This is a genomic window from Mesobacillus jeotgali (assembly GCF_900166585.1).
Taxonomy (GTDB): Bacteria; Bacillota; Bacilli; order Bacillales; family Cytobacillaceae; genus Mesobacillus; species Mesobacillus jeotgali_A.
Genome location: NZ_FVZC01000007.1, coordinates 288,358 through 519,043, shown reverse-complemented (window position 1 = coordinate 519,043; position 230,686 = coordinate 288,358). Strand labels below are relative to the sequence as shown.

The window sequence follows — 230,686 nt, the reverse complement described above, 5'->3', positions numbered from 1 at the left end:
TGTTGGGTTAACTGCTTTATCGGATGAAATCATCACGAATGTTTTCACTCCATGCCAGCTGGCGGCATTTGCTACATTTAAAGTACCAATCATATTATTTTTTACTGCTTCTTCAGGATTGCGCTCCATTAACGGCACATGTTTATGGGCAGCAGCATGATAGACAACATCCGGCTGGAATGCCTCCATCACGGACATCATTTTTTTGGCATCCTGGATTTCAGCTATTATAGGAATAAACTCTATGGATGAATCTCGAAAACTTTCTTTAAGTTCCATTTCAATTGAGTAGATACTGTTCTCACCGTGTCCTAAAAGAACTAATTTTTCAGGATTAAAATGAGCAATCTGCCTGCAAATTTCTGAACCGATCGACCCCCCAGCTCCAGTTACAAGTACTACTTTGTTTGTGATATCCTCAGAAATTTTGTCATCGTTTAACACAACCGGATCTCTGCCCAGTAAATCTTCAACCTGGACATCGCGAAATTGGTTCACTGACAACTTGCCGGTCATAAGATCCTCCAGCATTGGCAGGATTTGCGTCTTGGCTTCCGTTTTTGCACATTCTTTAAAAATGCTATTCAGTTCCTTCCTGCTTAATGAAGGAATGGCAATGACAATGTTGTCAATTTTATATTTTTTCACAATGGCATCGATTTTACCTACTCCGCCAAGTACTGGTATGCCCATAATATCCAGGTGATGCTTTTTGGCATCATCGTCAATAAAACCAACAGGCTGGAGGTCAGATTCCTTACTTTTTAGCAACTGCCTTGCAACCATAGTTCCGGCAGAACCTGCACCAATAATTAGTGTCCTTTTGCTAAAGGTTAAACGACTCAAATATAAATCCCTGTAAACCCTCCAGCAAAACCTTGACCCGCCAATAATTAAAACTAAAAGCAGCCATGTTACCGATAATCGCCTTACAAAAATTTCATTGAGTATGACTCCCTGGAATACAGCTGCCGTCAAAATTGAGGCTGATGCAGTTTTCAGGATGATGATTAGTTCTCCGACACTTGCATATTCCCAGGCTTTTTTATAGAGTTTGAATTTAAAAGAAAAAAAATGATGGCTTATCAAAATGGCTGTAGCACTTATCAAATAAAACCATGGAGAATTATTGATCGTTCCACGTACTAGTAAATGACTAAAGAAAATCGCTGTCAGTACAATCACTGAATCAATAAGGATAAATAACGAAAGCCTCTGTCTATATGTCATGCTTTGCCTCCTTTCTTCTTTTAATCTAATCTCACACTCCGTAGCTTAATAGCATAGTCAATCAGTTTCCTGATTTCTTCCAACTGCTCTTTGCTGGCGTCCTGCTTTATGTACCTCACTGCCTTTTTCACCGATTTCGGAAACTTATCTATTTCCTTCATATAATCCTCCTTAAAAATAAAGTTTTTACCTATTTGTTCTTGCAGAAAACAGATAGGTAAAAGCTTTATAATAAAATGGGGCATTTAACCCCTCCTCACATCACACTCTCGACGACCAGAGCGTCTAAGGTTTTTTCCACCCACAGCATGACCGAGTGTCTCCTTTGATAACGGCTAGGAGACATCACCACAAAACGAACATTATTTTCTTAATAACGAACATAAACTTAAAAAAAATAATAACTTTTTCTAAATCTCATTCAATATAACGCCGTAGATCTTTGCCTTAGCAAACTCAAGAGCCTTTTTAGCTTCTACTGCTTTTTCAATAGCTGTTTTTCCTTCCCCTATAACAAGGATTACACCATCACTTTTGTTTGCTAGTAATTTTGTATCTGTCACATCCAATACAGGGGGGGAGTCAATAAAGATATAATCGTATTCTTCCAATGCCTGATGAAATAATTTCTGCATGGATTCTGAACCAAGTAGTTCAGCCGGATTAGAATCCAGGTGCCCGCTTGTCAATATTGCCAAGTTTCCAATCTCAGTGTTGTACACAGCATTCCTTAATTCTTCTTGACCAGATAGTACATCCGCTAATCCCTTACCGTTAGAAATTTTAAATATATAGTGTATATTTGGATCCCTAAGGTTCGCGTCAATTAACAGCACTTTTTCTTTTTGTTGGGCCATAGATAAAGCAAGGTTCGCTGCAGCTGTGGATTTTCCTTCACTCGAACTTGGGGATGTCAAAAGCAATATACTCTTGTTCCCTCCGGTTAAGAAGTGTATATTGGTGCGAAGTGTCCTAAATTGTTCAGCTATGATTGAATCTGGATTGGAATAAACGATCAAATTTCTTTTTTGATTTGCATTTGCTGACCTTCGATTACTTCGGAACACCAGAATCACCTCGCGGGAAGTCTATTGGATGAATACTTTGCTTCTTAATATTCTTTTTGTTCATTTTCGAGATCCTTCCTACCACTGGAAGGCCTAGATAATCCTCAACATCCTTTTGTGATCTGACTGTGTCATCTAATGAATCCAGGAAGAAAACGAACCCAATTCCAGCAAGTACTCCGAAAACTATTCCTATAATGCCTAATTTACTATCTTCCTCATTAATTGGATTGGGATTAATTTTTGCTGGTGAAAATATCTCCATATCATCAAAATCAAGCAATCTAGTTATTTCGGTCTTAAATTCTTCAGCCGTAGTGTTGGCGATATCTGCTGCTCTTGCAGGATCCGTATCGGTTACACTTATGTTAACAACTTTTGAACTCTCAAGGATCCCTACATTAATTTGATTAGCCAGAGATTCTGGGCTTCGATTTAGACCAAGCCTCTCAACAACCTTCTCCAATACTACCGGGTCTTTTAATATTACCTGTAGTGTGTTCATATCAGCTTCTTTACCAATAATTATTCGAGCTGAGGATTGATATAGGAGAGTGACATCCTTCTCACCATATAAATATCCAGCAAATGCAGAAAAGGCGGTAATAATGGCAATGATCCAGAAACCTTTTTTAATAACAGAAAAGATTTCCTTTAAATTAATTTCTTTAGCAGTTCCTTTTTTAACATTACCCATTGCTTATTACCCACCTTTTAGATTTTCGTTCTAGATAAAGAACAATCGAAATAAAAAAAATAAACGTTCTTAATTAATGTTAATATATACCTATTTTAGTTCTGTATAAAGAACGTGTCAATCCCCTTTTCTACGTTAGTTGTTGATTACTTCAATTAAGCCTTCAAGATACAATTCTGTACAAAAAGAAATAACTTCTTTTTCACATTCTGAGGGATTAACTTCATAATTTTCTATTATACTTAAAATCAATGAATTTATTCCAGTTGGCTGTGCAATTAACTCCCAAATAAATCCTCCAACTTCTCCTAAGTTATAATATTTTCCATTTTGAATATTTAGCATTACTTTTTCTCCGTCCATATCACTTACTAGATTTCCTGGTTGTTGAACAATAGTTTGGTTTAAAATCAGTTTTTCTTTGATTGCCATAAGTTTCACCTCATTGATTCATTTTATTAAATTTAATTTTTATGTAAAAATAGCTATTATTCAAATTAATAGGCCCTCATTCAGTTTTAACTAACAAGGGCCTATTGTGGCGTTCGAGATAGTAGATTAACTGAAGTGTACGGTCTCATCCTGGTCTGGTTGAACAGCATCTGGGGTTTTTAATCCCGGACCAGCCATGGTCAGCCCTACTGAAAGTACTTCTAGTTCTGGCTTTTCCCATTTTTTCTTCAATACTATCACCTCCCTTCAATTAGTTCTTTTTAAGAACCTGAATAAAATTAAGCTGCGCATTAGAATCCGAAAATCAAAATCAAAGGCATACTCCGGTTTTGCTTGCGTTTTTATCTTTTCAATTGCCTCTTTTATGACTTCCAAGTTTAAATAGTTCCCTACTTCAGAATCATTCGCCATTATTTGCAATTCATTTATAAATTCCTTCCAAGAATGTTCCATTCTAAAAGCTCCATCCGCACCTTGAACCCCTCTGGATTTTTGGTTGAGTCTGATGGTATCCGGTAACAAACCCTTGGTAGCTCTTCTGACGAGTGCACGATCTAATCCATCTTTAACAAATTGATCCTCTGGAATAGATAAACAGAATTTCACAACCCTCAAATCATTTGTCGGATCTCTATCCCAAACAGAATACCTCACTGAGAATTTAGCTCCATACATGCCAGTTGGACTCCAATAATATGGATGGATAAACTGTCTTTTCTTTACTTCATATGCCGAAGAGGTTTTAGTAAAATTCGTGTCAATTCCATTTTGTTGAAGATAGTCAAAAACTTTCGTTCTCTTTGCTAGATCCGATCCTATGATTACTGGGAAGTTCAACGGCTCTCTTTTTTTCAAGTTCTCTAACCCGAATGCCTTTTTTAAAAAAAACTTAAAAATCTTATACCTTTGCACTCCTATATTGTTGCTATATTGGTTCAGTTCCTTATAGAAATGATGCCATTTCAGTTTTGTTAGAAGGCTAGCATAATAATCTACTAAGGGGCCCCATGAAATTGTCCAATTTCCTCTTTGACCATTCAGCAGAACACCTATTCCTTGCTGTTGGGATTGTTCATAAATGCCTCTTAACCAAAAAGTATTTTCAAAAAATTTATATGGTATTTCAAGAGTTTCAAGCCACTCATCAATCTCAGTAAATGGACTTCTCCCATCAAAGCTCAAATAACGATCATTTATGTTACCTACAAAATTAACAGTTTCCCTAACGTAAGAGCTTTCATCAGCAACTCTGCTTTTATGAGTCCAATCCTGAAAACCATATACCGGAACATAACTAAAGGTATTTAATCTTTTATTCTCATTTTTAAGAGCTCTAGAGGCCATGCTTGCAACTGATCCTGAGTCCAACCCCCCACTTAAATGTGCACCGACATTTCGATGAGTCCTGATTCTTGCTCTTACGGCCTTATCAAGAACCTCTCGAAATGCCTCTTCATATTCGGCATCGGATTTAAGCTTAAGTTTCTCTTCTTTCTCATAGAAGTTACAATATCTCGTTAATTTAATTCTTCCTTCAATAATTGATATAGAGTGGGAAGGCGTCAATTGCTGTATATTCTTATAAGTGGTGGATGAAAGATTAATTGATTCAAAGTTTACAGGTATAGCCAAAAACTCTGCCATCCACTGCTCATTCAATTCCTTCTTAACCCCTGGCAGCGTAAACAATGGCATAATGGTGGTACAAAATGCAAATCTATCATTGTCATTGTAATAATACAAAGTCCGTGAACCTGAAAAATCCCTTGCACCAAATAGTTTCTGGTTTCTCTCATCCCAGATCATATACGCGAAATCGCCTACAAGGTGTTTTGGGGAGTCTTCTCCCCATTTATAGTAAGCTAGCAAAATGAGCTGGCAGTCAGGCATGTGTTTTTGTCTTGACCGCTCGACTTGGAGCTTTTCGAATAGTTCTTCCCTGTTATCTATGATGGCATCTGAAGTGATGACGCATTGCCTTTCGGAATCATAAAATGGCTGTTGTTCGCCCACTGACTCTGGAGTGATCCATTGTGCATGGTTTCCAATGAAGGCATTGTGTTTGTGCCAGACTTGGATATCATCTGCCGGGAACTTCTCAAGGCCTTTCATTATGTTCCTTCCATGCTCGAAGAGAACCGGCTCTTTTGTTAAATTAATGATTCCTGCAATTGCGCTCATGGTATCCTCCTGCCATGCTAAATACATTTTGTCTTGATAAAGAATATTTTTGTTCTTTATATAGAACATATGATAAAAATACCATCTCAATTTGTAAGTGTCAACATGTTCAAAAGAATATTTTCCATAAAAATTTTAACAGTCATTATAACTGTATTTTCGACATTTCTTTTATAAAAAACCTCTTGTGCAACTACTTATGGTTACATCAAGAGATTCTGTTTTTTACTAAAATGCCCTGACTACTTAGTTGGTCACTGAACTTTAAGTTATCTACTCTTCGATTAAAACTTGCAGCGTAGACAAAACACAAAATGAACAAACCAGATTCACAAAGGAAACCTGGCTTATTTTTTCACATATAGCAGCGGATCAACGCTGTTTGATTTTTCATAATTCCACTGGCCTTCATGGACCTCAAAATGCAGATGCTGGCCTCGGCTGTCTCCGGTATTGCCCATATAGCCGAGCATCTCACCTTTTTTAACATACTGGCCTGTTGTGACTGTGCTTTTTTCGAGATGGGCGTATAGGGTGGTGAAGGTCTTGCCGTTCATCTTGTGGGTGATCAGGACACAGTTTCCGTATGTAGCAGAGTAATAGGAACGGATGACGGTTCCGGAAGCAGCTGCGACCACTTTCGTTTCGGGAGATTCATCCGCGATGTCAATGCCTGCGTGAAGCCTTCCCCACCTTGGACCGTAGCCAGATGTCAGCTCTCCCATAGCTGGTATAATAAAAACGCCCTCAGATTCAGGGGAGCCATACTCGACTCTTTGATTTTCTTTTAAAATTGCAATCTCCTGAGAAGCGAGGTTGACATAGACTTCATACATATCCATTAGCTGTGATTCACTTTCCCGCTTTGTTTCATGAACCGAATCTAGCAGGCGCTGTTTTTCCTCCAGCTTCTTTTGCAATTCGGCCTGCAGTGCCTGCATTTGACTGTATTCCTTCTCAAGCTGCATGGTCTTCTGCCAGAGCTGCGTTTCCTGTTCCTTAAGGGTTTTAAGCGCTTTCCTATGTTTAGCGAGTAAATCTTGATCTGCTTTTATGATGGTACTCACCGCATTGGCCGTATCATACAGTTGAGATAAATTTTTCGAATCAAATATCAAATCTACATACATTCCCAAGCCATCATTGACCTGCATCGTCCGCAGCCGTTCTTTAATCCACCGCTCTCGTTGCGTGTTGTTGGAGCTGAGCAGGTGGATTTCCTTTTTCATATCCTCAATTTCCATTTTTGCATCATCCAGGACGTTTTGGAAGTCACGGATTTTCTGATTCAGTTCTGACATCTCATCGTCCAGTGCCTTCAGTTCGGATAGATACTGCTTTTCTGCCTCATCCATTGCATCAATTTGTTCTTCTTTTGTCGAAAATTCCTGTTTGAGATTAAGTCGTTGCTCCCGAATTTCCGTAAGCTCTGCGGATGCCGCAGGCTGCACTGCTGTCATGACTAGTCCTGCTATTATTGCGACTGCATAAGCACTTTCCCTCATCTCATGCCCCCTACATTTAATTCTATCAACTAGTATATCTCCCGGAAGCTACTAAACCTGTCGACTCTTGTTGTCGCTTTTCGTTTTTGCGGAGGACAGTAGCAACTTTCACTCCCATCTGTCATAAAGTAAATGGATGTTTTCGTATATACACTAAAGTGCTAAATGAATCGGGGGGATGAGCAAAGTTGAGCAATGCTGCTTTGAAATATCAGTCAAAATTAGATCTAAGGGAGACCGAAATAGCGATTAAGAAAACAAAGGATTTTTTTGAGAACACTCTTGCGGATGCTCTGGATTTGACTAGAGTATCAGCTCCGATTTTTGTAAGAGGCGGAAAGGGAATCAATGATGACCTGGCAGGAAATGAACGGATTGTTTCCTTTGACGCACTTGATGTGGAAAATGAGCGGATTGAAATTGTTCAGTCTCTGGCCAAGTGGAAGAGGATGGCGCTGAAACGTTATGGCTTTTCTCAAGGGGAAGGTCTGTATACCGACATGAACGCGATTCGGCGTGATGAGACTCTCGACAATCTTCATTCCCTTTATGTGGACCAATGGGACTGGGAAAAGGTGATTTCCCGAAAGCAGCGGAATGTTAAAGTTCTGAGAACTACAGTTGAAAGGATTTATGAGGTTATCAAGAGGACGGAAAGTTTCCTGGCAAAACACTATCCGGTTTTGGGAACCATCCTGCCTGAAAAAGTAAACTTCATCTCTTCCCAGGAGCTGGAGGATTCATATCCTGAGCTTTCACAGAAAGAACGCGAGGATAAAATTGCAGAAAGATTTGGGGCAGTCTTTATTACGCAAATCGGCCATGAACTTCGATCAGGCCAAAAACATGATGCCCGCTCACCTGATTATGATGACTGGAATTTGAATGGTGACCTTATACTCTGGTACCCGCCTTTACATCGTGCAATCGAAATGACTTCAATGGGGATAAGGGTTGATGAAAAAAGTCTGCTAGAACAACTCAAGCTGGCCGGACAGGAAAATCGCATCCAATTAGAATACCATCAGGCGTTATTGAACAAAGAACTTCCCTATACGATTGGCGGCGGAATCGGGCAATCGCGTCTATGTATGTTCCTGCTTCGGAAGATCCATATTGGCGAGGTTCAGGTTTCTGTATGGAACGAGGAAACGATTGAGGAGTGCCGGAAAAGAAATATTCATTTACTATAAGCAAAACAAAAGCCACCCTCAAAGGTGGCTTTTCGTCCTATTTTTGAATCAAATAATCTACAAGCTTTTCCTTTGGCTTCCCAAAAATTTCTTGCTCCAAACGACGGCCTGTTGGTGTTGCGGCAAGTCCGCCTTCTGCTGTTTCCCTTAGGGCGGATGGCATTGTCTGGCCGATGGCGTACATAGCGCCTATAACTTCATCGCATGGAATTCTGCTTGTTATGCCTGCAAGTGCCATATCGGCCGCAGTAATAGCGTTTGAAGCACCCATTGCGTTTCTTTTTACACATGGAACTTCGACAAGTCCTGCGACAGGGTCACAGACCAATCCAAGCATATTTTTCATCGTGATCGCAAATGCTTCAGATGACTGCTGCGGTGTTCCGCCGGCCATTTCGACGATTGCCGCCGCGGCCATACTTGCAGCTGAGCCTACTTCTGCCTGGCAGCCACCAGCAGCTCCGGAAATCGAAGCGTTGTTGGCAACGACAAAACCGAAAGCGGCTGTCGTAAACAGATATTCAATCATTTCCATGCGTGTCGGGTTCAATTTCTCTTTTACGGCAAAAAGTGTTCCCGGCACCACGCCTGCTGATCCTGCAGTCGGCGTCGCGCAGATGATGCCCATTGCTGCGTTCACTTCATTCGTCGCGACCGCTTTGCTGACGGCATCCAATAATAGATTGCCAGCCAGGGATTTTCCGCTGTCAATGTATTTTTGCAACAAGACTGCATCCCCTCCGGTTAAGCCGGTCTGGGATTTTACGCCGTTCAAACCTCTTTCCACTGCGCGTTCCATTACCTTAAGGTTATTGTCCATCTGGGCAATGATATCTTCACGCGAGCGGCCCGAAACTTCTATTTCCTGCCGAATCATGATTTCGGCGATTTTTACCTGATTTTTTTCAGCTAATTCAACAAGCTCCGCAACATTACGAAACATGGCTTGCCCTCCTGATGTTACTCAAATTTAGTCAACCAAACGAATGACCTGATCGACGCCCTCTAGAGCCGTTAATTCGGCAAAAACTCCGCCTTCGATTTTGTGGTCCATTTCGATGACCATGACAGCTGTGTCGCCCTTTTCTTTTCGGGAGACCTCCATATGGCCAATGTTAATCTGATATTTTGATAGAACAGTGGTCACGGCTGAAATCAGTCCGAACCGGTCATGATGGACGACAAGAATCGCCGGGTTGGCGCCGGAAAGCTTCAATTTAAACGAATTGATTTCGGTAATCTCGATCGTTCCCCCGCCGATGGAAATACCGACGATTTCAAGCTCCTTGCCTTGACCATCAAAAAGATTTATTTTCACTGTGTTTGGATGCTCTGTGACCGCATCTTCCGTGATAAATTCTACTTCCAGGCCGGATTGCTCTGCGATTTTCAACGCGTTTGGAATCCGTTCATCAAATGTATCAAAGTCCAGGATTCCGGCTACAAGTGCCAGATCCGTTCCGTGTCCTTTATATGTTTTAGCAAAAGAGCCGTACAGGGAGATGACGGCCTTTGTTGGCTGTTTCTCAAACAATGTGCGCGCCACGCGGCCAATCCTTGCAGCGCCGGCTGTATGCGAACTCGATGGCCCGATCATCACCGGACCTATAATATCAAATGCAGAACGATATTTCATGGTGCACTGCTCCTTTATCCATCTATTGAAAGCGATTTCATATCCTTTTATTTTTAAAGATTCATAGCCATAGTTATCTTACCACATTATCTATATAGTTTAATCATAAATTTTATGGAAGTACAAAAAGCCCAACCGTCTTGTACAGCTCCGACAAGCGCTGGAGAGCCTGACAATGAAGTCGTTCATTGACTTCATTGGCAGGACCGAAGCGTCTCGAGAAGTTAGGAGCCGCAGCTAGACAAGTATCTCGAGGGGCGAGGCATTGGGGCTGGAATAGGAAAACCATCCGGAAAAATTCAGGATGGTTCATTCACGCTGACCTTATTCCTGCCGCTGTTTTTCGATACATATAATGCTTCATCGGCACGGTTCAGCAGCGTGTCAATATTGTCTGCTTGCTGATACTCAGTTACTCCGAAGCTTGCAGTCAGGCTTCCTGCTCCTTTAAAGCAATGGTTCTCGACAATTTTGCGGAAATGCTCAGCTTTTTCATAAGCCTGTCCACCGTTGCCATTTGTGATCAACATAAATTCCTCTCCGCCCCAGCGGCCGAACAGGTCACCCTCTGCAATAGTCCCAGAGACAATGGCTGATAATTCCTTCAACACACAGTCGCCTATTTTATGGCCAAACTCATCATTAACCTTTTTAAAATGGTCGATATCAAAAAAGATAATTGAAAACGGCTTATCTTCCTTTTCGGCAGCCTTGAGCTTTTCCTCCAGCCAGACATCAATCTGGTGGCGGTTGCCAACGCGGGTGAGTGAATCGATGTAAGCATGCTTCTTAAAGAAATCCCTTTCTGTAAAAGCACGGAACATGTTTTGCGCATAGTAGAGAATTAGGATATACACAATATTGGCTGCATGGAACTGCGTCAGCGAATCGATTGATTCGGTAGGAACCTTGCTGCTATAAACCACGCCAATGACAAGCGTAACCAGGAAGATGAATATAGAATAGTAAAAGCCCTTCTTTGTCCCCAGTACCAAAAAGAAAAACATGATGATTAAAGGCATCCATACAATAAAGTCTCCCAAAGATCCGCCATTTACTGCAAGATCATTATGAACAACGTCAAAGAGGGTGAGGACATGGTACATCGTAACCAAAAAAAGCGTTATATACTCAGCAGCGAGAATTCCCCGGTTTCTATATACTAAAAGCCAGCTGATGGAAAACCAGACCATCAGCGTCGTATTAATGACTGTATCAAACAAACTCTGATTATTATTCAGGAAGCTATTGATGACCAGGGCAATTGTTATAATCGGCAGAAGCCACATATACACACTTCGTTTCAGCTGATCAATCGTCTCAAAGTTAGTGAACATCTTACTCATCTCCCCAGCCGCCAGACATCTACACATCACGGTTTGTCTGTTTCAGAAGCTGTCTTATCCTCGAATTAAATTATTTTGAATTTGAAATATATAGCTATGGAAGGGAACAAACTCAACGTAAAACATATGTCCACCATCTACTTCAATTGTACTAGAAAACCCTATTTTAGTATATTTCGAACTGCAAAAGAAGCAGCAAAAGTCCTAGAAAAATTACTCCTGGATCTTTTTTTAAAAATGTCCTTCTGTTGTATCCCAGCAGTTCCCCCTTTTTGCAGATATATTTTGTGAAAACTCTATTTTCACGATGATTGCCTTGGCTTTCTATTTTCAAAATATGATACATTATAGAAGAACATAAGGAAGGGAGTTTTTTCAATGACTGAACAGAACAATGCTTTACCGCCAAAAACGTGTGAAATCGAGCGTCTGGTTACAATGGAAGACGACATTAATAAAGTGCTGGAAGGCAAGAAAACCGCGACTCGCCGTAATGGCCGTTATGCGGATGTTGGGGAGATCATGGAACTCAAAGGAAAGAAATTCGTCGTAGACAATGTCTATTCACAGTCACTTGGTGAGTTGACAGACGCCGATGCACAGCGTGAAGGCTTTGAAACAGTTGAGGAGTACAAGCAGTCGATTCTTTCTTACCACCCGGGTATGCCATGGCTACCGCAAATGCGCGTCTGGGTTCATGAATTCAGCCCTGCCGAAGAATAAGAAATGGATTTACTGTACCGAATCATCATTTACTTGCACGTTTCAAGTGTGGTTGCATCAATCGGGCCATTCTTCATTTTGATGCCCATTGTAAAAAAGCTGCCTGATGCTATGGGGAAAGAGCTGGAGGCTCATTTAGCTTTATTGAAGTCAGTCGTACGGCTGTCGAAGCACGCTGGCCACGTCCTGATTGGAACCGGAGTGCTGCTCGTCATCCTCGGTCCATGGACATGGGAAACACCATGGATTGTCGGGACACTGGCGCTGCTATTCGCCTCTCTCTTTTTCCTCGCCAGGGCCTTCTCGCCGACACTACGGAAATTCTCCGAAGAAGGCGTGAACAAGCTGGAATTAGCCGCAAAACTAAAACGTACCATCTGGACCTACATCATTTTATTGATGTCGATGCTCTGGTTCATGGTCGTGAAGCCGAATTTATGGTGAATATGAATGCCCGGGCTACGTGCCCGGGCATTTAATTTTAGCCGAGTTAAAGACTTTACCGATATATTCCCGAATGTGTTCGATAAAATCAGAAAAGTGGTCGATATATTTTAAAATCCACCGATAAAATTCAAAATGTGGTTGATATATTTTAAAATCCACCGATAAAATTCAAAATGTGGTTGATATATTGTGATTTCCGCCAATAAGTTGGATTCTTCCAGTTAAAAGAGCAGCAAACACCTGCATAATCCTGTACAAACAAATGAAAACAGCCGCTTACTCAGCGGCTGTCAGCAGAAATCCATTGAATTCCTCGTTAAAATAAACTCATTATTGATGAAATCGATAATCGTGCTCTTCGCTTCATATTCTATCGAAGGATCGACGGCGACTTTAATCCCCTCGACTAGCATTATCTCGTCATCTTCATCCGGCTCATCCAGAGCCAGTCCAATATTCGAACTCCTTCAGCTGATGCCGGCGAAGTATAAACGGATGCAAGGAATTTCTTCTTTCATTAATTGTTCGCGTGCTTTATCTGTAATTTTCATTTTTTCTCAGGGAAGATTCTTTCAAGAGATGTGATCAATTTTGAATCTAGATTCAAAACTTCACGGACTTCTTTTGCTTTCACCTTTGCGTCATCGATGCTGTCTGCTTCATTCAATTTAAGCAGAGTGCCTGCTGCAAGAGTGCCCGTTCGTGTTCTGCCCGTAGAACAGTGGAAGTAAATGTTCTTCCCACTCTCATATGCAGCTGCTACTTCATCCAACGCCTTTTTAACAGACAGATCCTGCTGGGAGTCATCATCATACATTGGCAGGTGTGTCCGTGGGTAATCGTAATTTCCATCTTTATTAACCGCCCGAAGGTCATAAACCATATCGATTTTTTCATTTTCCAGCAGTTCAGAAATGGCATCTTCCCCACCGATAAAAATCCTTCCCGGAATCAGTGCCTGGTAGTTATTGTTCATTACTAAACTCTCCTTTTAACTATTTACCGGTTTCAGCAAACGTTTTAATGCGATCCCCAATTTGGTCGCGTACTCTTTGAAACACAACCCACTTTTCTTCTTCTGTTCCCTCAGCCTTCGCCGGGTCGTCAAATCCCCAATGTTCACGTTTTACATGAGGCGGTGTCGCCGGGCAATGCTCGTCTGCATGGCCGCATAGTGTTACGACAAGGTCGGAGTTGTGGAGAATTTCAGGGTCAATTACATCGGAAGTATGGCCTTTAATATCAATGCCGATCTCATGCATCGCATTGATAGCATTAGGGTTAAGCCCGTGCGCTTCAAGACCCGCACTCTTCACTTCCCACTCGTCACCCAGATATTTTTTTGCCAAGCCTTCAGCCATCTGGCTTCTGCATGAGTTTCCTGTGCATAAGAAGTAAATTGTTTTTTTATCCATAAAATAATCGCTCCCTCATTAAATGATCAGTAACCAGATATATAGCCCCACCAGAGTAATGAACAGGGTAGGAATAGTTAAAATGATTCCCGTTTTAAAATACGTGCCCCATGAGATCTTGACGCCTTTCAATGAAAGGACATGCAGCCACAGCAAGGTTGCCAGTGAGCCAATCGGGGTGATTTTTGGTCCCAAATCGGATCCAATGACATTGGCATAAATTAACGCTTCGCGAATAACGCCTGTTGTATTAGTATCCGCAATCGCCAGCGCATCTATCATGACAGTCGGCATATTGTTCATAATTGATGAAAGGATTGCGGCAATAAAGCCCATTCCGATTGTAGCAACAAACAATCCCTGGTCCGCCGCAGCCTGGATGACATCAGCTAGGATATTCGTCAATCCAGCGTTACGCAAGCCGTAAACAACCACATACATACCAATCGAGAAGAACACGATTGCCCACGGAGCCCCTTTTACAACCGTTGCCGTATGGACTGCCGGGCTTCTCCTTGCCATCATCAAGAAGAAAATCGCGACAATCCCAGCTATGAATGAAACGGGAATGTTCAGGAATTCACTTCCAAAGTATCCGGCGAGAAGAACACCAAGTATAACCCACGATAAACGGAACATCTTGATATCCTTGATTGCTTCGGAAGGCTTTTTCAAATCTGACATCTCGTAATTTTTCGGAATGCTCTTTCGGAAAAATAAATACAAGACCAGAATACTTGCTCCGAGTGAGAAGAAGTTCGGCACAATCATCCGGGATGCATATTCGACGAATCCTATATTGAAGTAGTCAGCGGATACGATATTGACGAGGTTGCTGACAACGAGCGGCAAAGAGGTCGTGTCGGCGATGAATCCGCTCGCCATGATGAATGGAAACACCATTCTCTCCTCGAATTTCAGGTTCCGCACCATTGCCAGCACAATCGGGGTCAAAATCAGTGCAGCCCCGTCGTTTGCAAATAATGCGGCAACACCAGCACCAAGAAGGGTTACGTAAACGAACATTTTAATGCCGCTGCCCTTTGCAGTACGTGCCATATGGAAGGCAGACCATTCGAAAAATCCAATCTCATCCAGGATCAGTGAAATGATAATAAGTGCGATAAATGTAAGGGTTGCATTCCAGACGATTCCTGTTACGTCGATCACATCCTGAAACGTAACAACGCCGAATATCAAGGCGACTAGCGCCCCACCCATGGCAGACCAGCCGATACTAAGTCCTTTTGGCTGCCAGATAACCATTGTCAGCGTCACAAGGAAAATTAGTGAAGCTATGATTGCTGTTGACAATTTTCATACCCTCCGTTATTCACAGGAAATCCGTTTTCCCTGCTTTTCAAGTTCTAATAATTTTTCTTCCTGGCCTGGCAGTGCATTCAAGAGCAATTGGACAAATTCGAAATGCTCATAATGCTGGTTCAGCGAGTAAAAAATCCACTGGCCCCTCCTGCTTTCTTTCACCATTCCTGCGTCTTTTAATTTCCTAATATGCTGGCTGATCGCCGGCTGGCTCGCATCGAACATCGCAACAAACTCACAGACACAGCAATCGTGGTCAGCCAGGATCCTCATTATGGTCAAGCGCGTCTTGTCGCCAAGCAGCTTCAACACGGCAGCAGCCTGATCCATTTCAATACTTTGCTTAATCAATTACCCTCCACCTCCAATTACCGTATTATCATATAATGATTTGCTTATATATTCAAGGGCGATTTAGAAACTTCACCTCCTATAAATATCCAGTTGCACTGTTCTTTTATTAAAAATCAAAGATTTTTGATTTAAGAGTTGCAAAATGGATTTACAGGAAATATAATACAATATATCAAGAATATTTGATTAAGGAGAGCTGAAAGTGGAAAAATTCATTCCTTTAACAGACCTGACCAATAACTCCCAAGCTATCAAGGAACCACTGCTTCAAAGTACCTTTGAAAAATATGAAAAGAAATTCAAAGCCCTTGCCGACCAAAAACGCCTGCATATTCTCAATCTTCTATGCCAGCAAGACTCCAGCTGCGTTTGCGATCTGAGTGAACTGATTGACATGCCCCAATCAAAGTTAAGCTATCACCTCAAGATTTTGCTTGATGCCGATCTGATCCACAAAGAAACAAAAGGAACCTGGAGCTACTACACCGTGAACGCCAAAGAAATCAACCACCTGTTATCTCCAGAGCTTTGCTGCCTTTTCAGACCTAGCAGCTGCTGTTAGGTTTATTTTTCAAACTATTAATCAATTTTTTTTGATAAATAAATCAACATATTTTGATTAAGGAAGGGATATACATGTTTTATCAAGATTATCAAACAATAGCCCAGTTAAAGCAGCAGGAAGTGGAAAGGCAAGCGAAACATGCCTGGAAATTCTTCGAGCAGCCTGAATCCAGACCATTTCCATGGCCATCCCGTACAAAAAAACTACAGCAGGAATGCTGTCCTGTACCAGGTAATTGCTAAGGGAAGAAGGTAAAAGATGATGATTGAATTTCTCAAAAGTTTTTTTTGGATTGCCATTGAACTAACTCTGCTTTTCATCGGGATTTCCTTTTTGATCAGCCTGCTCCAGGGTTATATTCCATATGAAAAAATCGAGAAGAAGTTAACCGGCCGCAATAAAGTGCTTGCCAGTTTTACTGCCATCCTGTTTGCTTTTATCACGCCATTCTGTTCCTGCTTGACTATCCCGGTGGTCGTAAATATGCTGAAAAAGAAAATACCATTTTCAATCGTCATGGTTTTCCTATTCGCTTCCCCTGTTTTGGATCCTACTATTCTAACGATCATGGGCGTTGTGATGGGCTGGAAGGTGACGATCATTTACACCGTCATCACAAGTATTTTCTCAGTAGCTATCGGTTTTGCACTTGATAAACTCGGATTTCAGCGTTATGTAAAAAACGTCATTATGTCTGGTTATGAAGAAAATAATCAAAAATTCAACTGGCGATTTGCTTTGAATGAAACCTGGTCGCTGATGAAAAGCGTGTACCCATACTTGCTGATAGGCGCTGCCATCGGGGCTGCCATCCACGGACTCGTTCCGACAGAGTTCATCACAAAATGGTTCGGACACGATGCCTGGTGGCTGATTCCAGTTGCCGCTATCGCCGGTATCCCATTATACATTCGTTTATCAAGCATGATTCCGATTTCACAAATGCTGATTTTAAAAGGAATGGCCCTTGGCCCGGTGATGGCAATGATGATCAGCTCTGCTGGCGCCAGCCTGCCTGAAATCATCCTGTTAAAATCGATTTTTAAAAAGCAGCTTGTGATCGCCTTTATCGTTTCTGTCATCACAATGTCTACTGTCTCTGGTTTTGTGTTTTACTTTATATAATTAATCAAATTATTTTGATGAAAGGAGGTGAAATCAATGGCTAACCTTATTAAAATCCTGAGGGGCAACAGCTCGAAGTCCGATTGCTGCAGCGTGGAAATCAAAGAAGTCCAGGAAACAGAGGAGAAAAACGAAGCGTGCTGTGACGGGGATACTTCTTGCTGCTAGTTTTTTTAACTCAATTTCTTTCCAGCAAACAAAAAAGGCGGAACCAGGCACCTAATCGCCTGGTTCCACCTTCTTCTTTTATTCTTCAACCTCTATAATAGGCAAAACTTCCACTTTTATTTTACGGATACGATGGTTATCTACTTCCTTGACGATGATCCTCAGATTTTCATAATCAAATGTATCGCCGTTTACCGGGATAGTTTCCAAAGTTTCAAAAATCCATCCGCCAAGGTTGTGGTATGATGTCACTGGCATCGGCACATTGAACAATTCGGCAAAATCATCTAGATCATAGGCCGCGTCAAACTCATATGTGCTTTCATCGATCTTCGTCATGATGTTCACTTTTTCATCGTGCTCATCCCAAATCTCGCCGACCAGTTCTTCCAAAATATCCTCAAGCGTAATCAAGCCGCTCGTACCGCCAAATTCATCTACGACGATAGCCATATGGCTCTTTGTCCGCTGCAGCTCTGGCAGCAGGGTCGCAATCTTCATTGATTTCACAACGAACATCGGCTGGCGCAGCATCTGGCGGATATTGACTTCTTTATTCTGAATCAGTTCTGCAAAAAATTCACGTTCGGACAAAAATCCGATGATGTTATCTATATTGTCCTCATGAACCGGCACCCGTGAAAAACGTTCCTCAAGGAATATCTGCTTAATTTCCTCGAGTGGCTGGTTAACTTCGATTGTAATCATATCCATTCGATGTGTTAAAATTTCGCCTACAAGAACATCGTTAAATTCCAGGGAACGGTGCACAAGCTCCCTTTCTTCGTTATTGATGACGCCTTCTTCTTCACTGATGTCCACCATGACCTTGATTTCTTCTTCGGTAACAGACGGCTGCGCTTCTCCATCCTTCGAAAAAACCTTCGATACAAATGCCTTCAATTTACTAAACAGGAAATTGACTGGTGTCAGGACCTTGATCAGCAATAACAAAATACCTGATATTTTTAACGAATATGTTTCTGCATGTTCCTTCGCAATCGACTTCGGCAATATTTCACCAAAAATCAGGATCAAGATGGTCATACCAAATGTACTGATGATAAGACCTGTGCTTGGTCCAAAAATATCGACGGCCACCTTGGATGAAATACTCGCAGCGGCAATGTTCACGATATTGTTTCCTACTAGAATAGTAGAAAGCGCGTCATCGAAATTCTCGGAAATATGCAACGCATTCTTGCTGCCAGCGCGGCCTTCGGAAACATAATTCCGCAGCCTGATTCTATTGACGCTGGAAAAAGCGGTCTCTGCCGATGAAAAGAAGGCAGACAAAAGAATTAAAACACCTAATAAAATGACTAAACCTATGGGAACTTCCAAAAAAATTCACTCTCCGAAAAAAAATTTGTCAGAATATATTTTACTGTTCTGAGGGTAATAAATCAAATACTCGAACTTAGCCTCATCCATGTACGGTTTACCCTGTGCAAAGGTTTCATAATCAGAGATTTTTCATTTCTCTGTCTGTCAATTTATTCTTGTTTGACATTTTGATATTTGGGATCAATCGGTAGCCAAAATATGCACATACCGTGCCAAGAATCGCCCCCACCGCTATATCCGCCGGATAGTGAACCCCCACCCATATTCGCGAAATGCCAACGATTGCAGCCAATAAAATCCATAAGTATGTATGCTTTCTTTTAAAAAGCCAGAACGTAACCGCAATCGTGAAAAAGATAATCGTATGGTCACTCGGAAAGGAATTGTTTATTTCCTTCTCAAGTAATTTATTCACCTCTGCCAGCTCTGCAAATGGCTGGTTGTTTGAATGGAACATGCCTGCAAGCTTCCCTGCGACTTCCGCTAAAATGAGTGCCGCAAGCCCGCTCACCACCATCAATCGATTTTCCAGCTTCCCGCTGAACAGGTAGATTAATAGCGCCGCCGCTAAGAGATAAATTGTATGTTTTGCGATCCAGACCATAACTGGATTCAAAAAAATGAATTCCTTCCCCAGGTCATTAATCATTCTGAAAAGTTCAATATTCATATAGGTAAGACACACTCTCTCCCTGATAATTTTATGTGACTAGTTTTCGCTTCCTTCACCATATCCGGGCACATTAATCCATTCTATGTGACCGGTTTTCACTTCCTTCACCATCTCCGGGAACATAAATCCATTTTATGTGACCGGTTTTCACTTCCTTCACCTTCTCCGGGAACATAAATCCATTTTATGTGACCGGTTTTCATTTCCTTCACCATCTCCGGGAACATAAATCCATTTTATGTGACCCGTTTTCACTTTCTTTACCAACTTCGGGAACATAAATCCATTTTATGTGACCGGTTTTCACTTTCTTTACCAACTTCGGGAACATAAGTCCATTTTATGTGACCGGTTTTCATTTCCTTCACCAACTTCAGGAACATAATTCACATAATTTGCCGGTACTACTCGTCCTTGACGATATCTTTCGTCGTTCCTCATTTTATCCACACGATAATCCATTTTATGTGACGATAACCTGCGTTGAACTCTCTTTATCCACACATTAATCACTTTATGTGACGATAACCTCTGTTGAGCATTCTTTATCCGCACATTAATCCACATTAATGTGTCGATAACCTCCGCTGAACGCTTTTTACCCGCACATTAATCCACATTATGTGTCGATAACCTCCGTTGAACGCTTTTTATCCACACATTAATCCACTTTATGTAGAGATAACCTCTGTTGAGCATTCTTTATCCGCACATTAATCCACATTATGTGTCGATAACCTCCGTTGAACGCTTTTTATCCACACATTAATCCACTTTATGTAGAGATAACCTCTGTTGAGCATTCTTTATCCGCACATTAATCCACATTATGTGTCGACAACCTCCGTTGAACGCTTTTTATCCACACATTAATCCACTTTATGTAGAGATAACCTCTGTTGAGCATTCTTTATCCGCACATTAATCCACATTATGTGTCGATAACCCCCGCTGAACGCTTTTTATCCACACGTTCATCCACTTTATGTGACGATAACCTCCGTTGATCCATGCTTAACCGCACATTAATCCCAATGATTAGTCCATAACCTCTTTAATCCATCCTTATTAAAACCAACCTCAACTTTCACAAAGTATTTCGGGCATATTAACCTTAACTATGTTCCTTTTCCAGCGCCAGCAAATGCTGTTTCATAGCAATCCCGCCGCGATAGCCTGTGATGGCTCCGTTTTTTCCGATGACCCGGTGGCATGGTACCGTGATGAGGACTGGATTTGCTCCGATTGCGGTTCCTACTGCTCTAACTGCTGCTGGCTTGCTGATTTTTCCGGCGATGTCTGAATATGTATGCGTGTCTCCGTAAGGGATTTCCCGCAATGCTGCCCAGACTGCTTCCTGGAATGGTGTGCCTTTTACATCTACGGCCATCGAAAATTCAGTGCGGCCGTCTTGAAGATATTCCTGCAATTCGGTTATGTAGGGCGCCAACGCCTCACCGTTTTCTTCAAAAACAGCCTTCGGAAACCTTTTCACCAAATCCTCGAAACTTTCCTCTGGTGATCCGACATAACATAATCCTTTAGCGGTGGCGGCTAGATAAATATTGCCTTTCTCAAATTCAAGTGTTCCCCAATGAATTCTTTGCTCCATGAACGCTCACTCCCCTTTTTCTTCATTATAACTAAAAATAGTGCAAACTGAATTGATTGAATTTTCTTTACACTAACAAAATTTACCTTTACGATGGAAATGGAATGCTTAGTACATTCCCATCAAATTAAAGGAGGTCATAAACATGGACAATTCACAAAAGCGGATTATTTTATCTAAAAAGGAAGACGGCCCTTAGTTAAGAGAGGAGAATGGACGTGACACAATTAAACAAGGTGATTCAAATTGAGAAATACCATGAAGGACTGGCGGCAGGGGTCGCGAGAATGTGGAACCTGAGCCGGGATGGCTGGGGCGGCGATACACGCGTTATGACGGAGGATCAGGTTAAAAAGAAGGAAGCCAACTCTGACAATATCGAGCTTTACTTGGCGCTGGACGGAGAAGAAGTGGTTGGTTACTGCGGTCTTTCGGAGTATAAGGAGGACACTGGCTCGCTTTATATCCCCCTGCTTAATGTCAGGCCAGATTATCAAGGGCACAAGATCGGCAAAAAGCTGGTACTTCAGGCGCTGGAAAAGACCGTGGAGCTTGGCTGGCCGCGGCTTGACCTTTACACCTGGGCCGGTAACACAAAGGCGGTCCCGCTTTACAAGAAATGCGGCTTTTTCTGGGAGGACCGGGATGACGCTACCCATTTAATGAATTTCATCCCCCAAATTCTGAATACTCCGCTGTTAAAGCCTGTTTTTGAAAAACTGGATTGGTATGAAGACAGCAACAGAGTAATAGAAGTGAAGCCGGACGGAATCAGGAAAAATGGCTTTACTTTCTATGAATATAGCTGGCAGAACGGAAACACCAATGCCCGGGTTCAGTTCGAACGAACAAGCCGCGGCATATCGTTGATTGAAACGGATGAATTCCTTCTTGAAATCAAGATGGCCGACCATGAAATCATCCAGGATGAAGAACGCGAATTTGAAATCAGGATTGTTAATAGAAGCGGCGAGCCACTTAGCTTCAAGGCAAGCGGAACCGCCCAAGAGCGCGTCTCTTATAACTTTGAGTCCGATATAGTTGTAGACGATGAGTCTACTATTTCCTCATCCTTTACCGTAAAAAAGGGAGAGGAACCAAGCCACTGGCGTACAAATCCAAGTATTAACGCCACAGTCTGGGTGAACGGTCTTGCATGCGAGTTGAAGCTGGGAATCTTCCCGATTGATCCGGCAAAAGTTGAGGCTAGCTACTCCGGCAATATTAGTTTCTTAGACCAGAAAACTAGTATTCAAGTAGAAGTGAAAAATAATCTGCGGGCAGATGCGGAGTTTCATTTACAGTTTCCTGAGACTGAACAGGTAGTTTTAGAGAATGATCATTACCTTGTAAATGTCCCTGCAGGCGGACGGAAAACCGTAACCGTTCCTTTGATGGTAAAACAGCATGGCTTTTACAACCCTGAATTGAAGATTACCGCCACAAAAGGAAACGGTGAGCAGCTGACCTTCGAACAAAACATTTCCCTTGCCTTCAAGGGGTTCGGGGTGAAATTCGGCGGTGAATCGAAGGATTTCTGGCATATTTTCAATGGTCTGGGACAAATCAATGTCCGCAAGCGTGACTTGTTGACTACCGCCGCTAAAAACACCAAGAGGCAGCAGCCATTTGCTTTCCTGACACCGAAGCTTGGGAAGCCCTATTCGCTTGAGTTCACAAAGAAAAGCCCAGCCTTTGTCAACTGGGAGCCAACCGATACTTCGATTGATCTGAAACTCAAGCTCGAGTCGGCTGAAATGGAAGGACTTATTTTAACCCAGACATATCGTTTATTCGGAGATGGCCTTATCCATACATGGGCCGAGGTTGAAAATTGCGGGACCGCGGTTCATGAGAACGTTGCCTACAGCCAGCCGGTCTTCCACGAACTAGAAGAAGTTTATTTCCCGCTCGAAAACGAGGTAGTGCATTTTTCGGAAAACCGGATCATGGAGTTCGGTGATTTGGATTCCAGGACGATAACAGGTAACTGGTATTTTTCAGAAGGTTCATCAGGTCCAATCGGACTTTGCTGGCCTGTAAAAAGTAAAGCGGCTCCTGAGGGATGGCAGTTTGTGATAGAAGACCAATTCGGTGAAATGAAACCGGGTGCGAAAGCTGTTTCAGGAGCGATCACTCTGTCTCTTGGTACCTTCCAGAGTTTTGAGGAGTTCGCCGCATATGCGCAGCAAACCATTGTTCTGAAAAAGCCGCAGTGGACTTGTGAACTGGAATTCATGGCTGAGCAGCTGGTGATCCAGCCTGATGCTGATCCTATTTTTACGGTGAAAACCTACAGGAACAGCTATCTGGATGGCACGCTTACTGTTGGAGATGAATGCCACGCGATCACCGCTGATATGGAGAAGATAACTCATTCCGTTTCAGCAAAACAGCAATGGACACCGATCTCCATCGTTAATGCTTTTTATCAAGGAAACGGTACACAGGCAAATTTATCGGATTTAATCCTCTCTCCTGCAGGCACGGTCTCTTCTGATATAGAGAATGGTGTTTATATTGTTGATAATGGCGTCATAACGCTGAAGGCAGATCCAAATTTCTATCCTGGTGTATTTTCGCTGACAGTGAACGGCCATGAATGGCTAGCCAATTCTTATCCTGAACCAACTGCGAAAAGCTGGTGGAATCCATGGGCCGGCGGGATGAAGACAGCACCAAACGGAATCAACACCTTCTCTTTGTTAAAAGAAAGCAGCACCGCTTCTGTGGTCGAACGGAAGGACAGCAAGGGTAACAAATGGATGGGCTTTGCCATCACCACCGATTTCAAAGAGCATAAAGATTGGAAAGGTGTCCAGTATGTCCAATACTTTTTACTGCTTCCAGGCGTGCCTGTTGTCGCTTCTTTTGCCGAAATAGTGAATGATGGCGGCAAAAACTTCTGCAACGAAGTGTGGATGACAGACTTGTTTGTCGGTGCAGATGAGCTGACAGACTTCAGCATATCTGTTAACGAGAGTAAAACCATTACCTCGTATAAAGCCGGCAGTGAGGAGATTCCGTTGCGTCTCGAAGCCGACTCGTACATCGAATCAATCCATTCGCCAGAAAAACTTTATCTCGTTGGAAATAATGATGCCGATCGGACAGAGGCTTATACGAATAAAGAAGTGCTTCAGCTCGGGAGCAATCATAAAGGGCAATTTAAAAAGAGCGCTCCGCTGTTCCTGTTGTTCGATGAACGCAGGATGTCAGGAAGCCTGTTGAAAAACCTGAGAAGAGTCCAATTTTAAAAGGAGAAGCTATGAAAATCATCGATGCCCATATACATCTATCAAACATTAAATCCTTTTATGAAACGGCCGAAAAGCTGTCTTTTGTTGACTATTCGGTAAATGGCATCCTGCAAGAGTTCAGGGATGCTAATGTGGTTCTCGGAATTGGCATGGGGTTGACGGAAACGGACAGGATGGGTTTCCCGGATTATGAAGCCCAGACTCCGATGGGCCTGGATTTGGAGGCAGAGGTGCCAGGCAACATCGTTTGCTGCGCCGGCGTCAATCCATATGACCTTGATGAGGCAGCCCTTGTCCGTCTTGAGGAGGAATTGCAAAATCCAAGGACTGTCGGAATTAAAATCTATCTTGGATACTATCCTTTTTACGCCTACGACGACGTGTATGAACCAGTCTACCAGCTGGCTGCTAAATATCAGCTGCCGGTGGTATTTCATACTGGCGACACTTATTCGGAACGAGGATACTTAAAATATTCCCACCCGATGGCGATTGACGAGGTGGCGGTCAACCACCGGAATGTGAATTTCATGATGGCCCATTTCGGGGATCCATGGACCTTGACGGGTGCGGAGATTATTTATAAAAACCCGAATGTTTTTGCCGATTTGTCAGGTTTGATCGTCGGCACCAAAGCAGACTTGGATAAACGCAGCCAGGGGCGTTTTCTTGACCACCTGCGGCATGCGCTGGAGTTTGCCGATTCCTACGACAAGCTTCTGTTTGGAACAGACTGGCCGCTGATTCCCATTGGCCCGTATATTGATTTCATCAAGGACCTGATCCCTCCGGACTACCACGAGGATGTATTTTACAATACTGCACTCAAGGTGTTTCCTAGGATTAAACCGTTTGTTGAATAAAATAAAAAAGTACCCTTATCACTATATTGGTACTTCAGATCCTTTAAAAAGTGTTTCCTTCTTCGTAATTACCTGCTGTAATTTAAGTTGTGATTATTATCGTATCAATAATGATAATAATCCTATAAGGAACGAATTGTTGCCAAGAATTTTTCCAAATAAACAGCCCATCCTTTCTTCGGATGGGCTTTTACAGTTATAAAAATAGACCGCCGTAGGCTAAGGATGCTGTAATGACGTACGCAGGATGCACCTTCCACTTTTCCAGCAGAAGGTAGCTGGCAGCAATCAATAGTACTGTTTGAATGATACCAGTATCTACATAGGAGCTAAAGAAAAAGTTGAAAGTCATAACACCCAGCAGTACGGCAATGATAGGCCTGATATAGTTAGTCATTCTTTTAACTTTAGGTGAATCTTTATGACGGTACAAGATCCCAAGGAGAAAAATCATTAAGATCAATGAAGGGGCAACTGTTGCGAAAATGCCAACAACGGCTCCCAGAATCCCTCCCTGTTCGTATCCAATATAGCCTGCCAGTTTAGTGGCAATTGGTCCTGGCAATGCATTTCCTATTGCCAGCACCTCGCTGAATTCCGGGACCGTCATCCAGCCATAGCGGTCAACCACCTCATTTTCTACCAGTGGAATCGATGCAGGTCCGCCTCCGTAACCGAGGATTCCGGGAATGAAAAAGGCGAGGAATATATGCCAGTAGATCATTATCCCACCCCTCTTTCAATCTTTTTCTCCACCTCTGGAGTCTTATCTTTTTTAACCAGGGCCAGAATCAGCAATATAAGAATCAGGAAGGCAGGGTGGACATTAAGAACTTCCATCAGTATAAGGCCCCCAATAATCATTAAGCCTGAATTCACCTTTCCCAGGGTTTCATTTGATTTCTTGAAAAAGTCCCATGTCATGGTTGCCAGCATTACACCAACGACTGGTACAACTGCTTTTGTCATACCCACAACCCAGGGTAAATCTTTAAACGAAGATAGCGAGGATAATAAGACCACCATCAGCAATATCGTCGGAACGATTGTTGCTGCAGTCGCATTTACCATTCCTGTAAAACCAGCAACCCTGTAACCGATATATCCAGCCATCTTTGTAGCAATCGGGCCTGGAAGGGTATTACCCAAAGCTAATACATCAGCAAACTCATCATCATTCATCCACTTATATTTCTCGACCACTTCTTTATGGACGAGCGGGATAGATGATGGGCCGCCGCCATACCCAAGCATTCCCACACGGAAAAATGCAAGGAATAGATCAAGCTGCTTCATTTTCATTCAACACCTTTTTTGAGATTACCAAGCTGCGACTGCGCCATCAGTCCTCGACTCTGTTCCGCCGGAAAGCACTCCAGTGACAGGGTCTCTCCAGATAATTTGGCCCCTTCCAAATCCTCCCCCATCCAATGCGAACTGGATTTCGTGTCCTTTCCTGGCAAGTGCCTGGGCAATGTGGGCAGGGAAAGTATTCTCAACAACCACCTTATTTCCCTCCATCCATTGCCAGCGAGGCGAATCAAGTGCAGCCTGAGGATTGAGGCTGAAGTCGATTGTATTCATGATGACCTGGGCGTGACCCTGTGGCTGCATGTATCCTCCCATGACTCCGAACGGCCCGACTGCTTCATTATCCTTTGTCAAGAACCCCGGAATGATGGTATGGTAGGTCTTCTTTCCAGGTTCAAGGCGATTATCATGGGACGGATCTAATGAAAAATCTGCTCCCCGGTTTTGCAGTGCAATCCCTGTTCCCGGTATGACAATTCCCGATCCGAAGCCCATATAATTACTTTGGATGAAAGAAATCATGTTTCCTTCCTCATCCGCTGCAGCCAGGTAAACGGTCCCGCCCTTTGGAGGTGTGCCAGGCTCCGGCAGTCTCGCAGATTCGCCGATCAAGCTTCTTCTTGTTTCTGCATATTCTTCTGATAAAAGCTGTTCAGATGTAACTGACATTTTCTCAGGGTCGGTAACATATTTTTTAGCATCAGCGAAAGCAAGCTTTATTGCTTCAATCTGCTTATGGTATGTATCCACAGATTCTTTTTCTTTTAGTTCATAGCCTTTTAACATGTTCAGTGCCATTAACGCAACAATTCCCTGGCCATTCGGCGGGATTTCCCAGACATCATAGCCTCGGTAATTGACCTTGATAGGCTGTACCCACTCAGGCTTGTATGCGGCTAAATCTTCTTTTGAAATAAAGCCCCCATGCTGCTTAGAATATGCATCTATTTTTTCTGCAAGTTCTCCTCGATAAAAACTTTCCGCGTTTGTTTCGGCAATTTTACGTAATGTACTTGCGTGGCCCTCTGATTTCCACACTTCACCTATTTTCGGCGCCTGCCCATTTGGAGCAAAAGTTTCAAACCATCCTTTGTATTCGTCACCTTTAAAGATTTCTTTAAATTTTTCAAAGGCAATATTCCAATACTTGCCGAGGACGGGCGATAAAGGGTATCCCTTTTCTGCATATTCGATCGCCGGCTGTAAAACCTCGGTCAATGGCAGCTTGCCAAAACGTCTTGATAACTCAGCCCATGCTGCTGGCACACCAGGAACGGTGACAGGAACCAGGCCAAAGGTCGGCATTTTATCATGTCCTTTTTCCTTAACAGCATCAATCGAGATGTTTTTTGGAGCAGGACCGCTGGCGTTTAGGCCATGGAGCTCACCTTTTACCCAGACTAATGCGAATGCATCCCCGCCAATACCATTCGAAGTTGGCTCAACAACCGTTAGGCAGGCTGCTGTTGCAATAGCAGCATCGATGGCATTTCCACCCTTTTTTAAAATATCGAGTCCTGCCTGGGCCGCCAGCGGCTGGGAAGTAGCAACCATTCCTTTCCTTGCAAAGGTTACAGTTCTTTGTGAATGGTATGGGTAATTTAAATAATCTAAGTTCATAAAATAATCTCCCCCTCAAAGAAGTAACTTTCATTTGTAAGTCAATTTAACTTATTAGCTTTACAAATGAAATATTCTCTTTTTATAAAACAGCGTTTCTTTTTCATATCGAAAGAAACGTCCTTACCTCACTGGTAAGGACCTTGCACATTATGCGTAATGGCAAGCGGCAAAATGTTTCTCGCTTACTTCCCTAAAAGCCGGTTCCTCCGCTCTGCATAAATCCGTGGCCAGCGGGCATCTTGTATGGAATCGACAGCCGCTCGGAACGTTGATCGGGCTCGGCACATCGCCCTTTAAGATAACCCTTTCCCTCTTCTTCTCTTCCTTGGTTGAAGGAATGGCAGAAAGCAATGCCTTAGTATAAGGATGGCGCGGATTATCGTAAAGATCCTTCTTATCCGCCAGCTCAACCATTTTCCCTAAATACATTACGGCAACACGATCGCTGACATGCTTGACAACGCTAAGGTCGTGGGAAATAAACAAGTATGTCAGCTGATGCTCCTTTTTCAAGCGCTGCAGCAGATTCAGGATTTGGGACTGGACGGATACATCCAGCGCGGACACAGCTTCATCACAAACAATCAACTTTGGGTTCGTACATAGCGCACGGGCGATACTTACCCTTTGGCGCTGCCCGCCGGAAAACTCATGCGGGAATCGATGATAATGCTGTTCCGAAAGCCCGACTTCTACCAAAAGATTGCAAACATAATCATATAACTCTTTTTCAGGGACGATTTTGTGAGTTTCTACGATTTCTGACAACATGGCTCCAACAGTCATTCTCGGATTCAGTGAACCGTATGGATCCTGGAAAATGATCTGCATATCCTTACGGTTATCGCGCATCTGCCGTTTGGAAACCCTGGTAATATCCTTACCGTCGTAAATAATTGTTCCTGAGCTAGGTTCATGAAGTCTGAGGATGGCCCGTCCCATAGTAGATTTGCCACATCCTGATTCTCCTACGATTCCCAGCGTTTCCCCTCTCTTAAGTGAGAACGTAATCCCATCCAATGCCTTAACAACCTGTTTTTCTCCAAAGTATCCTTGATCACCTACCGGAAAATATTTGGTTAGATCCTGTACATCAAGAAGATTTGCCGACGGCAACTTCGCTAATGGCTGGCCCATTTGCCTCACCTTCCTTCCATAAATCAGTATATTTCCAGCAGCTGACTGTGTGTTGATTATCGGCATGCACAAGATCCGGTGATTGTGCTCTGCAAATTTCCTGTGCGTACGGGCATCGGTCAGCAAATCTGCAACCGGCAGGCATTGCATCCGGTGATGGTACAGAACCTTTTATAACAAAAAGCTCTTCCATATCCTCTTCGGCGTCTACATCGGGAATGCACTTCATCAGTCCTTGGGTGTAGGGATGCAGCGGATTGTTAAAAATCGATTTCCTGCTTCCATATTCTACCGCTTTCCCTGCATACATGACCAGCACTGTATCGGCCATTTCAGAAACAACCGCCAGGTCATGGGTAATCATGATGATTCCCATATCCAGGTCTTTTTGCAGATTTTTCATCAGATCAAGAATTTGTGCCTGGATCGTTACATCAAGAGCAGTGGTCGGCTCATCAGCAATCAGCAATTCCGGGTTGCAGCTAAGGGCAATCGCAATCATGACCCTTTGTCTCATACCGCCGCTAAGTTCATGTGGATAGGCATCAATACGTTTTTCCGGAGAAGGAATTCCTACAAGCTGCAGCATTTCAATCGCCTTCTGGCGCGCTTCTTTTTTGCTTACCTTCTGATGAAGAATAATAGTTTCGGCAATTTGTTTTCCCACCGTCTGCACTGGGTTCAGCGAAGTCATAGGTTCCTGGAAGATCATCGAAATCTGATTGCCCCTGATCTTGCTCATCTGTTTCATTGATTTTCCCGTTAAGTTCTCACCCTTCAGGAGAATTTCGCCTTCCACTTCTCCTGTCTTTGGAAGCAGGCCCATGACGGAAAGAGAGGTCATACTTTTTCCACAACCTGATTCCCCAACAATACAAAGAGTCTTCCCCTTTTCCACATTAAAGGACAATCCGGCTACTATATTTGTCGTCTTCTTTTTCCCAGCAAAGCTGACTTTAAGATTCTTCACTTCCAATAATGGCTGCGTCATTGGGTTGCTCTCTCCTTTCTCTTTACTAGATTAGCAGTGTAAGGAAACAAATCTTCCTGGCACTTTCTATAGACCCTGATTAGTTCTTCAACAGGATTGTGATGTTCATCCACTCGAACATCTACAAGAGGGTATTCTTCCTGATGGACTATATAAATAGCAGCCGACTGCCTTCCCCTTTTGTCCCCGCCGGCTTCCTGGCCGCTTGCCAGCGTTGCTAAAAGTCTATCTGGCAAGCTTTCATTCTCCAACGCCTGGTACGTTTCAAACATTGCATCGATTGTTTCCGGACCCGTCAGCATATTGCCTGCCACCACAAACTGCGATCCAACTCGATGCCCCTGCCAAGGAACCGTGTCTTTTCCTGTAAAAGCCGTGGCATTCCCATCCTTATCGATGACGGCGCACTGTCTTCTTTCTCTGTCCGGGTCTAGAGTAAGTAAATGTTCCAGCACTTCCACGGGTGTTTTTCCTTCAGTTAATAGCTTGATTCCATCTATGCCGTAAAACGGATTAACCAGAGCCTGTGTCGCAATCGCGCCAATACCGGATTTAACATAAGGAACAAGTGATCCTACCGCAGGCCTTGCTGTTGAAACGGCAACGCCTAACATTCCAGTTTTCTCGCATCTAGCAGTTATTGAAAATGTCATTATATCAACCTCACTTCAGCTTTGGATCTAATGCATCACGCAGGCCATCACCAAATAAGTTAATGGATAGAACTGTCAAGAAGATAAATAATCCCGGGAATAACGAGATCCATGGTGCATCTCCCAAATACCCCTGTCCCATCGATAACATGGCACCCCAGCTAGGTGTCGGCGGCTGAGTACCCAGTCCCAAATAGCTTAAAGAGGCTTCAGAAATGATTGCAGCTGCAATAGCTAAGGTGGCCTGGACTAAAATAGGCGGCATGCAGTTCGGCAATATATGCCTGAAGATGATTTTAAAATCACTGATTCCTGAAGCTTTTGCAGCAGTAACATATTCCCGTTCCCTCTGGCTCAACACCTCTCCCCGGACCAGACGGATAAAGTTAGGTGTGAAGATAATCCCAATCGCAATCATGGCATTCTGTAATCCGGCTCCCATAACGGCAGCAAGGGAAAGTGCCAGGACTAACGGCGGGAATGATAGCAATGCATCAGTAAAGCGCATCACCACGTATTCATCTAAAACGCCTCGATAATAACCTGAAAAAAGTCCAATTGGAATCCCGATTGCTAAAGCAATGCCGACGGATATGATTCCAGCCTGGATTGATACCCTTGCTCCATAGATAATCCGGCTCAGGATATCGCGTCCAAGTTCATCAGTGCCCAGGAGATTTTCAGCATTCGGACTCTGAAGAAACTTTGCATAGTCCTGGTCTGAAGGATTATACGGCGCTACGACAGGCGCCAGGACAGCCATTAGAATAAGCAGCAATGTAAAAATACCGCCAAGAACGGCTAGTTTATTTTGAAAGAATCGAGAGCTCATCTCTCTCAATCGGCGTTTCCTCGGGCTCTCAACAACTACCATCTTTTGTTCTAACTGTGCTTCCATGGTCACTGGCCCCCCGTAAGCTTAATTCTTGGATCTAGAATCGAATAAAGGATATCAATAAAGAAGTTAACAACCACTACCGCTATGGCCATAAACAGGACGGCCCCCTGGACAACCGGGAAATCCCTTGTCAAAATCGCATCGATGACAAGCCTGCCCAGCCCCGGGATTGCAAAGATCGTTTCGGTGATTACCGCTCCGCCAAGGAAAGTCGCTAGCTGGAGTCCGCTGACAGTGACTACAGGAATAAGGGCATTTTTTAAAGCATGGCCGATAACGACTTCTCTTTCCAAAACACCTTTTGCATATGCCGTCCTGATATAATCGGCTTCCAACACTTCGAGCATGCTTGAACGCAGCATTCTTGTTATTTCAGCACTCAATCGAACCCCTACTGCAAGGGCAGGTAATATCATTAAAATCATGCTCTGCTTAAAATTTTTCCACGGCTCTACATACCCTGAAGGGGCAACCCAGCCTAATGAAATGGAAAAGACAAATATAAGCAGGATACCCAGGAAAAATGGAGGAACCGAAACTCCTGACAATGCAAAAGTTGTTCCAAAGTAATCCCAGAACGTCCCTTTTCTTGTAGCCGATATAATACCAGCAGGAATGGCAATCAGCATCGCGATAATGAATGACATAATCGACAGCTGGACGGTGACCGGCAGCTTTTGAAGCAGCACTGTCAATACTGGCGTATTATCTTTTAAAGAGTTTCCTAAGTCTCCCTGGAGAACATTCGTAACCCAGTTGAAATACTGGACATAAAGAGGGTCGTTCAGTCCCATCTGCTGCCTTAATGCCTGCAAAGCCTCCTCAGTAGCTTCTTGTCCTAATATCATCCTTGCAGGGTCACCAGGTGTAAGATGGACGAGTGAAAATACAATAATACTCACTAGAAATAAGATAACAACCATTAATCCTAATCTGCGAAGCAAAAACTTAACCACGCTGCTCCCTCCCTTTCCGTTATTTTTCAAGACTTTTTTCGCGCTAGTTGAACATATTGCACCTATTATTGCAACTTATTTTATTGACACTATTCCAGCGGATACATTATGCAGAGCTTAAGGGTGCTTTTTAAAAAATTTCGGCTCGGAGACAATTCCCCAAGCCGAATCAAGTAAATGCTTATTTAAATGAAACGTCATGGAAGCGCATCATTTGATCCGCGATGTGATTATAGCCCTGCAGGTTGTTTTTAAATGCCTTGTAATCCTTCTCATGATAGATGAAAATGAACGGTACTTCTTCCTGTCCAAGCTTTGAAGCTTCTGAGTAGATTTTCTTCCGTTCCTTTTGGTCTGTTTCAACACGTGCCTGTTCTAAAAGCTCGTCCATCTTCGGGTTTGAATAACCATAGTTTATAGAACCTTTTGTGTGGAAAAGTGCATAAATGTTTCCATCCGGATCCGTTCTGCCGCTCCATCCCAATCGGACAGCGTCAAACTTGAAGTTATCCATATTATCAAGCATTGTTCCGAATTCAACCATTTCTAGATTCACCTTGATACCAGCTTCCTTAGCCATGGATTGAATCATTTGAGAGATTTGTTCTTCAACAGGTTTAGGTGAAAGCTGTAATGTAAATTCGAATCCATCAGGGTAACCAGCTTCGGCCATTATTTTCTTGGCCTTTTCAACATTTTTCTTCTTAGGCTTGATACTCTCATCAAATGCCCATGTTCCAGGAGGGATAGCTCCCGCCGAAGCTACGCCTGTATCGCGCAGTGCAACTTTAATTATTGCTTCACGGTCAATGACAAGATCCAATGCCTGGCGAAGTGCTTTGTTGTTGAACGGTTCACTTTTGTGGTTCAAATACAGCCCCTGGAATCCAAGTGCTCCCGTTTCAGATAACGTAAGATTTGAATCCTTCTTAAGCTTCTCGACGTCCTTCGGCGGTACCTTGCTGATGATGTCAACATCCCCTGATGTCAGGTTTGTCAGCCTCACGTTTTCGTCAGCATACGGACGGTAAACAATTTTTTCAAACTTTGGCGCGCCGCCCCAATAATCTGCATTTTTCTCTACTACGATTTTGTCCTGTTTAACGCGGGATACAAATTTAAATGGACCAGTACCTACAGGAGAATTGGCAAAGTCTTTGCCCTTTTCTTTTACTGCTGTAGGTGAAACCATCATTCCGGCGCGGTCAGACAATGCTGCAAGGAATGGGCTGTAAGGCTCGGCAAGCACAACCTTTAAAGTAGTTTCATCGACAACTTCAATCTTTTCGATAGATGATAATTCGGATGCACGAGGTGATCCCGCATTTGGATCCATCATGCGTTCAAAGTTGAATTTAACAGCTTCCGCATTAAATGGCGTCCCATCATGGAAGGTAACTCCCTTTTGTAAAGAGAAGGTATACGTTTTGCCATCTTCTGAGATGTCCCATTTTTCAGCAAGCATTGGGACAAAGTTCAGCTTCTCATCCACATCAACAAGCTTGTCATAGATACTATGGAATATTTGCCTGTCAACAGCTGCTGTAGACAGATGCGGATCCAGCTGCGGCGGGTCATCATCCAGCCCGACTACCAATTCTGTTTTGTCCGTTTTCGGAGCGCTGGCCGTTGTAGATTTTTCTGCTTCTGTACTGGATGAATTACTATTGTTACAGCCAGTCAGTAACAATACAAAACTCATAAATATTGCCGCAAACATTTTTACATTCTTACTCACTTTTCCTTCTCCCCCTTTTTCGCAAAACAACTTCCCTAACATAAGTAGTCTAAATAAAAAGATTGACTCCTTTATGAAAGCGTTTCACTAAATTTAATATCATTTCGAATTTCGTATTATTATATTATATTAAATTTAAAAAATCTATATAATATTCAGAATATAGTAAACTTTTTTTATTAATATAATTTCCTGCTCAATTTTTTCCAGTTTCCGTTGAAAATGTTATCAATTGTAAGCTAAGATAAATTTACATCTGATTAAAAAGAGTGGTGTTTAAATGGTAATCGATGAAACTGACCGAATGATACTTCAGTTATTATCCGAAAATGGCAGAATGTCATATGTGGACATTGGAAAAGAATTGAATTTATCAAGAGTATCCATACGGGAAAGAGTGAATCAATTAATCGAAGGTGGCGTAATTGAAAAGTTTTCTGTTGTGATCAACTCCGAAAAAGTGGGGAAATCTGTTTCAGCCTTCTTTGAAGTGGATTGCGAGCCTTCATCTCTTGTGAGGGTTGCTGAGACACTGGCAAATAATCCAAGTGTGGCTAGCTGCTACCAGATGACAGGACCGAGTACATTACATATGCATGTTCTCGTAGAGGATTTCATAAGACTGGAAAATTTCATCAATGAGGAACTATATAGTTTGGAAGGAATCACAAGGGTGGAAAGCCATATTCTACTAAGAAGATTCAAGAGCCGTACTGGTTTGAAGCTATAACGAAAAAAGACACGGACATGAAGTCTGTGTCTTTTTATAGTTAATCAACACTTACAAAAAAAGACACGGACATCTAGTCTGTGTCTTTTTATAATTAATCAATGCTTACAAAAAGAAAACCAGAACCTGGGATGCAATCGCTACCGATATGAGCGCAAACGGATAGGCGGCCGCATAACCGATTGATGCCTCCTCGGAGTCCATCAGCTGGTTGGCTGCACCAAGTCCCGGGGTACTGGTCATTCCGCCGCATAGTGCGCCTAATGAGTGAATGATGCTGAGCCTGAAAAGCTTTCTCGCGATGAAAAAGCCGGCTACTACTGGCAGAATGGTAATAATCGCACCGCCAATCACAAGATTGAACCCTTCCTGCTGGATGACCTGGACGATTCCTTTTCCAGCCGTAGTACCAGCACCGGCAAGGAATAAGACTAATCCGATATCGCGGATGACCTGGTTGGATGGCTGGTAATAGCGAGCATGGATCGGGCCAAGCTTTCCGAAGTGGCCGATGATCAAGGCGACGAACAAAGGACCGCCAGCGACACCAAAAGTAATGGTTCCCAGTTTCGGAAAGTGAATCGGTACCATTCCCGCCAGGACGCCAAGCAGCAGCACAAGGCTCAGCGACAGGATGTGAATATTGGTTGCGGTAAGCTTTTTTCTGCTGAACAGCTTTTCGACATCATCCAAACGGTCTTTACTGCTGACAAGAGTCAGGACGTCGCCGCGCTCCAGACGCCATCTCGAGTTCTGGTTGAATTCAAACCCGCTGCGTTCGATCCTTGTTACTGTCACCCCGTATGTGCGCCTTAACTCAAGGTCCTTGATTGTTTTTCCGATCAATTCCAGGGCATCCACAGTGACCTTGCGCAACTCGACATTATCATGATTAACAGTGTTCGTCTCCACTTCTTTGCCGATATCCTCGCAAAGCTTTTTTAGATCGTTGGGCAACCCGACGGCGACTAGCCTGTCGCCAACCAGAATAACGGTGTCATTGAGGGCGATGATGTTCCGGTCGCCGCGGATGACCCGGCTGATGACTACCGTATTATATTGGTTGAACTCCAGCTCTTTTAGTGTTCTTTTATTGATTGAAGGGTCAGTTACCTCTATTGTCGTCACCTCAGGCGACTCATCATTCCGGACAGGACCTGATTTCCTTTTTAAATCCTCAGCTAAGTCCACTTTCAGCACACGCGGCAATAGCTGCACGAACAGCACGACTGCCAGCACCCCGAATGGATAGGCAATCCCGTAGCCAACAGAGGCAAGCGGGTCGCCAGTTGCCTGAAGTGCAGCAGCAAGGCCTGGCGTACTTGTCAGGGCGCCCGTCATAATGCCGATGCTCAATGCGGGTGAAAGGTTGAACAGCTTGGATACGATGATCGTAGTTACGGATGCGACTAGCACAATCAACAGGCTAATGATTCCAAACACGGCCCCGCTCGTTTTCATCATCCTGAAAAATCGCGGCCCTGCCGATAAGCCCACCGCGACGATGAATAATCCAAGGCCCAGCTGCTGGATGACAGGCGACACCTGATACCCGAAATGGCCGAATACCATCGCCGCCAGCAACACCCCTGACGTACCGAGGCTCAGTCCGTGAATTTTGATTTCCCCAAGCGCAGAGCCGAGAAATAGTATGACAAATAATAAAATTAACGGTTCCTCAAGCAAACCTTTTATGCCGTCCACTGGTGATTCCTCCAAGTTAATAACGTTTGTGAAATTCTACACATTATAGGATAGCACGATGCCTGGCCATTTCCTAACCAAGACATTGACGAATTTATTACAAAAACAACATCTCTCTGATGAAAACGTTTTTCTTAATAGATTTTCCTCAAAGAAGAGTTCCTTAAACGATATTTGAGCGGTTCGAGATGCTAATGCAGAGAAACCTGCTTTTTCATACACTTTTTATATCAAAAGCTTCAGTACCATTCATCTATTTATAGAGGAATTATAATTTATATTGCAAGTTGCTCTTCTTTATAGCTATTTTTTTATTTTTATAGCGATTTTCTCTTTTTTATAGCGATTTTCTCTTTTTTATAGCGATTTTTCTATTTTTTTAGCGAATTGGAAAATAACGCAGTTTTTTTCCAATTAAAAAGAGACTCGATATTGAGTCTCTTTCCTTTAAATCACATCATAAATATCCTGGGATGATTCGAGAATATAGTCAGGCTTTGGCTGGCCGACTTTTGCTTTGTGTCCTGCGATATGGTCGGGGTGCTTTTCCCAGTTCTTCCAGTCCTGTTCTGATTGCCAGCTGATCAGGACCATTACTTCTTCATCGCCCCGGCGGTTCTTTTTTACCAGAACCTGTTTGCCCAGGAAGCCTGGCTGTTGTTCGATCAGCATGCCCTTTTTTGAAAAGCGCTCGGCTGCCTGGCTGGAGTGTCCCTCTTTCACCAGCAATCTTTTGATTTGATAGAACATTATAATGCCGACCTCACTTCATCGATCATCGACTGTAATGACTGCAACCCTCCGCCGCTTAAGTACCAGTTGGTTCCGTCAAGGTAAATAATTTTGCCGTTTTTGAATGCGTCAGTCTTTTTCACTAGTTCATTTTCGATGGTTTCCTTCGCACCGACTTCTCCACCGACAGCAGCAGTTCGGTCGATGACGAACAGTATGCCCGGGTTTTTCTCAAGAATGTATTCAAATGTGATGCTCTGGCCGTGGGTGGAAGCTTCGATTTTTTCATCTGCTGCCTTGAATCCGAACTCATCGTGGATGAATCCGTAACGTGATCCTGCACCATATGCACTGACTTTCCCTTCATTTGCGAGGACAAGCAATGCTTTTTCGTCAGCAGAAGAAGCCTCTTTATTGATTTCTGCGACACTTGCATTGATTTCCTTCAACTTATCTGCCACCACTTTTTCTTTTTCAAAAATTTCTCCGATCAATTTCATGTTCTTCTCAAAAGAACCCATGTAATCAGTGTAGTCCATTCCCACAAACACGGTTGGAGCAATTTCTTCAAACTGATCGTACAGCTCTGCCTGTCTTGCTGAAATGAAGATGACGTCAGGGTTCATATCGTGGATGGCTTCAAAGTCAGGTTCCTTCAGACTGCCGACATTGATGTATTCCTTGCCAGCATACTTATTCAAGTATTCAGGAACGATTGCCTGCGGAACACCTGTCACTTCGACGTCCAATTCATCAAGTGTATCAAGAACACCGAAGTCAAAGACGACGACCTTTTCTGGATTCTTTTTGACAGTGGCCTCACCGTATTCATGCGTGACCTTCATTTCCTTTGCTTCACCAGTACCCGAAGCTGAAGTTGCTTCTGTCTTTTCCTCTGGTCCACATGCTGCCAATGTGAATAACATCGTGATAACAAGTACCAACCAACTGAACTTTTTCATCTTAAAACTCTCCTTTTCTTAAGAATTAAAGTAAACGCATATCCGGCAATTGTTCACTTCCTGGATTGGAATATCCATATCATAGATTTCTTTTAACGCGTCTGACTGGATGATTTCCTGTGCAGGGCCATCCTTGATGACTTTTCCATCCTTCAAAGCAACAATCCGGTCTGAGTAAACGGAAGCAAAGTTGATGTCATGGAGGACAATGACAACTGTTTTCCCAAGATCATCGACAAGCTGGCGAAGGATTTTCATGATTTGCACTGAGTGCTTCATATCCAGGTTGTTTAGCGGTTCATCAAGCAGTATGTACTTCGTATCCTGGGCGATGACCATTGCGATGAACGCCCGCTGTTTTTGCCCGCCGGATAATTCATCAAGGTAACGGTCCTGCATATCGGTTAGGTGCATGTAGTTTATAGCCTGGTCGACAAAACGCTCATCCTCCTCGGTCAGCCTTCCCTTTGAATAAGGAAACCTGCCGAAGGAAACGAGCTCGCGGATGGTCAGGCGGACATTCATGTAATTCGATTGCTTAAGGATCGAAACCACCCTGGAAAAATCATTGGACTTCATCTTTCTGACATCTGTCTGGTCAATCAGCACCTCCCCCGAATCAGCATCGAGCAGCCGGCTGACCATCGAAAGCAGCGTTGACTTGCCGGCGCCATTTGGTCCGATAAAGGAAGTGATTTTCCCTCTTTCAATGTTGACGGTCACATCCTCGACCACGCTCTTCTTTCCGTAAAACTTGGACAGTGAACGAACCTTGATCATGTTGATCGACTCTCCTTCAGCAGTAAATAGATGAAATATACGCCACCGATGAAATTGATGATGACACTCAGCGTCGTGGAGAATGTGAAGACTCTTTCGACAATCCACTGTCCGCCGACAATGGCGATTACACTGATTAAAATCGCCCCGCTAATGAGGACGCTGTGCCGGTAAGTTTTAAAAGCTTGATAGGATAGATTCGCTACAATCAAACCAAGAAAGGTCAGCGGTCCTACCAGAGCGGTAGATATTGAGATGAATACGGCAACGAGCACAAGCATTTTTTTTACGATAGAGTCATAAGGAACTCCCAGGTTGATCGCATTTTCCCTGCCCAGTGACAGCACATCGAGGTACGGCGTGAATCTCCATGCATATAGGACCAGCAGGCCAATCAGGATGACCGCCAGCCATACTAAATCAGTGTTGATATTATTGAAGCTCGCAAACATCCGGTCTTGCACCATCTGGAACTCATTCGGATCGATCAAAACCTGCAGGAATGTCGTTATGCTTGAGAAAAACGATCCGACAATGATTCCGACGAGCAGCAAGAAGTAGATGGGCTGGTTTCCTTTTTTAAAAAGAAGCTTGTAGAGCAGCAAGGCGAATACAACCATGATGGCGATTGTTAACATGAAGTTCACCGGTTTATTAACAACTGTTACATGGCCGGAACCAAGGAAGAAAATCAGCACGGTCTGCAGCAGCATATAGAGCGAATCCAGTCCGATGATGCTTGGTGTCAGGATCCTGTTGTGGCTGATTGTCTGGAAAACGACGGTCGAATAGGCGATTGCTGCAGCGGTGATCACCATTGCCGCTACCTTGAAGGCCCGCTTCGGGAGTGCATAATCAAAGCTGCCATTCAGGTCATGGAATAAGTACAAGGCGCATGCACCAAGCGCGAATAATGCAAGGAGGGTGAATTTAACTGAGTTACGCATATGCCCTCCTCCTAAATAACAGGTACAGGAATATTCCGCTGCCGATGACACCGACCATCAGGGAAATGGAAATCTCATATGGATAAATCAGCACCCGTCCCAGGATGTCTGTTACCAGAAGAAAATTTGCGCCAAGCAAAGCAGTGTGCGGCAGTGTTTTTTGCAGGTGGTCGCCTTTGAAAATGGAAATGATGTTCGGGATGATCAGGCCGAGGAATGGAATGATTCCCACCGTAAGGACGACGGTAGCTGTAATCAGTGCCACCAGAATCAATCCGATATTGACGACACGTTTGTAGGCGAGCCCCAGATTCTTCGAGAAATCCTCACCCATTCCAGCCACCGTGAAGCGATTGGCGAACAAGTAGGCGATCACCAGAATCGGTATACTTATGTAAAGCAACTCATAACGTCCTTTCATGATCATCGAAAAATCTCCCTGCAGCCAGGCGGACATATTCTGGATGACATCGGCTTTGTAAGCAAAGAATGTCGATATGGATGATAGGATATTACCCAGCATCATCCCGACAAGCGGGATGAAAATCGCGTCCTTGAATTTGATCCTGTCCAGGATTTGCATGAACAAGAAGGTTCCGGCCAGTGCGAACACAAAGGCAATCAGCATTTTCTCAATCGTGGACGCGTTTGCAAAAAACAGCATCGAGACGAGAATGCCCAATCTTGTGGCATCAAGCGTGCCCGCAGTTGTCGGTGACACAAACTTATTCCGGCTCAGCTGCTGCATGATTAATCCGGCGATGCTCATTCCTGCGCCCGCAAGCAGAATCGCTATCAAACGCGGCACCCTGCTGATCAGGAAAATTTCTGTCTCCTCCGATTGAAAATCAAGCAGTTCAAGCGGGGTGATGCTGCTCACTCCAACAAAAAGAGAAAGCAATGAAAGTACTATCAAAGCTGCAATCAAGTAACGCTTTTTCATGGCCATGCTCCTAATCTATCAATAGATAATGATAATCATTATCACCTAACCTATTTAAATATTAAATCGCCTTGATAATAAAAGTCAATAGCTAAATGAGAATTTCTTTCAATTAAATTGGTTAATGTTGGATTAAAACAAAAAAGCCCCTCTCATATGAGAGGAGCTTTACACTATTCAAGGGAACCTACGTATTCTGCGATCTTGGTGATTTCTCCTTTCGTTAAACCGGTGACTTCTTTTGTATTATGACGAGAAATAGCATCTTCAAGCGTTTTCGCACTGCCATCATGGAAATAAGGGGCAGTCGCCCACACTCCCCTTAGTGTAGGAGTATCAAATCGCTTATTATCGCGCGGGTTTGTCATTTCCGCTCTGGCATCTCCCGCTGATTCTTTATCCAGATTGTTCGATGTCCCAACATCATAGAGAAAATCCTGATTGTCTGTTGTCAGTTCTCCATTGCCGTCCACTGCTTTCACACTATCCGTGAAATTTTCTCCGCCATGGCAGGAAAGGCAGCCGGCTTTGCCTTCGAACAGCTTCTTTCCTTCAAGTGCTGTTTTGGACAGCTCTCCCGTCTTCAAGCGATATGGACTCTTTGGCGGCGGGAATGACTCCGGGTTGTCCAGAAAGGCAAACATCGCATCGTACATATGAGCAACATCCTCAGGAAGCGGCTGGCCAGGATCATACTTCATCATCCCGCCCATTTCGCCCTGGACGGTCAACAAATAATCTTCAAAGTCATCGCGGGTGCCATCCCACATGAAAAGTCCCGTTTTTGTTGTCAGTACATTGCTGGGAACATTCCTCGGTCCTTTTGGCGTCGCCAGCGTTAGCCCATTCATGTCTCCATCAGCATGGCAGGAAGCGCAGCTCATCCAGTTATTCCCGGTAATATCAGCAGCATATTCATCACTGTTGGCACTGTAAAAAATCGTTTTCCCTTCCCGTTCAAGCGGGTCCATCGGGTCATTCTTAACTAATGCAATATTTTTTCCAGCTGCTTTGACCCGTGAATAGGAGCCTCCGCCAGCTTTTAAAACGGACAAGTCATGGCTCATCGCATTATGGACAAACAGGCTTTCCCCATCAGGAGATACCACTGCTCCTCTTGGATTGTTCCCGTTGATTCTCCGAAGGATCTGGGTCGCATTCCCACCGCGCTTAAGGTCAAAGACGACTAAATCTTCACTGCCTGACATAATTCCATATACTTTGCTGCCATCAGGTTTAAAGACGATATCATACGGATTGGAGACAATAATCGTCTGGTTCTGGCTGTCTGACACGTTGATTTCATCGAACAGCTCTTTCCGATCGTCAATGATCTCTTCATCACGTTCCAAATCAATTACAGATATGGCTGGAAAGATCGTTTCCTCGAACTGGATTGCAGTATCCACATTTGTCAGCATGTGAGGGATCCAGGCTGTTTTCCCATCAGGGCTGATGACAAATTGTTCAAGTGAATTGGGGATTCCCTGACTCTTTTTTGCATCATTTTTATCAGGAGATTCAGCCAGCTGTATTTCCTTCACCACTTCATTTTTTGCAGTATCGATGACAGTGATGCTGCCATTTAAATATTGAGGAACATAAACCTTGCTTCCGTCTGCTGTAATGGCAAGCGTTCGCGGGCGGTCACCAACTTTTATCTCTTTAATTTGCTTCTTTTTCTGCAAATCGTAAACAGAAACGGTACCAGACCGGTAATTTGCCACATAAAGGCTTTTTCCGTCCTGGCTTGTTATGACGCCAAACGGTTCAATCCCTGTTTCCAGAGATCCAATTACTTTCTTGTCTCTAACAGAAACAATATCCACTTTGTTATCAAACATGTCAGTTATATACAAATATTTCTCATCCGGACTAAGTGTCATCTGTCTCGGTTCTTTCCCGACCTTAACTTCAGCCACCACATCCTGCTTTTCGACGTCAAAAAATGAAATGGTATTGATGTCAATGTTAGCCGTATAGACCATCGAGCCTTTTTTATTCATCACGATATTATTGCTGTTCACCGCATAATCACGAGTCTTATCAAATTCCATCGTACCGCTAGCTTTTTTTGTACAGCCAGCGACCGAAACTGCAACCAGGATGGATAACAGGAAAAGAATCAGCTTTTTCATCATAAACGCCTCTTTACTTTTTGATCTCTACAGAAAGCAGAACAGGTGAAATACCAAATTCTCCATGTCCAGCTTGAATTTGCGGAACATTGTCTTTATCTGTGTTTCCTGGCTTTCCTTTTTTTAGATAAAAATCTCCAGTATCCCAGAATTCGCTTGCCTGCATGCCTTCTTCAAGACTTGGACCATCAATGACAGAATCAAAAAACTCGGTATAGCGAGATGTAATGGTATCGACTTCAAGAGCTTCAGGCTGCTCTTTATCACTTTCGTTATTGCTCAAATTGTTGATGGCTACGCGAAAAACAGCTGCTACTCCACCGGCAGTATAAGCATCATACTTCATTTCTTCCTTACCAGTTTTATAGGCTTTCACGTCTTGATCCCATAGCTGTTCATCCATAGCAATGTAAATATTACGTGCTGCTTCACGATACTTTACATCTTTTGTAGCAAGGTATGCTCCGGTCAGACCGCGGATGGCACCCAGCTGTGCCTGCAGTGACTCTTCACTGTCAGCACCCCGGCCGATTGTATAACCTTTTGCTGCCAATCCATTGTCCATAATCAGTTCATTCATAATAAAATCTGCCTGGGACTTGATCATCTCAATTGCGCGTTTGCCTTCTTCTGTGCCCAATCCATCAGCACTCTCTCCACTGGCATATCCAACAGGCAATCCGTCAATCGCTCTCTGGAAAATCCTTAATGATTCGACTGTATATCCTGCCTGGAATGTGTCTACATAGTTCCCCTGCTTACTTCCGTCATTTTCAGTGACAAAGGTTCCCTCGTCTTTATTGAAATGCATCGCGTCGATATTTTTAAAGACGTGAAGCAGGACATCTTTATTCACAGAATATGGGTCAGTAGATTCTACATCATTCTGATTCTCATTATCTATATTTTCTTTTGGAGCTGAAGGGTATGGATTTCCGTCCAATAATGCCCTGAATGAAGGGGCAACATTTGGATTTTCCGCCCTTTGATCCGTCATTCCATAGAATTCAGCTGCCGGCCAAAGCATCAGCCACTGGTCATTCAACAGGCTCCGGCTGTCAACAAGTTTCATCGACTTGGCGTTCGGCATCATATCATTGCCATCTTCCTCAACCTGGATTTTATGAGGCAGGTAGACAAAACCTTTTGAAGGATCGTACTGGCTTCCGATACCTGCCGTAGTCAGCTCTTTTCCGTTGTAAAAAAGACCTTGTTTAATATAATTGAGTTTATTCCAGATTCCTTCAACAAGGAACATTCCCTGCATGCCGTCAGGTGAACTTACACCCAGGGCAACATTTTCATCCTTGTCGTCATTTGGCGTTTCCCCTTCAAGCTCCTCATCCTTATCTACAGTATGGAAACCGCCAAGGAAATCGCCAGCCCAGAGAGCCTGCTTCAAAAATGTTCCGCCATAGGCTGCCGGGTTGAGCACCTTATCCATTTTCTCACGGTCCCAGCGAAGAGATTTAAAGTTTACTTGATAGTTAGGAACATAGGCATCCCCATCACCAGAAGCATACTCTTCTGTATCCACTTTCCCGATATAGTGCGGGTCGCCATTCGAATACTCGATTAAAGTCGGGAACATATTTGAAAAGATTTCTTCACGCGGATACCCTACTGCATCAGCAAGCTCATAATAACGCTCAGCTAATGCCTCGTGGTTTTCCATGTCTTTTGCCTTTGCTATTTCGCTGACAACCGGGCCATTGATCAGATGAAGCCCCATTCCTGATTTCTCTGTTACTTCATACATTGCTTCCTCGGAATATTCATAGGCTTCTATGCCTGCAGTGTAGTCAAATTTTGCAGGCTGATCGACTTCCTTTGGATCCAGAATATCCAAATCCACTCCAAGCCCCTCCAGCAAGGGTTCACCGGAAAGTTCAAATTCTGCATAAGCAAACATGTTTGCTGCCGTATCAAAATTATAATCGGTTACTTTAACGGAATAATCTTTTTTATCTTCAGTGGCTTTTGGAGATAAGCTTTCTTCTTTTACACTTTCCTCTGTACAGCCAGCAGCAAAAAGTAAACTTCCTGCCATTGAAATGGATGCAATCTTTTTTAAAGTCTTCTTTTCCATTAAGTTAATACCTCGCATTTATTGATAATGATTTTCATTTACAATGATAACAATTCTCATTTTACAGCAGGTTAACATGTTAAACAACTTAATATAGTACTATTTCATAAAGATGTAACAAATTAACAGAAGATTCTTTGCAGCAAGACGTCAAAATAAACTCGTACACCTATCAGTCTATTTACAAAAAAGCTCCTCATGTTTTTCAACAAAAGGAGCCTTAACCCATATCCAATGATTTTTCGAGCAACAGTTGATGCCTGATTTCGAATTTATGAATGTGGTTCAATTCTTCAAGCAGGTCATGAATCGATACAAGTTCATAAAAGATGATCGTTTCTTCTGAGAACCGGTGGGCGTCCGCCTCGCGCTCCTCTACTTCATGTCTTAATAAACTAAGCAACTCTTTCACGACAGCATCATGTTCCTCATCAAGCAAGAAATCTGGATGATGAAGTGCTGCCTTGATCGATTTCACCATTGCTTGAATTACATTTGCTTTTACCTCAGGCAGGCGCATGGAAGGCAGTGAAAAGAGGTTTCCGACATGATAATGGATTTGTCTTAGGATTGTAAGTTTCTTGAATTCGTAATGGATATTCCGCATATCCTTCCGGTCGAATTGATGCAGCTTCCATTCCTTCTTTTGGTTTTTGCACAGGGTTTCAATCCCTTCTATGTCTTTGAGGATTTTTTGGAACCCTGCCCTCGTTTCCCGGTGCAGAGGCTGATGCTTTGTGATTTCTATTCCTCTGGTTGCAATCAGATTTCCCGTTTCCAAAATCAATTGCTGTATTCTCCCCTTGATGGATCTTGAATAATCAGGCCTGATCACCAGGAGATTCACAAGGGTCGAGACCGTCAGCCCGGTCAAAGTGGTCCCCAGGCGGATAAAAAAGCTCGACAGATAGTGGTCATGGACGGTCGAAATCATTGCAACACCTGTCAGCACTGCCACAAGTGCCCCATCATGCAGCCGCAGCCTGTGGCAGGCAATAATCGTCGCAACGGCAACAAGCATATAGGTCAGAGGGCTGTCATCGAACGCAAAATTGAACACGACGGAAAAAGCAGCGCCAATCGCAGAAGCAGGGAATCTTACATATGCTTTTTTTATCGAATCAGCCGCCGTCGGTTCAATTGTTACAATTGCCGTTATGACAGCGAACATTGGCGGCCAGCCAAGCAGCTCACAGATCAATGCCGTAATGAATACAGCCATCCCCGTTTTAAGGACCCTGCCTCCGACAAAATTGAATTTCTTTATAAATGACATAAGACATTCCTCATTTGATACCAATATTCGTTCTTCATTATAACGCAGGTTTTTGCTTATTCGAAATCACCATAAAAAGAAAACCCCTCTCAAAGAGGAGTTTCCTTAGTTAATGACATGGACTTCACCAGAGATTTCTATTCCAGCAGGGACGCGTATATAGATGAAATCCAAACCTTGCATCATGCCGTAATTGCCGCCGACCTGCTCTCCATATTCAGAGAACTGATTAAAAGGAAAGGCATTCGTGAATGTGACAAGTTCGATGTTGACATGCTCCATAGGGAAGAGTTTCAAAGAATTTTCGCTTAACTGAATGTCCGGGGATGTGAATCGCTCCGTGATATCAATATTGTTTATATATGAATAGGTGGAATAATGCGTGACCTCAACCTTGTCATCCAGGGATTCTACTTTTTCAACAAAAACTGCTGCCTGCAAGTTCAATGCCTCGATCCTTAAAACATTGTTTCCATCCAAAGGAAATCCCCATGTTTTCTTTTTCGTTAGCCCTTCTGCTTCCTCCACCTTCCCAGACTCGACAATAGAATAAATATCGCTGTTCAAACTTTCATTGGCCAGTATTTCTTCATCGGTCAGGTGCTTGCCCGGAAACGTTTCACCTTTTGGGATGAGAAGAGAGAGAATGGCGGTGCATAGCAGGACAATTACATATCCCGTAAATACCTTCGTAATTCCGCTCCCATTCATGAATCTGGCACCGAATAATTTATTTGAAAGATTTCCGAAACTCAGCATCAGCAGCAAGAGAATAACTAGCAAAATGACCAGGCTCATTTTCTCACCTCCAGGCTGTTCGAGATCCAAATCGCAATTCCGTAAGCCAGGATCGATGAGAACAATACCTTTAACACGAACATCAAGAAAGATGTTTCTCTCACGAATATTTGTCCTACATCAATTACGAACGTTGATTCACTTGCTAAGAACACATTGATGAACAGGCTGCCGAATAGCAGCGCAGGAATGATGATGATAAAGATCTTGTTTCGTTGGACCAGCATCCCGAAAAAATAGCCCAGTGCCGTGAAAAGGAACAGGTACAGGATTGTCGCCACAAACCCCTCTCCCATTTGCAGCAAGGTTAGTGGCTGCCTTTCGATGAATTCCCGGTCCTGCAGGAACAAGACAGACAGCTTAAGCGACTGGTTCGCCAGCAGGAAGGTGGTTCCGCCAATGACACTAGCCAGGCTAAGAAATAGGATATTCGATAAATGGCTGCTCAGCCTGTTGGCCACAAATGTGTAATCATCGAAACGGTAGGCCTGGGTGGTTACGACAATCGCAGAGATGAAAGCCCAAATCAGCATGAACGCTAGGATGATATTCCCTGAATAATATTTCATATCATAACTGAAATTTTCCGTACTTCCTCCACCGCCTCCTTCTCCTCCAAAGGAAAAGAGAATTCCGATAATCTGGAGCACCATCAAAGAAGTGAACATTCCCCTATAAGACTTTAATTTAAAGTGGACCTGCTTTTTTACAATTTCCCCCAGGCTAACCTTTGTTAAAGACATCATCAATCCCGCCTTTCTCCTGGCTCGTCAAGTACAGACAGAGGTCCTCGTTGGAAATCGCCGAAAATTCCAGGCTGTTTTTCCTTGCTGCAGCAATCTGGTCATCGGAAAGGTCATTCCGGATCACCGCATATGTCCGTCCGAATTCAGCAGTGCTTCTATGGAATACCTCATGTCCGCGCAGCCAGTTTTTCATTGCTTCTTCTTTGCCGCTGACAACCACAGCATACTCTCGAAGTTCTTCAATCGGCATATGCAAAAATTGCTTTCCATCCTTCAGGAGCAGGATGTCTTCGAGGATATCCTCCACCTCGTTCAGGTGATGGCTTGAGATGATGATTGTCCGCGGGTTAGCGATATAGTCCTTCAGCAGCGCCCGGTAAAAATCCTTCCTGACTCCGGCATCCATCCCGTTCGTCGGTTCATCAAAAATCGTCAGCGGACAGCGGGATGCCAAACCCAGAATCGCATTGAAGGTATTCTTCATCCCTTTGGACAGTCTTGAATGGTTCTGCTTAAGATCGAGAGAAAAATAGTCAAATAGATTACGAGCCAATTTCATATCCCAGTTCGGGTAAAAATCCGCGGCAGTCACTAGAAGTTCCTCTAAATTTAAAGCTGCCGGCAGGTTCATATCATTATCAATCATGATCATATTGGCTGACACCGTGAGATTATTGAATGGATGCTCTCCGAATACTCTGACGTCACCTGAACTTTCTCGCATGAATCCAGCAGCGATTTTCAGCATCGTCGTCTTGCCGGCACCGTTCCTGCCAATCAGGCCGGTGATTTTGTTCTCTCCAATGGTAAACGTCAGTTGATCCAAAGCTTTTTTCTTCCCATATGTTTTCGTTACAGCTTCGAACTCCAGCACTCTCATCATGAATCCCCCTTTAAATCCAGTTTGGCTTCCTTGATCATTGCGAATAATTCTTCTTCAGTCACCTGAAGATTCTCCGCTTCCCGCACCAAATCTGCCACCAATGACTTCAATGTCTGGCCCCTCCGTTTCGCCGTGATGATCTTCTTCGCATCCTGTGTGACGAACATTCCCAGTCCCCGCTTTTTATAAAGAATGTTTTCGTCCGCTAACATATTCAACCCTTTTGCCGCTGTTGCTGGATTGATATTCAGCATTTCCGCAAGCTGATACTGCGAATAAACCTTCTCATCCACATTGATGCTTTCACCAAGAATTTCCGTTTCCAGCCACTCGGCAATTTGGATATAGATCGGTTTCATGCTATCTGAATTAAGGATCAACCCCGCACCTCCTCCAACAGGTCACATAGTGCATTACTGTTGTAATGTACTATATAATATGTTCTAAAAATTCACAAGGGATATTTAACCATTTTTTTAAATTTTGATTTACCATGCTAGTCGGTGAAATAAAAAATCCCCTTGCAGCACAACGAGGGGAAAATTTTATAATACATTTGTTTTATCCAGCGGGCTTTCCAGCTTCATTAATTCCAGTTTCATTTTTTCCGTTTCAAGCAAGTAGTTGTCATGCTTGAGTCGTTCAAGCTCGATTTCGTCTTTAATCATGTTGTGTTTGATTTTGGCTACTTTTTGATAATGGCTTGTAACAATGGCGACAAGCGGAATCGAAAACACCATAATGATACCTAAAGCCCCTGTCAATGCTCCTGTCATGGAACTTCACTCCAAATCTATCATGATTTTAACTCTATCATAGCAAAAACAGGAAAAATAAACCAACCCTATATCGATGTTTCAAATTGAACCTGATGAAGGTTAGCAAAAATGCCTCCTTGCTCGACCAGCTCGTCATGGGTGCCTTGTTCAGCGATTCCATCCTCGGTGACCACTACAATTCTGTCGGCACTTCTGATTGTCGCCAGTCTGTGCGCAATCACCAGAGTGGTCCGGTTTTTCGAGAGTTCAGCGAGTGCTTTCTGGATGATTCTTTCGGTTTCGGTATCCAGTGCGGATGTTGCTTCATCGAGAATCAGGATTGGCGGATTCTTCAGAAACATTCGCGCAATGGCAATTCGCTGCTTTTGCCCGCCTGACAGCTTGAGGCCGCGCTCACCAATTTGCGTTTCATAGCCATCAGGGAGGCCGGCGATAAAGTCTTCCAGGTGCGCCTGCTTTGCCGCTCGAACAATGTCTTCATGAGTTGCCACCAGAGAACCATAGGCAATATTCTCACGCAGTGTTCCTGTAAAAAGGAACACATCCTGCTGTACAATCCCGATTTGCGAACGCAGCGATTTCTTGGTCATTTCGCGGATATCTATGCCATCTATCATGATGCTCCCGTTATTCACGTCATAAAAGCGTGGAATTAATGAGCAGATAGTAGTCTTCCCTGCACCCGATGGACCCACAAACGCTACCGTTTGATTGATTTTCAGGTCGATTCCATCCAAAACGGGTTTATTTTTGTCGTAACTGAAGGTGACATTCCTGAATTCGATATCTCCCTTTAAATGCGGAACCTCCACCGCGTCCTCCCGATCGGTTACATCGGGATTCTGGTCCATCAACTCGGTAAACCTTTTAAAACCCGCCATCCCTTTCGGATACAATTCAAGAATGGCACTGATTTTATCAATCGGTTTAAAAAGCACGTTCACATACAATACAAATCCAACCAGCTCCCCATAGCTGAGGCTTCCCTGGAAACTTAACCACGCCCCGTACACGAGGACAACGAGGACTATCAGCCTTGTGAGCATATAAATACCGGAGGAACTGAATGACATGACCTTATAGGCAGTCAATTTTGCCCGGCGGAATCGGCGATTGTTTTTCGTGAATCTCTCAATCTCGTAATCTTCATTTGTGAAAGACTGGACCACCCTTATTCCTGAAACACTGTCCTCGACTCTAGCATTGACATCGGCAATATCGGTGTACATATTCTTCCATGCCGCATTCATTTTCAAGTTGGAATAGGTAATCAGCCAGATCAGGAAGGGTACGATAATCATTGTGATCAGCGCTAGTTTCACATTGATCGTCAGCATAATCCAGAATGCACCAACAAAGGTCATTACAGCAATGAATAAATCCTCTGGTCCATGATGGGCCAGCTCGCCAAGGTCAAAAAGGTCATTAGTGATCCGGCTCATGATATGGCCCGTTTTTGTATTATCGAAAAAGCGGAACGACTGCTTCTGAACGTGCTGAAACAGCTGCTGCCTCATATCTGTTTCGATATTGATCCCAAGCTTGTGGCCCCAATAATTGACGATGAATTGGAGCAATGTGCTGATGATGTACAGCAGAAGCAATCCAATGCTCACACTGACGATCATATTCCAGTTTCCGCCAGGCAGCAGCGTATCAATGAACCATTGCACTGCAAGCGGGAAAGCGAGCTCAAGCAAAGCAACGATAACCGCACTGCTAAAATCAATGATGAATAGCCTTCGATGAGGCTGGTAATATGTAAAAAATCTTCTTATCATACATTTTCTCCTTTAATTTCTTCAAGTGATTATATGCCAAGGAGTGACACTTTTTCAATAATTTTGAAAAGTTGAGTAAGAAAAAAATCAAAACTTTGGTTTTTATTCACGGTTAATTTTACTAAATATTGGACAGTTTATAGATAGAATTGAAAGTAATCGAGGTGGACATCTGATGATTTCAAAGAGGCATTTCTTATTTAATATTGGAATAGTGGTTTTTCCATGGTTGTCGTTACTGTTCATCGGCAAGAGAAGTTTCAAGCGTTTCTCCATTGCCGGAATTTTTATCATTGGTTTCGAAATCATCAACCATTTATACGGCCACAAGCGCAAATGGTGGAAGTTCTACAATAAACGAAAGTCATTTCTGAGAGACGAACTTCCATTTAGCATTGGACCTTATATGCCTCTGTCGATGTGGCTATTGAAGATTTCATATGGCAATTTCAAAAAATTCGCCATACTCAATGCAATTGCGGATGGAATCTTCGCGTTCTTTTTGATTGATGTGCTGAAAAAGTTTAAAATCATCGGATTGAACAAATTAGGGCATTTCCAGTTCTTCCTTTATCTGCACTACAAAGCTTACTTATTGTATGGATTCCAGTATCTTTTTGAAAAAATTCGCGGGTATCGAATATATATGTAGAAAGCTCCCGGCTTTATTGTCGGGAGCTTTCCTGCTTTATGATGGAACGAGAACACCTTCGAGTTCTTCATTGATTTCTCTCGACCGTTTCGCTGCTTGGTTTACGGCCTGAGCAATCGCTGTTCCGCCATTGTATTCACTCAAAGCGTTCAGGCCGGATGCTGTCGTCCCATTTGGCGAGGTTACGTTTTTCCTGAGAACCTCTGGTGTTTCGTCTTTTTCCATGATCATTTTCGCTGCACCAAGGATTGTCTGGGCAATGATTTCACGGGCCACTTTTTCGTCCATTCCGTTTTCTCTGCCCACACGCTCCATGTGCTCCATCAGGTAGTAAAAATAAGCAGGTCCGCTTCCCGCTAAGCCTGTAAAGATATCCATCTGTCCCTCTTCAATCCGGAACACTTTGCCCATGCTGGTCAACAGTTCTTTTACATCCTCAACGTTTTCATTCGATGCGTATCTCCCTGGAGACATAGCAGTCGCTGATTCCTGTATCATGCTTGATGTGTTTGGCATAACCCGAACCACCTGCTGCCCACTTTTTAGGTTTCCTTCCATGAAACCTGTCGAAATGCCGGCCAATACTGATACAACAACCTGGCCAGGCCTGATTTTATCCTTCAAGGCAGCAAGAGCTCCCGCTGCTCCCTTTGGTTTCATCGCTAAAATAAACAAATCTATATCTTCATAAGGCAATTCATCCTGAGGCATTGCCTTGACCCCATATCTGGACGCCAGGCGCTCCAGTCTCGCTTCATTGCTCTTGTTTGTAACATATACATTTTCCGTATGCATCTTGCCTGATTTAACTACACCAGAAATCATTGCTTCCGCCATTGAACCAGCACCTAAAAACGCTACCTTTTTTTGTTTTAACAACTATATTCACCTCAAGATTTTAATTTCCGTTCGCAATTTATCAATGGTACCTATGGTAACATCCTTAGGATGAGTTTCAAGGGATACGAGCTGATTCCCGAGCATATGGCTGAGATAGTGAATGAAAGCGGGAACATTTTAAAGAATTACACCTTTATATGCTTATAACGAGTCTTAATCACCTATTATGCTAAAATATGAAGATATATAAGGATTCAAAAAAAGAGATAATTGAGGGAGCGGACATGAATTTAAAAGAAAAGGTCAAAAACCTTCCTTTCACTCCTGGTGTTTACCTTATGAAAGATCAGAATGGCACAGTGATTTATGTCGGGAAAGCGAAAAGCCTTAAGAAACGGGTCCAATCATATTTTCAAAACTCTGCAGCCCATCCGCAAAAAATCAAAAAGATGGTTGCTAACATAAATGATTTTCATGTTTTGCACACTGATACGGAATTCGAGGCATTCTTGCTTGAGTGCAAGCTCATCAAAGAATTACAGCCTCTTTTTAACAAGAAAATGAAAAGCCACCTTCCTTACTCTTATATCGCGATTAAGATGGACGGGCCTTTCCGGAAAATTTCAATTGCTTCTGACAAATCCGAAGGTGGCGGGACGATTTATTTTGGACCCTATACCAGCATGATTTATGTAAAAAAAGCAATCGAGAACTTGAAGGAGTATTTTAAAATAAACTGCCTCCAGCCACTTAAGGGTTCCCCGTGCCTGAACTATACCCTGGGGAAGTGCAACGGTTTGTGTATTGGAGGATCAGGGGTCGAGAAATACAATAAGATCGTGGAAAGGTTCATTTCTTTTCTCCAGGGATCTCATGCAGAGATCTTGGAAGAATTAGAGCAGAAAATGAATCAGGCCTCCGAAAAATATCAATTTGAAGAAGCAGCAAAATACAGGAATTACATGAAATCACTCTCCATCCTTTTGTATAAGGAAAATATGATTCAATTCACTGAAGGAAATAAAAACATTGTTGTGGTTGAACGGATCAATGACCGCACATTGAAGGTTTTCCTGATCAAAGGGCATAACATTATTTTTAGTAAACAATACCACCGAGAGAAGTTCAGGGACCTGTCAGAGGAGATAAGGGAGACCATCTTTTACTTCTTCCAGCAGAATAAGAAAAGGGACCCTGTCGTCATCGGCAAGGAGGAACTCGATGAAGCCCAAATCATCTATAGTTATTTAAATGGGAGCAATTCCAGATTCATCGTCATTCCAGAAGAATGGCTGGATGGCAGTGAATCGGAAAAACTGGATGAATCTATTAATCAATTATTAAATGCTTAAGAGGGCTGCAAAGAATGCAGCCCTTATCTTATATTTCTTTTGGCAACAGTAATGAAAATGTCGTGCCGCTTGAATTGCTCTCCTTTAAAATCAAGTCTGCCCCGAGCGACCGGGCAAGCATTTTACTGAAAGGAAGTCCAAGGCCAAGTCCCCTTACCTTGAGTTTCTTCTTCTCACCACGAAAGAAGCGTTCAAAAACTAGCGCCTGCTCTTCTTCAGGAATGCCTGATCCTGTATCTTTTACATCTATTCTTTCTTCTGAAAGGATGATGGAGATTAAGCCAGTAGCCCCGATAGCCTGAAATGAATTATTCAAAAGGTTGATGAGGATTTGTTGCACCCGCAGCGGATCGGTCATTCTGTACACCGTTGATTCCGGTGTGATTACCTTGATGTCAACGGGTTCAGTTTGTGTCAACTTCCATTGCCGCCCAATTTCCTCGACCAGCTTGTTCAGGTCGGAATTTTCCGGTCGAATGGTAATGGCGCCGGCAGCCAGGGAATTGAAGTCGAGCAAATCGGAAATCATGCTCTGCAATCTCTGGATTTCTTTCAGCGTGATATCCAGGAATTCCTGGCGCTCCTCCCCTGTCACAATTCCATCCCGAATTGCCTGGACAAGTCCGCTGATCGAGGTAACAGGTGTTTTCAGATCATGCGTCACACCAGCCAGCAGCTCGGCCCTCATTTGTTCCAGCTGTGTCAGGCGATTGGTCATTTCTTTAAAGGAAGTGACGAGTTTGTGTATTTCAAGCTCTTTTGGATTGGAATCCAGCTTGATCTCATAATCGCCTTCCCGGACCTGTGCCGCTGCCTGCGCGACATCCTGGATGGGCTTAAGGATTTCTTTTGTAAGAAGATAAATGACAATCCAGCCAAGCAAACCCAGCCCCAGCAACAAAACAATCAACAGCCGGTATTCCTGATTGACATCGGCCAATTCATCCGCACTTTGCATCACAACTACCCATCCGGTTTGAAGGTCATTCATTAAAATAGGAGATTTAATACTGTAAATTTGCTGACCATTAATTTTCAGCTTGTTGATTGGATTTTCATTTTCAAACACGGAGGCAGGAACTTCTTCAGAGGAGTGATGGGGACCCCTTCCACCCTTCATCGGCCCTGAATTAAGGATGTTCCCTTCCAAATCAGTAATGAAAAGCTGAGGCTGATTTTCCATTTGTAGAATTCTGGCCCTGTCCTGCAGCCTGCGGTCAAGGCGGTCATAATCGTTATTCGCAGTGGTCTGCCCGAACCGATCTGCTGTTTCGACTGCCAGATACTCCATTAAATTCAACCGGTTCTCCAGGGTGGTATGCCTGATCCACCACATTGACCCGGCTCCTAGCAACAGAAGTCCGACAAACAGGGTGAGAAGATACCTCGTTGTCCAATATCTCAGAAGAGTTGTTGGTTTGTTATTTATCGTAAACACTGAACTGATACCCCAATCCTCTTAATGTCCTGATTTCTCCCTGTGCTGAAGGCCAAGCCGCCAGTGATTGGCGAATGCGCTTGACGGACAGGTCCACTGCCCGGTCGCTCCCGTCGTAATCCATTCCCCAGACGTTTTCAATTAAATCTTCCCTTGTGAAGGTCCGGTTTGGCCTCTCAGCCAGGAAAATCAGCAGACTGCAATCTTTAGGAGTCAGCACAACTTTATCTCCATTGACCGTGACGACATGTGAATTCATATTGATTTTCAGGCTGCCAAATTGTTTCTCATTTTCCGTATCGATGACATTGGAGGAACGTCGCAGAACCGCATGGACTCGGGCCACCACTTCTTCGCCGACGAACGGCTTGGAAATATAGTCGTCCGCTCCCTGGTTCAAACCTTTTAGACGATAGTCAATATCTCCGAGGGCTGTCAGCATGATGACTGGGCAGGCACTGGTTCTACGGATTTCCTTTAAAATAGCCCAGCCATCCATTCCCGGCAGCATGACATCCAGCAACACAAGATCCGGCTTACGCTGAGCAAACAATGCCAGCCCTTCGCTGCCATCAAAGGCCTGTACCACCTCATAGCCTTCATGCTTCAAGTAAACCGCCAGCACTCTCGAAATTGTATGTTCGTCTTCTACTATTAAGATCGTCTTCATTGCCGCTCCTCCTGTTATCCTTTAAAGCCTCATTGCCTAATGCCCCGGCAATCGCTGAAGCTGGAACTACTCGAAGTGAATATTTATATTTTCATCTTACAAGAAAATCCCCCGCTTTGTACCGGGGGACTTTAACAATATTTATTTTTAAGGCAGCAGGTTATTAAAATCCCTGGCCAGCACCATTGTGGTGCATGCCGCCAGGGCCGCCTTTTCCGCCGAAGCCATCTTTTTGTCCCATTCCGCCATGGTCGCCGCCGAAGCCATCGCCGTGTCCGAATCCGCCGCCAAAGCCTTTCATTCCAAAGCGGCCCATTCCATCTTCAAACAGCTCATCAAGCTTGGCAGCATCCTTGTCCCTAATCTCCTGGATCAGTTCCTGTGAATCCTTATCCGAAGTGGAAATACCCAATTTCTTCGCGAGGTTCACGATTTTCTTTTCCTGGACTTCCTGGGCGATTTCCCCGATCGTCTTGCCATCGATGGTGATGTTCAGTTCCTTTGCATCTGCTTTTACTTTGGCCGTCTGGACTTCTTGGGCAATTTCGCGAGTATCCTTACCCTCTACTGTAATTCCATACTTCTTAGCCTGTTGATTGATATAGGCAGTATGGACTTCCTGCTGAAGTGTCTGCAAGTCTTTGCCTTCTGTAGAAACGCCCAGCTCTTTCGCTTTTTTATTCAAGTTCGCTGTGCGAATATCTTCCATTAAAGTCTGAACATCCTTGTTGTCGGTAGACACTCCAAGGTCCTTCGCTTCATCCTTCAGGTATGCTAACCGGATGGCTTCGTGAAGCGCGTCCGCATCCTTCCCATCTGCAGAAATGCCAAGGTCCTTCGCTTTCTCCTTAAGGTTGGCCAGCTTGACTTCTTCAAACAGCGTATCGATATCCTTGCCGGCTGTTTTGATTCCAAGCTCTTTAGCTTCATTTTTGATTGTTGCTTCCCGGATCTCGCTCATCAGTGTTTCGGCTGTTTTGCCTGAAGTGCTGATTTCAAGCTCTTTAGCCTTTCCAATCAATGCTTCGGAATTGCCTCCCATATATCCTTTATGTCCAAATCCTTTTCCAAAGAAGCTTTTAACAGTACTTGCGGCTGCACTGGTGGTGCTATCATCATTCGCTAAAGATGTGGAAGCATAGCCTCCCAGCAATAATGCACCCGCAATGGTGAATCCTACGACTGATTTCTTTTTCATTTCTGACATCCTCCTATAAATAATCTTTTTTTTAGGCCCAGGATGGACATGAACCTTATACTCATAATTTACAGGGCGAATATGTCAGCAAAATGTCAGGTGAAAAAATATTAAAAATTAAAGAACAAACTGGGATTGGCCTGGAATGTCCGAGTTTCAGCCTTCACTATTCTATTTAGAGAAGCTTTATGTCTGGAAGATGTTAAATTATGGCTCTTTTCTCAAACTTTGTTGCTATTGATGACAAAATAGGATGGAATTGCCTAAGTTTCTGCACAAAATGAACGCTTATGAAGAGAAAAGAGCTTGCCAACTTAGTACCGACCTGCAAAAATGGCTATAATCACGTTAAAATCGGCTTTAGGATTTTAACAACAATTTTTACGAAAACAGCCTAAATTATAAAAACCCGGTATTCACCGGGTTCTAAAATCACTTTAACTGAACTTTCTTGTCTCCAACCTTGATGAACCATTTTCCTGTAGAGAAGCTTTCCTTTGATACTTCAAATACTTTCGTGTCTGTAACAGTGATTCCTGGATTCAGGTCACTCGCAATCTTGGCATTGTCCACATTTGTCTCAATCGCGTAATTTGAAGATGCGTCAATATCAGAGTCAAACTCTGTTCCTTCTTCATCCACAAGGCTGACAGCAGGATAGTCGAACATGCCAACCGGCTTCTTGGAAGTGTTATTGATTTTATATTGGATTGCTATAAATGTCCCGCCTTCGGATACGGCTTTGTTGATAAACTCATTGCCGACCTGATCTTTTTCCTCAAACTTTGTAATAGTGATTTCCACTTTGTCAGCTGGAACGGTTTCTCCCACTTTAAATACTTTTTCTGCTTTTACCGGGGAAGCCGCTGTTGTTGTCGAAGTACTGCCCTCATTGCTCACTTCCTCTTCCCCGCCAAGTGCGGAACCGATGATTCCAAATAAAATCAATATGCCAATGAAACTAAGAATCTTATGCCTTCCAAAAAAATTCCGCTGGTCCTTTCCGCAATGAGGGCATTTCTTCACACCTTTGGCGATTTCCTTTCCACAAGTTTTGCAGTTAGCTAGTCTATTGTTCGTCATGATCATTCCTCCTGTTTTCACTTCATTCTTTTCTCGTTGATTGATTCAGAAACCATTTCATACATGCTTTCAATGCCTTTTTCAGAGGCTTCGAATTTAAAAGAATTCTCAAGATTGATACCAAGACTTTCTGCTTCATTTGCCACATCTATATTGGCACCCATGAAAATGAATTCCCAGCTGTATTTTTCTTGTTGATGCTGAATCAGTTCTTTTACTTTTCCATATGTGAACTCCCGGCTGGCGTTTTCCATGCCGTCGGTTGTGATTACGAAGATGACTTTTCCGGGCTTGCTGTCTTCCGGGGTCTTCGCCAGCCGGCAGCCGATATCAAGAATGGTTTTGCCTACCGCATCCAGCAGCGCTGTTGTACCGCGGACATAGTACTCGTCTTCTGTCAGTTCTGCATGCCTGGCCTCAATCCCATTCCATAGCACTTCATATTCATCATCAAAAAGCACGGTTGTAAGGATTGTTTCCCCTTGGAGTTTGGCCTGTTTTTTCACGAAAGCATTGAAGCCTCCTACCGTGTCACTTTCAAGACCTGCCATTGAACCGCTGCGGTCAAGCAAAAAAATGATTTCGGTCAAATTATTATTCATGTCTATCATCCTCCTAAGTTGAATCTGATATAATCATATCTAGATTCATCCATATTTTGGTCGCCTGTTAAGCGACATTTTAAGGAGGCTGGCCACATGCTGGATACCAGGTTAATGGAAGAACTGCAGCAGTATATTGAGCGGAATTTAATTTACGCCGTTTGTGAAAAGTCAATGGGCCCGATCGAGGACTATGTCCTGGAAAGCATTTCGCCGCTGGAGATTGAAAGCTTCATCGCCGAAAAACGGAAGCCGACGCTGCAGAAGGTTCTGTTTGGATTCATAGATAAAAAGGGTGCCAAAGACGCAGAGATCTATAAGAAAGCAGGGATCGATCGCAAGCTTTTTTCTAAGATTCGTTCAAGCCAGGAATACAGGCCAAGCAAAAACACAATCATCGCCCTTGCACTCGCGCTTGAATTGACAAAAAAAGAAACCGACAAGCTATTAAGCTCTGGCGGTTACTCTTTGTCGGACAGTGAAACTTCCGACCTCGTGATTCAATTTTGCATTGAAAGAAACATTTATGACCTACAGCAGGTTAATTACGCATTGGAGTATTTTAGCCAGAAGCTTTTGGGCGGTGTATTATAGTAAAATTAAATTAAATAGCCTGGATAATCTCCAGGCCTGGTTTAATGAATGGAAGCTCCGCGTTCAAAATGGTTCATGCAGGTCAATTCAATGATGTAATCATAATTAGCAATCGCTTTTTGCAGTTCGTTTTTTTCTACAGCAGACAGGTCTGGATGCTGCAACTTATTCGCGAGCTTCATCTGCAAGTTTTCTAATTGAGATTTGACTTCTAGATAGTCCATGTCCAACACCCTTTCTTAAAATGAAACCGCTTTCTTTATATATTATACTCCTCACATCATTTAGAGTATCAGTGAAATTATTGTGATTTAGTGAAACCTATTTAAAAAAGTCCGATCAGATAGAACATATGAATTACATAGAAAGGATGGTTTTTATGAAACTATTAAAGGGCCCCTATCATTCGATGGGCGAATTAATTGAGGCGTTTGAAATTATGCCGCGAAAGCAGAGCACCTTGCTGATTGGTGTGGATGGCTGCGGCGGTTCAGGAAAGAGTACGCTTGCCAGGATGCTGAAGGAAGAGTTGCCAGGGGTGACAGTCGTCCATAAAGATGATTTTTATCTGCCTTCCTCTTTGCTGATAATAGACGAGCCCGCCAACAAACCAATTGGCGCAGATTTTGATTGGCAGAGGCTTTTGGACCAGGTGCTGGATCCCTTGAGCAAAGACCAGGATGGCCATTACCAGAGGTACGATTGGGATAGTGACAATATGGCTGAGTTCCATACCGTTCCTGCTGGCGGAATTGTCATTATTGAAGGGGTATACTCTACCCGACAAGAACTGGAACATTATTATGATTGGAAAATCTGGGTTGATTGTCCGAGGGAAATGCGGCTTGCCCGGGGGATTCAGAGGGATGGCGAAGAAGCTCGCGCCATGTGGGAAGACAATTGGATGGTGGGGGAAGATTTATACGTTCAGCAGCAAAAACCTTATGAGCGTGCTGACATTGTCATACTTGGAAAATAAAAAGGGAAGGCGCTCAATTTTTGAGCGCCTTTTTGCATACTATGACTTCTCTGGTGAAGTTGCCTTTTTTTACAATGCCGCGATCGATAATTTCAAAACCGGCTTCCCGGATCACTGGATCGATTGGCTCAATCGTGACGATGACTGCTTTATCGGCAAAACCTCTTGTGCTATGGAGCATGTCGAGCTGCTCTTCCGGAGTAATCACGGAACACAGATTATAAGGCATATCGATGATGGCTACATCATAATGTCCTGTAACTTCCCTGAGGTCGATAAACTTAATATCAGTTGAGTAGCCAAAATGAGCGATATTTTCACGCGTACCAGTCAGGATCAGCGGATTGTTATCACTGCCAACGATATCAATCCCCATTGATAATGCCTCAACAACGACGGTACCGATGCCGCAGCATGGATCGATTGCTTTTACCCCTGCTGGCTCGGGAACGGCAATATTGGCTACCGCTCTGGCGACTCGGGTGCCTAAAGCCGTTGAATAGCTGTTGGGTTTGTGCTGATGCTGCAGCCAGACCTGTTCACTATTATGGAGTTGGCCAAAATACCAAAAGCCGTGGACCTCGACGATGCCGAATATAAGAACGGGATTATCAAGCTCAGGAATTCCTTTCACAGCCAGTCCTACTCTACGTTCAATCCTTCGTCTTTCTTCAAAAGCAATCTTATCAAGACCTGCCGCTTTGACATACCGCACCTTAAAAGTCGATTCACCCAGTTCCAGTTCTTTAACCCTGGCAATTATCTGGTGAAGGTCGTTCCCTTTGAAAAGAACATCAATTCTCTCCCTTATAAAGGGACTTCTGCTTGGATCGATCTCGACACTGCTTTCAATTATGCCTTCTTCCGAGTCCTTTCCGAAAAACGACCTCATTTCCAGCATGCATAACGATTTTTCTTCTTCGGGAAATGCGTAATTGTATAAATAAGAGCCAGGGGTGATCACTAATCCATCAAATCCTTTCAAATCAATCCGGCTCCACATGTACATGGACGTCATAAATATCAAATTTCTCCATCAGCCTCTGTTCGACTCTGGTAGAAATATCATGTGCCGAGCTGATGTCAAGCGATGGATTAACGGTGATGACGCAGTCAACAACGATATTATTTCCGTAGCTCCGAGCCTTTAAATCATTAATTCCTTTAACACCAGGAATATTGCAGATAGTTTGTTTATATTCTTTAATTAGGTCTACATCAAAGCCGTCTGTCAGCTGGTGGGATGCTTCACGGAAAATGTCCCAGCCTGTTTTTAAAATCAGGACGCCTACAATCACGGCGGTTACCGGGTCGAGCCATGGCAAGCCGAATTGTGAACCAATGATGCCCACAGAGGTCCCGATGCTCACCCACGAATCGGACAGGTTATCTTTAGCCGCGGCCATGACCGAATGGCTTTTTATTTTGCGAGCGAGGTTTCGATTATAACGATAGACTGCATACATTACCAATGCCGAAAACAAGCCTGTCCAAGCCGCGATCATATCGGGCGCTTCTCTGGTTCCCTCAGAAATCGAGCTGATGGCACTGATTAAAACCTCGATGCCAACAATGATCATGATAAAAGACGCGACCATTGAAGCGACCATTTCTGACTTCCAGTGGCCATATAGATGGTCCTCATCCGCCGGCTTTTGTGACAGCCTAAGCCCGATCAGGACTGATACTGATGCTAATATATCCGTCGTATTATTCAATCCGTCGGCTTTCAATGCTTCTGAACCGCTGATATGGCCGATGAATAATTTTAAAGCGGATAGAAGCAGATAGGCAGCGATACTGATGATCGCTCCACGTTCCCCTTGTTTTAAATTAGTATAACGTTGTTCATTCAATGGACCAGCCTCCAATCAACTGCTAGAACATTTTAACAATCAGAAAGCGAGTGAGTCTACAGAAACCTTTTTAACCTTAACCACGTATATAATAGGCAGGCAAAAAAGTTTACCTGAGCAAACTAGAAAATTTCACCAGTAACAGAAGCGAAAATCATGCGTACAATAACTATCGGAAAATTACGCCATTATTGGTGAAGCTACAAAACTATTGGCGATTATGGTAAAATGTAAACTTCAATAGATTCCTAGGAGGGATTCCATGGGGACAGACAAGAATAAAATGTCCATCAGTTTCGTCTTGATTGCCATTATCCTATTATGGCTTAAAACCTACACTGTTTATAAGTTAAATTTTGATATAGATATTGAAAATAAAATGCAGGAATTCATCCTGTTCATAAATCCACTAAGCTTCCTGATGTTCTTATTAGGACTAGGAATCTTCATGGCAGGCAGGAAGCAGAAAATCTTTGTCGTCACGACAAGCTTCATTACTTCCTTCGTTCTTTACGCCAATGTTGTTTATTATCGTGAATTCACGGATTTTATCACGATTCCGCTTTTAACACAGACAAGCAATATGGGTGATCTGAAAAGCAGTGTTGGAGAACTGATCAGTTGGACAGACATCGTGTATTTTACGGATGCACTTTTGATTCTTGCACTGGCTTTGGTAAAAACACCGAAGATTACTTTTAGAAAGTATAGGAGCGCATACGCTGCAGCCTTTTACTTCAGTGCAATTGCTCTGGCATTTTTCAATCTCGGTCTTTCTGAGTCAGAGCGTCCTGAATTGTTAACACGTACATTTGACAGAGAGATTCTTGTAAAAAATATCGGGACATATAACCACCATATATACGATGCTTATTTGCAAACAAAGACTACTGCACAAAGAGCATTAGCAGATGGCAACCAGCTGACGGAAATCGAGAACTATACTCGAGCACAATACACAGCACCTTCTAAAGAAATGTTCGGTGCTGCGAAGGGCAAAAATATCATAGTCATTTCAATGGAGTCTACCCAGAATTTCGTCATCGGCCAGAAAGTGAATGGCCAGGAAATCACACCATTTCTGAATGATTTCATCAAAGATAGCTTTTACTTTGATAACTTCTACCATCAGACAGCACAAGGTAAAACATCCGATTCCGAATTCTTATTGGAAAACTCCTTATATCCGCTCGGCCGTGGTGCTGTATTCTTCACCCACTCCGGAAACGAATACGTATCACTTGCTGAAAGGCTGAAGGAAAATTCATATTACACAGCGAAGCTCCATGCAAACAACAAGAGCTTCTGGAACCGCGACGTTATGTACAATAATTTCGGATATGACCGTTTCTACTCATTGCCTGATTATGAAGTTAACGAAGAAAACTCTGTTGGCTGGGGCATGAAGGATGTCGATTTCTTTGACCAGTCAGTCGAACATTTAAAAGCAATGCCTAAACCATTCTTCGCAAAATTCATTACGCTGACAAACCACTTCCCGTTTGAGCTTGATGAAGAAGACAAATTCATTGATGAGTTTGATTCAAATAGCGGTACATTGAACCGCTACTTCCCGACCGTACGTTATACCGATGAAGCCTTGAAGCTGTTCATCGAAGATTTGAAGGCGGAAGGTCTTTACGAAGATTCCATCATCGTGATATACGGTGACCATTACGGAATTTCTGAAAACCACAACAAGGCAATGGAACAGTATCTTGGTAAAGAAATCACGCCATTTGTTTCAACACAATTGCAGCGTGTACCTTTAATTGTCCACATTCCGGGCCATGAAGGAAAAACCATCTCTACCGTTTCCGGACAGATCGATCTTCGTCCAACACTATTAAGCCTTGCTGATATTGATACGAAACAGGATATCCAGTTTGGCGGAGACCTATTCTCAAAGAACCAGGATAACTTTGTAGTCTTGAGAGACGGAAGCTTCATCACCGAAGATGTGGTATATACGAAAGGCACTTGCTATGATAAATCAACAGAACAGCCAATCGGCCAGGCAAGCTGCGAACCATACATGGAGCAAGCCAAGAATGAACTGAGCTACTCAGACCAAATCATTTACGGCGACCTTCTTCGCTTTTATGCAAAAGATGAACAATAAGGTAAAGTTGGAACCCCGCTGATTCGTCAGCGGGGTTTTTTGTTGGCTCGATCATTTGCGCATCACCTGGGGACAACAGGGTCATGGTACCGTGGTTATCCGAGAAGGGTATTTCAGACTAACTAGTGAAAAGGTGGAGCTCTTTTGGCCGAACCTGGCATGACTTCGGAAAATTATCATGGATAGATGCTTTTGGTTTGTCCGAACCTGCCATAATTCGGACAATATCATGAATAGATGCCTATGTCATACATCTCCCCCCAGTATAACCCATTCAAATACAAACAAAAAAACGACCCATAAAGGATCGTTTTCTAGATTACACTTCCATGATAATCGGCAAGATCATTGGCCTTCTGCCTGTCTTGCTGTATAGGAATGGGTTGACGACGTCGATGACTGCTTTTTTAATGCTTGACCAGTCCTTCGTTCCGCCTGCCAGCTCCGTCACAATTTTATCAGTAATCAGCTCTTCAACGTTTTTCATCAGATCGCCTGATTCCCTGACGTATACGAATCCCCTTGTGACAACTGTCGGCTTGTTGACCAGCTGCTTTTTATCGCGCTCGATCATCATCGTGACGATGACAAGCCCGTCCTGGGACAACACTCTTCTGTCTTTCAAAACAATGTGGCCAATATCGCCAATCCCGCTGCCATCTACATATACAGGTTGTGCTGGTACTTTTCCGGCAACCTGTCCGCCATCAGCTGATAACTCAAGCACATCACCATTGTCTAAAATAAAGCAGTTTTCTCTCGGAATTCCGCATTGCTCCGCCAATCTTACATGCTGATCCAGCATGCGGTACTCACCATGGATCGGAATGAAATACTTTGGATTCAGCAGCTTGATCATCAGCTTCTGCTCTTCCTGCTTACCATGACCTGAGGTATGGACCTCACTGATTTTATGGTGGATTACATCCGCACCAATTCGGTGCAGCTTATCAATCACACGGTTAACGCTGATCGCGTTGCCCGGAATCGGTGACGATGAAAAGACGATTGTATCTCCAGGGATAACCGAAATTTGCCTGTGTGTTCCATTCGAAATCCTGGCGAGTGCGGCCATGGGTTCACCCTGGCTTCCTGTGCAGATAATTGTCAGCTCATTGCTAGGTACATGACCGATTTCATTAACGCTGATAAACGCCTCATCAGGTGCGGTTATATAACCGAGCCTGCGTCCGATTTCGAATGCCTTCTCCATGCTTCGGCCAACAATGGCCATTTTACGATTGTGCTTTAGGGATGATTTCACTACTTGCTGTACCCGGTCAATATTCGATGCGAATGTCGCGAAAATAACACGGCCGTCCACGGTCTGAAAAATATCTTCTATTGCTTCGCCAACACGTCTTTCAGATACAGAAAAGCCTGGCTGCTCACTGTTTGTGCTGTCCGATAACAGGCATAGCACACCTTCACTGCTAATTTCAGCGATTTTCTGAAAATCCGTACCTGCTCCAACCGGTGTTAAATCAAACTTGAAGTCACCAGTATGAACGATATTTCCCTCTGGAGTCGTCACTACGACACCAAATGAATCTGCAATGCTGTGTGTTGTACGGAAAAAGCGCACCTTGATATTTTGGAACTCAACAACTGTATCATTATTGATTTGGTGGAACTTCACACCCTTGATTTTGTGCTCCTGCAGCTTGGACTTAATTAATTCGACCGCGAAATCACCGCCGTATATCGGTGCTTTCACATCCTGAAGCAAAAACGGCAGACCGCCAATGTGATCCTCATGGCCATGAGTAACGAAAATTCCGACCAGCTTGTCCTGGTTCTGTTTAAGATAAGTGTAATCCGCTAGCACATAGTCAATTCCGAACAATTCGTTATCAGGAAACTTAATTCCGCAATCCACAAGTACCATTTCATTTTTGTATTCGATTACATACGTATTTTTACCGATCTCACCAAGACCGCCCAAAGCGAAAATCTTAAGATCCTTTTTCAATTTCTTTTCCATAGTTCAGCTCCTGTTTCTTTGTACAAATGTATATATTAATTCCCATGGGAATCAAATTTTTAAAGAATAGTGAAGAAATTAAATGGAGAAAATAGGGGGTTGAATTCTTAAAATATATCACAAATTTAGCGTTACAACAAATTATGCTCTCCGTTTTACTATTGAGACGATTAATATAGGAGAAAAGTTGCTGGTAGCCAAATGTGTTTTGTGAAGGTCTGCATTTTTTTGGATAACATTAAGTTATACTTTACCGCTTCTCCCCTCTGCTTTTACCTTTTCTCCTATTCCCATTCACATTCAGTCCCTCCCATTTTACCTTTTTTCTTTTCGACCAAAACTAACTTTTAAAAAATTATTATTAATGCCTACGCCTCGTCTACACAAACCATGGCTATCAAACGTTTCCCGCCTTTAATAATCAAAAACACCGCAATCGTATTTATGATTGCGGTGTCCGTTGTCTTTTTACAGGATTTCCTTGAATGTTTTGGCCTGCTTGTCCAGTTCACTGGCGGCGCTGCCAATTTCTTTGAAGGAGACAACTGCTTGTTCATTGAGTTTCTGGTTTTTGATGATCCCATTTTGTGAGCGTTGAGTTGCTTCGTTGATTTTTGTCATTTCACCTGTTATGCCATCTATTCGTTCATTGACTTCCTGGATTGAATCCTGGACTCGGGTTGCAAGTTTCCGGACTTCTCCAGCCACGACATTGAAGCCTCTTCCATGTTCTCCTGCTCTTGCTGCTTCGATGGCCGCGTTCAGGGCTAGCAGGTTGGTTTGGGCAGCAATCTCACGGATGGTCTGGACAATGCTGCCGATGGATTTAGCCTGTGATTTTAGCGACTCGAGAATCTTGATATTTCCGTTTGACTCTTCCACAAGTATGCTGGCAGCGGTTGCTGCTTCTTCGCTTCTAGTTATGCCCATTTCTGCCCTTGCACTCAGGTTTTCTGACATCTGCTGGAGCTCTTCGGCTACTCTTGCCGCATTCCATTCACGCTCCGTTATATCGGTAGCTACCTTCACCACTCCGGTGACCCTGCCTCGAGTATCGTAGACTGGCGAATAAGTAGCTTCCAGCCAGAGCAATTTTCCCCTTTTGGTGACTCGCTGTATTTTTTGCTGAAAGCTTTTGCCGTTTCGCAGGTTTCTCCATAACTCTGTATATTCCCTGCTGCCTGCAAATTCTGCTGTACAAAATTGTTTATGAAAAAGTCCAGGCATCTCTTCCACTCGATATCCCATCGTTCGCGCAAAATTTTCATTTGCCCAAAGAACTTTTCCGTCCGGCTCAAATTCAATCATTGCCAGGGATCGTTCAATCGCACCCAGGACTGCGTCAGCTTCAAAAACCTGTGTACTCCTCAGTTGCTTACTAATTTGCATGTTGTCTCCTCTTTGCCTTTTAATATGTATATTCATGACTATCGTACTAGCCTTCATCCTTTCCTACAATTTTCAATATGCTATTATCGCTACCGAGTTTGCATAGTACGCATAGAAAGCGAAAAGCAGCTGTGTTAAGATAGTGGATAATCTACCTTAAGGAAGGGATTCTTTTGAATCAGAAAATCTTGCCTGCTTCCTCGAATATGAAGGAGTTTGAACAGTTTCTTGAAAGTCCTTTTGAAATCGGGGTCATGCTGGAAGTGCATATTGCCCAATTGAAGAATATCCACTCAATGGCCAGAAGTTATGGCAAAAAAATGATCTATCATGTTGATATGATACAAGGATTGAAGAGTGATGATTTTTCTACAGAGTATATTTGTCAGGAGTATAAACCGTATGGGCTGATTTCCACGAAGTCCAGTGTTATTTTAAAGGCAAAGCAAAAAGGTGTCATTGCTGTGCAAAGAGTATTCCTGATTGATTCCCATGCTCTTGAAAAGAGCTATAAACTCATTGAAAAAACACGTCCTGATTATATTGAAGTTTTGCCAGGAGCCATGCCCTTGATGATCAGGGAGGTCAAGGACCGCGTTAAAATCCCTATTTTTGCCGGAGGCCTGATTAGAACAGCTGAAGAAGTAAAAAATGCACTGGATGCCGGTGCCACGGCTATCACCACGTCAAAGACGGATTTGTGGGAGATTAATCAAATTCAGAAATCCGACACATGAAATTTTCAGATGTATGTGATATAATGATTACAAGTTAATAAATCGGGTAGGAGAACTGGAGAGACCACGATAACATTTCGGCTTTTGGCGTAATGTTGTTTGTGGTCTCTCCTTTTTTCATTCCAAGGAGGCGTAACAACATGAGATTTTCTAATCTCGATCGAAAAAATATAGTAACGAAAATGAAAAATGAGGCATTCGACGTCCTTGTGATTGGCGGTGGCATTACAGGTGCTGGAATCGCTCTTGATGCTGCAACCAGAGGCATGAATATTGCCCTTTTGGAAATGCAGGATTTTGCGGCTGGCACTTCAAGCCGTTCCACAAAGCTGGTGCACGGCGGATTGCGCTACCTAAAACAATTCGAAGTCAAAATGGTGGCTGAAGTCGGGAAGGAACGTGCCATTGTCTATGAAAATGGTCCTCACGTCACAACACCAGAATGGATGCTTCTCCCCTTCCATAAAGGCGGAACTTTCGGCAGTTTCAGCACATCCGTCGGCCTTAGGGTATATGACTTTTTAGCAGGTGTCAAAAAATCCGAACGCAGAAAAATGTTCAGTGCAGCTGAAACACTGGCAAAGGAGCCGCTAGTGAAAAAAGAAGGATTGAAGGGCGGCGGCTATTATGTTGAATACCGCACAGATGATGCCCGCCTGACCATCGAGGTCATGAAGCAGGCTGTTTCAAAAGGCGCCACCGCATTGAACTATTCCAAAGTCAAGAACCTTGTATATACGAACGGAATCGTTTCAGGAGTTGTTGTCGAGGATCTTTTAACAGGCGAGGAATATGAAGTCCATGCAAAAAAAGTGGTCAATGCAACCGGCCCATGGGTTGACGGCATTCGTGAAATGGACAATTCGAAAAAAGGAAAAACCCTGAAGCTATCAAAAGGTGTCCATATCGTTATCGACCAATCCGGTTTCCCGCTCAAGCAAGCCATTTATTTTGACACTCCGGATGGCCGTATGGTCTTCGCGATTCCACGTGACGGCAAAACATATGTCGGCACAACCGATACTTTTTACAATGAAGATCCGATCAACCCGGGCATGACGGAGGAAGACAGAAGCTATATTCTTAAAGCGATTCACTATATGTTCCCGGATGTGAATGTGACGGAAAAAGATGTTGAATCCAGCTGGGCTGGTGTAAGGCCGCTTATCCACGAGGAAGGCAAGGCACCTTCTGAAATTTCAAGAAAAGATGAGATATGGGAATCTGATTCACATCTAATCACAATTGCTGGCGGAAAGTTGACCGGTTATCGCAAAATGGCGGAATTGATTGTGGATCTGCTTGCTGAAAAATTCGCTAAAGAAGACGGACGCAGCTTCCCTGGATGCCAGACGAAGAATCTGCCGATTTCCGGCGGAGATGTCGGCGGTTCTGCCAACCTTAATAGCTTTGTTGAAAACCAGCTTGAAGAAGGCACGAAGGCAGGCCTTACAAAAGAAGAAGCACGACGTCTTGCATACCAGTACGGCTCGAACGCTCCAATTGTGTTCCAGATTGCATCTGCACATAAGCAAGAAGCAGACCGATATGGCTTGCCTTTGGAATTGTTCACTAAGCTGAGCTATGCAATCCAGTATGAAGCGGCTGCTACGCCAATTGACTTCTTTAACCGACGTACAGGAGCGATTTTGTTCAATATCCAAATGGTGCACAACTTTAAAGAAAATGTCATCAAATTCATGCGTGACCAATTCAGCTGGAACGAGCAGCAAACAAAGGCTTTCACTTTAGAACTTGAAGAAGCTCTATCGGAAGCTGTAAATCCTGTCAAATAAACAAGGAACCCCTGATGTATTGAGTCATCAGGGGATTTTTTATCCATATTTCTTCTGGTGTTCCTTTTTCATCTCAAGATACTCCTGATCAGTTCGAGCCAGTTTCCATCTCTCCATAAAAATGGCGGCAGATTCGGCCTTCTCCGGATCATTCTGGCGCTCCATTACTTTCCCGGCCTCATCATATTTCCTGCCGTCCTTATAATTCGTATACCGGCGGGCTCGGGTGTATCCCATCTGCAGGAACTTTTTGGCCATATCCATGCCGACAAAATCATTTTTTGCTTTGTAATCCAGAAATAACTCGTAGATTTTTTCGGACGATTCCCTGGCGATGTCCGGTGTCTTGAATCGCCAATAGGGGAGAATTTCACTTTTATATGGCTCAACCAGCAGAACACCCTGTTCACCCCTGCCCACACGGTATAGTTCAGGCTGTTCACGAAAATCAATGTGATCAAAATCAAGATCATAATTGAAAGGCATGTTCCCAGTCCTTTTTCTAAAATGTTTACCCTCTTACACACGAGAATAACAAGCACGATAGATGTTAAAGTGAATAAACTATAGGCAGGAGTACAATGAAAAGGGTGAGATGCATGGTTAAGTATCAGCCATTCAGCGGAGTCGTAAGGATGATGAATGATTTTTCCGTTACGCCATCCGGCCAGAATGAAGGGTGCTATAGAATGATGTCTGTCATTGATGGCACGGGAAGGCAAGTAAATTTCGTAGTCGAACCGAAAACCTATTTCGTCGACCATGCAATGGTCGAAATTGGCGACCAGGTAACAGGCTATTATGACGCTGATGCACCTGTTCCCATGATTTATCCGCCTCAATACCGGGCGCTTGTTGTCGTGAAAGAAACGCGCGGCCAAAGTGTGAAGGTGGATTTTTTCAACAGCCAGCTAACCAGCAGTGATGGCATGCTGAAGCTCAATCTATCACCCGGAATGACGATTGTATTGGAAAATGGCCAGAGGTTTACAAAAAGTCCGGCGAACAGGAATCTGATTGTCGTTTATGGTCCTGCTACCTTCAGCATACCGGCGCAAACTACCCCTTACAGGATTATTGTATTATGTTGAGAAAGAGGCAGCCAAATGCTGCCTCTTCCCAGTATTATCAAGGATTTAATCCTTTTTAATCAAACGTTTGATTAAGAATGACTTGCCATCGCATAGTTCAAAATAAGTTTTATTCTCAACCAGCCGGGATATTCTTAACATCAAATTTCTGTACTTCCTTTAACTGCTCTGACCGGTACGTTTTCAGCACTCCGTTTTTCCTGGCATTTCTCACTATCTTAAGCAGGAACTTGATTGTATCCCTGATTTCTTTATCTTGAATCCTTGCGTTCCTGGTGATGCTTTTCATATCTTCTAAAATACTTTGTACAAATGAAATCTTAGCAAGAGCCAATTCATACTGTAATCTTTCTATCCTGAGTTCCCGGAAAGCCTGATCCTCCTGCAATCCCAAATCACTGATTTCAGCCATTCTAATGTTTTCTTTTATTTGATCTACAGCAAAATATCTTGAGATGACAATCACGCTCAATTTATCTTCGTCTAATGTTTTTACAGTTTTGTGAAGTTCATCGGATGCATCTAAAATTTGTTTTGCGATTAAGGTTATATTTTTACTTCGCTTACATTGTTTATTTAATCTTCTGAATTTTATTCTTCCAAGTTCCTTTTTCTTTAACTCTATATTGATTTTAATTGTGGCTAATCTTATATACATCGAACTATAAATTGTTTTATAGGCGTCATTTGCCGCAAAAACCCTATCACGTTGAATGGTTAATTTGTATGTAATGTATACCCCAATCAGCACACCCGCCATTGGGTAGAATAAATGCAATAATGATAATTCTTCCATTATTACCTTTCCGACAGCCAGTAAAATATCCATGATCACCCTCCTAAAGTCATACCCCTATATGTAGAATTTACGTGTATAGGGGCTTTCTTAAGGGGGTTTTCGACAATTTTTGCATCCTTCCATAAAAGGGCAAGGCAGCCAATTACCTTTTTGTTACCTGTTTTGCAAATATCCAAATAAAAAATTCAGATTCCACTCATAAACATGAGGACTATCCAGGTCTTTATATTTTTCCATTATCGGCGCAGCAATCAAATCTTCGACAGATTTGCCATTTTGCTTCATTTCAGTAACGAAGTGAATCATATCTGCTATATAATCATTCATGATTTGAATATCCTCATTACCGCCTGGATTCCCATGGCCTGGGACGACGCTGCTGACAGCAAACCGTTCCAGCTTTTCCAAAATGCTCAGCCATTCATGAGGATTGCCATGGCCCATCCAGGCATGGTTATGAACTAATACTAAATCACCGGCAAATAATATTTGCTCCTCTGGCAGATACATAAAGAGGTCACTTTCGGTATGGCCTCCGCCAAAATGATACAGCTCCACTGTCCTTCTGCTGCCTGAAGGACAAGTTTCTCTTCAATTAATACGGTTGGGAGAACTTCTTCAATCACGTCCAGCGATTCCGCATACTTCTGCTTATCTGAGAGATCGTATTCAAGTGCCTGGCGCATTTGCACATTTTGTTCTTCAGCGATTCGCTTTTCAAGCTGAGAAAAATAGGAAGCCATACCTGCCTTCATTGCAGGAATATCACGATTCTGGTAACTCTCCTGCATTTTTCGCCTAATCACTTCCGTGGAAATGATAACAGCATCCTTAAAGATGACATTGCCATTTGTATGATCGCCATGATAATGGCTATTCACTACATATTTTACTTTTTTGCCAGTTTGCTCTTCAGCTGTCTGGCGCAATGCAGAAGCAGCCTGAGGAATCATGAAGGTATCAAAGATTAGGACCTCCTCGCCGAGGTCAACAAATCCTGCATTGCCGAGAGCTCCCTGTCCATCCTTTACAATCGCTGCATATACTCCCTCTTTAATTTCCTTACATGTGAAAAATTGATTTTCCATGTGTATTCCCCCCTTTTTAAAATTTGATGTCAAAGTGATTCGCTAAAACAAAGGGTTCCTTTTCACATCTATCCAGTGTTCAGACTGCTCGAGCTCCCCGGCCAGCTGCAGCAATAAATCCTCTCGTCCTCTAGCCGCCATGACTTGCACTCCCACAGGCAGACCATCCGAGGTGTGGTGCAAAGGCAGCGACATTGCTGGCTGGCCTGTCAGATTGGCGAGTTGTGTAAATGGCGTTCTAGCCAGGTTCTTCTGGGCAATCTGGTCAACGATTCCCGCCTTTTTTAAAACGCCCCCTATTCCCAGTTTCCCAACAGTGCTAATAAGAAATTTTTCTGAGGATGATGGCTCGAGTTCGCCTATTCTCGCTGGCGGATATGCTGTGGTCGGTGTGATGTAAAAATCATAGGTTTCATGGAAGGTTTCCATCTGCAAAGCTGCCCTGTCCCATTCTCTTAAACTTAAAACGAATTCCTCTGCGGATGTTGCCTTGCCAAGCAGGCCAAGCAGCCAGGTCGTTGGCTCGACATCAGAAGCAGCCGTTTTTTGTCCAAGCACTTCCTCTAATGAAGCTAAAAGAGCAGCCGTCTCCCCGAAGTACATGGTCAAATAGCTTTTCGCGATTTTATGGCCGTCCACTGGAGCATCTGCCTCTTCAACATGGTGACCCATTGATTCGAGAAGCCGTACCGTTTTCAGGACCCCCTCCCTGCAATCAGCATCAACCTCAGTCCCAATTGGCGATTTCACTGAAAAAGCAATACGCAGTTTTTTTGATAGGGGAATGCTTGCCGCCGTAAGATAGCTTCCCTGAAATGGCACAGCAGAAAAGGCACCAGCTTTTTCATGTCCTTGAAGAGCATCCAGCATTGCTGCGCTGTCCCTGACTGAACGTGAAAGGACATGTTCCGCCGAAGCACCCTGCCATGCCCTCCCCGAATTAGGTCCTACCGGGGTACGGCCGCGGGTCGGTTTCAGCCCGAATAATCCGCAGTAGGCAGCGGGAATCCGAATCGAACCCCCGCCATCATTGGCACCAGCAATCGGAACTATTCCAGAAGCTACGGCTGCTGCTGAACCTCCACTGGATCCGCCTGGAGTGCGGTCAAGATTCCACGGATTGCGGGTCGGCCCATAATGAGCAGGCTCCGTCACCGCGACCAAGGCGAACTCTGGTACATTCGTCTGACCGAGAAAAACCACCCCGGTCCGGCGCAGACGTCTTGCATACTCCGAATCTGCTTTTGCCCGGTAATTTAAAAATGCCCTGGAACCGGCAGTAATCGGTTCCCCTTCAATTTCCTGCGAGATATCTTTAAGGAACATGGGTACGCCTGCAAAAGCACCAGTCATTTGCTGACCCGCTGTCTTCCTTGCCTGCTCATACATCTTGTTGATCACTGCATTCAATTTTGGATTCAGACCGTCAGTAATCCTGATGGCTTCCTCAATCAGTTCAATAGGCTGAACCTCTTTCCTTTTTACCAGCTCAGCAAGACCTAGCCCGTCATAATCCTTGTAACTGAAACCCTCCATCGCCCTCACCACCAGTTATTTTTATATTTACTTTCTCTAAAAAAATTAAAATTCCTTTTTGGTTATAATTGTTTCATTGGTGACCTTTTTTCCGGAATCTTTTTTGGTCACTAATATTTTCCCTGACTTTGGATTTTCCGGGCAACTAAACGCTCTATTAGCGCCCTGTCCGCGACCGGTTTAACTATAAAAAGAACCTACTCCCTGAGGAATAGGTTCATGAAGAATTTTAAGGTTCCTGCCAACCATCATGCACATTTAGGCTTAAGGATTCTACTTCCTGGCCATCAACATAGATTTTGCCATCCAGAATCGTAAATTGCTGATCAAAATTAAACCAGCCTATTTGATAGTCTGCTACCTGTGAAACTTTGTATTCGCCATCCGGCAGACGCCCGTTAAATGAGCCGTTATAAACCCAGCTGTTTGTTACCTCAACACCATCCAATGTAATAATGGTAACCTGGCCTTCATTTACTGGATCCTGGCCATTATACAAGGTGCCTTTCAGACTGACAGCAGGTACGGCAAGATCCAGGCTCTCAGCGAATTCCCCATTGATGTAAAGCTGTCCGGAAACAACACTGAATTCTGTCCCAAGGTTAAAGGATGTTCCATCTTCTATATAGATATCGGAAACTTTGTAATCCCCATCAGGCAAGCGCAGCCGGAAGGTTCCGTTGTCTACCCATGCCGAAGTATAGTAGGGATTTTCTTCATTGTTGGTATCCGTAATTGTCATGCTCCCTGATACAGGTGTACTTTCATCAGTCAGCGTTCCTGTTACTGTAACCGGAGGAACCTCAAGACCAAGCTGCTCCTTCTTTTCTCCATTTACATATAATTCTCCAGATTCTACGCTGAACTCAACATTTGGGTTGAACGACGTACCGTCGAAAAGATATATGTCTCTCACTTGATACTGGCCATCAGGGAGCCGGAAGTTGAAAACTCCTTCTTCGTTTGTCATGCTCCACGCCTGTAAAGGCATATCAGCTTCATTCATTTCCATGACATATAATTCGCCCATCATTGGGACCCCTGATTCGGAAAGGGTACCCGTTACAGTTACCGGAGGAACATTTACCTCCAGTACCTCCTGCAACTCTCCATCGACATACAATTTGCCATCCTCGATTGAAAATGCAAGATTCATAGGAGCGCTCGTTCCTTCTAAATAAATCTCTCTAATTTGATACTGACCATCAGGCAACCGCATGGTGAAGGTTCCATCCGGATTGATTTGCTTGCCAACATATATATTATTATCCTCTGAAGTGACAGTAACATGACCATCTGCTACCGGCTCTCCCTGGTCCTTCACCAATCCATGCACACTGACTGGCGGTACTTCCAGTTCAAGAAGAGATTGTGCCTTACCATTGACGTACAATTTACCGTTACTGATTTCAAAGTCTTGTGATAGAAAGATTTCTTCTCCCTCTTCGAATAAGTAACCATGTGTTACCCGGTAACTCCCATCCTTCAAGCGCATGGAGTAAACTCCATTTTCGTTTGTCATGGCATAGTACGATTCATAATTGCCATCGTCCGAAAGAGTTTCGACAGCAACTTCCCCCTGCAGGGAAACTCCGTCCTCCACTAACTTCCCTGAAAAAGTAACCGGCGGCAAAACAATATTCAGCGAGGATACAACCTTTCCATCCTGAACCATTTTCCCATCCCTGATTTCAAAAGATACGTTCACCATAGTGGAGCGATATGGTTCATCAACCATATAAATCACATATTGCCCATCAGCCAGGCGGTACTGGAAGTTCCCTTTTGTGTCAACAGGAGTACCAAAGCCATATTCATTACCTTCTATAATAACGTAGGCATTTGCAATCGGCTTCTTTCCATCTGTCAGTGTCCCTTTAACATTCAAGTTAGGAACGACGATTTGAAGGGATGAAACTTTTTCCCCTTCTATAAAAATCTCTCCATCCACCACTTCAAAGGTCAACTGGTTCCAACCTGAGTAGGTAGCATGGTCAACACTGACGGAATAGATTCCATCTTCCAGTTTTCTTAACACGAATTCACCCTTTTTATTGGCAGCAACATACTCTATGAATTCACTGTCGTATTCTTCACCGCTAACTCTCTTCTCCAACATAATAGCTGCATCTGATAGTGGTTTTGAAGAATCAGTGACTTTACCATTATGAGCCTTCACAGGAAGGGTTATTTCCAGTGATGATTTCGGTTCACCATCGAACAGGACCACTCCATCTACCACAGTAAACTGTTTTGAATAGCGGTAGAATCCGCCAGCTTCTTCCACTCCATATAAATAGTAAGTGCCATCAGGCAGGTAAGCTGAGAAGCTTCCGTTATTTTTTGAAGATACTACATACATTTCTTCCTCATAATCGCTGTATCTGGCCATGACCAAATCAGCCTTCAATCCTTTGTCGCCTTCTTTGAGAACGCCGCTGAAATTGCTCTCTTGAGAGGAAGGCTTTTTCTTTTGTTTCTTATCTGAAAGGTGAATTTCCCCATTTTTTAACCCTTTAATCTTTCCTTCTTTTACTGCAAAACTTTCATTTGTACTAAACCATTCCTTATTGCTTTTGATGGCTTTTACAGCGTATGTTCCGTCAGATAATTTTGCTGTGAAAGTACCGGATCCGTCAGTCCTTGTAAAAATACGATCCCGTTTTCCGTTTTCCTGCAAGATAACCAGACTGTTTTTGAAGGATTTCCCTTTTTCCTTTATTAATCCCTTAACAGCTGATGGGATTTCTTCCTTCTTTGGTGCAGCACTGACATTTCCCAGAACTGCAGACATGACAAAAACCAGCGATAACAGCAAAAACACTACCTTTTTGGCCATTCATCTTCCCCCACTTTTTTTAATAGAAAAATAGTGCATTCTATTTTTCCAATTAATTGTATTCGATTTAAATCTCCTTTTACCTCGTCCTTTTTACCCATGAAAAATATTTTTGTTTCGACAGAATTCCCCTTGATTTCCCTATAAATCTCCTAAAGATTAGGAAATTAAAATCAAAAAAAGAGTTTAATCACGAGGATTAAACTCTAGCATTTATCATTTCTCCTTTTCTTCAAGCTCTTTAATTAACGTCTTCATTTCACTTATTTCTTTTCTTTGTGCTTCTATGATGTCATCTGCGAGCTTGCGAACTCTCGGATCTTCGATATTGGCACGTTCACTTGTCAAAATGGCAATGGAGTGGTGTGGAATCATCGCCTTCATCCAGGATGTATCGTCTACGGTGGCCTGGCTGCGTACGAGAAACAGGGAGACTGCAATTAATAGGGCACTGCCGGCGTATATCCCGAAATTCATTTTCTTATTCGTGTACATTTTGTGCATGAATGCCAGCATGACAATCGCCATAACACCTCCCATGATCAAGGCCATGTACAATCTTGTTTCACTGAAGAATACATGGTCTATACTGTAGACATTTAAGTACATGAGAATCAACATGATGATTGTGGATGTCAGGACCATCAAGCCAAATCTCCCATAATTATTTTTCATTTTTCCTCCTCCTTTTGGAATGCCGTTATTTTTTGAATACCCTGACACCTAATTAATATTCACCTAAAGTAATTGTTTGGATTTTTCTTAAGTGGGTAAATAAAATCTGGCCATGCATGGTATTTTTTGCTAAATTACCTGATTATTGGGGTTTTTCTTAATTATTAGATGATTTTTAATAAACTTTCTTTAATGTGAAAAATGTGTAAAAACCCTTTTAAATCAACGTTTTAAACGATTGTTTCCTAATATTGTTTTTGACAATTCACACATCGAAAAGTATCCTAAAATAGAAAAACAGGGAGGGGTAATTATGTCAAACCTTAATAGGCAGAAAATTGTGGATAGTGTGCCTCAAACAGGATTCTTCGGACATCCTAAAGGTCTCTTCACACTTTTCTTCACAGAGTTCTGGGAACGTTTCTCTTACTACGGAATGAGAGCGATCCTTGTATTCTACATGTATTATGAAGTATCAAAAGGCGGATTGGGCCTCGATGAAACATTAGCACTTTCCATCATGTCCATTTACGGCTCACTCGTATATATGTCAGGAATCATTGGCGGCTGGCTTGCTGACCGTATTTTCGGTACATCTAAAGCTGTGTTCTACGGCGGAATACTGATTATGCTGGGTCACATCGCGCTTGCGATTCCAGGAAACGTAACAATGTTCTTCTTATCAATGGTTCTCATTGTAATTGGTACAGGTTTATTGAAGCCAAACGTTTCAACTGTCGTTGGTGAAATGTACAGTGAAACTGACGCTCGTCGCGACGCTGGTTTCACAATCTTCTACATGGGAATCAACGCAGGTGCATTCCTTTCTCCACTTATTGTTGGGGCAGTATCTGATGCATACAACTTCCATTATGGCTTTGCTATTGCGGCAATCGGTATGTTCATTGGACTAGTTGTATTCCTTTTGACAAAGAAAAACAATTTGGGTCTTGCTGGTACAGCGGTGCCAAACCCGCTATCTCCATCTGAAAAGAAGAAAACATTTACAATCTTTGCTATCGCGATCATTGCAATCGGTATTTTAAGTGCTATTTTAATTCCTGCTGGACTTTTAACATTTGAAAGCTTTATTAACTTAGTAACAATTCTTGGTATCTTAATTCCGACTGCTTACTTTATCGTTATGTACCGCAGCCCTAAAACAACTGAAGTTGAACGCTCACGTGTAGTTGCTTACATTCCGTTGTTCCTGGCGGCTGTAATGTTCTGGGCAATCCAGGAGCAGGGTTCAACAATCCTTGCTAACTATGCGGACAAGCGTACACAATTAGAATTCGCTGGAATGACGATCTCTCCAGCATGGTTCCAGTCACTGAATCCATTATTCATCATCATCTTCGCACCAATTTTTGCGGGATTCTGGGTAAAGCTTGGTGACCGTCAGCCATCAATTCCAAAGAAATTCTCTTTCTCATTGATTTTTGCTGGTCTTTCATTCCTTGTCATCCTGATTCCAGGATATTTCACAGGTTCAGATGCACTAGTAAGCCCTCTATGGCTTGTGCTAAGCTACCTGATCGTTGTATTTGGTGAATTGCTGATTTCCCCTGTTGGACTTTCAGCTACTACCAAGTTGGCACCAGCTGCTTTCTCTGCACAAACAATGAGCCTCTGGTTCCTTGCAAGTGCTGCAGCACAAGCAATCAATGCTCAAATCGTTAAGTTCTATTCGCCAGAAACAGAAATGACTTACTTCGGAACAATCGGTGGAGCATCCATCATCCTGGGTATCATCCTGTTCATCATGTCTCCAAAGATTCAGGGATACATGAAAGGAATTAAGTAATCAGAAAAGCGTAAGCGCCTTGGTCAGCCCCGACAAGCGCTGGAGGGCTGACCGGTGAAGTCGTTCTTTGACTTCATTGGGCAGACCGGAACCGAAAAGTATAGCCGACTGTCAAGAAACGCAGAAACTGGAGACTCCGACAAAGAAGCGCTTTTTGCTTCTGCCGACGGAGTTGAAGTTTCGGAGTTTCTAGGAGGCGAAACTAGACAAGCGACTCGAGGGGTTAGGCGCTGAAGCTGGACATTTCTCGAAATGATAATTAACTTTCTTATCTCAAAAAAAGACGGCTTACTCCAATCTATGGAGAGCCGTCTTTCTTTGTTTTTGGGGTCCTTTTTTTCCGGGCGCCTGCTTAAATACTTTCGATTTTATTCAGGCTGGAATTTTTCAGGTAACGGATAAGCGTGAGATCATCGTTGATCGTTTTGGCCTCTCCGGTTCGTCTGTATCCCACTTTTTCATAAAGATAACAGTTGCGTTCCTCGGTAAGAATAGTATCCAGCTCCCAGGCATCCGCCTCAGGATGCATCAGCTCAAGACGTTTCATGACCTGCTGGGCAATGCCCCTGTTATGGAACCTGTCTAAAATATTGATGATTCGAAGCCTCATTAACCCAGGAGACTTTTCATGGACATGGACGCTTCCAGCGAGCGTGTCATGATAAAATATCTTATAATAATCCCCTTGTTCGAATCTTTCTGAAAATCTCTCTATCGTTTGCGTTACAGGACTTGTTTCATGGTCATTATATTTCTTGTACAATGGCAGGAAAACTTCTTTCTGCAAAGCTAAAAGTTCCTCAGCATCATGAATTGAAGCCTTTTTTAAGCTGATCCCTGAATTGGCAACTTCAAATAACCGTTCGAAATAATTAAACGGAATGAACTCGCCTTTTTCAACCATTTCCTTTATTTCCTCTTCACTTACCCATTTCGCTTCAGCTACTTCCTCCCCCTGCAGCTGAAGATTCTCAAGCGCGATATTTTGCCTGACGAGCCAGATATCATCGAAACCCTCAGAAAACTTCACTGTGAATAGTCGTTCCCCTTTATCCATATCCAGGCCGATTCCGATTTCTTCCTTTGTTTCCCGAATCGCAGCTTGTTCACTGTCATCACCCATGAGGGCAGAACCCGCAGCAGAACAGTCCCACATGTTCGGAAAGCCAATTTTCCACGGCTGTCTCCTTTGAATCAGATACTGGCCATCATCGTTTACAATCCAGACATGGACAACAAGATGATGGTCCCCTGGCTTCATCTCCTGCCCTCTTTCGTGAACCCTGTCCGTCAGATGCCTATATTTATCGTATATATTCCATAGTTCCATGGAAGCCACCTCACTTTACTGATTTTTCCATTATACAACTTTCTCATAATCTTTTAATAGCTATTTTAGTAAGCATTTTTAATTATTCCGAAGACTCTTTTTATAATTGCACCGAATCTCACGAAGGGTGTGTACCACATCTTGAAAAAAGAGTAAGATAGATAGAAAAATAGGCAATTCTCTAAAGGACTGAATCAATGATGATAGGTACTTCGGCCATTTTCTCGCTCATAATTTTCCTGTGTATCCTGATTCCAATCATAGCCTTGGCGATTCTTAGCATTCTTAAGCTGCTTGAAAAAGAGTTTGATTACTTGCAAATGGAAAATAAGCAAATCCAGCTGGAAACACAACTTCACCAAATGGAATATCTCCAGCTCAGCCAGCAAATCAGGCCGCATTTCCTATTTAACAGCCTGAATGCGATGATGTCACTGGCGAGGCTGAACAGAAATGAGGATCTCATTCATTCAATGGAGAAGTTCTCATTGTTCCTGCGATATCAAAATAGAGACAAGGAATCGCTCGTTCCTTTTGAAAAAGAATTGGAGCATACCAAAAACTATCTGGCCATCCAGCAGCTGCGCTTTGGCAAAAAACTCGAAGTAGACATAATGATTGATGCACACGCCGCACCAACACTTCTGCCGCCCTACACCGTGCAGACATTCGTAGAAAATGCCTTTAAGCATGGACTTGAAAATAAACGCGGTGAAAAGCGGCTCAAAATCGATTTGCGCCGTGAGGGTAACTGGGTTGTCCTTAAGGTAATGGATAATGGCGAGAATGATGCCGGACAGTCTCTTCCAGATGGGGATGGTACTGGCATGGAGAATATACGCAAACGGATGGAATTGTTATTTGAACTGTACACAGAGGTTTCAATGAAACGAGAGCCAGAATGGACGGAAGTGAAAGCCATTTGGCCATTTACACCGGGGGAATCACAATGAATCTATTAATAATCGATGATGAACCATTGGAGCTTGAACAGCTCACTTATCTGGTGAAAAAACAATATCCAAACTGGACAATATTCACTGCTGAAGATGTGGTTGAAGCCAAGCAATTAATGAATCATCACTCTTTCCCGCTGGCCTTTGTCGATATTCAGCTGCCCGGGGACACAGGGCTCGATTTTTGTGAATACTTAAGAATCAATGATATCAATACCGAAGTAGTACTGATAACCGCTTATCAGGATTTCAGCTACGCAAAACAGGCAATCCGTCTCAGTGTGCTGGATTATCTGGTAAAACCGGTTATTGAATCAGAATTACTCAAAATGATCGAGGATTTCCTGGAAAAAAAAGCATACACACAAACCAAATCCGTCCTGATCAATAAGGTACTAGAGATTGTCCATGAGAAGTACAATCAAAAGCTGCAGCTATCCGACCTGGCAAGGGAAGTATTTGTTACACCCACCTATTTAAGCAAAAAGTTCACTGAAACAATCGGTGTGAAATTTACTGACTACATCAACCATTTCCGGATTCAGAAAGCGAAACAGCTGATGATTGAAAATCCTGATTGGAGCCTGTTTCAGATTGCAGAGTACGTCGGATTCTCAAGTCAGCATCACTTCAGCAATTTGTTCAAGAAAATTGAAGGGACCACTCCCAGTCAATTCAAGGAGAATCATTGATGTTCGATTGGTATCTGCTTCTATTTATCGCTTTTACCCTGGTCATATTATGCATAGACAAAATCGGAAGCCATCGCAGTATTTATGAATTTACGAACAGAAAAGAAGTAGGCTTGAGCGGCGGAACCTATTCTCTGGTTATTCCATATATGACTGGTGCAACATTCCTTTTTCCATTTCTCTTTACCGTTAAGAGCGGGATATCCAGCTTCTTCATTTTTCTGATTTCTCCATTGTTCCTTTACATCATTCTAAGGAGCATGATAAGCAGCCAGGAAAGAATTGATGAAATGCTTCCTGACCAAATGAATTACACTGAAAGGAAGAACATCATCCCATTTTTTTTATTTGGAATTTCCAGTCTCGGAAGCATCCTGATTCAGACCACATTGATGGTCATGTTGTTTCAAGACTTTTTCAAACAGCCTGCGAGCCTGGGGATATTTTTGTTCCTTATTTTCAGTTTTGTTTTATTTGGCTTAGGTGGAAGGTCAGGAGTGAATAGAGTCGGCAACCTGCTTTTGATTGGCATACTATTCACCATTTCTTTCACAGTCCTGATCCTTTATTTACGAACCGGAACCGGGATCGTTTATCAGCAAATCACCAGGAATTTTGACGGACTTTACCACGGGAGCATCATAGAAAACATCCTCTGCTTCCTGACGTTCATTTTCGTGATGGCCGGCCAAACCTTCACCAGCGTCTACTTCTGGGAATCAGTTAGTGTCATCAGACCGAATCACCGTATATCCGCTTTACGATATTCTTCTTTTTCATGGACTGCATTATTGCTATCCTTTACAGGTTTATCAATATACTTGCTTTCGAATGCGGATACTCTTACAGCTACAGAATTGATGAAATCGGTCATTCGATCGAATAACATATTGTCACATATTTTCGTCTATACTGGCATTGCCATGCTCGCAGTAGGTACTGGGCATTCCCTTTACTCCTTGCTCAGCCTGTTTCTACATCTCCGGACAGCAAGCCATAATCAGCAATCGTCCTATCATACTTTAAAACAAGCCTATTTATTTGGAATTGTGCTGGTAGTTGTTATTGGATTTACATGCATCAACCTTTCGGAATTCTTTACTGAATGGCTTCCCTACTTTATCTCATTTTTCACTTCGGCGGCTGTTCCATTTTTTTATGCATTGGTAAAAAATAATTTCTCGCGGAGCCACTTTGCTATGACTGTCGGAATGATGAGCATAGCAGGTGTTCCACTCAGTATCTTGATTTCAGAAATATGGCTGGTTGCTCCCATAACTGCCACTCTAACTATTTGTGTGCACATTGTTGGGAACAAATTTAAATGAATTTGTGCAAAAACAGGTTGAAATTTTGCAAACAACCCTTCCTAAAAAAGTTTAAAATTAAAATTATTCAGAAAATAAAAATAACATTTCAGGAGGGATTTTCATGACTGCCCAGTTATCAACCCAATCATTTATTTATGCCATGGATAAAAACAATCAACCCGCGCTTACAGTGAAGTCCGGTTCGCAGGTAGAAATTGAGACATTCGACTGTTTCCAGAATCAAATCCAGTCGGCAGAAACGACGTTCAACGCGATTGACTGGAATCAGATCAACCCTGCAACAGGACCGGTATATGTCGAGGAAGCACAGCCTGGAGATATTTTAAAGGTCACAATTGATGAGATTCAGCTGGCAGACCAGGGCGTCATGGTAGTCGGTCCGGAGCTCGGTGTCATGGGTCACCGCATGGAGAAATTCGAAGTAAAAATCATCCCTGTAAAGGATGACAAAGCCATTTTTAACGAAAAAATCGCCCTCCCTCTTAACCCGATGATCGGCGTAATCGGAGTTGCCCCTGAAGGTGAAGCAGTCAATAATGGAACACCTGGAGCACATGGCGGAAACATGGACACAAAGCTGATTACAACAGGGGCCACACTATACTTCCCTGTTTTCCACCAAGGCGCCCTTTTTGCGTTAGGTGACCTTCATGCCGCGATGGGTGACGGTGAAATCAGTGTATCCGGCATTGAAATTCCTGCAACAGTAAAGGTCACGCTGGAGGTCATCAAAGGACACAGCATCAATCATCCTATATTGGAAAACGAAGAAGGTATCGCTACTCTTGTATCTAAAGAGCTTTTAGATGAGGCAGCCAATGTAGCTGTCGAAGAAATGATCGATTTGCTTCAGCCGCAGACAGATTTATCTCTGGCTGAGTTCACGATGCTGATGAGTGCGGCGGGCCAGGCCCAGATCAGCCAGATTGTCGACCCGCTTAAAACAGCAAGGTTCTTTGTGCCAAGATCCATCCTCGAAGCCTACAACATCCAGCTGTTCAAGAAAGAGGTGGTATAATCCGTGGCTGAACTGCAATCAACTCAAACCCAGACAAATTTCGGATATAAACAGGAACTGAAACGATCATTAACATTTTGGGACCTTCTGATTTACGGTTTGGTATTCATGGTGCCGATTGCCCCGTTCGGAATTTACGGAGCAGTTGCCCAGGGTTCAAATGGGATGGTCGCCCTGGCTTACCTCATTGGAATGGTCGGAATGATTTTTACAGCTTTAAGCTATGCAAGAATGTCTGAAGCTTTTCCAATTGCCGGATCGGTATACGCCTATGCACAACGCGGAATCAATGATTCAGTAGGGTTTATCGCTGGCTGGCTGATCTTGCTGGATTATATTTTTATTCCTGCACTCCTCTATTTAGTCAGCGCGGCAGCATTGCACGATGTCGCACCAAACATTCCATTAATCGTTTGGCTGGTAATTTTTATTGCAATTAACACGGTCGTCAACGTATTGGGAATTGAGTTTACCGCCAAGGCGAACAAGATCATTGTTGTCGCTGAACTTATCGTCCTGTCCATTTTCGTGGCTGTCGGGATCTTCGCGGTCATGAAGGGTGTAAATGGAGCAGAATTTACGTGGAAGCCATTATATGATGCAAATAATTTCAGCATGGGAACTGTAATGGGCGCAGTATCAATCGCTGTTCTAAGCTTCCTGGGCTTCGACGCCATCTCTACTTTGGCAGAGGAATCAAAAGGCGGCAGCAAAGCAATCGGCAAAGCCATCGTCTTTTCCTTGCTCGTAGTGGGGCTGCTCTTCATCATCCAAACATGGGTAGCTGCGTTGATCTGGCCAGATTACACTAGCTTTGAAAATGCTGATGTTGCCTTCTATCAAATTGCCGAAATTGCTGGCGGAACGTGGTTGAAATGGACGACGATACTAGCAACGGCCCTGTCCTGGGGTATTGCGAATGCATTAGTAGCCCAGGCCGCCATCTCCCGTATCCTTTACAGTATGGCCCGTGACCGGAAGCTTCCAAAGATCCTTTCAAAGGTACACCCAAGATTCAAAACACCATATGTAAGCACGCTGCTTGTCGCGCTAATCTCACTGATCGTAACATCATTCTTTTCATCCCAGATTGGAGCATTGGCATCAGTAGTCAACTTCGGTGCTTTATCAGCATTCCTGTTCCTTCATGCATCCATGGTGATTTATTTTATCAAAAAGCAAAAGAGCAAGGATTATTTCAAACACCTGGTACTGCCATTAATCGGTTTCCTTATCATCGGTTATGTCTGGATCTCACTTGATCCCCTTTCCAAACAACTCGGATTTACCTGGCTCGGAATCGGGATTGTTTACTTAATCGTCTTGAAAGTATTCAAAAAGGATACCTCACTCGATCTGGATTAATATGAAGGTGGCCTGCAGATTTAGTCTGCAGGCTTTTTTATGTCAAATGATACCATAATCCCTCGTTCCTTAGTGCACATGTTCACCTTTATGTGACCGTATATCCGTCTCCTCCCTCTTTTCGGGCACATGTTGGCCTTTTATGTGACCGTAAATCCGTCTCCTCCCTCTTTTCGGGCACATGTTGGCCTTTTATGTGACCGTAAAACCGTTTCCTTCCTCTCTTCGGGCACATGTTGGCCTTTTATGTGACCGTATATCCCTTTCCTCCCTCTCTTCGGGCACATGTTGGCCTTTTATGTGACCGTAAAACCGTTTCCTCCCTCTCTTCGGGCACATGTTGGCCTTTTATGTGACCGTAATCCGGGTTCCTCTCTCTCTTCGGGCACATGTTGGCCTTTTATGTGACCGTATATCCGTTTCCTCCCTCTCTTCGGGCACATGTTGGCCTTTTATGTGACCGTATATCCGTTTCCTCCCTCTCTTCGGGCACATGTTGTCCTCTTATGTGACCGTAAATCCGTCTCCTCCCTCTCTTCGGGCACATGTTGGCCTTTTATGTGACCGTAAATCGGTTTTATCTCTCACTTCAGTCACCTTAAGATCATTTGTACCATTTAAATCTTCACAATAAGTTTGATTCCAAACTTGACCACACAAAAAAAGAAGCATGCTCACCATGCTTCTCTAGGAATCTATTTTACACTTTTTCTTCTCATCCACTGCGTTGCGGCCCATTTGTCGCCGATGACGACTGGGGCACCGCCATGCAGGGTTAAGTCATTCAAGTCTTGATTATCATAAAAATATTCGAAGTAAACGGCCATGCCTTTTTGCGGTGATACTGAGAAATTGAGCTTAGGGAAATAGGTTTCTCCTCCCTGCTCGACATCATTCAGATACATGACAAGAGTGCTGATTCTTGGGTTGCTTACATTTGACGAGAAAAAGTCAAAATGGGCTTTATATTCCTGGCCAATTTTATAATTCAAAATTTGCAGGCCTTCTCCATGTTCATTTGGAATGCCCATGATTTGCGATATTCTTTTTTCGACTCGCGCAACTACGTCATTTTCGGCTTCCTCAATAAACGTGCTGCTGCTTGTCCTCAGTTCATCCACTTCACGGCTATTCCCAATTTTCGAACGCTTTAGCTTGTCCTTAGACAGCTTGATTAGTTCATCGCATTCTTCGTCACTTAGCACATTTCCCAATATAACGATTAATGGTTCTTCCATTCTGGCAACAATGTTGATTTCACGATCGTCGGTTTTGATTTTGTTTCCGATATGATTAAAAATCGTAGGTTCTTTTGGAGTTACATCAACAGCATCCATTCTCAACTTTCATCAACCTCTTTATTATAAATTTTTCGAAAAACAGATTGATATATAAACGAAAGCATTAATCTTTTAAATTCCCTTGTTTCCTCCTGTAATTCAAGATGGATGACAAAACCGAATCTCAAACTCTATTCAATTTTTCAATTTATTTTACAACGGAGACAGGTGTTTTACTATCTTTTTTTCAGAAAAGTAATTCCGTGCTTCTATCGGCAGCATGGTATAATGTTTGATGTTACGTTAGACAATGATCACCCATAAGCCTGGGATGCAATTGCGAATAGAGTATTGTTTCTGTAAGGCATTTTATTCGTATGGATTCCCATTACCGGAGGGTTGCTGGCCTTTATAAACCCGGTTTGTTCAAGGTAAGCCATCAGCTTCTCATTGCCTGAGGGTACATCGACTCTCAAGTTGCCTTTATGGTTACTGGCAAGATAGTCGATGATTAATTCGGCAATTCCGGTGTCTGGCGCTACCACTGGGCCCAGAGTCAGATTCACAGGCCCCAATATGGAAAGGCCAAATCCAATTATTCTTGAATCCTTCTTGACTACTAAACATTGATTAGCCTGTTTAATCCTGTTGCGAAGGAAAAGGCTCCTTTTATCACCAAAAGCTGCTCCATCCAGATCGATTACTTCTTCTAAATTTTCTTCCTTAACTGCTTCGATTGTTAACCCGCTATGTGGTGCTAATTTGACAGGAATATACTGGCTGCAAAGGTATTTGTGAACAGAGTCTACCACCGTGAAGCCGATCTTTTCATATAACGGTTTGCCTTCCGCTGTGGCAATCAGCAAAATGGAACGGCCAGACGCATTATCTACACATTTTTGTGTTACTACTTTCCCCAACCCAAGTCCCCGATAATCGCTATGGACAATAACCATGCCAATGAAGGCGAGATTATTGTCATAAGGGATGATAGCAGCACTGGAAACAATCTTCCCTTCATTGTTTTTGTGGCCGTATATGTTCTTGGCCGACGAAAATAATGTTCTTATTTCCTCTTCATCATAATCCCAGCGGACTGATGCCGACAGCTCAATCAAACCTTTAGTGTCACTTTCGTTCAACTCGTTCAATTCCAGATTTTCATTGGATAGCTTCATAGGAGTTTCTCCTTTTTCAGGTCAATTTAAAAATAAAGAGAATCCATGTATTCATCAGGATTCCCCCTTAATTGATCAATTCATATATCTATCATATAACCTGCTCGCTGTGTCGATAATCAATTCTTTTAGCTCAATTTGAGTTGCCCAATCCCGAGGCACAGCTTCGAAACCATAGCATGCACCCAGGATGTTGCCGCAGATCGAACCTGTCGAGTCACTGTCGCCGTCATGATTGACTGACATGATCAAAGCGTTCTTGAAATCCGTTTCCTTCAAGGCACAGTATAGAGCAATCGCCAGTGATTCTTCAGCAACCCATCCTTCTCCCAGCTGCGATATCGCCCTGACAGGATCCTCATCACTTCGGGAAAGTTCAATCGCCGCCTCCATCGCTTCGTATGTTTCTTCATGATGAGGGTAGTTTTTTAAAAGGACAAGCGCCCTTTCTGCACTTTCAAGTATGCTCTTGCCATTCAGCAGTTCTGCAATGATGACAGCGAGCGCTCCGGCTGCCAGATACCCTGACGGATGGCCATGAGTGATCGCTGCTACTTCCGCGGCCACCCTGAATGCAGTTTCAGGATTTTTATGTAAAAATAAACCGACCGGCGCAACTCGCATGACACCGCCGCACCCCTTGCTGTTGTTGATCGGCTGTTCAATCGTGCCCATTTTATTGCTTTCAAGCGCCGACAAACATGTATTGCCGGGTGCCCTTAACGAGAACAATTCCTTATTGTTTAATATACTTCCACTATCCTCATGAGGCTGAAGGTCAAGCAGCCAGTCATAATGCTCGTCCGGCAAGTCCCTTGTCTGGGTATAAAGCCAGCGTAAATAGGATTGATAAATCCCGCTTCCTGCATAGCTCCCTATCCCGCGCTCGCTCATCCGATCGTAAGCCCAGATCATGCCATCAGCAGTGAACAAAGTCATTTGGGTATCATCAGAAATCAGCACTTTATCTGTGTACTCACCGATTTCAAGAACCGTAATGCCCATCTCACCATATTTAGCCTGAATTTCATTCAGTTTCATGAATTCAACAGGATAACCCAGGGCATCTCCAATCGCACCACCAAGCAAGGACGCTATGAACAAATCTTTTTTAGACATAGGAACTCCTTTAGAATTGAATTTTTTTATACTATTCTTCATATTCTATCTAAATCCTGCCTGTTTGATAATAGACATTCCGAGAATTATAAACGCATCTCATAATTATTCCACAGGCTTACTAGATGAAAGAATAGTGATTGAATTTTTAAGGTAGCAGAACAGAACAGGCCATTCCATAAAAAGGGCCCCAAAAGCGAAGCTGGTCCCCTTCTCTTTCAGCTATTATAAAGCTTCATAGTAAAAGCCTGCGTATGAGCACGAAATACTCATATCATCATTTACTATCACAGTATAAACCACAGTCCCTGGCAGAACTACGCAAATTTGCTCTCCATCAACAAATACCTGAGGCGTATTACAGTGGCCATCATAGTTACAATCTACTGATTCAAGGCTAAAATCAAGGTTGAAAGGCAGACCTGATAACGGAGCACAAAGTGTAATACAGACAGGTGACCACCAATAATCTTCACATGATCCATCTTCAGCTTGTCCAGTTGCAAGTTGGCTTTTATCGATTCCTTCCAATTTTTCTTTCATCTTTTTCACAATCTCTGCCGGCATGGCTGTTTTTTGTTCTTCCATCTTAATGCTTCCTCCTTTTTGTTTCATTTTGAAAATTTCACTCCAATTCATTGTTTTTCACCTCCTTGTCCATCGTTACTACATTCAATGCAGCAAGGGGCGGAACCGTATAGGACAATGTCAGCAAAAAGTGAAAAATGTGTAATCCACTTAGTATTTAAGGCCAAAAAACTATCAGAATCAGGTGGGAATGAAACTTTTTTCCTCGTAAAACCAATATTATTAATACATGTTTTAGTAGAATCAGCATGAGGCAAAAATAATCAAATTGGAATTCAGAGTGAAAACAAACATAAAAAAGAGTACCAGCATGTGCTTGATACTCTTTGCTCAAAAGCGACAGGGTCAGTATTTTATTGGGAACGTACCATTTCTCTTAAATCCACATGACTGTTGCGATGTGGAGTGGCTTTTCCTCTATGTTGTCGATATATCCATAAATGTGGTCGATATATTCCGAAATGTGGTCGATATTTTTTAAAATGTGGTGGATATATTCCGGAATGTGTTCGATAAATCTCCAAAAGTGGTCGATACATCGAAACTGGATCTAAATCATTCCTAAATGCAGCGGAATAATAGGCTTTTTTAATTCACATCTGATGAATCATCGTAATCATACCGGAATCCATCTGATTTTGCAGGAGATTGGTCGTTATTTTGCATGTCGTTTTTTATATCCTGGCTGGGCTGGTTCTTTTCTTGTTTTCTTTTATCAGTGTTCAAGTGCGTCTCCTCCTTTTTGCCTTCTATTATCCCAAGTGCCTTCCCTTCTATACACATAAAGCTGGTTATGGTGCTAATACTAAGGGCAAATCCTAATTTCACGAGGCAAAATATGCAGCGCAATTACGCGATCGATTTCATCAAATTTTTCGCTATCCTGGCAGTTGTCATCATTCATACATTCCCGAGCAATGACCAGCTGGGATATTTCGTTCTTGATAATATTACGAGGTTTGCGGTACCTTTTTTCTTCGCCGCATCAGGCTATTTTTTCGGGCTGAAGGTGAACAAGAATGCCGAATCCTTTTCTTATTTCAAAAAATACGCAACAAAAATTCTGAAGATCTATTTTAGCTGGCTGATCTTCTATTTCATCTATGATATTGTCAGGATTTTAATTCGTCACGGAGACACGAAGAAGGAACTGTCCAGATACATGGATAATTTCGACGTTCTTAACATCCTTTATTATGGCCAGGGAACAAGCGGGTACCAGTTGTGGTTCGTGATTTCATTGGTGTGGAGCATCGTAATTGTTTATCTCTTCTTTAAGATGAAAAGAATCAAGCTGCTTCTGGTGATTTCATTATGTTTAAATCTTCTCGGTCTCTTTGGCCAGTCCTATTCCATCTTTGATGAGCTGCCGGTGACCACAACCCGGGCTGCTCTTTATATCAGCCTGTTTTATACCGTTATGGGATTCTGGCTTGCTGAGCTGCAAGTATGGCGGAAATATAATCAGAGCATTTACTTCTATTTATTTTGCTTTTTTGGCGTCCTGCAGGTGTTGGAAGGTTATTGGCTTAAGAATTTAGATGCCAAACACGGTGAATACTTCTTTTCGACGATTTTCCTGACGCTGTTTCTCTTTCTATATGCCTTAAGTAAACCTGGGCTTGGAAAGGGTTTGTTGGTCACTAAAATAGGTGGAAATTCTCTTGGAATCTATGCGATTCATGTTTTCTTCATTGATATGATTGATCTCTTATTTGAAAGAATTGGTTTGGAAAAAAACACACATAATCTTTTCCTAAACCTCATTGATGCGGGTTTTGTTTTTATACTGTCTTATGCTGCATACTATTTGATACAATCTGCGAAGCACTTATTAAAAAACAGAGCCTGAAATATTCCGGCTCTGTTTTTATGGAAGCTCCTGTAGATTCTTTGCCCTGGCAGCTCGGTATCCCTCATTTGCCATTTTAAAAGCTAAATATAGGGACAGAATAGATAACGCTGCAAAGATGATGACATCGAATGGTCTCCCCTTCTCAAAGCTTTCAAAAACCTGTAGGACGGATTCGAACAACAGATAAAACAGATACTGAAAAACCGAGAATACGGAAAAACAGATAATACTACTTTGCAAACCAAAAGTCCTTACCTTTCCTCAACCAAATCCCTCTCCAGCCTCTCCAAAATCCGTCTCTTCTGATACAGCATGGTTCCTGTCTCCGCAAGGTCGCTGACCATCGACCGGTTGGCGAAGGCGCCGAATACAATGCCGGCAACCGGAACCATCTGCAGCAGCTTTTTCCAACCGAAGGATTCGGTGTAGGTCAGGGTGACTTCACGCCAGCCCTGAAGCTCGGAAACGACTTCGCGTGATTTATTTTCGTTGCTGAAACCGGTAAGCTCATTTAGAATGGCCTGTTTTCCCACTACATCGGCTGAAGAGAACTGCAGGCATTTGATGATGAAGACCCGTTCTTTCTTATCCCTGGGATCGTACCCGTGTATGATTGCGATATCCTGCAGTGTTTTTAGTGATAGTGCCAAAACTGCCGGTATATCAATCGCTAACGTAAAAATACCGCCAATCCCTGTGCTTGCACCTTGAATGGCGGCTGCCTTTTTCCGCTGCTCGCCAAGTGCCAATGATGCTTTTTTCATTTCCTCTACTGGTACATTCTCAAGGTCGGAAAGCTGCCTGACCAGACGGCCAGTCTTCTTCTCGATGTGATTAAATACTGACTTCTCATTAGATAAATACTGGCCCCCGGTTTGAATATAGCTTCCGAGTTCGTCAAGCAGGAGACCGACCTTTTCCTGGACGAACTTAGGGGTGAACCGATCAAGCATTTTGAATGGCAGCCGGGTCAGCTTCTCCCAAAACCATAACCCCTTCTGGTCTTTCTCCCATTTTTCAATTTCCTTTAACTCATTCAATAAATAATCCCGTGAATCCATTCTCAACCATCCACCTGTCATTTTTGATACTATACTAACGTTTTACACTATAGGAAGGTTTCATTTTATATCCAGATTATAGTGTTCCTTTGCCAGCTGCTTGAATTTCAGTGAATCTATCTCTTGTTTCGTAACCCGTCCATTCTTCCACTGTGTAAAATTAGTTTCTGTTAATACCATGCTTCCAGTAGAAGTGACTTTGGTAACCAGCGGCTTTTTATTAAATGGTGATCCTGGGTGTTCTGTAATAATCCTTTTTGTCTCATTCAATTCCCTGACATCTTGGACTGGATGTGCAGAATCAAAGGCATACCCAATTCTCCAGTCAGTATCCTTATGCTTCAGCTTCATTTCTAAAATGTAATCCCCAAACTCACTTTGTTCGTTTTTTACCCGAAACTCGCCAGTCGGTGTCTTCATTTCAGTACTGCCGAGCGGAACGGGCCTTAACGGGAGATTCCCGCCAAATCCGGTATCAACCAAGTACCTCTCGCCTCTATCAGTCAATAAGATAGCGACATGGGTGTGTCCAGTTGGACTGTAGTCATTAAGTTCAGGAACATATACTGCTCCGCGAATCAACTGCACGTCGAGATTATTATCTTTTAAAAATAAATAAAGGATTCCGTTTAAGTCATAGCAAAGACCACCTTCATTCCTATGAATGATTTTCTCAATCAGGCTCTCTTCATTTAATTCGCTAAGATTCCCAGTCAATGTGCACTGGTTTTCAAATGGGAGGGATGCGGCCGTCAATTCAAGCAGGTTGTCCAAATTACCCATCGTGATTGGTGTATCTATAGGAAAGCCGATTCGCTCTCGGAAAAGGCGGTTAAAATCAGTCATGTTAGAGTACCTCTTTTCGAGTTGTAATAAATAAAGAATACAAGATATTTAATATTCTTACGATTAAGAAGAAAAATAAATCATAGGTCATTCTGCTTATTTTTATGCTATTTTCCCTTTCTTTTCGACAAATCTTTCTTTTTAACGCCTTCAGTTTATGTATATTTTATGAAATTTGCTAGCTTTATTATTCCTTTAACTGTTTTTATCGTATTAAATGTAGGTTTTTAGCACTATTTGTTTAAAAGCTGATAGGCGGCGGTGGATTGCTAGATTGGAAAGGATATTGTAAAATTATTAAGAAAGTTTATTGCAAGCGCTTGCATTATTTGGGCATTTAAATTTTTTTGCTCGTTTGTGCAAACGATTTCACAATATTGCACAGATAAGGAAAGGGGGCTTTTTTCTAGTACTCTTGGCACACCAATCCATCTAGGGAGGAAAGAATTCGAATGAGAAGGAACACAAAACGCAGTTTCTCGATTTTCATGACAGCGATCATGCTGTTAAGCCTATGGCTTCCTTTTATACCTGCCCAGCAGGCGAACGCAGAAGGAACGGCAGCAACCTCTGAAACAACCGATCGCAAAGTCCGCTTTACTTACATCCGTGAAGATCAAAATTTTGGCCAATGGAATATCTGGACATGGAATACTGGCGTGGCAGATGGCCAGGTTGATTTTACAACCAGGGAAGGCAGCAAGGCTGTTGTAGATATCCCAGTAAGCGCCAGCACAACGCAGATGGGCTTTGTCCTCCGCAGCACTTACGACTGGAATACTGCCCAAAAAGAATTTGGAGACCGTTTTATCCCTGTGAATAAAAACGACTCCATCACGAAAGCTTTCATCACAAGTGGTGTAGAACAAATCCGTGTCGTTCCAGATGGATCTGCTCCGGTAATTGATAATGGAAACGCTACTTTCTTTTATCGTGACAAAGAGCTTTTCGCAAATGATGCAATGGGCACGATTGAAAAAGTTGATTTGAAATTTAACGGTAAAACCATTCCAATGACATATGAGCCAGAGAATGAGAGATTCATAGCATCATATGAAAACATTCCGAATGGAACTACTCCGTACACATATGTTGTGACAAAAAAGGATGGCACAACAGCTGAAGTAAAAGATCCTTATAACGCTGCTTCAGCAATCGAATTCCAAAAAGCTGATCTGGCTGTTTCTGGTTCAGTGACACCAGCAGCAATCGACTACAATCAAAATGCGGTGCTGACTGTTGATGTGCTGGGACTGGCTGATGGCCTGTCAATCAACAAAATGACAGCTGACATTTCAACACTCGGCGGGTCAAAACAGCTTGAGATTGACCCCTCTTTAAAGAAGATTACAATTGCCGTAGATGATAATGTTACCGCAGGCACAAAAGAAATTCCTCTGACCGTCGTTGATTCATTTGGCAATTATTATAATGGAACAGCCTCTGTGGAAGTCAAAACTAGACAGACTGTTGGTGAAAATGATTTTGACTGGGACGAGTCGATCATTTACTTCATGCTGACAGACCGTTTCTTTGACGGAGACGCAACAAATAATGATCCTTACAATCAGAACTATGATGCGAAAAATGACCGCGGCACTTATCAGGGCGGAGATTTCAAAGGGATCACCGAAAAACTTGATTACCTTGACCAACTGGGTGTTAACACCATCTGGATCAGCCCGATTGTAGAAAACATCAAGCATGATGTGCGTTACGACAATGCTGAAGGACATTCCTACTATGCTTACCACGGATACTGGGCAAGCAATTTCGGGAAATTGAATCCTCATTTTGGTTCCATGGAAGATTTCCATACACTGATTGACGCTGCCCATGATCGCGGAATCAAAATCATGGTCGATGTTGTATTGAACCATACAGGTTATGGACTCAAAGACATTGATGGTGAAAAAACCAACACTCCAGCTGGTTATCCGACTGACGCTGAGCGCAGCACCTTCAGCAGCCTGCTTCGCCAGGGTTCCGATGTTGGAACGGATGAAGTCGTAGGTGAACTTGCAGGACTTCCAGACTTAAAAACTGAAGATCCAGCAGTCCGCAAGACAATCATTGATTGGCAAACAGATTGGATTGAAAAATCTACAACAGCTAAAGGCAATAAGATTGACTATTTCCGTGTGGACACAGTGAAGCACGTTGAAGATGCAACATGGATGGCTTTCAAAAATGCCCTTACTGAAAAAATGCCAGAACACAAGATGATCGGTGAAACATGGGGAGCCAGTGTTGATAACCAGCAAGGCTACCTGGAAACAGGAATGATGGACTCCCTTCTGGATTTTGGATTCAAAGGCATTGCCCATGATTTTGTAAACGGCAAGCTGAAGGCAGCAAATGATGCCCTGATTGCCCGCAACGATAAAATTGATAACACAGCTACACTTGGCCAATTCCTCGGAAGCCATGACGAAGATGGTTTCTTATACAAAGAAGGAAATGACAAAGGCAAGCTTAAGATCGCGGCTTCCCTTCAGGCAACAGCCAAAGGCCAGCCTGTGATTTACTACGGTGAAGAGCTCGGGCAAAGCGGAGCCAACAACTATCCGCAATTTGACAACCGTTATGACCTTGCCTGGGATCAGGTTGAAGGCAATGATGTCCTTGATCACTATAAAAAGGTTTTGAACTTCAGAAGTGATTACTCGGATGTTTTCGCTAAAGGTGCACGTAAGACGATCGGCGGTTCAGATGCTGACAAGTTCATGGTTTTCGCGAGAAAGCATGAAAATGAAGCAGCATATGTCGGCCTGAACGTATCCGACAAAGCTAAGGATGTAAAATTGACGGTTAGTGCTGGGGCGATCGTGACAGACCACTACTCTGGCAAAACGTACACCGCTTCAGAAGCAGGCGAAGTTACTTTAGCGATTCCTTCAAAAGCTGATGGCGGAACTGTTTTACTGACGGTCGACAGCGGTGAGATTACGGCTGCTGCAGTGGCAGGTTCTGGAGATGGCGGCGGAGACCGAACAGTTGACCCAATCCCGGCTAACCATATCCGTATTCATTACAAGCGTGACGACAACAACTATAAAAACTTTGGCGCATGGCTGTGGAACGATGTTGCCTCCCCTTCTGCCAACTGGCCGACTGGTGCAACCATGTTCGAGAAAACAGATAGCTATGGCGCATATATTGACGTTGAACTTAGACAAGGCGCGAAAAATATCGGCTTCCTCGTTATGGATATTACAAAAGGTGATGCCGGTAAAGACGGCGGAGACAAAGGCTTTACCATCACATCATCTGAAATGAATGAAATTTTCATCAAGCAAGGCGATGACAAGGTCTACACTTATGAACCAGTCAACCTGCCAGCAAATACAGTCCGCGTCCATTATGTTCGCGACAAAGCTGACTATGAAAACTGGGGCCTCTGGAACTGGGGCGATGTGGCTGCACCTTCTGATGGCTGGCCGACTGGAGCCGCTTCGTTCTCTGGTAAAGACCGCTATGGTGCGTATGTTGACATCCAGCTAAAAGAAAATTCAAAGACAATTGGGATGATCACTCTTAATAAGACGAATGGAGATAAGGATGGCGGCGATAAATCCTTCAACCTTCTGGACAAATACAATCATGTTTGGGTCAGACAGGGTGATGATAATGTCTATATCTCTCCATACTGGGAGCAGGCAACTGGCTTAACGTCTGCTGAAGTAGTCTCTGAAGATACGATTCTATTAGGCTTTACCATGACAGATGGCTTAACAGCTGAAGATTTAAAATCGAAACTTGAAGTGAAGGATTCAACCGGCGCAGCAGTTCCGGTGGTAAGTGCCGAAATCACTGGAAAGACTTCCGCTAAAGTGAAAGCAACATTCGATTTAGAAAAGCTTCCACTTTCTGTTACGTATTCTGGCAGAACCGTAAAAGCATCTACCGGCTGGAGAATGATGGACGAAATGTTTGCTTATGATGGGGACGACCTCGGTGCAACTTATAAAGATGGCGGAGCAACTTTGAAGCTCTGGGCACCTAAAGCAAGCAAGGTAGTCGCTAACTTCTTCAATAAAGACAATGCTGCAGAGCAAATTGGCAGTATCGAATTAACAAAGGGTGAAAAAGGCGTCTGGTCTGCTGATATAGCTCCTGGCGACCTGAAGGTAAAAGATCTTGAAGGTTATTTTTACCAGTATGATGTGACGAATGACGGAGTCACAAATAAGGTTCTTGATCCTTACGCAAAATCGATGGCAGCCTTTACAGTGAACACCAAGGGCGAAGCAGGTCCGGATGGAGACACTGTCGGCAAGGCGGCGATTGTTGACCTGAGCGGTACGGACCCTGAAGAATTCGATCATGCAAAAATCAAAGGCTATGAAAAGCGTGAAGATGCAGTCATCTATGAAGTACACGTACGTGACTTCACATCTGACCCTTCCATTGAAGGTGACCTGAATGCTAGGTGGGGCTCTTATACAGCGTTCATCGACAAGCTGGAATATATAAAAAAGCTTGGTGTCACTCACGTTCAATTGCTTCCTGTCATGGCCTGGTACTATGGCGATGAAACGAAGATGGGCCAAAGAGAATTAAACTACTCTGCTGGAGGCAACGAATACAACTGGGGTTATGACCCACACAGCTACTTCTCCCCTGATGGAGCGTATTCAGAGGATCCAACAAACCCTGAACAGCGCGTCAAGGAATTGAAGCTGTTAATCGATGCAATCCATGATGCAGGAATGGGTGTTGTCCTTGACGTTGTCTATACTCATATGGCAAAAGCAAGCCAGTTAAATGACATCGTTCCGAACTACTACGCGTTCCAGGATGCCCAGGGCAATTTCCTTGGCGGTTTTGGCAACAACCTGGCAACAAGCCACAAAATGGCTGAAAAGCTGATGGTAGATTCAGTGAAATATTGGTTTGAAGAGTATAAGATTGATGGCATGAGATTTGATATGATGGGTGACGCAACTTATCCTTCTATCCAGAACGCATATGACGCTGCAGCTTCCGTTAACCCTGATGCATTGTTCATCGGCGAAGGCTGGAGAACATTTGCAGGACACATCGCTGAGCCAGAGCTTAAAGGCATGGGCGCTGACCAGGATTGGATGGATAAGACGGACAACGTCGGCGTATTCTCTGATGAAATCCGCAACGAGTTGAAATCAGGATTTGGTTCAGAAGGCGAGCCTCGCTTCATCACTGGCGGTGCACGAGATATCAACACTATTTTCAACAACATTAAAGGTCAGCCAGGCAATACAGCTGACGATGATCCGGGCGATATGGTTCAGTACATCGAAGCGCACGATAACCTTCCGTTATATGATGTCATTGCCCAATCGATTAAAAAGGATCCAGCCATTCCTGAAAACAATCTTGAGATTCACAAAAGGATTCGTGTTGGCAACTCGATAATCCTGACATCTCAAGGTACTGCTTTCCTTCACGCCGGCCAAGAGTATGGCAGAACAAAGCAATGGTTCGGTGAAGGCGTTCCTGAACAGAAGTATCACGAATTAAAGGATGAACAAGGAAACCCATTTGGCTACTTCATCCACGATTCATATGATTCATCGGATGCCATCAATATGTTTGACTGGCAAAAAGCAACAAACAAGAAAGAGTACTCAATCAACACAACAACAAAAGCCTACACTCAAGGGCTGATCGAACTGAGAAAATCAACAAACGCTTTCCGTCTCGGCGAAAAAGAACTAGTTGATAAGAATGTAAGATTGCTAGACCTGCCTGAAATCAATGATACCGACTTGGTCATTGCTTACGAAAACGTCTCTACAGATCAAACTGGAACATACTATGTTTTCATTAACGCTGACACTAAAGCTCGCACATTGACATTAGGCGACCTTGACTTCTCAAAAGGAAAGGTGCTTGTCGATAATGACGAAGCTGGTAAAACTCCAGTATCGAAAATGTCCGGTTTCAAGCTGTCAAAAGACAAATTGACTCTTGATCCTCTGACAACAGTAGTCATTAAAGTCGACCAAAAAGGCAAGAAAAAATAGGTGTTCACGGCAGGTATCATCCTTTCCAGATGGTACCTGCCGTTTTTTATGTACTATCAGTTTACTATCAAGAGCATCAAGGGTATCATTAATTAACCAACATAGAATGACTAAGGAGAATTGAATGCTGGATTACAGGTTATATAAGGGCCGAGGCTCGGAGTACATTGTATTGCTGCACGGGATTGGCGGGAACTCTAACATTTTTTACAAGCAGCTAAAACCTTTCCTGAAAAAATATAGTATTGTCGCGATCAATATGCCTGGCCACGGAAAATCACCGGACATAGATTCATATAAAGAAAGGCTTTCCTTTGATATAATCGTCAGGGAAATCCTCCGCACACTGGATCACCTCTCCATTCGCAAAGCGCATTTCGTCGGGGTTTCACTTGGTTCAATCATCGTCCATCACCTCCTGCAAACCAAGCCCGAGCGAGTCAGATCTGCAGTTCTGGGCGGCGCTATCACAAGGTTCAATCTGTTTGCAAAAGCACTGATTAAATTGGCAGGCCTAATAAAAAACTTCATTCCATACATGTGGCTGTATCGCATTCTGGCCCTGATTCTAATGCCAAAGGATAACCATAAGGACTCCAGGCGATTTTTCATCCAGGAGGCCTACAAAATGAAGCGCAAAAACTTCCTGGCCTGGTATCATCTTGCCGGAGACGTCAAAGCCACTTACAGCAATGTACAGGAAAACAGTGAGGACGTGCCAAAGCTCTATATCTCAGGAGCCGAGGACCATATGTTCGTCCGGGAATTAACCGAAGACCTTCTTGGCGATAAACGATCAGAACTGATCATCCTCGAAAAATGCGGCCATGTCTGCAATATCGAGAAGGCTGATGAATTCAACGAGCTCTCACTGGAATTCATGGACAAGCACCAGGTAAAAAAAGCCAATATCAGCTGATAAGTAAGCGATAATAAGCGCCTTGATTGCCTGAAGAAGCGCTGCCACGCAGCGTCCTGTGGCAGCCGGGTCTTGTACATGATCGTGTGATTCTAGTGTTAGACACGCAAAAAGGGAGCAAGCCAACCGGCTTACTCCCTTTTGTTTGTTGGAATTAGTAATAAAACCCATATCCAGGCCCGCAGCATGGATACATTGGATATGCCGGGTAACCAAAACCGCCATAACCACCATAAAATGGTCTTGGGTAGAGCAAAGCGCCTCCCAGCAATCCGCCAGCCAAACCGCCTAAAAACGGTAATCCAAAGCCCCACCGCTGATCCTGTCTTTGATAAGGATGTCTATATGCGTACATCGGCTTACCTCCCTCTTCTCTTTTTGTTTTCACTACCTTTATATGCATTTATCCCGGTTTTGGCTTGGGCGAATACACATGGCATGAGGATGCTTCTTTGAAAAGGAAGGATAATTTTACAGACGACAGCTGGTTGTTAGCTGGAGGGCTGACATACTAAAAAGAGCATAAGATCTCCAAATTTCATGCTTCTCTTCATAGGCTATACTTTAAACGTCGCTACCATTTCTCTCAGGTTCTCAGCAAGCTGCGCGAGTGAAGCCGATGATGACGCAACTTCTTCCATGGAGGCCAGTTGTTCTTCAGTGGCCGAGGCGATTTCTGCGGTACTGGCGACGGAGCCGCGGGCGATTCTCGTTACTTCTTCAATCGAAGCATTCACCTGCATTACGCTTGCCGACATTTCCTCTGAAATGGCCGATACTTCCTGGATTTCCCCACTGACATTCTCGATTGATCTTAGAATTTCATCAAATGTTCGGCCGGTCTCTTCAACTAATAATGTTCCCTGAGAAATCTCGGCTGTTCCTTTATTCATCATCTCGACCACCTGATGGGTCTCCTTTTGGATGACCTCAATCAGACCCGAAATCTGGTTCGCTGATTGTCTTGAAAGTTCGGCCAGCTTCCTGACCTCATCTGCGACAACTGCAAATCCTTTGCCATGCTCTCCAGCCCGTGCCGCCTCAATTGCAGCATTCAATGCCAGCAAATTCGTTTGATCAGCAATTCCGGTAATGACTTCAATGATTTTGCCTATTTCCGCCGACTTCCGATCCAGATCTTTGATAACACCATTGGTTTCGCCAGTTGTTTCATTGATTGTCTTCATTTTTTCGATAACTTTTTCCAATGAAACCTGGCCAGTTTTTGCTTGTTTCGCTGTTTCAGCAGCAGACTCGGCTACATTAGATGTCGTTTCAGCAACCTGCTGGATCCCTCCGGCCATTTCCCCTACCGCTTTCGCACTCTCTTCCGTGTTCTTGCTCTGGGTTTCAGCTCCGCCTGCAACCTCCTGGATCGCTGTCGCAACCTGGTTAGTGGCTGAATTCGTCTGCTCGGCACTCGCCATCATTTCCTCTGCCGATGCTGCAACCTGCTCTGATGTCGTACCCACTTGCACAATCAAATCTCTTAGATTTTCCGTCATTTCATTAAAAGCAGATGCCAGCTCGCCGATTTCATCTTTGTTCTTCACACCCAATTTACCAACAGCAAGATTCCCCTGAGCCACCTGCTTTACCGCTTGCGATACCTGTTGAACCGGCTCAGCAATGATTCTGCTGATATATAGGGCAATGACAATGCCGATAACAAAAGCAGCCAGGCTTAAACCAATAATCACCAGTGTCACTGCCGTTACTTTACCAGCCAGGTTATTACTCGTCTCCTTCAGGTTCTTCTCCTGAAAATCAAATGCGGCTCTGGATGTTTCATTCAGCTGCGTGGTGATGGCATTGCCAGTTTGCTGCATCAGCAGCATCATTTTTACCGACTGTTCCTGCCTTTTTAACTCGAAAGCCTCCTGGGCAACATCCTGATATTGTTTCTCGGCCGCCGCCAGTTTTTCCCCCAGCTTCTTTCCTTCGCCGGACGTACTCACCTTCAGATAAGCCTGTAAACTTTTAGCAAAATCCTTCACCGCCTGGTCGAACTCCGCCAGACTAGTCCCATCCTGATTGAGCAAATACCCACGCACCGCAAGCTGCTCTCTCATGATGGCATTATCCATTTGCACAATCAGGTTCATCTTCTCCATCCTGTCGTTGATTGAAGAAGAATACTGGCCATTCATATTGCTGAATTGATAGTTTGTGATTACCGCCACTAAAGCAAGCAGCGCCAGCACGGAAAAAAAGCCCGTTAAAAGCTTTTTCCTTACCGTAAAATCAGCCTTCATTTTCCCTACCTTAATCCGATTCTTCATTCTCCGCTCCCCTTAGCCCCTAATCTCTCTACCATTTATTTCGGCTATCCTTTTTTATCTTTTAGGACTTTTGACTTTATTTTTAGAATTATACGACAACTTTCAATAAAAAAAAGGCCCTTTAAGAGCCTTCAGTATTTAATTTACATAAGAAGATTCTATAAAAGCCTACTGAACTTGATTTTAAGATTTTATGGGAGCCTTTGGTACTTGGTTAACTTAAAAGCGAATTCAATGATTTATACTAAACTGCGTTACTTTATTCTTTTATGGCGATATGCGAGTTAACGTTACTTAATTTTTTATAAAAACCCATGGTTTTATTAGGATTAGAGCTTATACAAGTCTTCGGTACTTAATTTCCCCGCCAATAATCGTCATTTCGATCTCCATTGTCAATAGTTCGTCTGGGTCCGCCATTTCGAATGGATTCGTTGAATAAACCGTCATATCCGCGAATTTCCCGCGGCCAATCGTGCCTTTTACCGTCTCTTCATTCGTTGGATAGGCTCCTAGTTCAGTGAATAGTCGAAACGCATCGACCATTGACAGCTTCTGTTCCGGCACATACCCCTCATGCATTTTCCCCGGCTTTTTACGGGTAACCGCTGCATGGATTCCAAGAATCGGGTCCACCGGTTCAACGGGCGCATCTGAACCGCCTGCACAAATCACGCCTGCCTCCATTAACGTTTTCCATGCGTAGGAAAGCTTAATCCGCTCATCGCCAAGGCGCTCCTGGACCCATGGGAAGTCACTCGCAATGAAGCGCGGCTGGATATCGGCAATCCTGCTTGGTTCCTTCAGGCGAGGAATCAGCTCCTCCCTCAGAACCTGAGCATGAATCAGCCGGTCACGATAAGCAGCTTCCGGGAATTGGTCCAGCACGTCCAGTACATTTTCCAGCGCCTGGTCACCAATAGTGTGGACCGCAATTGGCATATCAAGATTGCGTGCGCCCTTCACTATTTCATACAGCTGTTCCTGGTCATACATCGCATCACCGTAATGGCCCGGCGCATCGCTATACGGTTCCGACAACAGTGCTGTTCTCCTGCCAAATGCCCCATCAGCAAAAATCTTCACTGCTCCGATTTGCAGCGTTTCATTGCCATAACCAGTGTACATACCAGCATCTTTTAAATCGGTTAAAAACTCATGGTTGATCAAGAGGTTGCTGCGTAACCCAAGCTGCTCCCCATTCAATAGCTCATTGAAGAGATTCCACGTTTTTTCAAGACCGCCGAGATAAAGCGGATCATTCGTATGGACACTTGTCAGCCCCTTGCTCATCGCAAAATGCATTGTCTGGCGCATCGCTTTTTTCCAATCGTCGTATGATCGCTCTGGAATAAAAGGTCTGATGAGATTCGCTGCTGACTCGAGGAATAGCCCCGTCGGCTGCTTCGTAAGTTCATCCAGCACAATCGTGCCTCCCTCCGGAACTGTGACCTCCGGATGATAACCACTAATCTCCAAAGCTTTACTGTTGACGAGAGTCGCATGCAGGCAAGTCCTTGTTAAAAACAACGGATTGGCCGGCGCGACATAATCAAGCTCCGCCATCGTCGGAATGCCTCCGTCTGTAAAAAGATTCTCATCCCAGCTGCTGCCGACAATCCATTCTCCTGGCTTAAGCTGGCTGGCTTTTTCCTGAATTTTTGCCAGCATATCATGCTTTGAGGTGATTCCGACAAATTCTAGATTGATAAAACTATCGGCCATGATTGATAGGTGAAGATGGCTGTCAATGAGGCCAGGCGTTGCCGTTTTCCCTTCCAAATCAATGATTTGTGCCTGGCTGCCCCATTGCATTACCATATCCGCGGATGTTCCCATATCGATGAAACGGCCATTTTCGATGACTACAGCCTGAACAATTGGTTTTAGTGAATTGAATGTATAGATGGTTCCATTTTTGTAGATAGTTCTCAAGATGATTCTCTCCTTTACGTAAAATGTAAAGCCAGGAGAGGTTCATGCCCGGAGTGGAGTTTGATGGAAGGGATTGAGGAAGCTCTGGCATAAAAAATGCAATGACAGAAATAACCTTCATTGCTTTTACAATACCCGTTATCTCCCATTTCGATCAGTAGTTCTCCATGCACCAATTCAAGCATGACAGTCTGCTCCTTGTTCAGAAAGCATCCCAGCAATAACCAGTCTGACCCTGGCCACGCTTCGGCAAACAACCCTTTCCTCCACCATCTACGATGTCATACTCCGATGGACTACTCTTGCTATTCGCTCCTCTACCTCACCGTCTGATAAGATCATATGAAATTAGATTAATATTATCATAAATGCCCCAGAATGTTCACTGATTTTCACTTTACATTCTTTTAAAATGAAGGAAGAAAGGAAGTGGAATATGATAGTAAAAGAACGGACCAAACCAGAAGAGTTAGAGATTTTACTTGCTTTGAAGTCACGGATGGAACTTGAAGAGAAAGATGCAATGAATTTGTACACATTGGAGAAAGGATATGAAGGAGAAGTGCAATTCGATCACTGGTTTACGAACCATACCGTCGAAAGCCTCATTATCAACGACCTGCTCCTTGAAGTGAATGGCACCCATTTTCAAATCGACTCCTTCGTCATCACGCAGGACCGACTGCATCTTTTTGAAGTGAAAAATCAGGAGGGGGATTATTACCTGGATGGAGACAAATTTAAGACTGCGGCTGGTGCCGAAACCAAAAACCCTCTCCACCAACTAAGCCGCGCAGAATCCCTGCTGAAACAGCTGCTAAAGAATCTTGGCTTTTACATCCCTCTTGAACCCCACCTCGTGTTCATCAACCCTGAATTCGCCCTTCTGCAAGCCCCACTGAAATCACCCATCATATTGCCAAACCAACTGAACCGCTTTATGGATAAGATGAACCGAACCTCTTCAAAACTAACAAACAAACATACCAAACTGGCGGAGGCACTGTTATCTTTGCATATTAAGAAGTCGCCGTTTACCAGAGTTCCAGCATATGATTTTGATCGGTTGAGGAAAGGGGTTATTTGTGAGGGGTGTGGGGAGTTTTTGGAGAAGTATGGGCGAAAAAAATACATCTGCAGAAAATGCCAATCTCAGGAGACTATTGAATCAGTGGTGCTCCATTCTGCACAAAGCTATCAGTTGCTTTTTCCAGAGAGGAAATTAACCACAACCGTCATGAACGAATGGAGCGATGGGCTTCTCCCAATAAAAGCTATTAGAAGAGTCTTACAGAGCAACCGCACAGTCAATGGACAGTGCAGCTCCACATATTATGTGTAATATATTATTAGAAGAATTGCCATGTTGATTTGTGGGCAATTCTTTTTCTTTAGATATGTTTCCTTCTTACCGAAACTTTCTGCTCCTCCACTTTTCGGGCACATGTTCCTCTTCTTTCTGACCGAAACCTCGTGCTCCTTCACTTTTCGGGCACATGTTCCTCTTCCTTCTTACCGAAACCTTCTACTCCTCCACTTTTCGGGCACATGTTCCTCTTCCTTCTTACCGAAACTTTCTGCTCCTCCACTTTTCGGGCACATGTTCCTCTTCTTTCTGACCGAAATCTCTCGTGCTCCTTCACTTTTCGGGCACATGTTCCTCTTCCTTCTTACCGAAACCTCGTGCTCCTCCACTTTTCGGGCACATGTTCCTCTTCTTTCTTACCGAAACCTCGTGCTCCTTCACTTTTCGGGCACATGTTCCTCTTCCTTCTTACCGAAACCTCGTGCTCCTCCACTTTTCGGGCACATGTTCCTCTTCCTTCTTACCGAAACCTTCTACTCCTCAACTTTTCGGGCACATGTTCCTCTTCTTTCTGACCGAAACCTCGTGCTCCTTCACTTTTCGGGCACATGTTCCTCTTCCTTCTTACCGAAACCTCGTGCTCCTCAACTTTTCGGGCACATGTTCCTCTTCCTTCTTACCGAAACCTCGTGCTCCTCCACTTTTCGGGCACATGTTATTCTTCCTTCTTACCGAAACTTTCTGCTCCCCCACTTTTCGGGCAATTCATTTCTTACGCGATAAAAAAAACCATCTGCTACACCCTTCCAGAATGAAACCAAACGAAATTGGCAAAATAATCATCATAGAAAACGCTTGCATTTTTTTAAATCCGATTTATAATACTTGTATACAAGTATACTTGATTAACCAGGAAGGTGAGGAAATGACGGAAAATAAGGAATTTCTTTATCCGCAAAAATGGCTTTCGAAGGCTTCTACTGGTGATCGTGTCGCAAGTGAGCTGCGTATGCAAATCATTTCGGGATTGATTGAAAGCGGTGCCACTCTTTCGGAGAATAAGCTGGCTGCAGATTTTGGGGTTAGCCGTTCACCTATTCGAGAAGCGCTGAAAATCCTCTCAGCGGAAAACTTGATCCGCCTGGAACGAATGGGTGCCATCGTTATTGGCCTGACTGAAAAAGATGTTGAGGAAATTTACGATGTCCGTTTGTTGATTGAATCTTTCGTATTCGAGAGACTCATAAAAATAGATACGACCAATTTGGTAATGGAGTTGAGCAAAATCCTCGAAATGATGAAAATCGCCATCAAGTATAAAGATGCCGATGAGTTCTCACTTCAGGACGTGCTGTTCCATGAAACCATTATCAGGGCCATCAACCATTCCTACATCAAGATGATCTGGGACAATACGAAACCAGTTATGGAAGCTTTCATCCTTTTATCGATGCGTGCGAGGATCGAAGAAAAATACGAAGATTTCGACCGCATTATTGAAAATCATGAGCTTTATATTGAAGCCATCAAAACAAAGAATCGCGACCTGATGATCAAATCCTTACACCAAAATTTTGATGATGTTCAAGGTAAAGTCGAAGACCTTTGGATATCGCAACAAACGCTTTCCAAGGGAGTTGAAAAGAATGACTGAATTCATGCTAGGGGTCGACATTGGTACGACTAGTACCAAGGCTGTCCTTTTCAGCGAAAAAGGCGAAGTCATCCAGCAGGAGAACATTGGCTATCCTCTCTATACGCCGGATATTTCAACAGCTGAGCAGGATCCTGAAGAAATTTATATGGCGGTTCTGACAGCCATTACGAAAATCATGAAGCACCATCAGCAAAAAAAGCTGGCGTTCATTTCCTTCAGCAGCGCCATGCACAGTGTCATTGCCATTGATGAAAATGATGAGCCGCTTACACCATGCATCACCTGGGCGGATAACCGCAGCGAAGCGTGGACTCATAAAATCAAAGATGAGCTCAATGGGCATGAAGTTTACAAGCGCACAGGAACGCCAATCCATCCGATGTCACCATTAAGCAAAATCGCCTGGATTGTCAATGAGCGGCCTGAAATCGCCACAAAGGCAAAAAAATACATCGGAATCAAGGAATTCATTTTTAAAAAGTTCTTTGATCAGTATGTTGTTGACCACTCGCTTGCTTCAGCAATGGGTATGATGAATCTCAAAAATTTGGACTGGGATGAAGAAGCTCTCCAAATTGCAGGAATCAGCAAAAATCAATTATCAGAGCTTGTACCAACAACAAAGACATTCACCAACATCAATCCGGAAATCGCAAAACAACTTGGAATTGACCAACAAACGCCTTTCGTCATCGGTGCCAGCGATGGTGTTCTTTCAAACCTCGGGGTAAATGCCATTCGCAAAGGCGAAATTGCAGTCACAATCGGGACTAGCGGCGCGATCCGCACGATCATCGACCAGCCGCAAACTGATGAAAAAGGCCGGATTTTCTGCTATGCACTGACTGAGAATCACTGGGTTATCGGCGGCCCGGTCAATAATGGCGGAATGGTACTTCGCTGGATTAGAGACGAATTTGCTGCATCAGAGGTCGAGACGGCGAAGCGATTGGGCATCGATCCTTACAATGTTTTAACCAAAATCGCTGAACGCGTAATGCCGGGCGCAGAGGGATTATTGTTCCACCCATACCTTGCCGGCGAACGTGCACCATTATGGAATCCAGATGTACGAGGGTCCTTCTTCGGATTGACAATGTCCCATAAAAAAGAGCACATGATTCGTGCCGCTCTTGAAGGTGTCATCTTCAACCTATATACCGTCTTTTTGGCTCTTACCGAGGCGATGGAAAGTCCAGTTACTAGAATTCAGGCTACTGGCGGTTTTGCAAGGTCAGATGTATGGAGGCAGATGATGTCAGATATATTCGACCTCGAGGTTGTCGTTCCTGAAAGCTATGAGAGTTCCTGTTTGGGAGCCTGCATCCTTGGACTCTACGCAACGGGCAAAATTGATTCCTTTGAAGTCGCTTCCGAAATGATCGGCAGCACTCACCAGCACACACCGAATGAAGAAGCGGCAAAGGAATACCGGCAGCTTGTGCCAATTTTCATCAGCTTATCACGTGCCTTGGAAAAAGATTATTCAAGGATCGCAAACTATCAAAGAAGCTTAATTAATAAAGATGCTTAATTGGATAAGGGGACTTCTGCTCCCCGCCCCAAAATGGCAGCGCTTTATTTTTAAGCAAACCACTTTTCTACAAAGGGAACACCCCGCTTCATGCGGGATATATAAATATAACTAGGGGGAAATTATAATGCCATTGGTAATTGTAGCAATTGGAATTTTAGCATTATTATTATTGATCATGGGCTTTAAGCTCAACACATTCATTTCTTTGATCATCGTTTCATTTGGTGTTGCTCTAGCATTGGGAATGCCGCTTGAAGAAATCGTTAAGACAATCGAAGCAGGTTTAGGCGGAACGCTTGGCCACCTGGCACTGATTTTTGGTCTTGGTGCAATGCTTGGTAAATTGATCGCAGATTCCGGCGGTGCCCAGCGAATCGCGATGACGCTTGTGAACAAGTTTGGTGAAAAGAACATTCAGTGGGCAGTTGTTGCTGCTTCATTCATTATCGGTGTTGCTCTATTCTTCGAAGTAGGTTTAGTACTATTGATTCCAATCGTGTTCGCAATTTCAAGAGAATTAAAGATTTCTATCTTGTATCTTGGTATTCCAATGACTGCCGCTTTATCTGTTACACACGGCTTCCTGCCGCCTCACCCAGGACCAACAGTAATTGCTGGTGAATATGGCGCAAACATTGGTGAAGTATTGCTTTACGGTTTTATCATTGCGATTCCAACTGTCATCTTGGCAGGTCCAGTATTCACGAAAATCGCTAAAAAACTAGTACCAGAATCTTTTAACAAAACAGGAAACATCGCTTCACTAGGCGAACAAAAGACATTCAAGCTAGAAGAAACACCTGGTTTTGGCATCAGTGTTTTCACAGCCTTATTGCCAGTCATCTTGATGTCCATCGCAACAATCATTTCTTTACTGCAAAAAACAATGGGCTTTGAAAATAATGGTTTCCTTTCCGCTATCCAGTTTATCGGTGAAGCAGGAACAGCAATGCTTTTATCTCTTTTAGTAGCCATTTATACAATGGGTATTGCCCGTAAAATCCCTATCAAAACGGTTATGGATTCTTGTACAACAGCGATCACCCACATCGGTATGATGCTCTTGATCATCGGTGGAGGCGGCGCCTTCAAGCAAGTATTGATCAATGGCGGTGTTGGCGACTATGTAGCAGAACTGTTCAAAGGCACTTCACTTTCACCTATCCTGCTTGCCTGGATCATTGCAGCCATCCTGCGTATCTCACTCGGATCCGCAACGGTTGCTGCTTTAACAACAGCTGGTCTTGTAATCCCACTACTTGGCCAAACAGACGTGAACCTGGCCCTGGTCGTACTTGCAACAGGAGCAGGAAGCTTGATTGCTTCACACGTTAACGACGCAGGCTTCTGGATGTTCAAGGAATACTTTGGTCTTAGCATGAAAGAGACGTTCGCAACTTGGACTCTATTAGAAACAATCATTTCCGTAGCAGGTTTAGGATTTATCCTATTGCTCAGCTTGTTTGTATAATTAAAACCAGGTCAGTTCCCAATGCGGAACTGACCTTTTTTATAGGCGGACCAGACTATGGTTCCGTTAATGCATTTTACAAAATTAGTAAAAACGAGAGAACAAGGCTGGTTATCGAGAGATTTTTAACATTTACCGAGAAATTCCCGCCTTGAGACGAGAGATTAAATGGTTTTGCGAGAGATTCTCTCCCTCACCCGAGAGAATCTATTTCCCTAGAACTCCAACTCTCCCAACTTTTCATAGCTGCCCATTTTATGGCTGGTAATTTTATCGGCCGAAACGGCATACAAAGTATCCCCGATATACAGCAGGCGCTGGATCTGCTTCTCCCATTCTTCGTAATACGGCATTTCTCCGTTTATATGGGTTATTTTTGATTTCAGGTTAATACCGGTGGCTGGATCGATGTCGTATATATACGCTCCCTGATATTCAAAAATTTGTTCGTATTCGTTCTTTTCGCTGTTACGGTACACCGAAATTGGGAAGGCAAATATGTCTTTGTCTTTATTGAATAGCAATGCCTTGTGGTCATGATTCAACGGAGAGTATGTGCCTTGCCCGCCGATGACTTCGGTGTATTTCTCTTTTGGGTTTGACATATCGCTCACATCGAACAGAGAAATCTTCACGCCGTCTGTAAGGATCCTCGGCTGTGTCGCCCCTTTTTCAGCGATAATCTTCGTATCCTGGCCGAACCCGATAATATGATTTTCATCATATGGATGCAGGTAATTACTGAAGCCAGGGATCTTCAATTCTCCCAGCACTTTCGGATTGGCCGGGTCACTGGCGTCAAACACAAACAGCGGGTCGGTTTCTTTAAAAGTGACCATATAGATGCGATCTCCCATGAACCTGGCGGAATAGATTCTTTCACCGCGTGCCAGTTTCTCGATCTTCCCGGTTTCCTTTAAGTTTTTATCTAGTATAAAAAGATGGTTGGAGGATGGCCGCTCCTCATCCCATGCATAGCCCTTTGTCGTCACCACTCGGAAATATCCGTTGTGCTCATCCATAGAGAATTGGTTCAGCACGGTTCCCGGTACGGTGGCTGAACTATGGTATTTGACCTGCATGCCTTTAATCGAAAATTTATGCACATCGGTGTCCGGGGCAATTACACCACGCTCCTTGAAATCCATGTCCCCGTAATTCTCTACTGCCAGGTACAGGTTTTCTTTGGACATATAAAGCTGGTTGCCGCTGCCCAGGTAGGTTGTCATCGATATTTCCTTTTTGGGCTGGTCGAGATCCAGCGCAGTAATCATTGTATAGTTTGGCTGACGAGATTCCGGAAAATAGCGAATTTCGTCATAATCAATGAATCTTTCCTTTGCATCGGCAGCTGAATCGGTAAACTTTGGACGAATGTCGATTTCCCTGTTCTCCCTGAGCAGCCAGTAGTCAGGATAATGCTGCGTGATGAGATAGACAAAGTTCTCGATCTTCCTTGCCGAAACATAGGAACCTTCAACCTTGACTTCCCGAATTTGTTGCGGATGCGCAGGATTTTTCACATTATAAACAATGATGGTCGTCGCTTGCATCATCGGAGCTTTCAGCGAATCCTTCGCAATATCTTCATATGACTTATATAATTCGTTATACTGCTGGCCAATCACCACAAGCTGACCATCCTGCAGAAACAACTGGCTCGGTGAAAAATTCTCTTTATACTGAATGGTCGAAAGAACCTTCATCTGCGTGCCGGGTACTGCCTGGATGATTCGCACTTTGTCATGCTCAGCCTGAAAAATGCTCTTACCATCTGTTTTTATGATATCTGCTTCATCAACGCCCTGGACCTGGATATTCGTTTCAGACACGTCCCCGCCGCCTGCCGACTTATCCGCAGATTTTGACTCTTCCGATGCTTTGTCTTCAGTAGCTGAGAAGGATTCCTTCAGCCCCCCAAACCAGCCTCGTGCCTCCTTTTCCTCCTTAAGGATTTCCTCAAAATAACTCGCCAGATTCTCCTTAGTTCCCACCACCGGAAGGTTTTCTTTTACAATGAAGCTCCACTTATGGGCAGAAGCCAACTCCCGGCCGAGTGCGGATTTTATCCCCTTTTTAAAATGAACGGTGTATCCTTTCGATTTGAGATCATATCCGTTTTGCGGAGGATGGATGTAGATGGTTTTTTGGTCGTCACCCAGCTCCAGCTTTGTTTCGAGCTTTTCCCCCTGATCATTACTCACATAAATTAAATCTGGATCCAGACTTTTTTCAGAAATTTTCTTGGAAAATTGCAGCTGCCATACCTTATTCGGCAGGACAATATGCTGCTCCTCCCATGCATTGACGACTTTGAACTGGGACAGAGAATAGAAAATTACCCCAACTATTGAGACGAGCAACAGGCTACCTAAAAACAACCATTTTTTCATATTATTTCATCCCCTTTGCCAAATTAGACGGGAATTGATGTAAGGTGTTTCAGAATTCCCTTGCAAAATGGCTGTTTTTTTAAAAAGTAGCTCTTTGCCAACTACAGGCTATAAAATATTTATGAGTGCTATATTTTAAATGGGAGAGTGATTACTAAATGAAATTAATAGAGAGAATTAAGGAGCACAAGGGATTCCAGAACATCCTGCTGCTTGGGTTGTTCGCACTGATCTTCATCCTGCCTGAAGAGAATATCTTTGGAGATATCGCCATTTTATTAATTATTTTTCTAATAGCGTATATATCTTCATATATTAATGTTGTTCCGGTCTGGAAAGGTTTATTTTTTTCCGTTTTGGTCACTTTGATTATCGTTATCGTTTTTTACGGAACGATCACTCTCTTCCCGAACATTTCTATTCTCCTCCTAATGTGCATCGTAGCCCTTGCCGGATTTTTAAGCACTTACCTAATTGGATAGAAATAAATTCCACGGAAGAAATATTGGATATCACAAGAAAAAGGCAGCTACTTGGCTGCCTTTTTCTTCAGTTATATTCTCTTTTATTGCAATCGTTTTGTAAAAAATGAATATTCCTGTCTAATTATTTTAAAAGGAAAGGCATTAAAATTACTACTATGAAAGGTAAGGAAAACAGCATTAAAAACAATATTATACGTATTTTATGTCCCTTCCAAAATTCATAAAAATTGGTCCTTGCCTTTCTATTAGACAGAAAAAAAATTAAAAATATAAGCACAAAAATAAATTCCTTGTATTCAATCAATGCAGTAAGAATGTTCATCTTTACGACATTCTTTGAATATAATTTCCAGAACTTCATCTTTAACAAAATAAGTCTATAAACAAAAAGGTATCTTAATCCAGCTTAAAAGAATGAAACCAATCCGAAAAAAATATAATAAATTATTATTCCAAATATTCTCCCTTTGGAGTTTCTAAATAACACTATGAAGCTTATACAAAGTATTGTGAATAACACAAAGGCAACGGTTCTTAACTGACCTTCCCAAGGTCCAGTACTATTAAAAATCATAACCGTGACAGCTGCTAAAGTTAATGGAATATAAAACCAGTTTCTGTCTCTTTTTAAATAATCCAGCAAACTAATCCCCCTCTGGTTGATCAGACAAATAATAAGCCAGCGACAATTATCAACAAATAAAACCAAAAACAATTATGCAACATTCAAAGGCAAACCGGAGAACTAGTTCAAAATCGTTGAAGGGAGCTGATTATGCTGACTTCAAAATAGCTAATATCTTCTCCTTAAAACTTTCATAAACATATGACCATAGCACTTGATCCTCTGTATACCTTTTTGTTAAAGAACCAAAGGCTTCTTTTTGTTTTTCCGCAAAGGTGGAATCCTCTTTTGGCGGCAATGCCGCACGAACCTCATCAACTATTTGTTGAACTTTCGGGGCACGAGGTCCCCATTTTCCAAGTAAATCTCCTTGACTATTAAAAATTAAAATAATTGGAATGGCACGTCCGCCGTTTGTTAAGTGACGATCAATCAGATCTGTATCTGCATCTCGTAAGGCGACGCGCATTTCAATATCTGCAGCTTCAGCTAATTTGCGAATAACTGGATTAATCATCATCGCATCTCCACACCAATCCTCCGTAATTGTCAGGAAATGAAGTTGATTTTCTTTTAACTTTGAAGCAAATCCATCTGCAGGAAGTTGAAATAGCTCATAAACTGCAAAGCTTTCCTCTTTTAATTTATCCATATCATTCATATAAGTTTGAATTGATTTTCCCTCTTCAAAATACTGTTGTTCTGTTTTCATCTAAATGCCTCCACCTTTTTTTAAAAAAATTTACATCTTATATTTACTAAGACTTAATAGCCATTCACTACCATACTAGCAGTTTACTTTTTAAACAGAATCATTGCTACTAAATTATTACGCTGGCAACCTTCAAATTTGATTATGCTGTAATCTAGTCATTAGGGTGTTTTCACCAGAAACAAATCACTTAATCTTCCTCTGTAAATTCCCATTCCGGATTCCAAACTATTTCCCACAAATGTCCGTCTGGATCTTGGAAATATCCCGAGTATCCTCCCCAAAAGGTATCGTGTGCTGGAACCGTAATAATTGCACCAGCCTTTCCCGCCTGTTCCATTACCCTATCGACCTCTTCTTTACTTCCCACATTATGGCCAATCGTAAATTCAGTTGGACTCATTAGTGTTTGGTTTATGCTTGTGTCATGAGCTATATTTTTGCGATTCCAAATGGCGAGTTTTAATCCTGATTGTAAATTAAAAAAGGCCACAGCACCATGCTCAAATTCCTGACCCACTATTCCTTCTGTTGGCAGCCCAAGCCCGTCCTTGTAGAATTTCAATGACCTTTCCAAATTATCGACACCCAATGTTATAACTGAAATTCGCGGTTTCATCTAATACCTCCTAATCTATTTGCTCCCTTAGATTTTTGGGGCTTACAACTCGGGTGATTTAGAGTTAACCTTCAATAAAAAAGGTGCTTGAATCCTTCTGGATCAACGCACCCGATCTCCTAATAACCTCTATAATTGATGCTAAAGGCAAGAAACTGATGTAGCCCATTCAACCTGTATTTATTGTTTAGGAGGTTGAATCGTAAAAAAAGGCAGTTTTTCTATTCCAATCAACCGGGCGTAAGTAAATAATTGACCTTTATGATGGATTTCATGGTCAATCATTGAAGTTAGCCACACTTTTCCTGAGGCAATAAATTGATTGAAATCCAATTGTTTGCCCAAATCAGAATCAGATAATGTTTTAAAAGTCGATTTTGTTTTCTCCGTATACTCACTTACAATGTTTCTTATATCGTCAATTGTTTCAAACTCATTCGAAGAAGAGGTAAAAGTAAATTCGCCATTTTTCACGCCCTGTACAAACATATCAGATGACACGGCGATATGAATCGCTAAGGCTCCTAGTGAAAATGCATCATTCCAAGGTTTATAGTGGATATGCTCGTTATCAATCAAATTTAATAAATCCTGGGTTACTCTCCTATGACGCATCCAATGTTCTAATAACTCGTTCACTTCCCCCATTTTAATTCCTCCCTTATTAGTTTTACAGTATCCATATTCTATAAACAAAACAGAAATCCTGTAATAAAGAGGATTTTAGGTAAAATTCTGCTGCCCCTATGGTTAATAAGGTACACTTTTCCGGACTCTTTCTATAATTTCAAAACCTTACTAATGTTGTTTAGGAGCTTAAGTTTTTTAACTAAAATAAAAAGAGGCTAAATAATGTGCTATTTACCCTCTTAAAAAGTGTTGCTATTTTTTTCTCCCTCAAAATGGAACCTTTATCACGAAGGAACTTTTATTTTGCTAAACTCTTCTGCCGGCACCGGCTTGCTGAAATGGTAGCCTTGGGCTTCGTTGCAGCGATGCTGCTTAAGCAGCATCAGTTGATCTTCAGTTTCAACGCCTTCAGCAATGACCGATAATCCGAGGTTATGTGCCATCAGGATAATGGTTGTCGCGATATTTTCATCATTTTTATTCTCGGCGATATCCTTAACAAAGCAGCGATCGATTTTCAAGTGGTCGATCGGGAATCTTTTCAGATAGCTCAGTGAGCTGTAGCCAGTGCCGAAATCGTCGATGGAAATATTGACGCCCAGCTTCTTCAATTCCCTCAGGATGACGCTTGCTTTCTCCACATCCATCGTCATGCTTTCTGTGATTTCGATTGTCAGGAAGCACGGGTCAACGTTTGCTGATTCAACAGCCTCCCTGATCATTGAAATTAAGTTTGGCTGATAGAATTGGCGGATGGAGAGGTTCACCGAGATGGTCAGACCCTCCATTCCTTCCGCATGCCAATCCTTCAGCTGATGAAGGGCTGTTTTCAGCACCCATTCACCAATCGGAATAATCAGACCTGTTTCTTCTGCGATTGGAATGAATTGATCCGGGGACACCAACCCTATTCTGTCATTTTTCCAGCGGATGAGTGCTTCTGCCCCTTTGATCTCATTTTTGCAAAGGTTCACAATCGGCTGATAATGGAGTACGAACTCGTCTCTCTCAAGCGCTTTACGGAGCTCATTTTCAATCTGCAGCCTATCAAAGGCTTTCCGGTCTAGCAGCACATCGTACACTTGATAGTTATTGCGCCCCTGCTTTTTTGCCTGGTACATCGCCACATCCGCTTTACTCAACAGCACGTCTACATCTTCGCCGTCTTCCGGGTAAAAACTCATTCCCACACTGGTAGTGATGAAAATATCGGTGCCATCCATCACAAAAGGCTCCTCTAAGGCAATGAGGATTGTACGTGCGAGGGCTTCGGCTTTTTCTCTGGTCGTATGCTCCAGTAAAACCGTGAACTCGTCACCGCCCTGCCTTGAGAAAAAGGCACCTCCGCCAAGGCACTTTTTCAGTTTCTCGGACACAAGCACAAGCAGCCGGTCACCAATTGAATGCCCTAAAGAATCATTGACATACTTGAATCGATCCAAATCCAGGAACATCAAGCACGTTTTTTCACCACGGTCCACTTTTGTCTCAACAATCGCCTTTTCGGCCCGCTCGTCAAACAGCCGGCGGTTGGCCAATCCTGTCAAAGCATCATGATATGCCATAAAATCAATTTTTTCTTTTGCCCGATAATGCTGGATCACCAGGCTGGTTAAATCTGTGGCTTTCGCGATGATTTCCATGTCCTTATCGCGAGGAAGACTTTCGCTGCAATAATAAATTCCAAAGGTGCCAATTACCTTGGCATCATTATCAAAAACGGGGGAAGACCAGCATGCCTTCAAGTCATGGGATAGTGCCAGGTCTCGGTAATCTTCCCATAATGGATCGCTCCCAATATCCGTCACAACTACAGTTTTTCGCCAGTATGCGGCTGTGCCGCAAGAACCGATTGTCGGGCCGATTGGAATCCCGTCGACTGCCTTATTATATACTGCAGGCAAGTGAGGGGACGATCCATGCTGCAACTTCTTCCCCTCTTCATCCGCAAGCAATATTGAGCAGTACGCCCCCTGGGTAAAGCCCTCAATGAAAAGCACAATTTCATCAAGCACCGCCTGAAAAGGCAGGCCTTTCGCCATCATTTCAAGAATGCGGTTTTGCCCGCTTAACAGGGCCTCGAGTTCCTTCTTTTCTGTAATATCCTGCGCACAGCCGACCACACCAAGTATGTCCTCTCCTACCTTTATTGGGACAGCTGTCAGCATCAGATTGACCCGCTCGCTTGTCCCCTTTCGTAAGATCACCGTTTCAAAACGTTCACGCTCTCCTTTAATGACCCGTTCAAAGTGCTGGATTGTTCCCTCAATATAATCCTCATGAACAATGGAAATAAAATTCATTTCCATTGCCTCTTCAGGCGTATAACCCGTTACTGAGGTCGCCTCTTCATTAAAAATGATAAAATTCCCTTCCAGATCAAGGGCATAACACCCATCATGATTAAAATCAAATAAGGATTTATATACATCAAAAAGAGACCGGTTATTTAAATCTGGCTGCAAAAAGGTCACCCGCTTCCTAAAAAATCCTTAGTATATACATGTCTATTAAATTATATCGGCGCTCCCTTACTATGGTTAAAGTGGAATTAATTTACATCAACGTTATGCTTATTTTATAAAATCTTGTTTAAGGGATGGTATGATGGGTACATAAATATGTTGAATCAAAGTTGGAGATGAATTACATATGAGTATTCTGATCGTCGATGATAATGAAGCGAATTTATTTGTAATTGAGAAACTATTGAACCGCGCAGGCTATAAGGATCATCTATCCTTCACTTCTGCCCATGATTTATTCGGATATCTGGAATCGGATAACCCATATATCGTCGCAGAACAGGTGGATGTCATCCTGATGGATATCATGATGCCTGAAGTGGACGGGATTGAGGCTTGCCGCCGCCTTCAGGAAAACCCACATTTAAAAGATATCCCGGTCATTTTTGTGACCGCACTCGAGGATACGGGTAAGGTTGTTGAGGCGCTCGACGCCGGTGGAATGGATTACTTGATGAAACCAATCAAGAAAACAGAGCTTCTGGCACGAATCAGAGTCGCTCTAAGGTTAAAATATGAGAAGGATTGGCACAAGAAGCAGGAAGAAAAAATAGTCAACGAGCTGGAACTCTCTATGCAGGTCCAAACCAGCCTGCTCAGCCAGCCTGTCCACGAAGATCAGATTATGATTAAAGCATCTTACCTTCCAGCCTTCAAGCTTGCCGGGGACCTGTATTACTGGCATAAAATTGATAGCAATCGTTATGCAGTCATTCAGCTGGATATGATGGGGCACGGCATTTCATCATCTCTTGTTTGCATGTTCATTTCCTCTGTCCTTCGCGATGCGATCCGCACAAATCCTGACCCCGAATTTGTGATTGGAGAATTGAACAGATGGATGAATTCGCTCAACCTGCATAATCAAAAAATCCCTTATTACTTCACCGCTATTTACCTGACACTCGATACACATCAGCGGAAAATCGAATACATAAATGCCGGTCATCCAACAGCACATGCGATGATAGATGGGAACCACATTGAGGAATTGAAGAGCAATACCTGTGCAGTGGGTTTTTTCTCAGAAATACATACGAACAAAAAGACAATCAATTATTCCAAATCACTGCAGCTATTAATCTGCACAGACGGTGTCCACGAAGCCATCGACAAATACGAGCAGGCAGGTACGGAATATCTGAAAAAAATCACCATGGCCCCTTTGGCGGATGCCATGGATAAAGAGCCGCTAGACCTGATTCTGACTCCTGAACAGAAGGAAGCCGGGGCCGATGATATGTGCTGCGTGCTGATCCAGTCGAGATAGTGAATATAGGAAAAAGCAGAGTGAAAATTCACTCTGCTTAATCTTGATTTAAAAGAGTTGATTAAATTCGTTTATTTGTTTAGTGGCCAAACCGTTTAAAGTCTAACTCTACTATTGAAGATTAGCACCCGATAGTTTAAGTACATTTCATCACAAACTTACTTCGTGTCCAAGCAATTTTCAACACATTAAATTGGCACTCAAATTTACAACCTATTATCCTTGTACAACAAGTGTTGTCATTAGCGTTTTTGATTGTCTATTACTGTGCATATTCAAAAAAAGCTGTCAGATGAGAAAAAATGGCGCAAATAATTCTACGCGATTTTATATGTCACTTTATTATTATGCACCTAATAACGGAACGGTTTACCTTTAGAGAGTTTATATGTTTTAAGGCCTGTAACAATTTTAAAGTATAATGTTAGTTACTATTCCTAAAATAAAACAAAATATTGCTGCACCAAGTGCAAACCTAGTACCACTTTTAGATAGGGCTTTATTATGAGTGCTTTTAAACCAACCTGTGAATTGAAGTTTATTCTTATAATAAATATATATCAACAAGAGATCAGCAATAAAGATAAGTGTCCAATTAAATTCTGTAAACCCAAGTAATTTAATAATTTTTTGTTCTACATAACCTAAAATTAATAGGCCTATAAATAAAATAAGAAATACTCTAATGATTTCTATAATAAATTGGAGTGCTTTGTTCACAATGTACCCTCCCTACTCATATCTTGCCAGAATCATATCGAATTTTATAGAAATCAAAATGATTGGCATTTTGACCTGCCAGTTGCCATTTTAATCTATTATTCTGCCATCTTTAGCATATTCCACTTCCAAATCCTCAAGTTTCCAATTTTTGTCCTCAAGTTTTAGTTCCTGCCTGATCCTTTCATCTTCAGCACTAAAGTCCATCGTATACACGGAGCCAAGTTCATGTTCGATGGATTTCGGGCGGTTTTCCCATTGAGGAAAAATCCAGAAGGTCAGGATAAAAACCAATACACCAAGAATAGCAGCCAACCGTTTTACATCAGCATTCAACTTTGGCCGAAAAAACAATATATACACGAAAAAACCAAGCGGAAGTGAAACCTCATTAAAAGTAAAATTAAATGCACCCAGCAAAAAAAATCCCATAATCTTAGACAGGAAATTAGCCTCTTCCTCTGCCTTTTTTCGTGCTAAAAACAGGATACTGCCAATGAACAGGATTGTATAAATACCCGATGCCATTTTTTGACCTCCGTCTTGACCATGCAATCATGATTAGCACTTTTTCCCAATTTTACCATATTACAATCTAGTAAAATACAAAAAGCAGTGGATTTTTCCCCACTGCTTTGAACAAGATTATTTTTTGCGATAAAGCTTCTCCCTCGTATTGAAGGCTTCCAAAAAGCCAAGCTCAGGCCTGGCCGTTTCCTTTGTGCCAAGGCCCAGGAAACCTCTATGGCTGAGGCTTTCATCAAACAGCTGGAATACTTGCCGCTGCAGGTCCAGGTTGAAGTAGATCAGGACATTGCGGCAGATGATCAGATGGAATTCATTAAAGGAGCCATCAGTCACCAGATTATGCTGAGCAAATACGATATTTTTTTTCAATGATGGCTTCAGGCGTGCAACTTCGCTGTCCGCATCATAATACTCGGAGAACGACTTGTTCCCTCCTGCCATGATGTAATTTTTCGTATATGCCTGCATTTTACGCAATGGCATTATCCCAGATTCAGCCATTACCAGAACGCTTTCGTTCATGTCTGTTGCATAGATTTTCGTCCGGTCAGAGAGGCCTTCTTCCTCGATTAAAATCGCCATCGAGTAGGCCTCCTCCCCCGTCGAACAGCCTGCATGCCAGATTCTGATTTCAGGCAAACCCCTCAAGAGCGGAATCACTTCTTCACGCACTGCCTTGAAGAAAGTGGGATCCCGGAACATTTCGGTGACATTGATCGAAAAATCCTTCAGAATGTCATTCAAAACCCTCTCATCATGGATGATTTTTTCGGTCAAACTTGTAATGCTGGACAATTTTTCAGCATTCATTCTTGCGGTCGTCCGCCTCATGATCGAGGAACGCATATAATTCCTGAAGTCATAGCCGGACAGGCGATAGACAGCCAACAAAAGCAATTCAAGCTCTAAATCTTCGTTTTTCACCATTCAACCCTCTGCTTTCATCCTCATCGTCACAAGCTTCTATGACAGCCAAACACGCATGGCTGACAATAACTGGTCCAGCTTCATCGGTTTACTGATATAATCACTCGCTCCTGCATCAAGGCATTTTTCCCGGTCGCCCTTCATCGCCTTGGCAGTCAAAGCAATGATTGGCAAATCCTGGTTTTCCTCATTCCAGCGGATTTGCCTGATCGCTTCATAGCCATCCATGACCGGCATCATGATATCCATAAGGACGATATCGACCTGCTCGATTTCCTTCATCTTTTCGAGGCAGTCGGCCCCATTATCAGCTGTGATCACGTTCATGCCCTCTTTTTGCAGGACATTTTTCAGGGTGAAAATATTGCGGTGGTCATCGTCTGCGATGATGACGGTTTTACCCGTCAGGACCGTCGTTTTCCCGACAATGATTTCCTCTTCCAATTGCGGTGATTCTGGCAAAATCGGCGCCATTTTTGCTGGCTGGTCAATCGCTGCAGCCACCTGATCATTCACTTCAAAGTCAGCTATGGCAGGATAGCCATCTGGCAGGTTTGGGATGATCACTGTAAAAGTGCTTCCCAATCCTTCCCTGCTTTCCACCTTGCAAATTCCTCCCAAAAGGAGTGAAAATTCTCTTGAAATCGATAGGCCAAGGCCAGTTCCGCCATACTTCCTCATGATTGCGCCATCCACTTGCTGGAAGGCTTCAAAAATCATGCGCTGCTTGTCTTTCGGAATGCCAATCCCCGAATCCGTCACCGAGAATTTCACCCATGTATCGGACTGGCCTTTGAGCGGACAGCCCAGCGTTTCTTTCTCGTCCGCCTTCTCGATTCTTACGGAGACTGAGCCTTTTTCCGTAAACTTGAAGGCATTGGAAAGTAAATTCTTCAGGATCTGCTGCAGCCTTTGTTCATCCGTATAGATGATTGGCGTAACATCCTCCGTCTTCTCGACGGTAAATTCGATATTCTTACTTTTTGCAACCTGGGCGAACTGCCGTTCAATTCTTTCCGTAAACTCATCAAGGAAGACCTCTTCAAAGCTTACTTCCAGTTTGCCTGCTTCAACCTTGGACAGATCAAGGATGTCATTAATCAAATTCAACAGATCCTGGCCGGACGAATGGATTACCTTCGAGAATTCCTTTTGTTCATCCGAAAGGCCATGCTCTTCATCATCAAGCATCATCTCGGAAAGAAGCAGGATACTGTTTAATGGTGTACGGAGTTCGTGGGACATGTTCGCGAGGAATTCCGATTTATAGGTCGAACTTTGTTCAAGCTCACTCGCTTGCTTTTCTAAATCTTCCTTGGCAGCTTGGAGCTCCTCGGATTTCAGTTCCGCATCATGTGTCCGCTCTTCCAGCTGCTCGTTCATCATCCGCAGCTCCTCCGTCTGCATTTGTAATTCTTCAGACTGTGACTGCAATTCCTCTGATTGGGACTGCAGCTCTTCGGATTGTGCCTGGAGCTCTTCCGTCTGGGCCTGTGATTCAAGCAATAAGCGCTCCACTTCCATCCTGCCGATGATATTGGCCAGTCCAATTCCGAGAGTTTCCAGGACATTGTCAAGAAGCTTCTGACCAGCCAGTGTAAACCCGGTTATTCCCGCAATTTCAACTACGGCGACCACTTCATCCTTTAGCATGACAGGCGCCATAATAATACTCTTCGGTGTGACATCCACGAGACCTGTAGAAATCACCCTGTAATCCGCAGGGATATCATTCATAATCACTGTTTGTTTCTCGGCAGCACATTGCCCAATTATGCCTTCACCTGCGAAGAAGCCATTCCGTCCGGCATCGTCTGCGTAAGAAGCGACCTTCTTAAAATAAGGCCTTCCATTCGATTCATCTTTAAGATAAAAAGCACCCAGATTTCCATCCATGATCGGCGTCAGTTTTTTAATGAAGTTTTCAGCCAGAGATGAAACCGTCACTTCCCTGCTGTATAGCTTCACTATATCGACTGAGTTCGATTGAATCCAGTTTTGTTCTTCCATCTCATCATTGTACTTCTGTTCTTTCTCTGTCAGCTCCTCGATGGAAACAGCCATCGAATTGTAAGCCCGGGCAATCTCCCCGAATTCACCTTGAACTTCTGCATCCATCCGCGGGATTGATGACAAGTCATCATAATTCACCTTCTTGATCGTCTCTGTAAAGGAATTCACCGTGCCAACAGTATCCCGGATTACCCAGAGCATCACGCCTGTAATCAGGGCAATCGCAAGGACAACCAGTCCAATTAATCCTATGACAAGATTGTCATAGGTTCCCGTGGCTTCCTTCATCGCTCCATCCATCAAGGTTTCCTGATATTCTTTAAACTCATCTATTTTATCAAACAGCTGATCCCTAACCAGCATGTCTTCCTGGTATACAGCACGCACGTCACTTTGGCTCGCCCCACTGGCAATTTGCCGATAAATCTCGTTCTCCATTGCCTCATATTCCTGGTAAGCTTCCTGCACCTGGGATACCATTACTTTGGATTTATTCCGGTTCAAAATGGATTCCAGCTCAACCAGTCTGTCACTGATATCCATCTGTTTTCCAGAGGCATTGGGGGCCTGTATATTAGACCTATCGGATTCCCCATATTCTGTGATCATTTGAACTAGGTTTCGGTCATTCTGGTACAGTTGCTGCCTGATACTTGTTACCTCGCTCACCTTATAATAACGATCCTCGACAATTTCAAGCAGGTTTCCCTTGATTGAATTCATCATCGCCAGGATTGTAATCAATAAGAGGAACAAAAATAACAGCGTAAGACCCAATCCAAAATATTGCTTCTTTTTAAAGCCCATTTTCTCCCCTGCTTTCCCTCTAATAAACTTCTATAAATATATCAAACTTCCAGCAAGTTATCTATTGGAACCCTTATCTGGCGAACATTGGGAAATGTTTCAGCATAGCAGGACGATTAATGCGGGGAAAATTGCACGAAAACCATCTAGTAAAAGATGATCCCAGGCAGGAGAAACTTTCCTCATTTCTAAAAGTGAAAATTAGCCCCAACTCGTGCTTCAAGAAATAGAAAAAGGCCCTTATTGATGGGCCTATTATTGTTCCTTGATAAAGTTAAGTACCTGTTCCTTTTCAGGCAGTGCGGAAATCGCCCCTTTGCCTGCGGCAGTCAATGCTCCACTGGCATTGGCAAATTGAAGAATTTCCTCGTGCTTCTCGCTCAAAATTGCTGCAAGGTTTTTCGGCTCCGCTCCAGCTTCAAGCAGCTTGTAAAGGAATCCGCCGATAAACGCGTCACCAGCACCAGTCGTGTCCTGGACATCTACTTTATAGCCAGCTGACTCCCATTTGCTGTTTTTTACATAAAGATCAGCCCCGTCTGCACCCTTCGTAAAGACCACTGCCTGAACATCTCCTGTAAAAAGGGATTGGATGGCGTCTTCAACATCGCTTATTCCTGTGATGAATTCCAGTTCTTCATCGGAAATTTTCACAATATGCGCATGCGGCAAAAATTCGAGGATAGCTGATCGGCAATCGTCGGGATTGTCCCAGAGCGGCAGCCTGACATTAGGATCAAAGCTGATCAGGCCGTCTTTTTCCTTCATTAAAGAAATTGCACGTTTATGTGCCTGCTTCATTGGGCTTTCAACAAGATCCACCGAACAAAAATGAAGTACGTCCCCCTTTGCAAACCATTCTGCCTTCACCTCTTCCTCAGTAAAAAGCAGGTCCGCTGATGGCTTGCGGTAAAAGGAGAAGTCCCTCTCGCCATCGTCTTTCAGCGAAACAAACGCAAGACCAGTATTGGCTTCTTTCGTACGGAGAACTTTGGCTGTTTCAACGCCGGCGTTCTCCAGTTGTTCAACCAAAAAGTCACCAAAAGCGTCTTCCCCAAGCTTTGTGATCATCGAGGCTGCATGCCCATATTTGGCAACAGCAGCGGCAACATTGGCTGGAGCCCCGCCTGGAGCACGCTCGAAAGACATAACATCCTTCAGCGCTGCACCCTTTTGCTGGGGGATAAAATCAATCAATACCTCCCCAATCGAATAAAGCTTTGTCATCCTTCTCACTCCTAAAACGAAATTCCCTGTGCCAGTTCATGCTTTTCATAGCTGCAGCTGACTTTCCCATCAGCGAAAATCCTTATCCCGTTCGATTCTTCATTAGGGAAAACCCGCGTAGTGAATACTACTTCACCATCATTGATGAAAACTTCCGCAATACTGCGGTCAACTAACACCTGAACCTTCACTGTGTCATCGATTTCCAGCTCAGAACTTCTTACAAATCCATATTCACCGCCGAAGGCCGCTTCGAATTTTTCCCGGTTCACGCTCACAGTCTTCCCGCTGCGATTAAATTCGAGGACAAGCCCTTCTTTTTCAGAAGCAAAAAGTTCCAGCCCAAATTTGTCCGCTTCCATTCCGGTGAAATCGAGTTCCAGTTCATACTGTTCTCCAATGCCGATCTCTACGCTGCCAGCCGTCTCTAATACTACATCGCCAGCTTTCGCATTTTTCCTAAGCTGTTTCAATTCCTGGGCAGGCTTTTGTACCAGCTTCCCGTTCACGATATCAAGTTCACGCGGAATGGACAGGCAGTGTGCCCATTGTTCATTATCGGATGGGTAATCAATCTCCCCCATCCCAGCCCACGCGAACAGCAGACGTTCATTATTTTTGCCAGCAAAGGTCTGGGGAGCGTAAAAATCGAAGCCCTTCTCGAGTTCCTGATAATCCTCAACATCAAACGTCAGCGTATCGAGATTCAATTCACCTAAAACATAAATGACATTATAGATATTATGATAGTCATGTCCATCAGGCTTCAACCCTTGAGGTGAAACGACAATCACATCTTTGCCGTTCAGTTCAAAAAAGTCCGGGCATTCGAGCATGTAAACTGAATCAGGAAAATCAATCTTAAGGTTCAACTCACCTTTAAAAGTCCAGTCAATCGCATTTTCAGACTCATAAACAATAATTGCACCAGTCAAGTCACTTCGCTGGGCCCCAAGCAGCATGTAGTAGCGGCCATTTTTTTCAAAAACCTTCGGATCGCGGACATGTCCGGTATATCCTTCCGGAACGCCTTCAATCAAAGGGTTGTTTTCATATTTCGTGATGGTGCCGTCCTTGTCCATAATTGCCAGGTTCTGGTTCGCCGAACGCTCGACCGGACCGTACTTGATATTGCCCGTATAGTACATGTACAGCTTGCCATCGACTTCAAGTGCCGCACCTGAATAGGCGCCGTGGGATTCATAATCCTCAACGGGAACTAGTGCAACCGGCAAACGCTCCCAGTTCACAAGGTCCTTCGATTTGGTGTGAGCCCAATGCTTCATGCCATGCATTGCATCAAATGGATACCACTGATAGAACACATGGAACTCTCCGTTAAAATACGCAAGCCCATTCGGATCATTGATCAGCCCATATTGAGGATGAATATGATAGGCCGGCTTCCAAGAGGAATGTGCCGATTTTTCCCTCAGCTGCTCTAATTCATTTTCCTTTGCATCAAAAATCGTTCTATATTTCGGTTCTGTGTATCTTGTCATGTTGTATTCCCTCCCGCTGAAATAGCGATGAGAGGAATCGCTTCCTCTCATCAGGGTATATTTAATCCAATGCTGGCTTTTTCACTTTCAGGTAAATAATCGTTAAAATCGCTCCGACTGCAAGTGCCAGTAGGTTGGCGATCACATAGTTGACGTGGCCTCCGCCCTGTGCAGCGACAATCGCAAAACCAGGGACAGCTGTCGCACCGAAACCAAGTGCCTTGATTCCTGTGATATAGACATATGCACCGCCAAGCGCGCCACCGATCATACCGGCGATCAGCGGGAATTTATACTTCACGTTCACACCGAACAATGCGGGTTCAGAGATTCCGAATAGAGTGGAGGCAAAGGCTGATACGCCAATCTGCCTTGCTTTTTCGTTTTTCCACAACCCAAGAGTATAGCCAAGCACGGCACCGCCCTGACCCATGAGGGCTACAGACATAAGCGGCATGATGAAGTTGAATCCTGTGTCAGCAATCAGCTGTGCCTCAACCGCACCAATGACGTGGTGAAGGCCAGTGATAACGATGACCTGCTGGATGCCGGCGAAGAGCATGAAGCCAACGATTCCAAGATTATCAACAGACCACATCAAGCCTGAAGTAATTGCATCTGCAAGCAGACGGCCAAGCGGGCCAATTGCCGTAAACAGCAGGAATCCTGCAACGACGATTGTTAAAAATGGTGCAAGGAAAAGCTTGATGATATCCGGAACTTTCCTGCTGAAAAATTGGTCAAGCTTTGCAACAACAAGCCCCATCATTAAAGCAATGATAATGCCGCCCTGGAACGCAACAAGCGATACTTTCAATCCGAAAAGGCTGATGACCTCCGGTTTTACCGTTCCATTACCAACAAGGTAGGCATTCGCCAGATCCGGGTGAAGCATGATGGCTCCAAGAACCAAACCTAGTACCGGGTTGCCGCCAAAGCGCTTCGTTGCGGAATACACCACCAGCAATGGCAAAATCGTAAAGATACCGGTAGACATGATAGCAATGAATCGGTTAAAGCCAGCAATCGCGGGATACATTTCCACAACGGATTGCTTGCCGAAAATCCCCTGCTGGCTCAACAAGCCGGTTACACCCATCAATAGAGCTGCGGCCAAAAGACCAGGGATGATTTCTACGAATACATCGGATAACGCTTTTATGCCTCTTTGGAAGGCATTTTGTTTTTGGGCAGATTGCTCTTTCACATCGCCGAGAGACATTTCCTTAATTCCGGCTTCCTTGGTAAAGACAGCGTATACATCGTTGACCGTACCGGCTCCGATGATGATCTGCAGCTGATCGCCTGCAACAAATGATCCCTTTACATAATCAAGGTTGCCGATTGCTTTTGTATCAGCAAGAGAATTATCTTTCAGAACAAGCCGCAGTCTTGTTGCACAGTGAGCAGCGCCTTGAAGGTTTTCTTTTCCGCCTATTAATCGAATAATTTCTTGGACGGTAGGCAGGTATTTTGACTTTAAATTTGAATTAGCCATGATTCTAATTCCTCCCCTTTTCAAATCGGAACCGGTTCCAATTAAAAGTAAAAAAATAAAGTTCTGTTTCGTTCCCACCAATCTTTTTGTGTGGCGGGAACCGGTTCCACAAATTCATAATAAAACAGGATTGCCATTTATGCAACCCTTTTCTGAAAACGTTATCAGCTTTTCATATTTTTGACGCTTTCGCCTTCGATAAAAGAATAGCCTGAAACCTGCAGTGACGGTACTTCTTCCCCATCTGTCATCCTGATGATGGTATTTGCTGCCAGTATTCCTGTGTCACTATTATTGTAGCGGATAGTCGTCAGTGCTGGATGGATGACTTCCGAAATATTATATCCGCCGAACCCAGCTAGCGAAACATCATCAGGAACTTTTTTACCAAGGCGAGATAATGTTTTCAGTGCACCAAAGGCAATCGTGTCGGTTGCACCGATGATAGCCGTAGGCCGAAAATGACCAAGCATTTCCTCCGTGACCCTTGAGGCATCCTGAAAATCAAACTCTGTTTGGAAAACCTTCGCTTCTTTCACTCCGCCATCCGCCAATCCGTCAAGGATCCCCTGCTTCCGCTTCTGGCCAACGGCAATATCGCTCTCTGTCACCCCAAGATAAGCAACCGATTTATGCCCTTTTCTTGCAATATACTGTCCCATTTCAAAACCCGCATGATAATCATCATTGATGATGCAGTTAAACTGATCCACTTCCTGTGCCACAATCAAAACAGGAATCTGGATGGAGTTAATCGTCTCAATATGCTGATCTGTCATTCCAGTCGCAATCAGGATGATACCATCCACCTTCTGGCGCGACAGGCTGACAAGACTTTCAATTTCCCTGTCGATATGCTTGCTCGTGCTGATGATCAGCGTCGTGTAGTCCTGCTTTCGAAGCTCTTCATCAATCGCCATCAGCACCGTCGAAGTGACATAAGAATCCAGTGTTGGAGCAATCACCCCGATGAAATTCGTCTTTTTCGCCTTCAGACTCTGGGCAAATGAATTAGGCTCATATTTCGTCTCTTCAATGACCCTGCGAATCCTCGCCTTCGTCTTCTCGCTGACATTCCCGCCATTCAAATACCTCGACACCGTGCTTTTCGCAACACCAGCCAGCCTGGCAATATCATTAATTGTTGTATTCATTCCATCACCCGATTTCCCGCAAATCTTGTTGACCTCATTATATAGCAAGGTCTGCATTGTTGAAAGTTGATTGATGGAACACTGCTAATTACATCCCTCGCCAACTCTGAACCATTTGGAAGCTGTAAATGTAAAATTCACTATACTCAAATTTAAAAGACAGCAGGTTCCTCTTAGTATTCATATACATACGAAAAAAACGGAAGACCCTTTTATGATCCTCTCTGCTTGAAAATCATTTCCTTTTTGGTGGGATAGTTCGATTTTCCTCATCGTTGCAATGAAATATTGCCGGTCATTGCCCTTTTCCATCAGGATAGGGTTCAAACTTATTCTTCATGTGTAGAAAAAAGTATATATGGAAAGAAATAACTAACGAATATCCTTATTTTAAAGTGGTGGAAAAATTTTTATAGCGAGTTTTTACTTTTTATAGCGAATTTTACATTTTTATAGCGAAAATTTTCTTTTTATAGCGACTTTTTATTTTTTATAGCGAGTTTTAAGTTTTTATAGCGAACTGGAAATTTCCCTGCATTTTTTCCAGTTGAAAATGCAGCGAAATCTTCTCATGCTCCTGTTGCAAACTAATCATAACTTAATGATTCGGTTGGATTTAGGCTTGGGGCATTATTCTCCGGCTGCAGTCCGAAAAGGACACAAATAACCTTTACCTTCATTTAACTCCCACCATCAAAAAAACAGCCTCATTAAGAGACTGTTTCATTGTTTAGCGTTTATCCGAAACAACAACGCCATAATCTTCTCAAGAGGCAGAATGCAAACAAGATGACTACGATTAAACCAAGAATACCTACGATTGTATTTAATGTAACAGCCAATGGGCCAAGTACTGCTAGTATCGTACCGACTACTCCAAAGAAAGACAACAGAACCAACCCTACCCCTACCAGGATGCCAAGAAACAATTCAAACACGCTGCATGCAGCATGAACACCGCTACTCATATGCTTCACCTCCAAACCTTTGTTCACTTTCATCATATGCGTGTACCACACTGCTTGTTTATGAAAGGAGAAAAAAGAGGCGAATTTCATATCCATCCAAATTTCCATCTATATTCAAAGTGGTTTATGATGTAGTCAAATAGTATGAACAGGAGAACGTGTAATGGAAAAACAGCAAACAAGCTTAAAACCATTCCTTTCATTAATACTTTCAACAAATATACCAAAAGCCGCCCTTTTTACAGGTATGGCTGCCAGCATCATAACAACACTTGCTGGCCTGGTGGTTCCGCTATTGACGAAGAACCTTGTTGATGGTTTTTCTGTGGAAGCCATCAGTTTGCCTCTCATTCTGGCTATCGGTGCCGCCTTTATCATTCAGGCTCTTATCAGTGGGATTTCGATTTACCTGCTTAGTTACACAGGGCAAAAGGTCGTCGCCAGGCTGCGTGAACGGATGTGGTCGAAGCTGATCCGGATGCCGGTGCGTTATTTTGATAAGCAGTCCAGCGGCGAGACTGTCAGCCGAATTGTCAATGACACTAGCATTGTCAAAGAACTGATCACGAACCATTTTCCGAATTTCGCTACAGGAATCATCTCAATCATTGGAGCTGTGGTAATTTTACTTGTGATGGACTGGAAGATGACCTTGCTTATGCTTATATCTGTCCCATTGACACTTGCCATCATGATTCCGCTCGGCAGGAAAATGGCCAAAATCGCCCGCGGGCTGCAGGATGAAACAGCGGTTTTCACCGGCCATCTCACCCAGACCCTTGGTGAGATAAGGTTAATGAAAGCATCTACTGCTGAAAAAATTGAAGAAGATAACGGTTATCGAGGAATCGATAAATTGTTCAACTTTGGATTAAAAGAAGCAAGGATTTTCGCTTTGATTGGCCCGATCATGCAGCTGATGATCATGGTCGTCATCGTCATCATCATCGCCTATGGAGGAATGCGCGTTGTTAACGGCACAATGTCGACAGGTGCGCTCATCGCCTTCCTGCTTTACTTGTTCCAGATCATCATGCCGATAACTTCGTTCGCGATGTTCTTTACTCAACTGCAAAGAGCGAAGGGCGCAACTGAACGGATCATTGAGATTCTTGACCAGCCTCTTGAAGAGGACCAAAAAGGCATCGAAATGGACATCAGCAACAAGCCCATCACCATTGAGCGGGTATCATTCGCTTATAGTGAAGAGGAACGAGTCATTGAAAAGGTTTCATTGGATGCACAGCCAGGGCAAATGATTGCGTTCGTTGGCCCAAGCGGCGGCGGCAAAACGACGATGTTTGGTCTAATTGAAAGATTTTATGAACCAACAGCTGGCGAAATCAGGATTGGCGATACAAACATACAGCAGCTCACGCTGAATTCCTGGCGAAGCCAGATCGGCTATGTATCCCAGGAAAGCGCAATGATGGCTGGAACCATTCGTGAAAACCTTCACTACGGCCTGGAAAATGGCGACAAAATCCCGGATGAAGTCCTATGGGAAGTAGCGAAAATGGCTTATGCCGACCAGTTTATCGCAGAATTTCCTAAAGGGCTTGATACCGAAGTCGGCGAGCGCGGCGTTAAATTATCAGGCGGGCAAAGACAGCGGATCGCCATTGCCCGTGCCTTCCTCCGCGACCCGAAAATCCTGATGATGGACGAAGCCACAGCCAGCCTCGACAGCCAGTCAGAGGGCATCGTACAGCAGGCGCTCACAAGGCTGATGGAAGGCCGGACAACGTTTGTCATCGCGCACAGACTTTCCACCATCGTCAATGCGGATAAGATAGTCTTCATAGAAAAAGGCCGTGTAACTGGAATGGGCTCACACCAGGAACTGATTCAATCTCATGATTTATACAGAGAGTTCGCCGAGCAGCAGCTCGCATAATTTAAAAGGAGTTTTCATTCCAAAAACATTTGGAATGAAAACTCCTTTTTTGAGCAGCTATACTTGAAATGATGGCTTAATCTCTCAATCAAAACCAGGAATCTCTCGATAAAAAGTAATAATCTCTCGTTAAACTTTTTCAATCTCTCGTTAAAATCGATTTATCTCTCATTCGGGCGAGATAATCTCCCGTTTATCCAAAAAAAGTAAAACTCATGCCGGGTTCCAGACCATTAAAATCAACATCTTTTCGCGGTCTCCCCTAGTTTCACTGACAACCATCCCTTTTCATACAAAAATAACCTCCTCTGTGGCGCGATAGTCCCTCGGTGACAGTCCTACATATTTTTTAAAAGTGCCGCTGAAATAGTTGGGCGTGTTGTAACCTAGTTCTTCAGCGATGGCTTCTATGGTGTGGTCGGTGTGGCGAAGCAGCCAGACAGCACGCTGCATGCGAACGAAGGTAACATACTCGACGAAGTTCCGTCCGGTTTCTTGTTTAAAAATCCGGCTGAAATAGGGAACGCTGAGGTTAATTTGGTCGGCAACCTGTTTGATTGACAAATCCTCCGTGCAATACTTGGAGATGTGTTCGGTACACTTTTGAATCTGCTTGTCCTTCGTGATTTCCTCGAAATAGCGGAGTTGAAGCCTTTCGTATGGAGACGTTCGCCGGGCCTTGCATGCTTCCTTGTATGAATGATGCAGGAGCAGCGGCTCACGATAGATCGACCCTACTCCTATATAAAGCTGAATACCGTATTCATTCTCCAGTGACTCAATGGTCTCGAGGATACGTTCCTCCCCCTCTTTCCAATGCTTCATTGAACCATATTCAGGCTGGACCTGGAGCAGCAAGAGCAAATGTTTTCGATAGGACAGGAAGGTGAGCTGTTGTCCCTCAAATTGCTTTTTAAACAAGTCCTGGATCACCATCGGTGCCTGCCAGCCTTCTTGCATTCGTCTAGCCGGACTGCGGACGAATCCCTGGATGAACAGGACGATGTTGGGAACAGCCTCTCCTGGAATGAAAAAACGGGATTGCAGCAGCTCATCCTCCGTCTTAACATCCCCGGATAAGAGCCTGCGCAAAAAAGCCTCCTTAAACGGCAGGGAATTGCCTCCTCCTCCAAGATCTGCTTCTATTGAATGGATTAATTCATCGCTTTCTGTGAATCTTGTAATCTCCGTTTCAATTTCGTCAACTGCACGCTTTAAGGTTCTTAAAAAAACGTGCTGCTTCACTGATTTTACAAGAAGGTAGGTCAGCTTGAACTCGATTGCCAGCGGAGAGGTGTGAAGCAGGGATGGGTCGAGCAGCGGAATGATCCGGCAGTCTTTATTCCGCTTGCGGAACCGGTGTATTTTTACCCAATCATGCCATTTGTTCACTTCAATAATCGCGATATGTATATCCTTCTCGTGTTCTGCGAGCTTACAATTCTCCTTGCATTCTTCCAAAATCCAGGCAGCCAGTTTCCTGTATTCCCTCTCATCTTCAACCGAAAGCAAAACTCGATACAAATTGAACACCCCCTTTGTGAATATCCATTTTAACGAATAAAAATTTAATTATATTAAATATTTGTATATTTCTGATAATTTATTGTAAGGCATTGGACAATTCTCTGTCGTAAAATCAATTTAATCATATCATGGCTTGCCTAAAGGAGGGAAATGATTACAGGCGGCAGCCAAAATATTTTCTAGGGGGAATTTTATTTGGCAGGGGAGTATCGGGAGTATAATTATGTAGCGGCTGATACAATTGACGTTAAAGATTTAAAGCCGCTTGATCCGGAAACAAAGAAAATCATGAAAAGTGAATTCAGTACTGGCATTAAACTAACGCTCTTTTATTATGTTTTTATCCTATCCATTCCTATTTTGAACTGGTATGCAGGAGATTTCATGTTCTCCCGTATGTGGGGCGGCATGACTTACAGCTGGTTCTTGACCAGTATCGTCGCGATGGCGATGGCATTTATCATTGCATTTATCCATACGAACTTATATGAAAAGCGTCTGAAAAAACAGCAAGCACAGCAATCCACATCTTCTGCTGATGGAAGGAGGATTGGCTGATGTCAACTTTCCTTGAACCCAAATTCCTGTTGACCCTGATCCTGATGGGAACCATTGTCTACATTACTTACCTGACAAAAAGAAGCGCGACTGCTTCAGACTACTTCGTCGGCGGACGCAGCTTCGGCTGGTTTACGAACGGCTCCGCGATTGGCGGCGACTATCTGAGTGCAGCCACCTTCCTTGGAATTGCCGGCCTTACCTATCAGCTAGGCTACGATGGCGCGTATTATGCATTCTGCTTCTCCATCGGTCTGACATTGCTCGCAATTTTCGTCGCTGGACCGCTTCGCCGCTTTGGCGCTTATACTGTCGCCGATTTTCTGGCCTATCGCTTCCACAGCCGCCGTGCACGTCTTGCAGCAGTGGCTGTTGTACTGGCGATATCCGGCTTTTATGCAGCCCCTCAGCTGCTTGGTGCCGCGCAGATCCTGAGCATGTTCTTTGGGACTAGCTACGAATTCGGAATCATCTTTACCTGCTCCGTGATGATTTTTTATGTAGGAATCGGAGGCATGAAGGGAACCACACTTAACCAGGCGCTTGAATTATGGATTCGCCTTGGCGCGTTCCTCCTTATGGTCGGCGCAGCCATCTGGGGCGGACTTCATTATCAAGAGATCCTGGCATCGATTAATGAGTTCAAAGGAACGATCACTGGTACAGCTGGCTTCACGACTGACGGAAAAGATATCCCGTTCGATGGTTCCGTCTGGACTGGAACTGGCAACTACTTCCCGTCCTTCTGGCAAACCATTTCGATGACAATCGGGCTTTCACTTGGAACGATCGGTCTTCCGCACATCCTTTTGCGCTTCTATACAAACCCAAGTGCGAAAGCAGCGCGCAGATCCGCTCTGATGGCCATTGGGATCGCAAGCGTGTTCTTCCTGTTCGCTGTTTACCTTGGAGTAGTTGGACGCTCAATCTTCCTGACTGGTGAAGCTGATCCGGCTGTCATGAAAGACCTGATCGCCGGCGGAAACAACATGGTGATTCCATCGACAGCACAGGCCCTTGGCGGAGAATGGCTGCTCGGCCTTGTCATCGCCGGTGCATTCGCAGCTGTCTTCTCAAATCTTTCCGGGCTATTCATCGCAAGCTCTGGAGCCCTGGCCCATGATTTGTACGCAACCTTCTTCCGGAAAAATATTACTGAAAAAGAGCGCGTCATTGCTGGTAAGGTTTCAATCATTGTCCTTGGTGTCTTGTACGGAGCGCTTGGCCTTATGGTAAAAGAAGCCTCCATCGGCCACCTGGTCGCACTCGCCTTCACGGTGGCGGCTAGCACGTTTACGCCAATCTTTATCCTTGGCATCTGGTGGAGAGGAATGACGGAAAAAGGAGCGATTGCCGGCCTTGTCATTGGCCTGGTCGCATCCATGTACATGATTTTCTTCAAGACCTCCCTGCCGGAATTCCTGCAATTCAACGTACCGGGAATCATCACAGTCCCAATCGGATTCCTGTCCGTTTATATTGTTTCAAAGCTCGACCGCAAAGTACCATCGGATGTAAACGAGTTTATGAAACAAGTGCACTCTAAAGAATCTGAAGCAGCGTAAACTTCAAAAAGAGGAGTCCGGGATTTATCCAGGGCTTCTCTTTTTTCTTCCCCTGCTATTCAATTCATATAATAATGAAGTATAAAATAATCAAGGAGTCCACGATGAAAAACGAGGTAAGAGCCTTTGCAGAGAATGTATTACAACACCTTTTTATCGAAGCCAGGGTGAAAAGCTTTATGCCAGGCACTAAAAAACTTTATTTTCATAATAATGCCTTTTCGGACGGACAGCTTTATTTGAACATAGAGTCCAGATGGTGTCTTTATCGGTCTTCATCTGAGCAGTTCCCTGCCAGCGAGTATGATATGGATGAGTATTCTGAAGCAGAAGCGTCCAAAATAATATCTGAGATTCAGAGACAAGAAGTCGCGGGGGTTGAACTTGGTAAGCACTCCCCACACCTCATCTTTACCTTCAAGAATGGTTATATACTGTTCGTAAATGGCAGCCACAACGATTATGAATGCTGGCAGGCCGGCGTATTGCCGGAGGAGGATTGGATGGTCGTTGCAGCTCCCGGTAATGAAATGGCTGTTTGGGTACCTGATGGTTATGATCCAACATAAGTTCCGTTATAAAAGCGCCTAATTCAAATTGGATTAGGCCACTTTTCTTAGTTCCTGCAACCTTCCCCCCTGCTTGTTTACTTCTCCGCTATTATATTGTCCCGCAAGGAAGTTTCTCCCCGGTCATTTAATCGTTCCTATCTTTACATTTTAGCTTGGTCCTTTACAGCTCAATTTTCCATGCTTAATTTCTCAAAAAACCCACAAAGAATGATTTGCATCACTACTTTATGTTTGGATAAGTGTTATTTTTACGATATGAAACATGATTAACTGCATCCTATATACACTCTGGGAGGAGCATGGACATGAGTGAAATAATTAATAACCGTGAGTTGAAAGCAATGGATCCTGCGAAACGCAAGGTGATTTTAAAACAGCTATTCAAAGATCTGCATGATGGTAAAAATGCCAACGAAGTTAGAGCGCACTTTGATGCTTTTATTGGAAAAATAACAATTGATGAAATTGCCGGCCTAGAGCATGTCGAGCTGGCTGAAGGTGATTTGTCTGTTGCAGAAATGCAACGTATATACTCTGCCCATTCGGCTATGTTTAGAGGAGCAATTGAAGATAACTTTTCCACGTACGGACCGGAGGAGCAGCCAGGACATCCAGTTCATACATTCGAGCTGGAAAACCGCGAGATTGAACTGCTTTTACAAAACAGGCTGCAGGTTCACCTGGAACAATTCGCGGAAGCAGACAGCCCGGAACATATAAATTACTTACTGGAAGACTGCAATCTGCTCTATGACATTGATAAGCACTACAGCCGAAAAGAGAACCTGATCTTCCCCTACCTTGAAAAGTACGGGATTTACGGCCCAACGACAAATATGTGGAGGATTGACGACTTTATCCGGGACGGGATTAAGGCCGCGAAGCAAAAACTGGCCAATTATGACGGCAATAAAAACACGGTCATCGAGGAAGTCCAGTTTGTCATCAGGGAAGTCAGCGAAATGATCTACAGGGAAGAAAATATCCTCTTCCCAATGGCGTTGCAAAATTTCACCGAGGATGAATGGGTTAAGATCGCACACGAAAGTGATGAGATTGGCTACTTTCTGACCGCTCCAACCGAGGAATGGAAGCCTGCCCGAAGACAGATCGACGCTGACGCCATCTCTGAAGGCTATATTAAAATGGAGACAGGCATCCTGTCATTAAAGCAGCTCGAACTGCTGCTGAACCATCTGCCTGTCGATATTACCTTCATTGACCAGAATGATGTGGTCCGCTATTTTTCACATGGAAAGGAACGGATCTTCGCGCGCACAAAAGCCGTGATTGGCCGTACTGTCCAAAACTGCCACCCGCCACGAAGCGTTCATGTAGTCGAGGACCTGTTGCGTGACTTCAAATCAGGCAAAAAAGACACCGAAGATTTCTGGATCAAAATCCGCGACAAATTCGTCTACATCCGTTACTTTGCCGTTCGTGACGAAGACAACCAGTACATCGGCACCCTCGAGTTCACGCAGAACATCGACCCGATCCAGGCCCTTCAGGGAGAAAAAAGGATTTTGTCTTAACAAGAAAGGAGGCCCTTAAAAAAGGACCTCCTTTCCCCTATACTCCCTTTTCAAGGCTTACCTTCGGATTCTTTTTCATCAAAGGAACCAAAACCATAATGCCAATAAAGAGCAGAATGGCTGCCGTTTCATAAATGTAGACAATAGAAAGATGTGTTTTCAGCCATCCTGCTGCTGACATGGTGATGACCATCGCCCCCATGAAGACTGGGTTAAGGATACCGTTCACGCGCCCAATGAAGGATTCTTCCGTGTTTTGTAAAATCATTGTATTGATGCCGATGTGAATGCATGGCATAAACAATCCAGAGAAAAATTGCGCCGTCAATGTCAGCCAGAATACGGTTGATAATCCCATCCCGATAAACCCTATTGCACTGGCTGCCATACCGATCGCCAGCAGCACCTGCGGCTGAACCTTCCTCGAAATCGCAACTGTGATGCCTCCACCTAGAATCATTCCTACTCCAAACGCGGCCATTAGCCATTGCAGATCTTCCTTAGGCAATCCCAGCCTTTCTGTAATCAGGAATACGCCAAGCGGCTGGGTCAATCCGATGGCGAGACCTGCTGCCGCGAAACATCCGCCCAGCAATGACAACGCCCTGCTGTTTAATACATAGCGGAATCCCGCCTTCATCTCTTCCATCAAAGTTGTTTTTGGTTTTTCTTCAGATGCTTCCTTATCTGCAGGCAGCATCAGCAAGACCGCTGCGGAGCAAATGAAGGCAACTCCCATTACGGCAACAGATGCAAGAATCCCGAAGCGCTGATAGACAAAGGTCCCAAGAACAGGTCCTAGAATCATAAAGAGCGCAAAGACGGTCTGGTACATCGACATCCCCATTTGGACAAGCTCCATCGGTACATGCTGTTTGAACAGCTTCATCCCTGACGGCTGTGAAAATTGCGACAGGATGGAAGAAACCAATGTAGCGAAGAAAATCATTTTCCAACTCCCAAAAAACAACGTCAGCAGCACCGCAAAAACAGATACCGCACTTAACAGATCACACCAGATCATCGTCTTCTTCGGCCGCCAGCGATCCGCGAACGTCCCACCTATGAACGAAAATAAGAAAATCGGCGCAAATTCAGCAACAGATATCAAAGAAACCGCAATCGGGTTTTCGTTCGTCTTTTCAATCACATACAACAGAATCGAATAATTCCGTACCCAGATCCCGATCTGCAAAAACAGCACCGACAGCAAAATTGTCCGTATTACCTGATTTTTAAACAATGCACCCAAGCCTACTTTTGGGTCATGTGTCATTTCAGACATAAAAAAGCCCCCTATTCTATACTGGATAGAGGGGCACTTCAACCACAAAAAGAACACAGAACATACCACGGTATATTCATCATTAACATTGAGTTCTCAGAAGGCAGGCCTAACCCTATCCAGAAAGATTGATGTATTCCAATTCATTCTTAAACAGGATTAGTTCATCATCGCCCCAAGTCACCCTTCCATAAAATAGTAATACCATACTACCCGAAAACAAAATCCAAATCAATACGGTAGGAAGCATGGGGCGATGTCCGAGAACGTTGTCCTTTTTTGGTATCTATCGGATACTTTTTTCTTCTACCCCCTCCCAAAAAAAAAATGAAAAATAAGTCCACAGTCGTACAGATGTTTAAGGCTGCGGAACATTATTGGATTGTCCACCTCCTTCTATAATAGGAAGCATCATAAAGCAACCTGGAGGTATGACATGAAAAAAATAGGGCCTAAGGGCTTGAGATGGTTAAAAATGATGCACGTCTTTCTGGTGGTGTTATTCTTTGGGGGGATTTTGAGCTCCGTAGCGTTAAATCTCCATATTGATTTCACTCAATATGACGAGGCCTACCTTGGCTACAAAAACATCGTCACGATCAGTGACCATATTGTCAGATGGGGTGCGATTGGAACCCTGCTGGTCGGCTTCATATATGGCTTCTTCACCAATTGGGGATTTTTCAAGCACAAATGGATTGGCGTGAAATTCCTGCTGTATATCATTCAAACAATTGTCGGGATTTTTGTAGTGGACGAGCTGATGGTCGAAAATATGGAGTTACTCGAGACACAAAAGGAAGCAGCATTAAGTAATCCTATTTTCATCCAGAATCACGAAACAAGACAAAGTGCAGTCTATTTTCAAGTTGCCGTCACCATTTTCATCTTTATTATTTCCTTTTTAAGACCCTGGAAAAAGAAAAAGATTTAGCAGGTATTCCCATTAAAATACAGAATAAAAGAAGGGAAGATACTTATTTCAGGAGGTTATCGAAATGGTCGCAACTCAAGCAATTTTAGCATGGACATTCATTTCTGAATGCCCGATACCAAACGATGTGGATGGACTCTTGGTCGAAGGCGAAAAAGCAATCGCAGCTTACAAAACCATTCGCGACAGCGCAATCTTTACCAATAAACGATTGATTGTTAGGGACGCCCAAGGCCTTACAGGAAAAAAGGTCGAAATCTACTCCCTTCCCTACTCATCCATCAATATGTGGTCCACCGAAAACGCCGGCAGTCTGTTTGATATGAACGCCGAGGTGGAACTATGGACGAGAGCAGGCCATATCAAGGTCAACCTGAAAAAAGGCGTCGACATCCGGAAGTTCGATAGGCTGATTGCCGAGGCGCTTTTATAACATCCAGAAGGCATTCCTGGTTTGAACAGGAATGCTTTTTTATGCCTGAATAAAAACAATCGAATCTTCCCTTTTATTCCGCCAGGAGGATCCTGTAGAGTCCTTCTATTGGACACTTCTTCCTTCCTCTCCACCCGGTTTGTCCGATAGAGTCCTTCTATTGGACACTTCTTCCTTCCTCTCCACCCGGTTTGTCCGATAGAGCCCCTCTATTGGACACTTCTTCCTTCCTCTCCACCCGGTTTGTCCGATAGAGCCCCTCTATTGGACACTTCTTCCTTCCTCTCCACCCGGTTTGTCCGATAGAGCCTTTCTATTGGACACTTTCTCCTTCCTCTCCACCCGGATTGTCCGATACAGCCCTTCTATTGGACACTTTTTCCTTCTTTTCCTTCCGGAGTGTCCGATAGAGCCCTTCTATCGGACACTTTCTTATTCCTCCCCTCTAGGTTTGTCCAATAGCAATCGGTCAATCTACTAAGTTCCTAAAAAGATTTTCCCACCCTGTCCTTTTCCCTTCCCCGCCTGTATATAGAAGGTGAAAGGAGGTGAGGCAAATGGCAATGGCAATGTTGAAGGATTCGAATATGAGGCTGATGTTTGAGGCTGGGCTTGATGAAAAGGGCGAGCCGATCTTCAAGGGTAAGACGTACCGTTATGTGAGAAAGGAAGCTACTCCTGACCAGGTACAGCAAGCAGCTGTGGCTCTTGGCGGGCTTAGCGCAGACTTATTAAGCTCTGTGGAGCGTAACGACAGCTTCGATATCATCTAATCTGGCATTCTACCAATTTAATAGGAGGTGAAAAACATGGCTAAAACACTTGAGTTGCAATTCGCTACTGATCTTGGCAAGTTTACCAAGCTGGCGGTTGATAACCCTAAGGAGCCCATTGATCCAGCAGCAGTCAAGCGGGCAATGGAACAAATCATTGCTTCCAACGCGTTCCTTCCAACCAATGGCACCCTGGTCGCCGTTGATAGCGCTCGTGTCATCGAACGCAATGTAACTGACTATGAGCTAATCTAATAAGCATGAGCCGGTCTAATTCATGAGACCGGCTCTTGTTTTAAATACAAGAAAGGAGGAATCGCACATGGAGCAGCTGATTCCGTTCATCAGCGAAGTTGGGTTCCCGATTGTTGTGACACTGTACTTGCTGCAGCGAATCGAAGCCAAGCTTGATGCAGTCATCCAATCAATCCAAAGCCTGCCCGTTAGATTGCAGGAAAGGTCAGACCCTGAGCCGGTTTACCCTGCCATTGCAAGCCAGGAAACCATCCGTGAGATGAACATCCAACAGTAATGAACCAATTTAAACACAAAAAATGGCGTGTGAACTGATTACAGTCCTGGCACGCCATTTTTTGTGTGTTCTCGTACAATCTTTCATAATCGAGCTTTTATGGAATATAATCTTCTACTATTACTAAGTGTCAAAAAAATATTAGTTAACTTCAATTTGTATTAAATTTGTATCAAGGTTTAGTCGTTCTTTCAATTCATCCGTAATTTTAAAGGATATCCGTTCTCCTGCTTTGACATTTGTTGCTTCATAACCTCTGGCTGTATTGACAGTACCATCTCTTCCTGTTGCAGTCCAATGAGTAGTATCAAAATTTAGTCCCCACTAATTTTTCCCTTTTCTAACCAATCAGGTTGTAAAATATCGTAACCCATACTTCTTTGTGATAATAAAATTTCCACATTCCCTGAAGAAATAGCCAATTCTCCATTCTCGGGAATGGTTTTTCCATTAATTTGTAAATCATAAATAAACTGACTTCGGGCAAACTCCAACATTTCTTCATCAGAAAAATCTTCTACTATCCTTTTAATAACATCCACTAAATATTGATTTTGCTGATTCAAGGATTCGGTTTGCGTTTGAAGTGACTCTATTTGATTTGTCAATTCTGAAATATCTTGCTCTGACTTTTCAGCATCGGTTTCAACTCCCTCTGCCGAACTTTGCTTAACATGTAAATCATCACTATTCTTGCATCCTAATAATAGGGTACTTGTTAATAAAAACAAAAGTGATAAGATAGTAACTTTCGATATTCGAATCCCCTTCATATGACCTCCCCTTTCCACTTTATGTAAATATATGATTCAACAAAACTAACAAAAATGCCTTCTTTTACAAATTGGCATCATAAGCTTAGAAAGAAATTTGCCTGGATTCACGTTTCAATATGTTAAAAAAACGATTTTAAAGTGTATCTTCTAACCATTCCTTCGCCTCTTCAATATCATATGTTTTCAACTGTAGCTTTTTTAATTCTGCTCCGTTGTCTCTGAATATCAAAATTGCGGGGGCTTTCTCTATATCGTAGTTTGGATATTTTACTTGTGCTGCCTCGAGACTAGTTAAATGCTCATATTCAATTAAGGAAACGCCGATATATTTTGTAAATGTTTCACTTATATTCTCTTCACCAGAAACAATTATCAGTGAATATGTTCCTGGTTGCTCTTCAGGAGAACAAGATGCCAAAATCATTAGCAATACGAGATATACAATGTTTAGATACCTCATAAGTTCCTCCTTTTTAGTTGGACTTTTATTAGACAAACCTGAAGTTAGTAAGTCCATCGAGTTGATTATAATCAATTACCTTGTAGCCTTTGCCTGTTTAAACTTTTGTTCCCCGTCTTTATAAACATCTTTAACAGAGTAAAATTAGGTGGATGATCTACTTTGGCTAAATAGAAGTCTCTTCCAGTCATAACGAATAATTCAAGGAACAAAGCACCGATTATAAACTTCTCCTGCCTTCATAAAAGAAAATCATTTACAGAAGTCCTTCAAGCCTCACTTCGTACAGGTATTTCAGCTGTTTTTCCATAACCCTGGCTGGAATATGCGGGAATAGTGCATCTCGAAGAGTCACAGAAACTCGGTCATTCAACTGTGCCACCATTCCAACCCGCTTTGACATTCTGGTAATTACACTGGTCCGCGCAGTTCGTTCGTGTTCATATCTTTTCAATGCCTCTTTAATTGTCGGGCTTCTTTTTAAATGACCTGCGAGGATGACTGCATCTTCAATAGACTGTCCTGCTCCTTGTCCCAGATTGGGGGTCATGGCATGGGCCGAGTCACCGAGCAAAACTATGTTCCCAAATACAAAGCGGTGGATTGGCGGCAGATCATAAATATCATGATGGAGCAATTGGTGATCAGACGTTTGTGCCAGTATGCCAGGGATCGGCTCATGGTACCCATCAAATATCTTGATCAAGTTCTGTACAGAAAAGGTTCTTAATTGAGAATCCCCGGCTTTGGCATTAACGCAGGCAAACCAATAGATCCGGTTGTCTGGCAAAGGAACCAAACCAAAGCGTCCCCTGCGGCCCCAGGTTTCTATAAAGACTTTCTGATCATAACCCTTTAAGTCGGGTCCGGCCTGAACAACCGCCCTCCAACAGGTGTATCCCGCATACCGTGGTTTTGCATTAGGCATTAGTGTTTCACGAATGGCGGAGTGAATGCCATCCGCAGCGATCAGCAAATCTCCTTCCTCCGTTGAACCGTCTTCAAACCAAACTTTCACCCCATAGGCATTTTGTTCAAAACGCCTGCAAGTCTTTCCGGTTTGGACAATTTGTGCCTGACCTAAAGCGCACATCAGCAACTCCAGAAGCTTTCCTCGCTCAATCGAAACATTGTCAAGTCCATACTTGGTGCTAATTATTGTTGTATCCGTCCGTTGAAGGATTTTCCCTGCAGATGATAAGATGCGAAGTTCATCCAAGACCTTCCCTTCCCGTACTACCTGATCGCCCACACCCAGCTGCTGCAATGCCCTGAGAGCATTCGCGCCGATTCCGAGACCTGCACCTGCGAAACGCACTTCATGCTTGCTTTCAAATACTTTCACTTCGATCCCGATTTTGCGGAGGGCAATGGCTGTGCTAAGCCCTCCGATGCCTGCGCCTATAATAATTGCTTTCATCGTATCACCGCTTTCAAGTAACATATAATCCAGCCATTTGAATTACTCTACTAGCCAAGAATTTCTATGTTGTGAAACTAGGGGGAAGAACCAAATAGTTTTGCAGCCTTATGTTGATAAACACGTACCACAATAATCGAGAACACAGGCAAAGTTATCCGCAAGCTCGCAATCATCTCTTGATACCCTAAACGCTCAATAGCCCTGACCTAATAAGCTAGGCAATAAATTAACTTCTTCTATAATTACATATGTTTTTTCAATGATTTTCATTAATCCCCCGTAACCATAAACAATTACTCATATGTATTTCCGCTCCATTCCTTATATTCGTGAAACAAAGCTATTAAGCTATGTAATGACTATTATGGAATCACTCTAAAAATAATTCGTCTTCAAATTCAATTGATTACAAGAACATTCCCTTAGTAAAATTCTTTATCTTTTTATTAGCTCAGATTTATTTTAGTTTACCTGGCGAACATTTTTCTGGTGCATAAATACAATCAACTTCTCCTATTAGTATTTCTTTTATTGCGCAACCGCCGCGGAAATTCAACTATCCTGCTCTGTAAGCATACTAAAGAATTCCACAAAAAAGGCCGTTAATCCTGCTGGATCAACGTAGCCGCGAGTGAATGATAACTGTATTTTCACAATATAAAAATTTATGATGATATGACCATTAACTCAGTATTTTCTGTACTCACTTTATGCTTGTGTTGATACTATCTCTCCTCCAAATCATCCCTATTACTAACACAACTAAAGTTAAAAAAGTGGTAAAAACTTTTCTTCTATCTGCCCTCTTACTGTTTAGTCATATGTTTTAAAAAAAGTTCCAAATATTTCATTATATCCTGCCCCGTTCGTTGATGAGGTGAAATTCAAAAAAGTATTGAACCCTCTTGTATCAATGCATTTGTTCGTTCAAGGACCATAAAGCATCCTTGCAGTTTCATATGGACCATTTATATTGTGGCGGCGATGATTTGCTTTATCTTTCGTTTCTTGTTATGATGAATAAGAATTATTTTTGTTCGGTGTAAAGGATTGTATAAGTATCAAAACTTTTCGTCTTGATGATCACTTTGGGCAAGGATAGTAATACGTTGTGCGGTAACGCACTAGGAGGCAACAAAAATGGAACAAGGTACAGTTAAATGGTTTAATGCAGAAAAAGGCTTCGGCTTCATCGAACGTGAAAATGGAGACGACGTATTCGTACACTTCTCTGCTATCCAAAGTGAGGGTTTCAAGTCTTTAGACGAAGGTCAAAAAGTAACGTTTGACGTTGAGCAAGGTGCTCGTGGAGCTCAAGCTGCTAACGTTCAAAAAGCTTAATCTTAAATCGATTTTACAAACAGGCTCTTTTTATAGAGCCTGTTTTTTTATTTCCTAAATATATTTTTCTCCATAAAAAAACCCCGCTCAAAGTTTGAGCAGGGAGATGGAACTGGTATTGTAAAAAGGTTCGTTTCCAGTATAACATACAGGGCTGATAATAAGCGGATTTTATCAAATTATATTTTTTCCATTCTCATTCTGCCTCTTTATTCAACTCACCCCAATAATGAATCCATAAAAAAAGAACAACCAGAGGACTAAATATACAAACCATTTAACAAACTGTAGATGAAAGCCGATGGAGACCCCGCTCTGATCAAAATGGCTAATATCGTCTCTTTAAAACTACCATAAACATATGACCAAAGAACTGTATCCTCTGTATACCTTTTACTTGAGAAAATGTTGTTCTTCTTATGTTATAAAAACCAGACAATTATTTTACATAGTGTTTTTTAAAATCTGGATGGATGGAAAACTTTTTGCGTAAATTCACGAGGTTTTTCCCAAAGCTTTCTTCCAATAGTTCTCTATGCTTCTCCATGATTTCCATGAGATACAAATCATGAATCACGAATTCTGTAATCGGCATGACTAAACCTACATGCATGGTCCACGCCGCTCGGCTGTCTTCGCTCAGCGAGACAATACCTGCCACGACCTCTGAGTCATCTCCACTAATAACAATCCATCGTCCGCCATACTCTTCTGTGATTTTATCCCCCATATAATGGTGATATACATTAGCAAAATCAGAGACGATCTTCCCATAAGTTATAATCGTTACGGTGACCCCTCTTTTTGCTGCATGTCTCAGTTCAGACTCTAATTCTTCAAATTCCTCTTTCCAAATCTCTAAAAGAATTCTTTTTTTGGCTGATACTATACAATCTTTCACTTTATCTAATATTTCACTTCGTCCCATTATATTCCATATATTTCCTCGATCATTTTCAGAGCGTTCGAACTCCGCTAATGATTTTTCCGCAAGTTCAAAATTCTCTTCTGCTTTCTTACGGCGATTTTTAATAAGCTCCTTTGCAGGGACAGGTGTGTATTGTGGTGTATTCCCGGGACTGACAAGAATATCTCCTCGTATGGTGAGATTCTCAAGGACTTCATATATTTTTGAACGTGGTACTCCGGAGTTTTTCGCCACGGCATAGCCGGTTAATGGTGAGTCCTCCAGTAAAGTAAGATACGCTTTTGCTTCATATTCAGTAAAATTTAAGTTTTTTAACGTTTCTAAAATGGTTTCTTTCATAAACCCTCCAACACAATATTAGACGCTACCTTAGTAACTAATATTTTATCAAAATCAGTTGATTATTTCCAAATACTTCTGATACACTTGCATAGTAGTTACTTTTGTAGTCACTATTAGAAAAGGAAGGGGGAAACAAAATGGATAGCATCCTAACCTACATATCAATTGCTGCTATGATGGTGGTTATACCCGGAGCTGATACTATGCTGCTGGTTAAAAACACTCTAAGTTATGGCCCTCGAGCAGGACGTTTTACGGTTCTCGGAATGGCAACGGGGCTTTCTTTTTGGACGCTTGTTGCTATACTTGGGTTATCTGTGGTCATTGCAAAGTCTGTAATTCTTTTTAGTACAATCAAATATATGGGAGCTGCCTACTTGATTTATTTGGGTATAAAAAGTTTTTTTGCTAAAAGTGTGTTTTCTCTAGAGGAAATGCAAGCACAAGCAAATGCAGCTGCCAATTCTCCTGCTCGCCATTATAAAGAATCCTTTATGCAAGCCTTACTTAGTAATGTTCTTAATCCTAAGACAGTTTTGGTTTATATAACTGTCATGCCTCAATTTATCAATTTGAATGGAAATGTAGATCAGCAATTGATTGTGTTAGCATCCATTCTGACTTCGCTGGCTGTATTATGGTTTCTGACCCTTGTTTATGTTATTGATTATGCAAAAAAATGGCTGCATAACTCCAAATTCCAAAAAGTATTCCAAAAATCAACTGGCTTAATTTTAGTAGGCATTGGTGTCAAAACAGGAATATGAATGTCATTTATTAATACTCCTCATTCAATTTTTACCGTTCAGACAGCTGGACGGTTTTTATTTTTTTACTCATTTTTTCAAACACGCAAATATGATGCTCATTTAAATCAACCGTTAAATTGGCAGAATTAATGGTAAAAGGCCAAATCGCAAATGATTTGGCCTTTTGTTTGTTGGTTTAACGCCTTCTGTTTCGCTTTCGCAAAAACGAGGGGATATCAAGCGAGTCGTCTGGCTGCTGAGAACCCCGTTCGTAATCGGCAGACTCTTCGTATACAGGCGGCTTGCTGTAATGGCCGGATTGGTCGTAGCTGCCGGACTGTCTGTGGTTCTGGGCTGAGCCGTAATTTCCCGAGTCTGCATGTGCGATACGCTCTCGTTTTCTCGATTGAGACTGGTATTGCTCGCGTGAATTCGCAATCATGTCTCCAGGACGTCGCGATGAATTCGATTGCTGAGTTTCCTCCACATCATGATCGAAGCCGGTCGCTATCACGGTCACCATGATTTCATTTGTCAGGTTTTCATTGATGACTGACCCAAAAATCATGTTAAGCTGGTCATCTGTTGCGGCCGCCACAATATCGGCTGCTTCCTGGACTTCATACAAACTGAGGTTCATGCCGCCCGTGATGTTCATCAGCACTCCTTTAGCGCCATTAATGCTTGTTTCCAGCAATGGCGAGGAGATGGCTTTTTTGGCAGCATCGGCCGCCCGGTTTTCGCCTGAAGCAACTCCGATGCCCATAAGCGCCGTCCCTTTGTTTGACATGATCGTTTTCACGTCAGCAAAATCCAGGTTGATCAAGCCTGGCACGGCAATCAAGTCGGAAATCCCCTGGACACCCTGCCTGAGTACATTGTCCGCCTCACGGAAGGCTTGAATCATAGGTGTTTTCTTGTCGACGATTTGCAGCAAGCGCTCGTTTGGAATGATGATTAAGGTATTAACGGCTTTCTTCATCTCTTCAATTCCGGCTGCCGCATTTTGTGCCCGCTTGCGGCCTTCAAAAGTGAACGGACGAGTCACCACTCCAATTGTAAGTGCGCCAAGTTCACGCGCAATATGGGCAATCTCCGGCGCAGCTCCAGTCCCGGTTCCGCCTCCCATTCCGGCTGTTACGAACACCATGTCCGCGCCTTCCAGGGCGTCCCTGATCTGCTTCCTGCTTTCCTCAACAGCCTTTCTGCCGATTTCAGGATTTGCGCCTGCCCCCAGGCCCCTGGTCAGCGAACCGCCGATTTGCATGGTGACCTCCGCTTTTGACATGTTAAGAGCCTGCGCATCTGTATTCACAGAAATGAACTCTACTCCCTGCACGCCATCCTCAATCATCCTGTTCACGGCATTATTTCCGCCACCGCCAACCCCAATTACTTTTATTGTGGCAAATTGATCGATATTTGTTTCAAATTCCAGCATGTATTAGTCCCCCAAATTAGCTTCTGAATATTGCCCCCTATTTATCTCTATACCTATAAAATTCTCCACTGGGTTGGAAATTCTGTCTTTTCCTGCGATTTGTTAAGCAACTGTAATTTTACAGTAATAAAGCGACTTTACATTTAATATAACGACGGAGGACTATCAGCCATCGTATTAACAAGAATTAAATATATTAGGATATTAGCACCAGGTAAGAAAATAAATATTAGTCTTACTAACAAAGAAGATATACCGAAATACTCAGCTATCCCTCCGCAAACACCAGCTATCGACTTGTCGGTTGATGACTTTCTGAAGTTATTTTTCAAATTAATACCTCCTTGTCGAAATAATAAAATTAATTTTTGCTTATTGAAGATTCCTGTCTAAGAAGGAATTCAATAGTGTACACAGTTACTCCTGCTTGGAGTAGCGCATTGGTTATATTAAACAATGATTCTAGTTTTGAAATTAAATCCCTGCCTTATAGGAAAGAATAATTAATCGCATCAAGGTAGTTACCAAAAAATGAAAGTTTTATTTTTTAATAAACTTTTTTCCTATGTTTTGCTAAAATTGGTTGAAGTCTTTTAAAGGGGAAGTTTCATCTTGCATAACATTATAGATATTTTTACAGAGAACATGACCTTGATTATTGCTTTCTTGTATATTGGGCAAAAGTTAAAAGAAGTGATCATACTCAAAATCAGAGACACATCCAGGATGATATGGGCTGTGCCTGTTACAATAAGCCTATTGAGTTTATTGGTCATGCATCATCCGTTCTTTTTTGAAGGAATGAGAATTGATTTAAGAAGTGTGCCTTTATTTTTTGTTGCCTTTTTAACGGGCTGGAAATTAGGAATAATCGCTGTCATCTTACCATTATGGTATCGCATAGATCTTGGCGGTCCGACTGTCATAGAAGGGGTGACACAGTCCATACTCCTGCCTTATATAGTAGGATCCCTTTTTCATAGAAGGATTACATATAACCCCCCTTATACCTTGCTTAATGTTAAATACCTTTTAGTCGGCTTTTTAATTTATGAAATTATTAAATCGTCATTAATGTTTCTAACCACTCCGGTTAATTTGATTCCCGTTCTGATAATGGTTGTGTTTGAGTTCATTGCAATTTTGACCATAGCACTAATTAACAATGATACAAACCTTAATCTATTAACTAAAAAAGAATTGGAATTTGATTCGCGGCATGATGGCATGACAAACCTATATAACCTTCGCTATTTTAATACCAAAGCAGGTGAATTACTCTCTTCTAATAAATCTTTTGTCATTGGCATGATAGATGTTGATTATTTTAAAAATTACAATGATACGCATGGACACCCAGCTGGAGATATTGTACTTAAAAATATCGGCAAGTTGTTAAAGGACAGTATGAGAGATGGGGATGTTTTTGCAAGATACGGGGGAGAGGAATTTATTATATGCCTGCAACAAGATAATGATATCTCCAATACTGCCATAGTTGCAGACCGTTTTCGCAATCTAGTTGAAGCCTATCCCTTCCACGGTGAGGAATCACAGCCTAATAAAAAATTAACCGTTTCAATAGGCCTAAGTAGTGTTTCTAACGGCAAAGAAATTCATGAATTAATCGAAGAAGCTGACCAGGCTCTTTACGCAGCAAAACAACAAGGCAGGAATACTGTGCACATATACGATAAAGCTTAAGCGCGATTAATTAAAGAGTTTAAGCAAAAGATAAAATGACAAATCCTGAACCGCAATATTTTTTGCGGTTTTTTGGTTCTGTCTTTGTCCCCATTTCTGAACACTAAAAGCGCCTCCTACGGATTACCGGTATAAGCTAACATTTCTATAAAATGGAGAAGACAGTATCTTCTCTTTGTGCCGAAGATTATTTTTGTACATAAAAAAATTTTTTTTGAAAGTCTCCAATTAAAAAAATCCTCCTTGTATAGTTAGGAAGAAAATAATTAAAGGAGTGCTTTGAATGTTTATAAGACTGACGAAAGACCAACAGCAATTAATGATTGATGAGATTCAGGATTTCTTTTTAAAAGAAAAAGGGGAAGATTTAACGGAGTTTGCTGCCGAAAGAGTCTTAGACTTTGTAAAAGAGTCTCTTGCACCCCATTTTTATAATGCTGCTGTTTTGGATGCCAAGCATCTTTTAGAACAACAGTTTTCTTCATTGGAGGACGAAATCCTTACCCTTGAACGTCCTATAAAAAAATAGAAATCCATACCCATTGAATGAATCACGCAAATACTTTTGTTCTGCACCCTTAAATGTTAGACATGAATCCAACATTTGGGGTGCAGTACATTTTATGCCTCAATGCGCTTCTGGCTTATCCGTGTGCTCAAAAACAGTTCCCAGGAATATTTAAATGCATAAGTCTCTTCAGAAACTTCATGTTATGTATGACTAGTTATACAAAAACTATTTTCATTATTGCTTTTCCTAGCCATTGCTTCATAGGGAGTAAGCCTTCCAAGTTTTCAGCTTACATTCGTTGAACAAGACAGCAAAATATGTTTTATAGTAAAGTATTATTATTTACAAAAGGAGTACATTCCCATGAATATTTTAGTTTTAGGTGCAACTGGACGAGTTGGCAGTCAAATAGTTACTTATGCACTTCAGGACAGACATCATGTTATTGTATTAGTCCGAAGTCCTGAAAAGATTCAAATGGATAATGAGAATCTAACCATTATCACCGGGAATGTTTTAAATAAAGAGGATATAGTGCGTGCAATGTATGGGATTGATATAGTGATCAGTGCACTAAATACCGATGGTACAACTACTTTATCTGGAAGTATGCCACTTATTATCGAAGCAATGGAAAACGAAGGTATAAAACGGATCATAACCATAGGAACTGCGGGTATTCTGCAAAGTAAAACCACACCCAATTCTTTGCGTTATCAATCAAGTGAATCAAAGCAGAAGTCAACCCGTGCAGCGAAAGAACATCATAAAGTTTACGATATGCTCAAACAATCAACTCTGGATTGGACGATTGTTTGTCCTACATACTTGCCGGATGGTGAAAAGGTAGGCAGATATCGAATAGACCGAAATTTTTTGCCGGATGGCGGAGCTAAGATATCCGTAGTCGATACAGCAGATTTTACTTATAAACAGATAAAAGCAAGCACTTATATAAAATCACGTGTAGGTATCGCCTACTAATCTAATACTATTTTAATAGTGGAATAACCTGATTCGGCAAAAACTATAGCGTCTTTCTGGAATATCTAAAATTTGACTCACTTTTAATATTCCTCCTTACTTATACCTATTTAATACTTCTTCTGGAATGTGACAATAATCATTGGGACATCTAGATAACCTATCTTGATGTTCTTCTGCACTTCTCACATAGTTTGTAAGAGGTAATACTTCCACAACTATAAGGTCATAATCATTTCTCTCACTAAGGAACGCCCTCGCCTCCATTAAGTGTTCAGGCTTTTCACTATAGACTCCAGTTCTGTATTTCTTGCCAACATCCTGTCCTTGTTTATTCAAACTGTAGGGATCAATGATTTCAAAAAAATACTCCATTAATTCCCTCATCGTGACAACCTTTGGATCAAATCCTGTTTTTACACATTCGGCGTAGCCATCATAATCTCCATCAAGTGTTTCACTTGTTCCATTAGCTCTTCCTGCCTCTGTAAACTTTACTCCTGGTAACGTTTTTATAAAAGCTTGTACTCCCCATAAACAGCCACCTGCAAAATATACGATTTCCATGTTGACTCTCCATTCATGAAAATTACTCCACTAAAATGCTTGTTATTCAATAAGTTCAACAATAAGATGCAGCAATCCTTCCTGGTTTAATGAGGAATCAAGATAATTTTACTTAGTTAAAAGCTGACCTAAAGTAAACTAAGGGGTTCCGTTTTCGGGTGCTTTCATATTAATAGACACAGGAATTGACGTATGAATTAGCATACGTCTTTTTCTTTATTTATCAAGGTTTCTACGGTTTGACATATCAATTGACATCATTATTATGAAGGACAATAAGTATTGTACACTTAAAAAGAGGGCCAAAACTTCTGTCATTTGCAATGCCGTTTTAAGTACCAGTTTTATTGATCCTTATAAGCTAGTCGATAATAAGCTGCGGATTTCCGCCTCTAGGATCAAGAGGGCCCGCACTTATCGGTTGGGAGATCAGGTTAAGCGCCAGAGCTGATAAGTAGACGGAATAATTCCGCTTAATTAGTAATTAATATTAAAAAAGGCTGAAATAGACGGAGAGATTCCGCCTATTGACTCGAAAAATTCGAAAATGGATGATTTTGCTGTGCATAAGCGGAAAACCTTCCCTTATTTAGCCCGAATTCAAGCTCCATTCTGAATTTAACCGGAAAATCTCCGCTTATTTACTTTTGCTGGTTCTTCGATAAAGGAAAGACATCTTTTTTAAAAGATTACGATGAAAGTGAGGTTTTATTTAAATAAGGTTTTGGTATGTCTAATAAAGGTACTCGCCAATTTTACTACGGCGAATTTTACTTTTTTATTTACCAATAATGTTGCCAATACAACTGTCATTTCGGCACATATTTTAAAAAAAGCACCTCAAAACGGAACGGTTTAAAAATAAACAGTGCCTGGCAACAACGTAGACACTGTTTTTTCAGATGACAATTTTATTTTCCGTACAAAACCTGCCATACCCCTGATTCTTCCGCCATATCGAACCCGCGGTACCCCCCTGAGATGGCTTCCTGCTGGGAGACGGTGTCTTCCATTGGTATGGTGAGGACTTCATTCCAATCTCGATCTCCAGGCATGCTTAAGTCTTTGACGAATACATATCTTAGCATTCCGCCATATTTTTCTTTAAGCGCGGCAATTTCCAGACCCTGTGCAAATTTATCCTTTAAACTTGGAATGTTGAATGGAGCCACTGTACAGCATACATACCGGTACTGATGCTCTTGCTTGCTCAATTCCTGCATCAGCAGAATGGCCAGAGTCTGCTGAAGTTTATTGCCCCGGTACTTCGGAATAACATTTGATATTTCCTGATAGATCACTTGGGCCAGTTCTTCTTCCCCCAAGCCGATATCCCTTCCAAGATGATCCTCATCCACCATCGGTACGAGCAGAGCCCTGAACGCAATCAAGCGATCATCAATAAATGCCCCAGCCATTATTCCGTTTCCCTGAAGAATATGGCGATATTCCTCTTCGGTCAGCGGTTGTAATGCATTCCTGTCTGTAAGGCTGGATATGATTATATTTTGCACCTCAAGAATCCCATCTAAATCCTCGAGAGTCAGTTCCCTCACTGTGAATGTTTCCTCAGTTCCTGAATCATTTTTTAAAATCCCTTGATATAAAATCTCCATTTGAGTTCCTCCTTATCGGCTGCACCTTATATTCCAATGTGTTGGACCTTACTGCACAACGTCTTGAAATACAGTTAGCCTCCAGCACCTTTTCATTAATTTCAATGCCCAACCCAGGTTTTTCAGTCAGCCTGATGTATGGAACATCATACGTCTTTTGAAAATTTCAACGGTCCCGTCAGTTCGACACTTGTAATCACCTTCTTGGAAAAAGCAACATGGAAGCTGCTGCTGACGCAATTGACGATTCTACCTATAACTTATTTGGCAATCTAATCCAGCCATTTCTGCCATGTGGGCTATTTTTGCAGCTGGATAAATCCCTCCGCCAGATATCCTCAGAAACCTTTGTTCCAACCTCATCTTGAAGGATTGACAGCCCTTCTATGCCATAGCTGCAGCTTCATCGGCCATTTTTTCCGGATCAGCAATGCTGAGCACAAGTGTAATCGGGAACTCTTTATGATACCGGCCGCCTACCATTTGATAAATTGGCTCCTGGATCTTTTCCCGAAAAAATCACACCACAATATCGATTGCCGCCTTAGCCTTGGGCGATCCATACATCAATCCATCCATGATATCATGGATTTGCTCAATCTGGAGCTAATTTTCCCCTATCTGATTGTGCTTCCCATGTTTCCCCAGTTACATGTCCATCAGCAACCCTGTAAATGAAAACCACCATAACAAATCAAATGAATTTGAATGAACCCTTATTTCCTGTATATTAGGGCTAAAGAACAATTAGAAAGGATGATTACTATTCAAAAGCAAATACAGCTTAAAAAGAGACCAACTGGAGTTCCTTCATATGACCACTTCGAATTTGCAGAAGTGCCTATAGAGAAACCGGCAAAAGGAGAAATACTTTTGCAGACTATTTATATTTCGGTTGATCCTTATTTACGAGGGCGCATGAATGACACCAAATCCTATATCCCGCCGTTCAAGTTGAATGAAGCCATTTCCAGTGGTGTAATTGGAAAAGTAGTTGAGTCAAAGTCAGACCTTTTTGAAGTTGGCGATTTCGTAATCGGCTCATTAGGCTGGCAGGAATTCTCCATCGCCCAAGAAAATGCTGTACGTAAAATTGACCCGAATCTGGCACCTGTATCGGCATACTTAAGTGTATTAGGCATGACTGGTCTTACAGCGTACTTTGGATTATTGGATATCGGCAAGCCAAAAGCAGGTGAAACCGTTGTTGTATCCGGGGCAGCAGGAGCTGTCGGTTCCATTGTGGGTCAAATCGCAAAAATTAAAGGTGCCAGGGTCGTTGGTATTGCTGGTTCCGAAGAGAAGGTTCAATATCTTCTGGATGACCTTGGATTTGATGCTGCGATAAACTACAATACACAGGATGTAGGCCCCGCTTTAAAAGAGGCATGTCCTGATGGGATCGATGTCTATTTTGAGAACGTTGGCGGAGAGATATCCGATTCTATTTTCCCTCTCTTGAACAACTTCGCAAGGATTCCTGTCTGCGGAGCAATCTCGGCGTATAACAAGGCAGAACCCGATGTTGGGCCGAGGGTTCAGGGTTACTTAATCAAAACAAGTTCGTTGATGCAAGGTTTCACTGTCGGCAACTATTCCTCCCGCTTTGGCGAAGGTGCCAAAGAATTGGCGACATGGCTTTTAGAAGGGAAATTGAAGTATGAAGAAACAGTGACAGAAGGCTTCGAGAAGACAATTGACGCATTTCTGGATTTGTTCAAAGGTGCGAATCTTGGAAAAGCGATCGTGAAAGTTGCAGATCCTGACCAATAACAGTTAAAGCCGTTCCGGAGATCTTTCCGCAACGGCTTTTTGATTACCTGTAAACTAACTGTCTCAATCTCTTCTCTAACATCGATAATGCTTTTTTTATCACAATATTATTGTTGGCTAGTAAATCATTAGTACACCTATCTTCGGGGAACTAAACGTTGCGAGCCTGCATGAGTTCGTATATCTTACGAGTGGTGTTCACATTTCTTACTGTAACTTGTTTGTATATTTTTGATCCAATGATTTTTGACATTCCGCTCTTGGTCAAATTTTTCTTATCAACGGACCATATAATTGCGCCCGGGACATATTTTACCGTGTCTATATTTGTTTTGATGACTAAATTCCCAAGTACTGATTCATCATCAATTTCATCCCACAAAAACATGACGTCACTTTTCATGTCATTGTCATTTTTCCATGAGTCAGGAATCGCGTTAATGACTCTACTGACATCATCGACACTACGAACTACTACTTTAATTTGCATTCCGAAAACATCATGTATCACTTTTTCCAAAACACCCGACAATTCAGCTTTTGATAGCTCATGGTATGAAAAAATGACATTGCCTGTATTGATGTATGTTATTACATCATTCATCCCGACTTGTTCAAACGCTTGTTTCAGCAACTTCATATCAATTTTATTTTTACCACCCACGTTAATGCCTCGAAGAAGAGCTATATAAACCATGACCAGCCTCCTTTCATTTTTGTTTTATAGCACCGTGTTCGTACGTTCAAAATTTTAATAAGGCTAAACATAAAATAAACGCCAATCCATAAAGGATAGACCTATACAGTAGAAGGTTATACCTGTTTGTACATAAGAATGTCATCTGCATAAATATGCTCATCAAACTTAACTTCTTTAATTTTACGTCCTTCCTCAACAAATCCCATCTTTTTATATAGTTCGATCGCACGGCTATTCGTGGATAAAACACCTAAACTTACTTTCTCAATTAAGGGATTTTGTTCTGCCCAGAGTAACAATTCTTTAATGAGAATTTTTCCAATGCCCTGGTCACGATACTCTTTCTTGACCATTGCCGTAAAAGAACCAGTATGAGAAAGTCTTTTGGTAGTTTTGGAGCGAAAGACAATAAAACCCACAACTTTCCCTTTAGTTTCAGCGATGATAAGCGTTTCCCGTTCATTCTCTATAACCTTACAGATCCAGCTCCTTAGTTGTTCAGGTGTTTCTTCAAACTCATCGATGACCGAAATCATAAATTCGTTTTCTGAAAGAATTTCTCTTTCTATTTCTAACAAAGCTTCTGCGTCTTTTCTATTTCCAGGCCGCAGGGTAACCTGGAGATTGCTTCGCTGCATCAATGTGCCCCCCTAATATAGCTATCCAAGAATTAAGAGTGTAATAGCAGTTCACTTGAGATGCGTTTTATAATATCTTGAATATTTAAATCGTCCGTAATGATCCGTTTCTCAAAGCACTCGTCTTGAAAAGCTTGCACACATTTTTTCGTCTGGAGGAAACACCAATTCCGTTCTGCCTCTCCTCTGTTTCTAAGCCTTTCGCAGATTGTTTCTTCTGTTGCAATTAAACAGAAATGATGCGTCGCTTCATCAATTTTTTTAAATCCATTTAGGATATATTGATAATACTCTTTATTAAAAATAGTCATAGGAACGATCAGGTTTTTGTTATATTGTAATTTTATATTTTTCGCCGTTTCAACAACGAGCACTTTCCATATACCTATGTCCTGAAAGTTATCAGTCTTTTCTTCGGGTAATTTAATTTCATCCGTTATAATATGCCGCAGCATATACCCCACTGCTTCAGGATCAAAAATCATACTATTGTCTATTATGTTAAGAAGTTCATTAGCAATGGTGGTTTTTCCAGCACCATATGCACCGTTTATCATTATGATCATATTTTTATCCTCCAAATCTATTTGAATAAAAATTCTATATTCTAAGATTGATTTCCTTTTTTTAAAACTAAATAAAAAGGCCTTATAACCCTGCTGGTTAAAAGTCCTTTCAGTTAAAACGCACATTAGGTATTAGCAAAAGGGGGGATATCCCGCAAACTCTTTAGTTTAAAAAGAGACTATAAACAATCATTGGCCTTTATTCTCCAAATCATATGATCATGACCTTTGCCCCACTGATCCTTTAACAGGTAATCTGGTTCTCCAAATTTCTTTTTCCAGATTCCTTGTGCACGAGTATAACCACTATCTAAACAAAATTCGTCTATCCCTTTTCTTTTAAAACTAAGAAGAATGGTCTTCAATAACAAATTGCCAACTCCATTACTTTGAAAGTCAGGATGAACAAATACAGTGCCTACCTCAATTAGTTCCTTATAAGCATTGTTTGTACACTTCTTTATGAGATCACTTACTGGACCATATTCAATGGTGCCAATAACTCTATCACCATATAATGCAATTAAAAAATATCTTTTTTCACCATTACTATCAAAAACACAACTTAAATATTCTTTCTTAGTTTCTATTTCATCGTTCATATCGTCCAATTTATCGCCTATACCTTCTTTAGTAAACGTATCAGTAATCACTGTTTTAAAAAACTCATTTAACTGTTGTGTATCCCCAGTAATGGGTCTTCTAATTTCTACGTCCAGCATGTAAAATCCCTCCCCCAATTGCAAACACAAGTTACAGTAATCCTTTCTCAACTCCCTGCTTTCATCTTTCCTTAAGATTAAACACCAATCTTTCCTGTAATCCAGCCATCAATAAAATGTTTTAATGAGGCTGCAACCCAGGTACGACTATCATCCTCGTGATTCCAAACATAAATATCGTTTTTTTCTATCGTTCCGTTTTTAACTATTGCGTAGCAAAATAGATCGCCATTTCCAGCATCTGAGAAAAAGAATAGATGTTCAAAAGGCATATAAAGTTCTTTATAATCTTCAAAGTTTCTGAAAAACGAGTTGTCCTTAATAATTTGAGAAGTGGACCAAATTAAGGGACAATCCCACTTGTCGAATACTCCGTTTGTTTCCTTAAATAAGCTAGCTAATTCATCAGGCAGCTCAACATTCAATTCTTGTTTTATTAGTTCTAGTTCCGTCTTTGTTGCAGGATTTTTAAAGTGATATTCCTTCGAGATAGAAATGACATATTCTCTCCACATATTAATTCTCCCTCTAATTTGAGAAATGGTTCTTTTAATATTCACTTTCTAATTCTTAAAATCCTTTTTCCGTGAACGGTCCTTAGTATGAAGGAGACGTCGTGAAACATTAAAAGATGGCATACATCAATTTGTATGCCATTCTTGTTTCGATTACATATTTTAAAACATGAAGCCAATCCTTAATCAAACGTTTGATTAAATCGTCAACCTTGCTATTTAACCGGTATCCAGACCTCAGAATAGTAATCCGGATCTGCCGAGTTTCCTGCTGTATAGACCTCAAGTTCTGGTGTTCCGGCATGTTCGTATCCACTTGAAGGAAACCATTCGGTAAAAATTTGCTTCCACACTTTTTGCATGGCGTCTGGCATTGGGCCATGAACTTCGAAGATTGCCCACTTGGATGCTGGAATCTCCATTTTCAAATAACCATCGGGAGTTTCTCCATCATATGCTGCAGCGACCCAATAATCCATCTGCTTCTCCTGTACTTTGCTCTGGTCCACACAGACACCAAGGACACCTTTTACAGGCCCGTTGTTTTTACTCAACAAGAAATCGCATGTTCCATCCTGGTTCACCCTGTCCCACAGTTTAGGAATACCGGCTAGATTTTCTCCATTCCCATAAGAATATCCCTCTTTAATCCCAATTACTTCAAAACCTTCCTGTTCCACTACTCTGTACTGCATCGGTTCCGCTCCCTTCAGACTCACCTGGATTCCCAGGCGGCTATATGACTTCAGCTTCCCAGTGTACTTTCGAGCTTCACTTGGCGAAATGCCATGCTGCCTGCGGAAAGCCTTTGTAAATGCTTCGGGAGTGTCATAGCCATATTTCAGCGCAAGGTCAATAATCCGGGCATCACTGCTGCATAGTTCACCTGCTGCAAGCGTCAGACGTCTGCGCCGCAAGTATTCACCAACGGAAATATCCGTCAAAATCGCAAACGTCCGCTGAAAATGGAATGGAGAGGCATTAGCCTTTTTCGCAATCTCCTCCACCGTAATCTCATCCAGCAAGTGCTCTTCCATATAATCAATTGCCTTTTGTAAAGCTTCAATCCACGCCATATAACTCACTCCCGTAAAAACATCCTATCAAGTTTACTTACATCAATCCGGTCATTTTTTGCTCATCTTTGTCAGTATTTCTATAAAAAATGCACATTTCCCTTTTTTTAAAAAAGGCTGTTTTCATAAAGAATGTTGTTAAAATCCTAAAGCCGATTTTAACGTGATAAAAGCCATTTTGCAGGTCGGTACTAAGTTGGCAAGCTCTTTTCTCTTAATAAGCGTTCATTTTGTGAAGAAACTTAGGTAATTCCATCCTATTTTGTAGTCAATAGCAGCAAAGTTTGAGAAAAGAGCCTTTAAAAAAGAAGTGATCTATATCCTTCTTTAAATCGTTAGCTTAGCAAACTGTAAAATTACATCTTTAAATAAATAGGTTATGATGTTACAAAATACGTATAGAAGGAGAAAACAATGAGCGACCATGATATCGAGCTTTATGCACGTTTGCAGGCAAAAGATAAACGGGCACTTGAGCTGTTATATGACCGATATGAAAAGCTTCTGTTTTCGTTCGCATACAGGTTGACTGGCAGGCGTGATCTGTCAGAAGAAATCGTACAGGATGTATTCCTCAAACTGTGGACGAAACCAGGAATGTATGATAAAACGAAAGGGAAATTTTCTTCGTGGATATTGACCGTTACCAGATATGCTGCGATTGATTGTCTTCGTAAAAAGGATGAGAATCATGACGAGCTTGAGGATCGAGATGCATTGAAATCCTCTGAGCCCTCGGTCGAAGAAATGGCTGAGTGGAAAGAGAAACGCCGTGAGATCAGGACGGCCATCAATCAACTGGCTGAAGAGCAGCAGCAAATCGTGGAGCTTTTTTATTTTAAAGGACTCTCACAGCAAAAAATTGCAGATACATTCCAGATTCCACTGGGGACGGTAAAGGGACGAATACGATTAGCTCTTAAGCACCTACATAAAACAATCGGCGGGATCAGGGAAGGGAGGGATCATAGCTATGACCGACCATAAGACATGTGATGATTTACTGGATTATTTTAATAACACACTGACTGATGAGGAAACAACGTTATTTGAAAATCATTTGGACACCTGCAAAGAATGCCGAGAAGAACTGCAGGAACTGAATATGCTGACAGCTGATCTTCCTTTTTCAGCAGAACTGATCGAGCCGAATGAAGGAATGAAAGACCGAATCCTTGCTTCCATTTTTGAAGAAAGTGAAGAACCTGAGGAAATGGATACACCATTAGAAATAAAGGAGCCGAAACCCCGGAATTACAGATGGCTGCAGCCCCTCCTGGCAGCGTCATTGCTTCTTTCCTTATCGGCTAACGCGTACTTTTATTTGAACCAATCCGGCCAGGAGCAAAGCGAAAGTCCACGGGAAGGTACAGATGAAATCGTAAAACAGGTGCAATTGGCCGTTTCTGAAGGTTATGATGGAAACGCTGAAGCAGCCATGATCAAAAAAGACGAAGGAATGGCTCTTGTTGTCCAGGCCAGTAATCTCAAGCCTTTAACCGGCAATGAAGCCTACCAGGTTTGGCTGATCGATGACAAGGGTGAAAAGTTCAGGGCAGGTACTTTCCGCACCAACCCGGAAGGAAAAGGTGCCGTCACCTACTCAGTGAAATACGAAGGGGAGCACAATTGGACCACCATCGCAGTCACACTCGAACCGACTCCTGACAGCCAGCAGCCAAAAGGAGAAATCGTTTTGGCGTCACAGCTATAAAAATGAAAAAAGAGCCTGAGCGGAGCTTACCTTTCCCGTTCAGGCTCTTCTTTTTGCAGTTTAATTCACTAAGCCCATAACAAATGCTTTGACCAGTGATCTTTCTCGAAGAAATATTTTAATCTTATATGGTTTCGATCCTCTTGCGCCTGCCAGAATTCCACTTCTTCCGGCACTGTCCGGTACAGGGTCCATGAAGGATACACCAAATCCGGATGTTCCCTTAATATGGCCATTTGGTTACGTAATGCCTCATCAGCATCCTGCTGCCGATTCATAATGGTGCTTTGTTTTCCAAGCAGAGCAATCGCCCGGGCAACAGTACCCCGCTTTAAAAAATCCTGTGCGCAATCCTCTTTAGCCATTTTAACTGCTTTTCCCCGGATTCTCACTTGCCTGCCGATTTCCGGCCAATAGAAAGTCATTGCAACATTAGGATTTTGCTCGATTTGTTTCCCTTTCTCACTTTCTGAACTGGAGGCGAAATACCAGCCATGTTGATCCACATCTTTGATAATCAGCACACGGGCATCCGGATATCCATTAGGATCCGTTGTTGAAAGTGTCATAGAGTGCGGTTCATGTACTCCATTAGCGATTGCGACCTGAAACCATTCCAGAAAAAGTTCGTATGGGTGTGCCGCTGTGTTTTCAACGTTAAAAGTCGGAAATGGTCCAATAAGTGTTTTACTTTGCCTTATCACTTTCCTGATATCCTCCATAGATACCTCCCTGGTGTTTCCAAAAATAAGCAAAGCTTAAATGAATCCCAAAGACACATGCTTTAATTTTTCAGGATTCCTAACAATATAGATATCTGCTATTTGATCGCTTTTCACATGGAAGCTTATTACGGTCAAAATATTATCCTTACCCTTTACCAGCAGGCCGCCCTCACCATTCACATTGACCATATTAACAATCGGCAACTCACCATCATTTTGATTTTGCTTTATGATGTTTAAAATAAATCGGGTAACCAGATACCTTGAATTGACAGGCTTCAAGGCAGCGTAGACGTTTCCTCCTCCATCTGAATACAGGGTCACATCTTCACCTAATAATTCTTCAAGCTTCTGAATGTTTCCATGATATAAGGCTGAGACAAATGCCTGGATCGTCTCCTTGTTTTTCGGTTCAGGTTTTCCTGATAATTCTTCTTTTAAAGGGAATCGGTTATTTACCCGGCTGAAAATTTTTCGGCAATTAGGTTCGCTGCGGCCGACGATCTGCGAAATCTTCTTGTAATCGTATCCTAGTGCTTCCCTAAGAATGAATACGGCTCGCTCAATTGGATTCAATTTTTCCAATAACAGCAGAAAGGCAAACGAAAGGGCTTCCTGATTCATAATCTCTGAGATCGGGTCATGGTCTTTTAGAATCAGAGGCTCTGGAAGCCAGGGTCCAATATAGACTTCACGCTTATACCGGGCCGATTTGAAATAATCAATACATCTGTTTGTCACCATTTTACACAGATAAGCTTTTTTATTTTCCACCTCATCAATCGTCTTTTCACTTATTTGCAGGTACACATCCTGTACGATATCTTCTGCATCCGACACACTGCCGAGCATTCGATAAGCAATCGAAAATAGCAGTGGTCGATACCCCGAAAACAGATCCTTCAACTCCACACTCCCCATCGGGTACTTTTAGTTGATCTTACTCGCCAGCTCCCATGTATACTCTCTAATTTTGCTGGCAGGCTTCCCACAAAAGACAACATCAATTCCCCATTTTTGTGCCCACACAAAACCGTCCTCTGGTCCAATTCCAATACTTAGAAAATCCGGAAAGTTCTGATGGGCAGTAGCTGTGTTTCCAACCATATCCGCTTTCAGGATTTTAGCCAGTCTTGTGGCCTGTGAAATGGCTTCTTTGCAGCTCATCACCGCGGCTATTCCACTATTAGGATCAACTGCATGAACACAGTCTCCAATCCCATAAATATTATCGCTGCCAACAAGACGATACCAGGGGTCGACTTTTATTTTCATGTCTTCGGTAAGGGGGATATCTAATGCGGAAAGGCTCGGATGAGGCATTAATCCGACAGTCCAAATGCAAAAATCCGCATCCAGTTTGGATCCGTCAGTGAAACACACTTCACCATCAACGAATGTTTCAGCCTTTGCATTATGGATTATTTGGATACCGTGTTGTTTCAGCCTGCTTTCAAGCCTTGAACTGACTTTCACCGGAGCTTCATTTAATAATCTCTGGGAACCGTTAATAAGAACTATTTCTATATTCTTCGGAATTCCCCTTTTTTTCGTTTCATCTTTAAGCCATGAATTTACTTCTGCGGCGGTTTCGATACCTGTAATTCCACTTCCAACAATCGCAAGGCGTATATTGCTCTTCGGTGAAGCAGCAATTTTTAAAAGCTGCCGCCGAATATCCCGAGCATTTTCCAGGCTAATGAGCGGCACGCCTCCGCAATTTGCGTCAACATCCCGAAGTACACTTCCCACAGCAAGTACCAATTGGTCATATCCCTGCTGAAAGGACGTTCCATCATCCCCGGAAATGTCGATGGTTTTCGCTTCAGGATCGATACCAACAAGTTCACCCTGGATTAATTGAATATTACCGCAATACTGTTTCAGCGGAATATGAAGATTCGAGACATCTTCGTTCACAATCCCCTTAAATAGCTTTACCTTTTTAAAATGATAGTCATTTTTATCAACCAAAATTACCCTGATTTTTTCATTCAACTCTTTCTTAAGCGCAGCTATAAGATTTATTCCTGCGTATCCCCCGCCAATAATCACAATCGTTTTCAGCTGATTCATGTCATTGCCTCCCGTTGACCGTTGTACCTTCATAACGATTAAAGGAGCCATTTTGTGACTACTTGATTTACTTTTTAAAGATTTTTTTAAAAAAATCTATCAGAAAGTGATCCATCCTCAAATTTCTCCCGTTAGCATAGTGAAAACCAAAAACAAAGGAGAGATTTCATAATGAATTTTAAAAAAGCAGCGATTGCCGTCCCACTCAGCTTATCCCTTTTGCTTCCCGTTGCAGCAAACTCTGCAGCAGCACATGATCACGCAACTCCTACAGTATCCGATTCAGCAGTGGATTTAAGAGCTACCCTTGACCAGCTCCTTAGTGAACATGTTTATTTAGCAGTGGAAACGATGCGAAAAGGTGTAGATGGCACGAAGGACTTTGAACAATCCGCCGCAGCACTTCAAGGAAACACCGAGGATTTAAGCGCAGCGATTGCCTCTGTATACGGTGATGAAGCAGGAGCGAAATTCAAAGAAATGTGGTCCGCCCACATCGGTTTCTTTGTAGACTATGTGAAAGGAACTGCAGGGAACGACGAAGCAGCAAAGAAAGCGGCACTGGATGAACTGGCGCAATACAAGGAAGACTTCTCGAACTTCCTTTCCACTGCTACCGAAAAACGACTGGAAGCCGATGCGCTGGCTGAAGGACTGCAGATGCACGTGGACCAGCTGGTCGGCGCCTTCAATGCTTATGTTGCAGGAGATTATGAAAAAGCTTATGAATACGAACGTGAAGCGATCCACCATATGTATATGGTGAGCAAAGGCCTTTCCAATGCGATTGTCTTGCAATTCCCGGATAAATTTGAAAACCACCAGGCTGTCACGCCTGCAGCAGATTTACGCTCCGATTTGAACTACCTGCTATCAGAGCATGCCGGTCTGGCAGTAACAGCGATGCAAAACGGCATTGACGGCTCAAAAGATTTTGAAGCATCAGCTGCTGCTCTATCTGCCAACACCGAGGACCTAAGTGCTGCCATCGCCTCAGTATATGGAGACGAAGCAGGCGAGCAATTCAAACAGATGTGGGCCGAACATATCGGGCATTTTGTCAATTATGTAAAAGCAACCGGAGCAAATGATGAAGAAGGGAAAAAAGCAGCCTTGAACGCACTTTCCCAGTACAAGGATTCCTTTGCCAAGTTCCTCGAGACAGCAACCGATGGCAGACTGCCGGCAGATGCCCTGGCAGAAGGATTGCAAATGCATGTGGACCAGCTAGTAAAAGCTTTCGATACCTACACTGCCGGGGATTATACAAGCACATATCCAGCTGTTAGGGAAGCATATGGACATATGTTTGGAACATCAAAAGGACTATCCGGAGCCATCGTTGACCAGTTCCCTGACAAGTTCAAAACAGAAATGCCTTCTGAAATGCCTAAGACGGGAATGGGCGGAACCGCTGCTCAAGGACTGCCATTTGAGGCAATCCTGATATCAGCGATTTTAGCCCTTGCAGCTGCAGGCTTCGTAACAATGCGCCGTCTTGCTGCTGACAAAAAATAATAAGCCAGATTGAGAGAAGGCACTTCCCTTCTCTCTTCTGCCTTTTTAATGAGGTGACTCCATTGAAAAAACTTTACGTAATGGCAGTTGCACTGATGATGGCAGGCTGCACAAGCCAGCCCGGTGCTGAAATGACAGAACCTAAAAATGAGCAGCAAGCCACTTCTGTATCTGTTCCTTTCTCAGAATCAAAAAATGAAATAATCAAAGATAACCGCAGTGGAATCGTTCCTGCCTCAATAGAAATTCCCGCAATCAATGTTAAAACAAAGATTGAAGAAGTAGCCACTTTGAGGGACGGACGCATGGACGTCCCGAAGAATCCTGACAATGTTGGCTGGTACGAACCTGGAACATTGCCCGGAGCTCCCGGAAACGCCGTCCTCGCCGGACATGTAGACGATCTGACGAGCCCCGCTGTTTTCTATGACCTTCACAAACTGAAAAAAGGCGACAAAATCATGGTAACAGGCACTAAGGGCCAGACACTGACCTTCGAAGTATACGACCAGAAAACATTCCCGCGCCTGGATGCACCAATCGAAGACATTTTCGGCTTCTCGTTTGCAAGCACCCTTAATCTGATAACCTGCAGCGGAGACTATGACCCCGAAACAACCGAACGAGCAGAACGTACTGTTATTTACACCAAATTGGTTGAGGAGAACCCTGAAAGTCTTTGAAAATAAGCACCTTCTTCAGCAAGCCTCCCAGTTTCGGTTTTCAGGCAGAATTCGAATTAGCCGGGGTATTCAAATAGAATTGACCCGCATTCGGTAAGTAAATTAGCAAAAAAAAATGCTTGGATTCTCCAAGCTTTTTTTACGTATTCTTTCTGGAACATTAGCACCCATGCATCTGTATCAATACGAAATCCATGATTAAATTTTCATTCATTTAATTTTCCTAAAATAAAAAAAGTAAATAATTAAAAATTATAAAGTAGCGTAAAGATTATATTTTCTGATTCCACAGTGCCATTTCTACAACGATGGTTTTCCATAAGTGATTGTATTACAGCTACTTGAGGTTCCGTTATGTTATTCACCTTTTATTTTTTATCTCTCCTTTCCGAGGTAATGTTTCAATCCTATAGGAAATCTCTATTTTAGAACCAGAAGCACTTAATAGATCTATCTACCGCATTATTTACGGAACCAAATCCCTTTTTAATCGTAAAAATAGTATATATTCCATTTATGGAATCCGAAATATACTATGAGGTGATCATGTTGTCACAAATTCAACAACCAACTACAACTATTTATAAAAATAAAAATGGAGTCCTTCAATGGTGCCTCAGTATCGTAGGCGTCCTCATCGTATTGGGGTTCGGTGTATTTTATTTTATAGCGCCCTTCCTATTTTTAAATGGGGAAGAAACAATGTTCATATCAGCGATGGTAACTGGTATTCCGCTTGTACTATTTCTTGTATATGGAGTCTTATCGTATTTTATAGACATGCTAAAGACGGGAAACCAAATGTATGAGTATGAGATTAATGAGACTGGTTTCCGTTATAAACGCTTTTTAAACGGAAAAGATACCTATGACGAGGGATTAATCCCATTCTCTCACATATGTCGAATCGTAGTCTCACGTAAAATAATAAGAGTTCGAGAAAATCATATAAAACATAAATACTTAATTTATCCGGTCATTCACTTAATCTATAAAGACGGTCAAGAGTTTCATCCTTACCTGTTAAAACATACTGAATTCGAGATCAATGCAATGAACCAATTACTTTTAAGACTTCAGAAATTAGGGCTTCCCTTAGAATATACAGACAGACAGATTGATTTAGTTCCCGGTGATGCAATTCTTTCTTTATTTGAGAATGAATTAAAAACAGCTCCATTAGACTTCAAAGGTGACTTGTTAAACATAGAAGCATTCTCATTAGGATACAGCTCTGAAAGCCCAAACCAAGAGACAGATGACTATTGGCAAAAAGTGATACAGCAAAAGAAAATAATGCGAATTTCTTATCCCATTTGGCTCCTTTTTATTATTCAGTTTATCTTTACCATGACAGTTTTTACTTTGGTTGAAATGGGTACAATACATTTTCAATCTATTTGGTTTCTTGGAGTCATCCCATATATCATTACGATGAGTTCCTATATTCTCTTTCTCTATCGCCTAAGTGAAATAAAGTATTGGAAAACTCTCATCCATTGGGGAACCCTCCAAGCGATTTATCTTGTTTCATATTTCCTTACCATCGTCTTTTTAGGGGAGCAACATGTAGATTCCGTGTTTGAGGCATATTCAGCAGTTAGTGCTGGTATTCATGTGGCTAGTATTATTCCCTATTTCATAACATTTGTAATCATTCGCCAAGAGAAGCCTGCTATATTTCACAATGAAACCAAAGTGGTAATGGAGAAGATGAATGAGGGGAAATAGAAGGATAGTTTGAGATATTAAAAAAGATGCACCGGACACCAGAACCTGCGTGCATTTTTTTATAATCAGATGAAATATATTCACGTAATTCTGCTGAACAAGCGAATTCAACAAGGTGTGCGTAACAATCTTTTACGTGCAGTTTTTAAGACAGGGTTTTCCACCAATAAAATCTACATAGCAGCCCAGTAGTAGAAGTTATTGTCTTTATTAAACTACCTGCACCGTTAGTTGACCAACGAAAAACAAGATCTGATTGCCGGAATTCGATCTTCAACCCATTTTTAGTCTATTTATTCACAATTAAATTTTCTATGATTATTTTTTAAAAAGGACCGCAAAATAAGAAGGTAGGCAATTTTTTAACAAAGGAGGAACATTAATGTCCAAAGATAAGCAGACACCTTCATCACAGGTAGACCAAAAGGAACTTTTAAATGATAAAGTGGAGAAAGCTCGTCAAAACAATTTTGAAGATAACCACGTTCGAAGAGTGACTACAAACGGTGCCCAAGGAGAATAAAATTTTTCTCAGAAGCAGAATATCATTTCACGATATTCTGCTTTATACAATACACCCGTTTAAGTACATAACTTTACAGTCAGCTATTATAAATATAATATCTTGGCTTTGGGAAACATCAGCAAACCAACGTAATACACCGTTATACCAAGTGAAGAACTTGATCTTTCGCTCCCCATCGATACTGCCAAAGGTTTCTTGAGATACAGCTAACTGCCCACCAACACGTGACATACGAAACCAAAAATAACTTGAGTAGGAACATCAGTTATGCCATCGTACAATTTAAAAGATCCAGTATTTGAATAGACATTCCTAAGTGGCTAACTATCTTGCTAATCCGGTTTCTTCTTTGATTTCACGAACTTATTAAACTGTCACGAGGAGGGGGATAAGTCGATTTGATAAGCTTGATAGGAGAATATTTTTGCAACAACTTTTTGACTTTTAATTATAAAATATAGGGAGATAATACAGAAAAGACCACAATTAAAAAATGTGGTCTTTTTCTATAAGTTATTTTCTATTCGAGATTAGCATGTTTACCATACATTTCATTAGAATCCAGGCCTTTTTTCTCCATAAAGCGCAAGATGACGGCATCATAAAATAACAACGTCGTTTGCTCAAATAGAGATCCCATTGGTTGAATGGTCTTGTAGTCACCTGCAGATTGATCTTTCGTTACTCCTGGTAATTCAACAATCAAATCAGCTATTTTTCCGATTGTAGATTCGGGAGAAATGGTGATAGCCGCGACTTTTCCTCCTAAGCTTTTCGCTTTTTCGGCAAAGGCAACCAATGTTTTGGTTTCTCCCGAACCAGATCCGATAATTAATAAATCGCCCTTTTCTAAGTTGGCTGTTACGGTTTCACCTACCACATAGGCATCAATTCCCATGTGCATCATTCGCATGGCAAAGGCTTTCCCCATAAATCCGGATCTGCCAGCACCGGCGACAAAGATTTTTTTTGATTCTAGAATCTGGTTTACTAATTTCTCTGCTTGTTCATCAGAAATTAAGTAGGCCGCCCTACTTAATTCTTGAACAACTTTGGCTAAATATTGAGTAGTATTCATAGTTTATTTAACCTTGTTTAATCAATTCCTGCATTTTTTGAGCAACAGCTTTTATATCTTCTTTACCTGTGATTCCTCCGCCTACAATGATGAGGTCAGGGTGTTCGTTAATAACTTCTGGAAGTGTTTCTAGTTTGATTCCACCAGCAATGGCAGTTTTGGCGTTTTTGACAACACTCTTAATGGTATGCAGATCTTCAAAGGAATTTTTTCCTACAGCTTGCAGATCGTATCCTGTGTGTACACAAATATAATCAACACCAAGCTCGTCCAATTCCTTGGCACGTGCAGTAATATCTTTAACTGCAATCATATCTACAAGAATTTGTTTTCCTTGTTTCTTCGCCTCTTCTACTGCCCCTTTTATGGACTCGTCTTCAGCTGCCCCAAGAATTGTTATGATGTCAGCCCCTGCCTCGGATGCCTGGCTTACTTCATACCCAGCTGCATCCATAATTTTTAAATCAGCTAATACAGTTAAGTTTGGAAATGCAGATTTCACTTCCTTTACTGCTTTAAGACCTTCATTGATAACGACAGGTGTACCTATTTCCACAATATCAATAAACTCTTCCACTTCTTTCACGACTTCAATAGCTCCTGGGATATCGACAAGATCTAATGCTAATTGTAATTTCATTTATGTTCGCTCCTTCATGATGTAATTTATATTATGCTGTGGCTGATAAGTGTCATTTTATAGGTGTAAATGCTTGTTTTAAATTCTATTTACTTAACAGCACGTTTCTTAGTATACTAACTCTGTTACGAATTAAAAAGTACGCACTTTATTCGCATATAGTGATAAAAAGTATACTATTGGATACATTAAGGGGAAGGTGATATGAATGCCAAATTTAGGAGAGAAAAATTTTAACTGTGAAAAAGAATTAACACTTTCAGTAATTGGTGGAAAATGGAAAATGTTGATTTTATGGCATTTAGGCAAGGAAGGAACGAAACGATTTGGTGAATTAAAGGCCCTTATGCCAGGGATTACCCAAAGAATGCTTGTCAACCAGTTACGGGAACTTGAAGACCATTTAATCATACATCGTGAAGTGTACCCTGTCGTCCCGCCAAAAGTGGAATACTCATTAACTGAGCATGGAAAAAGCCTTTTACCCATTTTAGATGCGATGTATGAATGGGGAAAAGATTATATTGAGAATGTATTGGTAAAAGAAACTCAAGAACAATCACCCATTTAGGAGAAAAAGTTTTCTTTTCACGTTGATAGAAAATCATAACTTACAACGGTTAGCTTTATTAACCGTTGTTTTTTAATGTAAATGGCCTCACCGAACCCCTCACCTTAATTTTTCGTATTAGCAAGACATTTAAATTAAGGCAGAAAAGGAATTTACCAGCTTTTTTGGAAAAAGAAAAGGCCTCCCAAAGGAAGCCGCTAATATTCAATAAACCATTCCTTCGTCATGGTAGTACTTGAATTCAAGAAGGTTGTTTGCTGGATCAATCAGGAAGAAGGTGACATGCTCTTCCTTTTTGCCAGGAAAACGGACCATAAGCTCCTGGAAGAAAGGAAGGCCATGGCTGTTTGCATGCTCTAGTGCCTCATCAAAATCCTCCCTGCTCAAAAAAGTGACTCCAAAATGGCGCGGATACATTTTAGGTGTCAGGTCGATATTATCGGGGTTAAGATGGCAGACGACCTGGTCGCCAAAGAAGTTAAAAGTTACGCGGTCGTGGTACCGACGGGCAAGCCGGCAGCCAAGCTTTTCGTAAAAGTCCACCGTTTCATCTAGGTCCTTGCATGGGATTGCCAGGTGGAACACTTTATTTGTTTCTCTCATTTAACTGCCTCCTCAGCTAAGAAAAATGTATCGGATCGAAGCCCCAGTCTTAATGTTTCCAGCCCAATTGCATCGCTGAATGGAATGTTGGCAAGATTAACATTATGTCCTGCTAGCTTAATGAAGGTGGTCTGCATTTTTTTGTTCGGTGCTTCAAATATCAAATTATCAAGAGTGATGCCAGAATTGATAATCTTGTTAACTATGTCGAGCCTCATTTTCCCATCCGCCTTACAGATGCCGCTTGTTCCGCTTTCCCGTGCCTCGGTAATGACTTTATTTGCTCCGGCTTCAAAATCTTCAAGAATATACTCAATCCACTGCGATGACGTTTCAGTAACTCCGGTATCCTTGTTGCCAACCTCGCTAAAAACTGTAAACTCCTTGGAAAAATCGGAGATATGCGAAGCTTTTTCCCTATTTGTTATAGGAAAAGTGCCGTTTGAAATCTCTATATACAAGCAGCCGAAACGCTTGCAGTAGGAGTAGTACTCATCCAATTTACCTTGACTGAGGAATTTTTCAAAAAGGGTTCCGCCAAAGAAGTAGTGGACATTGTTGTCCTTAAGACAGGAAATTTTGTTGTCAAGGCTCGCCGAAACAACGGAGGTACCCCAGCCGAATTTGACAAAATCGACAATGCCTGCTGCGCTTTTGATTGTGTCTTTAAACAGTGCTTCAGGGATGCCGTTGTCTATAAGTATGGTTAATCCTTTAGTTCGAGGTTTTAATTCTCTTTTGGGTAAAATCAATCCGGTGTAATTCATTTAACTTCAACCTCACTATCTTTGGAAGTTCCTCTGAGCAATCGACATACATGACAAAATCCCCTGAGAGCTCCTTTACGCAATAGGAGATATCTTGACGATCAAACTGCGGCTTGCAAGGATCGAAAAACTTCTGGGCAGCCTGGCAGCCTTTAATTCTGCGAATGGCTTCCTCCTTTGAGAGGGACTCTAAGCCAAGAAGTATGGACTTGATATATTCAGCGCAGGCAAGGTCATCATCTCCATCGGGGTGGGAAGCAATAATATTCACTGTTGAATCCCTGCTCCAGCTCTTCTTGATGAATTCCGCCGTTTTTCTGGCGTTTGAAAAGCCGGTAACAAACACCGCGTCGGCCTCCAAGGCGTTTAAAGTAGCACGGACACCGTTTGTTGTTTTCTGGACAAGTGTCTCTCCGGCTACATCCGCCTCTGCCATTCTTCTCGGCGAGTTATCAAGGTCGAACCCTTCAATTGGCAACCCCATTGTTTCGCCGGCAAGCAAATAGCGGGGATATTTCGTTTTCAAAAGGAAGGCCTCCTCACTGCTTCCAACAAGGATGATTTCCTTTGCGTGCCCGAGGAAGGCGTAGTGGGCAACCGTAAAAGCCCGTATTACATCAATGACAATATTTACATTCGAGCTTGGCAGCACAGGGCTATGTCCCTGGAAAATATTCACCTTCATTTGGTTAGCTCCTTACCTAATACTCTTGAAAAAGTATATTCGCATGTTTAAAATGGGTGCTATTTCTTTTTTAAAAAAGTATGTCAAAGAGCAATGTTGGTATTTAACCAAGTTGGTTGGAGCGGAAAGCTCAATGACTCCTCCTAACAGCGCAAAAACCGCGCTTTCGGTCGTGCGCGGGAGGAGTCTGGAAGACCTTCAAAGTCCTGCGGGGACGGAGAGAAAATAGCGCGGTTTTGTTATCAAACTATAGGCTGTTCATCCTTCTGGATCGTCACAAACATTTTGGGTCAATTAATGCTGCATAATTATCTTGCCAGTTCCAGTGCCTTTCTGATTGCGTTTGCAAACTGCCCTTTGTTTACAGTCCCTCCCAAATAGATACGGTCCAAAAGGGAGAAGTATCCACTTTTACCCCTCTCAAAATACCCTACACTATATCCTTCATCTTTATCCCATAATACTTCAACCATCTTTATATTTTCAGTTGCTTTTCTATAACTTTTAGATTTCTTAATTTGCTGAATAGGAGGCGCTCTTTTTATATCGGGTTCCTCTGTATGACATATTTCTAATGTTTTAATAGTAGTACTTTCTAATTCTTCATCCGATGCCTGGTTGCCCAGCTCGAAATATGTGTCCATTTCTATAATGCCTCTATCAGCATCATAAACTGGTACAAAATATAACAAGCTAGCTCCATTATCAACATAAATAACGGATATTTTATAATTTATTTCCATTGGTAAAACTCCTAAATTCTATTTAAATACCTGCACTGTATGTTTAATAAAGGAAATAAAAAAGCCCATATACCTCGCAGACCAACTAACGCTATGGTTTAAGTATAACTTTTCACAAATTCACTTTATTACCGAATATATACTGGTATCAGTTAGCTTGCTGCCATCTGCGGATAAATCACCATTCCTTAAAGTACCTTCAAATACAAAACCTAGTTTTACTGGGATTGCACGACTCTTAAAATTAGTAGATTCACATCTTATTTCAATTCTTCTAAATTTTAATTGATTAAGTCCAAAGTTTGTTAACTCATTTACGGCCTCTGTCATATATCCATTACCACTAAATCTGGTATTAATCCAGTATCCTATTTCACCTTTAGGAATATCCCAGTCAATTCCCTGAAGGCTGGTTGTTCCAATAAAATCATTGGTACCCTTATGGAAGATTAGGTAACGAAAGCTTTGTCTTTTCAAAAAATTTAAATGGGCATTCCTTAAGTTAATTTCTGTTTCTTGCACAGTAGGAAGTTTTTGGGCAAATGGTAACCATACCCTTAGCTCAATGAAGGAATCTCTAATTGCCTGGTTGACAATATTCCCATCACCAATTTGAAGCGGAGCTCGAAGAATTAGTCTTTCAGTTTCTAATTGTATCGGAACGTCTAGTAACAAAGGGTTCATATAAGGTCTCCTCTCGAATTTTACAAAATAAGATCTATTCAACCTTGTTCAATAAAAAAACTCTCACCCCCAAGAAATAATTCTTGAGGACGAGAGTATAATTTCGCGGTACCACCTCAGTTTGTTGTTATGTCACCATACCAACCTCTTCGGGTACTGCAACTTATAAAATAAACTGAATACCCTATCTCTTTAACGGGAGATACCGTCGCTGCATCACTATAAGTTATAGATCCGTGCGAAGCTCCGAGTCTTTATTCATTAAGATTATTATTACTCCTTCCCACCGACTGGAGCTCTCTAAAAATAATAATCAAAACTACTTTTCTCATCATAGCCATTATTATAAGATTAACAAGATTTTATTGGAATTATATGGGTTTGTCAATATTGTTTTTTTACGTTTCTTATTAAACTATCCTGCACCGTTTGTTCTTAAAAACATTATACAATACAGTGCTTGAATACCCTCTATCACAAGTACATCGTTATCATTCTTTAATATAATTTCTAATAAACTTCAACAAATAGTTCCGCCAGAACATATATTCGTGTATTATTTATTTATGACTATTAAGGGAGGGGTTCTTTTTGAATTCAATTGACCTAATTATTTTAAACTTTAATGAAGTTCGAAGAAGAAGCATTAAGGTGTGGACATCAATACCTGAGGAAAAACTAAAATGGAAGCCTGATGATGAAGCCATGAATTGCATAGAAATGATCAGGCATGTTCTGGAAAGCGAACATTATTATCACCTAGCACTCATTAATAGAGGGAGTCTTTCAGGGTTTACTTCACCTTTCGAAAATAGGCCTTTCACTACAGTAAGCGCGGAATTGGAGTTTGTAAAACCATATCGTAATAAGTTCCTCGACACAATTAAGTCATTTTCTGAGGAAGATTTAACTAATATAAAGATAGACCGCTCTGATTCAGGATACATAAGAGACTTGGGGGATATGCTTCTCCGTATTGCCTACCACGAATCAATTCACACTGGTCAGCTATTGGATTATTTAAGAACTGCAGGAGTTCCACGAATACAAATCTGGGATTAAATAGTAAAGGTGCCTTCACTATAGTGAAGTACCTTTTTATTTTGTATTCGTTCTTCAGAGTCTAAAAAGTGAGATAGTATTCGAAAGCTCTTTTTCAACTCCTTCGAAATAGCTTCTATGGAATTCTTGTTTATACTTGAGATCCGTCCTTCAGGTTTCAAATATGGGTGTTTCAACTAAATAAGAACCTAAAATATTAATTTCTATATGGTTTGCTAATTTTACTTACTCGCAAGTTCTATCAGCCTCCCATCCTCTGCATACACAAATTCAAACTCTCTAAGGTTCCATATGTAATACCTATTGTTTCTTAGAGTTTATCTATAATTTAAACTTGGTTTTCATGATCAAAATAAAATGTGCCATTCAATCAGGGGACTTGTTTATACACCATCTTTTTCTTCACATATATTGATAGTGCAAGAAATTCAATAAATGGAAGGGGGTAAAGAGAGTGTGTGAATACTGTGATTCTAATGATAGTCATGAAAATAGGACAAGTTCGAGACGCAGCAGATGTGATAAATGTGCTTGTAATATACTAAACAAGTTACAACCAGGGACAGAAGTAGACGTATTTTTATCTGGTGGTAAAGTATTAGAAGATGTAATCTTCTTAAGACTTAGTAATAGAACTTGCTGTGCAACATTTAGAGACGAAGAACAAGAGCAAGGTACCACTTTATTTGTCGACTGCCGTGACATAGTTGCTCTTCGTATAGAGTAACTTTAGCCAGAATTAAAGCCTGTTTGGGACATTCAAACAGGCTCTAAAATTAAAATACTATTTTTATTAATGATCTAAATATCTTCATTATTATTGAGCGTATCCTGCCCAGTTTGTTCAATAAGGAGTTCAACATATGGCGGCTTATCCTATGGGGTCAATGCACCCTTGATTACATGAACTATGTGTGGTTTTTTATTCTTTATACACTTATGAACACCAATTGACTACTGGCTTATCTAATTGAGGAGGAACCCCTAACTCTTCTGCAGCAGCAAAGATAAATTCTTTGCAAAAATAAAAACTTCGATAATACACAATTTTATCGTTCTCAACTTCTTGGTATTGTATGTCATGTATCATCCTAGTCCCGTCTTCTGTTTCAAAGAAAACGACAATAACATTTTTACCCCAAAGGAAATATTCCTCTGATCGGAAGCCAGGAAGGCCAAACCGCATGGAACCAGAGCGCATTTCTTCTCTTGAAAACTCTTGAAATCCCATTGGAACCTCATTCTGTGCTCTTTCACTCGTGAGTTCTAAAACTTTATCAACGTCTCCCTCATTTAATGCTTTTAAATAAGCTTGTATAACTGTGTTCCTAGTTGCTTTATCAAAAGAAGGAAGACGATAAGTTTTTTCTCGAATGGGATTGTCAGCTAGTTGATTGTGCATTCTCCTCACGGTTGCATATACAGCACCGGGTGTAGTATGAACCATGCCTGCCACTTCCTTTGCTGTAAATGCAAAAACTTCTTTCAGGAGGAATACGGCTATTTGACGAGGATTAAACAATTCTAAAAGATACTCTAAAGCCTCTTCTGCATCAAAGCTTTCGGTTGTATGTTCTGCCTCGACATCCTCTTCTTCTAGATACCCAACAATGCGCTTTTGTTTTCGACATTGATCAATCCAAGTGGTTGTAGCAATTCTATACAGATAAGACTTTGGATTTGTAGGATGCCAGCGTTGATAGATACTGCCGAAGGCTTTAACCATCGTATCCTGGAAGAGGTCTTCACCATCCCATGGAGACCCGGTTAGATAGCGGCAATAACTCCATAAGTCACCTCTGAATTCTTCAATAATTTGATTAAACTCAGCCCTCAATTCACGATTCTTCTCTGAAAATGATAACATTTGGTCTTCTTTTGATTTTTCCATAGCTACCTCCTTTAATTCACTCATTATGTAAAACGATTTTGATAGGAGGAATTATACGCTTATTGAAAACTAAAACACCAATTTAAAACCTTTTTTAGCCTGATTAACTCTAATAAAAAGTCTCCACAGGTCACTGCAATTTTTTCAAATGGTTGTACCGTTAAAAAACAGGATATTTTCACCATATTTTTCTATAAAAAAATCACCCTACTGAGGTAAGGTGATTGGAGGCTATTTCAGAAATTCCACTAAAGTAAGATCTTCTCTACTTATACGGATTTAAAGTCCTTAACCGCTTCCTGTTTTCCATTTTGATCAGTTGCCACATTGGGGTATAGGAGATGCTGAACACAATCAGCGCGGCCACCTCTAGGTTCAAATAGTACATGATGCCGTTTCCGAAAAAGGATAGGATGGTTTTGGATTCAGTTGGACTGGCAAGATAGAAGAAATTTGTATCAAACATGAAATTGAAGATGAAGATTGGAACAGCAACAGTGTTCACAACAAGATAAGCGAATAGAATGGCTTTACGGGGGATTCTGTAGCCTTCAAACAGGATGAAATACAATACGGCAATCGGAATGGCTGAGTGATTGAGGAAATACTCGATATAGTCGATATGAGGAAAGGTATAGATCATTTCAGGCGTCACCATCGCTAAGATCGCGGGCAGTGAGCCAATAAAATAAAGTACATAAAATCCTTTTATGTCCTGCCGCAAAAATACATACATCGCCAGGAAGGAACTCATCGAACACAGTTGCAGAGGAAGGTCACCGATCTGCCATTGGCCTGTCAGGATCAGCCAGGATTGATGTGAAATCTGGCATGCCACCAGAGTCCAAAAAATGACCCATTTTAAAACATTCTTGTGCGGCCTGATTTGCCTTCTGAACAACACCAGTACAAGGCACACAGCAAAGAAAAGTCCCAGGGTAACCAGATGCTCAGCTGAAAACAACTCAAACCCCTGCATTCCCGTAACAGAAAACATGTTGTCATCACCTCGCTGTATATAAAATTGTAGTTTACTATAAATATATGCGAGGGATGGTGATTTGGGCACATGAATAACTATGTTTCTTTTAAAATGAAAAAACGGTTCACGTGGTTTACACAAGGACCGTTCGTTTAACCATTTTCTCAGGGAAAAAACAGACTTGCTCACTTTTTAAAGTACCCTTCATACTGCCTTTTCCAAAAAAATCTGCAAAACAAGAGCCAATGTCATCACCCGCAGTATCGGTTTTACATAGCGGGGGTTCAGCTTGCTGGCAATCCTGACTCCAATCTGGGCTCCTGTCACTGATCCCGCCATTAAGGCAAGAGTCAAAGGCCAGATCACAGCTCCTGTTGATATATAAGTAATCGCCGCACCCAAACAGCTTGAAAACGTGGCAAGGCGGACATATCCTACCGCCCGAATATAGGCGATGTTCAAAGAACCAAACAAATAAAGCATCAGCGTCCCCTGTCCCGGCCCAAAAAGTCCATCATAAATACCAATTGCATATAACCCTGGAACACTTTTACCTGAAGGCTTTAAGGGCTGGTCCCCTGACAAATTCCCCTTCCCCAGAAACGAAGCAAAAAATGCAAAAATAAGTAAGCTGATGGCTACGATATACATATCGTCACTCGAGATTTTCGAAGCAATGAACCCTCCACTGACCCCGCCCATCAGACTGACAGGGATAACCCAGAATGATTCCTTAAAGGTGATTTTCTTTTCCCTATAAAGATGGAAAAAGCTCGAGAAGGAGCTGATGGTATTCGAAACCTTATTGGCGGCAATCGCCGAATGCACCGGGATTCCCAAAACAAGCATCGAAGGCAAGCTGATTAAGCCTCCTCCTCCCGCCAAAGTTCCGATTGTAGTCGCTAAAATACCAATGAAAAAGAGAATGATATAATCCATATTTTAACACCTCCTTACTTCATTATATTTCTGTTTTCGAAATAAGGAAATTTAATGTTTTTAATCAATATCGATAAGTATAAGTTATATAGAATGCCGGAAATTACGGTTACTCTCTTTTTAACCCTTTTAAAGAGACCCTATTGCGTGGGTTTTTTATCTCATAAGGGTGCCTTTCTCGCTTATAGAGACCCTTATGCGTGGTTTCTTTTCACATAAGGGTGCCGTTCTCGATTAAAGGGGCCCTTATGCTTGGATTTCTTACCACATAAGGGTGCCGTTCTTGTCTATAGAGATCCTTATGCGTGGGTTTCTTATCTCATAAGGGTGCCGTTCTCCCTTATAGAGACCCTTATGCTTGAGTTTCTTGTCTCATAAGGGTGCCGTTCTCCCTTATAGAGACCCTTATGCTTGAGCTTCGTGTCTCATAAGGGTCCCGTTCTCGCTTAAAGGGGCCCTTATGCTTGGATTTCTTACCACATAAGGGTGCCGTTCTTGTCTATAGAGATCCTTATGCGTGGGTTTCTTATCTCATAAGGGTCTCGTTCTTGTCTATAGAGACCCTTATGCCTGGATTTCTTATCACATAAGGGTGCCTTTCTCGCTTATAGAGACCCTTATGCTCGAGCTTCTTGTCTCATAAGGGTGCCTTTCTCGCTTATAGAGACCCTTATGCTCGAGCTTCTTGTCTCATAAGGGTGCCGTTCTCCCTTATAGAGACCCTTATAAGCGGCTTCTTGTCTCATAAGGGTGCCGTTCTCCCTTAAAGGGGCCCTTATGCTTGGATTTCTTATCACATAAGGTGCCTTTCTCCCTTATAGAGACCCTTATAAGCGGCTTCCTGTCTCATAAGGGTGCCGTTCTCGCTCATAGAGACCCTTATGTATGAGCTTCCTGTCTCATAAGGGTCCCGTTCTCGCTTATAGAGACCCTTATGCATCGTTTTTTTATCTCATAAGGGCGCCTATAGTCCGCCTTTACTCTCTCCATCGCAACAAAAAAACAGGGACGGTAAAGGTTTTCCAGACCTCGTAACCATCCCTGTTTTTCATTTTACTAAGGCAATTTCACTCCGCGTGAACTCACATACAATGAGTACCATTCGTCACGGCTTAGAGTGATGTTGACTGCGTCTCCACATGCTTTGATCCGTGCTGGATTCACCGTGCCGATGACAGGCTGGATGGATGCAGGGTGCCTCATCAGCCAGGCGAGCACGATTGCTTCTGGGGTGGTTTGCTTCTCTTCGGCCAGCTTTTGAACCATGGCCGCAGTCTGCTTGACACTCTCGCTTTCATTTTCGATATTTTTTCCAGTGTATAGTCCTTTCGCAAGTGAACCCCATGATTGAATCTGGATTCCTTCCATTTGCAGAAATTCCAGCGTCCCTTCTGGGAAAGTGTTCTGGCGTGCAGCCTCCTGATTGACATGGACACCTGTATCAATCCAGCCAATTTTATTTAGGCTCATTTCCAGCTGATTGACGATGATTTTTTCATCGGTGTGCCTTTGCAGCATTCTGATTTGGCCCGCGCTCATATTGGAAACGCCGAATGAACGTACTTTGCCTGAAGCTTTTAGCTGATGAAAGGCTTCACCCACCTCGGCCGGTTCCATCAAAGGATCTGGACGATGCAGCAACAGGATGTCCAGGTAGTCAATACCAAGTCTTGAAAGGATTCCATCCACACTATCAAGTATGTAGGATTTTGAAAAATCGTACCTTCCAGGCAGGCCCGATTCCTGATCACCGAATCGTATGCCGCATTTCGATTGGATGATGATTTCCTCGCGAAGTCCTGGTTTTTCTTTTAAAACCTGTCCGAAAACAGTCTCCGCCTTTCCCAATGTATAAATATCGGCATGGTCAAACATATTGATTCCTGACGCGAGCGCAACTTCCACCGCCTCGTGCGCCTGCTTGACATGTTGCGGTTCAATCGGGCTTCTGTCCCAGCCTCCGCCAAGCCCCATGCATCCAAAAACAAGCTGTGAAGCATTTAATCCATTTTCATTAATAGGCAGCTTTTTCATTTTACTTCCTCCTTAAAACTCTTTGCAGCCCATTTTATCACACTAAAGGGTAAGGCCAAAAAAACAAGCACAGGTAAGACCCCATGCTTTAGTCCTCATGATGTTTCATAATTTTGTACGTTGCCAGGCTAGTCATGAGGAGCCCGAAGCCCAGTGTGACTCCTCCAGCGACTACAAAGGCATTGATGTACCCAGTGACCACAATAAGATAATACCCTGTATCCGCCCCTCCGCGACTAGCCAGCCAGGAGTCAGCCATTGATGTACCAAACGATACGCTGAAAAATGTCAAAATCACTCCGAGCAAGGTCAAAAATACACCTGCATACTTAAATGCTTTTAAATTCCCCTTCATCTCCGCCTCATTCCCTTCAAAACAAATCATCCAGCTGAATTGACGATTCCATAACAGACAAGGTCTTCAAATTGGTCCTCTTTCTTGATCTGATCAATTAAAATACCCTCTTCCTTCATGCCCAGTTTTTCCATGACTTTTCCGGAAGCTGGATTTGATTGAAAATAACGTGCATAAACCTTATGATAGCCCTTTACCTCAAAGGCAAACTTAACCACAGCCTGTGCTGCCTCGGTCGCATAACCTTTTCCCCAGTAATCCTCTCCGACCCAATAGGCGATCTCCCCATTGCTGAATCTCTGGTTATTGGATAGGGCAACTGCTCCGTATAACTCACCACTTTCCCTGTCGGTTACAGCAAACTCATAAAATCGATCACCTTCAAAATTCTCCTCATGACGCGAAATCCATCCCAAAGCATCCTTAAGCGAGTACGGATATGGCAGATTCAATGTACTTTTATAAAGATTGTAGTTATTGCACAACCTGGTGACAGCCGGCGCATCTGATTCCTGAAACAACCTCAGTATCAACCTTTCAGTGATGATTGTTCTATTGATAGCATCAAATACCATAGGAAATCCTCCCTTCATTAAAAAAGAACCAACTAACGAGAAAGAATTCAACAAAAAATATGATAATCCTTTTCTGATGAGGTGATTTTCCAGGTTATTCCGCGAAGTTAGAGACTATTCCCGCGAAAAGGGCTGCCAATTCCGCGAAATCCAATTTATTTCCGCGAACTCACCATAAATTTCCGCGACTTGGAAACACCTGGATAAAAATTCAAACCAATTCAGGCCCCAGTCCAGAAAATTAACATACAAAAGCACAGAGGATGAACTCCCCTGTGCTTGCTGTGTACATATTCCTTTTTCGCATCCGAGGCTCCATTTTCCAAGCCAATTGGTCAACGGATTATTCTGTTACTGTGGAGGAATCCTTGATTCTAACGTTTACACGGGCGATTCTTCTGTCATCCATTTCATCGACAGTAAACACAATATCCTGAAATTCAATTTCTGGATGTTCATCAGGGCCAGGAATATATCCAAGATGACCAAGTACGAACCCGCTTAACGTATCATAGCCTTCTTTAGGAAGTTCTACCTTTAAGACATCTTCCACCTCATACAAATTGAGGGTACCATCCATTAAATATTGGTTCGTATCAACCTGTTCGATCTCAGCAATGTCAAGTTCCGGTTCATCATACTCATCGAATATATTGCCGACAATTTCCTCAATCAGGTCCTCAATTGTCACAATCCCATCCGTTCCCCCGTATTCATCAATGGCAACTGCCATATGGATATTGCTCTTTTGCATAACCTTGAACAACTGATCGAGCTTCATCGATTCCAGGATAAAACTTGGTTCACGGAGCATGCCTCTCAGGTCGAACTCTTCCTGGTCAGCGCATTCAATGAAGGGAATTAAGTCCTTCGTATGAAGGATACCAATGATTTGATCAATGCTCCCTTCATATACAGGCATTCTCGTGTACTTTTCTCTGTTGACAATTTGCACAGTCTCTTTCAGGCTGGTGTCAGCTGAAAGTGCGACGATATTGGTCCGGTGGGTCATGATGTCAGAGACCGTCTTATTATCGAATTCGAAAATATTGTTGATCATTATTTTTTCCGAATCCTGTATGGTCCCTTTTTCTCTGCCGACATCCACCATCATCCGGATTTCTTCCTCTGTCACATTCTCCTCTTCCGCATTCGGATCGACTCCGAACAGCCTGACAATTCCATTAGTGGATAGTGTCAATAACTTTACGAATGGAGACGACACCTTGGATAAGAACGTTAAAGGTGCTGCAGCAAACATCGCAATCGGTTCTGCTTTTTGAAGCGCAAGCCGCTTTGGAACCAATTCTCCCAACACGAGTGTAAAATAAGACAACATCAATGTAATGGTGATGACAGAAACCAATTCAAGCATACTCTGGGAAAGAGGTACGCCCAATTCGCTTAAAAGTCCTGCCATCCTTCCGGCAAAGCTTTCGGCTGCGAACGCACTCGCGAGGAAACCTGCCAGCGTGATGCCAATCTGGATTGTCGCCAAAAACCGGCTTGGTTCTGATGTCAGATTATCCAGCATTTTCGCCTTTTTATCTCCGCTTTCTGCCATCAATTTAATTTTATTATCATTTAACGATATTAACGCAATCTCTGATGCCGCAAAAAATGCATTCAGGACAATCAGGATCAATAACACAAATATTTCGGTTCCCAAAAGGGATCGACCTCCAAATTTACTTTTCTATGATTGTATCATAAAAATTGAAACAACATGTCATTCGAAGCATCTCAGCTAAACAGTCTTCAACCCTCATGGGAATACCAGCCACTATCAAAAAATCATTGATTTTCTATAACTTAAGAATACCCCATATTTAGACAACCTGCTTTTCCGGCTTCTCCTTCGTCATGAACCAGCCAGCTGCTGCTATGCCAATAAGGACGGTATAGAAGAAAAGCTTCCATTCAACTGAGTGGGCGAATTCGTAGGATATGACTCCAATATCAGGGTGTCCCAGCGTTAATACAGCCAGTTTCACCCCTACCCAGCCAACAATCGCAAACGCGGCGATCTCAAGGCCAGGTCTCGATTGGAGAAGTTTTACAAAGAGATTGGCAGCGAAACGCATAATAATCAAGCCAATTAACCCGCCGGCAAAAATGACCAGGAACTTGCCGCCATCCATTCCGCCAATTTCGGGAAGTCTGGTGTTTGGCAAAGTCATCGCCAAAGCCACAGCTGCGAGGATTGAATCAACCGCAAAAGCAATATCAGCCAGCTCTACTTTGAACACAGTTGCCCAGAAACCTGATTTCTTTTTCTCATCATCCTTGTTTCCATCTTCAGCTTTTTTAAAATAAAGCTTCCTTACTATATGATTGATGGCAATGAACAACAGGTATAATGCCCCGATTGCCTGTACCTGCCAGACATCCACCAGGAAAGAAATGATGAATAAAGAAGCAAAGCGGAAAACAAACGCCCCTGCCAGACCGTAGAAGAGGGCCCTTTTTCGCTCCTCTTCCGGAAGATGTTTGACCATGATTGCCAATACCAATGCATTGTCAGCTGCCAGTAATCCTTCCAGAGCAATTAACAGCAGCAATACCCATCCGTATTCCAATAAAATCGATAGTTCCAATCGCTTTTCCCCCTTTTAAAATTAATAAGATGCATTTCCGGTTTTTTGTTCCAAACGTCTAGCTTCAATGCGTTTCTCAATTTTCTCAAGCTGTCTTTCGTCCTCTAAAAGCTCACGCCTGTTGGCCTTCAGCAATTCCTCAAAAGTGACCTTCTTCTTTTTCATCTTGTTTCAGCTCCTTTCAATAGTCTTTTATGATTGATAGTTCCTTATTCGTCTGTATCCGGCCTGAAAAATAGAAAAAGACCTTTACCAGACATGGTAAAGGTCTTAAGAGAACAAAAAAGACCTTTACCAAAAAGGTAAAGGTCTTGCTAACAACGTCAAAGTTGCCAACAAAGCCGGGAGATACGCAACCTCCGAAATGACGACTCTGCTGTAAAAGCTACTCCCCTTTAGGAGAACTATTCAATTAATGTAAGTTCAATATAAGTCATAGACAGGCAATCTGTCAAGAATCTGTGGGTAAAGTAAAATCTTACTAAAACTACAGAAGACCAAATCATCTCCGACTTGGTCTTCCATACTATATTATAAAATTACTTCCCTGCTGGATGAGCGTATTCATGGCGTGCCGCTTCTGCAATCAGCTTGATGACATCCGTGTTGTCCAGCACACCTTCAAAGCGTTCTGAACCAAGCCCGGTTGCGAACACTGGAACCGTATTCCCTGTATGTCCGCCAGTGGAGCTCTCCGCACGCACGGCTCTGTCGACTACGCCTCCCTTATAGTGCTTGGCAATGACAGAACCAATTTCCCAGCCTGTTCTGTAAGCTGCATACACTTTTCCTTCTGTATCTTTGATATTATTCTGGAATTCTTCTACTTCAACATCAGTCAATTCAATATTAGCGTACTCCTTGAATACACTCTTGATGCTTTCTGGCGTAGCTGCACCGTTTTCAATAACGAGCTTTCCAGCCATAAATTCCGGAGATACGTCAATGGCTTTTAATCCTTCGATATCCAGTGTTTCTGTTGCAGAAATACCCATCGTTTCGTGGTCAGCCAATACGACAACAAGCGTATCGTTGCGATTTTTAGCCCACTCGACCACATCGTTCACGGTGTTATCGAACTCAATCGTTTCCTTCCAGATTCCTGTGAAATCAGCAGCATGCGAAGCGTGGTCAATACGCGCCCCTTCAACCATCAGGAAGAATCCGTCCTTGTCACTGGAAAGCACATCAATCGCTTTTTCCGTCATTTCATTCAAAGTCGGCTCATTGCTGTTTACATCATCTTTATCTGTTTTATAGTTCATATAAGAACTGTGGAACAGGCCAAGCAATTTGTCAGGAGTGCCAGCACTATTCAACTCATCACGATCCGTAACATATGTGTAGCCCTTTTCTTCAAACTTCTTCACTAAATCAACACCGTCATGACGTTTCGGCTCGAAATAGGAACCGCCGCCGCCAAGAAGCACATCATATTCATTCTCAAGCATTTGCTTAGCTACCTCGGCTTGACCGCTCCAACGGTTCGGGACACTCGCTGTAAAAGCAGCCGGGGTTGCGTCGGTTACTGTATTATTAGAAATGACACCGACCTTCTTGCCGCGTGCCTTGAAGGCATCAAGCATGCTCTTCACTTCATTTCCGTTTTCGTCAACGCCAATCGATTCGTTGTTTGTCTTTGTTCCAGTTGCAATCGCCGTCCCAGCTGCCGCAGAATCAGTCACTGTATTATTGGCAGAATAAGTATGCATCAAAGCCACATTTTCCAGGGACTCCATATGTAAGCGGCCTTCTTTGCCGTATTCCATCAGACGAGCAACTTCCATCTGTCCAATTCCCATTCCGTCCCCAACCATAACGATTACGTTCTTAGGCGCTTTTTGGGATACATTCTCTTTTGATACAGTTGACTTAGCCGCTGCCTGGCCGTTATTTTGCGTGAGGCTGTTGATACCTGCAAAGCCTCCCGCTGCTAAAGTCCCGGTCAATGTAACCGCTAACAATTTTGTTTTCAATGACATCTCGGTTCCCCCTTCAATACTTGGTTGCTCTATTAATCTACTTTTTTACCATTGATAGGTCAATCAGACATTGGTAGGAGGTGTTTCGGACTATTACAAAATTTCAATTACGCATAAGAATTGAACTTGGACTTCTTCATTCCCGGAAGGAAATAGATTGATTTGCGTTGAACTAAATAATGAAAGCGAGGTGATATTATGCAAGTACAAGGTGTGAATCATTTGCTCTTCTCAGTAGCAAATCTGGAGACATCCATTGAATTCTATCAAAAAGTCTTTAATGCCAGACTGCTGGTAAAAGGCCGGAGCACCGCCTACTTTGACGTAAATGGCATTTGGATCGCTCTCAATACTGAAGCAGATATACCACGGAATGAAATTCATCATTCTTATACGCATATTGCTTTTACAATAGACGAAGCAGAGTTTGATGAGGCATATGAAAAACTGACAGCATTAGGGGTAAACATTCTCCCTGGCCGTACAAGAGACAAAAGAGACAAAAAGTCGATTTACTTTACAAACCCTGATGGTCACAAGTTCGAGTTTCATACCGGTACTTTGGAGGATCGGCTTGAATACTACCGAAACGAAATGAGGCATATGGTGTTTTTTGATGAAGGGTAATTGAATGAACCAAAAAACAAGAAGGCACAGGGCAAATACCCTGCGCTTCTGTTAAAGAGATTCCCGGATGACTTTCTTTGAATGGATCACCGATAGAATCGCAAATATGGAATACAAGACTGTATAAAGCCCCATGACAACCAGCATTGGCCACCATAATTCCGTTCCGAAGAAGAACCAGCCCGATTTTACGGCGAAGTAGCTGTGCAGAAGGCCGATGGCCAATGGTATGCCGAAGTTGAACGCCTGTTTTGCCTGGATTCCTTTTAATAAATCTCCCTGGGTGAAACCTAGCTTCCTTAAAATCGTATAGCTCGGTTTCTCGTCATCAGTCTGATCCATTTGTTTAAAATAAAGGATGCATCCAGACGTGACGAGGAAGGTCAGCCCGAGGAAACCGACAATGAACATGGTGAGGCCCATCTGTTTCTTATGAGTATTTTCACTGTCCAGGCGTGATTCATTCATACCCGTCTCACCATATTGCTTCTCATTGAACAGTTCATTCGCCCTCTCCAATTCACTATCATCTTGAATATCAATGCCGATATACAAGGAGGAGCCTTTTTGAATGGAAGGATCCAAATCATTCTTTAACTTCTCAAACACGGACTCATCCACCACAGCCACCGGTGAACCCCCGAAGTACCTCGAAACTGGATATTCCTTTTCCATTCCAAAATAATGCAGAGGAATAGCGTTATTTTTTCCGATGATCTCAATCGGCCCTGAATCTTTCATAGAAATAAATTTCATCATGATATCACTGTAACCAGTCAAATAGGCCTCTTCCACGCCCACTTCTTTTTGTCCATAAGTGTTCTCGCTAATGACCGAAACACTCATCGCTGCAGGATCCTGTGTATACTCCTCCATTTTCAAGCCAATGATTTCCTCAGCGTTCATAACTGCCTGAAGGACCTCAATCCTATTTTCCATGAAACCGATCCCATTGGATTCCAACTGTTTTGTGAAATCAGCCGCAGATTCAGGGTCGACAAATGCAAAGTTGGCTGGAACGTAATTTTTCGCACTCTGCTCTGCGGAATAATAGGAAATATAGCTTAACGACAACAATCCAATAGCAAGGGCGGATACGGTGGTAATAATCGTCAACAGCAGCGCGTTCGACTTCATCCTGAACATGATCGAGGATAACGAAAGCACTTCATTGATATTAAGATAGCCGCCCTTCTTTTTTCGGATGATATTGGCCATAAAGCTGACAGACCCTTTATAGAACAGATATGTCCCGAAGATGACCGAAGCTAAAATAAACACCATTGCGAAAAAGAGTGCGTTCATGGTGGTGAAGTCCCCATCGAACAGCTTGGATGACACATAATATCCGATCCCAATCAGCACAATTCCCAGAAAACCAATCAGCATTTCCCAGAAAGAAACCCTTTTAACCCTGCCCTCTGTATTGGAAATAACCCTGAACAGCGCCAGGATACTTTGTCTTTTAATGAAAATAAAATTGAGCATAAGCATCAATACATAGATGATTGAAAAAACAATCAGTGTCTGTACAAGGGCTTTCCCAGAAAAATGGAGCGTCGCAATTCCTTTAACCTGTGTAACTTTGAATAGAATCATGATGATTAACTTGGAAAAAGAGAAGCCCAGGAAGACACCCGCAATTAAAGAGCCATAATACAGCAGAAAGTTTTCAATGCTAAGAATACGGAAGATTTTACCCTTTGTCATTCCAACCAGCTGAAATAACCCGATCTCCTTGCTTCTTCTTTTAATAAAAATATTATTGGCGTATGTCAGGAATATAGCGACGATACCAACGAGCAGGACAGAGGCCGATTTAATCGCCGCTCCACCTTTGATGGAACCCTTCGTCTCATCCATGGACGGATCATATTGGAGGGTGACAAAGGCGAAGTAGAGAGCGACACTGAACATGAGCGCAAAAACATACAAGTAATAGTTTTTAAGGTTCTTTTTCAAATTGCGAAGAATGAGTTGCTTAACGCTCATGATGTACACCGCCCAATACGCTCTGGGTTTTCATGATATCCTTGAAAAATTCCTGTCTCGTCTGGTCGCCTTTATTCAATTCTGTATAAATGAGCCCATCCTTTATAAAAATAACCCGTCCGCAGTAGCTTGCCGCCACTGGATCATGAGTGACCATGAGGATGGTCGCCTGCCGTTTTTGGTTCAAGTCACTCAGTTTATTCAATAGGTCTGAGGCTGATTTTGAATCCAGTGCGCCCGTCGGTTCATCGGCAAAAATGATACTCGGGTCGTGGATGAAAGCTCGCGCAGCAGACGTACGCTGCTTTTGTCCACCTGAAATTTCATTTGGATACTTATCCTGCAGCTCAATGATTCCGAGCTCACTGGCCAGTTTCTCGAATCTTTGATCCGCTTCCTTCTTAGGAGTCTTGCTCACCGAGAGCGGCAAAAGAATATTCTCCTTCACAGTCAGAGTATCGAGCAGATTGTAATCCTGAAACAAAAATCCCAAATGCTGCTTGCGGAATTCCGCCAGCTGCTTTTCCTTCATTCCGGTAATATCCTTCCCCTCAATCTTAATTGAGCCATTGGTGACTTTGTCGATTGAAGAAAGGACATTCAGCAGCGTCGTCTTGCCCGATCCAGAAGCACCCATGATGCTTACGAATTCCCCTTTGAAAATTCTTAGATCGAGCCCTTTCAAGACTTCCTGTTTATTAAATTTATTCCCATAGGTTTTATGTAGTTTGGCCGCTTCCAATAAAATCATTTCAGCACTTCCTTTCTTTAATAATTTCATTATAGAATCCAGCCTGATTGCCTTCCTTCGAATCAGCGAACAAATGAGCAAAGGCATGTGACATTTTTGTCACATGCCTGTTATCTGGACAAATTCATTGCTTTTCGGAAAGGTAAGCCTGAAAGTACTTCCTATGCCTGGTGAGGATTCAACATCAATCCTGATTTTCAGCGAGCCTGCAGCCCTGCTCGCCAGGTATAGTCCCATTCCTGTTGCGGCATTATCGTGGTGATGAGCAGTAGAGGTAAAACCTTTATCAAATATGCGGGGCAAATCCCTGGAATCGATGCCTCTGCCAGCATCCGCAACTTCGAGGATCGTCTGCCCGTCACGCAGATAGCTTCTTATAAGGATATCGGATGCATCGCTGTACTTAACCGCATTGGTCATCAGCTGGCGAAGGATAAAGGCAAGCCATTTTGCATCGGTCATAACTTCATCCGATTTCAGGTCAATATCAAAACCGATGCCTTTTTGGATGCACCAGGACTGAAGGGTTTTGATCTCCTCGAAAATCACACTCTCCAAATCGGTCTGTTCAATATATAAATCATTTTCCATAAACGGAATTCGTTTCTGATGCAGCTGCCGGTCCAATAAAAGGTGAATCCGCAGCCACTCATAGGTCATTTCCTTTTTGAGCGTCTGGTCCTCAAGCCGGTCAATCATCAATCTCAAAGCGGTCAGCGGAGTTTTCACTTCATGAATCCAGGAAAGCAATTCATCCTTTTCCTCATCCAGTTTACGTTCATTCTCGGAAACGGCATTTTTCAACGCTTCAAAATGATAGCCGATGCTTTCCGATACAATCTCTTCTAAAGGACTGAGTATTTCTCTGTTAGAAAAATCAAGGAGATCTTCCGCTTCTTTCATCTCTTGATAAAATTTCGTTTCTTTCTGGTAACGTATCACTAAAAAAATGACAAAAATAATGAGGGAAAGAAAAACATAATAAAGGATAGACTTCAAGGGAACAGCCGAATCAATATAAGCGATAAAAAGCGCGAGGAACTGGAGCAGCAAGAATAACATGATCCAGCTTCGGCGCTCCTTTAGATATGCAGTAAACATCAGATTTGTTCCTCTTCAACAGCCATGTAACCCTGGCCGACCTTCGTTTCAATTTTATGGCCAAGCCCTAGTTCATCCAGCTTTTTCCGGAGACGATTGACGTTAACCGTCAGCGTGTTGTCGCTAATGAACCGCTTATCATCCCACAGGCTGTTAATTACCTCATCACGGCTGACAATTTTGTTCTTCTGATCAATCAGCAGCTTTAAGATGAAGATTTCATTCTTGGTCAATTCAATCCGGCCAATCTCATTTTCAACTGTATTCTTATCATAATCAATCGTTGCCCCGCACCATGTTTTGAGCTGGTTCTGCGTCACACTATAATTATAGGCACGGCGCAGGATTGCCTGAATTTTAGCAATCAGCACATCGAAATGGAACGGCTTTTGGACAAAATCATCCGCCCCCAGCTGCATCGACATGACCATGTCGGTTGGGTGGTCACGGGAAGAAAGAAAAATAATCGGCACATTCGAATGGGACCGAATCATCCGGCACCAATGAAAGCCATCAAACCTCGGCAGCTGGATATCAATAATTACCAGGTCTGGCTTAATCCTGGTAAAATCCTTCATCACATCGCCGAAATCCGTTACCCCATACACCTCATACGACCACTGAGTCAGACGCTCCCTGATTTCATGGAACAGCGAAGCATCATCCTCTATCAGCAAAAGCTTCAACAAATAAATCACCACATTTACTCTTCTATGTCACTATTGTATAGGAATAATTTTCTGTATTCCAGAAATAGTGCCACAGTCCTGCTGGGCCAATATTCCATCCAACACGTCTAAAAAAGGGTCATGAGAAGTCTCCAGATTACGAAAATACAACCGATGGATAACCCAGTAAAAACAACTCTATTGCTAATTTTTTCGCTTTTGTCTCTTACTCCGGCTAAATCCACCGCAGTCAAAACCAATCCTATAAAAGAAAGCCCAAGATACCAGGTCATGGTTTCTTTATGTTCTAAGAAATCAATATTCCAATTTTCATCAGCAACATTAAAAGCAAATACTGTGAAAGATATTCCTAATGTCAGTAGATATTATATATGTAATTTTAGTCCATGTTGCCTTTTTCATTTTTCACCTCATCTACAGTGCAGTGACCGCTCATGCAGAATCTCAAACTTACCTGGTCATGCAGTTTCCTACAACGAAACCGATAGTCTCCACAGAAAAAACATCACAGCAAATGCCAATCCAGAAAGGATGGTTTTTTTACTAATCTTATCGCCTTTTTCATTCGTGGCTTTTAAACTAATTGATCCTGTGATCAAGCCAGCTATACATAAACCCAAGAATAAGTAAAAGTAAGTTTCATTGCCTTCATACGGAATATTTCCATCTGCATTTGCTTCAACATTGTAAATCCATAAGAAAAAGCCAAGTATAGTAATAGAAATGATGATTCCTGTTATATAAGTCAATACCTTCTCTGACATACCATCACCTGCTTATTTTTATTAATCTAAAGACCTTACAACACCCCAAAAAACAAATAGCAGACCGATTACGATCCCCGTCAGGACCGATTTTCGTGTTATTTTGCTGCCCTTCTCTTTTACACTATTAAAATCAACTCCCGCCATAACGACGCCTATAAGCATGAGGCCAACAAATAGAATTAGAGGCATCTCATGTTTCGTCGGGTCAATCACTCCCTCTTCTTTTTCCACAAGATATCCCCGTATACAAAAACTACCGAAAACCAAAATGCTGTATAAGTAGGAAATGACAGTTAAAGTTTTTTTCTTCAATGACCACACCTCTGTCTTTCCGTTACCTAGTTAATGACAGTCTCCACAGAACGAAGATGACTGCCACAGCCAGACCGGAGAGAACCGTTTTTTTACTGACTTTGTTATTATTTTCTTTTGTGCCCCTCAAGGCAATGGATCCTGTTGTTACCGCCAAAAGGGAGAGCGCTAGAAATAGATATGCGGTAAACTCGTTCCCCTCCAGATGTACCTTTCCATGTTGATCCTTAGCAAAATAAGCCCATATAAAAAACGCTGGTATAGTCACTAAAACGGTAATCCCGGAGATATAACTGAGTACCTTCTTGGACATTCCATCACCTACTCCTGATATTTTACTTAACTGAAGATACTACCTTAAAAATAATAAATATAAAGGCCATAATAATCCCGGTAATCCAGGTTTTGCGGGTAATGGCATCACCTTTCTCCTTTACACTGCTGAGATTTACCCCAGCCAAGACCATTCCTATAAACATCAAAATCAAGAATATTGTTAAAAGGAATTTATGTTCAGCGGGGTACACTAATCCCTCCTCACTTTGAACAGAGAATCCCCATATAAAAAAACTGCCAAACACTAGAATGTTATATATATAGGATATGGATTTCATAGTGTTTTTCTTCATTCGTATTACCCCCACAACCAAGACTATATCGTTTTGTTATTGCTTGATTACACTCTAATCGGCCCAGGCACAATTAATATTCCACTAGCAGCGTAAGAATTACACCACACTCAATAGAACCCTCACAAGAATACAGATGAGAAAGAATATAACAGTTATAAACACGGCTTTCTTATTGACTTTCCCTTCTTTGGCCGAGTATTTGATTGTTGTTAATATTAGTCCAATAAAAAACAGGAATCCTAAGAACAGAAGCTGATATATTTGCTCTCCGACATCTATGACCCCATTCTCCTGGACCGAGTATAAATAGGTAAAAGCAATGGTAAATACAGCGATGAAGTAAAAATTCTCAAAACGGGAGAACTTTTTATGATTCATATCTCTCCCTCCTTCTTAAATCTTTTTATAAGGCTCTTTTCTCAAACTTTGTTGCTATTGATGACAAAATAGGATGGAATTGCCTAAGTTTCTGCACAAAATGAACGCTTCTAAAGAGAAAAGAGCTTGCCAACTTAGTACCGACCTACAAAATGGCTATAATCACGTTAAAATCGGCTTTAGGATTTTAACAACAATCTTTACGAAAACAGCCTTTTATAATGATCATCAATTACTAATTTTCCCCTCTTCTTTTTAACGACAAAATGAAAAACTGTTAAATAGATAACTTTCGCTGGTATGACGATGATTTGCAGCATGAAATAGATTACGTATAACCAGCCAATTCCCTGGCCGCTCTGGTCTGATACCAAACTAAGTTGAGTCATAAGGAAGAGCGAAAAGGCTACTACAGCAATGGGGCTCACTATAAGCAGCAATATGTTGCCGAATGTCTTCCAGCCTATATGAGTTGTGTGTTTCCTCGACAGTTTATATTGAAGGGAACTACATCCGTACCAAATACCCCCGATTGCGGCCAAAACTATTAAAAATAATAATAATCCCATTAGGTTTCCTCCATAAATGCGATTTCTGTTTCATGTAATACGGACTTTCCGAAAAGAAGTTCCTGGGTCTTTCGTACCCTTTGTATGATTTTTCCAAACGAACTTCACTTACCCATCTTGAACGCATAGACCCTGGTCACTGCCTAATCCCTTTGATTCCAAAGCAAAGTTTTATATGATGAAGGAAGAAAACATTTCATTAGGAGGGTGTTACAATGAAGTTAACCGTTTATTTAGCAGGGCAGATCCACGATGAATGGCGAGATCAGGTGGCAACAAAAGCGAAGGAAAGAAACCTGCCGCTCACGTTCGTCGGACCGCAGACAAACCATGATAAATCGGATCAAATCGGTGAGGAAATCCTCGGCACGCAGCCGGGCAATGTCTACAAAGATGACGCTGCATCAGATATCAATAACTTCAGAACTCAAGTCCTCATGGCAAAGTCGGATATCGTCATCGCCCTTTTTGGTGAAAAATACAAACAATGGAACACCGCTATGGACGCAAGCACCGCCATCGCAATGAACAAACCAACCATTATCATCAGGCCGGAATCCTTGATTCACCCTTTAAAAGAGCTTTCCAATAAAGCGAATGTAACGGTAGAGACGGTGGAACAAGCACTTGATGTCATTAGCTATATTTATGAATAGAAAGATGGGGCGGTTCTTACATAAACAAAAGAACCGTCCTTTTTACTTCATGCCCCTCTTTCATATTCAAGAATACCGTTTTTTTCGTGCTTAGGACTCTTCTCCCTCCAGTGAAGACCCCTTCTCCCAAACCTAAAATGAGCCATATTAATTCCATAACTATAAAGGAATTAATACGGCTCATTCTATTACTGATTACGTGTTCGCCTGAAACAAGGCCCTACAGCGGCTTCACGGTATAAGTATTGCCAGCATTGACACTGACCACATTATAGTAAGTGATTTTGTCATTTGGAAATTTTACCGCATAGGATATGCCGCCTCCGTTATCCTTCAATCCCTTGATTGTCACCGTGCTTGGCACGGGAATTGAAATGGCTGCTGGATTGTTGGCAAGAATGAGCTTCTCTTTAAGTGGCTGCCCATTCACAAGAATTTGGACTTCATCGCTGTCTTCACTATTGAAGTCCCAAATCAGCATCTTTGCATCTCCTCCGGAATCACCGACGGTTACCTCGAAGTCTCTCGCGGCAATTCCTGCATTTGTTTCATCTGTAAAAGGAGTTTCTCCTGCTACTGTTGACTTGCTGATTCGATTGGCGACTACCTCCTCGGCGCTTCCTTCCGATGAGTAGCTTCCTAAAATCGTGCTTAGGCCAATCGCCAACACTACCGCAAGAATGGTTCCAAAGAAAACCGGTTTTCTATGGCTATGTTCGTGGTAGATGACCTCAGGCTGCTGTTCTTCATCATCAAGCATTGCCTGGTTATCAATATCTAAAGCAGAGTCTTTTTTTGCCTTTTTCAACATCGCCGCTCCTCCTTACCGTACCATCTTGTAGCTGATTGGGTACTTATAATACCAGTATGATAGAAATGCTCTGCCAATCAGAATGCTCAGCACCGATAAGCCAATCGCAACAGTTTTCCCGATGATCATCCTGTCTGCCCACAGGTTTGCAAATGCCAGGCTAAGGTCCATTACGATAAAACTGACGAAACACATCTGAAAGAATGGCAACAGTACCGGAAACTTACGATACAGCCAATTCAATGAAGGATACCTCATCGATAAAAAGAGTATGAAACCAAGGAAAGCAATCGCTCCCAGGCCAAACCCGAGTCTTGGTGCTTCCAGTTTATATACATCGATAAGGTCCAGGAATGTCATCAACGGTCCAAAGACTATGACGAGAATGGTGAAAGGAAATAGCAAAACATAAAATACTAGAGCCCATAAAAAATTAAAGATTTTTTTCATATAGAAACACCCCCAGCCTGTAAAAAGTCCTCACGTTTCAGTACGGTTAAATCCTCTAGTGTTGCCTGTTCGGTTTCACTTAACCTCAAAGCATGCTGCCGAATGGCCGCTTCACAGACATTCCTCGCGAGACGGCCATTACCCGAAGATGCATCATCACTAGCACGCGCAAAAATCCCTTTAAGAACCTCGGCAGCTTCCGGACTAATTTCGTAGCCCTTTGGCTTCAAAAGACGAATACTGATTTCCACGAGTTCGTCGGCTGTATAGTCCGGGAAAGTAATCATATTCGGAAATCTTGAGCGCAAGCCTGCATTGGAATCTAGCAGTTGTTCCATATCTTCCTCATAACCAGCTAAAATCACAATTATATTTTCACGGTGGTCATCCATAAATTTGACGATGGTATCAATCGCTTCCTGGCCAAAATCCTGGCCATCGCCGAATAGAGCATACGCTTCATCTACGAATAGAATTCCGCCTAAGGCCTTTTCCAGAACTTCTCGCGTTTTGAGAGCGGTCTGGCCAACATAGCCTGCCACCAGTCCAGAACGGTCTGTTTCCACAATATGATCCAGCTTGATGACACCCAGTTCCTTCAGCCTTCGGGCCAGAATCCGGGCAATTGTCGTTTTGCCCGTACCCGGGTTTCCTTTAAACACCATATGCAGCGATTGCGCACCCATATCTGGCAATCCCATCGCTTTTCTTTTATTGGCCACTTCAATCTGCGCTGATAATGATCGCACAAATGTTTTGACTTCATTCAGGCCGATGACAGCATTCAGCTCCTGCAAGGCATTTTCTTTCGGGTGATCTTCCAGCAATCTAAAATCGCCAAGGGTTAACTTATTCAATTGGTCTGGAACGACATTTTCTGTTTCTACAATCCTTACTGCCTGGTTGCGAATGGCCGCCTCCAGCGTATTCCTTACCAGTCGCCCATTGCCGCTGTCATTTTTCCCGGGAATCTGCTTTTTCTCATAAAAACTGGCCAACGCCTGCTGTACATCGAATTCAAGGCGGAACCCTTTGGCTTTTGCCTGGATTTCGGTAATTTGTGTGAGCTGTTCAGGAGTATAATCCGGGAACTCAATTTGCAGCGGGAAACGGGATGCAAGTCCCGGATTGCTCCGCAAAAACTTTTCCATTTCATCGCTGTATCCCGCAAGAATCACGACCAGGTCGCTGCGATGGTTTTCAATCAATCGAACCAGCGTATCAATGGCTTCTTTTCCAAAGCCGCCGCCCTGGACACCATCTTCTACAAGACTGTAAGCTTCATCGATAAATAACACCCCGCCCAGGGCAGACTGGACGACTTCCGTGGTTTTCACAGCGGTTTGTCCCATATATTCGGCCACGAGATTGCTTCTGTCCACCTCGATCAGGTGACCTCTTTTTAAAAGGCCCATTGATTTAAGCATCTCCGAAAGCATACGCGCCATCGTCGTTTTCCCTGTTCCTGGATTCCCCGAAAAGACGATATTTAGAGTCTGGGACTGATCTGTTAAAATTCCAGCCTTTTTCCTTTTTTCATTCGCAAGAATTTGTTTTTCCAGACTTCTGAGAAAGTCTTTTACATTATCCAATCCAATGATCTTCTCAAATGCTGGCTCCAGCTCGAACCTCTGGCGCTCGGCTATGCCAAAATCCACCGCTGTCAAAAGTCTGTAATCCCGTGCACCTGTATCCTGATTGAGGCGAACCGCCTGTTTCCGGATGGCATCCTCCAGCATATTACGGACAAGGCGCCCATTACCGGCATCATTCCGGCCAGAAATCTGCTTGGAATCAAACAATTCAATGAGCTGCTCTTTAATACCAGGATCAACTGCAAAATCTTTCGCTTTCGCCATCCCTGTCAAAATCTCATACATTTCTTCAGACGAATAGTCCGGAAACTCAATAATATAAGGGAATCTCGATTGAAGCCCCGGATTCATTTTCAAGAAATCATCCATCTCATTCGTGTATCCCGCCAGTACCATCACCAGATTATCGCGATGATCCTCCATTCCCTTCACCAGGGTATCGATCGCTTCCATGCCAAATGGGTCCTGCTTATTTCTTGATAAGGAGTAGGCTTCATCAATAAATAGCACGCCGCCAAGGGCACGTTCAATGGCAGCATTGGTTTTGGGCGCAGTGGATCCAAGGTATTCCCCAACGAGGTCCTGTCTTGCTGCTTCTACTAATTGTCCCTGTGAGAGCAATCCCATCGCTTTTAAAATACGTGAGACCAGCCTCGCCACCGTTGTTTTGCCAGTCCCTGGATTACCGGTGAACACCATATGTATTGCCATTTTGCCCGCCGTTTTGAACCCGGCCTCCTGCCTCATTTTTTCAGCCTTCACCGTTTCCAGCAGCTCATGAATAGCTTTTTTTACCGTATGCAAGCCCGTCAAGCTGTTAAGCTCATCAAGAAGGTCTTCTATTTTTTCGTCCTCAACAAATGGAATGGATTTTAGCAGGTAGGTTTCCTGACCTTTCACCGCCAGCAGATCATCCTGCTCCAGCTGGATCCTAATGTGATCTTCCGCCAGGAAAGTCCCTCTTGCCCTTAAATCAACAATCGTCTGGTAAAAATCCTTTTCAGCCAAACTCTCAATTGCCTCTCCGTATTTCTTCGTTGCTATTATTCTCTCTACTAAACCAGTAAACAGCCCCTCTTCAAATGTGACCGTCAACTGTGCTTGATTCCCCAGCCTGTTCGCTGCAGCCTGGAACTTGCTCCTCAAAATAGCCTCAATATCCTCAGGCATGAGCGGTGCCGAAATCGCATATGACTGGATTCCTTTTAAAATAGGAGCAGGTATATTATTCGCCACCTCATTAGGAAGCTTTCCGTGAACTTCCTCTTTCAAGTCCACATCGGCATAGAAGACTAGAAAATAATTAGAGGCATCGACCATTACACTGTTGGATGTCCGGAAAAATCCCTGCTGCACCAGCCTGGATACATACTGAAGAACCTCAGCATCAGCATTCTCTATCCCCAAAAAGCATACCGTCCCAATCCCATATTCAAAGGCGGCAGAACAATCCAGGATGAAATTACTGTGAATATCCTTCTCGGTGTAATTCCTTAAATCAATCGTCACGACCCGCTTATATGGAACAAGTTTTTTCTTATAGAGCTGATCGATCAACAGCTGTAAGGTCGTAAACTTGCCCGTTCCAGCAGGACCTGCCAGCAGAATAGTATTTTGAACCTTCCCTTTCTCTCTCTTAAAAAAAGATTTTTTATAGGCAACTAGCAGCTCATCGATGAATCCACTCTGTCTTAAGATCTTGCTATTCAGTTCCTTTTTGATATCCGCAAAAACTGTGTCCAGTTCCTCATTTGATCGATTCAAGCCCATTTGCTTGATCCCGTATTTTGCATCCTTGACCACTTCCCCGACTGCACCAACAGAAGCAGGGCCATTCTGAGGATTGCCTGCGATTGATCCAGACCTTAACGCTCCGGCATGAACCATTGTTTGAGCCTGCCCGCCCATCCTCTGTTTTTTGCCTCTTAATCCCTTTGCCTGCACATAATCGACCAATTGAAGCTCAGGCAGTAATATACGAAGCCATTTTTGGAAACCCATGACCTTACCTCACCTTACATATGATTTACTATCATTTTAAACCAATAAATAACAAATACAATGAATTTTTCCATATTCAAAGAGAAGCCTGAGCAGGTTTAATTGCCATATTTTGTAAACAGCAACACTAAAGGTTATCGAGCTTAATATTGCTCATCCCTATGAGCCAATCGTATCTTCTGTCAAGGTGAATACTCACTCTCCCCATATCCCCGACAAAAAAAGACCCGTGACGTCATGTCATGGGTCTGCTGCATTACTCCAACCCTCGAATCACCAATTCTTTCACCGGCAGGAAGGTTTCTCCTGTTTCCATGTATTTAATGTCTACCTGGTCGCCTTCTTTCAGATAGATGGCCAATGGATTAGCTTCGGATGAGATGAGGTAGTTCTTTTTATTATCCAGCAGGATCGAAACAATCGTGAAATCACCTGTTTTTTCTTTGTAAACACGTACTACAGTTCCGCTCGTCTGCTTTTCTTCAGCCTTTGAGTTACCATCCACTGTTCCCCCGCCATGCTGCAAGGCTGTTTTATATTTTCTCAGGGCTTCATTTGGAGTGTTCCCATACACTGAGATTTCAGGGTTGGCAGCTGATACGATAAAGTAGTTTTGCAAAAAGCCGTTTGAATCAAGGACAGCTGTCAGCCAGCTGGCTTCTCCATAGAAATTGTAGATAATCGGCATTTCACCGTACCACTTTTTCTCAATGAATTTCTTTTCAATAATCTGGAGCGCTCCTTCGGAATCCATATAAGACTCTTCAAGATCACCGGTATAGAAGGTAGCTTTTCCCGTACGAGAATTCGTCAAAGCGTACCCTAGCATGGAGTCAACGCCTTCTTTCGGACTGGTAAAATCAGTGAAGTAATACATATCGCCATCTTCATTAAAAATTGGGCTCACCTGGGCTTCGGTTCCTTCATCTGAGGGAAGTTTCACATCAGATTTTCCAAACACGCTGTTCCAGTATCCATGAACAAAATTCCCGTAATAGCTGTTTTGCAGGCTGACTGCCTCCGGAGAAACAGAGCCGTCAATGAAGTCTGGTGCATCTGACAAAGCATAGGCTGTCGTCTTTCCTGACGCAGGATCAACAACGACAACTCCAGTCACCTTAAAACCATTCCGAGCTGAGATGAACTCGCCGAATGTCCTGATATAATAAGGTTTTCCTTCGTCATCTATCTCCAGCTGCGTTCCACCGTAAAAAATAGCCTCAGGCTGCTGCATCCGGATATGTCGTTCAAGGTTTTTATTAAAGTAAGAAGACGGTGTGAAAATCATTTCTGACTTCTTGAACTTAGGGTTAGCTGTTGAATCTGTAGCACTTACGGTAAAATAACCTGGTGTAGACTCGCCCTTCCACCATTTAAAAAAGCCCGAAAATTCTACAGGGGCGATATAGACATACTCCCCGTTGACCTTCTGGATTTGCAGATTCCCAAGTTCATAATAACTTGTATTCGGAACCTGACCGAAAGCCTTTTTCATTTTATTTCGCGCGAACTGAGGTGGAACACTCGCAGGCGTTTCCTTTTCATCAAAGATCGAAATCTCTGTCTTTTCTGCCATCTTCGCAGATTCATATTTTTCCTCAGCATTAAAAAGAAAGGCAATCATGAAATACACGCCGATAAGCATGGTTAGTAAAAATAAGCTTCCCTTGATCATCCTTTCCTTTCCAGCTGAAAAAAATGTCCCGCCAAGCGTGACGAGAATCGCCAGCGGCCATAAAGAAGAAAGGTTACGGTCCAGATTGAACATATAATAGAATATAAGAGTTCCAAGGGTGAAAAGCACAACCGCTGCAATTACTAGCCCTGACTTCACTTTTTTGCCCTTGACTTCCCCATTCGAAAAAGGAACAAGAAGCAAGGCCGAAGCTAATCCGACCAAGAGCGCAAACAGAAACAAATTTCCCATATTAATATCCCCTTTTTATTAGTCCTTAATATACGAACCAAATTATATAAAGTTTCACGAACCAAAAAGGAAGCAAGGGAGCACCCTTGCTTCTACCTACTAAATTTAAAATTAATCATAAGCCACCACAGTTGGGAGAATTAGTTTGATCTCCCTCTGCGAAATCAGCACCTTCTGCAACTGACTCCAGCCCGTATCCCGTTTCGCTTATCTCGAATTTCTCCTTATTTTGGGTGGTGTTTCTATTTTTGGTATTCCTGTTTTTCCCTTGGCTGTTTTTCATGACATTCCTCCAGATTATAGCCATCATGATCCTTACTTCAAAATGAAGTAACTGCTTGTCATTAGAATTCTCGAATGTGCCGCTAACTATGCAGACATATAGGACAGGCATATATTTAAAAGCTCTTCCCATAATTTACGGGTCTAGGTATAATAATGTCAAAGAGAAGGAGGTGAATTGTGTTGGAGATAATATTGCATAAGATTTTAGATCAGTTGGATTCTATGGACAAGAGGTTTGATACCATAGACAAGAGGTTTGATTCGATAGACCAGAGGTTTGATTCTGTTGATGAACAGTTTGTTGCGATTGATGATCGGTTCGACTCAATGGATGATCGGTTCGACTCGATGGATGATCGATTTCACTCGATGGATGATCGGTTCGACTCCATGGATGTTCGATTCGACTCGATGGAAAGCCGCATAATCAACTTAGAAACTGGCCAGCTATTACTGCAATCAGAACAGAGTGAGATGAGAAAAGAAGTTGCATTTTATTATGGCAGCCTAATGAAGAAGCTCGATGAGACGAAATCGGAACTTTCAAGTGAGATCAAGCATATTTCCAATGTACAGAAGCAGCATCAGGATGTTTTGGAGATACTGAATGAAAAACAGCAATAATACCCCCCCTGCAGAATTCTCCTAAATATCCTCATTTAAGTACTTCTTAAATTCTCAATATTTATTTAAGCTAAAGATGGAGAGACAGAGGCAGGATTTCCGCTGTCTCCCGCCCTGCTATTAGTGTCTGTTTACTGATCCATTTTCAGCTGAAAACCCTGAGCACTTAATTTATTATAAAGCTGTTCAATATGTTCATGATCCTTCGTCTCTACCGATAATTCCAACTGAGCGTATCCAGGATATATATGCTTTCCGATGCGATGAAGGTTGACAAATTGGATGTTGGCGTTGAGTTCGGTTACAGAGCTTAACACTCGCTGAAGCTCACCTGGTTTATCTTTTAACGTCATTGTAAAATGCGCAAACCTTCCCGATTCAACAAGCCCACGTTCAATGATTCGCGAAATGAAATTGACATCGACATTTCCGCCGCTTAAAACAACGGCAATCTTCTTGCCTTTGAGATTCACTTTGTCATAAAGCAAAGCTGCCAGCGGGCTTGCACCCGATCCCTCTACCAGCAGCTTATTTCTCTCGAGGACAAGAAGCATCGTTCGGGCAATTTCCATTTCATCCACACAAAAAATATCATCGACATATTTTCGTATGATTTCAAAAGTTTTCTGCCCAGGCTTCTGAACAGCAATTCCATCTGCCATCGTTGGAGATGCCTTAACAGCAACCGGACGGTTCTCGGTTAATGAATGTTTCATGCTTGGACATGCAAGCGTCTGGACACCATATACTTTAATGTCAGGCCTCTTTTCTTTGACGGCCAGAGCGACACCTGCAATAAGCCCTCCACCGCCAACAGGGCAGATAATCGCCTCCACATCCGGCAGCTGATCAAGAATTTCCAATCCAACTGTCCCTTGACCCGCAATGACTGACTCATCATCAAACGCATGGATAAATGTGGCGCCTAGCTTGTCTTTCAGCTCAAATGCATAGGCCAGAGCCTCGTCAAAAACCGTACCTTCCAGTATGACTTCAGCTCCGTATTGCCGAGTTGCCAGCACCTTGCTGAGAGGCGCCCCTTTTGGCATGACAATCGTACAGGGAATGCCTAGCATCTGGCTGGAATAGGCCACACCCTGAGCATGATTTCCGGCAGAAGCTGCCACAACTCCCTTTTGCAGCTCTTCAGCTGGCAAAGATATCAATTTATTATAAGAACCTCTAACCTTGAAGCTGCCTGTCTTTTGCAGGTTTTCAAGCTTCAAATATACTTCATTATTTGAGAGTGTGCTAAAGGTTTTAGAATAATCAAGAGGTGTGGCATGAACAATTCCTTTCATTTTTTCCCGCGCTAAAATCACATCATCCCAATTCATTGTGAATCCCCCTGAGTTCGATCCATTTTCCTTTTATGTTGCTCTGGTTCAGGGAAAGTATGTAAAAAGAGACAGATGGACGGGCCCGCTGTCTCTCAATTATTCAAGATGGTAAATTTACAAGGAACCATTTCTCACTTCCAAATATTGAATATTACGCTGTTTGCGGATTTGTTTCTTTACCAGCCTTTTTAGCTAATACTTTTCTTATTACGGGATTTACCCACCTGTCCAATCCAAATTTCCAAGCATTCCCCCCCGCCAGCAGAATGACTAGACCTAGTAAAACCATTTGCGGGTTTGTACTTGCAGTGCCCGAAAACATATAGGCAAAATTCATGGTAAGGCCCATTAACATAGCAAAGGAAGTAAAGATTCCCAAAATCAATCCGAGCCCTACTAATAATTCACCCCAGGGAATAAGAACATTAAATAGGTCAACATATGGTAATGCAACCTCTCTTATAAAACTTCCCCACCAGGGTTGTACAGCAGGATGGTCACCTGAAGTATTTTTTAATGCACCATGGAGAAAACCACTGGCGTCAAACTTCCCACTGGAGATTTTGCCCCATCCAGCAATAAACCACTCCCAGCCAAGATACAGCCTAATTGCTGTGAGCAACAGTGTGACGTAACGGTTCTCCTTTAAAAAGTGAATAAACAAAATGAAACCTCCTTTAAAACATATAAATGATAACGATTATCATTATCAAATATATTCTTTCTTTTATCAATAAGGAAAAAGAACTGATTATAAAAAAAGAGCGGCATTCCTTACCTTACAGGAAACCAACTCTATTCATGCAGAAGTGGAGAATATTAAAAACTACTGGCTGTCCCCGCAGTTCTTCGTATAAAAGGTTTTTTAGGAATTTGGCACTGTCTTCAAGGCTGCTGCTATTTTGACAAAATCGGAACACTCCCTCTAAAAAAACCAGGCATCATACCACTCTTTTTCCAATCCAATGAGCTGCTAATACAATAGGAAGTGCCAATATGACAAAAGGCAAATAAAAATAAATAGTATCCCAGTCAATGACTCTATGTTCGAATAAAGCGTTTAACATGGCAAGGCTATACGGGAGAACGAGAAAAATAGAGGTGATGACTCCTGGGGTTATGGATCTGAATAAAATTGACTGTCCTACGTGAGTAAAGACATGGAGAAGGAATATCAGAACTACGACTGTAAAATAATGAATGTTTGAGAGCAATCCCCCATTTGCATATTGACTCGCCATGAATGTTGAGCTGCAAACGAACAGGAAGACAATCAGAACAGCAACAGACATCTGGGCAGTAGTCATGGAGAATTGCTTTACTACATTATTGGCCAATCTTTCTGGAAGCACTTTTTTGATGATGCCCCGATTTTTTGCCATCCACTTTTCAAGCATGATAATCTCTTCAAAATCATGTAAAACAAATATGATAGGAAAAAGCCAAATCAATGTGTGGAGGTTCAATTCCACTCACTCCTCTCCTGTTTACATACGTTTCTTATTCAAGGCAGCTGTATTATGAAAACCCCAGGGGTAAAGGTTAGAGTATATCGTTTCACAATATGCTTTTTTAATGAGTACATACTTAATAAACCATATGATTATACTAACATGTGTAAAACTTTCACAGGTAAATATCTCCGTACCGTTTATTTGCTTTTTGTTTAGGGTAATTATATCTCAATAATATTTTCTTCTAATTTGATTAATTACATCTGGGAGGAAAAATGATGTCTAACAAAATCGCTAAAAGAGCTAAAATTGGTGATCGAATTTCATTTATCCGAAAAATGAAGACTTTTGAGGGTGTGGTTGAACTGGTAAGGGACAACAGTGTCATTATCGCAATTTCAAGGGAAGCCACTAAAAGATTAGACTATGATACAACCAGGACAGTGGTAAAACATTCGAACTATACGATAATAAATCCCGTTGAAACTGCTTGATTTTTAAAGTTAAGGTGGGAAACTAAATGGAGACTCAGGAACTATTCCTTTTAGAAAGAGAAAAGAATCGGCTTCTTATTGATTTCACTCGCTGTTCAAATCCCACCTATAAAGAATTCATTTGGGAAGAGATCATGTTAATAAGTGACGTGTTAGCGTCTCGAAAGTGACAAGGGAGCATTCCCTAAGCCTTCTTAATTAAATAGGTACTTATCAAAGGGACAGTCCTGCCGTGCACAAAAGCGGCCGGACTGTCCCTTTGTTGGCTATATTTATAAGTTACACTGCCAATTAGTGTGAAATTTTGCAACCCTATAGTTTATTTTACCAGGGATACTCCCGCTTTCTAAAATAGGAGTTTTTTACCATATTAAGTGTTTATGGTTGATTTTACCTGGGTATTAGTTCTTAAATTGGAAAATATTTCAGTATTTTAGTTGTAAAGTAGGTTGTCATTTTGATAACATTTGTGAGTATTTGGAAATTTAGCAGATAAAAATTAAGGGAGGATGGAGACCCATGAGTTGGAGAAAGCTTATCATGTTTGCCGGATTAGCAGCAATGCTCGTATTCGCTCTGGCAGCCTGCGGAGATAGCGAAAAGGCTTCAGGCGAGGAGAAAAAGTCAGGACAAGAAGAGAAGAAGAAAGACGGAAAGAAGGAAAAAGGCAGCCAGGAAGCTGAGGAAGAAGATGACCTGGGTATTGCCGTCAGCATCGAAGAAATCCTTAAAGAAAAACCTGGAAAATATCCGGGGACTAAATACAACGAAGCCATTGTACATAAAGAATTGAACGATGAGAATTTCCTGGAAAAAGACAGTTTTCAAATATATGCTGAATTGCTTCGCCTGATGGGTGAGGGCAAAAATTATGAAGAATACTATGAGTACTTCGAAGCATTTGTACCGGACATGGAAACAGAAATCAGCCAGATGCCTGGCGGAATGAATATAAGTGAAGATGGAGATCTTGGAATGAATGCCAATGTCTCAATCCTGCTGGATGCAAGCGGAAGCATGGCCCAAAAGGTCGGGGGCAAGACCAAGATGGAGCTCGCCAAGGAAGCAATCAATGAATTCCTCTCCTCCATGCCTGAGGGCGCGAATGTTTCCCTGCGTGTCTACGGGCACAAAGGAAGCAATGCAGATAGTGACAAAAAGGTTTCATGTGACAGCACAGAAGTAGTCTATGATTTAAAGGCATATGATAAAGCTGCATTTTCCAGCTCTCTTGACTCCTTCAAGCCAACTGGCTGGACGCCAATCGCCAAAGCGATCACCGAGGCGAAAAACGATTTTGAAAAAGCCGGAAATCAAGGGCAGAATATCATTTATATCGTCAGTGATGGCGTGGAAACATGTGATGGTGACCCTGTAAAAGCCGCAAAGGAACTTCACGATTCCAATATTGCCGCAGTAGTGAATGTTATCGGATTCAATGTCGATTCTGCCGGTCAGAACCAGCTGATGTCCGTTGCACAGGCAGGCGGCGGGAAATACGAAACAGTCAACTCCGCAGCAGATTTCAATAAACTCTGGGAAAAAGAACGCCGCCGTCTTTGGAACGAATGGTGGGACTGGAGCAACAAGAACTGGAGCCTTGTTTGGGATGAACAGACAAAGAAATCTAATGCCCTCTGGGACAAAAACTCTGAATTCCAAAATAAAACCTATGATGAAAAATCACGCCTTAAAGAGGCTTCGTATTACTTGCAGAATAAAGAGCAAATCAGTAACGAAACCCGCCAGGAAGTCGACAGCCTGATTGACCAAAGACACGATATCATCAAAGAGTATCAGGAAAACAAGTACAACGAGTTAAAAGAAACCCTAAACACAAACAGCGAAAACCTTAAAACAAAGATCAAGGAAAAAGGCGAAGAAATGAAAAAGAAATACAGCAATGATTAATGGTAAAAGGCCACCCCACTTTGTGGCTGGCCTTGAGTTTTTTGCAAAGCTGCCTCTTACCAGAAACCTTTCTATTGCATTCAGTGACCCAGTATTAATGAATTTTGCGCTACTTTATTGATGTGGTCGATATAATTGGAAAAGTGGTCGATATATCTCTGAATGTGGTCGATAAAATCCAAAATCGACTGATATATTTCATAATGTGGTCGATATATTTTATTTTTCGCCAATGAAGTGCGGTAGGAGTTTTATAACAGGTAATTTTTCTTTTCTAGTATTAAGTTTTACTGCTACTTATCGTAATGTGCTGCTTCTATTGCCATAAGTGATCCAGTATTAATGAATTCTGCTGCTATTTTATTGATGTGGTCGATATCACTCTGAATGTGGTCGATAAAATCCAAAATCGACTGATATATTTCATAATGTGGTCGATATATTTTATTTTTCGCCAATAAAGAGCGGTGGGGTTTTTAAAACAGGTAATTTTTCTTTGGAGATACTGCTAGTTATCGTAATGTGCTGCTTCTCCTGCAATCAGTGATTCCTGTATTAATGAATTTTGCGCTATTTTTTTGATGTGGTCGATATAATTCGAAAAGTGGGCGATATATCTCTGAATGTGATCGATAAAATCCAAAATCGACTGATATATTTCAAAATGTGGTCGATATATTTTATTTTTCGCCAATAAGGTGCAGTGGGGGTTTTTAAAACAGGTAATTTTCCTTTGGAGATACCGCTAGTTATCGTATTGTGCTGCTTCTCTTGCGATCAGTGATCGAGTATTAATGAAATTTTGCTGCTAGTTTATTGATGTGGTCGATATAATTCGAAAAGTGGGCGATATATCTCTGAATGATCGATAAAATCCAAAATCGACTGATATATTTCAAAATGTGGTCGATATATTTTATTTTTCGCCAATAAGGTGCAGTGGGGGTTTCTAAAACAGGTAATTTTCCTTTGGAGATACTGCTAGTTATCGTATTGTGCTGCTTCTCTTGCAATCAGTGATTCCTGTACTAATGAATTTTGCGCTATTTTTTTGATGTGGTCGATATAATTCGAAAAGTGGGCGATATATCTCTGAAAGTGATCGATAAAATCCAAAATCGACTGATATATTTCAAAATGTGATCGATATATTTTATTTTTCGCCAATAAGGTGCAGTGGGGTTTTTTAAAACAGGTAATTTTCCTTTGGAGATACCGCTAGTTATCGTATTATGCTGCTTCTCTTACAATCAGTGATTCTGTATGAACGAATCTTGCGCTATTTTATTGATGTGGTCGATATATATTTTATTTTCCCCTCCTAAAATTTCCTCTGACTTTTCATACACCTGTCCAGTGGCTCCACTGAGGCTCCCATTACGACTCCCCTTCTCATTCCCATTTATTATGATACAATGCTCAAAAGGGAAGAAGTCACAAAGGAGGCCCACTGAAAATGGCGTATTTCATCAACTTTATTTTCATCGTGATAACGGTATTCATTTCTCTCATTTTCAAAAATGAACTCGAGCGGATATTTCTTCGAGGAAAAGAGTTTTTTGCCTTTCATATATGCAATGTGCTGATCACCTTAATGGTGGCTTTTGCCTCCCAGGCTGTTATGATGATCTATGTTTTCGAACAGAAATTCCATTTGATACGTGACGTACTTATTCTATTGGCCATCATCTTGCCTGTTTATATGGCCGGACATTTAGCCTTTAAAAAATACAAAACCGTCTACCGCAAATTTTCAGCAGCAGAGGATGGAAAAGTACTAATATTGAACGAAAAGTACTTAAAAAAGAAAAAGCGGTTTAAACAGCTTAAACACTATAATGCGATGTCGCGGGATGATTGACGCTGCATGATCTGCACTAATAAACTCGCTGCCTTTTTTCTTTTTCAGCACCTCTGATTGTTTATCATGCAGAGACACAGCGTCCATTCACACAGGAACCGTCCCTTGTCCCCTTTAAATTCGCGCCATTACAGTTTGATTCTTACCGTTCCTTTTTGCTTGATATAAGCTGTCATCTGCGGCTTTGAAGAAGTTTTCCTTATCGAGGCCTGCTTCGTAAGAGCACATTCCGACACTGACCGTGACAGGCTTATTATCCATTTCAGGATGAACCATTTCGCTTATATTTGCTCGGATTTCATCCACTAATTGAAAGGAATCCTTTTTGCCTTTTTCTGTCAAGATCACGGCAAATTCTTCACCGCCATATCTTGAAACGAAATCATCTGGTGTTACATTCAGTTTTAATTGTTCACCTACTCTTGCCAGAACAATATCACCCACCCAGTGACCGAATTGGTCATTCACTTTTTTGAAATTATCGATATCAATAATCGCTAGTTGAAAAGATAATTGGCTTTTATCACTTTGCTCGATCAATCGGTCAAGGTATTCATGAAACGTTTTATGATTGTATAAATCGGTCAGCCCATCCATTTTGCTTGCTTTATCCATCATAATATTCCGAACCATTAGTTCTTCCTGATTCCTGATTGATTCTTCCAGATGCTTTAGCAGATAATGGCCTCGATAGATAATCCCTACGGATATAAAAACAAAACCAATAAATATCCCTATGAAGGCGTAAATGTCCCGTCTCGCAATTTCATCTGCAAACGGCTCATAAAAGAAATAAAGAGAGAAGATCGAAATCAAGCTTAAAATACCAGTAAAATATACTTTCTCCTTTTGAAAGTACAATGCTGATATAAGAACGCTAATTATCAGTAAATAATGAATGCCTTGTGCAAACGGGAAGTTAAGGATATATACATGAAGAATCGCAAAAACCCCTATAAGGAGTATATAATCTCCCCAGTGTCTGAACATGGAATATAACACTTGTGTCAGGGTTAGGATCACGACTGTATAAATCGTCGGCAAAATGACGTATGAGACCGCCATCTGAATAAGTCCTTTTCCATTAAATTGATATGTAATTAAAATTCCTGTTACGGACAGAAGGATAATGACAAGAACCATCCACCAGGAAGCTTTTAAAATCAACCTGTTTAATCCAGCTATATCGTTCCATTCTTTATCTTCCCTCATGGGAGTCCTCCTCTAAGCTGCCAACTTTCTTATTTTAAAACTCATTGTAATATGAAAAACCTGCTGCTAGTTGGCAACAGGAGACTTCTTAAATTCACTGGCTATTTTGCTTCAGAACATTGTTGATACTCCCCCTGATGAACCTCGCGCTAAGCGCTTCAGTACGGGGTAAAACCAATATAATTCGATATATTATACCATGGATTTATTTCGTGTAACTAAAATATTTTTGAGGTTTTTTAGGTATATGGAGATTTTATTTTCGAGGCAGATAGTAACGGATTGAAACCCTGCAAATAACGATTCATCGCTAAAAAAATCCGAAATAAAAATAGAGGGTCTCCCCCTCATGAATAATGGATCTTATCTAATTGTAAGCCTGTTTGCCATATTTTCAAGAGTGGCAGTTCTTTATTCTTCTTTACTCATTTGATAATAGTTTAATAGTTTTTTTATAGTCGTTCCTTTGACGCTTTTATTGTTTTCAATTCGGTCAAGCGTATTTAACCTCAGGCCGAGATCTTCACACACTTTTTCTTGAGTTAAATTTCTTTTATGCCTTTCCATTCTCAATATATCACCCAGACACTCATGCTTCATATGATTGTCCCAACTCCTTATCAGCGTTTTTTCTTCCCTCTGATGCAATTAACAGAGCCCTTTTCCATAAAAAGTGATCATCCAATGCAATCGCGTCTTCTTGTCTTTAGAAGTTCCATCCTGAGCTTTTGTTGCTCCAATATATACACATCCAATTCCTGGCTGAGTTGAATGGTTTTTTGGTTCAAGTATCCGTTTTCCTTTATACTAATAATCATTTTTCTTCGAGTATCCTCAATCAAGTCCTCCTTGGTCATGACGCTGAACACCTCTTCATCTTCAAAAAATCTTTACTAAAACTTAACCAAAACGGCATTTATCCTACTCTACTATTATGGTAGAATTAGTCCATTTTGAATATTGAGTGTTTGTTCTATTTTTCTAGACACTTGATTTTAGTTGGTATAGTACCAAGGTTATAGAATAAAAAAAACCGCCGTAAAGGCAGTTTGATGTTAATTTAAATATGGTACCAGCTTGTTTTGAACAGCATATATAATGGCTTGTGAGCGGCTGTTCACGTTTAGTTTCTTATAGATCTTGTTCACATGTATTTTTACCGTTTTATCGCTGATGGATAGATGGGCGGCTATTTCCTTATTGGACTTTCCTCTGACTAACTGATTGAGCACTTCCTTCTCCCTGTTGGTCAATTCATTTTCCTGGATGGTAAAGTCGCTTTGGATGCGGTGATAGGATATCAGTTTGCTAGCCATTTTAGGGTGTATAATGGAATTTCCTTTATGGATTTTACGAATGGCATCGATGACCTCCATGGAGGAAGCATCCTTCAACAAATATCCATCAGCGCCTTCCCTGAGGGCAGATTTGAAGTATTCATCATGATCAAACATCGTTAAGATTAGTATTTTACAGGCAGGGTGCTTTTCTTTGATAAGGGAAATGAATTCAATTCCATTTTTATTCTGCAAATTAATATCCAAAACAATAACATCGGGGACGATGGTATCCAGTTTCTCTAATAACGCATCCCCTGAATCCGCTTCTCCAACGAGGAGCAGGTCCTCTTCCACATCCAAAATACTGCGGATTCCATCCCTTAAAACTGTGTGATCATCCACTATCATAACGTTAATCATACTTCTCTCACCCCTTTAATTAATATGTGGTATGCCTAGCCGAATCTCGGTTCCTTTCCCTTCTGCACTGTCGATCTCAAATTTGGCTCCAAAATCATGTGCCAGCTCGCTCATCGTGACGATCCCAAAATGAGGTTCCGTCTGGCCTTTAATCAACTTGTCATATAATGAAAATCCAATACCATCATCCTTGATTTTTATCAAGGTCTGCTCGGGTCCATATTTCAGCATGACCTCAATTTTATCCGCTTTTGCATGTTTAACAGAGTTTTGCAGGCTTTCCTGGAATATATCATAAATCACTTTTTCTATTTGGTAGCTCAGGGCGTATGGCTCTCCTTTTTGAGTGAAATTTATAATGGCCTTTTCTTCCAACTCCATTTTTCGGATCTTTTCTTCTATCGCCCGTTTCATCCCATGTTTTTCCACAGGGCATGTTCTTAATGAATAAATCGATTGTCGAAGCTCTTTTAAACTGTCTCTAAGTTTTTGAATCCATTGTTCAATTTGTTTATTGGGAAGATTTCCTTTACTTTCACTCTTCTTTCGCAGCGCAGATTCCATCTGGAACACGATTCCTGCCAGGGACTGGCCGATGCCATCATGGATATCACGCGCAATTCGGCTGCGTTCTTCCAATATCAGCAGTTTTTCATTTTCCAGGATGAGTGAGCGTGTTTTCAAAGTACTTGCCAGAACATTGGATAATACGGTCAAAGAACGAATCTCATCATGAATAAAACCAATTTCACTTACTCTGCCTACTATTAACATACCAACTGTTTCATCGTCGACACTAAGGGGTGAAAAGATCTGCGAAAGAATCATCTTGTTAAAAATAGTATTAGGCGGCAGCTTTTCAATATCCTTCCCAGTCACCATAGTCATGTCCGAAACTTCATCAAGATAAAGTGACATTTCATCACTGAATGTCACCTCGTTTTTCACATGTCCATCCTTAAGCAAGAGCCTCCAGGCATTATGTTCTTTTACCAGTAAAACAAAAGCTTGGGCATGGAAGGTTTCGAGCAGCAGGCTTTTCTTTTCATCAAAATCCTTTGTATTGATCCTGTTCAATTCCGTACTGAGAATGGAGAGAGCATTCAATCTCTTTCTATTAATTCTTGCTTTTGTCAAAATGGAACTGGTCGTTGTAATCCCAATCCAGAGGGATAAAAAAAGAATAGTAGTAAAATCAATGACGTTCGCAGGAAGATAATTGGTATAGATCTCAAGAAAGGCGAGTAAGACGATCGACATTTTAGCAATAAACAACTCTTGTAAAGCTTTGCTCTTCCACTCTTCTTTTGTAAATGGGAAAGGCCGTATAGTAAAAAGAATATCATTAAGGACATTATTAATTAAAAAATAGAACGAAGTAAAAGCAAAGATACTAAGAAGGCTCGCAAACGGATCCTCTAACGGGTACTGGCTGATCCATATCTTAATCAGCCAATCTGCCCCAACAAGAGACAAGGTATATTGGGCAATGTTAAATACTGTTGATCGAAGAGATCTTTTATGATGAAAGGATTCAAAAATCAGCACAAATGCAAAGGCCGCGGTGGCGGTATAAATTCCGAAATATAGATTCATGATAAACAAAATAGGAAATGTCATCGTGCTGAACATCGTTATAGTAAATAAGGGGATGGGAAAATACTCAGCAAGCAACATTAATACAACTAGAAGGAGCAGCACAATTGGCTTCTCCGGAAAAGTCGCCAAAGGGATCGAATACAAAATAAAGGCCCATCCAAAAAAACCAACCAGGATTATATAGTAGTCAGAAACCTTTTTTCGAAAAAGAATCTCTTTATCTGTCAATATTGCCATCCCCTTCTGCTTCTAAAAACCGGATTTGACCAATTACTGGTCAATTCTCCTTCTTACCTATAGATTACAAATAATTACATGAAAATTCTATCAATATTTAAAATTTAGTGCAGGCTATATAAATGGTTTTCTCAAAGGCTAATTCACAAAAGAGTGCCTGTTCCCCAAAGAACAGGCACTCTTATAAATCATACTCCCATAGTCCAAGCCTTCCTTTAGCTGGAATGAAGCTGTCCAGCATCTTCATATCCCTGACTTCCCAGACATATCCTCCGACTTTATAATCACCAAGGAAAAAGTCATTGCCTGATACGATTCTTCCATCCTCCAGTACGGCCCATGTCTCGTTGTTTTCCACCACTCTCAAACAATTTTCAAGCTGGCAGACAGCGATGATCTTGCCAGTCGGAAGATCATCGGTCTTATACCCATGCTTTAAAAGCAGCGACTTGATGGCAACATGACTGCAAACCGCCTTATCGACTTTTTTGCTGGTATGAATCGCAAGAGGGCCGCGATACTTCGTACTCCATGACCTCGTTTCATATTGAGCCTCGCGCAAGACAAACAGACTCGCCCAGGGCTGAATCACCGACAACACCTTCACTCCAACCGCCTCCCTGCCTCATCTGATTACTAGCATCTCCAGACATACCCTTAAAAACACGGAGATGTTACTAAGAAGTCACAGATTACGCCGCTACTCAGATATTCAATAACGATTTTCCCGGAGTAAATCACTTACTCCTTCCTCTGAGATGACCCGTATTCCATTCCTTTTAAGTAAAGCGGCAGTGACACCATTTCCCAGGATTTTCTTCCCCTTAAATTCCCCATTATAAATCATTGAACTTCCACACGAAGGACTATACTCTTTTAGCACTACTACCGCAGCCTGGTATTCTTGAGCCTTTCCCAGAGTATGATAAGCTCCCCTTAAGTATAAATCCGTTACATCCCTGCCGGATTTCTCAATGACTCTGGCATTGCCATCCAGGACATCCTCTCCGTCCCCACCAATAATCTCAGCAGGTTCCCGAGGCGTAGAAAAACCCCCAAGTAATTCCGGGCAAACAGCTATTGCCTTTTTCTGTTCTACCAGCTTACTTATCTGATTATCTAAAGAATGAGTAGCGTTATATCTAACCTCTAACCCCGCTAAACACGAACTAACTAATATCATTAGACTCACCTCATCAATGAAGATTGCTTAAATAGTTCCCTAGTCTGTCAGTTATACTTAAAATCCCCCGTCATCTGACCCGCTACAATCGAAAGAATGAACCCGAAAAAGAGCAGGGCACTCAAACCGTATAAAAACTTGCTGTCCTTTTTGAATAAGCCGATTGATTCCAGAATGAAAATGACGAATCTGCAAGTTGAGAACATGCTAAACATTAATAAAATGGGACTTCCAAATATAAAAAATAAACCATCATCCCACCCAATGAAAGAAAAGCTCTTTGTAGTAATATACCTTATAACTTCCCCACAAATAAGCAGCAGCACTACTTGCAAATACAGCACCCACCAGTATAATCCCCATCCATAAGCCTTCATATAGGAAGCCGTTGACATCATATGAAAATTAGGAAAGATATACTTGATTCCCATAAAACACGTCAAAATTGGGTGTTTCCAGGCAAAAGAAAAGTTCACTGTCTTTTCGTTAAAATAATACTCATCGCCAAAGGCCATTTTTAAGTATTCGCTTCCGTGTTTCTTAAAGGTCGGCTTCTGCCTTCTCTTTATTTTTCCCACAAACATCCCTCTTCATTTAAAATCAGTCTATTTCCATATTATAGGAATCTATAATTCATTGACAAGAATTCTATCATTCTAAAGAACAGAGAGCATTTTATAGAAATATAAAAAGGACAGTTCCTTCACAGAACCGTCCCCATGTCTCTTCATTATTCAAACGGGTATTTCAATCCCCACTGCCCGCGAATTTCATCCATCAGCTTCATGATTTTTAAAGATTCATCCAATGGAACGACAGGGCTTTCTATCAACCCTTGACTCAGGCATCTTCCTACTTCTTCTATTTCAAACGCGTAACCGGCACATTGTCTGTCATCCTTAAATGTCTCTGCTTCTTCACCATTTTTATATAAGGTGGCTGATTTTGCACTGTGGAAAGAAGGAATCCGAATAGATCCTTTACTTCCATAAATGCAAGCTTCGTTCGTTAAATCAACTCGAAAGGCACCATTAAGGGTCGCGGTTTTTCCAGAAGGATAGGACATGATGATGGAAAACTGTTCATCAACACCTGTTTCGCCGATATGAGCCGAACTCATAATCTTCTCTGGGTTTGTTCCAAAAATCATCGATGCAAAGGTAACAGGATAAATTCCTACATCCAGCAAGGCTCCTCCTCCAAGTGCCGGATTAAGCAATCTGCGCTCAGGTTCCCACGGTGCACGGAAACCAAAATCCGCTTTTACTAACAGCACCTCGCCAATTTCCCCTCTATCAATCCATTCTTTCACTTTATCAATCGGTGGCAGGAATCGGGTCCACATTGCCTCCATCAAGAAAAGCTTTTGATCCCTGGCAAACTGGATGATTTCTTCCAGTTCCCCGCTATTTATCGTAAAAGGCTTCTCGCAGAGCACTGCCTTGCCAGCACGAAGGCACGCCAATACATTGTCCTTATGAAAAGTGTGTGGCGTCGCAATATAAATGGCATCGACAGCCGGATCTTGCACTAGTTCTTCGTAGCTTCCATAAGCACGGGAAACACCATGCTCCTCAGCAAACTTTTCAGCACTCTCAATGGTACGTGAACCAACAGCCGTCTTTTCAGTATTTTTAGCAAATGCTAAATCCCTGGCAAAAGCACTAGCGATTCCACCTGTTCCTAATATTCCCCACCTGATTACTTTTACATCCATCGTTCACTCCAACTCCTTAAGGATCTAGTAGTCCAATAGAGAACAGACCTTGTTAATCCATTATACTATTAACCTGGGAATGGGACATACAGACCCGTTTTCCTCGTCCTATTAATGAGTAGTTTCGACAAGGAGGTTGGTGCTTCACGTTCGGAATAACGATACAATAATATTAAAAATATATGGAATGGCGGAGCAAAATTGGAACAGTACGTTGAAGCGTTATATAAAGCGGCTTTGCTGCACAGAAATGACGATGAAGCAATAAAGCTATCCAATGAATACGCTAAACAAGACCCTGAAAAAGTCATCGAGATAACCAGCACATATTCTCTTTCGAACCTAAGCAGGAGAGAAGGATTGAAGCATATTAAGATAGATTGATTAGATGGCGGGAGAATTACTTCATATTGTTCCTCAACATTTACTCCGTCACTGCATGTAACAGGCCTATAAACACAAAGTGAGCGGGAAACCTTAATAAGGGCACATAGAACTTTTCTATAAGACCAAATCACGCGGAAAACTCTTAAAAGGGCACATAGAACTTTTCTATAGGACCAAATCAAGCAGAAAACTCCTAAAAGGGCACATAGAACTTTTCTATAAGACCAAATCACGCGGAAAACTCTTAAAAGGGCATATAGAACCTTTCTATAGGACCAAATCACGCGGAAAACTCTCAAAAGGGCACATAGAACTTTTCTATAAGACCAAATCACGCGGAAAACTCTCAAAAGGGCATATAGAACTTTTCTATAGGACCAAATCACGCGGAAAACTCTCAAAAGGGCACATAGAACTTTTCTATAAGACCAAATCACGCGGAAAACTCCTAAAAGGGCATATAGAACTTTTCTATAAGACCAAACCAAGCGGAAAACTCTCAAAAGGGCACATAGAACTTTTCTATAAGACCAAACCAAGCGGAAAACTCCTAAAAGGGCACATAGAACTTTTCTATAGGACCAAATCACGCGGAAAACTCTTAAAAGGGCACATAGAACTTTTCTATAAGACCAAATCACGCGGAAAACTCTTAAAAGGGCATATAGAACTTTTCTATAGGACCAAATCACGCAGAAAACTCCTAAAAGGGCACATAGAACTTTTCTATAGGACCAAATCACGCGGAAAACTCTTAAAAGGGCACATAGAACTTTTCTATAAGACCAAATCAAGCGGAAAACTACCAAAAGGGCACATAGAATTTTCTTCAATTTCTTTAGTGTGGAAAATCAGAACTCAAAATCTTTTTTTCTGACTTTCTTGTTTTAAATTTGGAGATATCGCCATGGAAAGTTTAGTTAGATTATAAGCGGGACAGCCTCATTTAAGGGACTGTCCCGTTCTCTTCTCCAGTCAGATAGCAATGTTTATGCCACCGATAACTCAGTTCTCTGTTTTCGACGGTAAACCATCTTCGATAATAGAACACTGCATTCGTACAAAAATAGCAGCGGGATGATTACTAATATATCTGACAGAAGATCTGGGGGCGTTATGAGAACAGCTGTTACAATCAACATAAAATAAGAATACTTTCTGGCTTTTTGCAGACGGTATGGATTTAACACACCCAGACTTGTCAAAAACATAATGATGACGGGTAGTTCAAATAAGAAACCAAAAGGCAGGATCATATGAATTAAAAAACGAAAGTATTTCTCTGTTGTGAAAAATTCCATGAATATATCCTGGGATAGCGACACCAGGAATTGAAACACCAGCGGAAAAATGACAAAATATCCAAAGCAAATGCCCGCTATAAAAAGCAAGAATAGGGCTGGTATGTAGGCTAATGTTATTTTTTTCTCTTTTTCCGATAAAGCAGGTCTTACAAAGAGCCAAATCTGATGGGCTGCAATGGGAATCGTACCTGCTAAGGCAATCACCGCTGCAAGCATCAAATAAACCCACAAAATATCACTTGGACCGAGAACGGCTAATTTTATGGATAAATCCTGGACTAACCAAAGATAAATATCCTTTACATAAATCAAAGCCAACATGACAATGAACATAAAACATCCAACGATGATCATCAATCGTTTTCGCAATTCACTCAAGTGGTCCACCAGATTCATCTGTTTTTCTTCCATGAAATCACCTCTAAAAAAAGAAGATGAAAGTATGGCAGTACCCGCATCTTCTGCTATTTCTTATTGAGTTACACTACTTTTGTTTTCGTCTTTTTTCGGCTCGTCATCCGAAACCAATTCACGCGTTGATTTTTTAAACTCTTTTAAGGTAGACCCAAACGCACGGCCTATTTCAGGGAGCTTGGATGGACCAAAAATAATTAAAGCAATGACAAGCACTAGAATTAAACCCGGAATCCCAATGTTCTGTAACATTTACATAACCTCCATTCCTTAACATTCTTCAAAGAATAGCTGTAATGATAAAAAAGATGTAAACCATACTAAGTGTTTAGCCTACATCTTTTTTATCAAAAGGTTTTAAATCATTTTTACTCCATGACGCTCAAATGCTGCTGCTTCCAGGATCGACATACCTTGCGCCTTGGCCGCCCTGGCCACTTTTTCAGAAACCTGAGGAGCAAGATTAGCAGGTGCAGCAAATGACATTTCCCTTGCGCGAGCAGAATTACGGCGCTGGAATGGTCCCCAAATGGCAAATGTTTTGCCAGGGCTTTGAATATTGACGAATAGGGTATTCCCATCTGGCGAGAAGGTTGGGCCAGCCAATTCAGAATCGCTTAAACGGTTGGCGGCAAAAGGATAAACCTTGCCTTCTGGGGTAATTCCCATTATACGGTCCTGGCCAGAACCATCTTCTGCATACCAGAGGTCGCCCCAAGGGGTACAGCAAATATTGTCCGGGTATTCCATTTGCTTTGCATCATTCCCCTCATAGAATAGCTCCAATGTATTCGTATGTGGAACATATCGATAAACTCGGCCAAGCTTTTTTTCACCGGCAGATGTATCATCGAACCAGAAGACTCCCTCTTGGAAGAAGGCTCCCTCAAGTCTTGAGAACACAATGCAGTTTTGCGCAGCAGCTTCTTCACGGCACCAATGAGGATTTACTTCTTTCCAAACAACTTTAAAAGTTTGTCCTGTTTTGAATGTGCTGGCAGATGGGTCAGTGACCTCTTCAATCGCAGCTGCATAAAGCGTGCCTCCCTTTTGAAGCGCACCTGGCTTCTGGCTCAAGTCATTTGGGATGAAACGATACAGGAAGCTTGGGCTTGCATCTTCGGTCAAGTAGACATATCCTGTCGCCGGGTCAATGGCACATGCTTCGTGTGCAAAACGGCCCATTTCCTTGATTGGCGTTTTGGACATATCATTCTCAGGCTGAGTCGGATCCACTTCGAATACATATCCATGTCCCTCGGAACGGTTTTCTTCGCAAGTTAACCAAGTTCCCCAAGGTGTTGCTCCACCTGCGCAATTTCGGATGGTTCCGGAAGATGTCACATATTCTTTGATCACTTCACGATTTGCCCCTACAACAAGAGCAGTGGTTCCACCCTGAGCATTTGCATCATAAGGATTTCTTCCAAATGCCGGACCGGATGACAATTCATGATTTCGAACAAGAATCGTTGTGTTGTTCGGTCCTTCAAAAGCTGCCATTCCATCAAAAGCACCAGGAATCTTGGTTCCGTCTGTCATCAAGTCGCCTTCTCTCGAGATGATTTTGTAATGGAAGCCTTTTGGAAGATCGAGAATACCATTAGGATCTGGAACCAAATTTCCGTACCCGCCAAATCCGCTGGTTGGATTTCCAGGAGAATCTGCAGATGTTGTTGAACCCAGTCCCATTACTCCAGTGGAACCAAGAGTAAGAGCAAGCGCACTCATCCCTCCTGCTTTCAAGAAATCCCTTCGGTTCAAACCGTTAGTAGCCATTTGTTCAGTCATACCTTATCTCTCCTCATCTATGTATTATTTTGAATCTAGTAATAGATTAAGTGGAAATTATTAATGTATAACCTGAGTTTTGTAAAAATTCAGTATAAAGACAGTAAATGAGAATTAACAAATTGGATTTCTAAATGGTTTCAAAATTGTTGGCTAATAAAGGAAAAATATTACTTTTTGTAGAATATATTATTATGAACATTTTTCAACTAGCGAGGCATTAATTCGAATTAATTCATTTGGTTTTCAAGTGATGATTTTAGTGAAATGGAGATGAGAATGATGGACTTTCTTAGTTGGTATGATTGGATTACACCTACCAATCCTTTTGCTGCATTGTTTTTTGGTGTCCTATTTACAGTCATTATTGGTATGACAGTCTGGATAGATACTAAAAGACTAAGAACCTACACTTTAACTATGACAGTAGGGCTGGTTGTAACTATATGCGGAGTTACATTGTTAAATTTAGTGGGGTTTTATGGATAAATATTAACAGGTGTTATTGTCAAAATTTTGAAAGTCATATCATGGATTTAGCTTTTCTTTGTATGTGCTTTTCGCAAATCTATGCCTTCAGGCTGCTCTCGTTATCTCGCAAAATATCAAAAAGGACAGTTCATTATAGAACTGTCCCACGATTACATAAAGAATTAAGTCTCATGCCTTTTTGATATATCCTGTTTATATTGAATAACGCTGAGCAGCTTCGACCCTCTCAAATTCGGAATCATATGATCCAGTTCAGCGAGCACCTCTTCCTTCTTCCCATCATGGACCATTTCATCCATTTCCAATAGCCTTCGGTAAAAAGGATTCCTGACTTTTTCCTTATATTTTTGATACGATTCACGATCTCCCTGCTCCATCGCAATCCCAGCAAGGGAATACCATTTATACATGCTATCCTTTAATCCTCTCGCCAGCTCCTCTGCCTCACTAAATTGCTTCCTTTTGACAAGCAGATTCACTTCATTAAGTCTTCTGTAAAAAGGAGACTTGATTTGATTCAGCTTGTTCTCTGCTTCTTCCAGCCGATCATTGAAAAAATAATAAAAGAACTGGAAATGAGGATGTTTGGAATTTTTCATAAAGTTCATGATTTTTTCCGGATCCTTTTCAAAAACAACCGGATAAAAACTTTTGAGCATAAAGAGTAAGAGGAAAATGAGATTAACCAAAATAAATGCCCATACTGGCGCCTGCATGAAGCCTAATAACAAATCAGCAAGAAAGATTAAGATAAAGAACAATACCATGTTTTTTCGTTACCCCTTTTTCTATATATCTAGTTATTTTTTACTATTATACCAAATAAAAGGATAAAATGGTTTGGGACATGCAGTATATCCGCATGTCCCCGTTTGTTTTCATTACCCTATACTCATATAAACCCGTTCCGGCCGCCCAACGGTGCCATAGGTCAGATCAGCTTCTATCTTTTCTATGGATACAAGATGTTCAAGGTACCGTCTTGCGGTTGTCCGGCTGACGCCAATTTCTTTTGCGACACTTTCCGCCGTAAGTCCCGCTCCACCCTTGCCAATGACCTCCATTACTTTTTCAAGCGTCAGCGGGTCAATCCCTTTTGGAAGGTAAGATTTATCATTATCCAATTCAGTCATTTCTTTTCGCAGGAGTTTATCAACCTGCTGCTGTGTCACGACAGGATTGGCTTTGCCTAATTGCGATAATTTTTCATGATAATCCTGATATCTCAGCAGTGATTGCTTGAATCGTTCAAACACTAAAGGCTTGATAATATAATCGAAAACTCCGATACTAATCGCTTCTTGTACTTTTTCGATTTCCCTCGTTGCCGTGATCATAATGACATCAGTTTGCTTTGACTGCAGCTTGAGTTCCTTTAACAATTCGAGACCGTTCATATCCGGAAAATAAACATCGAGCAAAAGCAAATCCGGCTTTAAAATATCGATTAAGGTTATTGCGTCTACATAACCGGCTGCAATTCCGACAGCCTGAAATCCTTCGATTTGTTCGATGAACCGCTTTTGGATTTCGGCTATCCTTAAATCATCCTCGACAATCAGAACTTCAATGTCCCTTTTCCCCATTGTTCATTTCCCCCTGCTTTTTGGTATCGCCACAGTGAAAATTGTGCCTTCCTCCGGATTAGATGAAAAGGTGATGGATCCACCTAATTGATTAATCGCATTTTGCACAAGGCTTAAACCAATACCTGAATTGCTATTCCTATTCTTCGTTGTAAAACCTTCTTGAAAAATGTGCTCGTTGTTTTCGCTTTCTATCCCTCGCCCGTTATCTTCTACTTCAATGATCAGCTCTTTGCCAAGATCGGTCAGGAACAGCATGACTCTTTTTTCAGCTTTCCCGTTCTCCCTGACGGCTTCAAAGGCATTATTGACCAGGTTCCCGATAATGGTCACCAAGTGATCTCTGTCTATTTCATTTGGCACATCTTTAAAGCTGCTCTCCCTGTCGATTGTAAAGTCAACCTTCAGTTCGCTTGCCAGGCTGAACTTTCCGAGGACGAAGGCAGCAATGATTGGATCTGGCACTTCCTTCATTAAAAATTGGATGAATCCCTGGGCTACATCGACCTCCTTAGAAATGAAGTCAATGGCTTCCTTGTATGATCCAAGCTGAATCAGGCCAAGAAGAGTGTAAAGCCGATTGGAATATTCATGGGTTTGGGCGCGCAACCCTTCCGCATAGGCTTTTACATGGGATAGTTCCTGCAGCAATTTCGCCAGCTCCGACTTGCTCCTGAAGCTTGCGACTGCGCCGATGACATCACCCTTCTTATTAAAAATAGGGATTCTATTCGCTAAATAGACTTCTCCTAATATCATAATCTCCTGGTCGTATTCAGCTTGTCCCGTAGCAACGACTGAAAGAAGATGGGTATTCTCCAACACCTCATCGATTCTTTTTCCGCGAAGGAGAACCTCATTCGGCACCCTCAATATTTTGTGAGCGTTTTCATTCACGACCGTGATGCGACCATCGGTATCAATGGCAATGATTCCTTCATGTATGGATTCTAATATGGCATGTTTCTCCTGGTACATCCAGGCAATTTCTTTTGGTTCAAGACCAAACAGCGCCTTTTTAATATTCAACGTGATCAGGAATGCCGCCATTAAACCTCCTATTAAAATAAGAAACGTAGCAGTGAACATTTTTTTCTGTATAGCTGAGATTTCCTTTTCTATATCGGTCTGAAGATATCCTACAGACACCACGCCAACAACTTCTCCCTCGCTGAAGATAGGCGCTTTTCCCCTTAGAGAAGGGCCCAATGTCCCAACAGATTCGGAAATAACAGATTCTCCGTTAAAAACACGGCCATTATCTCCCCCGACCATTTTTTGTCCTAATCGAACAGGATTGGGGTGAGAATAACGCACTTCATTTCTGTTGCCGACGACAATGAATTCCGCTCCAACCTGTTTCCGGATTCTTTCAGCGATCGGCTGTATAATGGACGCTGGATCATCCTCGTAAAAAGCTTCTTCAATTTCTGGCATATTGGCAATTGATTCAGCCACAGCCAGCGCTTTAGAGCCAATTTCCTTCTTCATGTTCGTCTCGAGAATATTTTTGAAGGTGATTTCAAAAATTCCTCCAAGCAGGACAATAAGGATAACAATTAAGAGCATTAATTTCGAATGTAACTTCACACCAACACCTCTATCTTCATTATAGTAAAAAAACTCCTTACATGAAGGAGTTTTTTTACTATTTTAATTATTCAACCTTCTACATTGATAATGACTTCTTTACCCCGCCTCTTCATCAAGAGCGGAATCACAAGCCATAGCAGGGTGATGAGGAGAAACGCCAGAGAAATAGGGCGTGATACAAAAATACTAAAATCCCCATTGGAAATCGTCAATGCTCGCCGCAGGTTATTCTCAACCATCGGCCCTAGCACCAGCCCGAGAACAAGCGGAGCGATTGGATAATCATTTTTGCTGAGGAAATAGCCGAAAATTCCACATGCCAGTAACAGCAAAAGATCATTTGTTGAAACCTGGACAGCATAGACACCAAAAATCGAGATGGCAATAATGATAGGAATCAAGAATTGTTTAGGTGTTTGAATAATCTTGGCAAACACTTTTACCAGCGGAAGATTCAAGATCAACAGCATGACATTGCCAATAAACATACTGGCGATCAATCCCCATGCTACCTGTGGGTGGTCTTCGAATAATAACGGACCTGGCTGGACGTTATACATCATCAAGGCTCCCATTAAAATAGCGGTGGTCCCTGATCCAGGAATACCTAATGTTAATAATGGAATCAGCGCACCGCCGGACGCGGCATTATTCGCAGATTCCGGTGCTGCCACCCCTGCAATGGTGCCTGTCCCGAATTTCGAAGGATTTTTCGAGATTTTTTTTTCTAAAATATAAGAAAAGAAGGATGCAAGAGTTGCCCCTGCCCCTGGCAAGATCCCGACAAAAAAGCCTAATAGAGAACCGCGCGCAATCGGTGCAGCTGATTCCTTCAACTCAGCCTTTGAGGGCAGCAAATTATTAATCTTAGCGATTTCTCCCTCTTCTTCATCTTTTTCCAAGATTGTCTTAAAAACCTCTCCAAGCGCGAACAATCCAACGGCGATTGTCAGGAACTCAATCCCCTGATAAAGCCACGGGACATTAAAAGTAAATCTCGCAATACCCGAAACACTATCAATACCAATCGTCCCCAGCAATAATCCGGTAACGGTCATGATCAAGGCCTTTGTCACTGATTTCCCGGCCAGGCCGCTGACAGCTCCAAGTCCTAAAAGCATCAATGAAAAATATTCTGCCGGACCAAATTTCAGCGCAACGGACGATAAAGGCTTTGCCAGTGCTATAAGGGCGAAAAGCGTAACGATCCCGGCGACAAATGACCCGATAGCCGCAATCGATAAAGCGCTTCCTGCTCTCCCTTTCTTGGCCATCTGGTAACCGTCAAGCGTTGTGACCACCGAAGAGGATTCTCCCGGGGTGTTCAATAGAATCGAGGTGGTGGAACCACCATACATGGCTCCATAATAAACTCCTGCAAGTAAAATGATGGCACTT

The 230,686-nt window shown here is 42.4% G+C and carries 220 protein-coding genes, 1 pseudogene, 1 riboswitch and 1 other annotated feature (2 of these 223 running past the window's edge); of the genes and pseudogenes, 64 read left to right on the top strand and 157 right to left on the bottom strand.

The window, feature by feature from the left end:
* The 8 genes from B5X77_RS03945 to B5X77_RS03915 form a co-directional block, all read right to left on the bottom strand.
* On the bottom strand, positions 1-1,230 hold the 5' portion of the coding sequence (locus B5X77_RS03945; RefSeq protein ID WP_079505297.1) for a polysaccharide biosynthesis protein. Its footprint begins 597 nt before the window's first position; only the first 1,230 of its 1,827 coding nucleotides appear in the window; its start codon is at positions 1,228-1,230; its stop codon lies off the left edge, out of view.
* 20 nt (positions 1,231-1,250) lie between these two features.
* Positions 1,251-1,391, bottom strand: coding sequence for a hypothetical protein (locus B5X77_RS23195; RefSeq protein ID WP_176167227.1), 141 nt, complete (start codon positions 1,389-1,391; stop codon positions 1,251-1,253).
* A gap of 249 nt (positions 1,392-1,640) precedes the next feature.
* Complete coding sequence (locus B5X77_RS03935; protein WP_139378296.1) at positions 1,641-2,297, bottom strand: CpsD/CapB family tyrosine-protein kinase; 657 nt, start codon at positions 2,295-2,297, stop codon at positions 1,641-1,643.
* The gene (locus tag B5X77_RS03930) at positions 2,284-2,994 is read right to left on the bottom strand and encodes a YveK family protein (protein WP_079505293.1); all 711 of its coding nucleotides are present in this window, start codon (positions 2,992-2,994) and stop codon (positions 2,284-2,286) included. The genes B5X77_RS03935 and B5X77_RS03930 overlap by 14 nt, the downstream gene beginning before the upstream one ends.
* Positions 2,995-3,129: 135 nt before the next feature.
* Positions 3,130-3,426, bottom strand: a complete 297-nt coding sequence (locus tag B5X77_RS03925) for a lasso peptide biosynthesis PqqD family chaperone (RefSeq protein WP_079505291.1) — start codon at positions 3,424-3,426, stop codon at positions 3,130-3,132.
* 126 nt (positions 3,427-3,552) lie between these two features.
* On the bottom strand, positions 3,553-3,687 hold the full coding sequence (locus B5X77_RS22965) for a paeninodin family lasso peptide (protein WP_373887795.1): 135 nt from the start codon (positions 3,685-3,687) through the stop codon (positions 3,553-3,555).
* A gap of 6 nt (positions 3,688-3,693) precedes the next feature.
* Positions 3,694-5,628, bottom strand: coding sequence for an asparagine synthase-related protein (locus B5X77_RS03920; RefSeq protein WP_079505289.1), 1,935 nt, complete (start codon positions 5,626-5,628; stop codon positions 3,694-3,696).
* Between the two features lie 347 nt (positions 5,629-5,975).
* A complete protein-coding gene (locus B5X77_RS03915) occupies positions 5,976-7,133 on the bottom strand; it encodes a murein hydrolase activator EnvC family protein (RefSeq protein ID WP_079505287.1) in 1,158 nt (385 codons plus the stop codon).
* A 203-nt stretch (positions 7,134-7,336) separates the two neighbouring features.
* Between B5X77_RS03915 and asnA the strand changes: the two genes are divergently transcribed.
* Positions 7,337-8,326 carry an aspartate--ammonia ligase gene (gene asnA, locus B5X77_RS03910; protein WP_139378308.1) on the top strand — a complete coding sequence of 330 codons (990 nt, stop codon included), beginning with the start codon at positions 7,337-7,339 and terminating at the stop codon, positions 8,324-8,326.
* Positions 8,327-8,363: 37 nt separating this feature from the next.
* On the opposite strand, the gene sdaAA is transcribed toward asnA, so the two are convergent.
* The 3 genes from sdaAA to B5X77_RS03895 form a co-directional block, all read right to left on the bottom strand.
* Positions 8,364-9,269, bottom strand: coding sequence for an L-serine ammonia-lyase, iron-sulfur-dependent, subunit alpha (sdaAA, locus tag B5X77_RS03905; RefSeq protein WP_079505283.1), 906 nt, complete (start codon positions 9,267-9,269; stop codon positions 8,364-8,366).
* A 27-nt stretch (positions 9,270-9,296) separates the two neighbouring features.
* On the bottom strand, positions 9,297-9,962 hold the full coding sequence (gene sdaAB / locus B5X77_RS03900) for an L-serine ammonia-lyase, iron-sulfur-dependent subunit beta (RefSeq protein ID WP_079505281.1): 666 nt from the start codon (positions 9,960-9,962) through the stop codon (positions 9,297-9,299).
* Between the two features lie 299 nt (positions 9,963-10,261).
* On the bottom strand, positions 10,262-11,308 hold the full coding sequence (locus B5X77_RS03895; RefSeq protein ID WP_176167226.1) for a GGDEF domain-containing protein: 1,047 nt from the start codon (positions 11,306-11,308) through the stop codon (positions 10,262-10,264).
* Between the two features lie 378 nt (positions 11,309-11,686).
* Between B5X77_RS03895 and B5X77_RS03890 the strand changes: the two genes are divergently transcribed.
* Both B5X77_RS03890 and B5X77_RS03885 read left to right on the top strand, forming a co-directional pair.
* Positions 11,687-12,031 carry an ASCH domain-containing protein gene (locus B5X77_RS03890; protein ID WP_079505277.1) on the top strand — a complete coding sequence of 115 codons (345 nt, stop codon included), beginning with the start codon at positions 11,687-11,689 and terminating at the stop codon, positions 12,029-12,031.
* A gap of 3 nt (positions 12,032-12,034) precedes the next feature.
* The gene (locus B5X77_RS03885) at positions 12,035-12,475 is read left to right on the top strand and encodes a hypothetical protein (RefSeq protein ID WP_079505275.1); all 441 of its coding nucleotides are present in this window, start codon (positions 12,035-12,037) and stop codon (positions 12,473-12,475) included.
* 293 nt (positions 12,476-12,768) lie between these two features.
* Here B5X77_RS03885 and B5X77_RS23635 read toward each other — a convergent pair whose 3' ends face one another.
* The 5 genes from B5X77_RS23635 to B5X77_RS03865 form a co-directional block, all read right to left on the bottom strand.
* Positions 12,769-12,891 (bottom strand): hypothetical protein, encoded by a 123-nt coding sequence (locus tag B5X77_RS23635; RefSeq protein ID WP_257391711.1) that lies wholly within the window; start codon positions 12,889-12,891, stop codon positions 12,769-12,771.
* Between the two features lie 134 nt (positions 12,892-13,025).
* Positions 13,026-13,454 (bottom strand): protein-tyrosine phosphatase family protein, encoded by a 429-nt coding sequence (locus B5X77_RS03880; protein ID WP_079505273.1) that lies wholly within the window; start codon positions 13,452-13,454, stop codon positions 13,026-13,028.
* A 19-nt stretch (positions 13,455-13,473) separates the two neighbouring features.
* Positions 13,474-13,893: an arsenate reductase (thioredoxin) gene (arsC, locus tag B5X77_RS03875; protein ID WP_079505271.1), complete on the bottom strand. Its 420-nt coding sequence runs from the start codon at positions 13,891-13,893 to the stop codon at positions 13,474-13,476.
* Between the two features lie 18 nt (positions 13,894-13,911).
* The gene (locus B5X77_RS03870) at positions 13,912-15,207 is read right to left on the bottom strand and encodes an arsenic transporter (protein WP_079505269.1); all 1,296 of its coding nucleotides are present in this window, start codon (positions 15,205-15,207) and stop codon (positions 13,912-13,914) included.
* A 15-nt stretch (positions 15,208-15,222) separates the two neighbouring features.
* On the bottom strand, positions 15,223-15,567 hold the full coding sequence (locus B5X77_RS03865) for an ArsR/SmtB family transcription factor (RefSeq protein WP_176167225.1): 345 nt from the start codon (positions 15,565-15,567) through the stop codon (positions 15,223-15,225).
* Positions 15,568-15,820: 253 nt separating this feature from the next.
* Here B5X77_RS03865 and B5X77_RS03860 point away from each other — a divergent pair, with 253 nt between their 5' ends.
* The 4 genes from B5X77_RS03860 (at position 15,821) to B5X77_RS23630 (ending at position 17,428) form a co-directional block, all read left to right on the top strand.
* Positions 15,821-16,132 (top strand): ArsR/SmtB family transcription factor, encoded by a 312-nt coding sequence (locus B5X77_RS03860; protein WP_079505881.1) that lies wholly within the window; start codon positions 15,821-15,823, stop codon positions 16,130-16,132.
* 74 nt (positions 16,133-16,206) lie between these two features.
* Positions 16,207-16,377: a hypothetical protein gene (locus tag B5X77_RS23190; RefSeq protein ID WP_176167224.1), complete on the top strand. Its 171-nt coding sequence runs from the start codon at positions 16,207-16,209 to the stop codon at positions 16,375-16,377.
* Positions 16,378-16,393: 16 nt separating this feature from the next.
* Positions 16,394-17,260 (top strand): permease, encoded by an 867-nt coding sequence (locus tag B5X77_RS03855; protein ID WP_079505267.1) that lies wholly within the window; start codon positions 16,394-16,396, stop codon positions 17,258-17,260.
* 36 nt (positions 17,261-17,296) lie between these two features.
* Positions 17,297-17,428 carry a hypothetical protein gene (locus B5X77_RS23630; protein ID WP_257391710.1) on the top strand — a complete coding sequence of 44 codons (132 nt, stop codon included), beginning with the start codon at positions 17,297-17,299 and terminating at the stop codon, positions 17,426-17,428.
* A 78-nt stretch (positions 17,429-17,506) separates the two neighbouring features.
* Here B5X77_RS23630 and B5X77_RS03850 read toward each other — a convergent pair whose 3' ends face one another.
* The 3 genes from B5X77_RS03850 to B5X77_RS03840 form a co-directional block, all read right to left on the bottom strand.
* Complete coding sequence (locus B5X77_RS03850) at positions 17,507-18,772, bottom strand: hemolysin family protein (protein WP_079505265.1); 1,266 nt, start codon at positions 18,770-18,772, stop codon at positions 17,507-17,509.
* A gap of 121 nt (positions 18,773-18,893) precedes the next feature.
* Positions 18,894-19,445 carry an undecaprenyl-diphosphatase gene (locus tag B5X77_RS03845; RefSeq protein WP_079505263.1) on the bottom strand — a complete coding sequence of 184 codons (552 nt, stop codon included), beginning with the start codon at positions 19,443-19,445 and terminating at the stop codon, positions 18,894-18,896.
* Positions 19,446-20,562: 1,117 nt separating this feature from the next.
* Positions 20,563-21,060, bottom strand: a complete 498-nt coding sequence (locus tag B5X77_RS03840) for a methylated-DNA--[protein]-cysteine S-methyltransferase (protein WP_079505262.1) — start codon at positions 21,058-21,060, stop codon at positions 20,563-20,565.
* 218 nt (positions 21,061-21,278) lie between these two features.
* On the opposite strand from B5X77_RS03840, the gene B5X77_RS03835 reads away from it, so the two are divergent.
* Together B5X77_RS03835 and B5X77_RS03830 are read left to right on the top strand one after the other, a co-directional pair.
* Positions 21,279-24,317: a GNAT family N-acetyltransferase gene (locus B5X77_RS03835; protein WP_257391709.1), complete on the top strand. Its 3,039-nt coding sequence runs from the start codon at positions 21,279-21,281 to the stop codon at positions 24,315-24,317.
* Between the two features lie 11 nt (positions 24,318-24,328).
* The gene (locus B5X77_RS03830) at positions 24,329-25,183 is read left to right on the top strand and encodes an amidohydrolase family protein (protein WP_079505258.1); all 855 of its coding nucleotides are present in this window, start codon (positions 24,329-24,331) and stop codon (positions 25,181-25,183) included.
* Between the two features lie 196 nt (positions 25,184-25,379).
* Here B5X77_RS03830 and B5X77_RS03825 read toward each other — a convergent pair whose 3' ends face one another.
* The 9 genes from B5X77_RS03825 to B5X77_RS03785 form a co-directional block, all read right to left on the bottom strand.
* Positions 25,380-25,907, bottom strand: coding sequence for a chromate transporter (locus B5X77_RS03825; RefSeq protein WP_079505256.1), 528 nt, complete (start codon positions 25,905-25,907; stop codon positions 25,380-25,382).
* The gene (locus tag B5X77_RS03820) at positions 25,907-26,479 is read right to left on the bottom strand and encodes a chromate transporter (protein WP_079505254.1); all 573 of its coding nucleotides are present in this window, start codon (positions 26,477-26,479) and stop codon (positions 25,907-25,909) included. The genes B5X77_RS03825 and B5X77_RS03820 overlap by 1 nt, the downstream gene beginning before the upstream one ends.
* A gap of 24 nt (positions 26,480-26,503) precedes the next feature.
* Positions 26,504-28,114, bottom strand: a complete 1,611-nt coding sequence (locus B5X77_RS03815; protein WP_079505252.1) for a gamma-glutamyltransferase family protein — start codon at positions 28,112-28,114, stop codon at positions 26,504-26,506.
* Positions 28,115-28,264: 150 nt separating this feature from the next.
* The gene (locus tag B5X77_RS03810; protein ID WP_079505250.1) at positions 28,265-29,254 is read right to left on the bottom strand and encodes an ABC transporter ATP-binding protein; all 990 of its coding nucleotides are present in this window, start codon (positions 29,252-29,254) and stop codon (positions 28,265-28,267) included.
* Positions 29,211-30,245 (bottom strand): ABC transporter ATP-binding protein, encoded by a 1,035-nt coding sequence (locus B5X77_RS03805; RefSeq protein WP_079505248.1) that lies wholly within the window; start codon positions 30,243-30,245, stop codon positions 29,211-29,213. Before B5X77_RS03805 ends, B5X77_RS03810 begins: the two co-directional genes overlap by 44 nt.
* Positions 30,242-30,898, bottom strand: coding sequence for a DUF1028 domain-containing protein (locus B5X77_RS03800; RefSeq protein WP_079505246.1), 657 nt, complete (start codon positions 30,896-30,898; stop codon positions 30,242-30,244). The genes B5X77_RS03805 and B5X77_RS03800 overlap by 4 nt, the downstream gene beginning before the upstream one ends.
* Positions 30,899-30,908: 10 nt before the next feature.
* On the bottom strand, positions 30,909-31,796 hold the full coding sequence (locus B5X77_RS03795) for an ABC transporter permease (RefSeq protein ID WP_079505244.1): 888 nt from the start codon (positions 31,794-31,796) through the stop codon (positions 30,909-30,911).
* Between the two features lie 2 nt (positions 31,797-31,798).
* On the bottom strand, positions 31,799-32,752 hold the full coding sequence (gene nikB, locus B5X77_RS03790) for a nickel ABC transporter permease (protein ID WP_176167223.1): 954 nt from the start codon (positions 32,750-32,752) through the stop codon (positions 31,799-31,801).
* Between the two features lie 181 nt (positions 32,753-32,933).
* Positions 32,934-34,490: an ABC transporter substrate-binding protein gene (locus B5X77_RS03785; RefSeq protein WP_257391708.1), complete on the bottom strand. Its 1,557-nt coding sequence runs from the start codon at positions 34,488-34,490 to the stop codon at positions 32,934-32,936.
* A gap of 280 nt (positions 34,491-34,770) precedes the next feature.
* Here B5X77_RS03785 and B5X77_RS03780 point away from each other — a divergent pair, with 280 nt between their 5' ends.
* The gene (locus B5X77_RS03780; RefSeq protein WP_079505241.1) at positions 34,771-35,220 is read left to right on the top strand and encodes an Lrp/AsnC family transcriptional regulator; all 450 of its coding nucleotides are present in this window, start codon (positions 34,771-34,773) and stop codon (positions 35,218-35,220) included.
* A gap of 105 nt (positions 35,221-35,325) precedes the next feature.
* On the opposite strand, the gene B5X77_RS03775 is transcribed toward B5X77_RS03780, so the two are convergent.
* The 15 genes from B5X77_RS03775 to B5X77_RS03705 all read right to left on the bottom strand — a co-directional run bounded on the left by B5X77_RS03775 (position 35,326) and on the right by B5X77_RS03705 (position 51,778).
* Entirely contained in the window at positions 35,326-36,924 is a 1,599-nt protein-coding gene (locus tag B5X77_RS03775; RefSeq protein ID WP_257391707.1) for an aspartate:alanine exchanger family transporter, read from the bottom strand.
* Positions 36,925-37,371: 447 nt separating this feature from the next.
* Positions 37,372-37,674, bottom strand: a complete 303-nt coding sequence (locus tag B5X77_RS03770; RefSeq protein WP_079505239.1) for an antibiotic biosynthesis monooxygenase family protein — start codon at positions 37,672-37,674, stop codon at positions 37,372-37,374.
* Positions 37,674-38,618: a siderophore ABC transporter substrate-binding protein gene (locus B5X77_RS03765; RefSeq protein ID WP_079505237.1), complete on the bottom strand. Its 945-nt coding sequence runs from the start codon at positions 38,616-38,618 to the stop codon at positions 37,674-37,676. Before B5X77_RS03765 ends, B5X77_RS03770 begins: the two co-directional genes overlap by 1 nt.
* Positions 38,619-38,636: 18 nt before the next feature.
* Positions 38,637-39,398: an iron ABC transporter ATP-binding protein gene (locus tag B5X77_RS03760; RefSeq protein ID WP_079505235.1), complete on the bottom strand. Its 762-nt coding sequence runs from the start codon at positions 39,396-39,398 to the stop codon at positions 38,637-38,639.
* A complete protein-coding gene (locus B5X77_RS03755; RefSeq protein ID WP_079505233.1) occupies positions 39,395-40,345 on the bottom strand; it encodes an iron chelate uptake ABC transporter family permease subunit in 951 nt (316 codons plus the stop codon). The genes B5X77_RS03760 and B5X77_RS03755 overlap by 4 nt, the downstream gene beginning before the upstream one ends.
* Positions 40,338-41,288, bottom strand: a complete 951-nt coding sequence (locus B5X77_RS03750) for an ABC transporter permease (protein WP_079505231.1) — start codon at positions 41,286-41,288, stop codon at positions 40,338-40,340. The genes B5X77_RS03755 and B5X77_RS03750 overlap by 8 nt, the downstream gene beginning before the upstream one ends.
* Before the next feature lie 173 nt (positions 41,289-41,461).
* Positions 41,462-43,426, bottom strand: a complete 1,965-nt coding sequence (locus B5X77_RS03745) for a beta-propeller fold lactonase family protein (protein ID WP_079505229.1) — start codon at positions 43,424-43,426, stop codon at positions 41,462-41,464.
* Between the two features lie 13 nt (positions 43,427-43,439).
* Entirely contained in the window at positions 43,440-45,515 is a 2,076-nt protein-coding gene (locus B5X77_RS03740; protein ID WP_079505227.1) for a hypothetical protein, read from the bottom strand.
* Positions 45,516-45,735: 220 nt separating this feature from the next.
* The gene (locus B5X77_RS03735; RefSeq protein WP_079505225.1) at positions 45,736-46,791 is read right to left on the bottom strand and encodes an aromatic acid exporter family protein; all 1,056 of its coding nucleotides are present in this window, start codon (positions 46,789-46,791) and stop codon (positions 45,736-45,738) included.
* A gap of 105 nt (positions 46,792-46,896) precedes the next feature.
* Positions 46,897-47,589 (bottom strand): hypothetical protein, encoded by a 693-nt coding sequence (locus B5X77_RS03730; RefSeq protein WP_079505223.1) that lies wholly within the window; start codon positions 47,587-47,589, stop codon positions 46,897-46,899.
* Positions 47,586-48,335 (bottom strand): hypothetical protein, encoded by a 750-nt coding sequence (locus B5X77_RS03725; protein WP_139378293.1) that lies wholly within the window; start codon positions 48,333-48,335, stop codon positions 47,586-47,588. The genes B5X77_RS03730 and B5X77_RS03725 overlap by 4 nt, the downstream gene beginning before the upstream one ends.
* Entirely contained in the window at positions 48,313-49,218 is a 906-nt protein-coding gene (locus B5X77_RS03720; protein ID WP_306807284.1) for an ABC transporter ATP-binding protein, read from the bottom strand. Before B5X77_RS03720 ends, B5X77_RS03725 begins: the two co-directional genes overlap by 23 nt.
* A complete protein-coding gene (locus tag B5X77_RS03715) occupies positions 49,215-49,598 on the bottom strand; it encodes a GntR family transcriptional regulator (RefSeq protein WP_079505217.1) in 384 nt (127 codons plus the stop codon). Before B5X77_RS03715 ends, B5X77_RS03720 begins: the two co-directional genes overlap by 4 nt.
* A gap of 165 nt (positions 49,599-49,763) precedes the next feature.
* Positions 49,764-49,994: a hypothetical protein gene (locus B5X77_RS03710; protein ID WP_373887794.1), complete on the bottom strand. Its 231-nt coding sequence runs from the start codon at positions 49,992-49,994 to the stop codon at positions 49,764-49,766.
* A gap of 68 nt (positions 49,995-50,062) precedes the next feature.
* A complete protein-coding gene (locus tag B5X77_RS03705; protein WP_079505215.1) occupies positions 50,063-51,778 on the bottom strand; it encodes an ABC transporter ATP-binding protein in 1,716 nt (571 codons plus the stop codon).
* A gap of 175 nt (positions 51,779-51,953) precedes the next feature.
* On the opposite strand from B5X77_RS03705, the gene B5X77_RS03700 reads away from it, so the two are divergent.
* Positions 51,954-52,430 carry a hypothetical protein gene (locus B5X77_RS03700; protein WP_079505213.1) on the top strand — a complete coding sequence of 159 codons (477 nt, stop codon included), beginning with the start codon at positions 51,954-51,956 and terminating at the stop codon, positions 52,428-52,430.
* 36 nt (positions 52,431-52,466) lie between these two features.
* Here the strand turns inward: B5X77_RS03700 and proC are convergent, their stop codons facing one another.
* On the bottom strand, positions 52,467-53,309 hold the full coding sequence (gene proC, locus B5X77_RS03695) for a pyrroline-5-carboxylate reductase (RefSeq protein ID WP_079505211.1): 843 nt from the start codon (positions 53,307-53,309) through the stop codon (positions 52,467-52,469).
* Positions 53,310-53,554: 245 nt separating this feature from the next.
* Here proC and B5X77_RS03690 point away from each other — a divergent pair, with 245 nt between their 5' ends.
* Positions 53,555-54,622: a GIY-YIG nuclease family protein gene (locus tag B5X77_RS03690; RefSeq protein ID WP_176167222.1), complete on the top strand. Its 1,068-nt coding sequence runs from the start codon at positions 53,555-53,557 to the stop codon at positions 54,620-54,622.
* Positions 54,623-54,650: 28 nt separating this feature from the next.
* Here the strand turns inward: B5X77_RS03690 and B5X77_RS03685 are convergent, their stop codons facing one another.
* The 5 genes from B5X77_RS03685 to B5X77_RS03665 form a co-directional block, all read right to left on the bottom strand.
* Positions 54,651-55,958, bottom strand: a complete 1,308-nt coding sequence (locus B5X77_RS03685; RefSeq protein ID WP_257391706.1) for a HAMP domain-containing sensor histidine kinase — start codon at positions 55,956-55,958, stop codon at positions 54,651-54,653.
* An 85-nt stretch (positions 55,959-56,043) separates the two neighbouring features.
* Entirely contained in the window at positions 56,044-56,730 is a 687-nt protein-coding gene (locus tag B5X77_RS03680; protein ID WP_079505205.1) for a response regulator transcription factor, read from the bottom strand.
* Positions 56,731-56,893: 163 nt separating this feature from the next.
* Entirely contained in the window at positions 56,894-57,928 is a 1,035-nt protein-coding gene (locus tag B5X77_RS03675; RefSeq protein ID WP_079505203.1) for a hypothetical protein, read from the bottom strand.
* Positions 57,929-58,360: 432 nt separating this feature from the next.
* Positions 58,361-59,011, bottom strand: a complete 651-nt coding sequence (locus B5X77_RS03670; RefSeq protein WP_079505201.1) for a DUF4352 domain-containing protein — start codon at positions 59,009-59,011, stop codon at positions 58,361-58,363.
* Between the two features lie 17 nt (positions 59,012-59,028).
* Positions 59,029-59,613, bottom strand: coding sequence for a vWA domain-containing protein (locus tag B5X77_RS03665; RefSeq protein ID WP_079505199.1), 585 nt, complete (start codon positions 59,611-59,613; stop codon positions 59,029-59,031).
* A 96-nt stretch (positions 59,614-59,709) separates the two neighbouring features.
* Between B5X77_RS03665 and B5X77_RS03660 the strand changes: the two genes are divergently transcribed.
* Positions 59,710-60,207 (top strand): hypothetical protein, encoded by a 498-nt coding sequence (locus tag B5X77_RS03660; RefSeq protein WP_079505197.1) that lies wholly within the window; start codon positions 59,710-59,712, stop codon positions 60,205-60,207.
* A 41-nt stretch (positions 60,208-60,248) separates the two neighbouring features.
* On the opposite strand, the gene B5X77_RS03655 is transcribed toward B5X77_RS03660, so the two are convergent.
* A complete protein-coding gene (locus tag B5X77_RS03655; RefSeq protein ID WP_079505195.1) occupies positions 60,249-60,431 on the bottom strand; it encodes a DUF3896 family protein in 183 nt (60 codons plus the stop codon).
* Between the two features lie 185 nt (positions 60,432-60,616).
* Here B5X77_RS03655 and B5X77_RS03650 point away from each other — a divergent pair, with 185 nt between their 5' ends.
* Positions 60,617-61,186, top strand: a complete 570-nt coding sequence (locus B5X77_RS03650) for a uridine kinase family protein (protein WP_139378306.1) — start codon at positions 60,617-60,619, stop codon at positions 61,184-61,186.
* A gap of 13 nt (positions 61,187-61,199) precedes the next feature.
* On the opposite strand, the gene B5X77_RS03645 is transcribed toward B5X77_RS03650, so the two are convergent.
* Both B5X77_RS03645 and B5X77_RS03640 read right to left on the bottom strand, forming a co-directional pair.
* Positions 61,200-62,204 carry a TRM11 family SAM-dependent methyltransferase gene (locus B5X77_RS03645; protein ID WP_306807283.1) on the bottom strand — a complete coding sequence of 335 codons (1,005 nt, stop codon included), beginning with the start codon at positions 62,202-62,204 and terminating at the stop codon, positions 61,200-61,202.
* Entirely contained in the window at positions 62,173-63,042 is an 870-nt protein-coding gene (locus B5X77_RS03640) for a cation diffusion facilitator family transporter (RefSeq protein ID WP_079505189.1), read from the bottom strand. The genes B5X77_RS03645 and B5X77_RS03640 overlap by 32 nt, the downstream gene beginning before the upstream one ends.
* A gap of 262 nt (positions 63,043-63,304) precedes the next feature.
* On the opposite strand from B5X77_RS03640, the gene B5X77_RS03635 reads away from it, so the two are divergent.
* On the top strand, positions 63,305-65,164 hold the full coding sequence (locus B5X77_RS03635) for an LTA synthase family protein (RefSeq protein ID WP_079505187.1): 1,860 nt from the start codon (positions 63,305-63,307) through the stop codon (positions 65,162-65,164).
* A 319-nt stretch (positions 65,165-65,483) separates the two neighbouring features.
* Here B5X77_RS03635 and rnjA read toward each other — a convergent pair whose 3' ends face one another.
* Positions 65,484-67,148 carry a ribonuclease J1 gene (gene rnjA, locus B5X77_RS03630; protein WP_079505185.1) on the bottom strand — a complete coding sequence of 555 codons (1,665 nt, stop codon included), beginning with the start codon at positions 67,146-67,148 and terminating at the stop codon, positions 65,484-65,486.
* A 468-nt stretch (positions 67,149-67,616) separates the two neighbouring features.
* On the bottom strand, positions 67,617-68,537 hold the full coding sequence (locus B5X77_RS23910) for a methyl-accepting chemotaxis protein (RefSeq protein WP_079505183.1): 921 nt from the start codon (positions 68,535-68,537) through the stop codon (positions 67,617-67,619).
* A 167-nt stretch (positions 68,538-68,704) separates the two neighbouring features.
* Between B5X77_RS23910 and B5X77_RS03620 the strand changes: the two genes are divergently transcribed.
* Positions 68,705-69,274 carry a glycerol-3-phosphate responsive antiterminator gene (locus B5X77_RS03620; protein ID WP_139378292.1) on the top strand — a complete coding sequence of 190 codons (570 nt, stop codon included), beginning with the start codon at positions 68,705-68,707 and terminating at the stop codon, positions 69,272-69,274.
* A gap of 140 nt (positions 69,275-69,414) precedes the next feature.
* Complete coding sequence (locus B5X77_RS03615; protein WP_079505179.1) at positions 69,415-71,070, top strand: glycerol-3-phosphate dehydrogenase/oxidase; 1,656 nt, start codon at positions 69,415-69,417, stop codon at positions 71,068-71,070.
* Between the two features lie 39 nt (positions 71,071-71,109).
* On the opposite strand, the gene B5X77_RS03610 is transcribed toward B5X77_RS03615, so the two are convergent.
* A complete protein-coding gene (locus B5X77_RS03610) occupies positions 71,110-71,556 on the bottom strand; it encodes a DUF4385 domain-containing protein (protein ID WP_079505177.1) in 447 nt (148 codons plus the stop codon).
* A 113-nt stretch (positions 71,557-71,669) separates the two neighbouring features.
* Between B5X77_RS03610 and B5X77_RS03605 the strand changes: the two genes are divergently transcribed.
* Complete coding sequence (locus B5X77_RS03605) at positions 71,670-72,161, top strand: hypothetical protein (protein WP_079505175.1); 492 nt, start codon at positions 71,670-71,672, stop codon at positions 72,159-72,161.
* Positions 72,162-72,276: 115 nt separating this feature from the next.
* Here the strand turns inward: B5X77_RS03605 and B5X77_RS03600 are convergent, their stop codons facing one another.
* The 6 genes from B5X77_RS03600 to B5X77_RS03575 form a co-directional block, all read right to left on the bottom strand.
* Positions 72,277-72,990 carry a hypothetical protein gene (locus tag B5X77_RS03600; RefSeq protein WP_079505173.1) on the bottom strand — a complete coding sequence of 238 codons (714 nt, stop codon included), beginning with the start codon at positions 72,988-72,990 and terminating at the stop codon, positions 72,277-72,279.
* A 123-nt stretch (positions 72,991-73,113) separates the two neighbouring features.
* Complete coding sequence (locus B5X77_RS03595; protein WP_079505171.1) at positions 73,114-73,470, bottom strand: MBL fold metallo-hydrolase; 357 nt, start codon at positions 73,468-73,470, stop codon at positions 73,114-73,116.
* Positions 73,428-74,048: an MBL fold metallo-hydrolase gene (locus tag B5X77_RS03590; protein WP_079505169.1), complete on the bottom strand. Its 621-nt coding sequence runs from the start codon at positions 74,046-74,048 to the stop codon at positions 73,428-73,430. Before B5X77_RS03590 ends, B5X77_RS03595 begins: the two co-directional genes overlap by 43 nt.
* A gap of 42 nt (positions 74,049-74,090) precedes the next feature.
* Positions 74,091-75,584: an amidase family protein gene (locus B5X77_RS03585; protein ID WP_079505168.1), complete on the bottom strand. Its 1,494-nt coding sequence runs from the start codon at positions 75,582-75,584 to the stop codon at positions 74,091-74,093.
* 229 nt (positions 75,585-75,813) lie between these two features.
* Positions 75,814-78,423 (bottom strand): carboxypeptidase-like regulatory domain-containing protein, encoded by a 2,610-nt coding sequence (locus tag B5X77_RS03580; protein ID WP_079505166.1) that lies wholly within the window; start codon positions 78,421-78,423, stop codon positions 75,814-75,816.
* Between the two features lie 216 nt (positions 78,424-78,639).
* Entirely contained in the window at positions 78,640-79,098 is a 459-nt protein-coding gene (locus B5X77_RS03575; RefSeq protein WP_079505164.1) for a DUF305 domain-containing protein, read from the bottom strand.
* A gap of 313 nt (positions 79,099-79,411) precedes the next feature.
* On the opposite strand from B5X77_RS03575, the gene B5X77_RS03570 reads away from it, so the two are divergent.
* The gene (locus B5X77_RS03570) at positions 79,412-80,905 is read left to right on the top strand and encodes a peptide MFS transporter (RefSeq protein WP_079505162.1); all 1,494 of its coding nucleotides are present in this window, start codon (positions 79,412-79,414) and stop codon (positions 80,903-80,905) included.
* A gap of 352 nt (positions 80,906-81,257) precedes the next feature.
* Here B5X77_RS03570 and B5X77_RS23185 read toward each other — a convergent pair whose 3' ends face one another.
* Complete coding sequence (locus B5X77_RS23185; protein WP_079505158.1) at positions 81,258-82,235, bottom strand: bifunctional NUDIX hydrolase family protein/GNAT family N-acetyltransferase; 978 nt, start codon at positions 82,233-82,235, stop codon at positions 81,258-81,260.
* Between the two features lie 197 nt (positions 82,236-82,432).
* Here B5X77_RS23185 and B5X77_RS03555 point away from each other — a divergent pair, with 197 nt between their 5' ends.
* The 5 genes from B5X77_RS03555 to B5X77_RS03535 all read left to right on the top strand — a co-directional run bounded on the left by B5X77_RS03555 (position 82,433) and on the right by B5X77_RS03535 (position 87,597).
* A complete protein-coding gene (locus B5X77_RS03555; protein WP_139378291.1) occupies positions 82,433-83,188 on the top strand; it encodes a sensor histidine kinase in 756 nt (251 codons plus the stop codon).
* Entirely contained in the window at positions 83,185-83,883 is a 699-nt protein-coding gene (locus B5X77_RS03550) for a response regulator transcription factor (RefSeq protein ID WP_079505156.1), read from the top strand. Before B5X77_RS03555 ends, B5X77_RS03550 begins: the two co-directional genes overlap by 4 nt.
* On the top strand, positions 83,883-85,211 hold the full coding sequence (locus tag B5X77_RS03545) for a hypothetical protein (RefSeq protein WP_079505154.1): 1,329 nt from the start codon (positions 83,883-83,885) through the stop codon (positions 85,209-85,211). Before B5X77_RS03550 ends, B5X77_RS03545 begins: the two co-directional genes overlap by 1 nt.
* A gap of 103 nt (positions 85,212-85,314) precedes the next feature.
* Positions 85,315-86,232, top strand: coding sequence for an acetamidase/formamidase family protein (locus B5X77_RS03540; RefSeq protein ID WP_079505152.1), 918 nt, complete (start codon positions 85,315-85,317; stop codon positions 86,230-86,232).
* Between the two features lie 3 nt (positions 86,233-86,235).
* Entirely contained in the window at positions 86,236-87,597 is a 1,362-nt protein-coding gene (locus B5X77_RS03535; RefSeq protein ID WP_079505150.1) for an APC family permease, read from the top strand.
* A 695-nt stretch (positions 87,598-88,292) separates the two neighbouring features.
* Here B5X77_RS03535 and B5X77_RS03530 read toward each other — a convergent pair.
* The 5 genes from B5X77_RS03530 to B5X77_RS23180 form a co-directional block, all read right to left on the bottom strand.
* Positions 88,293-88,934: a 2OG-Fe(II) oxygenase gene (locus B5X77_RS03530; RefSeq protein ID WP_079505870.1), complete on the bottom strand. Its 642-nt coding sequence runs from the start codon at positions 88,932-88,934 to the stop codon at positions 88,293-88,295.
* A 257-nt stretch (positions 88,935-89,191) separates the two neighbouring features.
* Positions 89,192-90,055, bottom strand: coding sequence for a GNAT family N-acetyltransferase (locus B5X77_RS03525; RefSeq protein ID WP_079505148.1), 864 nt, complete (start codon positions 90,053-90,055; stop codon positions 89,192-89,194).
* A 75-nt stretch (positions 90,056-90,130) separates the two neighbouring features.
* Positions 90,131-91,174 (bottom strand): ADP-ribosylglycohydrolase family protein, encoded by a 1,044-nt coding sequence (locus B5X77_RS03520; protein WP_079505146.1) that lies wholly within the window; start codon positions 91,172-91,174, stop codon positions 90,131-90,133.
* Between the two features lie 225 nt (positions 91,175-91,399).
* Positions 91,400-91,813 carry a hypothetical protein gene (locus B5X77_RS03515; protein WP_079505144.1) on the bottom strand — a complete coding sequence of 138 codons (414 nt, stop codon included), beginning with the start codon at positions 91,811-91,813 and terminating at the stop codon, positions 91,400-91,402.
* Positions 91,814-92,350: 537 nt separating this feature from the next.
* Complete coding sequence (locus B5X77_RS23180) at positions 92,351-92,488, bottom strand: hypothetical protein (protein ID WP_176167221.1); 138 nt, start codon at positions 92,486-92,488, stop codon at positions 92,351-92,353.
* A gap of 112 nt (positions 92,489-92,600) precedes the next feature.
* Here B5X77_RS23180 and B5X77_RS03510 point away from each other — a divergent pair, with 112 nt between their 5' ends.
* Positions 92,601-93,614 carry an acyltransferase gene (locus tag B5X77_RS03510; protein ID WP_176167220.1) on the top strand — a complete coding sequence of 338 codons (1,014 nt, stop codon included), beginning with the start codon at positions 92,601-92,603 and terminating at the stop codon, positions 93,612-93,614.
* A gap of 254 nt (positions 93,615-93,868) precedes the next feature.
* On the opposite strand, the gene B5X77_RS03505 is transcribed toward B5X77_RS03510, so the two are convergent.
* Both B5X77_RS03505 and B5X77_RS03500 read right to left on the bottom strand, forming a co-directional pair.
* Positions 93,869-94,678, bottom strand: a complete 810-nt coding sequence (locus tag B5X77_RS03505; RefSeq protein ID WP_079505140.1) for an EcsC family protein — start codon at positions 94,676-94,678, stop codon at positions 93,869-93,871.
* A 60-nt stretch (positions 94,679-94,738) separates the two neighbouring features.
* Positions 94,739-95,524, bottom strand: a complete 786-nt coding sequence (locus tag B5X77_RS03500; protein ID WP_079505138.1) for an arylamine N-acetyltransferase family protein — start codon at positions 95,522-95,524, stop codon at positions 94,739-94,741.
* A 452-nt stretch (positions 95,525-95,976) separates the two neighbouring features.
* Here B5X77_RS03500 and B5X77_RS03495 point away from each other — a divergent pair, with 452 nt between their 5' ends.
* Positions 95,977-101,532 carry a pullulanase gene (locus B5X77_RS03495; RefSeq protein WP_079505136.1) on the top strand — a complete coding sequence of 1,852 codons (5,556 nt, stop codon included), beginning with the start codon at positions 95,977-95,979 and terminating at the stop codon, positions 101,530-101,532.
* Between the two features lie 124 nt (positions 101,533-101,656).
* Entirely contained in the window at positions 101,657-102,451 is a 795-nt protein-coding gene (locus B5X77_RS03490) for an alpha/beta fold hydrolase (RefSeq protein ID WP_079505134.1), read from the top strand.
* Between the two features lie 154 nt (positions 102,452-102,605).
* Here the strand turns inward: B5X77_RS03490 and B5X77_RS03485 are convergent, their stop codons facing one another.
* From B5X77_RS03485 to B5X77_RS03475, 3 genes are all read right to left on the bottom strand, one after another.
* Complete coding sequence (locus tag B5X77_RS03485; RefSeq protein WP_079505132.1) at positions 102,606-102,806, bottom strand: hypothetical protein; 201 nt, start codon at positions 102,804-102,806, stop codon at positions 102,606-102,608.
* A gap of 202 nt (positions 102,807-103,008) precedes the next feature.
* Positions 103,009-104,733: a methyl-accepting chemotaxis protein gene (locus tag B5X77_RS03480; protein ID WP_257391705.1), complete on the bottom strand. Its 1,725-nt coding sequence runs from the start codon at positions 104,731-104,733 to the stop codon at positions 103,009-103,011.
* A gap of 336 nt (positions 104,734-105,069) precedes the next feature.
* The gene (locus B5X77_RS03475) at positions 105,070-106,671 is read right to left on the bottom strand and encodes an amidohydrolase (RefSeq protein WP_176167242.1); all 1,602 of its coding nucleotides are present in this window, start codon (positions 106,669-106,671) and stop codon (positions 105,070-105,072) included.
* Positions 106,672-106,818: 147 nt separating this feature from the next.
* Positions 106,819-106,996: riboswitch (Lysine riboswitch) on the bottom strand.
* A gap of 108 nt (positions 106,997-107,104) precedes the next feature.
* On the opposite strand from B5X77_RS03475, the gene B5X77_RS03465 reads away from it, so the two are divergent.
* The 4 genes from B5X77_RS03465 to B5X77_RS03450 all read left to right on the top strand — a co-directional run bounded on the left by B5X77_RS03465 (position 107,105) and on the right by B5X77_RS03450 (position 112,639).
* Positions 107,105-108,010 (top strand): nuclease-related domain-containing protein, encoded by a 906-nt coding sequence (locus tag B5X77_RS03465; RefSeq protein ID WP_079505128.1) that lies wholly within the window; start codon positions 107,105-107,107, stop codon positions 108,008-108,010.
* Between the two features lie 889 nt (positions 108,011-108,899).
* The gene (locus B5X77_RS03460) at positions 108,900-109,628 is read left to right on the top strand and encodes a GntR family transcriptional regulator (protein ID WP_079505126.1); all 729 of its coding nucleotides are present in this window, start codon (positions 108,900-108,902) and stop codon (positions 109,626-109,628) included.
* Positions 109,621-111,165, top strand: a complete 1,545-nt coding sequence (gntK, locus tag B5X77_RS03455; RefSeq protein WP_079505124.1) for a gluconokinase — start codon at positions 109,621-109,623, stop codon at positions 111,163-111,165. The genes B5X77_RS03460 and gntK overlap by 8 nt, the downstream gene beginning before the upstream one ends.
* A gap of 127 nt (positions 111,166-111,292) precedes the next feature.
* Complete coding sequence (locus B5X77_RS03450; protein WP_079505122.1) at positions 111,293-112,639, top strand: GntP family permease; 1,347 nt, start codon at positions 111,293-111,295, stop codon at positions 112,637-112,639.
* 215 nt (positions 112,640-112,854) lie between these two features.
* Here the strand turns inward: B5X77_RS03450 and B5X77_RS03445 are convergent, their stop codons facing one another.
* Positions 112,855-115,032 (bottom strand): beta-propeller domain-containing protein, encoded by a 2,178-nt coding sequence (locus B5X77_RS03445; RefSeq protein WP_079505120.1) that lies wholly within the window; start codon positions 115,030-115,032, stop codon positions 112,855-112,857.
* Between the two features lie 158 nt (positions 115,033-115,190).
* On the opposite strand from B5X77_RS03445, the gene B5X77_RS03440 reads away from it, so the two are divergent.
* The gene (locus B5X77_RS03440) at positions 115,191-115,514 is read left to right on the top strand and encodes a hypothetical protein (RefSeq protein WP_079505118.1); all 324 of its coding nucleotides are present in this window, start codon (positions 115,191-115,193) and stop codon (positions 115,512-115,514) included.
* Between the two features lie 776 nt (positions 115,515-116,290).
* Here the strand turns inward: B5X77_RS03440 and B5X77_RS03430 are convergent.
* From B5X77_RS03430 to B5X77_RS03415, 4 genes are all read right to left on the bottom strand, one after another.
* The gene (locus tag B5X77_RS03430) at positions 116,291-116,854 is read right to left on the bottom strand and encodes a thioredoxin family protein (protein ID WP_079505114.1); all 564 of its coding nucleotides are present in this window, start codon (positions 116,852-116,854) and stop codon (positions 116,291-116,293) included.
* A 190-nt stretch (positions 116,855-117,044) separates the two neighbouring features.
* Positions 117,045-117,473: a VOC family protein gene (locus tag B5X77_RS03425; protein WP_079505112.1), complete on the bottom strand. Its 429-nt coding sequence runs from the start codon at positions 117,471-117,473 to the stop codon at positions 117,045-117,047.
* Positions 117,474-117,653: 180 nt separating this feature from the next.
* The gene (locus B5X77_RS03420) at positions 117,654-118,121 is read right to left on the bottom strand and encodes a DinB family protein (RefSeq protein WP_079505110.1); all 468 of its coding nucleotides are present in this window, start codon (positions 118,119-118,121) and stop codon (positions 117,654-117,656) included.
* A 266-nt stretch (positions 118,122-118,387) separates the two neighbouring features.
* Complete coding sequence (locus B5X77_RS03415; protein WP_176167219.1) at positions 118,388-120,568, bottom strand: sensor domain-containing protein; 2,181 nt, start codon at positions 120,566-120,568, stop codon at positions 118,388-118,390.
* A 187-nt stretch (positions 120,569-120,755) separates the two neighbouring features.
* On the opposite strand from B5X77_RS03415, the gene B5X77_RS03410 reads away from it, so the two are divergent.
* Positions 120,756-121,898: a PP2C family protein-serine/threonine phosphatase gene (locus B5X77_RS03410; protein WP_079505106.1), complete on the top strand. Its 1,143-nt coding sequence runs from the start codon at positions 120,756-120,758 to the stop codon at positions 121,896-121,898.
* A 411-nt stretch (positions 121,899-122,309) separates the two neighbouring features.
* Here B5X77_RS03410 and B5X77_RS03405 read toward each other — a convergent pair whose 3' ends face one another.
* The 9 genes from B5X77_RS03405 to B5X77_RS03365 form a co-directional block, all read right to left on the bottom strand.
* Positions 122,310-122,618 carry a hypothetical protein gene (locus B5X77_RS03405; protein ID WP_079505104.1) on the bottom strand — a complete coding sequence of 103 codons (309 nt, stop codon included), beginning with the start codon at positions 122,616-122,618 and terminating at the stop codon, positions 122,310-122,312.
* Between the two features lie 90 nt (positions 122,619-122,708).
* Positions 122,709-123,146 (bottom strand): hypothetical protein, encoded by a 438-nt coding sequence (locus B5X77_RS03400; RefSeq protein ID WP_079505102.1) that lies wholly within the window; start codon positions 123,144-123,146, stop codon positions 122,709-122,711.
* Between the two features lie 117 nt (positions 123,147-123,263).
* Positions 123,264-124,073, bottom strand: coding sequence for a CheR family methyltransferase (locus B5X77_RS03395; RefSeq protein ID WP_079505100.1), 810 nt, complete (start codon positions 124,071-124,073; stop codon positions 123,264-123,266).
* A 36-nt stretch (positions 124,074-124,109) separates the two neighbouring features.
* Positions 124,110-126,893, bottom strand: a complete 2,784-nt coding sequence (locus B5X77_RS03390; RefSeq protein ID WP_079505098.1) for a response regulator — start codon at positions 126,891-126,893, stop codon at positions 124,110-124,112.
* Between the two features lie 255 nt (positions 126,894-127,148).
* Positions 127,149-128,120: a carbohydrate kinase family protein gene (locus B5X77_RS03385; protein ID WP_079505096.1), complete on the bottom strand. Its 972-nt coding sequence runs from the start codon at positions 128,118-128,120 to the stop codon at positions 127,149-127,151.
* Between the two features lie 11 nt (positions 128,121-128,131).
* Entirely contained in the window at positions 128,132-129,622 is a 1,491-nt protein-coding gene (locus B5X77_RS03380) for a glycoside hydrolase family 32 protein (RefSeq protein ID WP_079505095.1), read from the bottom strand.
* A 61-nt stretch (positions 129,623-129,683) separates the two neighbouring features.
* Positions 129,684-131,120 (bottom strand): PTS transporter subunit EIIC, encoded by a 1,437-nt coding sequence (locus tag B5X77_RS03375; protein WP_079505093.1) that lies wholly within the window; start codon positions 131,118-131,120, stop codon positions 129,684-129,686.
* Positions 131,121-131,284: 164 nt separating this feature from the next.
* Positions 131,285-132,274 carry a LacI family DNA-binding transcriptional regulator gene (locus B5X77_RS03370; protein WP_079505864.1) on the bottom strand — a complete coding sequence of 330 codons (990 nt, stop codon included), beginning with the start codon at positions 132,272-132,274 and terminating at the stop codon, positions 131,285-131,287.
* Positions 132,275-133,011: 737 nt separating this feature from the next.
* A complete protein-coding gene (locus tag B5X77_RS03365; protein WP_139378289.1) occupies positions 133,012-133,242 on the bottom strand; it encodes an ABC transporter in 231 nt (76 codons plus the stop codon).
* A 163-nt stretch (positions 133,243-133,405) separates the two neighbouring features.
* Between B5X77_RS03365 and B5X77_RS03360 the strand changes: the two genes are divergently transcribed.
* Positions 133,406-135,139, top strand: coding sequence for an ABC transporter ATP-binding protein (locus B5X77_RS03360; RefSeq protein ID WP_079505089.1), 1,734 nt, complete (start codon positions 133,406-133,408; stop codon positions 135,137-135,139).
* A 288-nt stretch (positions 135,140-135,427) separates the two neighbouring features.
* Here the strand turns inward: B5X77_RS03360 and B5X77_RS03355 are convergent, their stop codons facing one another.
* The gene (locus B5X77_RS03355; RefSeq protein ID WP_079505087.1) at positions 135,428-136,663 is read right to left on the bottom strand and encodes a helix-turn-helix domain-containing protein; all 1,236 of its coding nucleotides are present in this window, start codon (positions 136,661-136,663) and stop codon (positions 135,428-135,430) included.
* Positions 136,664-136,861: 198 nt separating this feature from the next.
* On the opposite strand from B5X77_RS03355, the gene B5X77_RS03350 reads away from it, so the two are divergent.
* From B5X77_RS03350 to B5X77_RS03335, 4 genes are all read left to right on the top strand, one after another.
* Complete coding sequence (locus B5X77_RS03350; protein ID WP_079505085.1) at positions 136,862-137,224, top strand: hypothetical protein; 363 nt, start codon at positions 136,862-136,864, stop codon at positions 137,222-137,224.
* On the top strand, positions 137,224-138,789 hold the full coding sequence (locus B5X77_RS03345; RefSeq protein ID WP_257391704.1) for a sodium/solute symporter: 1,566 nt from the start codon (positions 137,224-137,226) through the stop codon (positions 138,787-138,789). Before B5X77_RS03350 ends, B5X77_RS03345 begins: the two co-directional genes overlap by 1 nt.
* Positions 138,790-138,893: 104 nt before the next feature.
* On the top strand, positions 138,894-139,358 hold the full coding sequence (locus tag B5X77_RS03340) for a hypothetical protein (RefSeq protein WP_079505081.1): 465 nt from the start codon (positions 138,894-138,896) through the stop codon (positions 139,356-139,358).
* Between the two features lie 308 nt (positions 139,359-139,666).
* Entirely contained in the window at positions 139,667-140,896 is a 1,230-nt protein-coding gene (locus B5X77_RS03335; RefSeq protein WP_079505079.1) for a DUF438 domain-containing protein, read from the top strand.
* A gap of 37 nt (positions 140,897-140,933) precedes the next feature.
* Here B5X77_RS03335 and B5X77_RS03330 read toward each other — a convergent pair whose 3' ends face one another.
* A complete protein-coding gene (locus B5X77_RS03330) occupies positions 140,934-142,181 on the bottom strand; it encodes an MFS transporter (protein ID WP_079505077.1) in 1,248 nt (415 codons plus the stop codon).
* Positions 142,182-142,617: 436 nt separating this feature from the next.
* Here B5X77_RS03330 and B5X77_RS03325 point away from each other — a divergent pair, with 436 nt between their 5' ends.
* The 5 genes from B5X77_RS03325 (at position 142,618) to B5X77_RS23965 (ending at position 144,853) form a co-directional block, all read left to right on the top strand.
* A complete protein-coding gene (locus tag B5X77_RS03325; protein ID WP_079505075.1) occupies positions 142,618-143,115 on the top strand; it encodes a DUF2269 family protein in 498 nt (165 codons plus the stop codon).
* A gap of 64 nt (positions 143,116-143,179) precedes the next feature.
* Positions 143,180-143,548 (top strand): PH domain-containing protein, encoded by a 369-nt coding sequence (locus B5X77_RS03320; RefSeq protein WP_079505073.1) that lies wholly within the window; start codon positions 143,180-143,182, stop codon positions 143,546-143,548.
* Between the two features lie 557 nt (positions 143,549-144,105).
* A complete protein-coding gene (locus tag B5X77_RS03315) occupies positions 144,106-144,321 on the top strand; it encodes a DUF1659 domain-containing protein (RefSeq protein ID WP_079505071.1) in 216 nt (71 codons plus the stop codon).
* Between the two features lie 36 nt (positions 144,322-144,357).
* Entirely contained in the window at positions 144,358-144,576 is a 219-nt protein-coding gene (locus B5X77_RS03310; RefSeq protein ID WP_079505069.1) for a DUF2922 domain-containing protein, read from the top strand.
* 67 nt (positions 144,577-144,643) lie between these two features.
* Positions 144,644-144,853, top strand: coding sequence for a YvrJ family protein (locus B5X77_RS23965; protein WP_079505067.1), 210 nt, complete (start codon positions 144,644-144,646; stop codon positions 144,851-144,853).
* Positions 144,854-145,167: 314 nt separating this feature from the next.
* Here B5X77_RS23965 and B5X77_RS03300 read toward each other — a convergent pair whose 3' ends face one another.
* The 3 genes from B5X77_RS03300 to B5X77_RS03290 form a co-directional block, all read right to left on the bottom strand.
* A complete protein-coding gene (locus B5X77_RS03300; protein ID WP_079505065.1) occupies positions 145,168-145,626 on the bottom strand; it encodes a hypothetical protein in 459 nt (152 codons plus the stop codon).
* Between the two features lie 136 nt (positions 145,627-145,762).
* Positions 145,763-146,089: a hypothetical protein gene (locus tag B5X77_RS03295; protein WP_079505063.1), complete on the bottom strand. Its 327-nt coding sequence runs from the start codon at positions 146,087-146,089 to the stop codon at positions 145,763-145,765.
* Positions 146,090-146,345: 256 nt separating this feature from the next.
* Positions 146,346-147,509 carry an FAD-dependent monooxygenase gene (locus B5X77_RS03290; RefSeq protein WP_176167218.1) on the bottom strand — a complete coding sequence of 388 codons (1,164 nt, stop codon included), beginning with the start codon at positions 147,507-147,509 and terminating at the stop codon, positions 146,346-146,348.
* A gap of 1,143 nt (positions 147,510-148,652) precedes the next feature.
* Here B5X77_RS03290 and cspC point away from each other — a divergent pair.
* Entirely contained in the window at positions 148,653-148,853 is a 201-nt protein-coding gene (cspC, locus tag B5X77_RS03285; protein WP_010331195.1) for a cold shock protein CspC, read from the top strand.
* 439 nt (positions 148,854-149,292) lie between these two features.
* On the opposite strand, the gene B5X77_RS03280 is transcribed toward cspC, so the two are convergent.
* Entirely contained in the window at positions 149,293-150,120 is an 828-nt protein-coding gene (locus tag B5X77_RS03280) for a TrmB family transcriptional regulator (protein ID WP_079505059.1), read from the bottom strand.
* A gap of 140 nt (positions 150,121-150,260) precedes the next feature.
* On the opposite strand from B5X77_RS03280, the gene B5X77_RS03275 reads away from it, so the two are divergent.
* Positions 150,261-150,890, top strand: coding sequence for a homoserine/threonine efflux transporter (locus B5X77_RS03275; RefSeq protein WP_079505057.1), 630 nt, complete (start codon positions 150,261-150,263; stop codon positions 150,888-150,890).
* A 178-nt stretch (positions 150,891-151,068) separates the two neighbouring features.
* On the opposite strand, the gene ftsZ is transcribed toward B5X77_RS03275, so the two are convergent.
* Both ftsZ and B5X77_RS03265 read right to left on the bottom strand, forming a co-directional pair.
* The gene (ftsZ, locus tag B5X77_RS03270) at positions 151,069-152,313 is read right to left on the bottom strand and encodes a cell division protein FtsZ (protein WP_079505055.1); all 1,245 of its coding nucleotides are present in this window, start codon (positions 152,311-152,313) and stop codon (positions 151,069-151,071) included.
* A gap of 143 nt (positions 152,314-152,456) precedes the next feature.
* Positions 152,457-152,645 carry a PspC domain-containing protein gene (locus B5X77_RS03265; RefSeq protein WP_079505053.1) on the bottom strand — a complete coding sequence of 63 codons (189 nt, stop codon included), beginning with the start codon at positions 152,643-152,645 and terminating at the stop codon, positions 152,457-152,459.
* 280 nt (positions 152,646-152,925) lie between these two features.
* Here B5X77_RS03265 and B5X77_RS03260 point away from each other — a divergent pair, with 280 nt between their 5' ends.
* The 3 genes from B5X77_RS03260 to B5X77_RS03250 all read left to right on the top strand — a co-directional run bounded on the left by B5X77_RS03260 (position 152,926) and on the right by B5X77_RS03250 (position 155,512).
* Positions 152,926-154,017, top strand: a complete 1,092-nt coding sequence (locus B5X77_RS03260) for a GGDEF domain-containing protein (RefSeq protein ID WP_257391703.1) — start codon at positions 152,926-152,928, stop codon at positions 154,015-154,017.
* Between the two features lie 283 nt (positions 154,018-154,300).
* Positions 154,301-154,546, top strand: a complete 246-nt coding sequence (locus B5X77_RS03255) for a DUF2164 domain-containing protein (protein ID WP_079505051.1) — start codon at positions 154,301-154,303, stop codon at positions 154,544-154,546.
* A gap of 345 nt (positions 154,547-154,891) precedes the next feature.
* Positions 154,892-155,512, top strand: coding sequence for an NAD(P)-dependent oxidoreductase (locus B5X77_RS03250; protein WP_079505049.1), 621 nt, complete (start codon positions 154,892-154,894; stop codon positions 155,510-155,512).
* A 96-nt stretch (positions 155,513-155,608) separates the two neighbouring features.
* Here the strand turns inward: B5X77_RS03250 and B5X77_RS03245 are convergent, their stop codons facing one another.
* The 3 genes and pseudogenes from B5X77_RS03245 to B5X77_RS23610 all read right to left on the bottom strand — a co-directional run.
* A complete protein-coding gene (locus tag B5X77_RS03245) occupies positions 155,609-156,079 on the bottom strand; it encodes a peptide-methionine (S)-S-oxide reductase (RefSeq protein ID WP_079505047.1) in 471 nt (156 codons plus the stop codon).
* A 911-nt stretch (positions 156,080-156,990) separates the two neighbouring features.
* Positions 156,991-157,695 carry a GNAT family N-acetyltransferase gene (locus tag B5X77_RS03240; RefSeq protein ID WP_079505045.1) on the bottom strand — a complete coding sequence of 235 codons (705 nt, stop codon included), beginning with the start codon at positions 157,693-157,695 and terminating at the stop codon, positions 156,991-156,993.
* Positions 157,696-157,743: 48 nt separating this feature from the next.
* A pseudogene (locus B5X77_RS23610) lies at positions 157,744-158,362 on the bottom strand (enolase C-terminal domain-like protein); the annotation flags it as partial.
* Positions 158,363-158,451: 89 nt separating this feature from the next.
* Here B5X77_RS23610 and B5X77_RS03235 point away from each other — a divergent pair.
* Positions 158,452-159,468 carry an NADP-dependent oxidoreductase gene (locus B5X77_RS03235; protein ID WP_079505860.1) on the top strand — a complete coding sequence of 339 codons (1,017 nt, stop codon included), beginning with the start codon at positions 158,452-158,454 and terminating at the stop codon, positions 159,466-159,468.
* A gap of 151 nt (positions 159,469-159,619) precedes the next feature.
* On the opposite strand, the gene B5X77_RS03230 is transcribed toward B5X77_RS03235, so the two are convergent.
* The 6 genes from B5X77_RS03230 to B5X77_RS03205 form a co-directional block, all read right to left on the bottom strand.
* Positions 159,620-160,165: a DUF1697 domain-containing protein gene (locus B5X77_RS03230; RefSeq protein ID WP_079505043.1), complete on the bottom strand. Its 546-nt coding sequence runs from the start codon at positions 160,163-160,165 to the stop codon at positions 159,620-159,622.
* Positions 160,166-160,281: 116 nt separating this feature from the next.
* Positions 160,282-160,806, bottom strand: a complete 525-nt coding sequence (locus B5X77_RS03225) for a GNAT family N-acetyltransferase (protein ID WP_079505041.1) — start codon at positions 160,804-160,806, stop codon at positions 160,282-160,284.
* A 32-nt stretch (positions 160,807-160,838) separates the two neighbouring features.
* The gene (locus B5X77_RS03220; RefSeq protein WP_079505039.1) at positions 160,839-161,372 is read right to left on the bottom strand and encodes an AAA family ATPase; all 534 of its coding nucleotides are present in this window, start codon (positions 161,370-161,372) and stop codon (positions 160,839-160,841) included.
* Between the two features lie 179 nt (positions 161,373-161,551).
* Positions 161,552-162,094: a GNAT family N-acetyltransferase gene (locus tag B5X77_RS03215; RefSeq protein WP_079505037.1), complete on the bottom strand. Its 543-nt coding sequence runs from the start codon at positions 162,092-162,094 to the stop codon at positions 161,552-161,554.
* Positions 162,095-162,171: 77 nt separating this feature from the next.
* The gene (locus B5X77_RS03210) at positions 162,172-162,609 is read right to left on the bottom strand and encodes an SMI1/KNR4 family protein (protein WP_079505035.1); all 438 of its coding nucleotides are present in this window, start codon (positions 162,607-162,609) and stop codon (positions 162,172-162,174) included.
* Positions 162,610-162,824: 215 nt separating this feature from the next.
* Positions 162,825-163,685 carry an AraC family transcriptional regulator gene (locus B5X77_RS03205; protein ID WP_079505033.1) on the bottom strand — a complete coding sequence of 287 codons (861 nt, stop codon included), beginning with the start codon at positions 163,683-163,685 and terminating at the stop codon, positions 162,825-162,827.
* Positions 163,686-164,099: 414 nt separating this feature from the next.
* Here B5X77_RS03205 and B5X77_RS03200 point away from each other — a divergent pair, with 414 nt between their 5' ends.
* Together B5X77_RS03200 and B5X77_RS03195 are read left to right on the top strand one after the other, a co-directional pair.
* Positions 164,100-164,672 (top strand): RNA polymerase sigma factor, encoded by a 573-nt coding sequence (locus B5X77_RS03200; protein WP_079505031.1) that lies wholly within the window; start codon positions 164,100-164,102, stop codon positions 164,670-164,672.
* Positions 164,659-165,399 carry an anti-sigma factor gene (locus B5X77_RS03195; RefSeq protein ID WP_079505029.1) on the top strand — a complete coding sequence of 247 codons (741 nt, stop codon included), beginning with the start codon at positions 164,659-164,661 and terminating at the stop codon, positions 165,397-165,399. Before B5X77_RS03200 ends, B5X77_RS03195 begins: the two co-directional genes overlap by 14 nt.
* 68 nt (positions 165,400-165,467) lie before the next feature.
* Here the strand turns inward: B5X77_RS03195 and B5X77_RS03190 are convergent, their stop codons facing one another.
* Genes B5X77_RS03190 through B5X77_RS03180 form a run of 3 tightly spaced genes read right to left on the bottom strand, consistent with a single transcriptional unit; the run spans position 165,468 to position 168,200 of the window.
* Positions 165,468-166,121 carry a pyridoxine/pyridoxamine 5'-phosphate oxidase gene (locus tag B5X77_RS03190; RefSeq protein WP_079505027.1) on the bottom strand — a complete coding sequence of 218 codons (654 nt, stop codon included), beginning with the start codon at positions 166,119-166,121 and terminating at the stop codon, positions 165,468-165,470.
* Positions 166,122-166,157: 36 nt separating this feature from the next.
* Entirely contained in the window at positions 166,158-167,030 is an 873-nt protein-coding gene (locus tag B5X77_RS03185; protein WP_257391702.1) for an RNA polymerase sigma-70 factor, read from the bottom strand.
* Between the two features lie 24 nt (positions 167,031-167,054).
* Positions 167,055-168,200 (bottom strand): NAD(P)/FAD-dependent oxidoreductase, encoded by a 1,146-nt coding sequence (locus B5X77_RS03180; protein WP_176167217.1) that lies wholly within the window; start codon positions 168,198-168,200, stop codon positions 167,055-167,057.
* Positions 168,201-168,371: 171 nt separating this feature from the next.
* On the opposite strand from B5X77_RS03180, the gene B5X77_RS03175 reads away from it, so the two are divergent.
* The 4 genes from B5X77_RS03175 (at position 168,372) to B5X77_RS23175 (ending at position 172,655) form a co-directional block, all read left to right on the top strand.
* Positions 168,372-169,718 (top strand): copper amine oxidase, encoded by a 1,347-nt coding sequence (locus tag B5X77_RS03175; RefSeq protein WP_079505021.1) that lies wholly within the window; start codon positions 168,372-168,374, stop codon positions 169,716-169,718.
* Positions 169,719-169,780: 62 nt separating this feature from the next.
* The gene (locus tag B5X77_RS03170; RefSeq protein WP_079505019.1) at positions 169,781-170,401 is read left to right on the top strand and encodes a class F sortase; all 621 of its coding nucleotides are present in this window, start codon (positions 169,781-169,783) and stop codon (positions 170,399-170,401) included.
* A 546-nt stretch (positions 170,402-170,947) separates the two neighbouring features.
* Positions 170,948-172,132, top strand: a complete 1,185-nt coding sequence (locus B5X77_RS03165; protein WP_079505017.1) for a hypothetical protein — start codon at positions 170,948-170,950, stop codon at positions 172,130-172,132.
* 382 nt (positions 172,133-172,514) lie between these two features.
* A complete protein-coding gene (locus B5X77_RS23175; protein WP_176167216.1) occupies positions 172,515-172,655 on the top strand; it encodes a hypothetical protein in 141 nt (46 codons plus the stop codon).
* 523 nt (positions 172,656-173,178) lie between these two features.
* Here the strand turns inward: B5X77_RS23175 and hxlB are convergent.
* Both hxlB and hxlA read right to left on the bottom strand, forming a co-directional pair.
* Positions 173,179-173,736 carry a 6-phospho-3-hexuloisomerase gene (gene hxlB / locus B5X77_RS03160; RefSeq protein ID WP_079505015.1) on the bottom strand — a complete coding sequence of 186 codons (558 nt, stop codon included), beginning with the start codon at positions 173,734-173,736 and terminating at the stop codon, positions 173,179-173,181.
* 7 nt (positions 173,737-173,743) lie between these two features.
* Positions 173,744-174,376, bottom strand: coding sequence for a 3-hexulose-6-phosphate synthase (gene hxlA, locus B5X77_RS03155; protein WP_079505013.1), 633 nt, complete (start codon positions 174,374-174,376; stop codon positions 173,744-173,746).
* A gap of 208 nt (positions 174,377-174,584) precedes the next feature.
* Here hxlA and B5X77_RS03150 point away from each other — a divergent pair, with 208 nt between their 5' ends.
* On the top strand, positions 174,585-174,947 hold the full coding sequence (locus B5X77_RS03150) for a winged helix-turn-helix transcriptional regulator (protein ID WP_079505011.1): 363 nt from the start codon (positions 174,585-174,587) through the stop codon (positions 174,945-174,947).
* 204 nt (positions 174,948-175,151) lie between these two features.
* Here the strand turns inward: B5X77_RS03150 and B5X77_RS03145 are convergent, their stop codons facing one another.
* From B5X77_RS03145 to B5X77_RS03125, 5 genes are all read right to left on the bottom strand, one after another.
* A complete protein-coding gene (locus B5X77_RS03145; RefSeq protein WP_079505009.1) occupies positions 175,152-175,550 on the bottom strand; it encodes a VOC family protein in 399 nt (132 codons plus the stop codon).
* A complete protein-coding gene (locus tag B5X77_RS03140) occupies positions 175,547-176,317 on the bottom strand; it encodes a phosphosulfolactate synthase (RefSeq protein ID WP_079505007.1) in 771 nt (256 codons plus the stop codon). The genes B5X77_RS03145 and B5X77_RS03140 overlap by 4 nt, the downstream gene beginning before the upstream one ends.
* Positions 176,265-177,002, bottom strand: coding sequence for a 2-phosphosulfolactate phosphatase (locus tag B5X77_RS03135; RefSeq protein WP_079505005.1), 738 nt, complete (start codon positions 177,000-177,002; stop codon positions 176,265-176,267). The genes B5X77_RS03140 and B5X77_RS03135 overlap by 53 nt, the downstream gene beginning before the upstream one ends.
* Positions 177,003-177,310: 308 nt before the next feature.
* The gene (locus tag B5X77_RS03130; protein ID WP_079505003.1) at positions 177,311-177,745 is read right to left on the bottom strand and encodes a hypothetical protein; all 435 of its coding nucleotides are present in this window, start codon (positions 177,743-177,745) and stop codon (positions 177,311-177,313) included.
* 120 nt (positions 177,746-177,865) lie between these two features.
* Positions 177,866-178,429 carry a GNAT family N-acetyltransferase gene (locus B5X77_RS03125; protein ID WP_079505001.1) on the bottom strand — a complete coding sequence of 188 codons (564 nt, stop codon included), beginning with the start codon at positions 178,427-178,429 and terminating at the stop codon, positions 177,866-177,868.
* Between the two features lie 82 nt (positions 178,430-178,511).
* Positions 178,512-178,773, bottom strand: a binding site (T-box leader).
* A 247-nt stretch (positions 178,774-179,020) separates the two neighbouring features.
* On the opposite strand from B5X77_RS03125, the gene B5X77_RS03120 reads away from it, so the two are divergent.
* Complete coding sequence (locus B5X77_RS03120) at positions 179,021-179,491, top strand: DinB family protein (RefSeq protein ID WP_079504999.1); 471 nt, start codon at positions 179,021-179,023, stop codon at positions 179,489-179,491.
* Positions 179,492-180,428: 937 nt separating this feature from the next.
* Here the strand turns inward: B5X77_RS03120 and B5X77_RS03110 are convergent.
* The 10 genes from B5X77_RS03110 to B5X77_RS03065 all read right to left on the bottom strand — a co-directional run bounded on the left by B5X77_RS03110 (position 180,429) and on the right by B5X77_RS03065 (position 190,846).
* Complete coding sequence (locus tag B5X77_RS03110; protein ID WP_257391701.1) at positions 180,429-181,382, bottom strand: RNA polymerase sigma factor; 954 nt, start codon at positions 181,380-181,382, stop codon at positions 180,429-180,431.
* A 265-nt stretch (positions 181,383-181,647) separates the two neighbouring features.
* Positions 181,648-182,379: a YwaF family protein gene (locus B5X77_RS03105; RefSeq protein WP_079504995.1), complete on the bottom strand. Its 732-nt coding sequence runs from the start codon at positions 182,377-182,379 to the stop codon at positions 181,648-181,650.
* Positions 182,380-182,568: 189 nt separating this feature from the next.
* Complete coding sequence (locus tag B5X77_RS03100) at positions 182,569-183,303, bottom strand: sulfite exporter TauE/SafE family protein (RefSeq protein ID WP_079504993.1); 735 nt, start codon at positions 183,301-183,303, stop codon at positions 182,569-182,571.
* Positions 183,304-184,359: 1,056 nt separating this feature from the next.
* Positions 184,360-185,337, bottom strand: coding sequence for an aldo/keto reductase (locus B5X77_RS03095; RefSeq protein ID WP_079504991.1), 978 nt, complete (start codon positions 185,335-185,337; stop codon positions 184,360-184,362).
* Between the two features lie 88 nt (positions 185,338-185,425).
* Positions 185,426-185,692, bottom strand: a complete 267-nt coding sequence (locus B5X77_RS03090) for a hypothetical protein (protein WP_079504989.1) — start codon at positions 185,690-185,692, stop codon at positions 185,426-185,428.
* Positions 185,693-185,718: 26 nt separating this feature from the next.
* Complete coding sequence (locus tag B5X77_RS03085) at positions 185,719-186,267, bottom strand: GNAT family N-acetyltransferase (RefSeq protein ID WP_079504987.1); 549 nt, start codon at positions 186,265-186,267, stop codon at positions 185,719-185,721.
* A gap of 343 nt (positions 186,268-186,610) precedes the next feature.
* Positions 186,611-187,936, bottom strand: a complete 1,326-nt coding sequence (locus B5X77_RS03080) for a hemolysin family protein (RefSeq protein ID WP_079504985.1) — start codon at positions 187,934-187,936, stop codon at positions 186,611-186,613.
* A gap of 160 nt (positions 187,937-188,096) precedes the next feature.
* Positions 188,097-188,864, bottom strand: coding sequence for a TerC family protein (locus tag B5X77_RS03075; protein ID WP_079504983.1), 768 nt, complete (start codon positions 188,862-188,864; stop codon positions 188,097-188,099).
* Positions 188,865-188,885: 21 nt separating this feature from the next.
* The gene (locus tag B5X77_RS03070) at positions 188,886-189,029 is read right to left on the bottom strand and encodes an FbpB family small basic protein (RefSeq protein ID WP_079504981.1); all 144 of its coding nucleotides are present in this window, start codon (positions 189,027-189,029) and stop codon (positions 188,886-188,888) included.
* A gap of 374 nt (positions 189,030-189,403) precedes the next feature.
* Complete coding sequence (locus B5X77_RS03065; RefSeq protein ID WP_079504979.1) at positions 189,404-190,846, bottom strand: alkaline phosphatase; 1,443 nt, start codon at positions 190,844-190,846, stop codon at positions 189,404-189,406.
* Positions 190,847-191,044: 198 nt separating this feature from the next.
* Between B5X77_RS03065 and fosB the strand changes: the two genes are divergently transcribed.
* A complete protein-coding gene (fosB, locus tag B5X77_RS03060; protein WP_079504977.1) occupies positions 191,045-191,473 on the top strand; it encodes a metallothiol transferase FosB in 429 nt (142 codons plus the stop codon).
* Positions 191,474-191,524: 51 nt separating this feature from the next.
* Here fosB and B5X77_RS03055 read toward each other — a convergent pair whose 3' ends face one another.
* The 10 genes from B5X77_RS03055 to B5X77_RS03010 all read right to left on the bottom strand — a co-directional run bounded on the left by B5X77_RS03055 (position 191,525) and on the right by B5X77_RS03010 (position 198,664).
* Positions 191,525-193,465, bottom strand: coding sequence for an ABC transporter permease (locus B5X77_RS03055; protein ID WP_079504975.1), 1,941 nt, complete (start codon positions 193,463-193,465; stop codon positions 191,525-191,527).
* Complete coding sequence (locus B5X77_RS03050; RefSeq protein ID WP_079505856.1) at positions 193,455-194,216, bottom strand: ABC transporter ATP-binding protein; 762 nt, start codon at positions 194,214-194,216, stop codon at positions 193,455-193,457. Before B5X77_RS03050 ends, B5X77_RS03055 begins: the two co-directional genes overlap by 11 nt.
* Positions 194,217-194,315: 99 nt before the next feature.
* The gene (locus tag B5X77_RS03045) at positions 194,316-195,317 is read right to left on the bottom strand and encodes a sensor histidine kinase (protein ID WP_079504973.1); all 1,002 of its coding nucleotides are present in this window, start codon (positions 195,315-195,317) and stop codon (positions 194,316-194,318) included.
* On the bottom strand, positions 195,317-196,006 hold the full coding sequence (locus B5X77_RS03040) for a response regulator transcription factor (protein ID WP_079505854.1): 690 nt from the start codon (positions 196,004-196,006) through the stop codon (positions 195,317-195,319). The genes B5X77_RS03045 and B5X77_RS03040 overlap by 1 nt, the downstream gene beginning before the upstream one ends.
* A gap of 470 nt (positions 196,007-196,476) precedes the next feature.
* On the bottom strand, positions 196,477-196,770 hold the full coding sequence (locus B5X77_RS03035) for a hypothetical protein (RefSeq protein WP_079504971.1): 294 nt from the start codon (positions 196,768-196,770) through the stop codon (positions 196,477-196,479).
* A 21-nt stretch (positions 196,771-196,791) separates the two neighbouring features.
* The gene (locus tag B5X77_RS03030) at positions 196,792-197,085 is read right to left on the bottom strand and encodes a hypothetical protein (protein WP_079504969.1); all 294 of its coding nucleotides are present in this window, start codon (positions 197,083-197,085) and stop codon (positions 196,792-196,794) included.
* Positions 197,086-197,107: 22 nt separating this feature from the next.
* Complete coding sequence (locus B5X77_RS03025; protein WP_079504967.1) at positions 197,108-197,398, bottom strand: hypothetical protein; 291 nt, start codon at positions 197,396-197,398, stop codon at positions 197,108-197,110.
* A 22-nt stretch (positions 197,399-197,420) separates the two neighbouring features.
* Positions 197,421-197,714, bottom strand: coding sequence for a hypothetical protein (locus tag B5X77_RS03020; protein WP_079504965.1), 294 nt, complete (start codon positions 197,712-197,714; stop codon positions 197,421-197,423).
* Between the two features lie 99 nt (positions 197,715-197,813).
* A complete protein-coding gene (locus B5X77_RS03015; RefSeq protein WP_079504963.1) occupies positions 197,814-198,095 on the bottom strand; it encodes a hypothetical protein in 282 nt (93 codons plus the stop codon).
* A 200-nt stretch (positions 198,096-198,295) separates the two neighbouring features.
* Positions 198,296-198,664 (bottom strand): hypothetical protein, encoded by a 369-nt coding sequence (locus tag B5X77_RS03010; RefSeq protein WP_079504961.1) that lies wholly within the window; start codon positions 198,662-198,664, stop codon positions 198,296-198,298.
* 215 nt (positions 198,665-198,879) lie between these two features.
* Here B5X77_RS03010 and B5X77_RS03005 point away from each other — a divergent pair, with 215 nt between their 5' ends.
* Positions 198,880-199,320, top strand: coding sequence for a YtoQ family protein (locus B5X77_RS03005; RefSeq protein ID WP_079504959.1), 441 nt, complete (start codon positions 198,880-198,882; stop codon positions 199,318-199,320).
* Positions 199,321-199,540: 220 nt separating this feature from the next.
* On the opposite strand, the gene B5X77_RS03000 is transcribed toward B5X77_RS03005, so the two are convergent.
* The 5 genes from B5X77_RS03000 to B5X77_RS23170 all read right to left on the bottom strand — a co-directional run bounded on the left by B5X77_RS03000 (position 199,541) and on the right by B5X77_RS23170 (position 206,387).
* Positions 199,541-200,131, bottom strand: a complete 591-nt coding sequence (locus B5X77_RS03000) for a TMEM165/GDT1 family protein (protein ID WP_079504957.1) — start codon at positions 200,129-200,131, stop codon at positions 199,541-199,543.
* A gap of 12 nt (positions 200,132-200,143) precedes the next feature.
* Complete coding sequence (locus B5X77_RS02995; RefSeq protein ID WP_079504955.1) at positions 200,144-200,581, bottom strand: hypothetical protein; 438 nt, start codon at positions 200,579-200,581, stop codon at positions 200,144-200,146.
* Entirely contained in the window at positions 200,578-204,177 is a 3,600-nt protein-coding gene (locus tag B5X77_RS02990) for an AAA family ATPase (RefSeq protein WP_079504952.1), read from the bottom strand. Before B5X77_RS02990 ends, B5X77_RS02995 begins: the two co-directional genes overlap by 4 nt.
* Positions 204,178-204,433: 256 nt before the next feature.
* A complete protein-coding gene (locus tag B5X77_RS02985; RefSeq protein ID WP_079504950.1) occupies positions 204,434-206,104 on the bottom strand; it encodes a hypothetical protein in 1,671 nt (556 codons plus the stop codon).
* Between the two features lie 115 nt (positions 206,105-206,219).
* Positions 206,220-206,387 carry a hypothetical protein gene (locus tag B5X77_RS23170; RefSeq protein WP_176167215.1) on the bottom strand — a complete coding sequence of 56 codons (168 nt, stop codon included), beginning with the start codon at positions 206,385-206,387 and terminating at the stop codon, positions 206,220-206,222.
* A 182-nt stretch (positions 206,388-206,569) separates the two neighbouring features.
* Here B5X77_RS23170 and B5X77_RS02980 point away from each other — a divergent pair, with 182 nt between their 5' ends.
* Complete coding sequence (locus B5X77_RS02980) at positions 206,570-207,013, top strand: hypothetical protein (protein WP_079504948.1); 444 nt, start codon at positions 206,570-206,572, stop codon at positions 207,011-207,013.
* A 131-nt stretch (positions 207,014-207,144) separates the two neighbouring features.
* Here B5X77_RS02980 and ilvA read toward each other — a convergent pair whose 3' ends face one another.
* From ilvA to B5X77_RS02965, 3 genes are all read right to left on the bottom strand, one after another.
* On the bottom strand, positions 207,145-208,350 hold the full coding sequence (ilvA, locus tag B5X77_RS02975) for a threonine ammonia-lyase (protein WP_079504946.1): 1,206 nt from the start codon (positions 208,348-208,350) through the stop codon (positions 207,145-207,147).
* 154 nt (positions 208,351-208,504) lie between these two features.
* Entirely contained in the window at positions 208,505-209,017 is a 513-nt protein-coding gene (locus tag B5X77_RS02970) for a DoxX family membrane protein (protein WP_079504944.1), read from the bottom strand.
* A 277-nt stretch (positions 209,018-209,294) separates the two neighbouring features.
* Complete coding sequence (locus B5X77_RS02965; RefSeq protein WP_079504942.1) at positions 209,295-209,825, bottom strand: HXXEE domain-containing protein; 531 nt, start codon at positions 209,823-209,825, stop codon at positions 209,295-209,297.
* 257 nt (positions 209,826-210,082) lie between these two features.
* Here B5X77_RS02965 and B5X77_RS02960 point away from each other — a divergent pair, with 257 nt between their 5' ends.
* From B5X77_RS02960 to B5X77_RS02950, 3 genes are all read left to right on the top strand, one after another.
* Entirely contained in the window at positions 210,083-210,301 is a 219-nt protein-coding gene (locus B5X77_RS02960) for a YkvS family protein (RefSeq protein ID WP_257391700.1), read from the top strand.
* 519 nt (positions 210,302-210,820) lie between these two features.
* Positions 210,821-212,212, top strand: coding sequence for a VWA domain-containing protein (locus B5X77_RS02955; RefSeq protein ID WP_079504938.1), 1,392 nt, complete (start codon positions 210,821-210,823; stop codon positions 212,210-212,212).
* A gap of 1,456 nt (positions 212,213-213,668) precedes the next feature.
* Positions 213,669-214,073 carry a hypothetical protein gene (locus tag B5X77_RS02950; RefSeq protein ID WP_079504936.1) on the top strand — a complete coding sequence of 135 codons (405 nt, stop codon included), beginning with the start codon at positions 213,669-213,671 and terminating at the stop codon, positions 214,071-214,073.
* Positions 214,074-214,187: 114 nt separating this feature from the next.
* Here the strand turns inward: B5X77_RS02950 and B5X77_RS02945 are convergent, their stop codons facing one another.
* The 9 genes from B5X77_RS02945 to B5X77_RS02905 all read right to left on the bottom strand — a co-directional run bounded on the left by B5X77_RS02945 (position 214,188) and on the right by B5X77_RS02905 (position 221,721).
* Positions 214,188-215,285, bottom strand: a complete 1,098-nt coding sequence (locus tag B5X77_RS02945) for a GGDEF domain-containing protein (protein WP_079504934.1) — start codon at positions 215,283-215,285, stop codon at positions 214,188-214,190.
* Positions 215,286-215,696: 411 nt separating this feature from the next.
* Positions 215,697-215,885 (bottom strand): helix-turn-helix domain-containing protein, encoded by a 189-nt coding sequence (locus B5X77_RS23960; RefSeq protein WP_079504932.1) that lies wholly within the window; start codon positions 215,883-215,885, stop codon positions 215,697-215,699.
* A 77-nt stretch (positions 215,886-215,962) separates the two neighbouring features.
* Positions 215,963-216,142 carry an aspartyl-phosphate phosphatase Spo0E family protein gene (locus B5X77_RS02935; RefSeq protein ID WP_079504930.1) on the bottom strand — a complete coding sequence of 60 codons (180 nt, stop codon included), beginning with the start codon at positions 216,140-216,142 and terminating at the stop codon, positions 215,963-215,965.
* A gap of 198 nt (positions 216,143-216,340) precedes the next feature.
* Positions 216,341-216,985 carry a response regulator gene (locus tag B5X77_RS02930; protein WP_079504928.1) on the bottom strand — a complete coding sequence of 215 codons (645 nt, stop codon included), beginning with the start codon at positions 216,983-216,985 and terminating at the stop codon, positions 216,341-216,343.
* A 15-nt stretch (positions 216,986-217,000) separates the two neighbouring features.
* The gene (locus B5X77_RS02925) at positions 217,001-218,812 is read right to left on the bottom strand and encodes a sensor histidine kinase (protein ID WP_176167214.1); all 1,812 of its coding nucleotides are present in this window, start codon (positions 218,810-218,812) and stop codon (positions 217,001-217,003) included.
* 190 nt (positions 218,813-219,002) lie between these two features.
* Positions 219,003-219,428 carry an ASCH domain-containing protein gene (locus tag B5X77_RS02920; RefSeq protein ID WP_079504924.1) on the bottom strand — a complete coding sequence of 142 codons (426 nt, stop codon included), beginning with the start codon at positions 219,426-219,428 and terminating at the stop codon, positions 219,003-219,005.
* Positions 219,429-219,533: 105 nt separating this feature from the next.
* Complete coding sequence (locus tag B5X77_RS02915) at positions 219,534-220,004, bottom strand: 2-thiouracil desulfurase family protein (RefSeq protein ID WP_079504922.1); 471 nt, start codon at positions 220,002-220,004, stop codon at positions 219,534-219,536.
* Between the two features lie 47 nt (positions 220,005-220,051).
* Positions 220,052-220,582 carry a hypothetical protein gene (locus B5X77_RS02910; protein ID WP_079504920.1) on the bottom strand — a complete coding sequence of 177 codons (531 nt, stop codon included), beginning with the start codon at positions 220,580-220,582 and terminating at the stop codon, positions 220,052-220,054.
* 152 nt (positions 220,583-220,734) lie between these two features.
* Positions 220,735-221,721, bottom strand: a complete 987-nt coding sequence (locus tag B5X77_RS02905) for a Gfo/Idh/MocA family protein (protein WP_079504918.1) — start codon at positions 221,719-221,721, stop codon at positions 220,735-220,737.
* Between the two features lie 201 nt (positions 221,722-221,922).
* Between B5X77_RS02905 and B5X77_RS02900 the strand changes: the two genes are divergently transcribed.
* A complete protein-coding gene (locus B5X77_RS02900; RefSeq protein ID WP_079504916.1) occupies positions 221,923-222,105 on the top strand; it encodes a DNA alkylation repair protein in 183 nt (60 codons plus the stop codon).
* Positions 222,106-223,097: 992 nt separating this feature from the next.
* On the opposite strand, the gene tatC is transcribed toward B5X77_RS02900, so the two are convergent.
* The 7 genes from tatC to B5X77_RS02860 all read right to left on the bottom strand — a co-directional run.
* On the bottom strand, positions 223,098-223,823 hold the full coding sequence (gene tatC, locus B5X77_RS02895) for a twin-arginine translocase subunit TatC (RefSeq protein WP_079504914.1): 726 nt from the start codon (positions 223,821-223,823) through the stop codon (positions 223,098-223,100).
* A gap of 60 nt (positions 223,824-223,883) precedes the next feature.
* Entirely contained in the window at positions 223,884-224,078 is a 195-nt protein-coding gene (locus B5X77_RS02890; RefSeq protein WP_079504912.1) for a twin-arginine translocase TatA/TatE family subunit, read from the bottom strand.
* 105 nt (positions 224,079-224,183) lie between these two features.
* Complete coding sequence (locus B5X77_RS02885) at positions 224,184-225,617, bottom strand: alkaline phosphatase PhoX (protein WP_176167213.1); 1,434 nt, start codon at positions 225,615-225,617, stop codon at positions 224,184-224,186.
* A 653-nt stretch (positions 225,618-226,270) separates the two neighbouring features.
* Positions 226,271-226,876, bottom strand: a complete 606-nt coding sequence (locus B5X77_RS02875) for a hypothetical protein (RefSeq protein WP_079504908.1) — start codon at positions 226,874-226,876, stop codon at positions 226,271-226,273.
* Between the two features lie 114 nt (positions 226,877-226,990).
* Positions 226,991-227,695, bottom strand: a complete 705-nt coding sequence (locus B5X77_RS02870; RefSeq protein ID WP_079504907.1) for a response regulator — start codon at positions 227,693-227,695, stop codon at positions 226,991-226,993.
* Positions 227,696-227,698: 3 nt separating this feature from the next.
* Complete coding sequence (locus B5X77_RS02865) at positions 227,699-229,285, bottom strand: ATP-binding protein (RefSeq protein ID WP_079504905.1); 1,587 nt, start codon at positions 229,283-229,285, stop codon at positions 227,699-227,701.
* Positions 229,286-229,356: 71 nt separating this feature from the next.
* A protein-coding gene (locus B5X77_RS02860; protein ID WP_079504903.1) for a tripartite tricarboxylate transporter permease crosses the window boundary here: on the bottom strand, positions 229,357-230,686 show its 3' portion. 197 nt of this gene lie beyond the right edge of the window; only the last 1,330 of its 1,527 coding nucleotides appear in the window; its start codon lies off the right edge, out of view; it ends in the stop codon at positions 229,357-229,359.

What these genes read in the sequence shown, in the direction of transcription:
- ilvA (WP_079504946.1), bottom strand. Translation starts at nt 208,350, where the DNA reads ATGAATTGGGATGATGTGATTTTAGCGCGGGAAAAAATGAAAGGAATT.
- B5X77_RS02905 (WP_079504918.1), bottom strand. Translation starts at nt 221,721, where the DNA reads ATGGATGTAAAAGTAATCAGGTGGGGAATATTAGGAACAGGTGGAATC.
- B5X77_RS03880 (WP_079505273.1), bottom strand. Translation starts at nt 13,454, where the DNA reads ATGAACAATAACTACCAGGCACTGATTCCGGGAAGGATTTTTATCGGT.
- B5X77_RS03200 (WP_079505031.1), top strand. Translation starts at nt 164,100, where the DNA reads ATGAGCGACCATGATATCGAGCTTTATGCACGTTTGCAGGCAAAAGAT.
- B5X77_RS03150 (WP_079505011.1), top strand. Translation starts at nt 174,585, where the DNA reads ATGCCAAATTTAGGAGAGAAAAATTTTAACTGTGAAAAAGAATTAACA.
- B5X77_RS03385 (WP_079505096.1), bottom strand. Translation starts at nt 128,120, where the DNA reads ATGACAAAGCTTTATTCGATTGGGGAGGTATTGATTGATTTTATCCCC.
- B5X77_RS03380 (WP_079505095.1), bottom strand. Translation starts at nt 129,622, where the DNA reads ATGACAAGATACACAGAACCGAAATATAGAACGATTTTTGATGCAAAG.
- B5X77_RS03700 (WP_079505213.1), top strand. Translation starts at nt 51,954, where the DNA reads ATGATTTCAAAGAGGCATTTCTTATTTAATATTGGAATAGTGGTTTTT.
- B5X77_RS03755 (WP_079505233.1), bottom strand. Translation starts at nt 40,345, where the DNA reads ATGCGTAACTCAGTTAAATTCACCCTCCTTGCATTATTCGCGCTTGGT.
- B5X77_RS03065 (WP_079504979.1), bottom strand. Translation starts at nt 190,846, where the DNA reads ATGTCATTGAAAACAAAATTGTTAGCGGTTACATTGACCGGGACTTTA.
- B5X77_RS03025 (WP_079504967.1), bottom strand. Translation starts at nt 197,398, where the DNA reads ATGTCCAAGAAGGTACTCAGTTATATCTCCGGGATTACCGTTTTAGTG.
- B5X77_RS03250 (WP_079505049.1), top strand. Translation starts at nt 154,892, where the DNA reads ATGAATATTTTAGTTTTAGGTGCAACTGGACGAGTTGGCAGTCAAATA.
- B5X77_RS03840 (WP_079505262.1), bottom strand. Translation starts at nt 21,060, where the DNA reads ATGGAGCAAAGAATTCATTGGGGAACACTTGAATTTGAGAAAGGCAAT.
- B5X77_RS03465 (WP_079505128.1), top strand. Translation starts at nt 107,105, where the DNA reads ATGATAGTAAAAGAACGGACCAAACCAGAAGAGTTAGAGATTTTACTT.
- B5X77_RS03795 (WP_079505244.1), bottom strand. Translation starts at nt 31,796, where the DNA reads ATGGAAGCACAGTTAGAACAAAAGATGGTAGTTGTTGAGAGCCCGAGG.
- B5X77_RS03050 (WP_079505856.1), bottom strand. Translation starts at nt 194,216, where the DNA reads ATGATTTTATTGGAAGCGGCCAAACTACATAAAACCTATGGGAATAAA.
- B5X77_RS03315 (WP_079505071.1), top strand. Translation starts at nt 144,106, where the DNA reads ATGGCAATGGCAATGTTGAAGGATTCGAATATGAGGCTGATGTTTGAG.
- B5X77_RS03010 (WP_079504961.1), bottom strand. Translation starts at nt 198,664, where the DNA reads ATGGGATTATTATTATTTTTAATAGTTTTGGCCGCAATCGGGGGTATT.
- B5X77_RS03895 (WP_176167226.1), bottom strand. Translation starts at nt 11,308, where the DNA reads ATGAGTAAGATGTTCACTAACTTTGAGACGATTGATCAGCTGAAACGA.
- B5X77_RS23170 (WP_176167215.1), bottom strand. Translation starts at nt 206,387, where the DNA reads ATGAAAAACAGCCAAGGGAAAAACAGGAATACCAAAAATAGAAACACC.
- B5X77_RS03450 (WP_079505122.1), top strand. Translation starts at nt 111,293, where the DNA reads ATGCCATTGGTAATTGTAGCAATTGGAATTTTAGCATTATTATTATTG.
- B5X77_RS03915 (WP_079505287.1), bottom strand. Translation starts at nt 7,133, where the DNA reads ATGAGGGAAAGTGCTTATGCAGTCGCAATAATAGCAGGACTAGTCATG.
- B5X77_RS03085 (WP_079504987.1), bottom strand. Translation starts at nt 186,267, where the DNA reads ATGGTATTTGATGCTATCAATAGAACAATCATCACTGAAAGGTTGATA.
- B5X77_RS03105 (WP_079504995.1), bottom strand. Translation starts at nt 182,379, where the DNA reads ATGTTTTCTGTTACGGGAATGCAGGGGTTTGAGTTGTTTTCAGCTGAG.
- B5X77_RS03580 (WP_079505166.1), bottom strand. Translation starts at nt 78,423, where the DNA reads ATGGCCAAAAAGGTAGTGTTTTTGCTGTTATCGCTGGTTTTTGTCATG.
- B5X77_RS03670 (WP_079505201.1), bottom strand. Translation starts at nt 59,011, where the DNA reads ATGACGAACAATAGACTAGCTAACTGCAAAACTTGTGGAAAGGAAATC.
- B5X77_RS02885 (WP_176167213.1), bottom strand. Translation starts at nt 225,617, where the DNA reads ATGACTGAACAAATGGCTACTAACGGTTTGAACCGAAGGGATTTCTTG.
- B5X77_RS03205 (WP_079505033.1), bottom strand. Translation starts at nt 163,685, where the DNA reads ATGGCGTGGATTGAAGCTTTACAAAAGGCAATTGATTATATGGAAGAG.
- B5X77_RS03590 (WP_079505169.1), bottom strand. Translation starts at nt 74,048, where the DNA reads ATGGAAAATCAATTTTTCACATGTAAGGAAATTAAAGAGGGAGTATAT.
- B5X77_RS23910 (WP_079505183.1), bottom strand. Translation starts at nt 68,537, where the DNA reads ATGCAAATTAGTAAGCAACTGAGGAGTACACAGGTTTTTGAAGCTGAC.
- B5X77_RS03360 (WP_079505089.1), top strand. Translation starts at nt 133,406, where the DNA reads ATGGAAAAACAGCAAACAAGCTTAAAACCATTCCTTTCATTAATACTT.
- B5X77_RS03730 (WP_079505223.1), bottom strand. Translation starts at nt 47,589, where the DNA reads ATGAGCCTGGTCATTTTGCTAGTTATTCTCTTGCTGCTGATGCTGAGT.
- B5X77_RS03815 (WP_079505252.1), bottom strand. Translation starts at nt 28,114, where the DNA reads ATGAACTTAGATTATTTAAATTACCCATACCATTCACAAAGAACTGTA.
- B5X77_RS03215 (WP_079505037.1), bottom strand. Translation starts at nt 162,094, where the DNA reads ATGCTGGACGTAGAAATTAGAAGACCCATTACTGGGGATACACAACAG.
- B5X77_RS03430 (WP_079505114.1), bottom strand. Translation starts at nt 116,854, where the DNA reads ATGAAAACAGAACAACAGTATTTTGAAGAGGGAAAATCAATTCAAACT.
- B5X77_RS03400 (WP_079505102.1), bottom strand. Translation starts at nt 123,146, where the DNA reads ATGGCATCGGGTATTTATACAATCCTGTTCATTGGCAGTATCCTGTTT.
- arsC (WP_079505271.1), bottom strand. Translation starts at nt 13,893, where the DNA reads ATGGATAAAAAAACAATTTACTTCTTATGCACAGGAAACTCATGCAGA.
- B5X77_RS03570 (WP_079505162.1), top strand. Translation starts at nt 79,412, where the DNA reads ATGTCAAACCTTAATAGGCAGAAAATTGTGGATAGTGTGCCTCAAACA.
- B5X77_RS23195 (WP_176167227.1), bottom strand. Translation starts at nt 1,391, where the DNA reads ATGAAGGAAATAGATAAGTTTCCGAAATCGGTGAAAAAGGCAGTGAGG.
- B5X77_RS03750 (WP_079505231.1), bottom strand. Translation starts at nt 41,288, where the DNA reads ATGAAAAAGCGTTACTTGATTGCAGCTTTGATAGTACTTTCATTGCTT.
- B5X77_RS03410 (WP_079505106.1), top strand. Translation starts at nt 120,756, where the DNA reads ATGAGTATTCTGATCGTCGATGATAATGAAGCGAATTTATTTGTAATT.
- B5X77_RS02995 (WP_079504955.1), bottom strand. Translation starts at nt 200,581, where the DNA reads ATGAAAAAAATCTTTAATTTTTTATGGGCTCTAGTATTTTATGTTTTG.
- B5X77_RS23630 (WP_257391710.1), top strand. Translation starts at nt 17,297, where the DNA reads ATGGCTAACCTTATTAAAATCCTGAGGGGCAACAGCTCGAAGTCCGAT.
- B5X77_RS03255 (WP_079505051.1), top strand. Translation starts at nt 154,301, where the DNA reads ATGTTTATAAGACTGACGAAAGACCAACAGCAATTAATGATTGATGAG.
- B5X77_RS03390 (WP_079505098.1), bottom strand. Translation starts at nt 126,893, where the DNA reads ATGGGCTTTAAAAAGAAGCAATATTTTGGATTGGGTCTTACGCTGTTA.
- B5X77_RS03245 (WP_079505047.1), bottom strand. Translation starts at nt 156,079, where the DNA reads ATGGAAATCGTATATTTTGCAGGTGGCTGTTTATGGGGAGTACAAGCT.
- B5X77_RS03720 (WP_306807284.1), bottom strand. Translation starts at nt 49,218, where the DNA reads ATGATGAGAGTGCTGGAGTTCGAAGCTGTAACGAAAACATATGGGAAG.
- B5X77_RS03175 (WP_079505021.1), top strand. Translation starts at nt 168,372, where the DNA reads ATGAATTTTAAAAAAGCAGCGATTGCCGTCCCACTCAGCTTATCCCTT.
- B5X77_RS02935 (WP_079504930.1), bottom strand. Translation starts at nt 216,142, where the DNA reads ATGACCAAGGAGGACTTGATTGAGGATACTCGAAGAAAAATGATTATT.
- B5X77_RS03125 (WP_079505001.1), bottom strand. Translation starts at nt 178,429, where the DNA reads ATGAACCCTTTGTTACTAGACGTTCCGATACAATTAGAAACTGAAAGA.
- B5X77_RS03540 (WP_079505152.1), top strand. Translation starts at nt 85,315, where the DNA reads ATGACTGCCCAGTTATCAACCCAATCATTTATTTATGCCATGGATAAA.
- ftsZ (WP_079505055.1), bottom strand. Translation starts at nt 152,313, where the DNA reads ATGCTGGAATTTGAAACAAATATCGATCAATTTGCCACAATAAAAGTA.
- B5X77_RS23965 (WP_079505067.1), top strand. Translation starts at nt 144,644, where the DNA reads ATGGAGCAGCTGATTCCGTTCATCAGCGAAGTTGGGTTCCCGATTGTT.
- B5X77_RS03855 (WP_079505267.1), top strand. Translation starts at nt 16,394, where the DNA reads ATGATGATTGAATTTCTCAAAAGTTTTTTTTGGATTGCCATTGAACTA.
- B5X77_RS03145 (WP_079505009.1), bottom strand. Translation starts at nt 175,550, where the DNA reads ATGAGAGAAACAAATAAAGTGTTCCACCTGGCAATCCCATGCAAGGAC.
- B5X77_RS03500 (WP_079505138.1), bottom strand. Translation starts at nt 95,524, where the DNA reads ATGACTGATTTTAACCGCCTTTTCCGAGAGCGAATCGGCTTTCCTATA.
- B5X77_RS03190 (WP_079505027.1), bottom strand. Translation starts at nt 166,121, where the DNA reads ATGGAGGATATCAGGAAAGTGATAAGGCAAAGTAAAACACTTATTGGA.
- B5X77_RS03675 (WP_079505203.1), bottom strand. Translation starts at nt 57,928, where the DNA reads ATGAAAAAGAAATCAGTCGTAGGATTCACCATTGCGGGTGCATTATTG.
- B5X77_RS03575 (WP_079505164.1), bottom strand. Translation starts at nt 79,098, where the DNA reads ATGAAAAATAATTATGGGAGATTTGGCTTGATGGTCCTGACATCCACA.
- B5X77_RS03345 (WP_257391704.1), top strand. Translation starts at nt 137,224, where the DNA reads ATGTCAACTTTCCTTGAACCCAAATTCCTGTTGACCCTGATCCTGATG.
- B5X77_RS03335 (WP_079505079.1), top strand. Translation starts at nt 139,667, where the DNA reads ATGAGTGAAATAATTAATAACCGTGAGTTGAAAGCAATGGATCCTGCG.
- B5X77_RS03495 (WP_079505136.1), top strand. Translation starts at nt 95,977, where the DNA reads ATGAGAAGGAACACAAAACGCAGTTTCTCGATTTTCATGACAGCGATC.
- B5X77_RS03610 (WP_079505177.1), bottom strand. Translation starts at nt 71,556, where the DNA reads ATGCCTTTCAATTATGATCTTGATTTTGATCACATTGATTTTCGTGAA.
- B5X77_RS03740 (WP_079505227.1), bottom strand. Translation starts at nt 45,515, where the DNA reads ATGGAAAAGAAGACTTTAAAAAAGATTGCATCCATTTCAATGGCAGGA.
- B5X77_RS03370 (WP_079505864.1), bottom strand. Translation starts at nt 132,274, where the DNA reads ATGAATACAACAATTAATGATATTGCCAGGCTGGCTGGTGTTGCGAAA.
- B5X77_RS03810 (WP_079505250.1), bottom strand. Translation starts at nt 29,254, where the DNA reads ATGGGCCAGCCATTAGCGAAGTTGCCGTCGGCAAATCTTCTTGATGTA.
- B5X77_RS03100 (WP_079504993.1), bottom strand. Translation starts at nt 183,303, where the DNA reads ATGGATTATATCATTCTCTTTTTCATTGGTATTTTAGCGACTACAATC.
- B5X77_RS02875 (WP_079504908.1), bottom strand. Translation starts at nt 226,876, where the DNA reads ATGGTATTGTTCTTTATCTTAATCTTTCTTGCTGATTTGTTATTAGGC.
- B5X77_RS23960 (WP_079504932.1), bottom strand. Translation starts at nt 215,885, where the DNA reads ATGAAGCATGAGTGTCTGGGTGATATATTGAGAATGGAAAGGCATAAA.
- B5X77_RS03885 (WP_079505275.1), top strand. Translation starts at nt 12,035, where the DNA reads ATGGATTTACTGTACCGAATCATCATTTACTTGCACGTTTCAAGTGTG.
- B5X77_RS03725 (WP_139378293.1), bottom strand. Translation starts at nt 48,335, where the DNA reads ATGATGTCTTTAACAAAGGTTAGCCTGGGGGAAATTGTAAAAAAGCAG.
- hxlA (WP_079505013.1), bottom strand. Translation starts at nt 174,376, where the DNA reads ATGAAATTACAATTAGCATTAGATCTTGTCGATATCCCAGGAGCTATT.
- B5X77_RS03680 (WP_079505205.1), bottom strand. Translation starts at nt 56,730, where the DNA reads ATGAAGACGATCTTAATAGTAGAAGACGAACATACAATTTCGAGAGTG.
- B5X77_RS02915 (WP_079504922.1), bottom strand. Translation starts at nt 220,004, where the DNA reads ATGATATTAGTTAGTTCGTGTTTAGCGGGGTTAGAGGTTAGATATAAC.
- B5X77_RS03365 (WP_139378289.1), bottom strand. Translation starts at nt 133,242, where the DNA reads ATGAGTAGCGGTGTTCATGCTGCATGCAGCGTGTTTGAATTGTTTCTT.
- B5X77_RS03545 (WP_079505154.1), top strand. Translation starts at nt 83,883, where the DNA reads ATGTTCGATTGGTATCTGCTTCTATTTATCGCTTTTACCCTGGTCATA.
- B5X77_RS03445 (WP_079505120.1), bottom strand. Translation starts at nt 115,032, where the DNA reads ATGAAAAAATGGTTGTTTTTAGGTAGCCTGTTGCTCGTCTCAATAGTT.
- B5X77_RS03070 (WP_079504981.1), bottom strand. Translation starts at nt 189,029, where the DNA reads ATGAAAAAGAAGAAGGTCACTTTTGAGGAATTGCTGAAGGCCAACAGG.
- B5X77_RS03710 (WP_373887794.1), bottom strand. Translation starts at nt 49,994, where the DNA reads ATGACAGGAGCATTGACAGGGGCTTTAGGTATCATTATGGTGTTTTCG.
- B5X77_RS03490 (WP_079505134.1), top strand. Translation starts at nt 101,657, where the DNA reads ATGCTGGATTACAGGTTATATAAGGGCCGAGGCTCGGAGTACATTGTA.
- B5X77_RS03510 (WP_176167220.1), top strand. Translation starts at nt 92,601, where the DNA reads ATGCAGCGCAATTACGCGATCGATTTCATCAAATTTTTCGCTATCCTG.
- B5X77_RS03925 (WP_079505291.1), bottom strand. Translation starts at nt 3,426, where the DNA reads ATGGCAATCAAAGAAAAACTGATTTTAAACCAAACTATTGTTCAACAA.
- B5X77_RS03825 (WP_079505256.1), bottom strand. Translation starts at nt 25,907, where the DNA reads ATGATCTACTGGCATATATTCCTCGCCTTTTTCATTCCCGGAATCCTC.
- B5X77_RS02945 (WP_079504934.1), bottom strand. Translation starts at nt 215,285, where the DNA reads ATGAGGGAAGATAAAGAATGGAACGATATAGCTGGATTAAACAGGTTG.
- B5X77_RS03760 (WP_079505235.1), bottom strand. Translation starts at nt 39,398, where the DNA reads ATGATCAAGGTTCGTTCACTGTCCAAGTTTTACGGAAAGAAGAGCGTG.
- B5X77_RS03000 (WP_079504957.1), bottom strand. Translation starts at nt 200,131, where the DNA reads ATGTTGAAAAAGGCAAAAAAAGACTCTGCTTTAGATATTGATAACCAG.
- B5X77_RS03005 (WP_079504959.1), top strand. Translation starts at nt 198,880, where the DNA reads ATGAAGTTAACCGTTTATTTAGCAGGGCAGATCCACGATGAATGGCGA.
- B5X77_RS03325 (WP_079505075.1), top strand. Translation starts at nt 142,618, where the DNA reads ATGAAAAAAATAGGGCCTAAGGGCTTGAGATGGTTAAAAATGATGCAC.
- B5X77_RS23175 (WP_176167216.1), top strand. Translation starts at nt 172,515, where the DNA reads ATGTCCAAAGATAAGCAGACACCTTCATCACAGGTAGACCAAAAGGAA.
- B5X77_RS03800 (WP_079505246.1), bottom strand. Translation starts at nt 30,898, where the DNA reads ATGACATTTTCAATAACTGCTAGATGCGAGAAAACTGGAATGTTAGGC.
- B5X77_RS03690 (WP_176167222.1), top strand. Translation starts at nt 53,555, where the DNA reads ATGAATTTAAAAGAAAAGGTCAAAAACCTTCCTTTCACTCCTGGTGTT.
- tatC (WP_079504914.1), bottom strand. Translation starts at nt 223,823, where the DNA reads ATGGAAGAAAAACAGATGAATCTGGTGGACCACTTGAGTGAATTGCGA.
- cspC (WP_010331195.1), top strand. Translation starts at nt 148,653, where the DNA reads ATGGAACAAGGTACAGTTAAATGGTTTAATGCAGAAAAAGGCTTCGGC.
- B5X77_RS03655 (WP_079505195.1), bottom strand. Translation starts at nt 60,431, where the DNA reads ATGGACTATCTAGAAGTCAAATCTCAATTAGAAAACTTGCAGATGAAG.
- B5X77_RS03890 (WP_079505277.1), top strand. Translation starts at nt 11,687, where the DNA reads ATGACTGAACAGAACAATGCTTTACCGCCAAAAACGTGTGAAATCGAG.
- B5X77_RS03665 (WP_079505199.1), bottom strand. Translation starts at nt 59,613, where the DNA reads ATGAATAATAATTTGACCGAAATCATTTTTTTGCTTGACCGCAGCGGT.
- B5X77_RS02950 (WP_079504936.1), top strand. Translation starts at nt 213,669, where the DNA reads ATGGCGTATTTCATCAACTTTATTTTCATCGTGATAACGGTATTCATT.
- B5X77_RS03505 (WP_079505140.1), bottom strand. Translation starts at nt 94,678, where the DNA reads ATGGATTCACGGGATTATTTATTGAATGAGTTAAAGGAAATTGAAAAA.
- fosB (WP_079504977.1), top strand. Translation starts at nt 191,045, where the DNA reads ATGCAAGTACAAGGTGTGAATCATTTGCTCTTCTCAGTAGCAAATCTG.
- B5X77_RS03520 (WP_079505146.1), bottom strand. Translation starts at nt 91,174, where the DNA reads ATGTCTAAAAAAGATTTGTTCATAGCGTCCTTGCTTGGTGGTGCGATT.
- B5X77_RS02890 (WP_079504912.1), bottom strand. Translation starts at nt 224,078, where the DNA reads ATGTTACAGAACATTGGGATTCCGGGTTTAATTCTAGTGCTTGTCATT.
- B5X77_RS03515 (WP_079505144.1), bottom strand. Translation starts at nt 91,813, where the DNA reads ATGAATTGGAGTGAAATTTTCAAAATGAAACAAAAAGGAGGAAGCATT.
- B5X77_RS23190 (WP_176167224.1), top strand. Translation starts at nt 16,207, where the DNA reads ATGTTTTATCAAGATTATCAAACAATAGCCCAGTTAAAGCAGCAGGAA.
- B5X77_RS03705 (WP_079505215.1), bottom strand. Translation starts at nt 51,778, where the DNA reads ATGATAAGAAGATTTTTTACATATTACCAGCCTCATCGAAGGCTATTC.
- B5X77_RS03595 (WP_079505171.1), bottom strand. Translation starts at nt 73,470, where the DNA reads ATGTATCTGCCAGAGGAGCAAATATTATTTGCCGGTGATTTAGTATTA.
- B5X77_RS02930 (WP_079504928.1), bottom strand. Translation starts at nt 216,985, where the DNA reads ATGATTAACGTTATGATAGTGGATGATCACACAGTTTTAAGGGATGGA.
- B5X77_RS03635 (WP_079505187.1), top strand. Translation starts at nt 63,305, where the DNA reads ATGGGGACAGACAAGAATAAAATGTCCATCAGTTTCGTCTTGATTGCC.
- B5X77_RS03195 (WP_079505029.1), top strand. Translation starts at nt 164,659, where the DNA reads ATGACCGACCATAAGACATGTGATGATTTACTGGATTATTTTAATAAC.
- B5X77_RS03020 (WP_079504965.1), bottom strand. Translation starts at nt 197,714, where the DNA reads ATGAAGAAAAACACTATGAAATCCATATCCTATATATATAACATTCTA.
- B5X77_RS03480 (WP_257391705.1), bottom strand. Translation starts at nt 104,733, where the DNA reads ATGAAGAATCGGATTAAGGTAGGGAAAATGAAGGCTGATTTTACGGTA.
- B5X77_RS03045 (WP_079504973.1), bottom strand. Translation starts at nt 195,317, where the DNA reads ATGTTTACTGCATATCTAAAGGAGCGCCGAAGCTGGATCATGTTATTC.
- B5X77_RS02985 (WP_079504950.1), bottom strand. Translation starts at nt 206,104, where the DNA reads ATGGGAAATTTGTTTCTGTTTGCGCTCTTGGTCGGATTAGCTTCGGCC.
- B5X77_RS03805 (WP_079505248.1), bottom strand. Translation starts at nt 30,245, where the DNA reads ATGACGCAGCCATTATTGGAAGTGAAGAATCTTAAAGTCAGCTTTGCT.
- B5X77_RS03225 (WP_079505041.1), bottom strand. Translation starts at nt 160,806, where the DNA reads ATGCAGCGAAGCAATCTCCAGGTTACCCTGCGGCCTGGAAATAGAAAA.
- B5X77_RS03375 (WP_079505093.1), bottom strand. Translation starts at nt 131,120, where the DNA reads ATGGCTAATTCAAATTTAAAGTCAAAATACCTGCCTACCGTCCAAGAA.
- B5X77_RS23635 (WP_257391711.1), bottom strand. Translation starts at nt 12,891, where the DNA reads ATGCTAGTCGAGGGGATTAAAGTCGCCGTCGATCCTTCGATAGAATAT.
- B5X77_RS03180 (WP_176167217.1), bottom strand. Translation starts at nt 168,200, where the DNA reads ATGAATCAGCTGAAAACGATTGTGATTATTGGCGGGGGATACGCAGGA.
- B5X77_RS03600 (WP_079505173.1), bottom strand. Translation starts at nt 72,990, where the DNA reads ATGGATATTTTACTGGCTGTCGGAAAGGTAATAATGGAAGAATTATCA.
- B5X77_RS03735 (WP_079505225.1), bottom strand. Translation starts at nt 46,791, where the DNA reads ATGTCATTTATAAAGAAATTCAATTTTGTCGGAGGCAGGGTCCTTAAA.
- B5X77_RS03235 (WP_079505860.1), top strand. Translation starts at nt 158,452, where the DNA reads ATGATTACTATTCAAAAGCAAATACAGCTTAAAAAGAGACCAACTGGA.
- B5X77_RS03340 (WP_079505081.1), top strand. Translation starts at nt 138,894, where the DNA reads ATGAAAAACGAGGTAAGAGCCTTTGCAGAGAATGTATTACAACACCTT.
- B5X77_RS03440 (WP_079505118.1), top strand. Translation starts at nt 115,191, where the DNA reads ATGAAATTAATAGAGAGAATTAAGGAGCACAAGGGATTCCAGAACATC.
- B5X77_RS03420 (WP_079505110.1), bottom strand. Translation starts at nt 118,121, where the DNA reads ATGGGGGAAGTGAACGAGTTATTAGAACATTGGATGCGTCATAGGAGA.
- rnjA (WP_079505185.1), bottom strand. Translation starts at nt 67,148, where the DNA reads ATGGAAAAGAAATTGAAAAAGGATCTTAAGATTTTCGCTTTGGGCGGT.
- B5X77_RS03230 (WP_079505043.1), bottom strand. Translation starts at nt 160,165, where the DNA reads ATGGTTTATATAGCTCTTCTTCGAGGCATTAACGTGGGTGGTAAAAAT.
- B5X77_RS03130 (WP_079505003.1), bottom strand. Translation starts at nt 177,745, where the DNA reads ATGGAAATAAATTATAAAATATCCGTTATTTATGTTGATAATGGAGCT.
- B5X77_RS02990 (WP_079504952.1), bottom strand. Translation starts at nt 204,177, where the DNA reads ATGGGTTTCCAAAAATGGCTTCGTATATTACTGCCTGAGCTTCAATTG.
- B5X77_RS03310 (WP_079505069.1), top strand. Translation starts at nt 144,358, where the DNA reads ATGGCTAAAACACTTGAGTTGCAATTCGCTACTGATCTTGGCAAGTTT.
- B5X77_RS03055 (WP_079504975.1), bottom strand. Translation starts at nt 193,465, where the DNA reads ATGAGCGTTAAGCAACTCATTCTTCGCAATTTGAAAAAGAACCTTAAA.
- B5X77_RS03140 (WP_079505007.1), bottom strand. Translation starts at nt 176,317, where the DNA reads ATGAATTACACCGGATTGATTTTACCCAAAAGAGAATTAAAACCTCGA.
- B5X77_RS03165 (WP_079505017.1), top strand. Translation starts at nt 170,948, where the DNA reads ATGTTGTCACAAATTCAACAACCAACTACAACTATTTATAAAAATAAA.
- B5X77_RS03300 (WP_079505065.1), bottom strand. Translation starts at nt 145,626, where the DNA reads ATGAAGGGGATTCGAATATCGAAAGTTACTATCTTATCACTTTTGTTT.
- B5X77_RS03015 (WP_079504963.1), bottom strand. Translation starts at nt 198,095, where the DNA reads ATGAATCATAAAAAGTTCTCCCGTTTTGAGAATTTTTACTTCATCGCT.
- B5X77_RS03425 (WP_079505112.1), bottom strand. Translation starts at nt 117,473, where the DNA reads ATGAAACCGCGAATTTCAGTTATAACATTGGGTGTCGATAATTTGGAA.
- B5X77_RS03240 (WP_079505045.1), bottom strand. Translation starts at nt 157,695, where the DNA reads ATGGAGATTTTATATCAAGGGATTTTAAAAAATGATTCAGGAACTGAG.
- B5X77_RS03110 (WP_257391701.1), bottom strand. Translation starts at nt 181,382, where the DNA reads ATGGAAAAATCAAAAGAAGACCAAATGTTATCATTTTCAGAGAAGAAT.
- B5X77_RS03555 (WP_139378291.1), top strand. Translation starts at nt 82,433, where the DNA reads ATGATGATAGGTACTTCGGCCATTTTCTCGCTCATAATTTTCCTGTGT.
- B5X77_RS03090 (WP_079504989.1), bottom strand. Translation starts at nt 185,692, where the DNA reads ATGAAGGGGAATTTAAAAGCATTTAAGTATGCAGGTGTATTTTTGACC.
- B5X77_RS02870 (WP_079504907.1), bottom strand. Translation starts at nt 227,695, where the DNA reads ATGGGGAAAAGGGACATTGAAGTTCTGATTGTCGAGGATGATTTAAGG.
- B5X77_RS03485 (WP_079505132.1), bottom strand. Translation starts at nt 102,806, where the DNA reads ATGTACGCATATAGACATCCTTATCAAAGACAGGATCAGCGGTGGGGC.
- B5X77_RS03685 (WP_257391706.1), bottom strand. Translation starts at nt 55,958, where the DNA reads ATGTGGTGGATCAGGCATACCACCCTGGAGAACCGGTTGAATTTAATG.
- B5X77_RS03820 (WP_079505254.1), bottom strand. Translation starts at nt 26,479, where the DNA reads ATGAAGCAGCTTGATCTATTCCTTGCATTTTTCCGTGTGGGAATGCTT.
- B5X77_RS03275 (WP_079505057.1), top strand. Translation starts at nt 150,261, where the DNA reads ATGGATAGCATCCTAACCTACATATCAATTGCTGCTATGATGGTGGTT.
- B5X77_RS23185 (WP_079505158.1), bottom strand. Translation starts at nt 82,235, where the DNA reads ATGGAACTATGGAATATATACGATAAATATAGGCATCTGACGGACAGG.
- B5X77_RS03330 (WP_079505077.1), bottom strand. Translation starts at nt 142,181, where the DNA reads ATGTCTGAAATGACACATGACCCAAAAGTAGGCTTGGGTGCATTGTTT.
- B5X77_RS03095 (WP_079504991.1), bottom strand. Translation starts at nt 185,337, where the DNA reads ATGAAAAAGCTGCCTATTAATGAAAATGGATTAAATGCTTCACAGCTT.
- B5X77_RS03525 (WP_079505148.1), bottom strand. Translation starts at nt 90,055, where the DNA reads ATGAAGCTATCCAATGAAAATCTGGAATTGAACGAGTTGAACGAAAGT.
- B5X77_RS03280 (WP_079505059.1), bottom strand. Translation starts at nt 150,120, where the DNA reads ATGAAAGAAACCATTTTAGAAACGTTAAAAAACTTAAATTTTACTGAA.
- B5X77_RS03765 (WP_079505237.1), bottom strand. Translation starts at nt 38,618, where the DNA reads ATGAAAAAGTTCAGTTGGTTGGTACTTGTTATCACGATGTTATTCACA.
- B5X77_RS03930 (WP_079505293.1), bottom strand. Translation starts at nt 2,994, where the DNA reads ATGGGTAATGTTAAAAAAGGAACTGCTAAAGAAATTAATTTAAAGGAA.
- B5X77_RS02960 (WP_257391700.1), top strand. Translation starts at nt 210,083, where the DNA reads ATGATGTCTAACAAAATCGCTAAAAGAGCTAAAATTGGTGATCGAATT.
- B5X77_RS03920 (WP_079505289.1), bottom strand. Translation starts at nt 5,628, where the DNA reads ATGAGCGCAATTGCAGGAATCATTAATTTAACAAAAGAGCCGGTTCTC.
- B5X77_RS02955 (WP_079504938.1), top strand. Translation starts at nt 210,821, where the DNA reads ATGAGTTGGAGAAAGCTTATCATGTTTGCCGGATTAGCAGCAATGCTC.
- B5X77_RS03660 (WP_079505197.1), top strand. Translation starts at nt 59,710, where the DNA reads ATGCTGGATACCAGGTTAATGGAAGAACTGCAGCAGTATATTGAGCGG.
- gntK (WP_079505124.1), top strand. Translation starts at nt 109,621, where the DNA reads ATGACTGAATTCATGCTAGGGGTCGACATTGGTACGACTAGTACCAAG.
- B5X77_RS03135 (WP_079505005.1), bottom strand. Translation starts at nt 177,002, where the DNA reads ATGAAGGTGAATATTTTCCAGGGACATAGCCCTGTGCTGCCAAGCTCG.
- B5X77_RS03645 (WP_306807283.1), bottom strand. Translation starts at nt 62,204, where the DNA reads ATGACGTCCATGTACATGTGGAGCCGGATTGATTTGAAAGGATTTGAT.
- B5X77_RS03460 (WP_079505126.1), top strand. Translation starts at nt 108,900, where the DNA reads ATGACGGAAAATAAGGAATTTCTTTATCCGCAAAAATGGCTTTCGAAG.
- B5X77_RS03395 (WP_079505100.1), bottom strand. Translation starts at nt 124,073, where the DNA reads ATGGTGAAAAACGAAGATTTAGAGCTTGAATTGCTTTTGTTGGCTGTC.
- B5X77_RS03295 (WP_079505063.1), bottom strand. Translation starts at nt 146,089, where the DNA reads ATGAGGTATCTAAACATTGTATATCTCGTATTGCTAATGATTTTGGCA.
- B5X77_RS03220 (WP_079505039.1), bottom strand. Translation starts at nt 161,372, where the DNA reads ATGATCATAATGATAAACGGTGCATATGGTGCTGGAAAAACCACCATT.
- B5X77_RS03210 (WP_079505035.1), bottom strand. Translation starts at nt 162,609, where the DNA reads ATGTGGAGAGAATATGTCATTTCTATCTCGAAGGAATATCACTTTAAA.
- B5X77_RS03035 (WP_079504971.1), bottom strand. Translation starts at nt 196,770, where the DNA reads ATGTCAGAGAAGGTATTGACTTATATAACAGGAATCATCATTTCTATT.
- B5X77_RS03780 (WP_079505241.1), top strand. Translation starts at nt 34,771, where the DNA reads ATGGTAATCGATGAAACTGACCGAATGATACTTCAGTTATTATCCGAA.
- B5X77_RS03770 (WP_079505239.1), bottom strand. Translation starts at nt 37,674, where the DNA reads ATGTTCTATCAAATCAAAAGATTGCTGGTGAAAGAGGGACACTCCAGC.
- B5X77_RS03585 (WP_079505168.1), bottom strand. Translation starts at nt 75,584, where the DNA reads ATGGAGGGTTTCAGTTACAAGGATTATGACGGGCTAGGTCTTGCTGAG.
- B5X77_RS03845 (WP_079505263.1), bottom strand. Translation starts at nt 19,445, where the DNA reads ATGAATATTGAACTTTTCAGAATGATTAATGACCTGGGGAAGGAATTC.
- B5X77_RS03745 (WP_079505229.1), bottom strand. Translation starts at nt 43,426, where the DNA reads ATGAAAAAGCTGATTCTTTTCCTGTTATCCATCCTGGTTGCAGTTTCG.
- B5X77_RS03550 (WP_079505156.1), top strand. Translation starts at nt 83,185, where the DNA reads ATGAATCTATTAATAATCGATGATGAACCATTGGAGCTTGAACAGCTC.
- B5X77_RS03830 (WP_079505258.1), top strand. Translation starts at nt 24,329, where the DNA reads ATGAAAATCATCGATGCCCATATACATCTATCAAACATTAAATCCTTT.
- sdaAA (WP_079505283.1), bottom strand. Translation starts at nt 9,269, where the DNA reads ATGTTTCGTAATGTTGCGGAGCTTGTTGAATTAGCTGAAAAAAATCAG.
- B5X77_RS03290 (WP_176167218.1), bottom strand. Translation starts at nt 147,509, where the DNA reads ATGAAAGCAATTATTATAGGCGCAGGCATCGGAGGGCTTAGCACAGCC.
- B5X77_RS03615 (WP_079505179.1), top strand. Translation starts at nt 69,415, where the DNA reads ATGAGATTTTCTAATCTCGATCGAAAAAATATAGTAACGAAAATGAAA.
- B5X77_RS03530 (WP_079505870.1), bottom strand. Translation starts at nt 88,934, where the DNA reads ATGGATGCTGTTGATGTAACTCCAAAAGAACCTACGATTTTTAATCAT.
- B5X77_RS03320 (WP_079505073.1), top strand. Translation starts at nt 143,180, where the DNA reads ATGGTCGCAACTCAAGCAATTTTAGCATGGACATTCATTTCTGAATGC.
- B5X77_RS03605 (WP_079505175.1), top strand. Translation starts at nt 71,670, where the DNA reads ATGGTTAAGTATCAGCCATTCAGCGGAGTCGTAAGGATGATGAATGAT.
- sdaAB (WP_079505281.1), bottom strand. Translation starts at nt 9,962, where the DNA reads ATGAAATATCGTTCTGCATTTGATATTATAGGTCCGGTGATGATCGGG.
- hxlB (WP_079505015.1), bottom strand. Translation starts at nt 173,736, where the DNA reads ATGAATACTACTCAATATTTAGCCAAAGTTGTTCAAGAATTAAGTAGG.
- B5X77_RS03650 (WP_139378306.1), top strand. Translation starts at nt 60,617, where the DNA reads ATGGGCGAATTAATTGAGGCGTTTGAAATTATGCCGCGAAAGCAGAGC.